215 protein-coding genes and 5 tRNA genes (1 of these 220 running past the window's edge) are annotated in these 226,363 nt (G+C 65.1%); 126 read left to right on the forward strand and 94 right to left on the reverse strand.

Annotated features, from left to right (window positions below; translation table 11 throughout):
* Positions 1-234: 234 nt before the first annotated feature.
* The 4 genes from ACUYV6_RS07125 (at position 235) to ACUYV6_RS07140 (ending at position 4,896) form a co-directional block, all read left to right on the forward strand.
* A complete protein-coding gene (locus ACUYV6_RS07125) occupies positions 235-1,572 on the forward strand; it encodes a GntP family permease (protein WP_449277970.1) in 1,338 nt (445 codons plus the stop codon).
* Positions 1,573-1,614: 42 nt separating this feature from the next.
* Positions 1,615-2,949, forward strand: a complete 1,335-nt coding sequence (locus ACUYV6_RS07130) for a four-carbon acid sugar kinase family protein (RefSeq protein WP_449277971.1) — start codon at positions 1,615-1,617, stop codon at positions 2,947-2,949.
* A gap of 1 nt (position 2,950) precedes the next feature.
* A complete protein-coding gene (pdxA, locus tag ACUYV6_RS07135; protein ID WP_449277972.1) occupies positions 2,951-3,976 on the forward strand; it encodes a 4-hydroxythreonine-4-phosphate dehydrogenase PdxA in 1,026 nt (341 codons plus the stop codon).
* Between the two features lie 128 nt (positions 3,977-4,104).
* Positions 4,105-4,896 carry a DeoR/GlpR family DNA-binding transcription regulator gene (locus tag ACUYV6_RS07140; protein ID WP_449277973.1) on the forward strand — a complete coding sequence of 264 codons (792 nt, stop codon included), beginning with the start codon at positions 4,105-4,107 and terminating at the stop codon, positions 4,894-4,896.
* Between the two features lie 119 nt (positions 4,897-5,015).
* Here the strand turns inward: ACUYV6_RS07140 and ACUYV6_RS07145 are convergent, their stop codons facing one another.
* Together ACUYV6_RS07145 and ACUYV6_RS07150 are read right to left on the reverse strand one after the other, a co-directional pair.
* A complete protein-coding gene (locus tag ACUYV6_RS07145; protein ID WP_449277974.1) occupies positions 5,016-6,017 on the reverse strand; it encodes a metallophosphoesterase in 1,002 nt (333 codons plus the stop codon).
* Complete coding sequence (locus ACUYV6_RS07150; protein ID WP_449277975.1) at positions 6,017-8,605, reverse strand: transglycosylase domain-containing protein; 2,589 nt, start codon at positions 8,603-8,605, stop codon at positions 6,017-6,019. The genes ACUYV6_RS07145 and ACUYV6_RS07150 overlap by 1 nt, the downstream gene beginning before the upstream one ends.
* Positions 8,606-8,700: 95 nt before the next feature.
* On the opposite strand from ACUYV6_RS07150, the gene ACUYV6_RS07155 reads away from it, so the two are divergent.
* On the forward strand, positions 8,701-8,880 hold the full coding sequence (locus ACUYV6_RS07155; protein WP_449277976.1) for a DUF4177 domain-containing protein: 180 nt from the start codon (positions 8,701-8,703) through the stop codon (positions 8,878-8,880).
* 5 nt (positions 8,881-8,885) lie between these two features.
* Positions 8,886-9,359 carry a RidA family protein gene (locus ACUYV6_RS07160; protein WP_449277977.1) on the forward strand — a complete coding sequence of 158 codons (474 nt, stop codon included), beginning with the start codon at positions 8,886-8,888 and terminating at the stop codon, positions 9,357-9,359.
* A gap of 107 nt (positions 9,360-9,466) precedes the next feature.
* On the opposite strand, the gene acs is transcribed toward ACUYV6_RS07160, so the two are convergent.
* Positions 9,467-11,428 carry an acetate--CoA ligase gene (gene acs / locus ACUYV6_RS07165; RefSeq protein ID WP_449277978.1) on the reverse strand — a complete coding sequence of 654 codons (1,962 nt, stop codon included), beginning with the start codon at positions 11,426-11,428 and terminating at the stop codon, positions 9,467-9,469.
* A gap of 597 nt (positions 11,429-12,025) precedes the next feature.
* Here acs and ACUYV6_RS07170 point away from each other — a divergent pair.
* The 5 genes from ACUYV6_RS07170 (at position 12,026) to ACUYV6_RS07190 (ending at position 15,374) form a co-directional block, all read left to right on the forward strand.
* Complete coding sequence (locus ACUYV6_RS07170; protein ID WP_449277979.1) at positions 12,026-12,889, forward strand: CpaF family protein; 864 nt, start codon at positions 12,026-12,028, stop codon at positions 12,887-12,889.
* Positions 12,890-12,906: 17 nt separating this feature from the next.
* Positions 12,907-13,830: a type II secretion system F family protein gene (locus tag ACUYV6_RS07175; protein WP_449278232.1), complete on the forward strand. Its 924-nt coding sequence runs from the start codon at positions 12,907-12,909 to the stop codon at positions 13,828-13,830.
* A gap of 247 nt (positions 13,831-14,077) precedes the next feature.
* The gene (locus ACUYV6_RS07180; protein WP_449277980.1) at positions 14,078-14,392 is read left to right on the forward strand and encodes a hypothetical protein; all 315 of its coding nucleotides are present in this window, start codon (positions 14,078-14,080) and stop codon (positions 14,390-14,392) included.
* A gap of 464 nt (positions 14,393-14,856) precedes the next feature.
* A complete protein-coding gene (locus ACUYV6_RS07185) occupies positions 14,857-15,018 on the forward strand; it encodes a hypothetical protein (RefSeq protein WP_449277981.1) in 162 nt (53 codons plus the stop codon).
* Positions 15,018-15,374, forward strand: coding sequence for a hypothetical protein (locus ACUYV6_RS07190; protein ID WP_449277982.1), 357 nt, complete (start codon positions 15,018-15,020; stop codon positions 15,372-15,374). Before ACUYV6_RS07185 ends, ACUYV6_RS07190 begins: the two co-directional genes overlap by 1 nt.
* Here ACUYV6_RS07190 and ACUYV6_RS07195 read toward each other — a convergent pair whose 3' ends face one another.
* From ACUYV6_RS07195 to ACUYV6_RS07240, 10 genes are all read right to left on the reverse strand, one after another.
* Positions 15,375-16,067, reverse strand: coding sequence for an SOS response-associated peptidase (locus ACUYV6_RS07195; protein ID WP_449277983.1), 693 nt, complete (start codon positions 16,065-16,067; stop codon positions 15,375-15,377).
* Between the two features lie 625 nt (positions 16,068-16,692).
* Complete coding sequence (locus tag ACUYV6_RS07200) at positions 16,693-17,022, reverse strand: DUF7882 family protein (protein WP_449277984.1); 330 nt, start codon at positions 17,020-17,022, stop codon at positions 16,693-16,695.
* Positions 17,023-17,269: 247 nt separating this feature from the next.
* Positions 17,270-17,590: a hypothetical protein gene (locus tag ACUYV6_RS07205; protein ID WP_449277985.1), complete on the reverse strand. Its 321-nt coding sequence runs from the start codon at positions 17,588-17,590 to the stop codon at positions 17,270-17,272.
* A gap of 9 nt (positions 17,591-17,599) precedes the next feature.
* Positions 17,600-17,926 carry a hypothetical protein gene (locus ACUYV6_RS07210; RefSeq protein ID WP_449277986.1) on the reverse strand — a complete coding sequence of 109 codons (327 nt, stop codon included), beginning with the start codon at positions 17,924-17,926 and terminating at the stop codon, positions 17,600-17,602.
* A gap of 93 nt (positions 17,927-18,019) precedes the next feature.
* Positions 18,020-18,730: a hypothetical protein gene (locus ACUYV6_RS07215; RefSeq protein ID WP_449277987.1), complete on the reverse strand. Its 711-nt coding sequence runs from the start codon at positions 18,728-18,730 to the stop codon at positions 18,020-18,022.
* A 502-nt stretch (positions 18,731-19,232) separates the two neighbouring features.
* Positions 19,233-21,545 carry a hypothetical protein gene (locus ACUYV6_RS07220; protein ID WP_449277988.1) on the reverse strand — a complete coding sequence of 771 codons (2,313 nt, stop codon included), beginning with the start codon at positions 21,543-21,545 and terminating at the stop codon, positions 19,233-19,235.
* Entirely contained in the window at positions 21,538-23,100 is a 1,563-nt protein-coding gene (locus ACUYV6_RS07225) for a hypothetical protein (protein WP_449277989.1), read from the reverse strand. The genes ACUYV6_RS07220 and ACUYV6_RS07225 overlap by 8 nt, the downstream gene beginning before the upstream one ends.
* 12 nt (positions 23,101-23,112) lie before the next feature.
* Entirely contained in the window at positions 23,113-24,255 is a 1,143-nt protein-coding gene (locus tag ACUYV6_RS07230; protein ID WP_449277990.1) for a hypothetical protein, read from the reverse strand.
* On the reverse strand, positions 24,228-25,130 hold the full coding sequence (locus tag ACUYV6_RS07235) for a hypothetical protein (protein ID WP_449277991.1): 903 nt from the start codon (positions 25,128-25,130) through the stop codon (positions 24,228-24,230). Before ACUYV6_RS07235 ends, ACUYV6_RS07230 begins: the two co-directional genes overlap by 28 nt.
* Before the next feature lie 2 nt (positions 25,131-25,132).
* A complete protein-coding gene (locus ACUYV6_RS07240) occupies positions 25,133-28,648 on the reverse strand; it encodes a tape measure protein (RefSeq protein WP_449277992.1) in 3,516 nt (1,171 codons plus the stop codon).
* Positions 28,649-28,662: 14 nt separating this feature from the next.
* Here ACUYV6_RS07240 and ACUYV6_RS07245 point away from each other — a divergent pair, with 14 nt between their 5' ends.
* Entirely contained in the window at positions 28,663-28,902 is a 240-nt protein-coding gene (locus ACUYV6_RS07245) for a hypothetical protein (RefSeq protein WP_449277993.1), read from the forward strand.
* Here the strand turns inward: ACUYV6_RS07245 and ACUYV6_RS07250 are convergent.
* From ACUYV6_RS07250 to ACUYV6_RS07310, 13 genes are all read right to left on the reverse strand, one after another.
* Positions 28,899-29,444, reverse strand: a complete 546-nt coding sequence (locus ACUYV6_RS07250; RefSeq protein ID WP_449277994.1) for a hypothetical protein — start codon at positions 29,442-29,444, stop codon at positions 28,899-28,901. The two genes, ACUYV6_RS07245 and ACUYV6_RS07250, sit on opposite strands and share 4 nt — an antisense overlap.
* Positions 29,445-29,535: 91 nt before the next feature.
* The gene (locus ACUYV6_RS07255) at positions 29,536-30,063 is read right to left on the reverse strand and encodes a hypothetical protein (RefSeq protein WP_449277995.1); all 528 of its coding nucleotides are present in this window, start codon (positions 30,061-30,063) and stop codon (positions 29,536-29,538) included.
* Positions 30,064-30,134: 71 nt separating this feature from the next.
* Positions 30,135-30,611, reverse strand: a complete 477-nt coding sequence (locus ACUYV6_RS07260) for a hypothetical protein (protein ID WP_449277996.1) — start codon at positions 30,609-30,611, stop codon at positions 30,135-30,137.
* The gene (locus ACUYV6_RS07265) at positions 30,608-30,949 is read right to left on the reverse strand and encodes a hypothetical protein (RefSeq protein WP_449277997.1); all 342 of its coding nucleotides are present in this window, start codon (positions 30,947-30,949) and stop codon (positions 30,608-30,610) included. The genes ACUYV6_RS07260 and ACUYV6_RS07265 overlap by 4 nt, the downstream gene beginning before the upstream one ends.
* Positions 30,946-31,317 carry a hypothetical protein gene (locus ACUYV6_RS07270; RefSeq protein ID WP_449277998.1) on the reverse strand — a complete coding sequence of 124 codons (372 nt, stop codon included), beginning with the start codon at positions 31,315-31,317 and terminating at the stop codon, positions 30,946-30,948. The genes ACUYV6_RS07265 and ACUYV6_RS07270 overlap by 4 nt, the downstream gene beginning before the upstream one ends.
* Positions 31,310-31,708, reverse strand: a complete 399-nt coding sequence (locus ACUYV6_RS07275; protein ID WP_449277999.1) for a hypothetical protein — start codon at positions 31,706-31,708, stop codon at positions 31,310-31,312. The genes ACUYV6_RS07270 and ACUYV6_RS07275 overlap by 8 nt, the downstream gene beginning before the upstream one ends.
* A gap of 4 nt (positions 31,709-31,712) precedes the next feature.
* A complete protein-coding gene (locus ACUYV6_RS07280; protein WP_449278000.1) occupies positions 31,713-31,994 on the reverse strand; it encodes an SAP domain-containing protein in 282 nt (93 codons plus the stop codon).
* The gene (locus ACUYV6_RS07285; RefSeq protein WP_449278001.1) at positions 31,994-32,224 is read right to left on the reverse strand and encodes a hypothetical protein; all 231 of its coding nucleotides are present in this window, start codon (positions 32,222-32,224) and stop codon (positions 31,994-31,996) included. Before ACUYV6_RS07285 ends, ACUYV6_RS07280 begins: the two co-directional genes overlap by 1 nt.
* Before the next feature lie 80 nt (positions 32,225-32,304).
* Positions 32,305-33,321 carry a major capsid protein gene (locus ACUYV6_RS07290; RefSeq protein WP_449278002.1) on the reverse strand — a complete coding sequence of 339 codons (1,017 nt, stop codon included), beginning with the start codon at positions 33,319-33,321 and terminating at the stop codon, positions 32,305-32,307.
* 18 nt (positions 33,322-33,339) lie between these two features.
* Positions 33,340-34,014, reverse strand: coding sequence for a hypothetical protein (locus tag ACUYV6_RS07295; protein ID WP_449278003.1), 675 nt, complete (start codon positions 34,012-34,014; stop codon positions 33,340-33,342).
* 137 nt (positions 34,015-34,151) lie between these two features.
* Positions 34,152-35,747, reverse strand: a complete 1,596-nt coding sequence (locus ACUYV6_RS07300; protein ID WP_449278004.1) for a phage minor capsid protein — start codon at positions 35,745-35,747, stop codon at positions 34,152-34,154.
* Positions 35,748-35,762: 15 nt separating this feature from the next.
* Positions 35,763-36,083, reverse strand: coding sequence for a hypothetical protein (locus ACUYV6_RS07305; RefSeq protein ID WP_449278005.1), 321 nt, complete (start codon positions 36,081-36,083; stop codon positions 35,763-35,765).
* A 3-nt stretch (positions 36,084-36,086) separates the two neighbouring features.
* Complete coding sequence (locus ACUYV6_RS07310; protein ID WP_449278006.1) at positions 36,087-37,655, reverse strand: hypothetical protein; 1,569 nt, start codon at positions 37,653-37,655, stop codon at positions 36,087-36,089.
* Between the two features lie 29 nt (positions 37,656-37,684).
* Between ACUYV6_RS07310 and ACUYV6_RS07315 the strand changes: the two genes are divergently transcribed.
* Positions 37,685-38,119, forward strand: a complete 435-nt coding sequence (locus ACUYV6_RS07315; RefSeq protein WP_449278007.1) for a hypothetical protein — start codon at positions 37,685-37,687, stop codon at positions 38,117-38,119.
* Here the strand turns inward: ACUYV6_RS07315 and ACUYV6_RS07320 are convergent.
* Genes ACUYV6_RS07320 through ACUYV6_RS07330 form a run of 3 tightly spaced genes read right to left on the reverse strand, consistent with a single transcriptional unit; the run spans position 38,116 to position 40,327 of the window.
* Positions 38,116-39,402 (reverse strand): PBSX family phage terminase large subunit, encoded by a 1,287-nt coding sequence (locus ACUYV6_RS07320; RefSeq protein WP_449278008.1) that lies wholly within the window; start codon positions 39,400-39,402, stop codon positions 38,116-38,118. The genes ACUYV6_RS07315 and ACUYV6_RS07320 overlap by 4 nt on opposite strands.
* A gap of 20 nt (positions 39,403-39,422) precedes the next feature.
* Positions 39,423-39,803, reverse strand: coding sequence for a hypothetical protein (locus ACUYV6_RS07325; RefSeq protein WP_449278009.1), 381 nt, complete (start codon positions 39,801-39,803; stop codon positions 39,423-39,425).
* Entirely contained in the window at positions 39,800-40,327 is a 528-nt protein-coding gene (locus tag ACUYV6_RS07330; RefSeq protein ID WP_449278010.1) for a helix-turn-helix domain-containing protein, read from the reverse strand. Before ACUYV6_RS07330 ends, ACUYV6_RS07325 begins: the two co-directional genes overlap by 4 nt.
* A gap of 26 nt (positions 40,328-40,353) precedes the next feature.
* Between ACUYV6_RS07330 and ACUYV6_RS07335 the strand changes: the two genes are divergently transcribed.
* Complete coding sequence (locus tag ACUYV6_RS07335) at positions 40,354-40,854, forward strand: hypothetical protein (RefSeq protein WP_449278011.1); 501 nt, start codon at positions 40,354-40,356, stop codon at positions 40,852-40,854.
* Between the two features lie 122 nt (positions 40,855-40,976).
* Here ACUYV6_RS07335 and ACUYV6_RS07340 read toward each other — a convergent pair whose 3' ends face one another.
* Positions 40,977-41,114 (reverse strand): hypothetical protein, encoded by a 138-nt coding sequence (locus ACUYV6_RS07340; protein ID WP_449278012.1) that lies wholly within the window; start codon positions 41,112-41,114, stop codon positions 40,977-40,979.
* Positions 41,111-41,821: a hypothetical protein gene (locus tag ACUYV6_RS07345; RefSeq protein WP_449278013.1), complete on the reverse strand. Its 711-nt coding sequence runs from the start codon at positions 41,819-41,821 to the stop codon at positions 41,111-41,113. The genes ACUYV6_RS07340 and ACUYV6_RS07345 overlap by 4 nt, the downstream gene beginning before the upstream one ends.
* A gap of 31 nt (positions 41,822-41,852) precedes the next feature.
* Here ACUYV6_RS07345 and ACUYV6_RS07350 point away from each other — a divergent pair, with 31 nt between their 5' ends.
* Positions 41,853-42,365 (forward strand): hypothetical protein, encoded by a 513-nt coding sequence (locus ACUYV6_RS07350; protein ID WP_449278014.1) that lies wholly within the window; start codon positions 41,853-41,855, stop codon positions 42,363-42,365.
* Here the strand turns inward: ACUYV6_RS07350 and ACUYV6_RS07355 are convergent.
* Entirely contained in the window at positions 42,362-42,955 is a 594-nt protein-coding gene (locus tag ACUYV6_RS07355; RefSeq protein WP_449278015.1) for a hypothetical protein, read from the reverse strand. The two genes, ACUYV6_RS07350 and ACUYV6_RS07355, sit on opposite strands and share 4 nt — an antisense overlap.
* Positions 42,952-43,773, reverse strand: a complete 822-nt coding sequence (locus ACUYV6_RS07360) for a DNA-methyltransferase (RefSeq protein WP_449278016.1) — start codon at positions 43,771-43,773, stop codon at positions 42,952-42,954. Before ACUYV6_RS07360 ends, ACUYV6_RS07355 begins: the two co-directional genes overlap by 4 nt.
* Before the next feature lie 63 nt (positions 43,774-43,836).
* Here ACUYV6_RS07360 and ACUYV6_RS07365 point away from each other — a divergent pair, with 63 nt between their 5' ends.
* Positions 43,837-44,427: a hypothetical protein gene (locus tag ACUYV6_RS07365; RefSeq protein WP_449278017.1), complete on the forward strand. Its 591-nt coding sequence runs from the start codon at positions 43,837-43,839 to the stop codon at positions 44,425-44,427.
* A gap of 1 nt (position 44,428) precedes the next feature.
* Here ACUYV6_RS07365 and ACUYV6_RS07370 read toward each other — a convergent pair whose 3' ends face one another.
* The 17 genes from ACUYV6_RS07370 to ACUYV6_RS07450 form a co-directional block, all read right to left on the reverse strand.
* Positions 44,429-44,893: a hypothetical protein gene (locus ACUYV6_RS07370; protein ID WP_449278018.1), complete on the reverse strand. Its 465-nt coding sequence runs from the start codon at positions 44,891-44,893 to the stop codon at positions 44,429-44,431.
* Positions 44,890-45,135 (reverse strand): hypothetical protein, encoded by a 246-nt coding sequence (locus ACUYV6_RS07375; RefSeq protein WP_449278019.1) that lies wholly within the window; start codon positions 45,133-45,135, stop codon positions 44,890-44,892. Before ACUYV6_RS07375 ends, ACUYV6_RS07370 begins: the two co-directional genes overlap by 4 nt.
* A gap of 12 nt (positions 45,136-45,147) precedes the next feature.
* Complete coding sequence (ssb, locus tag ACUYV6_RS07380) at positions 45,148-45,684, reverse strand: single-stranded DNA-binding protein (RefSeq protein ID WP_449278020.1); 537 nt, start codon at positions 45,682-45,684, stop codon at positions 45,148-45,150.
* Positions 45,685-45,687: 3 nt separating this feature from the next.
* The gene (locus tag ACUYV6_RS07385) at positions 45,688-47,007 is read right to left on the reverse strand and encodes a replicative DNA helicase (RefSeq protein ID WP_449278021.1); all 1,320 of its coding nucleotides are present in this window, start codon (positions 47,005-47,007) and stop codon (positions 45,688-45,690) included.
* The gene (locus ACUYV6_RS07390) at positions 47,004-47,348 is read right to left on the reverse strand and encodes a hypothetical protein (protein ID WP_449278022.1); all 345 of its coding nucleotides are present in this window, start codon (positions 47,346-47,348) and stop codon (positions 47,004-47,006) included. The genes ACUYV6_RS07385 and ACUYV6_RS07390 overlap by 4 nt, the downstream gene beginning before the upstream one ends.
* Positions 47,332-48,063, reverse strand: a complete 732-nt coding sequence (locus ACUYV6_RS07395) for a helix-turn-helix domain-containing protein (RefSeq protein ID WP_449278023.1) — start codon at positions 48,061-48,063, stop codon at positions 47,332-47,334. Before ACUYV6_RS07395 ends, ACUYV6_RS07390 begins: the two co-directional genes overlap by 17 nt.
* On the reverse strand, positions 48,056-48,508 hold the full coding sequence (locus tag ACUYV6_RS07400; RefSeq protein ID WP_449278024.1) for a hypothetical protein: 453 nt from the start codon (positions 48,506-48,508) through the stop codon (positions 48,056-48,058). The genes ACUYV6_RS07395 and ACUYV6_RS07400 overlap by 8 nt, the downstream gene beginning before the upstream one ends.
* Positions 48,508-48,687, reverse strand: coding sequence for a hypothetical protein (locus ACUYV6_RS07405; protein ID WP_449278025.1), 180 nt, complete (start codon positions 48,685-48,687; stop codon positions 48,508-48,510). Before ACUYV6_RS07405 ends, ACUYV6_RS07400 begins: the two co-directional genes overlap by 1 nt.
* Positions 48,687-49,127 (reverse strand): hypothetical protein, encoded by a 441-nt coding sequence (locus ACUYV6_RS07410; protein ID WP_449278026.1) that lies wholly within the window; start codon positions 49,125-49,127, stop codon positions 48,687-48,689. Before ACUYV6_RS07410 ends, ACUYV6_RS07405 begins: the two co-directional genes overlap by 1 nt.
* The gene (locus ACUYV6_RS07415; protein ID WP_449278027.1) at positions 49,124-50,029 is read right to left on the reverse strand and encodes a RecT family recombinase; all 906 of its coding nucleotides are present in this window, start codon (positions 50,027-50,029) and stop codon (positions 49,124-49,126) included. Before ACUYV6_RS07415 ends, ACUYV6_RS07410 begins: the two co-directional genes overlap by 4 nt.
* Positions 50,026-51,042, reverse strand: a complete 1,017-nt coding sequence (locus tag ACUYV6_RS07420; protein WP_449278028.1) for a YqaJ viral recombinase family protein — start codon at positions 51,040-51,042, stop codon at positions 50,026-50,028. The genes ACUYV6_RS07415 and ACUYV6_RS07420 overlap by 4 nt, the downstream gene beginning before the upstream one ends.
* Positions 51,039-51,371: a hypothetical protein gene (locus ACUYV6_RS07425; RefSeq protein ID WP_449278029.1), complete on the reverse strand. Its 333-nt coding sequence runs from the start codon at positions 51,369-51,371 to the stop codon at positions 51,039-51,041. The genes ACUYV6_RS07420 and ACUYV6_RS07425 overlap by 4 nt, the downstream gene beginning before the upstream one ends.
* Complete coding sequence (locus ACUYV6_RS07430; protein WP_449278030.1) at positions 51,371-51,952, reverse strand: hypothetical protein; 582 nt, start codon at positions 51,950-51,952, stop codon at positions 51,371-51,373. Before ACUYV6_RS07430 ends, ACUYV6_RS07425 begins: the two co-directional genes overlap by 1 nt.
* A gap of 4 nt (positions 51,953-51,956) precedes the next feature.
* Entirely contained in the window at positions 51,957-52,139 is a 183-nt protein-coding gene (locus ACUYV6_RS07435; RefSeq protein ID WP_449278031.1) for a hypothetical protein, read from the reverse strand.
* A gap of 6 nt (positions 52,140-52,145) precedes the next feature.
* The gene (locus ACUYV6_RS07440) at positions 52,146-52,469 is read right to left on the reverse strand and encodes a hypothetical protein (protein WP_449278032.1); all 324 of its coding nucleotides are present in this window, start codon (positions 52,467-52,469) and stop codon (positions 52,146-52,148) included.
* Positions 52,470-52,544: 75 nt separating this feature from the next.
* Entirely contained in the window at positions 52,545-52,757 is a 213-nt protein-coding gene (locus tag ACUYV6_RS07445; RefSeq protein ID WP_449278033.1) for a hypothetical protein, read from the reverse strand.
* Positions 52,754-53,020 carry a hypothetical protein gene (locus ACUYV6_RS07450; protein ID WP_449278034.1) on the reverse strand — a complete coding sequence of 89 codons (267 nt, stop codon included), beginning with the start codon at positions 53,018-53,020 and terminating at the stop codon, positions 52,754-52,756. The genes ACUYV6_RS07445 and ACUYV6_RS07450 overlap by 4 nt, the downstream gene beginning before the upstream one ends.
* Positions 53,021-53,107: 87 nt before the next feature.
* On the opposite strand from ACUYV6_RS07450, the gene ACUYV6_RS07455 reads away from it, so the two are divergent.
* The 11 genes from ACUYV6_RS07455 (at position 53,108) to ACUYV6_RS07505 (ending at position 63,832) form a co-directional block, all read left to right on the forward strand.
* A complete protein-coding gene (locus ACUYV6_RS07455) occupies positions 53,108-53,578 on the forward strand; it encodes a hypothetical protein (protein WP_449278035.1) in 471 nt (156 codons plus the stop codon).
* 8 nt (positions 53,579-53,586) lie between these two features.
* Positions 53,587-53,964 carry an ImmA/IrrE family metallo-endopeptidase gene (locus tag ACUYV6_RS07460; RefSeq protein ID WP_449278036.1) on the forward strand — a complete coding sequence of 126 codons (378 nt, stop codon included), beginning with the start codon at positions 53,587-53,589 and terminating at the stop codon, positions 53,962-53,964.
* A 35-nt stretch (positions 53,965-53,999) separates the two neighbouring features.
* The gene (locus ACUYV6_RS07465; RefSeq protein ID WP_449278037.1) at positions 54,000-54,656 is read left to right on the forward strand and encodes a hypothetical protein; all 657 of its coding nucleotides are present in this window, start codon (positions 54,000-54,002) and stop codon (positions 54,654-54,656) included.
* Between the two features lie 135 nt (positions 54,657-54,791).
* A complete protein-coding gene (locus tag ACUYV6_RS07470) occupies positions 54,792-56,219 on the forward strand; it encodes a recombinase family protein (RefSeq protein WP_449278038.1) in 1,428 nt (475 codons plus the stop codon).
* Positions 56,219-56,335, forward strand: coding sequence for a DUF4244 domain-containing protein (locus tag ACUYV6_RS07475; protein WP_449278039.1), 117 nt, complete (start codon positions 56,219-56,221; stop codon positions 56,333-56,335). The genes ACUYV6_RS07470 and ACUYV6_RS07475 overlap by 1 nt, the downstream gene beginning before the upstream one ends.
* A gap of 17 nt (positions 56,336-56,352) precedes the next feature.
* Positions 56,353-56,796 carry a TadE/TadG family type IV pilus assembly protein gene (locus tag ACUYV6_RS07480; RefSeq protein WP_449278040.1) on the forward strand — a complete coding sequence of 148 codons (444 nt, stop codon included), beginning with the start codon at positions 56,353-56,355 and terminating at the stop codon, positions 56,794-56,796.
* Complete coding sequence (locus ACUYV6_RS07485; RefSeq protein WP_449278041.1) at positions 56,793-57,581, forward strand: Rv3654c family TadE-like protein; 789 nt, start codon at positions 56,793-56,795, stop codon at positions 57,579-57,581. Before ACUYV6_RS07480 ends, ACUYV6_RS07485 begins: the two co-directional genes overlap by 4 nt.
* 168 nt (positions 57,582-57,749) lie before the next feature.
* A complete protein-coding gene (topA, locus tag ACUYV6_RS07490) occupies positions 57,750-60,566 on the forward strand; it encodes a type I DNA topoisomerase (RefSeq protein ID WP_449278042.1) in 2,817 nt (938 codons plus the stop codon).
* The gene (gene tmk, locus ACUYV6_RS07495) at positions 60,566-61,213 is read left to right on the forward strand and encodes a dTMP kinase (protein WP_449278043.1); all 648 of its coding nucleotides are present in this window, start codon (positions 60,566-60,568) and stop codon (positions 61,211-61,213) included. Before topA ends, tmk begins: the two co-directional genes overlap by 1 nt.
* Positions 61,214-61,423: 210 nt before the next feature.
* Positions 61,424-62,590: a hypothetical protein gene (locus ACUYV6_RS07500; protein ID WP_449278044.1), complete on the forward strand. Its 1,167-nt coding sequence runs from the start codon at positions 61,424-61,426 to the stop codon at positions 62,588-62,590.
* Positions 62,591-62,629: 39 nt separating this feature from the next.
* A complete protein-coding gene (locus ACUYV6_RS07505; RefSeq protein WP_449278045.1) occupies positions 62,630-63,832 on the forward strand; it encodes a fumarylacetoacetate hydrolase family protein in 1,203 nt (400 codons plus the stop codon).
* 37 nt (positions 63,833-63,869) lie between these two features.
* Here the strand turns inward: ACUYV6_RS07505 and ACUYV6_RS07510 are convergent, their stop codons facing one another.
* A complete protein-coding gene (locus ACUYV6_RS07510; protein ID WP_449278046.1) occupies positions 63,870-64,925 on the reverse strand; it encodes a LacI family DNA-binding transcriptional regulator in 1,056 nt (351 codons plus the stop codon).
* Positions 64,926-65,063: 138 nt separating this feature from the next.
* On the opposite strand from ACUYV6_RS07510, the gene ACUYV6_RS07515 reads away from it, so the two are divergent.
* The 3 genes from ACUYV6_RS07515 to ACUYV6_RS07525 all read left to right on the forward strand — a co-directional run bounded on the left by ACUYV6_RS07515 (position 65,064) and on the right by ACUYV6_RS07525 (position 68,209).
* On the forward strand, positions 65,064-66,278 hold the full coding sequence (locus ACUYV6_RS07515) for a CaiB/BaiF CoA transferase family protein (RefSeq protein WP_449278047.1): 1,215 nt from the start codon (positions 65,064-65,066) through the stop codon (positions 66,276-66,278).
* Positions 66,279-66,380: 102 nt separating this feature from the next.
* Positions 66,381-67,751, forward strand: coding sequence for an MFS transporter (locus ACUYV6_RS07520; protein ID WP_449278048.1), 1,371 nt, complete (start codon positions 66,381-66,383; stop codon positions 67,749-67,751).
* Positions 67,748-68,209: a MaoC family dehydratase gene (locus ACUYV6_RS07525; RefSeq protein ID WP_449278049.1), complete on the forward strand. Its 462-nt coding sequence runs from the start codon at positions 67,748-67,750 to the stop codon at positions 68,207-68,209. Before ACUYV6_RS07520 ends, ACUYV6_RS07525 begins: the two co-directional genes overlap by 4 nt.
* 234 nt (positions 68,210-68,443) lie before the next feature.
* On the opposite strand, the gene purL is transcribed toward ACUYV6_RS07525, so the two are convergent.
* Complete coding sequence (purL, locus tag ACUYV6_RS07530) at positions 68,444-70,813, reverse strand: phosphoribosylformylglycinamidine synthase subunit PurL (protein ID WP_449278050.1); 2,370 nt, start codon at positions 70,811-70,813, stop codon at positions 68,444-68,446.
* A 237-nt stretch (positions 70,814-71,050) separates the two neighbouring features.
* Here purL and ACUYV6_RS07535 point away from each other — a divergent pair, with 237 nt between their 5' ends.
* Positions 71,051-72,193 carry a hypothetical protein gene (locus ACUYV6_RS07535; RefSeq protein WP_449278051.1) on the forward strand — a complete coding sequence of 381 codons (1,143 nt, stop codon included), beginning with the start codon at positions 71,051-71,053 and terminating at the stop codon, positions 72,191-72,193.
* 74 nt (positions 72,194-72,267) lie between these two features.
* Here the strand turns inward: ACUYV6_RS07535 and ACUYV6_RS07540 are convergent, their stop codons facing one another.
* The 3 genes from ACUYV6_RS07540 to ACUYV6_RS07550 form a co-directional block, all read right to left on the reverse strand.
* Positions 72,268-73,011, reverse strand: a complete 744-nt coding sequence (locus tag ACUYV6_RS07540; RefSeq protein ID WP_449278052.1) for a metal-dependent transcriptional regulator — start codon at positions 73,009-73,011, stop codon at positions 72,268-72,270.
* Positions 73,012-73,122: 111 nt separating this feature from the next.
* Positions 73,123-73,830 carry a sortase domain-containing protein gene (locus ACUYV6_RS07545; RefSeq protein WP_441897363.1) on the reverse strand — a complete coding sequence of 236 codons (708 nt, stop codon included), beginning with the start codon at positions 73,828-73,830 and terminating at the stop codon, positions 73,123-73,125.
* Entirely contained in the window at positions 73,827-77,510 is a 3,684-nt protein-coding gene (locus ACUYV6_RS07550) for a S8 family serine peptidase (RefSeq protein WP_449278053.1), read from the reverse strand. The genes ACUYV6_RS07545 and ACUYV6_RS07550 overlap by 4 nt, the downstream gene beginning before the upstream one ends.
* A gap of 159 nt (positions 77,511-77,669) precedes the next feature.
* Here ACUYV6_RS07550 and ACUYV6_RS07555 point away from each other — a divergent pair, with 159 nt between their 5' ends.
* The 15 genes from ACUYV6_RS07555 to ACUYV6_RS07625 all read left to right on the forward strand — a co-directional run bounded on the left by ACUYV6_RS07555 (position 77,670) and on the right by ACUYV6_RS07625 (position 96,843).
* A complete protein-coding gene (locus tag ACUYV6_RS07555; RefSeq protein ID WP_441897365.1) occupies positions 77,670-78,827 on the forward strand; it encodes an ABC transporter substrate-binding protein in 1,158 nt (385 codons plus the stop codon).
* Positions 78,824-80,005 (forward strand): iron chelate uptake ABC transporter family permease subunit, encoded by a 1,182-nt coding sequence (locus tag ACUYV6_RS07560; RefSeq protein ID WP_441897366.1) that lies wholly within the window; start codon positions 78,824-78,826, stop codon positions 80,003-80,005. The genes ACUYV6_RS07555 and ACUYV6_RS07560 overlap by 4 nt, the downstream gene beginning before the upstream one ends.
* Positions 80,002-80,904, forward strand: coding sequence for a heme ABC transporter ATP-binding protein (locus ACUYV6_RS07565; RefSeq protein ID WP_441897367.1), 903 nt, complete (start codon positions 80,002-80,004; stop codon positions 80,902-80,904). Before ACUYV6_RS07560 ends, ACUYV6_RS07565 begins: the two co-directional genes overlap by 4 nt.
* On the forward strand, positions 80,901-81,896 hold the full coding sequence (locus ACUYV6_RS07570) for a hypothetical protein (RefSeq protein WP_449278054.1): 996 nt from the start codon (positions 80,901-80,903) through the stop codon (positions 81,894-81,896). Before ACUYV6_RS07565 ends, ACUYV6_RS07570 begins: the two co-directional genes overlap by 4 nt.
* A gap of 23 nt (positions 81,897-81,919) precedes the next feature.
* Entirely contained in the window at positions 81,920-83,569 is a 1,650-nt protein-coding gene (locus ACUYV6_RS07575; protein WP_441897369.1) for an HtaA domain-containing protein, read from the forward strand.
* On the forward strand, positions 83,566-85,167 hold the full coding sequence (locus tag ACUYV6_RS07580) for a hypothetical protein (RefSeq protein WP_449278055.1): 1,602 nt from the start codon (positions 83,566-83,568) through the stop codon (positions 85,165-85,167). Before ACUYV6_RS07575 ends, ACUYV6_RS07580 begins: the two co-directional genes overlap by 4 nt.
* Positions 85,168-85,205: 38 nt before the next feature.
* A complete protein-coding gene (locus ACUYV6_RS07585; RefSeq protein ID WP_449278056.1) occupies positions 85,206-88,814 on the forward strand; it encodes an immunoglobulin domain-containing protein in 3,609 nt (1,202 codons plus the stop codon).
* Between the two features lie 107 nt (positions 88,815-88,921).
* Positions 88,922-89,662 carry a biliverdin-producing heme oxygenase gene (locus ACUYV6_RS07590; protein ID WP_449278057.1) on the forward strand — a complete coding sequence of 247 codons (741 nt, stop codon included), beginning with the start codon at positions 88,922-88,924 and terminating at the stop codon, positions 89,660-89,662.
* The gene (locus ACUYV6_RS07595; protein WP_441897373.1) at positions 89,659-90,057 is read left to right on the forward strand and encodes a hypothetical protein; all 399 of its coding nucleotides are present in this window, start codon (positions 89,659-89,661) and stop codon (positions 90,055-90,057) included. The genes ACUYV6_RS07590 and ACUYV6_RS07595 overlap by 4 nt, the downstream gene beginning before the upstream one ends.
* Entirely contained in the window at positions 90,054-91,793 is a 1,740-nt protein-coding gene (locus ACUYV6_RS07600) for an LPXTG cell wall anchor domain-containing protein (RefSeq protein WP_441897374.1), read from the forward strand. The genes ACUYV6_RS07595 and ACUYV6_RS07600 overlap by 4 nt, the downstream gene beginning before the upstream one ends.
* Positions 91,771-92,808, forward strand: a complete 1,038-nt coding sequence (locus tag ACUYV6_RS07605) for a murein transglycosylase (RefSeq protein ID WP_441897375.1) — start codon at positions 91,771-91,773, stop codon at positions 92,806-92,808. Before ACUYV6_RS07600 ends, ACUYV6_RS07605 begins: the two co-directional genes overlap by 23 nt.
* Before the next feature lie 225 nt (positions 92,809-93,033).
* Complete coding sequence (locus tag ACUYV6_RS07610) at positions 93,034-94,026, forward strand: siderophore ABC transporter substrate-binding protein (RefSeq protein WP_449278058.1); 993 nt, start codon at positions 93,034-93,036, stop codon at positions 94,024-94,026.
* Positions 94,023-95,003 carry an ABC transporter permease gene (locus ACUYV6_RS07615; protein ID WP_449278059.1) on the forward strand — a complete coding sequence of 327 codons (981 nt, stop codon included), beginning with the start codon at positions 94,023-94,025 and terminating at the stop codon, positions 95,001-95,003. The genes ACUYV6_RS07610 and ACUYV6_RS07615 overlap by 4 nt, the downstream gene beginning before the upstream one ends.
* Positions 95,000-96,028 carry an iron chelate uptake ABC transporter family permease subunit gene (locus tag ACUYV6_RS07620; protein WP_449278060.1) on the forward strand — a complete coding sequence of 343 codons (1,029 nt, stop codon included), beginning with the start codon at positions 95,000-95,002 and terminating at the stop codon, positions 96,026-96,028. Before ACUYV6_RS07615 ends, ACUYV6_RS07620 begins: the two co-directional genes overlap by 4 nt.
* On the forward strand, positions 96,025-96,843 hold the full coding sequence (locus tag ACUYV6_RS07625) for an iron ABC transporter ATP-binding protein (protein WP_449278061.1): 819 nt from the start codon (positions 96,025-96,027) through the stop codon (positions 96,841-96,843). The genes ACUYV6_RS07620 and ACUYV6_RS07625 overlap by 4 nt, the downstream gene beginning before the upstream one ends.
* On the opposite strand, the gene ACUYV6_RS07630 is transcribed toward ACUYV6_RS07625, so the two are convergent.
* Entirely contained in the window at positions 96,831-98,129 is a 1,299-nt protein-coding gene (locus tag ACUYV6_RS07630; RefSeq protein WP_449278062.1) for a glutamyl-tRNA reductase, read from the reverse strand. The genes ACUYV6_RS07625 and ACUYV6_RS07630 overlap by 13 nt on opposite strands.
* A 126-nt stretch (positions 98,130-98,255) precedes the next feature.
* On the opposite strand from ACUYV6_RS07630, the gene hemE reads away from it, so the two are divergent.
* Genes hemE through hemL form a run of 6 tightly spaced genes read left to right on the forward strand, consistent with a single transcriptional unit; the run spans position 98,256 to position 105,216 of the window.
* Positions 98,256-99,419: a uroporphyrinogen decarboxylase gene (hemE, locus tag ACUYV6_RS07635; RefSeq protein ID WP_449278063.1), complete on the forward strand. Its 1,164-nt coding sequence runs from the start codon at positions 98,256-98,258 to the stop codon at positions 99,417-99,419.
* Entirely contained in the window at positions 99,409-100,983 is a 1,575-nt protein-coding gene (hemG, locus tag ACUYV6_RS07640; protein WP_449278064.1) for a protoporphyrinogen oxidase, read from the forward strand. Before hemE ends, hemG begins: the two co-directional genes overlap by 11 nt.
* The gene (hemC, locus tag ACUYV6_RS07645; RefSeq protein WP_449278065.1) at positions 100,980-102,014 is read left to right on the forward strand and encodes a hydroxymethylbilane synthase; all 1,035 of its coding nucleotides are present in this window, start codon (positions 100,980-100,982) and stop codon (positions 102,012-102,014) included. Before hemG ends, hemC begins: the two co-directional genes overlap by 4 nt.
* A gap of 3 nt (positions 102,015-102,017) precedes the next feature.
* Entirely contained in the window at positions 102,018-102,914 is an 897-nt protein-coding gene (locus tag ACUYV6_RS07650; protein ID WP_449278066.1) for a uroporphyrinogen-III synthase, read from the forward strand.
* A complete protein-coding gene (hemB, locus tag ACUYV6_RS07655; protein ID WP_449278067.1) occupies positions 102,911-103,903 on the forward strand; it encodes a porphobilinogen synthase in 993 nt (330 codons plus the stop codon). Before ACUYV6_RS07650 ends, hemB begins: the two co-directional genes overlap by 4 nt.
* Positions 103,900-105,216: a glutamate-1-semialdehyde 2,1-aminomutase gene (hemL, locus tag ACUYV6_RS07660; RefSeq protein WP_449278068.1), complete on the forward strand. Its 1,317-nt coding sequence runs from the start codon at positions 103,900-103,902 to the stop codon at positions 105,214-105,216. The genes hemB and hemL overlap by 4 nt, the downstream gene beginning before the upstream one ends.
* Positions 105,217-105,358: 142 nt before the next feature.
* Here the strand turns inward: hemL and purQ are convergent, their stop codons facing one another.
* From purQ to ACUYV6_RS07675, 3 genes are all read right to left on the reverse strand, one after another.
* The gene (purQ, locus tag ACUYV6_RS07665) at positions 105,359-106,060 is read right to left on the reverse strand and encodes a phosphoribosylformylglycinamidine synthase subunit PurQ (RefSeq protein WP_449278069.1); all 702 of its coding nucleotides are present in this window, start codon (positions 106,058-106,060) and stop codon (positions 105,359-105,361) included.
* Positions 106,060-106,359 carry a phosphoribosylformylglycinamidine synthase subunit PurS gene (gene purS, locus ACUYV6_RS07670; protein ID WP_449278070.1) on the reverse strand — a complete coding sequence of 100 codons (300 nt, stop codon included), beginning with the start codon at positions 106,357-106,359 and terminating at the stop codon, positions 106,060-106,062. Before purS ends, purQ begins: the two co-directional genes overlap by 1 nt.
* 83 nt (positions 106,360-106,442) lie before the next feature.
* The gene (locus tag ACUYV6_RS07675) at positions 106,443-107,345 is read right to left on the reverse strand and encodes a phosphoribosylaminoimidazolesuccinocarboxamide synthase (protein WP_449278071.1); all 903 of its coding nucleotides are present in this window, start codon (positions 107,343-107,345) and stop codon (positions 106,443-106,445) included.
* A gap of 78 nt (positions 107,346-107,423) precedes the next feature.
* On the opposite strand from ACUYV6_RS07675, the gene ACUYV6_RS07680 reads away from it, so the two are divergent.
* Positions 107,424-109,088, forward strand: a complete 1,665-nt coding sequence (locus ACUYV6_RS07680; protein WP_449278072.1) for an SRPBCC domain-containing protein — start codon at positions 107,424-107,426, stop codon at positions 109,086-109,088.
* 174 nt (positions 109,089-109,262) lie between these two features.
* Here ACUYV6_RS07680 and purD read toward each other — a convergent pair whose 3' ends face one another.
* On the reverse strand, positions 109,263-110,528 hold the full coding sequence (gene purD / locus ACUYV6_RS07685) for a phosphoribosylamine--glycine ligase (protein WP_449278073.1): 1,266 nt from the start codon (positions 110,526-110,528) through the stop codon (positions 109,263-109,265).
* Positions 110,529-110,677: 149 nt separating this feature from the next.
* Here purD and ACUYV6_RS07690 point away from each other — a divergent pair, with 149 nt between their 5' ends.
* The 3 genes from ACUYV6_RS07690 (at position 110,678) to tatA (ending at position 111,954) form a co-directional block, all read left to right on the forward strand.
* Entirely contained in the window at positions 110,678-111,040 is a 363-nt protein-coding gene (locus ACUYV6_RS07690; protein ID WP_449278074.1) for a sterol carrier family protein, read from the forward strand.
* Positions 111,041-111,108: 68 nt separating this feature from the next.
* A complete protein-coding gene (locus ACUYV6_RS07695; protein ID WP_449278075.1) occupies positions 111,109-111,531 on the forward strand; it encodes a hypothetical protein in 423 nt (140 codons plus the stop codon).
* A 33-nt stretch (positions 111,532-111,564) separates the two neighbouring features.
* Positions 111,565-111,954: a twin-arginine translocase TatA/TatE family subunit gene (gene tatA, locus ACUYV6_RS07700; protein ID WP_449278076.1), complete on the forward strand. Its 390-nt coding sequence runs from the start codon at positions 111,565-111,567 to the stop codon at positions 111,952-111,954.
* A 144-nt stretch (positions 111,955-112,098) separates the two neighbouring features.
* Here tatA and purF read toward each other — a convergent pair whose 3' ends face one another.
* Positions 112,099-113,559, reverse strand: coding sequence for an amidophosphoribosyltransferase (gene purF, locus ACUYV6_RS07705; protein ID WP_449278077.1), 1,461 nt, complete (start codon positions 113,557-113,559; stop codon positions 112,099-112,101).
* 132 nt (positions 113,560-113,691) lie between these two features.
* On the opposite strand from purF, the gene purM reads away from it, so the two are divergent.
* Entirely contained in the window at positions 113,692-114,801 is a 1,110-nt protein-coding gene (gene purM, locus ACUYV6_RS07710) for a phosphoribosylformylglycinamidine cyclo-ligase (protein WP_449278078.1), read from the forward strand.
* Positions 114,802-114,885: 84 nt separating this feature from the next.
* On the opposite strand, the gene ACUYV6_RS07715 is transcribed toward purM, so the two are convergent.
* Positions 114,886-115,077, reverse strand: a complete 192-nt coding sequence (locus tag ACUYV6_RS07715; RefSeq protein ID WP_449278079.1) for a DUF3073 domain-containing protein — start codon at positions 115,075-115,077, stop codon at positions 114,886-114,888.
* Between the two features lie 127 nt (positions 115,078-115,204).
* Here ACUYV6_RS07715 and ACUYV6_RS07720 point away from each other — a divergent pair, with 127 nt between their 5' ends.
* Positions 115,205-115,840, forward strand: coding sequence for a hypothetical protein (locus ACUYV6_RS07720; protein ID WP_449278080.1), 636 nt, complete (start codon positions 115,205-115,207; stop codon positions 115,838-115,840).
* Positions 115,841-115,890: 50 nt separating this feature from the next.
* Here the strand turns inward: ACUYV6_RS07720 and ACUYV6_RS07725 are convergent, their stop codons facing one another.
* Complete coding sequence (locus ACUYV6_RS07725; RefSeq protein ID WP_449278081.1) at positions 115,891-117,237, reverse strand: DUF445 domain-containing protein; 1,347 nt, start codon at positions 117,235-117,237, stop codon at positions 115,891-115,893.
* A gap of 82 nt (positions 117,238-117,319) precedes the next feature.
* Here ACUYV6_RS07725 and ACUYV6_RS07730 point away from each other — a divergent pair, with 82 nt between their 5' ends.
* The 6 genes from ACUYV6_RS07730 (at position 117,320) to ypfJ (ending at position 128,125) form a co-directional block, all read left to right on the forward strand.
* The gene (locus ACUYV6_RS07730) at positions 117,320-121,603 is read left to right on the forward strand and encodes an efflux RND transporter permease subunit (RefSeq protein ID WP_449278082.1); all 4,284 of its coding nucleotides are present in this window, start codon (positions 117,320-117,322) and stop codon (positions 121,601-121,603) included.
* A gap of 4 nt (positions 121,604-121,607) precedes the next feature.
* Positions 121,608-123,116 (forward strand): DEAD/DEAH box helicase, encoded by a 1,509-nt coding sequence (locus tag ACUYV6_RS07735; RefSeq protein WP_449278083.1) that lies wholly within the window; start codon positions 121,608-121,610, stop codon positions 123,114-123,116.
* Between the two features lie 22 nt (positions 123,117-123,138).
* Positions 123,139-123,801, forward strand: coding sequence for a hypothetical protein (locus ACUYV6_RS07740; protein WP_449278084.1), 663 nt, complete (start codon positions 123,139-123,141; stop codon positions 123,799-123,801).
* A gap of 227 nt (positions 123,802-124,028) precedes the next feature.
* Positions 124,029-126,083 (forward strand): acyl-CoA dehydrogenase family protein, encoded by a 2,055-nt coding sequence (locus ACUYV6_RS07745; RefSeq protein ID WP_449278085.1) that lies wholly within the window; start codon positions 124,029-124,031, stop codon positions 126,081-126,083.
* 93 nt (positions 126,084-126,176) lie between these two features.
* Positions 126,177-127,160 (forward strand): prolyl aminopeptidase, encoded by a 984-nt coding sequence (gene pip / locus ACUYV6_RS07750; protein ID WP_449278086.1) that lies wholly within the window; start codon positions 126,177-126,179, stop codon positions 127,158-127,160.
* Positions 127,161-127,237: 77 nt separating this feature from the next.
* Positions 127,238-128,125, forward strand: coding sequence for a KPN_02809 family neutral zinc metallopeptidase (gene ypfJ / locus ACUYV6_RS07755; RefSeq protein WP_449278087.1), 888 nt, complete (start codon positions 127,238-127,240; stop codon positions 128,123-128,125).
* 27 nt (positions 128,126-128,152) lie between these two features.
* On the opposite strand, the gene ACUYV6_RS07760 is transcribed toward ypfJ, so the two are convergent.
* From ACUYV6_RS07760 to ACUYV6_RS07775, 4 genes are all read right to left on the reverse strand, one after another.
* Entirely contained in the window at positions 128,153-129,031 is an 879-nt protein-coding gene (locus tag ACUYV6_RS07760; RefSeq protein ID WP_449278088.1) for a LysR substrate-binding domain-containing protein, read from the reverse strand.
* On the reverse strand, positions 129,028-129,465 hold the full coding sequence (locus ACUYV6_RS07765; protein ID WP_449278089.1) for an MGMT family protein: 438 nt from the start codon (positions 129,463-129,465) through the stop codon (positions 129,028-129,030). The genes ACUYV6_RS07760 and ACUYV6_RS07765 overlap by 4 nt, the downstream gene beginning before the upstream one ends.
* A 31-nt stretch (positions 129,466-129,496) precedes the next feature.
* On the reverse strand, positions 129,497-130,255 hold the full coding sequence (locus ACUYV6_RS07770) for a VIT1/CCC1 transporter family protein (protein ID WP_449278090.1): 759 nt from the start codon (positions 130,253-130,255) through the stop codon (positions 129,497-129,499).
* Positions 130,256-130,331: 76 nt separating this feature from the next.
* Positions 130,332-132,218 carry an ABC-F family ATP-binding cassette domain-containing protein gene (locus tag ACUYV6_RS07775; RefSeq protein WP_449278091.1) on the reverse strand — a complete coding sequence of 629 codons (1,887 nt, stop codon included), beginning with the start codon at positions 132,216-132,218 and terminating at the stop codon, positions 130,332-130,334.
* 473 nt (positions 132,219-132,691) lie between these two features.
* Here ACUYV6_RS07775 and ACUYV6_RS07780 point away from each other — a divergent pair, with 473 nt between their 5' ends.
* The 4 genes from ACUYV6_RS07780 (at position 132,692) to arr (ending at position 135,942) form a co-directional block, all read left to right on the forward strand.
* Positions 132,692-133,198 carry an SRPBCC domain-containing protein gene (locus tag ACUYV6_RS07780; protein ID WP_449278092.1) on the forward strand — a complete coding sequence of 169 codons (507 nt, stop codon included), beginning with the start codon at positions 132,692-132,694 and terminating at the stop codon, positions 133,196-133,198.
* Positions 133,199-133,249: 51 nt separating this feature from the next.
* Positions 133,250-133,816, forward strand: coding sequence for a GNAT family N-acetyltransferase (locus ACUYV6_RS07785; protein WP_449278093.1), 567 nt, complete (start codon positions 133,250-133,252; stop codon positions 133,814-133,816).
* 62 nt (positions 133,817-133,878) lie between these two features.
* Positions 133,879-135,384 (forward strand): protein adenylyltransferase SelO, encoded by a 1,506-nt coding sequence (locus ACUYV6_RS07790; RefSeq protein WP_449278094.1) that lies wholly within the window; start codon positions 133,879-133,881, stop codon positions 135,382-135,384.
* 132 nt (positions 135,385-135,516) lie between these two features.
* Positions 135,517-135,942, forward strand: a complete 426-nt coding sequence (arr, locus tag ACUYV6_RS07795; protein ID WP_449278095.1) for an NAD(+)--rifampin ADP-ribosyltransferase — start codon at positions 135,517-135,519, stop codon at positions 135,940-135,942.
* A gap of 57 nt (positions 135,943-135,999) precedes the next feature.
* On the opposite strand, the gene ACUYV6_RS07800 is transcribed toward arr, so the two are convergent.
* A complete protein-coding gene (locus ACUYV6_RS07800; RefSeq protein WP_449278096.1) occupies positions 136,000-137,049 on the reverse strand; it encodes an LLM class flavin-dependent oxidoreductase in 1,050 nt (349 codons plus the stop codon).
* Between the two features lie 110 nt (positions 137,050-137,159).
* Here ACUYV6_RS07800 and ACUYV6_RS07805 point away from each other — a divergent pair, with 110 nt between their 5' ends.
* From ACUYV6_RS07805 to ACUYV6_RS07825, 5 genes are all read left to right on the forward strand, one after another.
* A complete protein-coding gene (locus ACUYV6_RS07805) occupies positions 137,160-138,752 on the forward strand; it encodes a leucyl aminopeptidase family protein (protein ID WP_449278097.1) in 1,593 nt (530 codons plus the stop codon).
* Positions 138,749-140,200, forward strand: coding sequence for a M18 family aminopeptidase (locus ACUYV6_RS07810; RefSeq protein WP_449278098.1), 1,452 nt, complete (start codon positions 138,749-138,751; stop codon positions 140,198-140,200). Before ACUYV6_RS07805 ends, ACUYV6_RS07810 begins: the two co-directional genes overlap by 4 nt.
* 491 nt (positions 140,201-140,691) lie before the next feature.
* The gene (locus ACUYV6_RS07815) at positions 140,692-142,038 is read left to right on the forward strand and encodes a uracil-xanthine permease family protein (protein ID WP_449278099.1); all 1,347 of its coding nucleotides are present in this window, start codon (positions 140,692-140,694) and stop codon (positions 142,036-142,038) included.
* Between the two features lie 170 nt (positions 142,039-142,208).
* Positions 142,209-146,201 carry a DUF4011 domain-containing protein gene (locus tag ACUYV6_RS07820; RefSeq protein WP_449278100.1) on the forward strand — a complete coding sequence of 1,331 codons (3,993 nt, stop codon included), beginning with the start codon at positions 142,209-142,211 and terminating at the stop codon, positions 146,199-146,201.
* Positions 146,198-146,410: a hypothetical protein gene (locus ACUYV6_RS07825; protein WP_449278101.1), complete on the forward strand. Its 213-nt coding sequence runs from the start codon at positions 146,198-146,200 to the stop codon at positions 146,408-146,410. The genes ACUYV6_RS07820 and ACUYV6_RS07825 overlap by 4 nt, the downstream gene beginning before the upstream one ends.
* Before the next feature lie 49 nt (positions 146,411-146,459).
* Here the strand turns inward: ACUYV6_RS07825 and mscL are convergent, their stop codons facing one another.
* On the reverse strand, positions 146,460-146,942 hold the full coding sequence (gene mscL, locus ACUYV6_RS07830; protein ID WP_449278102.1) for a large conductance mechanosensitive channel protein MscL: 483 nt from the start codon (positions 146,940-146,942) through the stop codon (positions 146,460-146,462).
* Between the two features lie 11 nt (positions 146,943-146,953).
* A complete protein-coding gene (locus tag ACUYV6_RS07835; RefSeq protein ID WP_449278103.1) occupies positions 146,954-147,694 on the reverse strand; it encodes a 5-formyltetrahydrofolate cyclo-ligase in 741 nt (246 codons plus the stop codon).
* 86 nt (positions 147,695-147,780) lie between these two features.
* On the opposite strand from ACUYV6_RS07835, the gene ACUYV6_RS07840 reads away from it, so the two are divergent.
* The 5 genes from ACUYV6_RS07840 (at position 147,781) to ACUYV6_RS07860 (ending at position 151,674) form a co-directional block, all read left to right on the forward strand.
* Complete coding sequence (locus ACUYV6_RS07840) at positions 147,781-148,728, forward strand: UTP--glucose-1-phosphate uridylyltransferase (protein WP_449278104.1); 948 nt, start codon at positions 147,781-147,783, stop codon at positions 148,726-148,728.
* 37 nt (positions 148,729-148,765) lie between these two features.
* Positions 148,766-149,380, forward strand: a complete 615-nt coding sequence (locus ACUYV6_RS07845; RefSeq protein ID WP_449278105.1) for a GNAT family N-acetyltransferase — start codon at positions 148,766-148,768, stop codon at positions 149,378-149,380.
* A gap of 62 nt (positions 149,381-149,442) precedes the next feature.
* Positions 149,443-150,558: a hypothetical protein gene (locus tag ACUYV6_RS07850; protein ID WP_449278106.1), complete on the forward strand. Its 1,116-nt coding sequence runs from the start codon at positions 149,443-149,445 to the stop codon at positions 150,556-150,558.
* 50 nt (positions 150,559-150,608) lie between these two features.
* Positions 150,609-150,684, forward strand: a tRNA-Ala gene (locus ACUYV6_RS07855).
* A 207-nt stretch (positions 150,685-150,891) separates the two neighbouring features.
* Positions 150,892-151,674, forward strand: a complete 783-nt coding sequence (locus ACUYV6_RS07860) for a hypothetical protein (RefSeq protein ID WP_449278107.1) — start codon at positions 150,892-150,894, stop codon at positions 151,672-151,674.
* On the opposite strand, the gene ACUYV6_RS07865 is transcribed toward ACUYV6_RS07860, so the two are convergent.
* The 4 genes from ACUYV6_RS07865 to ACUYV6_RS07880 all read right to left on the reverse strand — a co-directional run bounded on the left by ACUYV6_RS07865 (position 151,671) and on the right by ACUYV6_RS07880 (position 156,231).
* Complete coding sequence (locus ACUYV6_RS07865) at positions 151,671-152,789, reverse strand: acyl-CoA dehydrogenase family protein (protein WP_449278108.1); 1,119 nt, start codon at positions 152,787-152,789, stop codon at positions 151,671-151,673. The genes ACUYV6_RS07860 and ACUYV6_RS07865 overlap by 4 nt on opposite strands.
* Positions 152,786-153,601: an ABC transporter permease gene (locus ACUYV6_RS07870; protein WP_449278109.1), complete on the reverse strand. Its 816-nt coding sequence runs from the start codon at positions 153,599-153,601 to the stop codon at positions 152,786-152,788. The genes ACUYV6_RS07865 and ACUYV6_RS07870 overlap by 4 nt, the downstream gene beginning before the upstream one ends.
* Positions 153,598-155,565, reverse strand: a complete 1,968-nt coding sequence (locus ACUYV6_RS07875) for an ABC transporter substrate-binding protein (protein WP_449278110.1) — start codon at positions 155,563-155,565, stop codon at positions 153,598-153,600. The genes ACUYV6_RS07870 and ACUYV6_RS07875 overlap by 4 nt, the downstream gene beginning before the upstream one ends.
* Before the next feature lie 105 nt (positions 155,566-155,670).
* Positions 155,671-156,231, reverse strand: a complete 561-nt coding sequence (locus tag ACUYV6_RS07880) for a TetR/AcrR family transcriptional regulator (protein WP_449278111.1) — start codon at positions 156,229-156,231, stop codon at positions 155,671-155,673.
* A gap of 125 nt (positions 156,232-156,356) precedes the next feature.
* On the opposite strand from ACUYV6_RS07880, the gene ACUYV6_RS07885 reads away from it, so the two are divergent.
* A complete protein-coding gene (locus tag ACUYV6_RS07885; protein ID WP_449278112.1) occupies positions 156,357-156,899 on the forward strand; it encodes a DUF4242 domain-containing protein in 543 nt (180 codons plus the stop codon).
* Here the strand turns inward: ACUYV6_RS07885 and erm are convergent.
* Together erm and ACUYV6_RS07895 are read right to left on the reverse strand one after the other, a co-directional pair.
* Positions 156,896-157,684 carry a 23S ribosomal RNA methyltransferase Erm gene (erm, locus tag ACUYV6_RS07890; RefSeq protein ID WP_449278113.1) on the reverse strand — a complete coding sequence of 263 codons (789 nt, stop codon included), beginning with the start codon at positions 157,682-157,684 and terminating at the stop codon, positions 156,896-156,898. The two genes, ACUYV6_RS07885 and erm, sit on opposite strands and share 4 nt — an antisense overlap.
* Before the next feature lie 226 nt (positions 157,685-157,910).
* Entirely contained in the window at positions 157,911-158,510 is a 600-nt protein-coding gene (locus tag ACUYV6_RS07895) for a hypothetical protein (protein WP_449278233.1), read from the reverse strand.
* A 54-nt stretch (positions 158,511-158,564) separates the two neighbouring features.
* On the opposite strand from ACUYV6_RS07895, the gene ACUYV6_RS07900 reads away from it, so the two are divergent.
* The 7 genes from ACUYV6_RS07900 (at position 158,565) to ACUYV6_RS07930 (ending at position 161,366) form a co-directional block, all read left to right on the forward strand.
* Positions 158,565-159,494, forward strand: a complete 930-nt coding sequence (locus ACUYV6_RS07900; RefSeq protein ID WP_449278234.1) for an EamA family transporter — start codon at positions 158,565-158,567, stop codon at positions 159,492-159,494.
* Positions 159,495-159,503: 9 nt separating this feature from the next.
* Entirely contained in the window at positions 159,504-160,355 is an 852-nt protein-coding gene (locus tag ACUYV6_RS07905; protein WP_449278114.1) for a CYTH domain-containing protein, read from the forward strand.
* Complete coding sequence (locus ACUYV6_RS07910; RefSeq protein ID WP_449278115.1) at positions 160,352-160,543, forward strand: HPP family protein; 192 nt, start codon at positions 160,352-160,354, stop codon at positions 160,541-160,543. The genes ACUYV6_RS07905 and ACUYV6_RS07910 overlap by 4 nt, the downstream gene beginning before the upstream one ends.
* Before the next feature lie 55 nt (positions 160,544-160,598).
* Positions 160,599-160,883 carry a hypothetical protein gene (locus ACUYV6_RS07915; protein ID WP_449278116.1) on the forward strand — a complete coding sequence of 95 codons (285 nt, stop codon included), beginning with the start codon at positions 160,599-160,601 and terminating at the stop codon, positions 160,881-160,883.
* A gap of 170 nt (positions 160,884-161,053) precedes the next feature.
* Positions 161,054-161,126 (forward strand) — tRNA-Glu (locus ACUYV6_RS07920).
* A gap of 28 nt (positions 161,127-161,154) precedes the next feature.
* Positions 161,155-161,231, forward strand: a tRNA-Asp gene (locus ACUYV6_RS07925).
* Between the two features lie 62 nt (positions 161,232-161,293).
* A tRNA-Phe gene (locus ACUYV6_RS07930) sits at positions 161,294-161,366 on the forward strand.
* A 905-nt stretch (positions 161,367-162,271) separates the two neighbouring features.
* Here ACUYV6_RS07930 and ACUYV6_RS07935 read toward each other — a convergent pair.
* From ACUYV6_RS07935 to ACUYV6_RS07945, 3 genes are read right to left on the reverse strand one after another with little or no spacing between them, the layout of a single operon-like run.
* Positions 162,272-162,943: a DUF6320 domain-containing protein gene (locus ACUYV6_RS07935; protein WP_449278117.1), complete on the reverse strand. Its 672-nt coding sequence runs from the start codon at positions 162,941-162,943 to the stop codon at positions 162,272-162,274.
* The gene (locus tag ACUYV6_RS07940; RefSeq protein ID WP_449278118.1) at positions 162,943-164,385 is read right to left on the reverse strand and encodes an alcohol acetyltransferase; all 1,443 of its coding nucleotides are present in this window, start codon (positions 164,383-164,385) and stop codon (positions 162,943-162,945) included. The genes ACUYV6_RS07935 and ACUYV6_RS07940 overlap by 1 nt, the downstream gene beginning before the upstream one ends.
* On the reverse strand, positions 164,382-165,425 hold the full coding sequence (locus ACUYV6_RS07945; protein WP_449278119.1) for an alpha/beta hydrolase: 1,044 nt from the start codon (positions 165,423-165,425) through the stop codon (positions 164,382-164,384). Before ACUYV6_RS07945 ends, ACUYV6_RS07940 begins: the two co-directional genes overlap by 4 nt.
* A gap of 79 nt (positions 165,426-165,504) precedes the next feature.
* On the opposite strand from ACUYV6_RS07945, the gene ACUYV6_RS07950 reads away from it, so the two are divergent.
* Positions 165,505-166,359, forward strand: coding sequence for a pyrroline-5-carboxylate reductase family protein (locus ACUYV6_RS07950; protein ID WP_449278120.1), 855 nt, complete (start codon positions 165,505-165,507; stop codon positions 166,357-166,359).
* Positions 166,360-166,585: 226 nt separating this feature from the next.
* Positions 166,586-167,350 carry an MBL fold metallo-hydrolase gene (locus ACUYV6_RS07955; RefSeq protein ID WP_449278121.1) on the forward strand — a complete coding sequence of 255 codons (765 nt, stop codon included), beginning with the start codon at positions 166,586-166,588 and terminating at the stop codon, positions 167,348-167,350.
* Between the two features lie 112 nt (positions 167,351-167,462).
* Here ACUYV6_RS07955 and ACUYV6_RS07960 read toward each other — a convergent pair whose 3' ends face one another.
* Entirely contained in the window at positions 167,463-167,786 is a 324-nt protein-coding gene (locus ACUYV6_RS07960) for a putative quinol monooxygenase (protein WP_449278122.1), read from the reverse strand.
* Positions 167,787-168,031: 245 nt separating this feature from the next.
* Between ACUYV6_RS07960 and ACUYV6_RS07965 the strand changes: the two genes are divergently transcribed.
* The 5 genes from ACUYV6_RS07965 to ACUYV6_RS07985 all read left to right on the forward strand — a co-directional run bounded on the left by ACUYV6_RS07965 (position 168,032) and on the right by ACUYV6_RS07985 (position 172,378).
* Positions 168,032-168,886: an ABC transporter permease subunit gene (locus ACUYV6_RS07965; RefSeq protein WP_449278123.1), complete on the forward strand. Its 855-nt coding sequence runs from the start codon at positions 168,032-168,034 to the stop codon at positions 168,884-168,886.
* 42 nt (positions 168,887-168,928) lie between these two features.
* Positions 168,929-169,648 (forward strand): ABC transporter ATP-binding protein, encoded by a 720-nt coding sequence (locus ACUYV6_RS07970; protein WP_449278124.1) that lies wholly within the window; start codon positions 168,929-168,931, stop codon positions 169,646-169,648.
* On the forward strand, positions 169,648-170,646 hold the full coding sequence (locus tag ACUYV6_RS07975; RefSeq protein WP_449278125.1) for an aliphatic sulfonate ABC transporter substrate-binding protein: 999 nt from the start codon (positions 169,648-169,650) through the stop codon (positions 170,644-170,646). Before ACUYV6_RS07970 ends, ACUYV6_RS07975 begins: the two co-directional genes overlap by 1 nt.
* 35 nt (positions 170,647-170,681) lie before the next feature.
* On the forward strand, positions 170,682-171,257 hold the full coding sequence (locus tag ACUYV6_RS07980) for a carboxymuconolactone decarboxylase family protein (RefSeq protein WP_449278126.1): 576 nt from the start codon (positions 170,682-170,684) through the stop codon (positions 171,255-171,257).
* Positions 171,258-171,427: 170 nt separating this feature from the next.
* The gene (locus tag ACUYV6_RS07985; RefSeq protein ID WP_449278127.1) at positions 171,428-172,378 is read left to right on the forward strand and encodes a DUF808 domain-containing protein; all 951 of its coding nucleotides are present in this window, start codon (positions 171,428-171,430) and stop codon (positions 172,376-172,378) included.
* Positions 172,379-172,473: 95 nt separating this feature from the next.
* On the opposite strand, the gene ACUYV6_RS07990 is transcribed toward ACUYV6_RS07985, so the two are convergent.
* Positions 172,474-173,517: an aldo/keto reductase gene (locus ACUYV6_RS07990; protein WP_449278128.1), complete on the reverse strand. Its 1,044-nt coding sequence runs from the start codon at positions 173,515-173,517 to the stop codon at positions 172,474-172,476.
* 149 nt (positions 173,518-173,666) lie between these two features.
* Between ACUYV6_RS07990 and fdh the strand changes: the two genes are divergently transcribed.
* Genes fdh through nrfD form a run of 3 tightly spaced genes read left to right on the forward strand, consistent with a single transcriptional unit; the run spans position 173,667 to position 179,156 of the window.
* Positions 173,667-177,029 (forward strand): formate dehydrogenase, encoded by a 3,363-nt coding sequence (gene fdh / locus ACUYV6_RS07995; protein WP_449278129.1) that lies wholly within the window; start codon positions 173,667-173,669, stop codon positions 177,027-177,029.
* On the forward strand, positions 177,026-178,027 hold the full coding sequence (locus tag ACUYV6_RS08000) for a 4Fe-4S dicluster domain-containing protein (protein WP_449278130.1): 1,002 nt from the start codon (positions 177,026-177,028) through the stop codon (positions 178,025-178,027). Before fdh ends, ACUYV6_RS08000 begins: the two co-directional genes overlap by 4 nt.
* Positions 178,028-178,064: 37 nt before the next feature.
* On the forward strand, positions 178,065-179,156 hold the full coding sequence (gene nrfD / locus ACUYV6_RS08005; protein WP_449278131.1) for an NrfD/PsrC family molybdoenzyme membrane anchor subunit: 1,092 nt from the start codon (positions 178,065-178,067) through the stop codon (positions 179,154-179,156).
* Positions 179,157-179,181: 25 nt separating this feature from the next.
* Here nrfD and selD read toward each other — a convergent pair whose 3' ends face one another.
* Positions 179,182-180,174 (reverse strand): selenide, water dikinase SelD, encoded by a 993-nt coding sequence (gene selD / locus ACUYV6_RS08010; protein WP_449278132.1) that lies wholly within the window; start codon positions 180,172-180,174, stop codon positions 179,182-179,184.
* Positions 180,175-180,261: 87 nt separating this feature from the next.
* Between selD and ACUYV6_RS08015 the strand changes: the two genes are divergently transcribed.
* The 3 genes from ACUYV6_RS08015 to selB all read left to right on the forward strand — a co-directional run bounded on the left by ACUYV6_RS08015 (position 180,262) and on the right by selB (position 183,679).
* Positions 180,262-180,357: transfer RNA gene (locus ACUYV6_RS08015), tRNA-Sec, on the forward strand.
* A 96-nt stretch (positions 180,358-180,453) separates the two neighbouring features.
* Complete coding sequence (gene selA / locus ACUYV6_RS08020; protein WP_449278133.1) at positions 180,454-181,836, forward strand: L-seryl-tRNA(Sec) selenium transferase; 1,383 nt, start codon at positions 180,454-180,456, stop codon at positions 181,834-181,836.
* A gap of 1 nt (position 181,837) precedes the next feature.
* Positions 181,838-183,679, forward strand: coding sequence for a selenocysteine-specific translation elongation factor (selB, locus tag ACUYV6_RS08025; RefSeq protein ID WP_449278235.1), 1,842 nt, complete (start codon positions 181,838-181,840; stop codon positions 183,677-183,679).
* A 124-nt stretch (positions 183,680-183,803) separates the two neighbouring features.
* Here the strand turns inward: selB and ACUYV6_RS08030 are convergent, their stop codons facing one another.
* Complete coding sequence (locus ACUYV6_RS08030; protein WP_449278134.1) at positions 183,804-184,037, reverse strand: hypothetical protein; 234 nt, start codon at positions 184,035-184,037, stop codon at positions 183,804-183,806.
* Positions 184,038-184,149: 112 nt separating this feature from the next.
* Positions 184,150-184,641: an inorganic diphosphatase gene (gene ppa, locus ACUYV6_RS08035; RefSeq protein ID WP_449278135.1), complete on the reverse strand. Its 492-nt coding sequence runs from the start codon at positions 184,639-184,641 to the stop codon at positions 184,150-184,152.
* 138 nt (positions 184,642-184,779) lie between these two features.
* Between ppa and tilS the strand changes: the two genes are divergently transcribed.
* From tilS to cls, 13 genes are all read left to right on the forward strand, one after another.
* Positions 184,780-185,817: a tRNA lysidine(34) synthetase TilS gene (tilS, locus tag ACUYV6_RS08040; protein WP_449278236.1), complete on the forward strand. Its 1,038-nt coding sequence runs from the start codon at positions 184,780-184,782 to the stop codon at positions 185,815-185,817.
* A gap of 4 nt (positions 185,818-185,821) precedes the next feature.
* Positions 185,822-186,415: a hypoxanthine phosphoribosyltransferase gene (gene hpt / locus ACUYV6_RS08045; protein ID WP_449278136.1), complete on the forward strand. Its 594-nt coding sequence runs from the start codon at positions 185,822-185,824 to the stop codon at positions 186,413-186,415.
* A gap of 219 nt (positions 186,416-186,634) precedes the next feature.
* Complete coding sequence (gene ftsH / locus ACUYV6_RS08050; protein ID WP_449278137.1) at positions 186,635-188,707, forward strand: ATP-dependent zinc metalloprotease FtsH; 2,073 nt, start codon at positions 186,635-186,637, stop codon at positions 188,705-188,707.
* A complete protein-coding gene (gene folE, locus ACUYV6_RS08055; RefSeq protein ID WP_449278138.1) occupies positions 188,704-189,279 on the forward strand; it encodes a GTP cyclohydrolase I FolE in 576 nt (191 codons plus the stop codon). The genes ftsH and folE overlap by 4 nt, the downstream gene beginning before the upstream one ends.
* Positions 189,280-189,287: 8 nt before the next feature.
* Positions 189,288-190,574, forward strand: a complete 1,287-nt coding sequence (gene folP / locus ACUYV6_RS08060) for a dihydropteroate synthase (protein WP_449278139.1) — start codon at positions 189,288-189,290, stop codon at positions 190,572-190,574.
* Positions 190,571-191,113 carry a 2-amino-4-hydroxy-6-hydroxymethyldihydropteridine diphosphokinase gene (gene folK / locus ACUYV6_RS08065; RefSeq protein ID WP_449278140.1) on the forward strand — a complete coding sequence of 181 codons (543 nt, stop codon included), beginning with the start codon at positions 190,571-190,573 and terminating at the stop codon, positions 191,111-191,113. The genes folP and folK overlap by 4 nt, the downstream gene beginning before the upstream one ends.
* Positions 191,079-191,618 carry a DUF3180 domain-containing protein gene (locus ACUYV6_RS08070; protein ID WP_449278141.1) on the forward strand — a complete coding sequence of 180 codons (540 nt, stop codon included), beginning with the start codon at positions 191,079-191,081 and terminating at the stop codon, positions 191,616-191,618. Before folK ends, ACUYV6_RS08070 begins: the two co-directional genes overlap by 35 nt.
* A 29-nt stretch (positions 191,619-191,647) precedes the next feature.
* The gene (locus ACUYV6_RS08075; protein WP_449278142.1) at positions 191,648-192,220 is read left to right on the forward strand and encodes a PH domain-containing protein; all 573 of its coding nucleotides are present in this window, start codon (positions 191,648-191,650) and stop codon (positions 192,218-192,220) included.
* The gene (locus tag ACUYV6_RS08080; RefSeq protein WP_449278143.1) at positions 192,217-194,022 is read left to right on the forward strand and encodes a PH domain-containing protein; all 1,806 of its coding nucleotides are present in this window, start codon (positions 192,217-192,219) and stop codon (positions 194,020-194,022) included. Before ACUYV6_RS08075 ends, ACUYV6_RS08080 begins: the two co-directional genes overlap by 4 nt.
* Positions 194,019-194,747: a DUF2520 domain-containing protein gene (locus ACUYV6_RS08085; protein WP_449278144.1), complete on the forward strand. Its 729-nt coding sequence runs from the start codon at positions 194,019-194,021 to the stop codon at positions 194,745-194,747. Before ACUYV6_RS08080 ends, ACUYV6_RS08085 begins: the two co-directional genes overlap by 4 nt.
* Before the next feature lie 72 nt (positions 194,748-194,819).
* The gene (gene lysS / locus ACUYV6_RS08090; RefSeq protein ID WP_449278145.1) at positions 194,820-196,367 is read left to right on the forward strand and encodes a lysine--tRNA ligase; all 1,548 of its coding nucleotides are present in this window, start codon (positions 194,820-194,822) and stop codon (positions 196,365-196,367) included.
* A 112-nt stretch (positions 196,368-196,479) separates the two neighbouring features.
* Positions 196,480-196,659: a hypothetical protein gene (locus ACUYV6_RS08095; RefSeq protein ID WP_449278146.1), complete on the forward strand. Its 180-nt coding sequence runs from the start codon at positions 196,480-196,482 to the stop codon at positions 196,657-196,659.
* Positions 196,660-196,773: 114 nt separating this feature from the next.
* Positions 196,774-198,258, forward strand: a complete 1,485-nt coding sequence (cls, locus tag ACUYV6_RS08100) for a cardiolipin synthase (protein WP_449278147.1) — start codon at positions 196,774-196,776, stop codon at positions 198,256-198,258.
* On the opposite strand, the gene ACUYV6_RS08105 is transcribed toward cls, so the two are convergent.
* On the reverse strand, positions 198,239-198,859 hold the full coding sequence (locus ACUYV6_RS08105; protein WP_449278148.1) for a hypothetical protein: 621 nt from the start codon (positions 198,857-198,859) through the stop codon (positions 198,239-198,241). The genes cls and ACUYV6_RS08105 overlap by 20 nt on opposite strands.
* A gap of 7 nt (positions 198,860-198,866) precedes the next feature.
* Here ACUYV6_RS08105 and ACUYV6_RS08110 point away from each other — a divergent pair, with 7 nt between their 5' ends.
* The 3 genes from ACUYV6_RS08110 to ACUYV6_RS08120 all read left to right on the forward strand — a co-directional run bounded on the left by ACUYV6_RS08110 (position 198,867) and on the right by ACUYV6_RS08120 (position 202,313).
* Positions 198,867-200,294, forward strand: a complete 1,428-nt coding sequence (locus ACUYV6_RS08110; RefSeq protein WP_449278149.1) for a biotin carboxylase — start codon at positions 198,867-198,869, stop codon at positions 200,292-200,294.
* A 24-nt stretch (positions 200,295-200,318) separates the two neighbouring features.
* Positions 200,319-201,737: a serine hydrolase domain-containing protein gene (locus ACUYV6_RS08115; RefSeq protein ID WP_449278150.1), complete on the forward strand. Its 1,419-nt coding sequence runs from the start codon at positions 200,319-200,321 to the stop codon at positions 201,735-201,737.
* A gap of 201 nt (positions 201,738-201,938) precedes the next feature.
* Positions 201,939-202,313, forward strand: coding sequence for a YbjQ family protein (locus ACUYV6_RS08120; RefSeq protein WP_449278151.1), 375 nt, complete (start codon positions 201,939-201,941; stop codon positions 202,311-202,313).
* A gap of 76 nt (positions 202,314-202,389) precedes the next feature.
* On the opposite strand, the gene ACUYV6_RS08125 is transcribed toward ACUYV6_RS08120, so the two are convergent.
* The 4 genes from ACUYV6_RS08125 to ACUYV6_RS08140 form a co-directional block, all read right to left on the reverse strand.
* Positions 202,390-202,614 (reverse strand): helix-turn-helix domain-containing protein, encoded by a 225-nt coding sequence (locus ACUYV6_RS08125; protein ID WP_449278152.1) that lies wholly within the window; start codon positions 202,612-202,614, stop codon positions 202,390-202,392.
* Positions 202,614-203,282, reverse strand: coding sequence for a hypothetical protein (locus ACUYV6_RS08130; protein WP_449278153.1), 669 nt, complete (start codon positions 203,280-203,282; stop codon positions 202,614-202,616). The genes ACUYV6_RS08125 and ACUYV6_RS08130 overlap by 1 nt, the downstream gene beginning before the upstream one ends.
* An 83-nt stretch (positions 203,283-203,365) precedes the next feature.
* On the reverse strand, positions 203,366-204,031 hold the full coding sequence (locus ACUYV6_RS08135; protein WP_449278154.1) for a hypothetical protein: 666 nt from the start codon (positions 204,029-204,031) through the stop codon (positions 203,366-203,368).
* 165 nt (positions 204,032-204,196) lie between these two features.
* Entirely contained in the window at positions 204,197-205,162 is a 966-nt protein-coding gene (locus ACUYV6_RS08140; protein WP_449278155.1) for a DUF559 domain-containing protein, read from the reverse strand.
* Between the two features lie 145 nt (positions 205,163-205,307).
* On the opposite strand from ACUYV6_RS08140, the gene ACUYV6_RS08145 reads away from it, so the two are divergent.
* The 8 genes from ACUYV6_RS08145 (at position 205,308) to ACUYV6_RS08180 (ending at position 213,305) form a co-directional block, all read left to right on the forward strand.
* Positions 205,308-205,520 (forward strand): hypothetical protein, encoded by a 213-nt coding sequence (locus ACUYV6_RS08145; RefSeq protein WP_449278156.1) that lies wholly within the window; start codon positions 205,308-205,310, stop codon positions 205,518-205,520.
* A gap of 104 nt (positions 205,521-205,624) precedes the next feature.
* Positions 205,625-208,153, forward strand: coding sequence for an ATP-dependent Clp protease ATP-binding subunit (locus ACUYV6_RS08150; RefSeq protein WP_449278157.1), 2,529 nt, complete (start codon positions 205,625-205,627; stop codon positions 208,151-208,153).
* 149 nt (positions 208,154-208,302) lie between these two features.
* Entirely contained in the window at positions 208,303-208,485 is a 183-nt protein-coding gene (locus ACUYV6_RS08155) for a hypothetical protein (protein WP_449278158.1), read from the forward strand.
* 77 nt (positions 208,486-208,562) lie between these two features.
* Positions 208,563-209,099: an amino-acid N-acetyltransferase gene (locus ACUYV6_RS08160; protein ID WP_449278159.1), complete on the forward strand. Its 537-nt coding sequence runs from the start codon at positions 208,563-208,565 to the stop codon at positions 209,097-209,099.
* A 127-nt stretch (positions 209,100-209,226) separates the two neighbouring features.
* Positions 209,227-209,850 carry a hypothetical protein gene (locus ACUYV6_RS08165; RefSeq protein ID WP_449278160.1) on the forward strand — a complete coding sequence of 208 codons (624 nt, stop codon included), beginning with the start codon at positions 209,227-209,229 and terminating at the stop codon, positions 209,848-209,850.
* Between the two features lie 42 nt (positions 209,851-209,892).
* Positions 209,893-210,789, forward strand: a complete 897-nt coding sequence (locus ACUYV6_RS08170; protein ID WP_449278161.1) for a LysR substrate-binding domain-containing protein — start codon at positions 209,893-209,895, stop codon at positions 210,787-210,789.
* A gap of 139 nt (positions 210,790-210,928) precedes the next feature.
* Positions 210,929-212,131 carry an acyl-CoA dehydrogenase family protein gene (locus ACUYV6_RS08175; RefSeq protein ID WP_449278162.1) on the forward strand — a complete coding sequence of 401 codons (1,203 nt, stop codon included), beginning with the start codon at positions 210,929-210,931 and terminating at the stop codon, positions 212,129-212,131.
* Position 212,132: 1 nt separating this feature from the next.
* Complete coding sequence (locus ACUYV6_RS08180; protein WP_449278163.1) at positions 212,133-213,305, forward strand: CaiB/BaiF CoA transferase family protein; 1,173 nt, start codon at positions 212,133-212,135, stop codon at positions 213,303-213,305.
* A gap of 11 nt (positions 213,306-213,316) precedes the next feature.
* On the opposite strand, the gene ACUYV6_RS08185 is transcribed toward ACUYV6_RS08180, so the two are convergent.
* The 4 genes from ACUYV6_RS08185 to ACUYV6_RS08200 all read right to left on the reverse strand — a co-directional run bounded on the left by ACUYV6_RS08185 (position 213,317) and on the right by ACUYV6_RS08200 (position 216,237).
* Positions 213,317-213,898, reverse strand: coding sequence for a TetR/AcrR family transcriptional regulator (locus ACUYV6_RS08185; protein WP_449278164.1), 582 nt, complete (start codon positions 213,896-213,898; stop codon positions 213,317-213,319).
* An 80-nt stretch (positions 213,899-213,978) separates the two neighbouring features.
* Complete coding sequence (locus ACUYV6_RS08190; RefSeq protein WP_449278165.1) at positions 213,979-214,557, reverse strand: TetR/AcrR family transcriptional regulator; 579 nt, start codon at positions 214,555-214,557, stop codon at positions 213,979-213,981.
* A 175-nt stretch (positions 214,558-214,732) separates the two neighbouring features.
* Positions 214,733-215,836, reverse strand: a complete 1,104-nt coding sequence (locus ACUYV6_RS08195; RefSeq protein WP_449278166.1) for a low temperature requirement protein A — start codon at positions 215,834-215,836, stop codon at positions 214,733-214,735.
* Between the two features lie 68 nt (positions 215,837-215,904).
* Positions 215,905-216,237, reverse strand: a complete 333-nt coding sequence (locus ACUYV6_RS08200) for a nuclear transport factor 2 family protein (protein WP_449278167.1) — start codon at positions 216,235-216,237, stop codon at positions 215,905-215,907.
* 236 nt (positions 216,238-216,473) lie between these two features.
* On the opposite strand from ACUYV6_RS08200, the gene ACUYV6_RS08205 reads away from it, so the two are divergent.
* Entirely contained in the window at positions 216,474-217,715 is a 1,242-nt protein-coding gene (locus ACUYV6_RS08205) for an acyl-CoA dehydrogenase family protein (protein WP_449278168.1), read from the forward strand.
* Positions 217,716-217,944: 229 nt separating this feature from the next.
* Here ACUYV6_RS08205 and ACUYV6_RS08210 read toward each other — a convergent pair whose 3' ends face one another.
* Positions 217,945-219,885 (reverse strand): RNA polymerase sigma factor, encoded by a 1,941-nt coding sequence (locus ACUYV6_RS08210; protein ID WP_449278169.1) that lies wholly within the window; start codon positions 219,883-219,885, stop codon positions 217,945-217,947.
* A gap of 393 nt (positions 219,886-220,278) precedes the next feature.
* Between ACUYV6_RS08210 and ACUYV6_RS08215 the strand changes: the two genes are divergently transcribed.
* Positions 220,279-224,895 carry a DUF7927 domain-containing protein gene (locus tag ACUYV6_RS08215; RefSeq protein WP_449278170.1) on the forward strand — a complete coding sequence of 1,539 codons (4,617 nt, stop codon included), beginning with the start codon at positions 220,279-220,281 and terminating at the stop codon, positions 224,893-224,895.
* 251 nt (positions 224,896-225,146) lie between these two features.
* A protein-coding gene (locus ACUYV6_RS08220) for a VaFE repeat-containing surface-anchored protein (protein WP_449278171.1) crosses the window boundary here: on the forward strand, positions 225,147-226,363 show its 5' portion. Its footprint extends 595 nt past the window's final position; only the first 1,217 of its 1,812 coding nucleotides appear in the window; the start codon lies at positions 225,147-225,149; its stop codon lies beyond the right edge, outside the window.

Raw genomic sequence — 226,363 nt, forward strand, 5'->3', positions numbered from 1 at the left:
TGGATAACGAGGCCGGATCTGCGCTGTATCTGGAAACGCATCTGAGTTAGATGTGCAACCGGGAGCCTGGCGTGTGCGACTCCATTCACGCGAACTTGATCAGAGTGCGCAGTTAGGTTCGTAATCTGATCGAAACGCGCAGTTGACACGCGCGTAACCGGTGTTTAAAGTGATTCCAGCGCGCAGTTCATGCCCGAATTTCTGCGTGATTCAGTGGATTTCAAGGAGGTCGGTGTGGACCTGCAATTGTTGGCGGCTCTGCTCGTCGGTGTAGCAGCGGTCATCTTCATTATTCTGCGAACGCGTCTCGACGCATTCCCGGCGTTGCTCGTCGGTGCGATCGTCACCGGTCTCGTCGCCGGCGTCGCCCCTCTCGAACTCGTCGAGATGATGACGACGGGCTTCGGAAACACACTCGCGAGCATCGGTATCGTGATCGGGCTCGGCGTCGCGCTCGGCAAGCTCATGGAGGTGACCGGAGCAGCAGACGCGCTCGCAATGGCCTTCATCCGCCTGTTCGGTAAGGGGCGCGAAGCGATTGCCATGAGCGCGACCGGCGCTGTCGTTTCGATTCCGGTCTTCTGCGACAGCGGCTACGTGATGCTACACCCTCTGGCCCGCTCGTTGGCGCGCAAGGCCAAGCAGTCGGTCGTCGTGCTCTCGCTCGCACTCGCCGGCGGTCTCGTGCTCAGCCACACTCTCGTGCCGCCGACTCCGGGCCCGCTCGCCGTCGCCGGCCTGCTCGGCGTCGACCTCGGCGTGATGTTCCTCGTCGGGCTTCCGTTCGTGATCGTGCTCATTCCGGTCGTGCTCACCTACGCGAAGGTCATGGGCAAGCGCCTCGAACCCTTCCGCGATCACACGATGTTCGCTACGGAGGAGGCCGAGGCCGACAGTCGCCCGGTCATCAGTGTCGGGCGCGCCGCGATCCCGATCATCGTGCCGATCCTGCTCATCGTCGGAAACACCCTCACCACCGCGCTCTGGCCCGAAACCACCGCGCAGACCGTCGCGGGCTTCATCGGTGCACCGGCAATCGCGCTCCTCATCGGTCTCGTGATCGGCGCGTACACGCTGCCGCAGCGCGGCACCGACCGCAAGACCATTGCGAGCTGGCTCACCGAGGCCGCGTCGGCCGGTGGTCTCATCATCTTCATCACCGGTGCGGGCGGCGCATTCGCGAGCGTGCTGACGCAGTCGGGTGTCGGCAAGAACCTCGCAGATGGCGTCGGCATGCTGCCGCTGCCGCTGTTCCTGATCCCCTTCCTCATCGCGAGCGTGCTTCGCGTCGCCCAGGGATCCGGCACCGTTGCGATGATCACCGCCGCTACCCTCGCCGTGCCGCTCGTGCAGGAAGCCGGACTCGACCCGGTACTGGCCGCCATGGCCTCCGCCTGCGGTGCGTTCCTCTTCTCGCACTTCAACGACTCGTTCTTCTGGGTGGTGACGAAGTTCGCGGGGCTCTCGGGAACCAACGCCATGAAGGCCTGGAGCGGCATGACCACCACGATCTGGGTCGCGAGCATCCCGCTGCTGTTCATCCTCTGGGGCCTGACGGAACTGCTCGGCTGAGAGTAGTTTCGAAGCATCGTAGAGCACAAGCCGAGGATCACCATGACGAAGTCGAATCCCATCCTGGTCATCGCTGATGACCTCACCGGGGCCAACGCATCCGGCGCTCGCTTCGCGCGCGCCGGCCTGCGCTCAGCGACCGTCACCTGGAAGTCAGTGGACGGACCGATTCCGGGCTTCGACGCTCTGATCGTCACGACCGACAGCCGGCACCTCGACCCCGCCCTCGCAGCGGAGCGGGTGCGCGCCGTTATCGAGCAGATGCCCGAGGCGGAACTCGTGGTCAAGCGCGTGGACACGACCCTGCGCGGGAACATCGGCGCCGAAGCTGCTGCGGCCATCGACGCTGTGCGTGCGGCCCACCCTGGGGAGACCGTGCGGGGACTCGTGGTGCCCGCATACCCGACCTCGGGGCGAATCACGGTCGACGGAGTGCAGCTGCTGGGAGGGAAGCCCCTCGAGCAGACCGAGCTGCGCTACGACGTGCACAACCCCATGACGACCTCCGTCGTGTCGGAGATCGTCGACGCGCAGCAGAGCCGGCTCAGTCACCGGCATATCTCGCTGCGGCACGTGCTGGGTGATCGGCTTGCCGAGATCCTCACCGAAGGTGACGAAGATCTGCTGATCCTCGATGCGCTCGAAGACGACCACATCCAGGCGATCGCGGCCGCCGCAGCGCAGGTCTCGCGTGCGACCGGCATGCGGTGGGTGACGATCGATCCAGGCCCCGCCGGAGCTTTCCTCGCACGGGCGCTCGACCTCGGCGTCAAGACCAGCGATGCGCCGCCACTGCTCGCCGTCGTGGGCAGCGTCACCGACCTTTCCATCGCCCAGGCCGACTACCTGGCACGCAGTGAACTCGTGCACGAGCTCGAGATCGATGCACGCCGGCTCGCCGGAGAACTGGATCACGAGGCGAAGCATGTTTCCGGTGAAGCGGCTGGCGACCCGGTGGCCGAACTCGCTGATGCGCTCGTCGCGAAACTCGAGCAGGCCGTCTTCCCGCAGCAGGTGCTGCTGCGGGTAACCCCTCCGGCGCAAAGCGGTCGACTCTCGGAGGAGGGCCGCGAACGCCTGCCTGATCTGCTCGCCGAAACCCTGCTGCGCGCACTCGATCGAGTGCGCATCTCAGGCCTCTACAGCAGCGGCGGCGACATCACCGCGGCGATCCTCGAGGTGGCGCGCATCCGCGCCTTCGAGGTCGTCGGCGAGGTGATTCCCCTCGCGGTGTACGGGCGGGCGATCGGCGGCGCGCTCGACGGCGTTCCCGTCGTCACCAAGGGCGGACTGATCGGCACCGAGATCACTGCAGAGGCCTGCATGAACCAGCTGCGCACCCTTGCCGAAGGGCGCTTCGATTCGAATGGAGAATGAATTGACCCGACACACCCTCGCACTGACACTCGGAGATCCGGCCGGCATCGGCCCGGAGATCACGGTGCAGACCGTGCTGCAGGCCGCGGGACCCGACGGCCCCGCCCGTGCCGTCGTCGTGGGGGATCCGGTCTCGGTGCGCGCCGCGCTCGACGTGCTGGGGCTCGAAGCAACGGTGCGCGTCGTCGAATCGTGGAACGACCTGCCCGAAGAGCAGGCCGGCGTGATCGATGTCTTCGACACCGGAGTGCTCGGCGATGAGCCGGTCGAATGGGGGGTCGTCTCGGAACGTGCCGGGGCCGCCGCCGTCCGTTCGATCGAGGTCGCGACTGCGGCAGCCCTCGCGGGCGATGTCGCGGGCATCGTCACCGCTCCCATCAACAAGGAGGCGATCTGGGCTGCCGGCAGCACCCACCTCGGCCACACCGAAATGCTTGCCGAGCTCACCGGATCCGCCCGATCGAACACGATGTTCGTCGCACGCGGCAAGAAGATCTTCTTTGCCACCCGCCACATCTCGCTCAGAGGCGCACTCGACAAGATCAACACCGCGATGCAGGTCGGCGCCATCCATGAGGCGCTGCGTGCCCTCCGGGTCTACGGCACCGATGAACCGCGTCTCGCGGTCGCGGCAATCAATCCGCACGGCGGCGAGAACGGCAAGTTCGGTACCGAAGAGATCGACTTCATTCGCCCCGCAGTCGAAGCGGTGCAGGCCGAAGGACACGATGTAGTGGGCCCGATTCCCGCAGACTCGATCTTCCACCAACTCTTCACCGGGCGCTACGACGCGGTGCTCTCGCAGTACCACGATCAGGGACACATTCCGGCGAAAACGGTCGACTTCAATGGCACGATCTCGGTGACCGTCGGCCTGCCGATCCTGCGCACCTCAGTCGACCACGGCACCGCCTTCGACATTGCCGGACGGGCGATCGCCGACCCCGGTACGATGCTCTCGGCCTACTCCGCCGGAGCCGAGTTCGCGCCCTTCGCCGGACGGATTCGCGACGACTTCGAGGCTTGAACCGCAGATTCGGGTGAGTATCGGGCCCGGCGCACGGCCCTGGCGCAGCCGACTTCCGTCGAGCGCGATGGGCCCAGCGTAGATCGGCTACGCTGGGCCCTCGAGACACCCCGATGAAGGAGGCGTATTTGGACGACGAACCCGTGCGTCGCGGCGAGTATCAGCACACGCGACTACGCCGTGAGCGCCTCGTCGAGATGCTCGACGAGCATCAGGGCTCCGGCAACGTGCAGCAGCTCGCAACCGAGCTCGGAGTGTCAGTGTCGACGGTGCGACGCGACCTGGCGCAGCTCGAGACCGAGCATCGAATCGCCCGGACCTACGGCGGCGCGATCGATCCTGCCCGACTCGACCGCTCCTGGCGGGTGAAGTCGACCGAGCGGCTCGCGCAGAAGCGCGCTCTTGCCCGATGGGCCGCCTCCCGCGTGCAGTCAGGGAGCACCGTGCTGCTCGATTCGGGCACCACGGTTGCCGAGGTGGCAGCGCTGCTGGGAGAGCGCGATGACATCACGCTCGCCACGAACGGTCTGAGCTCGCTGCTCGCGCTCGCCGATACCCGGGCGGAAGTACTCGTGCTCGGAGGTCGTCTGCGCCGTCCGAGCGAGTCGATCGTGGGAACCGCGACGCTGCAGGCGCTGCAGCGCCTCACCGCCGATACCGCCTTGCTCGGTGCGGAGGCGCTCGATGCGGCCCGAGGAGTCAACTGCCCCGAGGGCGATCAGGCCGCGGTCAAGGAGCTTATGGCGTCGGGCGCGCGCGAGGTCTGGGTACTTGCCGACTCGAGCAAACTCGAGCGCCAGCCAGGGTTCTCGTACTGGGCGCCCATGCCCGATGGGTGCGGGATCGTCACCGACTCAGCCGTTGAGGAGCACCAGCTGGCACCGTTTCGCGAAGCCGGGTGGTGCGTCGAGGTGATCTAAGCGGCGGGTCCTGCCGTTCGCCTGCTTGCGCTCTCGTTCCCGCAGGACGCCGACTCCTCGCCCGAGACGAGACTTATCTCACGGCAGTGGCGCCCGGTGTGTGCGGGAGAGCAGCGCACTCAGGCGGCTTCGAGCGTGATGAGTGAAGCCTCAGGGCGGCAGCACAGCCGCATCGGCGTGTAAATGGAGCCGCCGATGCCCGCGCTGACATTGAGATAGCAGGCGCGATGCGCGTCGTACCAGACGCTGAGACCGCGGGCCTGTGCAGTCGGCAGATCGCAGTTCGCGGTGAGCGCCCCGATGCCGGGAAGCCGTACCTGGCCGCCGTGGGTGTGCCCTGCGAGGATGAGATCGGCGCCCGCGTCGAGAAGCGTTCCGAGAGCGGATTGATAGGGAGCGTGGACGACCCCGAGGCGCACCGGGCCGGGCACGGCAGGATTCACTGTCGGCGACGCGGAAGGTTCGCTAGAGGACGGCTCGGACGACCACGAGGACCCGGCGGCCGAGGATCCCTGCCGCACGGTCGCGAGCGCTGCACGCATGGCGTCGTCGTCATCGCGGCTGATGTGCGGATCGTTCAGGCCGAAGAGCTCGAATTCTGTGTCGCGCACGCGCAGTGACGTTGCCGAGTTATTGAGGTCGACGAATCCGAGACCCTCGGTGAATGATCGGGTGAGCGCCTCGTTGTCGATGTTCGGCGCCTTGGTGCCGAGCCTGCTCGGCGAGCGGAGGTACTTCAGCGGGTTCTTGAGTTTGGGGCCGTAGTAGTCATTGGATCCGTGCACGAAAACGACTGGGCAGCCGACCTCGGAGAACGGTATGAGCGCGGTCACGAGCGCAGCTCGAGCCTCGGTGTGACCCATGAGGTCGCCAGTGAGCACGACGAGGTCGGGCTTGAGAGCTGCGAGGGATCGGACCCAGTCGATCTTGCCGCGTTGCCAGGGTGCGAGGTGGGTGTCCGAGATCTGCAGTACCCGGACCGGGCTTGCACCCGCGGGGAGTACGGGGATCGTCGCCCGCCGCACGGTGAACAGGCGCGGCTCGACGAAGGTCGAGTACACCGCGACGCCGGTGGCGGCTGCTCCGAGAACAGCCGCCGCCCGGCGGGAGCGGGTGGGCACTAGTCGCACTTCGCCAGCAGGGTGACCTGGCTGCCCCGTTTGGCCGAGCTGCCGGGATCGGGTGTCATCGACACGATCTCGTGGCGTCTGGGGTTGTTCCCATCTGCCTCGCATCTGAGCACCGTTTCGAATCCGGCGCCGCGTATAGCGCGTTCGGCTTCCCGGCCGTCCTGTCCGACCACATCGGGTACCTCGTCGAGGTTGCCCTTGCTGCGGTAGATGGTGACCGCAGACCCGCGTGCCACAGAGGATCCGGCCGAGGGGTCTGTGGATTCGACCCTGCCCTCGGGCTGCGAACCGTCGACCTCTCCGCCATCGTTGACGGTGAACCCGACGCCAGTCAGCAGCTCTTCGGCTTCATCGTAGGTTCTGCCGCTCGTGTCAGGTACTTCGACCATGGTCTGGCGTGTCGCCGACTCAGCCGGGTCGGGGAACGCTTCGCCTCCGTACTTCTGGTCGGCGACGTTCATCACGGCTGGCCAGACGCTTTGCGCGGCATTCTCGATGCCGAAGTTCGTCAGCGGGACCTGGCCGCTGACGTTGCCGATCCAGAACGCGGTGGTCACGCGCGAGCTGCCGCCCACGGTCCACTGATCCTTGTAGTCGTCAGTCGTACCGGTCTTCGCGAAGTGCGGAACACCGTATGCGGATTGTGCGTGTGTACCCGTACCGTTCGCGACTACGCCCTGGAGCGCATACAGCACTCCGGCGGCGACTTCGGGTGAGACCGCCTCCGAGCATTTGCTCTTGGTGAAGGTGACGTCATTGCCCTCGGCGTCGGTGATCGAGTCGATCGGCACGGGGGTGCACGTCTCACCCTTGTTGGGGAAGGCTGCGAACGCCGTGGACATCGTCATCGGGGCGATCTCATCGGTTCCCGCGAACACGTTCGTGGGGTTTCGGGTGAGGTTCGTCGTTCCCGTGTTCGGGAAGTTCGGAATCGTCTGCGGTGAGGCGCGGTGCACACCGAGCTTCTCGGCGAGGTCCATGATCTCGCAGAGGTCGAGCTGCTGAGCCATCGACACGTACGCGCCGTTGACCGAGTTGGCCGTTCCCTTCATGACGGATAGATTGCCCCACTGGTTCATGCCGTGGTTTCGGAACTGCCAACTGTCGTACCCGTAGACACCGCCGGGAAGACAGTTCGCTCGGAACGATGAGCTCTGCACCGTGCGGCCGTTGCCGTTGACGACTTCATTCAGCGAGTGGCCCTGACGGAGCCATTCCGACAGCGTCCAGATCTTGGACGTCGATCCGACCTGGAATCCACTCGAACCGCCGTAGTCGTAGTCGGTGTTGTAGTTGACGCTCGTGTAGTTGCCGTCCTTCTTCAGCACGTCGGGATTGTCGCTGAACTTTCGGTTCTGCGCCATCGCGAGAACGCGACCCGTACCGACCTCATTGCTTACGACGGTAGAGCCGAGGTCGATGCCGCCCATGGTCGGCGGAGTGTTGGCCTTGATCGCGTCGTTGGCAGCCTTCTGCATGTCGAGGTCGATCGTGGTCACGATGTCGTATCCGCCGCGCATGAAGTTGAAGTTGCGCTCTTCCGGCGTATTACCGAAGCTCGGGTCGTTCTTGATGTAGAGCTGCACGTAGTTGCAGAAGTGGCCGAGACCGTTCTTCTCGGCCGCAGCGCAACCCGCCACGCGCGGCGTAATATCCGGCTCGACCGGCGTATCGACCGCCTCGTCATACTGGGCTTGAGTAATCTTCCCGTGGCTCAGCATCGAGTTCAGGATCTTATTGCGGCGCTCGATGTTCGCCGGAATGTTGTCCTCAATATCGATCTGCAGTTTGCCGGGGTTGTTGACGATCGCGACGAGGCTCGCAGCCTCTGCAAGCGTGACGTCTTTCGCGCTCTTGTTGTAGTAGTAGTGCGCGGCCGACTCGATGCCGTAGATCTGGCGGCCGAAGAGGGCGATGTTGAGGTAGCCGAGCAGGATGTCATGCTTCGGATACTGCTTCTCGATCGAGACTGCGTACCGCATCTCCTTGAGCTTGCGGTCGATGTCTTGACGCATCGCGTCTTCGTAGGCCTTTTCGCGCTCCGATTCATCGGGAATCGACATCGCCTCTTGCACGAGTACGTTACGCACGTACTGCATCGTGATCGTCGACGCTCCCGAGAAGCCCCTGCCCGCGAGGTTCTGCAGGGCAGCACGTGAAGTTGCGAGCACATCGACACCGCCGTGCGAGTAGAAGCGGGGGTCCTCCTCGGCGACCGCAGCGTCTTTGACGTACTGAGAGATGTCATCCCAGGCAACGGTCTCGCGATCCTGATCGTAGAAAGTCGCGATCTTGCTCGTCTTGCCGTCGGCAGTCTTGGCGTAGAGATTGGAGGGCTCTGCGAGCTGACCCGGATCGAGGTGGTTCGGCAGGTTCTCGAACACGCTGATCGCTGAGGTGGCGGCCGCGCCGCTGACTGCGACGAGGGGCGTGATCGCGGCGGTGATGAGCACGCCGGCCACGGCGCTCATGGCGATCGCTCCGAACACGGCACTGAGAGCTCCGCCTGCCGAACGGGGCTTCACCGTGCGGATCGTGCTCTTGCCTGCGCGCGCAGACTTCGATGACAGTGGGGACATAGACTCTAGAGTAAGCGACAGAACTGAAAATCTGCTCGCCGACCGATCGACCCGCACGCCGCGGGTGTTTGACCATGAAGAGGGAGCCCAACGACGTGAGCGAGAGCACCGAGACCGGCGCGGAGAACCCGCGCTGGGAGTACTTCGTCACCCCCCTGATCCTGCACAGCGAGGCCCAGATCCTGAACAATTGGGGATCGCAAGGCTGGGAGCTTGTCCAGATTATCGAGGGCCCCGCCGGGGGCAACGTCGCATACCTGAAGAGGAAGGCCTGAACCGTATGTCAGTCATTGAAGATCGCCTGCGCGAACTCGGCTATGAAGTACCGGAGGTCGCCGCTCCGGTGGCCGCTTACGTTCCGGCGCTGCGCCGTGGAAACCTCGTCTACACGAGCGGCCAGCTGCCCTTCGTAGGCGGCGAACTGCCCGCGACCGGCAAGGTCGGTGACGGTGAAGGCCTTGTGGCTGCCGAGCAAGCCGAAGAGCTGGCTCGCCTGTGCGCGCTGAACGCTCTGGCCGCGGTTCGCGGAGTGGTGGGTTCGCTCGACAAGATCAGCCAGGTGACCAAGGTGACCGCCTTCGTCGCGTCCGACCCTTCGTTCACCGCTCAGCCGCAGGTCGCGAACGGCGCCTCAGTATTCCTCGGCAAGGTCTTCGGCGACACGGGCATTCACGTGCGCTCCGCCGTGGGTGTCGCGGTGCTGCCGCTGGACGCACCGGTCGAGATCGAGTTCGTCTTCGAGGTTGCAGACTAAGACGGACGCAGGATCAGCCCTCACGGGTGAGAACGCGAGTCGGGGCGGGAATCGAGAGCTGAATAGCTCTCCGATTCCCGCCCCGACTGCTGCGTACGGGCGAAGTTTCAGCGCATGCGGTTCGCGATCGACTGCATCACTGCTGTGTCTGCGAGGGTGGTCGTGTCGCCGATCTCGCGCCCCTCGGCCGCGTCTTTGAGCAGTCGCCGCATGATCTTGCCCGAGCGGGTCTTCGGCAACTCGTTCACGACGAAGATCTCACGCGGCCGCGCGATCGCTCCGATCTGGCCGGCCACATGCTTCTTCAGCTCTGGTTCCGCGGTATCCGCGGTCAGAGCCTGCTGCTGAGACTTCAGGATCACGAACGCGACGACCGCCTGACCCGTGGTCTCATCGTCCGCGCCGACCACCGCGGCCTCGGCGACCGCGTGATGCGCTACCAGCGAGCTCTCGATCTCCGCGGTCGACAGGCGGTGACCCGACACGTTCATGACGTCGTCGACGCGACCGAGCAACCAGATATCACCGTCGTCATCCACACGCGCCCCGTCACCCGCGAAGTACTGGTCACCGAACTTGGCCCAGTAGGTGTCGATGAAGCGTTGATCGTCACGCCAGATCGTGCGGACCATTGACGGCCACGGGCGCCGAATCGTGAGCAGACCACCATGACCGCGATCCACCCGGTTGCCGTCATCATCAACCACATTGACATCGATACCGGGCTGCGGCACCTGCGCACTGCCGGGCTTCAGCGCGGTCAGACCCGGCAGAGGGGAGATCATGATCGCACCGGTCTCGGTCTGCCACCAGGTATCGACAATCGGGGCCGTACCGCCGCCGATCACGTCACGGTACCAACGCCATGCCTCAGGGTTGATCGGCTCACCCACGCTGCCGAGCAGACGAATCGAGGACAGGTCGTACTGTCCCGGCACCTGACGACCGACCTTCATGCAGGCGCGGATCGCGGTGGGTGCCGTGTACAGGATCGAGACCTGGTACTTCTCAACGATCTGCCACCAGCGACCCCAATCCGGAGTATCAGGGGTGCCCTCGTAGATGACCTGCGTCGCCGCGTTCGCGAGCGGACCGTAGACGACGTAGCTGTGCCCCGTGATCCACCCGATATCGGCCGTGCACCAGTACACGTCACTGGCCGCTTTGAGATCGAAGATGTCGCGATGCGTGGCCGCCACCTGGGTGAGATACCCACCAGCGGTGTGCAGAATACCCTTCGGCTTCCCGGTCGTGCCCGAGGTGTACAGGATGAACAGTGGACTCTCAGCGGGAAATCCCTTCGGAGTGTGCTCAGCATCGAACGAGACGATCTCTTCGTGCCACCACAGGTCGCGACCCTCGACCATCTCGATATCGTTTCCGGTGCGCTGCACGACCAGCACCCGCTTGACGCTATTCGTGCCCGTCTCGAGGGCGAGCGCATCATCGACAGCCGGTTTGAGGGCGGAGGCGCGTCCCTTGCGGTATCCGCCGTCTGCGGTGATGACGAGCTCGGCTTCGGCGTCGTCGATTCGGGCGCGCAGGCTTTCGGCACTGAACCCGCCGAACACGACCGAGTGGGCAGCGCCGAGGCGTGCGACGGCGAGCATCGCGATGATCGTCTCGGGGATCATCGGCATGTAAATTGCGACGCGGTCGCCCTGCCCCACACCGAGCGCGGTGAGCATGTTCGCTGCCCGCTTCACCTCGGCGGTGAGCTCCGCGTACGTGATCGTGCGGGTATCACCGGGCTCGCCCTCGAAGTGCAGCGCGACGCGGTCGCCGAGGCCCGCGGCGACGTGCCGGTCGAGGCAGTTCGCCGTGACGTTGAGCTCGCCATCGGCGAACCACTTCGCGAACGGCGGGTTCGACCAGTCGAGAATCTCGGTGAACGGTTTCGTCCAGTTCAGCGTGCGCGCTTGATCGGCCCAGTACGCTTCGGGATCTTCCGCCGCCTGCCAATAGATCGCCCGGTCATGACGGTTCGCCTGCGCCGCGAATTCCGGTGTCGGAGGGTACGTCTCCGACTCGAGCGGATGACTTTCGATCGTGCCCTGCTGATCACTCATGGACGTCGTTATCCTTAACAGTTTCGCGGTGCGAGCTCCGTCGCCTGGATGAAAGTCAGCGTAGAAGATTGGACGGGCGCAGGCAAACGGGACACGGGAGTGCACGAGCGTCACGGCAGGTTCCACGGTGCGGGCGTCGGGGCGAATGTGCGTGAGGGCCGGGCGCCAGGTCGTCGGTCGGGTCGACGGTGTGATTCAGGGACTGGGGCGTCGGCGTAATCAGGGGCCGGCTCGGGCGCATTGGGTCGCGCCTCACAGCAGGCATTCACAGCCGAAACAGGATCGATGCCGCCTCAGTACTGTGCAGAGCACCCATACGCCGGGCGGAAATGCTTCGCTGAGAACATGTCCCTGCTCCAACCAATACGGACAGTGCTGCACAGCGGGCCAGCGTCGTCGCGGTCCGCTGCGCCATCTTGGCCCGTTGCGCTGCCGCGGGCTGCGGGGCCGCGCCCTACTGTGCCGTCACGGTCCGTTGCGCCGTTGCGCGCCGCTGGGTCGTTGCGCTCAGCTGTGCTGCCGATTGAGGCTCGACGGGCGCTCGGCGGGTTGCTACCCCTGCTGGACCTTCCGAACCTCCGGGACATCCTGCTGCAGGTGGAGGATGGAGTCGCGAGGCTCTGGATTGACCGGAGCGGGGCTCTCGAACTCATCGAAGGTTGGCAGGCCTCTCCTGCAGCACTGCGTCGACTCGCAGTCGCGTTGGTCTCGGCCGGTGGCCGGCACATCGATGAACTGCACCCCTGCGCCGATGTACGGCTCGGAGATGGGATCCGCGTGCACGCAGTGCTGCCGCCGCTGTCGGTGTCGGGCACTGCGGTGTCGATTCGGGTGCCGGGGCTCCAGCGTCCCGCGTTCAGCGATCTCGTCGCCGCAGGACTCTGCGATGATGAGCGTGCCGACTGGCTGTGTACTGCAATGGCAGAGCGGCGCAACCTGTTGCTGAGCGGAGGTACAGGAACCGGGAAGACGACGGTGCTCGCCGCCCTGCTTGACCTGGCACCTGACACCGAGCGGATCCTCACCATTGAAGATGTCGCAGAGCTCCGCCTGAGGCACCGCCACACCGTGTCGCTCGAGGCCCGCCAGGCGAATACGGAAGGGGCGGGCGAGATCACCCTCGACCGCCTGTTGCGAGAGTCGCTGCGAATGCGCCCTGACCGGATCGTGCTGGGGGAGTGCCGTGGCCCCGAAGTGGTTACGCTGCTCGCCGCGCTCAACACAGGGCATGACGGCGGAGCCGGAACGCTGCACGCGAGCCGAATCGTAGACGTGCCGACGCGGCTGGAGGCGCTCGGCATGCTCGCAGGACTGGCCCCCGACGCGCTTGCTCGGCAGGCGGTTTCCGGTCTGCATGCCGTGGTGCATCTCGAGCGACGCCGCGGGAAGCATCGGATCGCCGACATCGCGGGTTTCGTGCTGCGCTCGGATGGAGGTCTCGGTTTGGAACCGATGAGGTGAGCAGCGCGAACGCAGGTATGCTCCGCCGGCGGACTTCTGCTCGTCGCGACCCGGACGGCGCATCAGCAGAGTCTGCGGTCTCGAGTATCGCCGTGATGCTCAGGGCTGGAGTGTCGCGAGCCAGGGTGTTCGCACAGCTCTCCGCTGAGCATCCGGAGCACAAGGACCTTTCGGTGATGGCCGGTGCCACGACTCGTGGCGACCCGCTCGCCGAGGTGCTGCGTTCGCTCGCGGCGCCCGAATGGCGAGCGTTCGGAGCAATCTGGTTGCTCGCCGAGCAGAGCGGCGGGCCGCTTGCGGATGCGCTCGAGCGATATGCCAGGTGTCTGCGTTCCCTGACGGAGCTGCGCGAGCGGCGAGGAGTCTTGCTCGCGGGCCCTCGAGCAACTGTAAAACTGGTCGCCGCGCTCCCGATACTCGCGGTTGGGTTCGGGTGGTTGGTCGGCTTTGATCCACTGGGGATGCTGTTCACACCGCTCGGACTCGTGCTGGTCGCCGTCGGCATCCTGCTGCTGGTGCTGGGCATCTGGTGGGCCTCGAAGCTCACGGGAGCGGTGCAGCGGGAAGACCGTGTGGCCGGGCTCGAGTTCATCCTGCTCTGGGTGAGTCTCGGCGGTGGGGCCTCGACGCAGTCGGCCCTGCGTCGCATCGCCGACTGCGTCGACCTGGTCGGTGCGGAGTGGGTCGACTTCGAGGTGCTGCGACGAGGCGGGGCTTTGGAGCGCGCGGTATCGACCGCGTTGGCTCACGGGGTGCCACTCGGCGCTTTGCTGCTCGAAGAGGCGGAGGCTGCGCACATGCGGGCCCGGTCCGAACTCGAGAGCGGAGCCGAGCGATTGGGAGTGCGGGTGCTCATTCCGCTCGGCGTCTGCGCGCTCCCGTCGTTCATCGTGCTCGGCGTGCTGCCAGTGCTGCTGTCGATGCTGCAGCCGATCATGTGAGTTCTTCGGTGTTGTTGTGGTTCTGCTGAGGCGCTGTGCCGCGCTCATGATGCCGCTGCATCTTTACCAGTGTCAATGTCCTCACCATCCTCACCGTCCGGTTCGTGCAGGCGCTCATGGCCATATTGCATGGCGCCTCACAAGGGGATCCTGCGCCCGAATCTCTCCCGGAGGCGCCGAAGCGCCACATAAGGCAGCCGCTGCGACTCAAGATGGACGACACCGGTGCTCGCCGGAGCCGTGCCAGATGAAAGGAACGAATATGGTCGCCCAGGTCACCCCGCTCACTTCCGATGCGTCCCGTCTCGCCGACGCATCTCCAGACGGTGAGGTCAACTGTTCCGAGGCCTCGGGGTACGAGACAGTTCCGGTTATGGGAGGTCGGACGGCGGACGAGCCAGCAGACGCGAAGATGTGGGTGCACGCCTCTTGGCGTCCGCGGCGCCCGCTGAAGCGCGTGCGGACACGCTGGGCAAGAACCGAGCGAGCGCTCGAGCATCTGCGCGAGGAGGAACGCGGGGCCGTGACCGCGGAGTACGCGATTGTGATGACTTCGCCATAACCGCATGTGTGAGTGTTGACCTCAAGCGATGCCGCATTACATTTGCGACGGGGACTGCGACCCCGACCTGCCGTCATGCCCAGCCTGTCACCTGCACCCTATGGCGCCAGTAGAGCGGTGGTGGGTCTGCGAATGCGGGGTCACGCTCGTGCCGCGTGTGCGTGACCCGCTCAAGCCCTGGGAATGCGGGTAGCTCGAACTGCTCTACGCACTGACCAAGATGTGGCGACACGCCTTGCCGAGTGGTGAATGTCAGCTCTGCGGCGTACCCTTCATCGAACATACGTTCGAATGGAGGATGCCGTGCGGATACGCGAACAGTCGTCGATCGTGCCAACCTCACCCAACTACTTCCGGGACATGGTGATCGAGGCAATCCGAGACCTTGAAGCCGAACTCCAGGCCGGTGAAATAGACCACGCCACCTACTACTTTCGGATGCACTCACTCAGGAGGATGCTCCGGTGAGAATCAGAGAGTCAAACGCCATCGTCCATGCGACATCGGTCGAGCGTCAAAAGCAGATCCTGGAATCGATCACCGAACTTGAGCAACAGTACGAGGACGGAGAGATCGAAACGCCGGCGTACTGGATCAAGAAACGCGCGCTCGTGAGGATGCTCTAATGCGCCGTGGGGAACGCGAAGCAGCGCAAGCTCGGGATCGGATGCCCTACATCATGATCGAACAAGACCTTTGGGCTGTGCTGCGCTACCGGCGTGATCAGCCCGCAGCGATGATCCGTCGTATCACCGACCGCAACGAGATCGCGAAGTACCTCGTACTGACGTGGCATCCTGATCCTCATAGGTGGCGTCTCATCGCAATGTACGACTCCATTGAGGAAGCGAACGGTTCTGTCCTGTGGGAGTCCTCGGGCATCAGAACCGGGCGGGAGAGCCACCGGCCACCCACGAAGCAGGGGTACATTCCGCAGGAGACGATAGACGGTGCACCGCACGTCCCACTCGACACAGAGTAGCTACGCGGGGTCGAGAAGCTCGGGCCCGTCACCCCGCAAAGGGTTCACCGCCCACTCCCTAATCTGTTCACTCACCGAGATAGATGCTTCGGATACGGCGTCGACAAGTAGCTGGTCGCCTTCGGTTTCGGGGTCGAGCCAGTCATGCAGCAGCTCATCGGTCATGAACACCGGCATGCGGTCGTGCAGCGGCTCCATGACACCGGCTGATGCTCGGGTGAGAATCGTCGCAGTGAGATGCCAACCCTCATCGTCACCAGCGCCGGGTTCGTGCCACCACGAGTACAGACCCGCCATGGGGAGGATCGGTGCAGGCCCGAAGATCGCGTGCGGTGTGCGCTTCCCCTTCGGTCCCGTCCACTCATAGAACCCGGACACGGGAACGATGCAGCGGCGGCTCTTCACCTGATTCTTAAATGACGCTTTCTCCGTAACCGTCTCGGAGCGCGCGTTGAACGTCGGAAACTTCGTCTTGAGTTCCTTCGACCAGATCGGCACCAGCGACCAATACGCCGTCTCGAACCGGTGCTCACCGCTCTTATGGTCCGTGAACACAGTCGGCAGCTGCTGCGTCGGCTTCAGATTCCATGACGACTCCGCACCCTTCGGTCGCTCACGCATCCACGACGCCAACTCCGTGTCCGCAGCGACCGGCATCATCTCGTCATAGTCCACAACGACTCTTCCGCACATGCCCACAGGGTACGCCCGCTCAGGTGCGGTGGGTACCCACAGCTGCGTAGTGTGACCCCATGAACGACCAGGCACCCCAGTACATCTGCGACGCCATGCTGGAGGACTGCGACCCTCAGATCCCGTCATGCCCCGCGTGTGATCTTCACCAAATGCAGCCCGCACCCCGCTGGTGGGGATGCGAATGCGGGGTGAGGCTCCTCCCGAGCAGGCGGGACCCAGTGCAGCCGTGCGAGGCGCTCACCGGCGGGTGACCTGGACCGCGTCGCGCGAGACATGAGTGCGTCCCAACCGACCCTGTGCGCCTCACATCTGTGCGGGATACGGTGCAGATATGACGAAAGCATCTGAGAAACGCGCCGCAGCGGCCCGAAAAGCTAGGTGGGATAAGGAAGTAGCAGGCACGGGCCACTCCTACCAGCCGACTGAAGCAACCCAGCTCCGACGAGATATAGAGATCAAGCGAGATCTCGATGAGCAAGAGAAAGAACGCGAAGCGTAGCACCTCGGCCACTGTCTGCACCCCGGAAATGACGAGAACGCCCCGCGCACCTCAGTCTCACGGCTCTAGTGCGCGGTGAGTGGTGCGTTGAAAAGAAGCAGTTACTTTCGTTTCCCTACTTTTCTATCGCTTGTAATCAGGGTGCGCTTTCGCTTCCTTCTCACTCAGCACGGTCAATCCGTGAGGAGTTTGAGAGAGCCGCTCAAGCAAATGCACCCAGGCCGGATCCAAACGTGGCGGACGCCCACCTGAGAAGCTGAACGTGACCGGGAGCCCTGGATGCATCCACAGCGAAACCCTCCCTGAACCCTGAGTGGCCGGGATGCCCCAGGACAACAGGAACGATTCATGCTTACGTAGCTTCCGGACCATCGCAGCTTTGATGTGCGCAAGCTCTCTATCATCGAATTCATAAGCATCGTTGCCGTAGACCAGATAGCCCATATTTTCCATGATCCCACAATCCGCTATGGCCAGCACGGGGATCTACTTGCTCTCTTTATAAGACCGCAGACGACTCGGAAATCTCGTGAGAGCAATGCGCCGATAGGCCGACAACTCTAACGGGGAATTGGAAAGGCAAAGGCGCCGGCCTATCGGTAAATAGATGATTGCATAAGCCACGAGGCAAGACAACGCCCCGCAAACACAGAAAGCGCCCCCTCCTGGCCGAAGCCAGGAGGGGGCGTACTAGTTTTGCCTATTCAGCGGCGTAGCGCGGCACGTAGTGTGGTCGGGCGTCCGACCCGAGCATGAGCCGCTCGACGGAGGGCCAGCGATCGCCGAGCCACTGCGCGACCCGCTGGTAGAGCAGGATCACAAGGGCGATCACGAGCGCCTGCAGGATCGCGAGCGCCGGTACCGACACGACGCCGGCCTCCGCGACGAGCTCGTCGACCCAAGTGAGGGCGACGGCAAGGATCGGGATCTGCGCGACGAGGCGCGCAACGAGCACCGCGACGAGCGCAGCGATCACCGTGCGCCGGTCCTGGGTCTTCCGGTCAGTCTTGGTCTGTGGCATGAAACACTCCTACTCGATGTAGCCCGCCGGCGGACCCGGCGGGGGCGGGCCAAGGCCCTGGTTGATGTGCGACCGGAGATCCGCGACATGCTGGCGGGAGGCGGCCTTGTCGACCCACATGCGATCCAGGCGGGTATCTCCGGCGGCGCGCTCCTCGCGCAACTGCTCCACATACGCGGAGCGTTCCTCTTGGAGCTGGTCGATCAGGGTTTGCGTGTCCTCGCGGCGCTTCCCTCGCGCAGTGAGCGCACCGACCGTGAGGCCAACCACACCAGTGATGAGCGCCTGGATCGTGGCACCCCAATCGACCTGTGCGAGCGGAGAAGGATCACTCATCGTCCCTCCGTCTCGTGAGCAGGTGCACGGCGGTGATCACCCCGACCATTGCCAGTGCCACGCCAGCGGCAACTGGCGCCGCGGCGATCGGGCTCATCGCATGCCTGCCTGAGCGGCTGCGCGATAGTCGCGGTAGGTCGGCCCGTCGACCTTCACGGACGGGCCACCGCCGAGCTGGCCCTTGATGTCGTTCGCTTCCTTCTGGTCGTAAATCTCCTTAAAGAGACCCGGCCCGAAGATCGCCCAGCGGCGACCGGGGCGCCTCGCGTCCTTCACGTATGCGTCGGTGTAGATCATGATCATGGTGCGAACTCCTCGCTTCGAAACGGACTTCTTGGTGGTGCGGCTGACAGTGCCGCCGAAGCGGATGCCAGCCTTGGGGCGCAGGTAGCCGATGACGCCGCGGGTCACAAAGTCACTGATTTGGACTGCGCCGGGGTTCTGGGTGAGGCACCGCAGCATCCCCGCACGCGGCACGCTCAGCACGGTCGCGACATGGGAGAGCGGGAACCACACGGAGCCGAGCTCCCAGAACGCGACATCACCAGCCCTGGGGGTGGCAGTGGCGGGCAGGATCTCGAACCACTCCGTCAAACCGGAGCTGCGAGCGTTGTGGTAGACGTTGCACGCCCAGCCACCATGCGGTGATGTTCCGCCAGCGTTCGTGTAGGTCGGCCACGCCGGAACACCGAGCGCCTGCGCGTAGTGGCTCCACTGGTCCCAGCATTGGGCGCCGAAAACACCATCAACATCGATGTAGCGCGCTTTCACCTGTGCGATGTAGCGCGTGAGGTCAAAAGCCATAGGTGCCTCCCTCTAGAAATGGGTGAGCCCCCACCGAAGTAGGGGCTCACGAATATGGCTGAAACGAGTAGCGTCGCGCGGCCTGTCCTCGAACAGTGAGATCCGTCTGCAGGGGTCGCGGGTCTATCTCGATTCGCCAGTGACCTTCGCCGGAGACACAGACGGGTGGGTAGACCTGCCGTATAACTCGGGGTTCCATGCGGGGACAGCGCAGCAAGCTCAGTACCGCATCAAGGGCGGCATTGTGTACTACCGCGGCGGAGCGCAAGTGAACTCAGGGTCTTTCCCAATGGCGGAGTCGATCATCGTCCCCGCTGGTGGGCTGCCAGAGATCGCAAGGCCAACTCAGCACACGCGCTTCGTTGGGCAGGCGACGGCGGGACGTGTGGCAACGATGTTCATTCACACCAACGGTGCGGTGTATGTCCGACCCAACTATGACGGAACGGCCCCGTCATGGATCTCCGGTGTTGTCTCGTACCCCGTGTAGTAGCGCGATTGCTCACTCCGTCCTGAGTGGGTAGGTGAGTGTGAACCTGCACCGGGTGCGGTTCGCGTTGGAGGAGTTCGCGAAACCTATCGTCCCGTTCGGGCGAATGAACGCAACATCGGCAGCGCTCCCCAAATAGGACGCCGCGAAGATCAGGGACGGCTCTGCGGGCGACAACCACGCTGGCACTCCGTTCCAGTAGGTCGACGTTCCCGGAGTGAAGGTTCCCGTCAGATCGCACTTGATGATCACCCATCCGGATCTGATCTCGTATGAGACCCCCTCGGTACCAATGGAGGCGCCCGACGGGGTTCCGGGCAGGGGCGTCGGACCGTCTGTGTCTCCGGCGAAGGTCACTGGCGAATCGAGATAGACCCGCGACCCCTGCAGACGGATCTCACTGTTCGAGGACAGGCCGCGCGAAGTGATCTTGAGGTGGCGGGCCTCGGCCATGATCCCAAGCGTTGCGACAGCCCCGAACCACGGATCTGTCGTGTGATCCGTGTAGATCTTCGTGGCCCCTTGACTTATGTCAAGCTCTCCCTGCACGAACCGGGCTACACGCTGCGAGCCCTGATCGGCTGAGTAGATGACCGCACGCAAGTTTTGATCACGGGTGATGCCTGCGATCCCGGCGAAGGTGTCGTACTTCACCACGCGTACATCGTCGAGATACACAGATCCTGACGTTTGAGGCCCCTCTAGCTTGATCCGGGACGCGCCCAACCGTGGCGATGCGTTCAGGGTGATCGCAGTCCACACCCCGGCAGGGATATCAGCGACCGCGAGTGCGGGGGAGTAGTTCGCCTCGTCTGAGAACAGATACAGGGTGAGCCGTTGCGCCACCGTCGCGTACACCCACGCTTCAACATATCCACCGCTCGGAAGATCCACGGGCGTGATGGTCCGTTCAGCGAACCGCCACGAAGGACTGCCGGTGTTGGACACGAGGATGGACCGTGTTCCTTCATGCGCCTGAGCCGTCGATACCGACAGCGGTGCCCCGGTAGCACCCTTCCAGTCGCCAGACGTTTCACACGGATCATGCAACAGCTCGGTCACGGACGAGACCGAATCGAGCCGGAACTCACCGCCCTCGAAGAGGCCACCGTAGAACTCACGCCCGTAGTAGAAAGTCGCCGCGATCTTCTCGGCACTGATCCCACCGTCCTCAATCAGGATGTTCCCGACACTGCCCGGCACGAGTACGGAGTCAGCGATCAGCCGGTAGTCCTTCCACTCCGCACCGTCCCACATGGAAACACCAGCGAAGACCTCCTGCCCCTCCCTGATCTCGGAGCGGTACCAAAGGTCACCGCCCACGAACGGAGCATCCGGGTCTTCCACCGGCTCTGTTGCGCCCGCAAAGATGCGGTTACGCCCATCAGCCGTGGACTGTGCACGCTGCGCCGCTTCGAGCGCCTGACCTGCGGACTCCCACTCCTGCACGATCGTGATGTTCATCCAAGAGAAAGACTCGTCCGAGTACACCGCCAGATCTGCCGCGTACAGGCGACGCCCCGTCTGGTACGGAGTCTTGAGCGGATACCAAGGATCCCCCGGAGGGTTCTCCGTCGGGATGGGAGGCTGATTAGGGATCACCATGTTCGCGTAGTAGGTCACGACCCCTAGCAGCGTGACTACTTCGCCGGAGCCGCCACCCGACATCAGCACCGGATCCGACACCGCCGAGGTTTCGTCCGCATAGGTGACGACCGTGCGCATCCACACGTACTCGCCCTCAGCCGGGGCAGGCGCATCAGTCGACCAACCTGTAGTCGGCGCAGTCTCCTTCGAATCACTGACCGCATATTCGATGACCGAGGCTGTTACCGAGCGGCCTGCCGCATCGAGAGCCTCCTGTGCCTTGGTCGCAGCATTCTGCGCTGTAGTCACGGCTCCCAGAGCAGCCTGAGCTGCCTGATCAGCCTTCGCCTGAGCCTCATCCACCGCATCAGAAGCCAGCGAAGCCACTACATCAACGTCCTCGATGTACTCCCGCTGAGTGAGGAGCTCGTCCTCTTGCTCGGCAAGCCACGTACCGTGCTCGGCAACGTCATCGGAGATGCCTTCGCTCTGTTCCCTGAGGCGATCCAGATCCTCAGCATCCAGGCCGACCCGTTCGTCGAGCGCAGCGTCCCGCAGATCACCCACCGTCTCGGTGGTTTCCGACAGCTCGCCGACAACGTCGCCGAGTTCGCGATCACCGTCATCAGAAGAGATGACCGTGCGCTCCACCTGCCGAACCCGCATCAGCCCTTGCAGGGTGCGTTCCGTGCGTGCCAGACGTGCGGCGAGAGCCTCAATAGCTTGCTGGTCAGACATGCGGCTCCAATCTCAATCTTGCTTTGCCTGTCCCGACTCGCTGCCAGGACACAATGCGGTGCTTCACCGTCACCGACCCGAAGTGCGGGACCTGACGGAGACGTATCGTGATCGTGTCCCCAGCAGCCCACGCCCCAATCGCCGCGTTCGGGTGCTCCCGCACCACCAGCTCCGGCACCAGCAAGGCGCGGCGAAGCCTCTTGAGCTCTGCACGAGTCGCCGCCTGCAGCACCGACTTACTCGTGATCGACGGATCAGAGAACAGGGTGTTGCGGTACATGCGGGGGTCATCCACGACCGCGTTCGCGGTCAAAGACTTCTCACCCTCACCCGCACCAGATCCGAGCACCTCTGACGCGTACTCCTCCGGGATCGTCACCCGCGGCCTGCCGACGATGTTTCGACCGGACTCAAAGATCAGATCGTCCCGGCCACGCCCCACCCGCGGATACTGGATCTCCAGAGTGAGCTTCGGTGCACCATGGGTGCGTTCAGTTCGGGTGGTGAACTCAAACGGCGTCGACTGTGCGAGATCCATGAGTGCACGCCACGAATCCGGATAGTCGGCGGCGAGCACCTTGTATGCGCCACCGTCTTCCCGAACCTTTTCCTGCGCCGTCCGATACCGTTCCTCGGCCGCATCGAATGCCGCCCTCACTGGTTCTTCGGCTTCCTTCAGCACGGCGAGGTCATCCTTGTACGGCAGCAGCATGTCGTCGCGAGTTTCACGCCGGGTCCGGATCGCAACATCGTGCGGTTCCAGTTGGGCTTTCACCGGGTCGATTCGGTTCGCCCAGTAGGTGCGGCGGTTGTCGTAGGCGGTCTTCGCGTTCGCAATCGCCGTCGAGGAAGCCTTGTTCTTCCGCAGGTTGTCGTACGTCGCCTTCAGCGACTTCAAAGTGGGGTCGTCGCGGCGCTGACGGATGAGGAGAGCGTGCTGTCGTTGGATTGGCTGGCGGGCCTTTTCCATCGCCTTGATCGCCTTGTCGTGCGGCGCTGAGAGGCGCTTGATCTGGGCTTCGAGTGCCTTGCGAGGCTTCGCCGCCCCGTCATACGTCTTCTTAGCGCTATCCCGTGACGCTTTCGCGGTGAGCATCGCCGTCTCGGACTTCGACCCCACCCGCACCGGGGTTGACCCGGTCACTGTGACACCGAGAGCACCACGCTTATGCGACTGGACATGCCCCCACAGGGAGCGGGCGAGAGCGGCAGGGTCAGCGACCTCACCCCACAGGTTTCCCGTGAAGATCAGATCGTGCAGATACCCCTGCCACTCCCTCGCAGAGACGGTTAACTCGGCACCCTCCCCGTGCACGCCGTCGACGATGCCCGTCCAGACTCGCTCGGATTCGGTTTCGACATGGATCCACGTCCCCCACGACTCAAGCAGCCGGCGGCCATCATCCGCGATAGACCGGGCAATGCCATTTGCGAGTGTGCCGGTGAGCTGCTCGTACGTGGTGTGCACAAAGTCCGGGCCGTCACTCTTTAAGGGGAGGTTGAGGTGCAGCCACTCGTTCGACCCGAACCGCTGCACCAGATACCGGTACGTCACGTCGACCTCCTTCTAGAGCAAATCAGAGCCGATCGCCCGCTCCGCGAAGGTCAAGCGACAGCTCAGACCTCCCAATGCGTTCATATACACAGCGGTGTCACTGCCAGAGTCCTGTCGCCCTGCTTTGAAAACGAAGGTGATGGTCTTCCCGCGGAACTTCGCCGGAATTGGGACTTCGTCTCGGACAAGCCAGCTGGCAGTTCGCTCATCTGGAGTTGCTGGCGCATTGAATGAGAACTGCTGTGTCGCGTACTCGTACTGCTGCTTATTTGGCCAGGTGTGAGGGCGAGACTCGTCCCCGTACTCGATCCAGAACCGCCCGTAAGGGTTCTGCCCGCCGGCGTAGAAAATTGACGACCAGTCCGCTTCCACAACCATTCGCGTCGCATAATCCGGGATCTCTATTTCAAATTGGTTGGCTGCACCACCACCGCCAGGGAAATACTCGCCGCCGTCCTCGAGCTTCCCTCGGAGATACATCTGCATACCGATGTTGTCTCCAGCGACTCGAGGACGCGCGAACACAGCAGTATCACGACGAGGCGTATGCACCTTACGCAGATCGGTGATCATGCCGTTCTCGTTAGTGATCGTCCCCGTCATCGCAGGAAGCCGCAGCCGCGCGAGCACGTAGGCGGTCTCGCTCTCATATCCCGGGACGTCGGTCAGCTTCGTTGTACCCGCGGGGACACCCGAGATGACTTCCACGTCGATGTACTGTGCGTTCGCGCGTGCGTCCGCTTCCTCTTCAGGGGTGGGGAGGGACGCGCCGGGATCCGGCCACGGGGACCCTTGCCAGTACGGGTCTTTCACTCGCATTACGACTAGGTCGTAACGAACCTCAGAGGTGTTGTTCGGGGGGACGGTGATTTCCTGCTGGCGGGTCACCGATCCGAAATACATCTCTCGGACCGCGCCGGCAGCGTTGGAGCGGATGAACGCGGACCCGATGGTGACGCGCACGCCCCCGCCCGGGGTCGCGTACGGCAGCACGCGGAGATCGCCGATCTCACAGACGCCTTCCGCGCCCTGTTGCACGCCATACACGAAACGCCTGACTTGCTCGGCCGAGTGCCATGCGCCGCCGCCGATGAAGAAGTGCTGGACTTCGAGATCTTCCAGAGCCATTAGATAGCCCCCTTCCGGTTGCGCCACCGCACATCCACCTGGGCGGTGCCCTCGATAGATGCGCCACGAAGCGCGACCACGTTGTCACCCGGCAGCAGCGTGCACTCCTCCATGAGAGAAGAACGCGGGTCCAGAAGCTGCGCCGGACGGTCATTCAAGTAAGTGGCCATGCGGCCAGGACGGGTATCGACCGTCGCCCGGTCATACGGGCCGAACGCCCGGTTCATATAGAGCCGCCACCGGCGGGGCACTTCGATGATCGCGCCGGACTGGATCGGCCCCTGAAGCTCGTACACCGCATTCACTGGGGCGTCCCCGTCCACCAAGATGGGGGAGGCGCGAGAGGACTCCACCGCAGTGCGTAGAGGCTCCATGAGCGGTGCCATGAGTCCACCCGACTGGGCAGGCACAAGCCGGAGAGTCGCGGAGTGCCAGCCGTCACCGTTCCCGGCACGGTAGGCGCCCGTGTGCGCGGGCTTGAACGGCAGATCGACATAGAGCAAGGCACTGCTCTGCAGGTCGTCGTCCGGGGCAGCACGGCGCGGCCTACCCTCGATGACGTACTCGCCACCGATCGTGAGATCAGCGAGCGCACCAGCCTCGGCACGGACCCGGTCGGCGCGCCACACACGCAGCAGCTCCGACCTGGCCTCCATCGCTAACCTGACGCACTCGTCATGCGGGTACGGGGCATCAGTGAAGTCGATCTTCACCTGGATGGTGATCTCACCTGGCTCGACAGTGTCCTGACCGAACCAGACGAGGTCACCCCCGGGAACAAGGTCGTCGTCAGCTTCATAGCTGTCCGGCGCTTGCTCCCAGGAGATGACCTGCACCGCGTGTTCGAGGGTGCCGAACTCGTAGTTCACTCCCTCGTAGGAGAGCCGCCAGGGTGCGAACATCGTTATCCTTCCCGCTCGCGACGCTTGATAGCGACCTCGAGCTTCTTCAGGTCTTCCGACTTCGCATCCACACCGACGTAGAGGTTCTCCGCCAGCGGGGCAGAGGACCGACGTCGACGACGCACCTGCACCGACTGAGCCGGAGCGGGTGCCGTGGCAACACTGGTGCGGTTCGCCAGCAGGTCACCCCGAGCGAATGCCCGGGTGCCGTACACCTGGTTCGCGGGGATGCTGCGGAACGCGAGCGCCTGCAACCGGTCGATCGCACCGAGCTTGTGCGCAGCCTCAAACAGGAGGCCGATGTTCCGTTCCCGGAACTCCGGCTTCCCGCTGATGTACGCCTCCCACGGAACCCCCAGATGGAGCTCCGCGAAGTTGTGCAATGTGCCGTCAGCACCTGGCTTCCAGATGCCACCGTTCACGCCCTGGTACATGCCTGATGGCATGCCTCCGGCTGCGAACTGCTTCACTCCGCCCGAGTAGAGGCCGCCGGCCTGCTCGTTGCGAGAGCGGACGGCACCAGCGATTCCTTGCGCGCCGGAGCCGGTCACCTTGACGTTGATGAGTGCCTCGCGAGTCCGCGCCAGGTTGTTCAGCACGTTCTCGACTTCGGAGGCGCCCGTCTGGGTGACCTTGATGTCCTTCGAGCCCGGGATCCTCTCGACCGCGTAGCCGGCGTCCCGGAGTCGTTGGATGACCTCAGGATTGCCGGGATCCTGCACCCTGATCGACTTCCCCGGAGGGATGCCGTCAAGCTGCAGGGCGAGCGCGAGAGCACGCTGGTCGACCTCATCGATCGTCCCGTTGTCAGTGAGCAGAGTCGCGACAACGTCGGGCACGTCGAGGTAGGAGCCGATGAGTCCATCGATCTGGCCCTTGGTGAGGCCAGCCTCCTCCATCGTTGTCCGAAGCGTGCTGATGTAGCCTTCGCCAGCTTCAGCAGCTGCAGCCATCGCACCCTCGACGTCACCGTCCGCAAGCGCCTTATCCGATGCGGCACGAGCAGCGTCGAGCATGGCGTCTCGGGAACCTTGCATGGTCTGCATGAATGACAGGCCCGCACGCGAGCTCTCATCGATCGCTCCGGCACCGTCGAGCGTGGACTGCCAGAGCTTCTTCCCGGACTCATCGGTTTGGGCGAGACCCTCGGCGAGGTTCAGGTTCGTCTCGGAGAGCTTCATCTGAGCCTCTTCGGCGGAGATCGCCCCACCCTTGAGCTCGTCGAGCGCCTGCTTCAGAGCACGCACGCGTGATTCAGCGTCGGCCGTGGTGTCGCGGGCAACCGACAGTGCGTCGTTGAAGCGCGCGTTGCTGCGAGCCGCATCCGACATAGCTGCGGCTTCCTGCCGCATCGCGTCACGATGCCGCTCCGCCTCCGCCTGCGCTTCCTTAATCGCAGCACGCTGCTCCCGGTAGGCTGCGACGAGGTCCATGTGCGGGCCAATCGACAGCTTGAGAGTGTCAGTCGCACCAGTGACTCGCATGTTCATGCTCGCCCAGTTGCCGCCGGTCTCGTCGAGAGCAGCATTTACCTCAGCGGTGGCTGACTTGTACCCGAGCGAGTGGGCAACCAGCGTCTCGTAGGAGACGCCGAGCATTTCGGCGGCTTCCTTCGCCTTGCCGGCGTTGCCCTCCTGCTCAGCGGTCGCTGCCGCCGAGGCGACGAGGTCGTTGCGGAAGACCTTGGCCGCGTTGGATCCGTCCATGAGTCCAGAGACGAAGGACTGCTGGGAGACCCCCGCGGACTTGAACGTCGCAGCGATCTCCTCGCTGGATGCGGACTGGGCCACCATTTCGCGAGACGCCTCAGTCAGGGATCCTGTCGTCTGGTCGAGGGTGCCCTTGAGGTCGGCGACGCGGTTCTTGTGTTCCTCAACCTTCTGCTGTGCCGCGGCGTTGGCGTTCGCCCAGACGGCCACAGCAGAGGCGACGACGGTGAGGGCTATACCAATCGGGTTTGAGAGGAATGCTGCCTTGAGCGCATCGCCGAGTCGCAGCACGCTGCCCCGAGTCACGCCAGCCGCATACCCGAGCGCACCGACACCGTCGGCTGCTGCTGAGATGGCGGTCACTCCACCTCGGGCCGCGAGGTTCTGAATTCCGGTAGCAACTGCCCGAATCGAACCTTCCAGGGGGCCAGCGGCGCGGTGCATCGCAAGGAACGCAGCGACCCCGATCAGCACCGGAGCCGGGATATCAGCGAAGGCCTTTACCAGGGGGGTGAGGACCGCGACTAGCAGGTCGATGCCACCGGCGACGAGAGGCAAAGCTGAGTTCAGAGAACCTGAGAGCAGGGTAGCGATTTCGCCTAGGACAGGCAGCAGAGGCTTACCTGCCGAGAGAAGCTCACCCAACGCCGACCGCACCTCCGGAGAGGCAGCAGCGAGACCGACAAACGCGGCCAGGACAGGGTTCGCGGACAAGCCGAGCACCTTGAACACCTGTGCGAGCGGCCCCACCTGGGTGCCGACAGCCAGCACTGCGCCAGCCACCGCGGCGATGCCGGGGGCGTGGTTGGCGAGCTTGTCGAGCGACACCTCCAGAGAGGACGCGTCCCAGCGTTGGATCGACTGCTGAGCCGAATCGAGTCCCTGAGTTAGATTCGCGAAGAACGGCATCGACCGGTCCGTCAGGATCCCCATGACGGGGACGGCCTGCTTCTCGATCGCGCGCAGCACGTTCGCGACCTGGTTCGCCCAGTCCACGGCCATGCCGCCACCCTCGGCGGACACGAACGGCTCCGCGATGTGGGAGCCAAGGTCACGCGAGGCGGCCTTGATGCGGTCGACCGCGCCGTCCCAGTTCTCCTTCACACCGTCAGCAGCGCCCCCGAAGCGGTTCTGCATGGCGTCGACCAGAATGTCGATCGCCTCGGCTCCGCCGATTGCGCCGTCGGAGATGTCCTCTCGCATCTGGGCGGCGGTCTTGCCCATGGCGTCACCCATGAGGGTGGCCGCGTCGATACCGCGGTAGCCGAGCTGGTTGAGGGTCTCGGCGGTGATCTTGCCGGTCGATTGGACGTTGGCGAGGATGTTGACGACTTCGGAGATCTGCTCGTTGCTGCCGCCCATTGCTGCGACGGCTTGCTGCACTGAGTCGAGGGTCGGGATGACCCGCTTGGCTTCCATGCCGAAGCCGAGGAGCTGCTGCTGCGCCTGGATGAAGACGGCCTTCGAGAACGGACTGTTCCTCGCGAAGTCGTCGAGCTTGCCCATCTGCTCGTTCGCAGCCTCAGCACCACCCAGCAGCACGCGGAGGGCTGCACGGGAGTTCTGCTGCATCGAGTTGTAGGCGACGCCGGTCTTCGTGAGGATCGCCAGGTACGCGCCCGCCGCGGTGACGAGACCGGTGGTGGCGCCGGCGGCGGTTCGGAACGCTGCCGCACCCGCCTGGCCGAAAGCGGAGCCCTTCTGCCCGGCCTCCTGGAAACGGCGGCCGACGCCGTCGAGTTGGGAGTGGAACTCGCTGACGCCCTCGAGCGTCAGGGCAGCGGAGAGGCGGCCAACTTCGAAACTCACTGGTCCTCCTTCTGGTGGAGGCGCGCGAACGTCGCGCCGGTCAAGCTCTCGCGGATGCCGAAGAGGCTGAGGATCACCTCCCGCAGCGATCGCCACGGCAGCTCCATCAACGCCTCAGAGTCATCGGCTGGGAGCCGGGGATAGAAACGGAGCAAGTCAGGGAGGACGTAGTCACGCCAGTGCTCGACGACGTGCCCCCATACGAGGCGCGGATTGACGCTGTCGCCGTCGTTGTCGGATTCCTCGACCTCTAGGCGGAGGTAGTCGGGCCACCAGTGGGGCTCTTCGTAGAATCCTCCGCCGAGGTGCCGGCCGCCGAATCGAGCCATGTCCTCAGCAGTTCGAACTGATCGCCCAGCCCGGAGGAGGCCATCACGCGTCCGAGGGCTTTTGGGTAACCACCCGCCTCATCGAGGAGGTCAAGCACGGCTTCGATCCCGCCACCGCCGGTGTTCCACAGGGTGGCCACCTGGGCGACGATCTGCTGTCGGGCCTGGCGCAGGTTCTCGAAGTCGGTGAAACGCTGCAGGGCGGCTTGCTGGGCCTTGTTCGGGGCCTTCCTCCGCTTACCCGCAGGGGCATCGGGGACACCGAGGGCAAGCTTCGTGAGACGTTCAGTATCTTCGTACGCCTTCTCTGGGCCTTCTCCGTGGAGGGTGGTGCCCATGGCGATGCCGACGAGGAGGGTCTGGATCTCCAAGCCGACTTTGCCGGGTACGGGGTAGATCGTGAACTCTGTACCGTCACCGAAGTCGATGATGAGGTTGCCGAGGTGTTCGCGTGCAGTGGTGGGCATGGTCGTGCTCCTTGAAAGTCAGTAGGTCGTGCAGAGGAGGGGGTGCCTCGGGGCGCGGCACGACCATGCGCGCCCCGAGGGGTCAGAGCGGTTAGCCCTCGCCGGGCTCTGCGAGCGCCGGGTTCGGGACAACCGCACGGTCGCCCTTCGAGGTGAGCGTGAACGTGAAGAACTCGATATCGGCGTTGCCGGTGTTCTTGCGGGTGAAGGACACCTCAGCGGTGAACTCCCACGAGAGCTCTTCGATCCACTCGTGGTAGACGCGAACCTTGATGACCTTCTTCGTCGGATCACCACCGGTGATGTGCGACTGAGCGGCAGCGAGGAGCAGCGAGATGAACGGCTGGACCTTGCCCTCGCTGTTCTTCACCGCCTTCGCGTCGAACACAGTGGTGAACGTCTCACCAACGGTCGAGACGTCGTCCTGACCACGGTTCGCGTAGGTCGTACCGTCTGCGGTCTTCGGTGCGCCGGTCGGGTTCAGGCCGGTCACGTCGGGAGCGCGGAGCCAGGTCGGGTCCGTCTCGGGTGCCGCGGGGAGTGCGGCGACGTCGCAGTGGTACTCGTAGGACTGGCCGTTGAGACCCTGAGTGGGCGGAGCGGGGGTGAAATTAGCCATGATGATGGTTTCCTTTCTGGAAAGCGAGAAGCCCCCAGCGGGCGCCAGGGGCTCAGGTCTTGGAACAGGGGTTAGTCGTAGCGGTTGCCGCGGAAAGCGAGGTTCTGCGTCGTCTCGATCGCTTCCGTTGCGGATGGTTCGCCCCACGACGTCGACCCCGTGATGCGGACTCGATCGAACTGGAGGCCACCGACTACGAGCGGCGTCTTATCGGGGAAGAGCGCGCGAATGTCGTCGAGCCAGTCGCGGACCTGCAGCGCACCCCATCCGGGATGCCGCGCGCGCAACTGCACGCGGGTGTACTCGATCTGCAGGTCTCCGGACTGGGGCAGGTACGGGGTGATGACGCAGGTGAGCTGCGTCTCGGCGCCTGCACCGGTCGGGGAGTGATCGAAATAGACGCCGCGCACGCCCTTCGGGTACGGCCTCATCTCCGGATCGAAGACCGCGAGCGGCGCGGGGAGCTCGAGGATCGTGTGAGCTGCTGCGAGACGCTCGGCGACGCCCAACATGAGCTTTGTCGTGTAGTGGCGAGGTTCGTAGCTCATGAGCCGATCCCCTGACCGAGACGGTTCGCGATCGCCTGCTGATACTTTGCCTCGTTCTGCACGAGGGGTTCCTCGAGGTACTTCGCCTGGCCCTCGTCATGGCGCCAACCGATCTCCTCGTGCTGCCGTGCCGCGTACGGGGTGTCATAGGACACGTAGGCAGTGTGGTTGCCAGCAGTCGCAGGGGTGACCTGCGCTGACCCGCGGAGCGGTCCACGGTCGATTGGTGCGAGTGGGACGGAGTCGCCGCGCAGCAGCTCGGCGCCGTGGTTCAGAGCTTCGGGCGCGTTGGCGTCGATCATCGCTGAGACGATGTCGCCGTGCCATTCAACACTCATCGCAGCCTCACCTCCACCAAGTCAGTAATGTCCGGGTGCTCGTGCCTTACACAGCTATCGACGTGTGCCTCGCGAGCGTCTGGGGTGCCGGCCCAGATCGTGACCCGTGTCTCCGGGGTCGGGATCTCTGCCAGGTTCTTTCGCTCGAAGTAGACGAGCGCGGTGATTGCGGTCTCGGCGTCGTACTGGTCGCGGATGAGCTTGATGTCCTCGACGATCTGCGCGCGCGGAAGAGTCACCGCGGGACCGTAGGAGCGACCGTTCGCGCCACCGCCGAGATAGGGCTCGACGGTCACGAGCTCGCGATGCGGGAGCAGCACCTTCAGTGCCCGCTCGAGGCGTTGCGGGGAGAGTCTGCGCCTACCCATCGGTAATCCCTCCCGGGACGAGACCAGCGAGCCGCAAGTAGCGGACAGCCTTCGGCGCGTAGCGGGGGAGAGCTTGCGGGTTCGGGCCTGAGGAGAACGCGCCACCGAAGCTGACCGGGCCAAGACGGATCGACTCGCCATCGTTGAGTACTTCGAGTTCGTCACCGTAGTCGGCCCGGAACTCTGCCTGCGCGCACGCCGCATCGCGCAGCGTTTCGATCACGTGCGGGTCAACGGGGTTGCCGTCGTGGTCGACCCGGTAATGCGCAGTGAGGAGCATCTCGTCAACCTCGAGAGAAGCGTCCCGGAGAAGACGAGCCGCACCCTCAGGTGCTTCCTCCTCGCCGAGCCATGTGGCGTATTCGGCTGCGGTGGCGTAGGTGCGGCTCATCTGTCTACTCCTCGGTGTCGTCGGCTACGGCCGTTCGGTGCTCGGTGATGCGAGCTTGGATCTCGGCCTTTGTTCCTTCGGTGTCGAGTCCGAGCTCGGCCGCTTCGACCTGCAGCGCTTCCTTGGGGGAGAGCTGCGGGCCAGGGATCTCGGTGATGCCTGCGGACGCGAACAGTTCGAGCGTGCTCTCGCCCGAGGTGAAGTCTCCGGTCAGTCCGTCGATGAACTCGACACCGCCGAAGACGACGCGGCCGGGAGTGCCGGCGGGGTCTCGGTAGCGGGGCATCAGCCCTGCTCCTTGCCCTCGCCAGCAGCCTCGGCAGGCTTCGCTGCAGGCTTCTTCGCGGCGGGCTTCTTCGGCGCCTGCTCCTTGCCCTCGCCAGCAGTGATCGAGTAACCCTGACGCTCGAAGTACGCGAGGGCGCGCGGATCGTCAGTCGTGCCAGCTCCGTTCGTGAAGCTCACGCCCGCGACCGTGCCGGTGAAACCCTTCACAGGGGCCTGAATGTGTGCCATGTCGGCATTCCCTTCTCTCGGGGTCGTTGAGGTGCGTGTGGGCCGCACAGGTCTCGCACGGCCCACACGGTGCGGCCTGGTTACTGGACGCGAATGTTGCGGAACACCGCGGCGGCCTTCGTTGCCTTGAGGGCAACACCGACCGGGCCGAGCTCGACCTCGCCACGCTTCACTGCACCCGCCTGGGTGAAGTCCGGCAGCCAGGTCTGCACGATCTGGCCCCCGATGGTGGAGACACCGTGGAAGCCGTCAAGGCCGACGCGGTACGCGTACAGATCGGTCAGGCCCGAGATGTTGTCCGGGTCCTCGGTGGTGCCCATGTTGCGGGTCGAGATCGGAACGATTGCGTCGTTCGAACCGGCCTTTGCGCCGGCGTCACCGAACAGGATGCCGCCGTAGGTTTCGCGCTCGATCGGGCGACCGTTCGCACCGACCAGGCCTTCGACGGGGTCCTTCGTGTACATGCCCGCACGGCGTGCAGCGGCACGTACACGCGAGAGCACCTTCGCGTTGCCCACCAGGATGGTGGGCGTCCCGTCGAGGAGCGAGAGGAACTCGTCCAGGACGTCGAGGAACTTGTGCTCGGCACGGTTGTCGGTGTCGAAGTCGCGCAAGTCGGTGACCTGGTCGGCACGGAACTCGGTGCTGGTGCCGACGAGTGCCTTGTCGAGGCCGTCGAAACCGTTCGCATCGGCGGCGGTGTCGCCGTTGATGACGAGGTCAGCGAACTTCGCGTTCGTCGACTTGATCTTCTGTCGCATGTTCAGTGCGATGTTGCCGGAAGCGGCAGGGCCGAGCTTCGCGGTCACACGATCGACAGAGAACGAGCCACCGAGGACGGCGAGGTCGACCGAGTGGCGGCTGGTCTCGACGTTCTGGTCGGTGTACTCCGTGTTGATCTCACGGGTTGCGGCGGTTGCCTGGGTCTTGAGGCGACGGTACCCGTAGGTGAGGGTGTCGCCGCCGCCGGCGGGGTTGACGACGTCGTCGAAGATCAGCGAGTCCGGGATGACTCCCGTCTTGCGGAACTCGTCGATTGCCTCAACATCGACGTCGTCGGTGGTGTTGTTCTTGGATTCTTCGAGAGAGACAGGCATGCTGTGCTCCTTTCTGGTTTAGCCTCCGAGGCGTGCCGCGATGGCACCCTCGAGGGTCTTGGGCTTGGTGGTCGTGCCCCCGCTGGGGGTGCCCCCGGAAGAGCCGGGAATCTGCGGGGTGGTCTTGTAGGCCGGGTTGTCGGTGGTGAATTTCTCGACAGCGGCCTTGAGCGCGGCAGCATCAGTGAGGTTGATGTCCTTGATCGCGGTCTGGAACTTCGCGGAGTCGAGCAGTAGGTCAGCGTTCGCGTCAGCACCAGCAGCGGTGCGGACGGCGCTCTCGCGCTGGAACTGAGTCACCTGGGCCTGGAACTCGTCGCGCTCCTTCTGCGCCGCGGTGAGGGCGTCCTGTGCGTCCTTCGCGGCGGCCTCGGCGTCGGCCATGGCCTTCTGCATCTGCTCCGGGGTGAAGCCTTGGAGGCGCTGCACGCTCGGTGCTGCCTGCGGTGCCGGTGCCTGCGGCTGTGCAGGAGCCTGACCGCTGTTCTGGCCTGCGTAGAATGCTGCTACCTGTGCTGGGGTTGGTGCGGACGGGTTCTCGCCGTCTGCGGGCTGCTGGCCACCGTCACCACCTGCGGGCGCTGCACCGCCAGGCCCGTCGGCGAAGCGGATGCCGCGGAACGTCGCCAGCGAATCCCGGAAGCCCCCAAACACGGGAGCCGGGTCGCCAGCGAAACGGGAGAGATGAAACATGGTCGTGCCTCCTCAGGCAGTTCGGTGCCCGTGAGCGGGCATGGTGGAACGCCGCGGATCGGCGTACACTGGTGGGCGTAGGGCCTCCCCGTGAAAGCGCCGAAATAATGCGCCGCTAGAACTCGCGGGACAGGGCCCTACTTCTTTGCTTGAAGCGGAATCGGGATGAGTTGCCCGCGCGACCAGACCCAAAGCTCTCGGATCTGGTTCTTGGGGTTGCGGGTGTTGTAGTGGCCGAGCTGATTCCGGACAAGCTCTGACAGTTCCTGGTCGCCGAAGTCGAGCATGAACCGTGCCTTGGTAAATCCGTGGTTCTCCCGTGCTCGGCTTACCGCCCGCTGGATGAGCTTCTTGCTCGACGGGTAGGTCGCCTGTTCAGGGCGCTTCACCTCGATCTCTGCGCCTTCATGTGAGAGCCAGCGGAAGTCGTTCGTCGGCTTTCCGGTGAAGCTCTTACGGATGAGACGTATGTCGTTGCCGGCGTCGGTGAAGCGCTCGTAGAACTGGATCTCGTGCTGCTCGAGCTCCCAACCAGGGCCAGTCTGAAACCCGAGTCGGCGTTGCCGCTGCGCCCACGTCTGCTCCTCGCGCGGAATTAGCGGAGGTGTCGGCACGGTGCGGCCACGCGGGTTCGAGTCGCCACCGTCTGCGAATGGCAGCTGTTCGCGGTACTCGCGGCGGATGATGCCCGTCTCGTCGACGTGTTTCCGGAGTGCGGCCTGTGCTTCGCCGATCTCATCGGGGTCGCCATCGCGCTTCGCCTGGCGGACCTCCCGCTCAAGCGCGCGCAGCTTCTCCCGGTCCTCTTGCTTCTGCGGGTCGTGGGTGGTGAGCTTCGACGTGTCGGTGCCGCCTGGCAGCCCGGGGATGAGCACGCATCGGCAGTTCGGGTGGCCCCAGCCGGAGGCGCGCATCTGGTCGAGGGTCCCGTCGACGTGCAGCACGGTCGGTTCGGCGGTGACTGCGTGGGGGACGGTGATGTTCCCGGTCGGACCGCCGTCGGTGATGATCTTGCCCTGCCATGCGCCGCACTTCGAGCATGCGGAGGATCCGATTACAGGCGTGAACGTCGTGATCCCGGCCGCTTCCATGCTCGCGACGCTCTGGTCGCGCCACGCCCGCGCCGCGGCAGTCCTGGTGGCCATCTCGGAGTAGGCGCCGATCGTCCAGCGCCGGCCGGACTTGTCGATGAAGCCGGTGATGCCCTCGGCGATGTACTCGTCGAGGATTCGGCGGTGGAGCGCCTGGCTGGTGGTCATGCCCGCGAGCAGAGAGCCGACGTGCTGGGAAGTCATCGCCTGGTAGGCGTCGACCGGGGCGCGCAGGATCCTCGCGTTGAGGGCTCGGAGACTGTCACGGAGGTCGAGCTCGACGGCTGCGACAGCGTACGCGCCGCCAGCAGTCAGTGCCGAGACGCTAGACGGAGCATAGGCGGGGAAGTCCAGCAGTTGGCGGGCGATCTCCGCTGACGCCCCAGACGCGGCCTCCTCGGTCGCCCACTTCGCGAGCGAGTCCGGATCAACCTGCTTGACGAGGCGTTTGGCCTGCTCACGGAGATGCTGGATCGCACGGTAGCGGGCGAGCACGTCGTCAGGGGTTGCGAGGTGCTGCTCTGCGAGCCGCTCGAGCGTGTCTCGGAGGGCGTCCTCGATGCGGCGGTAGCGTTCGGCGATCGCGTGGCCGACGTCGTCGATCCATGCGGCGGGGGAGTCGCCGGGCCACTGCTCTGCCATGGCGACCCCCTCGCGCTACTCGGCTTCGATGAAGCGCGTCTCCCGGCTGGTGTAGCTCGTCTCGGCGACCATCGGCACCGCGGTGTCGTAGGTCGCTTCGAAGATGTCGGGCTTGCAGGGGTAGAACTCGCCCTGGACGCCTCGGATCACGTAGTCGCCTGGCTGAGCGGTCATCACGCCCTCGAGTGTCGTGATCTCGACGTGATTCGTGTGGAACGCGATTGCTGCGTCGCCGCCGTTGCGGATGATCCACTCCATGACGTCTACGTGATCGCCCTCGACGAACTGCATGGCCTCGATCTCGACGGGCTTCTTCCGGTATCGCTTCGGCTTCATGGGCTACTCCTCTGGGTCGTCGGGCTCGTCGTCGACGCGGCCCTCATTGAACGGGTCGGGCGGCTGCTGTGCGTCCTTCACCTTCTGGATGCGGGCGACCTCCTCGGCCACCCACACGTCGTCAGCGTCGGGGTTCGCACGGCGCACCGCGGTCTCCGTGCTGATCGCGTCCGCGACCTTCAGGAGGCCGATCGTCTCGGCCTCGACCTTCGGGTCGACGCGGGAGATGTCAGGGAACACGACGTTCAGGTCGTACCGTCCGCCGCCCTTGCCCGGGAACAGGATCCCGTCGAGTTCGAGCGCCACCGATCCCATGCGGGAGAGCACCATGCGGTCGTAGAGATTCTTCTTCGTCCGGGTGGTCTCGGTGCGCTGCTCGCGGTGCTTGATCTCCGTCGCGGTCGCCTGCGAACCGGACGAGTCGCCGAGCCCCCACGCGGACGGGGAGAACCCTGCCTTGTGGAGGATCTGCAGCATGATCTTGTTCATCGTGTCGGAGTGCTCCTGCACCCGGATCTGGAACTGCGACGGGGTGAGGTCGAGGCCGTCGGTGACCTTGCCGGGCACCTGCATGCCGACGAACATCTCCTGGAACAGGTCGAACGACGCGCCGGCGCCGGGACCGTTCGAGCGGAGGTACGCCTCCGGGACGATCAGCTTGCCGGCGCCGAGCTTCAGGTCACGCATCCACGACGACCACGCTTCGTCAGCGTTGTCGAACAGGGGCGGAAGCTGGTTGAAGTCGGAACGGCCCGCGTCCTTCAGGGCGCCCTTCTTGCGCCATGCGAGCGCGGGAGCGTTCGGGAGGTAGCCCGCGGTGAGCCGGTCGATGCCGGTCGCGATACGGGACTCCCCGTCGACGAGTTCGGCGTATGGCTCCGTCTCTGCGCGTTCCTGCAGCGGCATCCGCTGTCCCAGGGAGGACGCGGTGCCACGGAACAATGCGTGCTCGATGTAGCCGCGGGCGTGGTGCTCGAGGTGCCGCCAGTAGACGTGTCCGTCGAGCCACTCCGACCAGAGCGTCACCTCGACAAGGCGACCGTTTCGGAAGACCGGGATCTCCGCGTCCGCGGCGGCGTAATCGAGCCAGACATGATCCTCGAGTTCGACGTCCCAGCGGGGCACGATCACGCTTGCGCCGAGGGCGGACTTGATCTCGCCCATGCTGTTGAGCATGGCGTGGTGGGCGTCACCGTTCAGGATGGTGTCGACGCGCTGCTGAGCGAGCTCGGTGGACTTCTCCGCACCCTCGGCGATCGTCGTCTCAGGCGGGTCGGAGTACTGCAGGTCGGAGGCGAGCGTCGCGAGATCCGCAGGGATCGGCACATGCAGGCGCGTCCTGCCCTCGTTCGCCGGTGCCGGGCGTCCCCACATGAAGCGGGAGAGCCCGCCGACGAGGCCTCCACGGTGCGGGACGCCTGCACGGGTGTGCGTGGCGCCGCCGCTGGCCGAGTAGATCGAGGCGAGCGTCTTGGTGTCGCCGGTGAGCCAGGCGTCGTTCTCCGCGTACTGGGCGTAGGCGTCGGTCCAGGCCTTCGGCGGCCAGGGAGAGTTCGCGGCAGGCATCGGCATAGTGGGTACCTCCCGGTATGGTCATGAGCATGAGCGATCTAGGTGAGGGCACGTTCGCGCTTCTCGGAGTGCTGGTGGGCGCTGCTGGTGCCGTCTTTGGGCCATGGTTAGTGGAACGCAGTAAGAGCAAGCGCGAGCGTGAACAGAAGAAGATAGAGCGAGCTGAACGGGAACGCGATTTGCGGGCCAAGCGACTCGCAGAGTTCTCTGTCGAGGTGCTGGAAGCCATGCGCGCTGGTTATGCGATCAACGGGCCGAACGTTGAACTCGCTCGCGTGCATTTCGTTCAGACGTTGAAAGTCGGTGAAGCCGAGGTCGGCCACCTACTGCGTGAACTAGTCAAGAAGCTAGACAACGAATCCGATCCAACAAAGCGTCTGGACCTCCACTCGAATGCCATGGACTGGATTCTTTCCTGGCTGCGGGGCGAAGCAATGCTTGGCGAACTCAAGTTCAACATCTAGGCTGCGAGACCGTAGACCTCGTGCTGCCAGGCCCCGATAGTGGACTGCACGGCGTAGCGGGCCCCGTCCATCGCGTGGTCGTCTCGCTTCACAACGGCGTCTTCGCCTTCCTCGGCGGCCTTCGCATCCCATTCGTACTCGGTGACCTCGGCGAGGAACGTCTCGCACCGGTCGGTGACGAGGAGCTTGCCCTGTGCGAGGAGTGAGCCGAGGGTCTGGATGCCGTCGAGGACGGCGTTGTCGGCTGCCCATGAGGTGACGTTGTCGGAGTGGAGTTGTGACCGCATGGATGCGGCTGAGGGGTCGAGGAACACGAACTCCGGGGCGGGCACGTACACCTGGTCGGTGCCGTGGTCCTTGTGCAGCCATTCGCGGAAGCGCCTGCTGAGTTCTATGTCGGGGATGGTCTCGCCGTGGTGCTCGGCGGAGGAGTAGTGCCACTCGTCGATGAAGACGAGGCGCGGCTTCTCCTCCTTCGTGATGCCAAGCAGGAGTGCCACCGTCGGGTTCGTCGTGCCGTAGTCGATGCCGACCGCGAGAGTGCGCGCGATCGGTGGGAGATCCTTGTGCTTGATGAGGTGCTTCGTCTCGTCCCACATGGGGTAGACGGCGCCCTCGGCGTTGGTCCAGAGGCCTTGGATGAAGCGTTGGTAGAAGACGCCGGCGTAGGAGGCCTTCATCTCCGTCTTGAACTGCTCCGACAAGCTCGGGTTGTCGTCCATCGTGAAGGCGAAGTGGACGAGGTTCTTCTCGCGGGCCTTGAGGATCCAGTTCTTGCGCAGCCAGTGCGACTTCGAACCCGGGTTCGTGGTGGCGAGGAGCCGGGCCCCGTCAACGGAGAGGCGGGTGATGAGCATGTCCCAGAACGCTTCCGGGATGATCGTTGCTTCGTCGACGTACGCGAGGGAGACGGTGAGGCCGCGGATCTTCGTCTCTGAGGAGGCGTCGTTGGCGCCGTAGAGGTGGACGGTGCGGCCGAGGATGGTCGCGGTCTTCGCGCCGGGCGTGTACCGAATGTACTTGGTGAGTGCGCCGAAGATCTCCGGGTTCGTGAGCAGGGAGAAGATGTTGCCGTTGATCGTGTCGAGCGTTCGGCCGACGATGATGATGTTGCCGGTGCGGGGTGCTCGGAGGATCGCGAAGATGAACGCGAACAGGCTGATGAACGTCTTCCCGGAACGCACCGCGCCGGACCAGAGTGCGATCTTCGCCTTCGTGCAGTCGGCGACGGAGAGGAGCTGCGCGCGGGACATGATCGAGGTGAGGCCTGTCAGAGCGTCCAACGCGGCCTCCCTCGATCAGGTCAGTAGGTCTGGCCTCGCTCGTCGATGCGCTGAATCTTCACACCGTGAATCTCGACGGTGCCGCCGGTCTCCTTGATGGTGTCGATGAGGTCCAGGAGCTGCTCTCCGCGAAGGTTCCGCGGGTTGCGTTCAAAGCTGGGGGCCACGTCTGGCCGCATTGCCGCATTGCGGGCTTCGTCGCGCCACCAGTCGCGCTCGCTGCGGGCTTCGTTCAGATCGCCACGGAGCTTCTTGTTCTCGTCGATGAGATCAACCTCTTGAGGAGATGGGCCGTAGCCCAGGATGACGCGTATATGAGTCGCACCAGGTGAGATCATGAACACATGCTCGCGTGGACCAAACGGGGACACATAGACGGGGAACAACTTGAAATCGGTCATGCTTGCTTGTCTCCTTGCGTAGGGGTCTCTGGTGCGCGCAGCACCTCCGCGGCCGCGAGGATGCCTGCCTCGAGTGACTGCACCACCGACTGAGCACCGCTGACGTCGGGATCTTTCTCCACGATCCGGGTGAGCTTGTCGAACGTGATACCGGCCGTCGTGACGGCGTTGCGGATCACCTCGACGGGCGGCTTGTCGAGCGTGTGCTCGTTGTATGTGTTGTCCTTGCCGCCGAAGTTGTAGACGGTGTACTTGCCGTCGAGACTGTCGAGCAGCTGCTCGGCACGATGCGCCATCTTCTCCGCTAACCTGGTGCGCGCCGCCGCGAGGTCGATGCTCTTCGCGGCCGTCGCCTCGGCCGTCTTGCTGCGGTCGAAGCCAACACCTTCTGCCTTTGCCCACCGCGAGATCGTCGACTTCGCGACACCGAGCTCGCGGGCAATCGCAGAGGCCGAGACGCCGTCAGCATGGAGCTTGCGGAACTGTGCGCGTTTCGGATGGGAACGTTCCGCGCTCTGTGCCAAGGCGTTCCTCCTCGGATAATGGGTGGATGGAGTTGTCGGAGTTGAAGAGCACTGCGCCTATTGGTGAGCGTCTGTCCTATGTGGATTCGCTGCTTGAGTTGATGAGCGGGCAGGATGACCGTGTGGTCCGTGCGTTGACTGGCGGTCTCGCGATGTGGATCGGTGCTGTTGATGAGACTCTCGAGGCAGCTAATCCGTTGTTGGGTGCTGCTCGGTATAGGACGCGTCGGGCTCAGGAGAGTGGTGGGCAGACGATTATTGGGCTGCGTCTTGCGCGTAATGAGATTGCGCATGGGACTGCCCTTGTGACTGCCTCAGGGGCGCGTTTCCCGCTTCGTTTTCCGGTGAACTTCGGTCTCAGCTTCATTGCAGCGGATGAACTCGCGGATCATTACCGTGCGCGGCGTGAGAAGGAGCTCCGGGAGCATGATTTGAGGCTCTACCGGGAGCATGTTGCGCAGCGAGGGCCAGGCTCTGTGATGCGTGCGGCGCGAGATTGGTTGCGCTCGGTGACTTCGGGGGAGTAGCCGCGACGCCCACGCTGGGTAAGCGTCGCGGCTTGGAAGGAATGAGTAAGGGCCAGGTGCAACGAGTGGTTCGTTGTCCTGGCCCAGTAACTCAACCATCACATTAGGGGGGTTAACCTTTGTTACAGGAAATCCTCTGCGTAGATCGGCGTGTCGGGCATCATTCCGCGGTTTCTGAGGTCGCGTTCGAGGGTGCCTCGCCAGTAGCTGAGCAGGTGATCGTGGGTGACGATTCGTCGGCCTTGGTTGTCCCATGTCATGCGGAGTCCGCGGCGTCGCCAGTGCTTGATGGTGAATGGTGCTCGTCCGACTCGGGCGGCGGCTTCTCGGTAGGTGTAGGCGTCGCGGTCGTGGAGTATCGGCTTGACGGGAACACCTTCTTGCAGGTGTCGCACTGCATCGCTTCGAGGCCTTCCGTTCCCCATACAGGGAGGATAGTCGGCTGCTGGCAGATCGGGCAGGAGCGGGGCCGGTAGGCCTTGAACTGGGGTTCCGAGCGCGGGTAGCGGGCTCTCATCTTGCGGATGGTTTGCACGAGGTGGGTGGGAGCGTCGCCGAGTGCGCCGTCGGCGGCCATGAGCTCGAGGTCGTGGATGAGGTTGGTGAGCCAGTTCCGGATCTCGGTACTCCACCCGAACGCCTCGTCAGGGCGACAGGATGGGAGGCCCTGGGGTTCGTGTCGTCCTTGCCAGTGTCCGGCGCGCACGGGGCGGGGAGAGGGATATCCGGTGTGCTCTGCGACTTCGCGTGCGAAGAGGACGAGTTCGGCGTAGAGGGCGTCGGCGTCGTCGGCGGCTTGGGTGTTATAGGGGAGGCGGTCCTGCTCGCTTGAACCGGTGACGACGTCGCGGGTGGTGTCCTGTGCGCGGAGGGTGTGCTCGGCGAGCTCGCGCATGTGCAGGAGTTGGAAGGGAGCTTGGTCGAGGTGCCAGCGGAACCACTCGGGCCAGGTGCGATTAATTTCCACAGGTGTATTCCTTTGTCGGTAGAGTCCCGGTATGAGAACTCCTGCTCTTGTGATTCCGGCTGTGCTTGCACTTGCATATGCGCTCACGTCTTGCGCCTCGCAGGCTCAACCTCTGAACCAGGGTCCGGCGACGGATGCTCCTGGGGCTAAAGTCGAGGTCTCCGCGGCATGCAATGAGGCGTTCGACGAGGCGAGCGAGGCGATCAATCACCTCTACGCGAATCACCCGTTCTACGGGCCCGAATATGACGCGCTGTACGCCGATGGCGAGATCACGGAGGAAGAACAGGCCACCCTCGACGCGATGCAGGCTGACGAGAACGCGCAGTTCGAAGCTGCAATTGCTCCCACCTACGAAGCGTGCAATGGCATCGAGGAGTTCTACACCGCTGCTTACGAGCGCCGCGACGACTCCGACTGGTCGCTGAAAGACTCCGAACACATCACGACCGAGGAGAACAAAGCGTACTTCCTCTCCTCGTATTGCCACGGGCGCGAAGCGAAACCGGCTTGCGCCGATTTCGTGGCCGAAGAGTGGAACTAGGCCGTAGCCCATTTGCCCTCACCTCCTACCGGCAGCGGCCCGGGAGTAAAGAGCAGCCGCACCCGCCGGTTCTGCGCGAACACCGGAGGCCAGTCCCGATCTGCCACGCGCTGGAATCCGCCGTCAGTCGACTGCCAATCGTGGCGGGGGCTCTTGAACTGCCAGTCGGGCTCGCCGCCGAACCGCTGCCACACGCGCTGCTCGTAGAACCCGAACACCTCGGGGTCGGTCTCCGTCATGACGACGCTCCCGACCGGCAGATCCTTCACCTCGTCGGGGGTGAGGTACGGGTCGAACGGCTCCCGCGCGGCGGTAGTAACACCTTCGGACGGAACCGTTACTGTCGCTTCGAGCTGGTCGCAGATCAGGCCGAGCATGATCTGCACCGCCTCACCATCCGAGCTGTCCTCGATCTTCCGGGCCGCGAGGGTGCGCGCCTCCGAGATCAGGCCCGGGTTCCCCGTCTTGCTGAGCACGGTCAATGCGGCGTCCGCGAGGGCTTCCTCGAGTAGGCGGCCGCCGAGTGCTCCGTGGTCGTGCTCGTCGATCACCTGGCGGAGCGCGGCGGTCAGGTCAGTCTTCGTCGTCATGAGCTCGTCCTTTCGTGTGCGGCCAGAGCCGCGAAATCGAATGCCTCCGTCGCCGATACCGGCACAAGCTCGGGGATCACCGTCTCTGCGAGACGCCTTGCCGCCGCCTCGCAATGCTTCTCGTCGCGCTCCACCAGCACCGCGCGACGGCCGAGCAACTTCGCAGCCACCCCGGTCGTCGCCCCCCCTGCTGTCGGGTCGAGGATGAGATCGCCCGGGTCGGTGAACTGGGTCACGAGCTGCTGCATGAGACGCAGCGGCTTCTGCGTCGGATGGATGCGCTCCGACTTCGACGCCCGTGCCCGGTTCAGCACGATCGGCACATCCCAGATCGCATGCTGGCCGCCACCGTTCCAGCGCTTCCGGCCCTTCGGATGACAGATCGTGATCGCCTCATGTCCGGTCGCCGGCCGGTCGCCCGAGAACTGTGGGGTAGCACCTCGCTTGATCCATGCCCCGGTGCGCACGTAGTCGAGGTCGGCGTCCTGCAGTTCCTCGGCCCAGAGGTGAGCGCCCTCCGTATCGGAGAACACCAGCACCCAACGCTCCGTCAGCCGCGCAGCCTCCCCGGCGAGGAAGGTGCGGAGCTCGTTGCTCAGGTGTGCGAAGCCGAGGTCGACATTCCTGCGCAGGTCGGCACCGTACCTTCCGCCGCGGGCGTTCGCGGACTGCATGCGCCTCGAGCGGGCGGAGGAGTGCACGTGCTCGGAGTAGGGCGGGTCCGCGATGAAGTGGTCCACCGCCTCCAGCGTCGGCAACACGTCCTCGGCCTCTCCGTGGTAGAGCGTGACCTGATCGTCTTCGTAGTACGGCTCCATCAGAGCACCACCATCACTTGCTCGCCCGGCAAACGCGTCGGGTGTTGAGTAGGCTTCTGACCCATGACCTGCCCAACGAACTCGATAAGCTGCCGTCTGGATGAGATCATCGAGATCATGGGATCGGGCGCCAGCGCGCTCGACATATGGACATTTGTGATTGCAGCGATTGGCACGGCTGCAAGCACAGCCATCGCTCTCGTGGCCACCGTCCTAACCTTTCGCGCATCGAAAGAGTCACGCAGACAAGAGAAATTGATACGCACCGCCGAGGAGCGTCGTCGGAGAGCAGACATCGCACATGACATGGCCATGTGGTTCGCCGATGGGAAAGTGTTTATGATTGCTGACCTCCCGCCGACCGAAGAATTCGCGACATGGGCAGATCGAGGGGATTCACTGCTTTTCCGCGCAAGGTCATTTGAAGAGCCGGGAGCCGCTGCACTAATGCTCGCGGCGAAGGAAGTCCGCGCTCTCGTGTTGAAGAAGGAATCGTTCGACCGACGTCTGGAGGCTGCAATCCATGCAGCAGGGATCTTCAAGCTCTGCGCGGAGCGGTGGGTCGAAGATCCTTCTGCGCTGGGTGAACTCCGGCCAGAAGCATGGGTCCATGACTCCTGGTTCGAAGAAGACGGAAGCGGAGAGGAACAGTAGTTCACGGCGCACTGCCTTCGATCATCAGTCGACCCGGCATCCCGGACTCGATCATCTCCGCCACCTGCCCAGCCGTCTCTTCGTAGACGGTTCGACCAGACGGCAGCACGGTGTGGGCGTAGAACTCTTGATCGAACTCGCTGATGCCCGCCTCGACGGCCTCGAGCTTCGCCTTCACCACGAGCGCGAGCGCGCGCCACCGCTGCCGACACGCCTGCTCGTACATCTGCTCGCGCGCCGAAGCGGTGCGGGCACCGCGCGAGTGGTGCGTGAACTCGCGCTGGTTCGGGTCCGGGAGCGGGATCGTGAAGCGCACCTGCCGGCCTGCCTTCCGGAACGCGACCCGGGCGGCGCCGGGCTCGCTCATGTACGCGAAGTGCGTCGCCCCGTACCGGCCGAGAGTCTTCTCGATTTCGGCGCGCGAGCGGTCGCTCGTCACGTCGGTCTTTGCCGCGTAGGTGCTCACAGCACGACCTCCCCGTCATCGGTGCGGATCACGCCCGCTGTGAGACGCTCCCCGAGGTCGGCCATGTCCTGCCCGTACGCGAGATCGACTCTCTCTGCCGCCTCGATCAGCTCGAGTGCGAGATCGCGCGCCTGCGACGTCGTGTAGGTGGTGCGCTTCCTCTCCTGGCGGAGTTCCACGCGGTAGTCGTCGGTCGCCTGCACCTCGGCGATATCGACGACGATGCTCTCTCTGATAGCCATGATTCGTGTCTCCTAGAAGGGCTGTTCGTCGTCGAAGCTGCCGAAGGACTGCTGCCCCTCGTCCTGCTGGGCCGCGGGAGAACCCCACGCGGGCTGACCCTGCCCGTATCCGCCGCCCTGCGTGTTCCCGTAAGCCGGCTGCTGCCCGTTCCCGGTCTTCGCGTATCCACCGCCAGCGGGGCCGTTGCCGCCTCGTGTGACGGATGCGGTCGCCCACCGCAAGGCGGGGCCGATCTCGTCGACTTCGAGGTCCAGTGAGGTGCGCGGGTTGCCCTGCTTGTCCGTGTAGGCGCGCTGCGACAAGCGACCTTGCACGATGACGCGGGTTCCCTTGGTGAGGGATGCGGCGATGTTGTCGGCGTACTCGCCGTAGGCGCGGCAGTTGAACCAGATGGTCTCCCCGTCTTCCCACTGGTCCGTTTCGCGATTCTTCACGCGCGGTGCGGACGCGACGTTGAACGTCACCCACGACCTACCCGCCTGCGACACTCGCGGTTCGGGATCCGCGCCGAGCGATCCGATGATGGTGATTTGCGGCTCTCCGGCCATGATCTATACCTCTCCCGACTCAATGAGAGCCGTGGTTTCTTGTTCCTTCTGGACGATGCGGGCGAACTGCCCCTCGAAGCGGAGCGTCCGTGAGTCCGCCTCGCCCTGCCGGTTCTTCGCCGTGATGAACTCGACATCGGAGGTCTTGACGACCTTTCCGCTGATCTTTTTCTCGCCGCGGTGCATGAGCACGACGGCATCGGACGCGTTCTCCAACCCCTGCGAACCACGCAGATCCGAGATGATCGGGCGCGGGCTGGGACGGTTCGTGAACGCGCGGTTGAGCTGCTCGAGGATGAGGACGGAGCAGCCGAGCTGCTTCGCGAGCTGCTTGCCCGCGTTCGCCCAATCCTCAAGATCCTGCTGCCGCGATCGTGATGATGCTGGGGAGCGCACCAGCCCCAGGTAGTCGATGACGATCAACCCCAGGTCGCCTTTGCGGTGGAGGGCCTGAGCGAAGCCGGTGATGTCTTCCCACCGGGCCCCTGGTCGGTCGTACACCTCGAGCGGGAGACGATCGACCGCGGCCTCTGCCGCCCGGACGGCATCCCACCCGCTATCAGTGAGTTGATGGTTCTGCAGCGCGGACTGGTGGATGCCCTGCATCATCGACAACAACCGCTTCAGGAGATCCTTCTCGGTCATCTCGAGAGACACGTACCCGACGCGCTTCCCAAGCTCAGCAATATGCAGGGCGAGCTGCAGGCCAAAGATGCTCTTACCCCCACCAGACCGAGCAGCCACCGTGTACAGAGCGCCCGGTCGCACGCCGCCGATCATTGCGTTCAGTGACGGCCACGGGGTCGGCACGAACGGGGCCTGCGAACTCATCTCATCGACGAGCTCACCGAACACCGAACCGATCGGCCGCGACTGCCGGAGTGTCCCGTCCCGCAGCTCTGACAGGATCCCCGCCGCCTGCTCAACAATGTCCCCGGACCCGTCGTCGCCTGCTGCGGCGAGCGCCCGGATCGATTCGGCAGCTTCGGCGAGTTTGCGGCGTTCCCCGAAGCGGCGCACGATCTCCGCGTACTCCATGGCCTGGTAGCCATAGGCGCCGACACCGTACAGTTCGTGCGGATAAGTGGGGTCGAACTCATGCCCTCTCCCTGAGGCGACGAGACGGTCGTTCACAGACACGGGGGAGACGGTGCCTCCCTGGTCAGCGACGAGGCACATCATCGAGAACACAGACACGTTGCGTGGAACGGAGAAGTCCGTCTCTCGGACGATCTGCCGTACCTCCCAGATGCGGGCAGGGTCATCGAAGATCGCACCGAGCAAGAACGACTCGGTTCGCGGATCGTACTGGATCTCGATCACGATGCTCCTTCCTCGAGGATCTGGATGATGTTCGCCGGCATCACCGGGTAGGTGGACGTGCGGTAGTGGTGGGTGATGGCCTGCTCGACGTCGTCAATCGGGAGCCCGTGCAGGGCTTTGAGCCAGGCCTTCGCCTCGTACTCGCCGCGTTGCCGTCCGTCGAGTGCTGCGGCGTGCATGAGCACGGCGTACATCTGCTGCCACGCCTCAAGCACGGGACGCCGATCTGACGGGCTTTCCTCAGGGAGAGTGAGGGGTTGGTCGGCGCGCTCCTGATCGCCAGCTGTTGCCCCCATGGCGGCGCGCTGGGCGCTCGTGAGGTGGTCACTGCTCGATCGCATGAGCCTCACCGCCCTGCAGGTGATTGCGCATGCCGTGCAGCATCCGCTCCACCGCAGTCGCACCCTGTTGGAAGGTCGAGCGCTGGGTGAGTGGACCGTTCTCCCACGCCTCAGCGTTCAGCCATGACGCGGGGTACTTCGTGAACCCTGGATCCCGGTTCGGATCATCTCTGTAAGCCGAAGCAGCATCAACGAGCACCTGATGGGTCGTCTTCTTGAGAGCAGACTTGTAAGCGGTGCGAGCTCGGCCTTTGTCCTTCTTGAGCGGGTAGACCTGCCACCACTCATCGAAGGAATGCGCATTATGCGCATGCGCAGATGCGCAGTTATCTACCTCATCTCTATCTACCTCTATAAGAGGTATGGACTGCTGGTCATTTCCGGTAGATCGGCTCTCGGTTGCCGGTAGATCCGAACTACCGGCAGAATTTGCCGGTAGGCCTGTGGGGTGCAGACGGTACCCATCAGTGGCCCGTCGCGATCCTCCGCTCGTGCGCCTCTCTCTAGAGACCACCCCTAGTGCTTCGAGTTCCTTCAGCATCGTGCGCACGGTTCGCTCACTCAGGCCCGCTTCCTCCGCGATGGTCGCCTGCGAAGGGTAGATCTCTCTCAGGCCGGCCCTCGACGAGAGTGACGCGTAGACCAAGATCGCATTGCGTGGCACGCGCTTCTCGCGGATCATCCATGTCGGCACCGCGGCGAATCCTTCAGCCATTGCTCCCACTCCTTCCTTCAACTGCGAGCCCGTTCGGTGTCTCGCAGTCGATCTCGTTCATCCACTCGTCCCACTGGTCGCCGTAGACGTCGCGCATCATCCGCGCCGCATCCAACGGCGTGATCGGGATAGCCTCCCCACCCGGGGTGAGACGCGCCCACCCGAACCGAGTCGGATAGAACACCGGCACCGCGCCGGGATCCTTCACCCACCGGCGGACCTTCCACCCATACGCGAGAGCCATGATCTGCAGGTCGCGCTCACACCGGTCATTAATCTCCGCAGACAAGGTGAGTGAGTCCTCGAACGTCGGCCGGGTCTTGCTCCCACCCATGCCGACAGATCGGCGGTGCTGGTGGGTGAGCATCACCCGCGCCCCGGTCGCCGCGCACTGGTCGCCGTCGCGCTCCTTGATGTCGGCCCACATCGTCGCTGTAGGTCGCATCAGAATCGCCCCGACTTCCGCACCCGGAACTCATGCACACCCGAGAACACGACCCTCGGGTAAGCGTGCAGCGACTCAAGCACCAACATGCCCGTCTTCTTGTCACGCTCATCTACCCGATAGGGCTTCGTTTCGTCGTCGACTCGGACAATGTCACCGACATGGACCTCCTCCGACATCAGGCCCTCCTCGGATCTGTCGCGAGCTGCATTGACGCGAGCACCAACTTCGACTGCGTCTGCAGACTCGACTTCCTCGCGTCGACGAGATCCGCCATGCCCTTCGCGTACCGGTAGGCGATCTGCGCAGCTTCCGCCTCCGCACGCTCCTGCTCAGTAGCGATGTCGATCGCGGCCTCACGGTCTGCGGCAGTCTTCCCCTCCGCAGCGCCGCGAGCCTTCGCACGAGCACGCAGCAGCAGTTCTGCTGTGTCGGCGCGGAGCTTGTCAGCCTCTTTCACGATCCAGAGCGTCTTCCCCGCCTTGTCGTCCAGGACGCGCAGCTCAAAAGTGATCTGGTCCGGGGTGACGATGGTGCCCGGGGCGGGCGGCTCGAACGCGATCTCTTTCCGCATCTTTGCCACCCACCCCTCGACCTCCGCCGCGGTGTGCCCGTTCACTGGCCAGCCTCCAGCTCGGCCTTCGCCTGACGGAGCACCTGATCGAGCGTCATGTCCTCCGTAGCGGACGCCTGCAGTAGTCCCGCAGCCTTCGCTTCCCCATGCAGAGTGCGAAGCATGTCCACGCCCTGCTCAGGTGACTCGGCGGAGATACACTGACGGATCCGGGCAGCCCACTCAGCAGCATCGAACGCAGGAGCGGTGGGCTCCTCGACTACTTCTGCATCGACGGGCTCCTCCGGCTGTGACGGCCGCGGGGCAGGCGTCGGCTCGGCTGCAGGCGGCAGTGGCTGGCGTGGAGTATTATCTGCTTGCGCCATCTCATCCGACGTGTACAGGCCCGAGTAATCCTGCGGATACGCCTTCCTCAGAGCGAGCGCCTCCGCGACCTTCGACGTCATCAGGGCAGGCATCTTGCCCCACTGACCAGTCGGCCGGTTGTCCTTGAGCGGCACGTACTCGTCGTAACGTGCGACCGCCGTCACCGGAGCTACGAACCCGTCGATGTGCAGAGTGATGCGTGCGGCAGCCGGCGGCTCCTTCTCCAACCACACGTCGCGCCAAACCCCATCGGACCCGCACCAGTGCTCCTCCATACCGCGGAAGGTGCCCTTGCGATCCCGGATCACCCGGAACCCATCGATCGAGGTCTGGATCGTGTACCTCGTAACCCACTGGTTTCCCTGCTTCGAGCGGCGCCCGATCATGTAGATCTGCCGCGCGAACGGATCCAGCCCCGAGCGCTTCGCCTGATGGAAGAACGTCTCGATGTCGCCACGGGGCGCATCGCCGAGGCCCATCTGCATGAGCGCTGCCTGCTGCGCCTCGTTGAAGAACGTCTGTTCTGCGGCCAGGACGAGGTTGGTCCCCGCCGATTCGCGCTCTGCTACTGCCGTGCTCACTGCTTCGTTCCTTTCCCGGCGGTGATCGTTGCCCGCGCCGCCTTACCCTTCTTCACGGTTTGCACCGTCTTCGTGTGTTGATTGGCGAGCTCGTCGAACTCAGCCTGCAGCTTCGCCGCACGCTTGATCGCCCGCTGCAGTGACGCCCACTCCTTCGGATGCGCAGCCTCAGCGGCCTCGAGGTCGACTACTTCCTCTTCGATCTCCTCGTCCGGGGTGCCCGGGCTGATGGTGACCCTTGCGAGCAAGGACTCCTGTGAGATCCCCCGCGCGATCGCCGCCCGATACGAGGCCTCCTTGAGCGCCTTGCCCTCCTTCTCCGCAGCCAGTCCACGGAGGTAGTTCACGGCGTTCGCGTCCTGCTCCTCGTCGATGACGGGAGCCTCGTCGTAGTCCATCGCGGCGAGCACGGCGTCGGCGGCCTCGATGAGCTGCGCAATCATCTCCTCGTCACGGGGGAACCACTCACGGGTGCGCTTGCCAGGCCGGAAGTCGCCGGGCTGGCCGAGACGAACCTCACCGTTCAGCCAGCACCCGATCGCACCCGTGACGTAGCAGAGCCACATCATCTGCCACTCGTACCCCGACGCGGCGAGCGCCGCCGACCCCTTCGGCTTCGGCGACCCCCAAGTCTTGATCTCGTCGAGCACGAGATTCCCGTCGAAGTCGACCGAGAGGCCATCGGGTGAGGCAAGATACCGACTGTTGCTCGCAGCGTGGAATACTCGCGACTCCGGCACGACACCGAACCCGGCGAGATCCGCCACGATGACAGGCTCGCGCTCCTTGCCCCACTCCGTGTAGACATTGCCCTGGAACGGATCGCCCTCGCGCTTCATGCGGGCGAGATCCTGCACCGCGACATCACGGTTGCTCGCGGTCATGATCTTCGCGAGCTCGGTTGCAGTGACACCCTGACGGCGCTCGGCAAGCCAGGTCTCGCGATCCTGATCCGATGCGCCAGCGCGAGCATAAAGGTCGGAGAGTGCGGGCTCGATGAAAGTGGTGCTCACTCCGAATCACCGGCCTCGACCGCTGTGAGCGTGGGCTGCTCGGGAGGGAACTCGTCGAACTCGAGTGCCTGGTTGCCCGTCCGCTTCACGTAGGCGTCGGAGAGGAGCCTCCGCGCCGACTGTGCAGCGTCACCCGAGAGCGGCTCGACCTGCTTCATGCGCACGGTTGCGGTTCGCATGCCGTCGTTCAGATCCTCGACGAGAGTGTGGCCGCTGATCACGACCACAGCGAGCACGTCGTCGTGCTGCGCGCTCTTGAAGTGCTCCTCGTAAGCCTGCAGGCCGTCGAGTTCTTCGTCGGGGCGCTTGCTCGTGTACTTGAGTACCATCAGTTCATTCCTTCGGTCGTACTGTCGGGCCACCGGACGGCGGCCACGGATTCCACCCGCTGGCGCGTGGTGGGGTCGATGGGGGAGCCAAGATGTCGGGCTCCCATGCGGGCGAGCGCGAACGCGTCCGCGATGTTGTCGTTGTTGAGTCCGAGGTGGGGAAATTCGGCTTTGGATGCGGCGACGATCTCTCGCTTACTTGGACCCTTGCGCGGGTCTTTCACGGGACGGTGGCCGGCGGCGTACTTGGCGCGAGTACGCGGGTAGGCCTGCGCGATCACGTGCCCGCGGGAGTGGAGGTAAGCAACGGCGCGCCACCACAGCCCCGCCCGCTCATGCGCCTTACCGTGCTTGGACCCGTGTGACGGTGCCTCGACGACGACGAGGGCTCGATCGGCAGGTACTCGAGACGCGATGCCTTGAAGTGCGGTACCCAGTCGGTCGAGCACCGCTGCTAGGTCGTCGCCGGCGGGAGCGGTTTCGACGAGTCCGAGGGCGACGTGACCGTTATCGAGACTGATCGTCGCGACTCCGGTGCAGGTGAGGCTGAGGTCGAGACCTACTGCGTAGAGAGGTTTCATGACGTCACGGCCTTCCAGAGCGCTCGGAGTCGTGCAACCCACCCACCACGACCACCAGAGCGACGCCCATGACGACCGCCGCCACCACCGGCAACCAGCTCTCTGGCACCAGCCCGCCCATCACCGCGATAAGCAACATGCCGGTGAGCAGGCACAGGCCCCGCCACACGATCCCTGTCCAATCCATGACGGCTCACCGCTCGTCCCGCTTCTGCTCGACGTGCTGAATACGCCGCTCTTCCCCACAGTTCGGGCAACCACAAGGCCCATCGAGGCCCAGCGTCCGAATGATCGCCTGCCCGAGCTCCGATTCCGGATCGACTTCCTGCATTTCGACACGGGGTCGCATGCGGTTGATGCGTGAGATCTCGTTCGTGATCGCGTCGTTCGCGAGCTCCACCATCTCGGTGAGCTTCCGGTCATGGTGGCGGCGACGAACCTCGCCTCGAATCGTGAGGCCGACACTGACGGATGCGCCGGCTAGCAGCGCCCACGCGGCGATAGTGATGGGGTCCATGATGTGATTCCTTCCGGGAATTGGGTATGCAGTAGCCAGCCCTCAACAGGGGAGGCAAAGAAATGGGACTTCGAGTTAGGCGCTGCGCTTCATGCGCGCTGCCGCTTCTGCGTGCTTCGCCCGGATGCGGGCCTCGAGTTCTTCCACTGGGGGTGTAACGCGGGGAATGTAGGCGCCAAGGGCGGCCTCGTGAGGGTCCATGGACATGGTTCGCATGATGCCTACCGCCAGCACACGGCCTGCGGCTTGTAATGCTTCAGTCTCGGTGGGGCGACGACCGACACTCATGACGCCGCCGCCTTGCGCTGCTCGGCCGACTTGGGAATCAGATCGGGGACTGAGAGGAAGCTCTCGACACCGAGCCCGAACACCTCAGCGATCTGGACAACCTCACCGAACTTGAACAGGATCCGATTGTTCATGCGGTGTCCAATCCAGAACTGGTCCTTGCCGAGCTGCTCCGCAAGCCACTTGCGGGTCTTGTTGCGGGCGGCGAGGAGGATGTCGATCGCCTGCACTACGCCGTCCTGGCTACTGTCATTGTTTGGCATAAATGAAGCTTGGCATAGGTGAAACTCATCCCGCAAGCGGATTTTCACACTTGACATGCAAGATGCGCATATGCCAAGCTTTCGCCCATGAGCAAATACCCCGAGTTGAGTGATTTCTCGCTCGCCTTCGCAGATGCCTACCGCGGGTTCATGAAGGAGTACCGGATTACAGGCCAGGCTCTAACTGCGAAGCTCGGGCGCGCACTTGGATATGTGTCAGAGCGGATCAACGGCAAACGTGCACTTGATACTGAGGATGTTGATGCTCTCGCCCTTCTTGCAGGGGATGGGTGGACTGGGCGCAAGCTGATGATTGAACTTGCACGCCGCGCCAAGAAGTCGATAGATGAGAACGAGCTTCTTGAGGACTCAGATGTCGGGGGTCAGGGTAAGGATGCTGCCGTGACGCAGCTCGACGGTTACCGCGAGAACCGCGGCCTGACCATCGAGTACGACCCAGCCAACGAGGATCTCGTTAGAGAGTCCCTCGCCGATCGCCACGCTGCTCTGCGTGGTGAAGACCCTCAGCCCGAACAGGAAGCCCCCGACACCCCATAGGAGAACCGATGCGCCAGAAGCTGCTCAATGAAGCGCGGCGGCGAGGCGTAGCCGTGATCTACGGCACGCTCCCAGCCCCCTACCGATCTCTCTATAGGTCGGCCAAGAACCTGATCATTATCGGAAGAGGGCTCACTGAGGCGCAGGAGGTCGAAGCTCTCGCACACGAGCTTGGACATGCTCACTATGGACACGACTGCACTACCGACCGTTCTGAAGCGCAGGCCTGGCGATGGGCAGCGCGCTTCGTGATCAACCACGCGGCCTACGCGCGGGCCGAATACCTGCACCACCACCCAGCAGCGATAGCGCACGCTCTCGGCATCACCCCCAAACTCGTGCTCGCATGGCAGCAGCACTACGGACGCTTCCCCGCAGCAGCATGAACAGGACAGATCCCACAACCGAACAGGATGACAACATGAACCACAGCGATGTAACCGAGGCAGTCCCCGACGATCCAGTTACTCAAGTAAGTCAAGAATCACGGTCAGGCGATGAGAGCGGAATGAAGGAAGCCTGGGCAAAAGCGATGGCGTCGTTGCCGTTGAAGAGCAAACTCTTCCTTGGTGGTGCAGCATTGGTTCTTCTCGGAATTGGCTTCGGAGCAGGATTCGCTGCGAGCATCCCCGGTTCTACAGCGATGGAGAAGGAGCTTCGTTCGCAGTGGGGAACCACGTTTGAAGAGCGCAATGAGTGGCGCGCTGAAGCGCTCGCGCTCCGAAAGGACGCGGGAGCAGCCGAGGCACAGCAGGCCGAGTTCGACGAGCGTGCCGAAGAACTCGATGAGCTAGAGAAGAGTCTCGAAGACCGGGAGAAGGAGGTCGATTCTGCCGAAAAGAAGAAGGCTTCGAATGAGATGACGTCTGGTTTCCATACGGTCGGTAAGACAGTCCAACCTGGCGTCTACGACACCACCGTCAGCTCAGGCATGTGCTATTACGCCTGGAAGGAAGGCACCGGTGCGGCCGCGGGAATCATCGACAACAACATCGTCGAGTCAGGGCCGGCGACAGTCACACTCGTAGAGGGGCAGTTCTTCGAGAATGAGGGCTGTGGTACCTGGACCAAGCAATAGGTGCACTAAACAAAAGAAGCCCCCGCAGCGCGTTCCGCCGGCAAGCAAGAACCGCGCCACGAGGGCTCAAATACCGGACCACCAGAAAGGTGAACCGATGGACAATAATGTAGCTCAGACCGCAAGCACAGCCAGATGAACACACACCTCAGAGCTGTACCCGCAGTCGCACCACGCGCGGTTCTCTATCTGCGACAGTCGGTCGCGCGTGATGACTCGATCAGCATCGAACTCCAGGAGATTGCCGGACGCGACTACTGTGCCGCCCACGGATACGAAGTCGTTGCTATCGAGGTCGATGAAGGGATCTCGGGTCGCACGTGGGTGAAGCGCCCCGCAGTGCAGCGCGTCATGGAAATGATCGAACAACGTGCCGCAGACGTGATCGTGCTGTGGAAGTGGTCGCGTCTCTCCCGAAACCGACGAGACTGGGCTGTCGCTGCAGACCGGGTGGATGTCGCTGGTGGCCGCATCGAATCAGCTACGGAACCGATCGACACCGGCACCGCTTCTGGCAGATTCGCTCGAGGAGTGATGACCGAATACGCAGCGTTCCAGTCGGAACAGATCGGAGAGCAGTGGGCGGAGGTTCGAGCAAGACGGTTCTCCCTCGGACTACCCCCAACAGGCTCCGTCCCCTGGGGATGGGTGAGTAAGAAAACCCACATTGAACCCCACCCCGACCGGGCACCGCACGTGGTCCAGATGTACCGAATGTACCTCGACGAGGGACGCGGCTTCACCTACATTTCTGCGCACCTGAACCGCGTCGGAGCCAACACAATCAACGGACGCGACTGGATCCCAGCGACCGTCAGAAAGCTCCTCGATTCACCAATCCATGCCGGCTACGTGGAGTACCACGGAGAGGTGAAGTCAGGAGCTCACGATGGAATCATCTCGGAAGGGGACTGGGCCCGCTACCAGCGCATGCGCCGGGACCGGCACGTGCCCATGAAGCCCCGCGTCTCGAAGCATCTCCTGTCATCGATGGTGGTGTGCCATTGCGGCCGGAAGCGGTACGGCAACACTGCCGTATCCCGGCATGATCCGGAGACGTTCTACAGCTCGTACGTGTGCCCTTCCACGGTCCCGCACCCGCCTCAAGCGAAGACGATCGCGACATGGCGGGTCGATGACGCTGTGGTGCGAGCAGCGAAAAGCAAGAACGTGCGAGCGGACCTCACAGCGTCCGAAACCCCTCGTACTGACCTGGAGGCTATAGCCAGGGAGATTGTCGCCGCAGAGCGCCGCCTCGTGACGCTCACAGGGCACCTCGTGTCCGGCCTCGTCCCAGAAGCCGCGTACAGGGCCACCCGAGACAAACTCGAGGCAGAGCTCACGCGCCTACAAGCGGACCTGGGCCTCGCTGAACGTGACCACGCGATCGACCCTTCCCACTATTTGACCGGGCTGGAGAGAATCGCTGAAGAATGGGACACGCTCCAAGTTGAAGAGAAGCAGGCGCTACTCCGGACAGTGATTGATTCCGTCACGATCTATCCCGAGCGTCGCGGAGTCATTCAATGGGCTTGGGGAAGGCGTGTAGATATAGACCTGTGATGGTGATCATGGCGGCGGTCGCCTTCGCCGGGCTGCTCGTTGCCATCATGCGCTCAAGCGAGATTCGTGCAATGCTCGTCGATCTCGTCGAGAACGCTCTCGGTGCTGCCGGTTAGGGCAATGGGTTCGGACGATGGGATCGGCTGAGAGGGGTTCCGCCGGGAATGAGGGCCAGGAAGCGGCCTCCGAGGACAAGGACCTCAGAGTCCGGCAGGCTTGCGTCGCGGCGCTGAAACGCGAGGAGCGTGGAACGGTCACCGCGGAGTTCGCCATTGCTTTGCCGGCCGTGCTGGTGGTGCTCGGACTCGTGCTGGGCGGCATCATGATCTCCGCTCAGCGCGTGACCCTGGCTTCGGCCGCCGCTGACGTCGCGAGGCTCGAGGCACGGGACGATCAGGCAGCTGCTGAAGCGCGTCGCGCTCAGCTGCCGCGTGGGACTGAGGAGCGAACCTGGCTTCGTGGCCCCCTACTGTGTGTCGAACTCACCGCCAGCCCCGTTCGCGGCCTCCTGTCGAGCATCGCGTCGTCGGCTACGGCATGTGCGGCGCATAGTGGCGTCGATAGGGCTGGACAATGAGTGTTCCCGTCACAGTCGGCTGCATTGCCTGCGTGCTCGTCATCGGTGTCCCGGTACTGGCCGGCGCGGGCCAGCTCGAGGCCCGCCACCGTGCCGCAGGCGCTGCCGACGCCGCAGCGCTCGCCGCGGCGGATGCTGTCGCCGGCTGGATCAACGCCGAACCCTGCGCCATTGCCGGCGAGGTCGCTGCCTCGATGGACGTCGAAGTGGTCTCTTGCGAGCCGGAGAACGGCAAGCGGGCCCGTGTGGTCGTGCGGGTTGATTCCGCATTCGGCAGCGTCGAGGCTCGGGCGCACGCCGGAGTCGCAGATGTCTCCGATGGTCAAGTGGCGGCCGTCGCTGCGAACGGCTGGGCCTGGCCATCGGGCGTGCGAGGCGTCACGCAGGGGCACCACGACGGACAGTCGATCGACCTTGCCGTCTCGGCGGACGGCGCGCTCTATGCGCCGTACGATGGTGTGGTCGTGGCAGCGGGTCCCCTCGGCGGAGGGATGCCGCCAGCATGTCTCGTGAATCCGACCTGGTGGCGTGGTGTGAACCATGGGGTGGTGATCCGACACGAATACCGAGGTCTCACCCTGTACAGCTCGCATAACCACATCGCTCCCGGGTCTCCGGAGCAGCAGGGCATCGCCGTCGGCGCTCGAGTTCGCGCAGGAGAACGCGTGGCGACTGCGGGCATGAGCGGATGCACCTCGGGGCTGCACACCCACTTCACGCTGTCAACCGCACGAACGAACGCGTTCTCGAACGTCGATCCATACCTATACATCGGGCGGCCATGAGCAGATGCGTACGCGCCGACCCGCTTCCGGAACGTGAGCTCGGCACCCCTCCAGCACTGCGCAGGGGCGCGGGCGGCCGCGGCAAGATGCAGATTCTCATGCCACACTGTGTATCGTGACGTTGCGGAAATGCGCCGCAGCACGTTTTGGAGAATCAGAAGGAGCCCTGTGGAGGGTACGAAGAAGCTCGTGATCGTCGAGTCGCCGACTAAGGCGCGGACGATCGGTTCCTACCTCGGAGACGACTACGAGGTGATCGCGTCAGTCGGACACATCCGAGACCTTGCCGAGCCCTCCGAACTACCCGCCGAACTCAAGAAGGGGCCGTTCGGCAAGTTCGCCGTCGATGTCGAGAACGGGTTCTCTCCGTACTATGTCGTCGCCGACAACAAGAAGAAGACGGTCTCCGAGCTGAAACGTGCCATGAAAGGCGCCGACGAAGTCTGGCTTGCAACTGATGAGGACCGCGAAGGCGAAGCCATCGCGTGGCACCTCCTCGAAGTACTGAAGCCGAAAGTGCCGGTGCGGCGCATGGTGTTTCACGAGATCACCCGCGAGGCGATCGAGCAGGCCAAGCAGAACACCCGCGACATCGACGTCGCGCTCGTTGATGCGCAGGAGACCCGTCGTATCCTCGACAGGCTCTATGGCTACGACATTTCGCCGGTGCTGTGGCGCAAAGTCGCCCCGAAGCTCTCGGCAGGCCGTGTGCAGTCTGCTGCCACTCGACTGGTCGTCGACCGGGAACGCGAGCGCCTGGCCTTTACCCCGGCCGAATACTGGGACCTGACGGCATCGTTCCGCCCTGCCGCGGAGGCGAGCGATACTACGCCGTTCCAGGCCCGCCTGGCGCGTATCGACGGGCAGAGAATCGCCTCCGGTGGAGACTTCGGCGATGACGGCCTGCTCACCGCAAAGGCGCAGAGCGCAGGCGTGCTGCCGCTCGCTGCTCAGCGCGCGCAAGCACTCGCCGAGCTGCTTGCCGACTCGGCAGAAGCCACCGTGCGCTCGGTCGAGACGAAACCGCACACCCGCCGCCCCGCGGCTCCGTTCACGACCTCCACGCTGCAGCAGGAGGCGTCGCGCAAGCTGCGATACAGCTCGCGGCAGACGATGTCGTTCGCCCAGTCGCTCTACGAGAACGGCTACATCACCTATATGCGAACAGACTCCCCGACGCTGTCGCAGCAGGCGATTCAGGCTGCGCGATCGCAGGCGGCCGAGCTCTACGGCGCTCATACGCTGCCCGACTCGCCGCGCGTCTACAAGGGCAAGGCCAAGGGTGCACAGGAAGCGCACGAGGCGATCCGCCCCGCCGGAGACCAGTTCCAACGCCCGACCGCGCTCAAGGGCAAGCTGAACCAGGGTGAGTACGCGCTCTACGAGTTGATCTGGAAGCGCACGGTCGCCAGCCAGATGGCCGATGCCAAGGGATCGACCGATACCGTGACGCTCGGAGCAAAGGTGCAGGAGTCGGGTGCTGCCGCGGCCACCGCCATCGAGTTCACCGCGAGCGGTACCGTCATCACGTTCCCTGGATTTCTGCTCGCCTACGAAGAGGGGCGAGATGAGAAGCGCGGCGAGTCCGAGCAGAACGTCTCGCTGCCACAGCTGACACGCGATCAGCCACTCGGAGTCGCTGATCCGGAAGCGAAGCCCCACGAGACCAGCCCGCCCCCGCGATACACCGAGGCCAGCCTCACCAAACGACTCGAAGATCTCGGCGTCGGGCGTCCGTCGACCTATGCTGCGATCATCAGCACGATCATGGACCGTGGGTACGTGACGAAGAAGGGCCAGGCGCTCGTTCCGAGTTGGATCGCCTTCTCCGTCGTCCGCCTGCTCGAAGAGCATTTCTCCGAGCTGGTCGATTACGACTTCACTGCCGAGATGGAGAGCGATCTCGACCGCATTGCCGCCGGTGAGGCCGAGCGGGGCACTTGGCTCGCCGAGTTCTACTTCGGTTCCGATACGCATCCAGGCCTCCGAGGAGTCGTCGACAATCTCGGAGAGATCGATGCACGGGCGATCAATACGATCAAGATCGACGACGAGATCTCGCTGCGCAACGGCAAGTACGGCCCCTATCTCGAGGTGTACGACGAAAAGTGCGAGGTCGGTGACGATGGTGCGCTGAAGCCTCGCAGCGTCAACATTCCCGACGGGATGGCTCCGGACGAACTCACCCCGAGCAAGGCTCACGAACTCGCAGATGCCGAGCCCGCTGAGGACCGTGTGGTCGGCCTGCACCCCGAGACCGGACGCCGTATCGTGGCGAAGAACGGCCGCTTCGGCCCTTACGTGACCGAGTTGCCGAACGATGACGAGGAGTTGCCGAAGGGCAGCAAGCCGCGCACCGCGTCCCTATTCAAGACTATGGATCCGGCGACAGTGGATCTCGACAGCGCGGTCGCACTCATCGATCTGCCGCGTGTGGTCGGCGTCGACGATGAATCCGGTGCTGAGATCACGGCCCAGAACGGCCGCTACGGCCCCTACCTCAAGAAGGGGACGGACACCCGGACGCTTCCGAGCGAAGATGCCATCTTCACCGTCGATCTCGCCGGCGCGAAGGAGCTCTTCGCACAGCCGAAGTACGGCGCACGGCGAGCGACGAGCGCCCTCAAAGAGTTCGACGCCGACCCCGTGAGCGGCAAGCCCGTGCGGGTGCGCGATGGCCGTTTCGGCCCATACGTGACCGACGGCGAGACGAATGCGACGATCCCTCGCGGCGAGAGCGTTGATGAGATCACCTTCGAACGCGCGATCGACCTGCTGGCGATTAAACGCGCGAAGGGCCCGGCCAAGAAGCGTGCAACCAAGAAGGCTCCGGCGAAGAAACCCGCTGCGAAGAAGCCGGCCGGAAAGAAGACCTCGGCCAAGAAGGCAGTGGATCCGGCGCGATCAGCGGCTGCGAAGAAGGCCGCGGAAACGCGCAAGGCCAACGCCGCGAAGAAAGCAGCAGAAGCTCAGAGGACGGACTGATGCCCGGCATCTTCATCACGCTCGAGGGCGGTGATGGTGCCGGGAAGACCACGCAGGCCGAACTGCTTGAAGCCTGGCTGGTGGAACGCGGGTACGAGGTCGTGCGCACACGCGAACCCGGCGGAACCCGCCTCGGTGTGGAACTGCGCAGATTGCTGCTGCACGGAACCGCAGACGGCGAGGGCGGTGACATCGGGGAAGTTGATGCGAGAGCTGAAGCGCTCCTCTACGCGGCAGACCGCGCCCAGCACGTTGCGAAGATCGTGCGCCCGGCTCTCGATCGTGGTGCAGTGGTCGTGCAGGATCGCTACATCGATTCGTCGCTCGCCTATCAGGGGGCCGGACGCGTACTCGATATCGACGAGGTGCGACGCATCAGTGAATGGGCCGTCGACGGGCTGGCGCCCGACCTGACCGTGCTCCTCGACGTGAGTCCCGAGTTGTCGGCCGAGCGGCGGGCCTCCCGCGGAGGGAAACAAGACAGGTTGGAATCCGAGACGATCGAGTTCCACCGTGCGGTACAAGAAGGCTTCCTGCGCCTGGCGCAAGCTGAACCCGATCGCTTCCTCGTGCTCGACGCCGCGGAACTCGCCGAAACAGTGCACGCCGACATTCTCGGACGAGTGACGCCGCTGCTCCAACGGTAAGCACGACGACTTCACGAGTTCGCTTCTCTCTGTGACTGCTTTTCGGCAGCACTGTGGCGCGATGAGTCTCTCATCTCTGCGTGCAAGGAGTGGATGTTGATCCCCTCGCCAGAAAGTTGCTAGGCGCCATTTCTGATAGCGTTAATGTGAGCGCTAACATATTCTGGTTTCAGAGTGCGATGCTGGACCAAGCACTCGAGGAGGAGAGGTATGCACTACCGAGGACTGACATGGGACCATCCCCGCGGCTTTCAGGCTCTGCGGGTTCTTGCGGAGCGGTTCAGCGCCGACGGGCGGCACGACGATACGCTCAGCTGGGATGTGCACACTCTTGAAGGGTTTGAATCGGCATCGATCGAAGAACTCGCTGACAGGTACGATCTCATCGTGCTCGATCACCCTCATATCGGGGATGCATTGGCCTCTGACTCTCTGCAACCTGTCTCGGGTTCCGGCCGAGATGGTTTCGCATCGCTAGAAAGCGGCGAGTTCGTTGGCCCATCGGTGCAGTCATATGCGCTCGCCGATAGCGTCTGGGCACTGCCCCTCGACGCGGCGGCGCAGGTGGCGGCCTACGATCCCTCCCGGCTATGCAGTGTCCCCAGTACGTGGGACGACGTAGTCGCGCTCTCTGAGCAGGAACCGGTGGCACTATCGCTTGCGGGCCCGCATGCGCTTCTGACCCTGTACTCGTTCTGTGTCGCTCTCGGTGAGGCGCCGGGAGGGCTCGGACAGCTTTCCCGAGACGCGGCCGAACACGCTCTCGCACGCATGGCTGGCATTGCCGGGCGTATGGACCCGGATTGGATCGGGTTGAACCCGATTGGTCTACTCGAACGCATATCCTCTCGTAGTGATATTGCATACTGCCCGTTGGTGTTCGGGTACGTGAACTACGCGGTCCGTCCGATGTCGGGAGGGGGTGGATCGTGGCGAGTCGCTTTTGCAGATGCGCCCCGTGTGGGGGGAAGAGCACCCGGTTCCGTGATCGGGGGCACCGGGCTGGCTGTATCGAGCCGTGCCGAGGTGAGCGACGCGCTCGCCGCCCATCTCGCCATGCTCATCGATGATGAGACGCAGTCCGGGATCATCGTGCGGGAGGCAGGACAGCCGAGCCGTACCGCGGCATGGGCCGCGGACGTCGTGGATCGTGCCTCCGGTGGTTTCTACTCGGCGACAAGGGAGACTCTTGAGGCCTCGTGGGTTCGTCCGCGATTCGCCGGGTATACGGCATTCCAGGGATCAGGGTCGGCCATCGTCCGGGACATCGTGCTGGGTCGGATCTCTCCCGGACGTGGGCTCGAGGACTACGAGGCGCTGCGGCGCAGAGCGATCTCCGGGATGAAACACGACGGCAATGGTCGCCCACTCACGTAGCGTGCGACCCGAGACAGAATTGGAAAGGAACGATCAACCATGACCGCGCGCAAGACGAACAACACGATCGAGTGGCCGCCCTCAGCTACCGCCACGCTCCCCGACGATGCGAGCGATGCTTTACTCGTCGGAAGGATCTGGAGCCCGACCTATGAATCGCCCTCGGTCGTTATGGTGCGCGACGGTGAGCTCTTCGATATCACTGACCACTTTCCCACGATGACCCATCTCACCGAGGAGCCCGATCCCGCGCGAGCCGTGCGGGGACTCGAGGGGGTACGTGCGGGGGTGCTGGAGGATGTACTGCGAAACACCGCGCAGCAGAATCCCGACCCCGAGATCCCGGTTCTGCTTTCGCCGATCGACTTGCACGCAGTGAAGGCAGCCGGGGTTACCTTCGCGGTGTCTATGATCGAGCGATTCATCGAGGAGCGCGCAAGCGGAGACCCGAGTCTCGCAGCGGAGGTGAGGGAGGAGATTGGAAGCATCCTCGGAGGATCCCTTGCCGATCTTGTACCCGGCTCCGAGGCTGCATCCCGCCTTGCTGAGGCGCTGAAGGAGCGTGGCCTCTGGAGTCAGTATCTCGAGGTCGGGATCGGACCTGATGCCGAGATCTTCACCAAGGCTCAGCCGCTCTCGAGTATCGGTACTGCAGGGAGTCTTGGGGTGCTCTCGAAGTCGTCGTGGAACAATCCCGAGCCCGAGATCGGTCTGATCGTCGCCTCGTCTGGAGCCGTCGTTGGTGCGACGCTCTCCAATGACGTCAACCTGCGTGACTTTGAAGGGCGGTCGGCGCTGCTCCTCTCGAAGGCGAAGGATAACAACGCGTCGGCCGGAGTCGGGCCGTTCATTAGGTTCTTTGACGAGAACTTCAGTCTCGACGACGTGCGTTCGGCGACAGTCTCTCTCGAGGTCGAGGGAGAGGACGGGTTCCGCCTCGATGAGACCTCTTCGCTCGCTGAGATCAGCAGGGACCCTGCGGATCTCGTGGCTCAGCTTCTCGGGCCGCACCATCAGTATCCCGACGGTGCGATTCTGATGTTGGGGACATTGTTTGCCCCGACAGCCGACAGGTCAGCGCCCGGGGAGGGCTTCACGCACAACCGCGGAGACCTGGTTCGTATCTGCAGTCCGAGGCTTGGCTCACTTGTGAACACCGTCGAGGAGAGCGAACGTTGCGCGCCGTGGACGGTCGGATTCAGAGAGCTCATGTCGCGGCTCGCTCGACGGGGTGTCTTGTAATGGGCGCGCTCTGTGGGTCGCCGTTGCCTGCGTTGGGTCAGGTTGTCTCGCGCAACGTGATGCGATAGTCCACACGAGTCGACGTCGATCCGGTTTCGCGGCCTTCCATTTTCGCGAGCAGTCGCTCGGCGGCGATGCGACCGATCTCTGTGTTGGGGATCGAGACGGTGCTGAGGGCCGGCGTGAGCGCCGATGAGAGCTCGAAGTCTCCGAACCCTGTGATGCCGAGACGATCGGGAATTCTTAGCCCCTTGCGCATGCTTGCCAGGACTGCACCGTTGGCGAGGATGTCGGTACCGAACATGGCGATGTCCATTTCGGGATAGCGCTCGAGCATGCGATCGAGAAGCTTCTCGCCCGAGGCGAGTGTGAGTGGCATGTCGGACGAGTCGACGAATCGTTCTTCGGAGCCCGGGTACAGGCGCTGGAATGCTTCTCGGAATCCAGAGAGTCGTTCTAGCGAGCGATGGTCTCCCGGCCGCAGGGAACCTGTGAACACCGGCGCCTGATACCCGGCATCGTGAACCGCAGTGAGGAGGTCTCCCATCGCGCTCTGGTTCGAGAATCCGACCAGGTCATCGAGCGGGTGCTCGGTCCACCCCCAGGTTTCGACGATGGGGATGCGCGATGCTCGCAGCATCTCTGCTGCGACCTGCGTGTGCGTGTTGCCGACGAGGAAGACGCCGTCGGGCCGCCGGCCAAGTAGCTGCCTGACGAGGGCCTCCTCGCGCAGATCCTCATAGTCGGTGAAACCCAGGACGAGTTGGTAGCCAGCAGCGCCGAGAACTGCCTGCGCGGCGGAGAGGGTCTCGGAAAACACCGAGGTGGAGATCGATGGAATGAGTGTCGCGACCAGCCGACTGCGATTCGACGCGAGGTTGCTTGCGGTGAGGTTCGGCACGTAACCGATTCGGCGGACGGCTTCCTCCACCCGCTCGAGGGTATCGGGAGCGACCTCATCCGGGCGCCTCAGTGCGCGGGACACCGTCTGCGCCGACACCTGGGCGAGCTTGGCTACATCCGCGAGCGTCGCGGCGCGAGTAGAGCGCCTACCGCCTCGTCTTCCAGGCTGCCGGGGGGTACCAGGTGACAAGTCCGCCTCGCTCCATACTCTGAGAAATGACCGAAAGTCTACCAGTCAAAGTGAGGCGCTTGTGTTAGCGATAGCGATAGCGCTAACATCAATTTCGGGAACGTGCCCGTTGAACAGTTTGCTCAAAGGAAGTGCAGGATGAAGGTCCTCGAAGGAATCCGCGTCATCGATGTGTCGCTCGCAATGTCAGGTCCGTTCGCGACGCAGAAGCTCGCCGACCTGGGGGCCGACGTGATCAAGGTCGAGCCACTCACGGGGGAGTGGCAGCGGCACGTCTCCGCTGGAGGCGCCGCGGGTACCGAGGTCAACGCCTCGTTCCTATCCCTGAACAGGAACAAACGCTCGATCTCTCTCGACCTGAAGTCCGAGTCGGGGCGTGCCGTGCTCCACGAACTCGTAGAGACGGCAGACGTCTTGCTCCAGAACTACCGGCCCGGCGTAGCCTCTCGACTGGGGGTCGACTACGAGACACTGCGCTCCATCAAGCCCGATCTCGTGTACGTCTCGATCTCCGGGTACGGAGAGGACGGCCCGTACGCCATGCGTCCCGGTCAGGATGTCATCCTGCAGGCCATGAGCGGTGCACTCTACAGCGCGCTTCGCGAGGGCGAGGCTCCGCGTCCGGCGCCCTACTTCTTGGTCGACGCTTTCGCGGCGTACTCAGCGTGCGAGGGCGCGCTCGCCGCGCTGTTCCATCGTCTCCGCACTGGTGAAGGCCAGCTCGTTGAGGTCAACATGCTGGACGCCATCATCGCTGCGCAGATGCAGGAGATCAGCGTCCGTACCGTGGGAGGAGTTCCGCAGACTCCGAGCACCGAGATCCACGCGCACAGCTACATCCGGGCTCCCTACGGGGTATTCCCGACGAGCGACGGCTTCATCGCGCTCTCCTTCGCGGAGTGTGACGTCCTTTCCCGAGTGTTCGGCGACTCTCGTTTCGACGCCTACGACTCGGAGCGCGACGGCTTCACCCACCGCGATGAGATCTCGCGTCTTGTGACCGAGAACCTTGCAGAACGCGACACTCGGTACTGGATGGAGGTGCTCAGCGACGCCGGCGTCTGGGTCGGGCCAGTCTACGACTACGAGGACCTACTCACCGATCCGCAGGTCGAGCACAACGGTTCCTTCGTCGAGTACGAGCACCCGACCGAGGGTCGCGTCAAGACCCCCGGGTTCCCGTTCTCGTTGAAGGGGACACCGCAGCAGGTTGATCGGCCCGCCCCGCTCAACGGCCAGCACAGTCGCGAGATTCTTGCGGAGCTCGGCTACGACCGATCCCGCATCGAAGAGCTCGAGACGCGCCGGGCTATCTATCAACATCCGCTCGACGGCGAACGGCGTTCCGCCTGAGACGTTCAGAGGCCCATCGTGCTGACTCGGACCCGTCCGGAGTCTCGCCATCGCCGGTCTACATCCGGTCGTCATCCCTAATATCAACTGCAAAGGAGCATCATGGATGAGCAAGTAATCGAACTGGAAGCCAAGAGGAGGTCGCGGCGCGCAGCCGCGGCATCCGCCGTCGGTAGCCTCGTGGAGTGGTACGACTTCGCGCTATACGGTGCAGCTGCGGCGCTGGTCTTCAACACCTACTTCTTCGTAGGGGAGGATCCGGTCACCGGACTACTCCTCTCGTTCGCGACCTTCGCGGTCGGCTACTTCGCCCGTCCCTTCGGGGGTATCCTGTTCGGGCATCTTGGCGACAAGATCGGCCGGAAACCTGTCATGATCGCCTGCCTCGTGCTCATGGGGCTCTCCACGGCCGTAATCGGTGTGCTGCCGAGTTACGAGTCGGTGGGCCTTCTTGCGCCGATCCTCCTGGTACTGCTGCGCATCTTGCAGGGACTTGGCGCGGGCGCCGAGTACGCGGGGGCCGTCGTGCTCTCGTCGGAGTCGTCGATCCCTTCGCATCGCGGGTTCTACGCGTCGTGGTCCGGGGCAGGCGTCTGGATCGGCTCGGCCCTCGGGCTGCTCACCATGCAGCTCATGGTGTTCGTCACTGGCGACAACTTCACGACCTGGGGGTGGCGGATCCCCTTCCTGCTCAGCCTGGTCATGCTGGCAATCAGCATGTACATTCGTCGACGCGTGAGTGAGACCGAGCAGTTCAAGCATGCTGAGGAGACGAATCAGATCGTCCGAGTGCCGTTCTTCACATTGCTGAAGAGCGAGAAGCGCCGCCTGCTGGTCGCGCTGGGGTCGAACTTCATGCTCTCCGGATTCTCGTACATTCCCCAGGTCTGGGCGTTGAGCTACCTGACAAACGACCTCGGCGTCGCAGCTGCGCTCGCGCTCGGGATCAATGCGATCATCCTGCTCGCAGGTGCCGCTTTCATGCCGTTCTTCGGACGGCTCGGCGACAGGCTCGGACGGAGGCGCCTCTACATGTTCGGTGCGGCGTTCGGTGCGGTCTGGGCGGCACCGATGTTCATGCTCATCGACACGCGGAACCCGGTGCTCATGACGGTTGCCCTCGTGGTTTGCTTCGTCGGAGCCGTAGCGACCTGTTATGCGTCTCAGGCGGCGTTCCTCGCCGAGCTCTTCCCACCGGCACTGCGGTACTCGGGAGTGGCCTTCGCGCGCGAGTTGTCCGGTGCAGTGCTCGGAGGAACGGCTCCGCTGATCGCGACTGCGCTGATTGCCTCAACGGGGCACTGGTACGCCATCGCGGGATTCATGATTGTCAACGCTGTAGTCGGGTTCATCGCCGTCTACTTCTCGAAGTACTTCCGCTCAGACGATGACCAGGGCAACGATGAACGGTTCAATGAAGACACGACCGGGACGATCCGACTGGTTGAGTCGGCGAGGCGGGTGAGGGCATGACACCCGGAGTCGAGACGTTCGAGCGGGTGTTCGGCGATTACCGCCTCGGCGAGACCACCACGACCGGGCCTCGGATCATTTCCGACGACGACATTGTCGACTTCGCCCGGCTGACTGGTGATGAGCACCCCGCGCATACTGACGCGGAGTTTTCGACTGCTCGATTCGGTGGCCGACTCTCACACGGGGTGCTGACATTCGGCGTCGTGGTCGGTCTAACGGTCGAGTACAACCGTCTCGCGGTCGCGTACGGGTATGACCGCATACGCTTCCCGGGGCCGGTGCTTGCGGGTGACGTTATCACGGCGACATCGGAGGTGATCGAGCTCAAGGAGCACCGTAATCCCGACATCGGTTTGGTTGTCAAACAGTACACGGGGGTGAATCAGCGGGGCGAAGTGGTCGTAGTCGCACAACATACGCTCGCTGTGCAGCGAGCCTCTCCGGCTGATCTGTAGGCGGACGCCACCGACTCCGAGCTGCGCCTGCTCGCTTCCCGGAGTGAGCAATGCGGCGCAATATGCTCCTCGCATACGCGAATGAGAGCATATTGCGCCGCATTGCTTTGTGGGCTGCCGCCGTGTGCGGCACCGCGACTGCCGGCGAAACGCTTCGCGTTTAGCCGATAGTCGCCACCCCTCGCTTCGCTCCGTGGGCCGCGGCTGTGGCCGCGTCGCGGTGATGCGAGAAGGCTACGCCTCCTCGCCGATCACCGCGCCAAAGCGAGCGGGAAGCGTCGCCTGTGACGCCGCACCGAGCTCCGACAACGGCAGTGAGAACTGATCCTGCACCTCGATCGCAGCCGCATCGCCCGCACCATCGGTGACGCCGATACGCAGCACCGGGAAGCCGCGGCCCTCGCAGAGACCACGGAACTTCACCTCTTCCTCGTGCGGCACCGCAACCAGCACGCGCGCCTGCGACTCCGAGAAGAGGGCCGCGGTCGCGTCGACGCCGTCGCGCGAGACGATCTCATCGATCCACACCCGTGCACCGACGCCGAAGCGCAGCGCGCCATCGGTGAGCGCCTGGGCGAGGCCGCCCTCCGACAGATCGACCGCACCCGACAGCAGGCCGCGCTGCGAGGCGGCGTGCAGCAGCTCCGCGAGATCGCGCTCGGCCGAGAGATCGGCTACGGGCGGCTTCCCTCCGAGATGCGTGTGCACGGCTTCGGCCCAGGCGGAGCCGTCGAGCTCGTCGCGAGTCGTGCCGAGCAGGTAGAGGTGCTCGCCCTGATCCTGCCAACCGCTCGGCACGCGCCGAGCCACGTCGTCGATGATGCCGAGCACACCCACCACTGGGGTGGGGTGGATCGGGGTGTCACCGGTCTGGTTGTACAGCGACACGTTGCCGCCCGTCACGGGCACCTCGAGCGACAGGCAGGCGTCGGAGAGACCTTCGACGGCGCGCGAGAACTGCCACATCACCTCGGGGTTCTCCGGGCTGCCGAAGTTCAGGCAGTCGGTGACCGCGGTCGGCACGGCACCCGAGGTCGCGACGTTGCGGTACGCCTCGGCGAGTGCGAGCTGCGAGCCGACGTAGGGGTCGAGCTGGCAGTAGCGGCCGTTCGCGTCGGTCGCGATGGCGACGCCGAGTCCGCTGCTCTCATCGACGCGGATCATGCCGGCCCCATCGGGGAACGAGAGCGCAGTATTGCCGAGCACGTACTTGTCGTACTGGTTCGTGATCCAGTCGACGGAGGCCTGGTTGGGCGAGGATGCCACCGCAAGCAGCTGTGCGCGCAGCTCATCGCCGGACGCGGCACGGGCGAGGCCCGACTCTCGCACGCCAGAAGCTTGCAGCTCATCGATCCAGGAAGGGTACGCAACCGGTCGGTCGTAGACCGGTCCGTCGACTGCAACGGTGGAGGGATCGACGTTCACGATCTCCTCGCCGCGCCAGTTGATGACGAGGCGTCCGGTGTCGGTCACCTCGCCGAGCACGCTGGTCTCGACGTCCCACTTCTCGGTGACGGCGAGGAACGCATCGAGCTTGGCAGGATCGACGACAGCCATCATGCGCTCCTGGCTCTCCGACATGAGGATCTCCTCCGCGGTGAGCGACGGGTCGCGCAGCAGTACGCTGTCGAGCTCGATGAACATGCCGCCGTCGCCGTTCGCCGCGAGCTCTGATGTGGCGCACGAGATGCCCGCTGCACCGAGATCCTGGATGCCTTCCACGAGCTCATCGCGGAACAGCTCGAGGCAGCACTCGATGAGCACCTTCTCGGCGAAGGGATCGCCGACCTGCACTGCTGGCCGCTTGGTCGGGCCGCCCTCGCTGAAGCTGTCGGAGGCGAGGATCGAAGCGCCGCCGATACCGTCGCCACCGGTGCGGGCCCCGAAGAGCACGACCTTGTTGCCGGTTCCCGACGCGTTGGCGAGGTGGAGGTCTTCGTGGCGCAGCACGCCGACGCCGAGCGCGTTCACGAGCGGGTTGGCCTGGTAGACGCCGTCGAACACGGTCTCGCCGCCGAGGTTCGGCAGGCCGAGGCAGTTCGCGTACGAGGAGATGCCCGACACCACGCCGTGCACGACCCGAGCGGTGTCGGGGGCGTCGATGTCGCCGAAACGCAGCTGATCCATGACTGCCACGGGGCGCGCGCCCATCGAGATGATGTCGCGGATGATGCCCCCGACGCCGGTCGCAGCGCCCTGGAACGGTTCGATGTACGACGGATGGTTGTGGCTCTCCACCTTGAAGGTGACTGCCCATCCCTCGCCGATGTCGATGACGCCCGCGTTCTCACCCATGCCGACAAGCAGACGCTCCCGCATCTTGTCGTTGACCTTCTTGCCGAACTGGCGCAGGTAGATCTTCGATGACTTGTAGGAGCAGTGCTCGGACCACATCACGGAATACATGGCGAGCTCACCCGAGGTCGGGCGGCGGCCGAGGATCTCGCGAATCTTGTCGTACTCGTCGGGCTTCAGGCCCAGAGCGCCGTACGGCTGTTCCTTCTCGGGAGTCGCGATCGCGTCGGCGACGGTGTCGGGGCGAGCCGAATCGGGACGCGGTTCAAGGCCGTGGGTAGCGGCGGTGGTGGCATCGGTGTCAGTCACGCTCGATGTGCTCCGTTGAGTTCAGAATCGGGAAGAGGATCGGCGGCTGCGCGCGCCAGGCGTACGGGGTCCAGTTTACGCTGTTGCGCCGCTTCTCGGGTCGCGCGGCACCTGAGGCGGATATTCCGGCGACGGCCACTGTGCGGCGGGTCAGAGAACGGCCGAGGAGGGAGCCGGACAAGAATGTTCGGTGAAAGTGGTGTTCATTCTCAGGGGAACTAGAGGAGACTGGTGCACATGAGTACCTCAGAGCAGTCGAATACCGAACACCCGAATTCGCCGGTACCCGCCCATGACTCCGACGGTGGGGTTCGGCCCGCGGCGCAGCAGAGCTCGCGTCAGCAGGGATCATCTGCGCAGAGCCATGATTCCGCACAGGGCCATGAACCTGCACCGAGCCATGATTCTGCGCAGGCCGCGCACGCGCCGTATCCGCAGAACACTGCCGTGGTACCCGGCCCCCAGGTGCCGCTTGCTCCGCCGGCAGCGACGGCAACGCCGGCCGGGCCCGCCCCGGTGGGTGGCGATAAGAAGAAGCTCTCGACCTTCCTCAAGGTGAGCATCATTCTGCTGAGTGCGCTGACGGTGGCGTCGATCGCGCTCGTGTTCATCGGCGACTTCGATGGCAAGTTCGAGCGGGTCTTCTCCACGTTCCTGCTCTTCGCACTGTTCGTCGTGCTCACGGCGCTCGACACGAGCCGTCAGCAACGATCCGAGTGGTACTCGCCGGTCGCGTTGATCGCAAACGCCTACATTCTGGGCCTGCTGCTGATCGTGATCTGGATGTCGGAGTACGATCCGTTCTGGCTCGGCTGGGAGATCTTCTGGAAGTCACTGCTCGTGGTCGCCGTCGTCCGCGTTGTGATTCTCGGGGCGCAACTGCTGCTCATGCTCGGCCATCGCCTCCCCGAGATGGTCACGCGCTTCGCGTTCGTCACGAGTGTGCTCGGGGTGCTCAGCGGGATCCTCTTCACCGCGCCTGTCGGCATCTCCGCGTTCGACATCACGATTCCTGAGTTGTACTGGAAGATCTCGACCGCGACTCTGATCCTCACGGCACTCGGCCTGGCGATCACGATGCTGCTGCGTTGGGCCTTCCGCAGTGAGATTCGTGACCAGAAGCGTGCGCTGCGAGACGAACAGCGTGCTGCGCTCTTCGGCGCACAGGTGAGCGGCGCACAGGTGAGCGGTGCACAGGCGCCCTCCGCGCATGTCTCCCAGCAGCCGGCAGCCACGCAATCCGTGTTGCCGCAGGCCGCGCAGGCTCAGCAGCCCTCGCAGCAGCCGGAGTTGTTGCCTTGGCCGACCTTCGCCGACGGCACCCCGTTGCCTTCGGGCCCAGACGGTCAGCCAGATTTCTCGGTGTTGAACCAGCGCTGAGTTCGTAGCCGCCGCACACCGGAAGCGGGAAGAGTTCTGCGCTGAGCAGGTTGCCGAGACCGCTCCCTGATCGCTCAGGGAGCGGTCTTTTCAGGCGTCCAGCTCGACCCGCTCTGGGCGGGGGAGACGAAGACCTGGGAAGCGTCGATGTGGTCGAGTTCTAAGGAACGCTCCGGCGGATGAGCGAGTCGTAGGATCACCCCGAGGGGGCTTCGTTCAATCAGTACTTCGGCGCCAGGAACTACGCCAGTCTCTGACATGCGCTTGAGGAGATCGGGGTTGCTCTGCGCGGACTCCCCGATGCACTGGACGACTGTCACGTCGTCGGGCTCTGCGTCGAAGGTGTAGCGCATCGTATTGACGATCTCCGACGATGCGAGACTCTGAGTGAAGCCTCGTTCAACCTCTCGCAGGGTGGGTATCCGATTTCCGTACGGGGAATGCGTGGGGTGATCGAGTAGACGAGCGATGAGCTCCGTTGCCTTGTCGCTCATGACATGTTCCCAACGGCAGGCCTCCTCGTGGATGAGGTTCCACTCAAGACCGATGATGTCTGCGAGGAGCCGTTCGGCGAGCCGGTGCTTGCGCATGATGCTCAGGGCGAGGTGTCTGCCCCGCGGGCTGAGATAGATCTGACGGTCTCCCGGCACGGAGAAGAAGAGGTCTTCCCTCACCATCCGGCCGACCGTCTGCGTGACCGTCGACGGCGCCTGGCCCAGCCGCTCGGAGAGGCGCGCACGTACGGGCACGATGCCTGCCTCCTCGTATTCGAGCACGACCTTAAGATACATCTCGGTGGGGTCAATGAGCTCGTCCACGTCTGCACCTCTCCGGCTGGTCTCGCCCAGGGGCGGGCGAGGCTCGATTGTACCCGCGACGGGCCAGACGCGCGGTCTTGAACGCTGTACGCAGATCCTGCACGCGGCGGTTCAACCGTCCCCTGCGTCGGCCTCGTTGCCGGACACGGCGTCCGCCTGTCGTGCGAAGAGCACCATATTATCCGACGCGATGTCGCTCTCCGCTGCGAAGAAGCAGGTGATGAGCACGAGCCTGCCCGGCTCATTCGTCCAGACATCCTCGAGATCACTGAGTGCCGTCTGATCGTGACGCTCGGTTGCGATGACCTCGTACGGCACGGATCCCTGCTCGGTCGCGACGATGATCTCGTCACCGGGGAGCACGGTGGTCTTCTGCTCGGCGCGGTTGACCAGCGGGTCGAAGACCGCGAAGCCGCTGGTCGAGGTGTGGCCGATGAGGTAGACCGTGTTCTCCGATCCCGTGCCAGGCAGACCGAAATCCTCGAGCCAGAAGATCTCGTCGGCGGTAGGAGGATCGAGTACGGTCTCCTCACCCACCTCCATGGGTGCGACCGGAGCGACATAGTCGATCGCCGGAATCGTGACGCTCGTCGGGCGAGATGCCGGCGCCGCGTCGATCTCGTGGGCGATGTGTTCGGCGCTGCGACGTTCCGCGCCGGTGTACTCCTCGCCGGTTCCGGTGAAGAACAGTTGCCAGACCCCCACGCCGAGGAGTGTCAGGCCTGCTCCGATCGCCAGGGCGGTGGCGACGATCGCCAGTCGTCTGAGGCCGGTGGCTTTACGTATCCTGCGACTCGGGTGATCGTGAGAAGGGGTCACGCGGCCGCCCCGCCCGGCACGCCGCCTACGCCGGCCTGAGCCCCCGACTGGGCTGGGTTTCTGAGACCGAGCAGCACCACACCGGCCGCCGTGAGCAGCAGCAGCGCGGCTCCGAGCAACATGAGCAGCTCGGCAGTGGTGAGTTCGAATCCGCCCTGCCCGACTGTCGGTAGCTGGGTTGCGGGGTCCGTGATCGACACGGTTTCGGCGCTGTTTCCGCCGCCCGAACCGATCTCGACCTCGACCCACCCGACGAACTTCTCGTCAGGGTCGGTGAACGCGAATCGGAAGGTGCCGTCGTCAAGAGTTGAGACGTCGATGCGCAACTCTCCGTCGTCGTTGACCCGGATCCAATCGACTGGAGTCTTGCTGGGGTAGACGTGCAGGAAGAACCAGTCGCCGGGCTCGGAGTCCGGGATCTTGACATAGGCGATGCCGTTGCGCACGCGGATGGTGATTCCACCGGCGTTCGCAGCTGTGAGTTGGTTCTCACCCGCAACCGGCGGGTCCGGCTTGAACTTGGGTTTGGGGGTCGCCTGGGAGGCCGGGGCGCGGGACGAAGCACCGTCGCCCGAACTGCCGGAACCGCCCGAACCGCTTTGCTGTGCAGCGGGTGCAGGGGTGACGCCTGCTTGTGGCGCTGTGTCCGGGGCAGGAGCGTTGCTGCCGCCGCTCTGCTGACCACGGTCCCCGCCGTCCCCCGGAGGCTCAATGGGGGGCTGAGGGATCTCGGGCGGCGGCTGCTTCGGAGGCGTGTTCTTGCTCGACTCGGCGACCCATTGCACCGCGTTCACGAAGATCTGTCGCCCCGCGGCCGACCAGTTGCGTGCGTCGGAAGCGGCGTGGGTGCCGTGCAGGGCCAGGTATGCGTGGCGGTTGCCGTCGCGCTCATCGACCGCGATGCCGGCACCCCGTTCAGTGATGCTCTGACCGCCCTTCCCATCAGGAGTCTTCGTGATCGAAGTGGCGAGGACCTGTGCACCCTCGCCGAGCATTTGCTGATCGAAGGCTGCCCAGAACTTGTCGAGACCGTCTCGAGCATCCTGAACAATCATGCTGCCCGTGCTGAGCCCCCCGGTGAAGATGTCGCCCGATTCGAAGAGCGGGTGCTTGCCGTCACCCCAGATGCGGTAGCCGGTTTCAGAGAGATCAGCGCCCGAACCGATAGTGCGGCTCTCGGGATCGCCCGCCCGGGTTGCCAGTGACGCGATGCCGCTGGTGCTGCTGGAACCGAGGTCGAGCCAGACGATGCCGGTGCCCGCAGCATCGGTCGCATCGATCACATGCTGCAGGCCGTCGGCGGAGATTTCTCCGGGGTCGTCCCAGACGACTGCGTTGTAGGCGGTGAGGCGGCTTGGATCCGACGGGGGTGTCGCCTGCCGCTCGACGACCAGCTCCTGCGTTGCGAGCAGCTCGGTCGATCGGCCGGTCGCCTCTCCCAGCACGAGAACGCGAGGCAGGTCGGACAGGGTGAAGTCGACGATGGTCGGCGCATCCTCCGCGGCGAGCACGTCCGCCGTGTCTGAGGTAGCGGTGTACATGTCGTCGCGCGCGGCCCTGAACCGGTGTTCCCCCTCCGGCACGTCATCGAGTTGGTAGGTGCCGTCGTCGGCGGTGATTGTCGCGAGGTCCTGTCCGACGAGTGACACCGTGACGCCGGGCAGAGGATCCCCGGTCGTCGCGTCGGTCGCAGTGCCCCGCACGCTTCCCGTCTCGAGCGGGGTGAGCTCGACCGTCAACGACTCGAAGCCGGTCTCGGGAACGACGAGCTCGTGCGACGCGGTGGCGTAGCCGAAACGCTCGAACGTCAGTGTGTATGTTCCCGGAGTGAGGTGGGAGGAGACCCTGCCGTCCTCGTCAGAGACCCAGGTCTCGCTCCTGCTGCCGACACCGCCTCCTTCGCTGGTCTGGGCCCAGCTGACGGTGACTCCGGGTAGGGGATCGCTGCTCCCAGCGACGGTGATCGTCGCATCGAATCCCGACTCGCCTCGCGCGGCGGCGATCGCGGCCTGCAGGTCGACGATGCCGTGACCGTACCTGGTGTCGGGGGTGAAGCCGCCGTCGCCCGATGCCTCCGGGTCCGGGTGCCAGGCGGTCTGCTCCAGGGCCTCCTCGACCTGGTCGACGGTCAGCCCGGCCTGTGCCGAGCGCAGCGCAGCGACCGCACCCGCCACGTGCGGGGTAGCCATTGAGGTGCCGCTCGAGCGCCCCCAGCCACCGCCCGGAACGGCCGAGACGATGTCGACTCCGGGCGCCGAGGCGTCCGGTTTCGTGAACTGGCCGCTCGGCCAGCCGAACCTCTGGGCGACGGCGTCGGGCCAGTCGGTCGTACCCCCGCACGAGCGTGCGTTGACTTGGCGCTGCTCATCGGTCATACCGACGGCGAACGCGTCGTAGGAGGAGCTCGGGTTCGAAATGCATCCGGGCTTCCGGTCGCCGTCATTGCCGACAGCGACTGCCGGGAAGACTCCGGCTTCGCGAACGCGGTTGAGTATTTCGAGCAGAAACTCATCGTGCCCATCACTGGTGCCGAGCGACATGTTGACCACGTCTGCCGGTCGGCCTGCCGGCTCGCCCTGGGCGTCGTACGGTGCGAGCGTCCATTCGAGAGCCTTGATGATCTTGGCGCTGCTGCTGCCGTCGCTGATGGCGTTGACGGCCATCAACTCGGCCTCGGGTGCGACGCCGATGTGCGTGCCGGAAGATGAACCGCCGAGCACCGTTCCGGCGACATGCGTGCCGTGCGTCGCCGGGTCTGCCGGACGCTTGGCCTGCACCTTGCCCGTGTGGTCAAGGTGAATCCATCCGCCGGGGAACAGCGGGTCATGGGGGTCCTCGGTGACGAGGCGATCCGCGAGGTCGGGGTGAGTGGGGTCGATGCCGGTGTCGAGTACGGCGACGCGTACGCCTTGGCCGTATGCGTCGTATGTCTCCCAGGCCTCGGGGGCGCCGAGTTGTTCGAGGCCGTAGGTGACGGGCGTGCCGTCTGCAGCGAGTCCTTCGGCCCAATCGGACGGATCGTCGACCTCGATCGGGGCTTCTTCTTCGAGGGGCACGGCTTCGTAATTCGGGGTGATGCTTCTGGCGCCGGGCAGTGCGGCAAGCTCCGCGAGCATGTCTTCCGTCGGTTCGGCCTCGACGAGCACGCCTGCCGTCAGCCAGAAGGTGTTCAGCACGCGCAGCTTCTTCGAGCGCTCGAGTGCCTCCAGCTGGGGCTCGGCGCGTTGCAGCACGGCCTCGGCTCCCTGCTGCAGCGAGGCGGAGGCGAGCTCGGGCTCGCCTCGGGCTTCGGCGGCGATGCCGGTGTCGTCGAACAGCACCAGGATCTCAGCCGTGCCGGTGCTCGCGTCGAACCACGAGGCGCCCGGTGCCTCGTCGATGAGTTCGTTGCGCGTCGTGTCGTCGGAATCGCGACCGCCAGAGCTCTCTTCCTTGCCCGCGTCTTCTGCCCCTTCGGCTCGCAAGCCTTCGTCTGCGATCGCAGTGCGCAGGTCGGACGAGATCTCGGCCGGCCCTTCTGACCGTCCGGCCGCCGCCCCGGCCTCACCGGGCGATGACGCGGGCGACTGCGCGAGGAGCACTGTGCCGCTCAGGAATACGGCCAGCGCGATCGCAGCGCTGGCCGCTGCGGCACAGGTGCGCCGATGACGGCGAATGCGGAAGCGGGGTGTGTGGGTCAAACTCTCACTCGTGCTTCTCGGTCCGGTATCGCCTCGGGAGGTGACATCGGAGCGTGTTGGGTGACTACTATGAGGACTGTCGATGGCTACTTCGTTAGACCTTACTTAGGTAATACGAATATTTGAACATCAGACCTAAGTAATGTTAGCCTCACTCTCGTGCTTCACGTCAATAGTCCGCGTCGGCTTCGGGCGCGGCGATTCGGTACTGCCCTCCTCGCATCCGTTCTCGTATGCGCGCTCGCAGGGTGCGCGCTCGTCTTCGGCGATGGCCCCGATATCGCAGATGCGTCGCAGGCGGATGAGGGCAGCCCGCGATTCTTCGAGGGGCCCGAGACGGCGCTGCTGCAGAACTCTGACATCGAGCCCGTGACGGATGACCCGCAGCCCGATCTTCCAGTCAGCTTCACGGGGCTCGACGACGTCGACGTCGAGGTCACTGACACGAGCCGCATCCTGGCTCTCGACGGCACGGGCAGTCTCGCGTCCGTCGTCTGGGCGCTCGGCTTCGGGCCGAACGTCGTCGGACGCGACCTCACCACCGGGTGGGATTCGGCGAAAGATCTGCCGCTCGTGATGGACAATCACACGCTCAACGCGGAGTCGATCCTCGAGCTCGATCCGACCCTGATCCTCACCGACTACAGCGTCGGACCGTACGATGTGCAGCTGCAGATGCGCAACGCCGGAATACCGGTGATCTTCTTCGAAGGCGCTGAAGACATCGACGATATCCCGCGTCTTATCGGCGACGTGGCCACCGCGCTCGGGGTGCCCGAGGTCGGTGAGGACTACGTCGCGAACTTCGAGCAGCGACTCGACGAGACGATCGCGAAGATTCAGACTGTCGCCCCCGAGAAGGAAGCCGACAAGGTGCGCATGGTCTTCCTGTACATGCGTGGTCGTGCGGGGGTCTACTACATGTACGGCAACGACCCCGACGGCAGCACGGGTATCGCCGGCGTACTCATCGAACAGCTCGGAGGAATCGACGTCGCCGGTGAGGAGGACTGGGAGAGCGGCAACCTCACGGCTGAGGGCCTCATGAACCTCGAACCGGACCTCATTCTCATGCTCACCCTGGGGCTCGAATCGGTGGGCGGCGTCGACGGACTGCTCGAGGTGCCCGGCGTCGCGCAGACTCCGGCGGGGGATCGCCGCCGCGTCGTCGACATGAGCGACTACGAGATGTTCACGTGGGGGCCGCGCACCCCCGACGTTCTCACGGCGTTGGCCGAGTCGATCTATCACGTCGACCTCGACGAGATCGAGTTGCCGGACGAGAGCGCCACGGCACCCGAGGAGGACGCATCGTGACGTCGATATCTGAGCACAGCACCTCACCAGTCGACGCCGGTCAGGTTCGTCGCCTCGAGACACCCGGATCGGCGCAGGCACCCGAGACCGGCTTGCCGAGGATCCTGGACTACGACGATGCTTCGGTGCAGCTGCCCAAGCCCAGAAAGGGTCGCGTCACACTGCTCTTCATGGTGCTCGGGGTCGGGCTCGTGGTCGCGACCCTGCTGTCAGCCGCCCTGGGACAGATGCAGATCCCGATCGTGGAGGTCATCGGATCTCTCTGCCGCAAGGCCGGCTTCACCTGCGGTGTCGAGGCGACTCACCCCAACGCCGACGCGGCGCTGTGGGAGGTGCGGTTCCCGCGGGTGGTACTCGCAGTACTCGTGGGAGCGGCGCTCGCTTCATCCGGCGCGATCATGCAGGGTGTGTTCGGCAACCCGCTCGCAGACCCCGGCATCATCGGTGTCTCATCAGGTGCCGCCGTCGGCGCGAGCCTCATGATCATCACGGGGCTTGCAGCCGGGAGTACTTTCGCGATCCCGGCCGGGGCGTTCGTCACGGGCGTGCTCACTTCGATGCTCATCTATTCCATATCGAGGTCGGGGGGCAGAACACGCGTCGTCACGCTGATACTCGTCGGCGTCGCAGTGAATGCGTTCGGTGGCGCCGCCCTCGCGCTCATGACCTTCGCCGCAGACATGAACCAGCGCGAGCAGATCGTGTTCTGGCAGATGGGCAGTCTCGCGGGCTCCCTGTGGTCATCGGTCGGCACGGTGCTGCCGCTCGTCATCGTGGGCCTCGTGCTCGCGTTCACCGTTTCGGGCAAGCTCGACCTTCTGAGCCTCGGCGACGACGCCGCTCGTCACCTCGGACTGAACATCGAGCGGCTCCGCATCAGCTCGATCATGATCGTGGCCGTGCTGACTGCGGCGGCAGTGGCCTTCGCCGGCATCGTCGGCTTCGTCGGACTCGTCGTGCCGCACGTGATCCGCATGATCATCGGCCCGGGTCACCGTGTGCTCGTTCCCGCGAGCGCGCTCGGAGGCGCGCTGCTGCTCGTCGCGGCCGACACGTTCGCGCGCACGGCGGTGGAATACGCAGAGCTGCCATTGGGCATGCTCACTGCGCTCATCGGCGGCCCGTTCTTCTTCTTCCTCATCCGGGCGACCGGCAAGCGGAACGGAGGATGGCTGTGACTCCCCTCCCGCGCTTCAATGCGCCTACTGCGCCGCAGCCGGCCGTGCCGGGAGAGCGTGTGCTCATCGCGGAAGACGTCTCAGTGCGCCTCGGCGGCACGGCCATCATCTCGGGAGTGAGCTTCGAAGTGCGCTGCGGCGAAGTGCTCGCGATCATCGGGCCCAACGGTGCGGGTAAGTCGACGCTCCTGGGTGCGCTCGCCGGCGATACCGCGTACTCCGGATCCATCCTCATCGATGGCCGAGAGGTGCAGGCCTGGCCCAATCGGGATCTCGCGTTGCGACGGGCGGTGCTGCGGCAGAGCAACTCGATCAGCTTCCCGTTCAACGTCGTCGACGTCGTGAAGATGGGCCGCGCACCCTGGAGATCGATCACGTCCGTCGAGGAGGACGACCGCATCATCGCGCAGGAGATGCTGCGCAGCGACACGTTCCAGTTCGCCGAACGGACCTTCACCTCGCTCTCCGGCGGTGAGCGAGCTCGGGTCGCGCTCGCCCGCGCTATGGCGCAACGTACGCGCGTACTGCTCCTCGATGAGCCGACGGCCGCACTCGACATCAATTACCAGGAGCAAGTGCTCGCCGTGGCGCGCAGGTACGCGAGACAGGGCAATGCGGTCGTCGTCGTGCTGCACGACCTCGCCGCCGCCGCTGCTTATAGCGACCGCGTACTCATGATCTCCGAGGGCAGCATGCGGGTCTGCGGCACACCTGATGAGGTGCTCGATCCACGACTGCTCAGTGAGGTCTACCGGCACCCGGTGCTGGTCGGCCGAGATGCCGACGAGGCCATCACCATCACCCCCGTTCGCTTCCCCGACGATCGGCCACCTGGCGAGAGCAGCGCATCCGCTCCAGGAGACCGTGCGACTACCCCGACCGAGAAGGAGAGACCATGAACGCGCAGAGAGTTCCGCTCGCTGAATCGACGCGGGTGAACGCGGCAGCGTTCGGTGTTCGCGCCGCGGTCATCACCGCCGTGGCGGTGCTCCTGGCATCGATCTCGATGCTGGTGGGAGCGGCGAGCCCCGCGCACGCGGCGTCGCGCGTCGACGTGTCACCGGTGCCGAGCGCCGACGGGGCGACGACCGTGAGCCTGTCGGGGAGCGGCTTCCAGTATCAGCCGAATGCGCCGGGAGGCGTGTATGTGTTCTTCGGCACCGTGAGCGATCCTTCGACGAATGCCTGGGCCCCCAGCCAAGGCGGACGCTCAGGACAAACCTTCGGGTACGCCGCCACGAACGGGACGCGCCTATTGGTCGCATTCGATGGCGGGTCGTCGGCCTCCGCCGCGAACGGTGTCATCGACGCCAACGGCAACTGGTCGGCGCAGATGACGATCCCCGGATCGAAGTTCACGGCAACCTTCGGCGACCCGCACAGCGGCAACGACCAGTCCGGCCAAGAGATCGACTGCCTGCAGGTGCAGTGCGGCATCATCACCATCGGCGCTCACGGCAGCATCAACGCGAACAACGAGTCCTTCACGCCGGTGAGCTTCGCGACGTCGGGCGGTGAGGTGCTGTCGGGCGAAGCAGCACCTCAGGACTTCGGCGGTTCGGGTGAGCAAAGCAACAACGACGAGGCCACGGAGCTCGACGTGCCCGGGAGCGAAGCCGACGAAGCGGAGCAGACCGAGCAACAGGAGCAGCAAGCGGCCACCTCCCAGACGGCAGCGCCGACGGAGAAGCTCTCAGGGCTGTCGACCCCGACTTTGGTCGTGTTCGGCGTGCTCGCGTTCGCGCTGCTGGCGCTGCTCGTCGCGATCGTCCTCGTGCTCGTCAAGCGGTCACGGGCGAAACGTGCTGCGGCTGCAACGGCGGCAGACGCTTCGACTACCGGCGAGGAAGTATCTGAAGAATTGCCCGTTCCCGAGGAGGCAGGCAGATGAAGGTGAGCAGAGCCAGGATGAGGATGCGCAGCGATCAGCCGCAACACGCGGGTGAAGCAACGCGCACGCGCACGCGAGCGGGGCTGACCGCAGGCGGGCGACGCCGCGGCGGAATGGCCGGCCTGACGGCGGTCGCGCTTGCCGCTCCACTCGCGATGATCGCGGCGGCGGCTCCGGCGGTCGCTGACGAGTCGACGCCTCGCACTGAACCCGTCGTGGGAACCGCGCTGGCGTCTGACACGCGCGTCGATGTGACCTCCGGGCACCTCGATTGGGGAGTGCGCACGTCGATCCGCAACTATCTCGAGAACTTCGGCCACACCGAGGGGCACGTTGCGGCTTACGACGGGGCCACCTATCAGCGGGGTGACACCGCCGCTCGATTCCCCGATGCGAGCGGTTGGGTCGATGTCGAGAACGACGAGGCGGAGTTGAGCTTCGACGGTCGCTTCGAAATGTACGGCTTCGGAGCATGGTGGCTGCACTTCGAGAACGTGCGCGTCGGAATCGCGGAGGGTGAAGCGACGATCACCGTCGATATGCGCGAGAGCTTTGGGACGCGTGAACCCGTTGCAAACCTGACGCTCGCCACGTTCGAACTCGATGGCGACGATGTCATCCAGGAGCGCGACGGTGTGATCACGATCGAAAGCGACGAGGGTGTCTTCCCCGAACATATCGGTGCAGAACACCTGCCCCGCATGGACGGAGAAGCGACCTACGGCGGTGACAACGGCTACACCGATCCATTCGCCATCGTGCTGAACACTGATACGAGCGACGACGAACCGGTACAGGACCCGGACGAGGAAGAGCCGCAGCCCGGCCCGAACCCGGACGATGAGCAGCCCGTCACCGTTCCTCGGAGTGGAGCCTACGGCGAGAGCTCCGCGAAGAACCGCTACGGGGCTGAGCTCACAGTGAGTCCCGCCTATTCCCTCGCGGACGAGGGTCAGACGGTGCATCTCACGGGCAAGAACTTCCCGACGGTCGGCCCGGGCAACACCAAATGGAAGGGCGGCCTCTACGTGCTCTTCGGCTGGGTCGACCCTGCCGCGGGCGAAGACTGGGGGCCGGGTCACGGCGGAGCCTCAGGACACACCTTCACTTACACCAAGGACATCGAGCCGCAGGGCACCTACCAGAGCATGGTCAACTACCCGGGCAATACGACCGCCCCGGGGTTCCCCGAGATGGATGCAAACGGCAACTTCGAGATGGACCTCCCGCTCCTTGCCTCTCGCTTCGAAAGCGCGCAGGGCATGGACGTCGACTGCTACAAGATGCAGTGCGGGGTGCTCCTCATCGGTGCGCACGGACAGATCAACGCGCAAGGTGAAATCTTCGTCCCGGTCTACTTCACAGAGACTGCGGACGGCACCGGCAACGAGACTCCAGCCGGACCAGGCGACGGAGGCCCGACCGCTAACCCGAACATGACGCCAGCGGCAGGTGGGCCGGCAGCGCAGAACGGCGGACTGAGCGTCAATGGCGGTCTCGCGATGACCGGTGTGCAGGAGTCTGGGCGTGCGGCGCTCTTCGGCGGCGCACTTCTCATGAGCGCCGGACTGCTCGGCGCTGCGCTCCTCTTCCACAGACGCAGAAAGATGGCGGCGCCGCCAGATGGCATCGCGACAGAGCTCGACAGCATGCACCTCAGGGGGAACGTATGATCACGACGGCACACAGAAGAACTGCACCGGCCCTGCGCCGTGCTCGTCGCACGGCTGCGCGAGGTCTCGCGCTCGGTGCTATGGCGGCGCTGCTGCTCGGTTCGGCGTGGACTGCCACCGCGGAGCCGGCGTTCGCGGCGCCGTCGGGCGAGTCGACCGGGCTCGGCTACAACTACGACACGACCAAGCAGGAGCAGCCCCGTCTGACGGTGAGCCCGGCCGAGGGACTCGTGCCCGACGAGCCAAGCACCGTCACCTTGCGCGGTGAGCAGTACGCGACGTCGACCGATCAGGGAACCACCTTCGGTGGTGCCTACACGCTATTCGGGGCGATCCAACTGAAGGACGCGGATGATCCCGGCAGCTGGGCGCCGACCAAGCGCGGCGTTGCCGGCACCAACTACGACTACGCGCCGGAGGCCGGCTTCTATCAGCTGATGGTGAACTATCCGGGCAACAGCACCGAGCCGGGCATGCCGTACATGGACCAGAACGGTGATTGGACTCTTGAGGAGCATCCGATTCCCGGCGCACAGTTCACTTCGCAGACGAACAAGGAGATCGATTGCCTCGCCGAGGGTACGCAGTGCGGCTTCATGACGATCGGTGCGCACGGACAGCGCAGCGCCGGAGTCGAAGTATTCACGCCCGTGTACTTCGAGGGACAGGATCCGGAGGACTCCGGTGAGAACCCCGACGAGTCGGGTGAAGACCCCGACGATTCGGGCGAGAACCCGGACGACTCGGGTGAGGATTCCGATGACTCGGGACAGGGATCGACCGACCCCTGCGAGGCGGAGACTCCTGAGGATCTGCTGACCAACGAGGAGTACGTCGTCGCAGGGTCGGCGCTCGCCGACACCGATGCCGTGATGACGGTGAAGCCCGGGCGCTACCTCCCCTGCGATGACGCGACCGAGATCGTCGTCGAGGGGCAGGCTTACGACTCGACGAAGCCCATCTACGTAGGGCTCGGCGCCCCGAAGAACCACGACGATCTCGAACAGTGGCGCCGCAGCAACGGCGGGTTCAGCGGCCCCGACGGCGACTACGACTACGGCGTACCCAGGCTCGTCGTCGCGAACGGGTCGAGCGACGGCGACGTCGCCGATGCCGAGATGGATGCCGAGGGCAACTGGAGTCTGACGGTCGAGGTGCCGGGTAAAGATATCGAGAGCTTCTTCGGCGGCACGATCGACTGCGCTGTCGCCTACTGCGGCTTCTTCTCGTTCGGGGCGCACGGCAATGTCGTCGCTCAGAACGAAGCCTTCACCCCGGTCTTCTTCGGTGGTCAGGATCCCGACGACGCTCCGCCTGCAGGTGGCGGTGACGACGATGACCCGACCGACCTGCCTGCCGGCACGAACGGCGGCGGTAACGGCACTGGTACGGGCGGATCAACCCAGCCTGCCGGCTTCGCCTCGACACCCACCGGAGGAGCGAACAGCGGAGTGGGCGTGAACGGCGGCCTCGCCACGACGGGCGCGGGCGACGGCGCTCGCACCACCGTGATCGGAGGAGTGCTGCTGCTGAGCGCGGGGCTGCTCGGTGCGGCCCTGCTGCGCAACCGGCGGCTGACCACTTCTGGTGCCCAGTAGTCCCTAGTAGACCAACTCAAAGAATAGGAAACGAGAACATGAGAGATACGAAGATGAGGGGGAGCCGATCTCGGCGCTCCCTGTTCTCCGGATCAGCAGCCGGCGCGGCCGCAGCGCTGGTGCTGTCGGGGGTGATCATCACTCCCGCACACGCGGCCGAGGGCGAGACAGTCACCGGCACGTCTTACTCCAACGCGACCGGGTACATGTCGGTCACACCGGGTACCGAGCTCAACCCGGACGGTACGACCACCGTCACGGTTGAGGGCTTCGAGTACGACGAAACCAAGCCGGTATACGTCGGACTCGGCAAGAACTTGGTGCCCGAAACCCCTGAGCAGTGGCGCCGAAGCGAAGGCGGCTTCAGCGGCCCGACTGGCGACTACGACTACGGTGTGCCGAGACTCGTGGTGGCGCATGGATCGAGTGACGGAGACGTGGCCGATGCCGAGATGGACGCCGACGGCCACTGGTCGATGAGCGTCAACGTACCGGGCTCGACGGTCACGAGCTTCTTCGGCGGCGAGATCGACTGCCTGACCGGTGGCGGCTGCGGGTTCTTCTCCTTCGGCGCGCACGGTCAGATCGCGGCGGTCAACGAGGCCTACGTCGGCATCGAGTTCGCCGAGCCGTCACAGGCGGTCGCCCCCGAGATCACGGGGCAGCCGCAGGACGCGATAATCGAGGAGGGCGCAGACGCGACGTTCTCGGTGACTGCGAGCGGTGATCCGGCACTGAACTACCAGTGGCAACGCGCAGCAGCAAGCTCCGATGAGTTCGCCGATATCGACGGTGCCACCGATGCGAGCTACACGCTGACGGGAGCGCAGGCGGCTGATGACGGGGCCAAGTTCCGTGCAGTCGTCTCGAATGAGGCGGGCGAGGCAACGTCGAACGCCGCGAGTCTCACCGTGACCGAGGGTGAGGATCCCGAGCCCGGGAGCAACTCGGCCACCGGTCTCGGCTACAACTACGACCCCGAGAAGCAGGAGCAGCCGAGCTTGACGGTGACCTGGCCGGAAGGCGGGCTACCGGCAGACGAGCCGAGCACTGCAACTCTTTCGGGCAAGAACTACGCGATCTCTTCCGACTTCGGTACGAACTTCGGAGGGGCGTACACCCTCTTCGGCGCAGTCGTTCTGAAGGACGACAGTGATCCCGGCAGCTGGGCGCCGACGAAGCGCGGTGTCGCCGGCGTCAACTACGACTATGCCGGCGAGGCTGGCGTCTACCAGCAGATGGTGAACTACCCGGGCAACGACACCGAGCCGGGTCTGCCCTACATGGATGCGAACGGCGACTGGGTGTTCGAGGATCACCCCGTTCCTGGCGCGACGTTCACTTCGCAGGCGAACAAGGAGATCAACTGCCTCGCGGAAGACACGCAGTGCGGGTTCATCACGATCGGCGCGCACGGTCAGCGCAGTGCCGGTGTCGAGGTCTTCACCCCGGTAGAGTTCGCGGGCGAGGAGCCCCCGGCCGGTGAGGCACCCGAGATCACCGCCCAGCCGCAAAGCGTGAACGTCGACGAGGGCGACGACGCGGAGTTCTCGGTCACTGCGACTGGCGACCCCGCGCCGAGCTATCAGTGGCAGGTCGCCGAGGCGGGTTCGGACGAGTGGAACGATATCGAAGACGCCACCGCCGCGAGCTACACGGTAACGGGTGCTCTGGCTGCTGACAGCGGCAAGCGCTTCCGCGTCATCGTGACGAACGCCGAGGGTGAGGCGACGTCTGCCGAGGCGACACTCACCGTCGAGGTGACCGCTGCGACCGAGACGACCACTGCGGTCGCGCAGCAGGCGATCGGATCGTACCCGACCGACTTTGCGGGCCAGGCAGTCGAGCTCTCGGCGAGCGTCAGCCCCGAGAACGCGGCTGGTTCGGTCGAGTTCTTCTCCGACGGACAGCGTCTGGGCTCCGCGCCGGCTGAGGGCGGAGCGGCGCAGCTGACGGCGAGCGACCTGACGGGCGGCTCGCACAAGATCACGGCGAAGTTCACTCCGTCGGACGCAGGAGACTTCGCTCCTTCCGAGTCGGCTGCGGTGACCTACCGCGTCGTCGACCTCGAGCCGGCGGTCGGCACTATCGACGTGGGCGATGCCGCGAAGCAGATCTCGGGCGCTGAACTGCGTTGGGGTGTCGCGAACTTCGTGAGCTTCGGATCGGGGCCGGGCAAGGAGGTGCTCGACGGCAATGTCGAGCTGTCCGAGCTGCCCGAGAATCCGACCGCAAACGACCACGCGAACCGCGAGTTCGTGTTCTCGAACGGCACGGGCACCGAGGACGCCGCAGGCAACCGCGTGATCAGTTTCGACGGCGAGGTGCGCCTCATCTCGGGCTCGATGCCGGAGTGGAACTTCCGGCAGCCCGAGGTCTTCGTGAATGCCGCGGGCGACGGCTACATCACCGCCATCGTCGACGGGGCGTTCAAGGGAAGCCTGCTGGGCGGCGAAGACGAGACCTACGGTCCCGAGCGCGTCGTCGTGCAGACCTTCACGGGTGCTGACCCTGAAGCCACCGACGACGGAACCGCGTTCACCGTGACTCCGCTGTTCGAGGGTCAGGTCGCGGCAGGCACCTGGTCAGGTGACTTCACCGGCGCGACGCTCACGAACCAGTTCCTGCAGCACGTCAACGCCGGCGTCCGTTCCTTCTTCCTGCAATCGGGGTCGAGCTCTGACAGCACGAAGGCCGCCCGCCCGCTGACGGTGAGCTACACCGCGGGCACGCTGCCCCAGGTCAGCGTTTCCGATGACCTGACGGTGATCGAGGGTGACGAGGCGGTCTTCACTGCGACGGCTTCGGGTGACCCCGAGCCGACGCTGCAGTGGCAGAAGCTGGTCGGCGACGACTGGCAGGACATCGAGGGGCAGACGGGTGCCGAGCTCGCGCTGACCGAGGTAACTGCTGACGATGCGGGCCAGTACCGCGTCGTGGCCGAGAACTCGTTCGGAACCGTGGAATCCGACAAGGTGACCCTTGCGGTCACCGCTCTCGAGGCAGCTGCCATCGTGAACGGGCCGAAGGACCAGTCCGTGACCGAGGGTGACGATGCCACGTTCGAGGTCGAGGCCGTCGGCGTGCCCGAGCCCACCTATCAGTGGCAGCAGCTCGCGGCACCGGCAGACGAGGCGCCGGCAGACGATGCAGCGGCAGCACAGGCATTCGGAGAAGCGGGAACCACGCAGGATGACGACGCGTGGACGGATATCGAGGATGCGACCTCCGCTTCCTTCACCGTGGCCGCCGTGCAGCTGGATCAGGATGGCGACCAGTTCCGTGTCGTCGTCTCGAACGGCGTCGGCGATCCGGCCATGTCCGATGCGGTTTCGCTGCAGGTAAGTGAGCGCACCGATTCGGGTGGCGACTCTGACGGTGATTCCGACGGTAACGCTGACGATGATGATCGCTCCGACGGAGACGGTGGCTCAGACCGTGGCGATGCCGTAAACGGTGAGTCGGACGGTGGAAGCAACGGCTCGGGGAACTCGGGTACCAACGTTGCGGGCGAAACCAGCGCGAAGAGCGGGCTCGCCTCAACCGGTTCGATGTTGCCGCTGGCGGCAACCGGAGCGGGCGCACTGCTTCTGCTGGCCGGCACCGTACTGGTGCTGCGCCGTCGCAGCGGCATCTCGGCCGACTAACCGGATGCGGGGCGTCCGAAAGGGCGCCCCGTACCACCCCGGTGGCCCGGGCGCACCCGCCCGGGCCGCTTTCCCGCTCAGAGCAACGTGAAGGAGTCGATCGCACCATGGGTGAGACCGCGTTCAGCCAACCCGCAGCCGCCGCCGAGGCGGCAGCTGTTGTCACCATCGAACAAACCGTGGGCCGGCCGCTGTCCGAGCGTCTGCGCAAGGTTTCGCACCTCGGACACCGGGAATCCGGGGAAGAGCCGAAGTTCGCAGTCGCCTATCTGCGCGGCGGCCTCAATCGCGAGGGCATTGCGGCGCAGGCTGCGCAGCACTACCTCATGTATGAGGCGCTCGAGTCGGCCACCCTGGCGCACCGTGAGCGCCTCGGCAAAGACTTCCCGTTCTGGTTGCCCGAGTTGCAGCGCTTGCCCTCGCTCGCGGCCGACCTCGAGCACTGGCTCGGGGCGAACTGGAGGCGGCAAGTGGATGACCGCTTCGCCACCACGGGCATCATGACTTACGTAGCACGCATCAGCGAGGTGGCCCCGACCTCACTGCCGCACTTTGTCGCGCACCACTACACGCGCTATCTGGCCGATCTGTCAGGCGGGCAGATGATCGCGAAGATGTTCCGCGAGAGCTACGACACCGAAGGAGATCTCGGGTCGAAGTTCTATACCTTCGCCGAGATCGACGATCTGAAGCACTATAAGGAGACCTATCGGGAGCTCGTCGACGCACAAGGCTTCAGCGAGGAGGAGCAAGTCGTGATCTTGAAAGAGGTAGCGGTCGCGTACTGGTTGAACGGTGTTGCCGGTCAGGATCTCGAGGACCGCTTCGAGGAGTACCGGGCGTCATGACCGAAAGCCGAAATCGAACCCTGCGCAGCCTCTGGGGATCCCTGGCTCTGGTGGCGCTGCTCGCTGCTACGGGGTGCTCAGGAGGCGCTGAATCCGCCCCTGCTTCAGGTGAGGACGTTGTGGTCGCGACGGTGCCCGTGGGTGAACTCGCCGGCGTCGATGGGAATCTCCATGTCGGTGATGAGATCCGGGTGATGATCGACACTCCGGGCATCGAATGGACGGCGGTGAGCGATGCTCCAGAGGTTGCCGAAGTCGTCGACGAGGATCCTGAAGCCGCTCCGCGCATGGTGCGGATCGTGGCTACCGGCGAAGGCGAGACGGCCGTTGAGTTCACCGGGGACGGCGATGATACGCAGGACTCGATCGCAATCGTCGTGGGAGAAGAGCAGTGACCGGGGACGGCTCGCGGCAGTTGCTTGCCCGGGCTGTGATCGGAATGGTGCTGGTGGGCGCGCTCGGCGTCGCCCCGATAGCGGCGACGCCGCAGGCCGCGCTGGCGGTCGCGGACGATCAGGGCGTAGTTCGCGCCGGGACTCCATTCGCGGAAGATGACGCAGCGGAGACCGGTGTTGCGACGAGTGTGCAGGTCTCGGTGCCCGTCGCGGCCGACCGTACGATCTACCTCCTGGGCGCCTCCGCCCCGGTCGCGGCAAGCGTTCGCGCTGTGCCTGCCGAGGGCGAATCAGCGAGAGCGCTCAGCGGCCTCGTGGAATTCTTCGACGGTGAGGTCTCGTTGGGCGAGACCGAGCTGGTCGCCGAGGGAGACCGGGGCATCGCAGAGCTCGAGACCGACCTCTGGCCGGCGGCAGGTGCTCGCGAAGTCACCGCCGTGTTCACTCCGGAGGCCGACTCGGGCTACGCAGCCTCGACGAGTGCTCCGCGCACCTACCGCGTCGTCGACACCACGCGCATGGTGCCCGATGTGGAGTTGCAGGGCGGTGCCGAAGCCGAAGCAGATCATGCTTCGCTGCAGTGGACCATCGGCAACATCTGGTTCAACAACTTCAAGGTGGGGTTCGAGCGTCAGGCGATCGAGGGAGACGTCACGCTTCCCGAGATGCCGGCGCCCGGACCCGGGGCCTCGGATGAGGAACTCAAGGAGTACTACTTCAGGCCGTTCACCTTCTCGCATGGGAGCGGTGCTCGTGATGCCGAAGGCAATCGTGTCATCTCCTTCGACGGGACGGCCAGGCTCACCTCCGGCAGTGCGAACCAGTGGAACTTCGCCGACCCAGAGGTGCGCATCGGAGCGAATGGTGATGGCTACATCACGGCCGAGTTCAGCGGCTTCTACGCGGTGGGAAATGCGCGCCAAGACTACGGGCCGGTGCGCGTCACGATCGCGACGTTCTCGGGCGCCGAGCTTGAAGCCGACGACTCGGGGCGGGTGGATGCATCGATTCCGTTGAATTGGACCGGGCAGGCCCGGAACGCCGGAACGTGGTTCTACGACTACGAGGACTCCTTCCCGAACGAGTTCGTCGCGCTGCTCAATCCGCTGGTTGCACCGTTCTTCGCACGTAGCGCGGTAGCGACCGACGCATCCAAGGCGCCGCATCCCGTCGTGCTGAGTTTCGATGAGAAGCTTGTCGAACAGCCGGAGGAGCCCGCGGTGGCACTGGAGATCGTACGTGGCCCCGAATCGCTCTCGGTCGTGGAGGGCGACGATGCTCGTTTCTCTGTCGAGGCGGAGGGTGAAGCGCTCGAGTACCGCTGGCAGCGGGCCGCGCCCACGCGCGATGCGGCCGCAGATTTCGTAGACATCTCCGACGCTGGCGACGAGAGCTCCCTCGAGGTTGCTGCGACGCTCGACGACGACGGTGCCCAGTACCGGGTGATCGTCTCGAACGCTGCGGGTGAGATCACCACGGAACCCGCGACGCTGACCGTTGAGCCTGCGACGGGCGGCCGGGGCGATGGTCCAGAGGCCGGAGGACGGGACGGCGTGGACCACGTCGACGGTGTGGACGACCGTGGCGGCTCGTCGACGGTCTCGGATGAGTCGGCGACGCAGGAACTCGCGAACACCGGGTGGGAGGGATCCTGGTTGCTGGGCGCGATTGCAGGCATCGCCGCAGCCTCCGTGTTGGCGGGAGGGACGCTGCTTGCGCGTAGACGACGGCACTGAAGACATCGCTGAGGACTCCTTCGCCCAGCTGCTGAAGGACGCGATGGAGGTCGAGAGCCTGCTCCCGGACGAGCGGCCTGTCGGCGTCTTCGCGATGGCCAGGGAGTCGGTCGCGGAGGCACTCCAAGAGGCGCGAACCTCCGCGGCGCGTGCTGAGCGCCGGAGTCTGATGCGGGAGCGTGCCGAAGCCCGTCGCGCGCATCAGATCGAAACCAGGAACCGGAGAAGGGGGAGTCTCGTAGCCGGCCTCGTGATCGGTGCGGTCGGCACCATCGGCCTGGGCGTGGTCATCACGGGCGTGCTCCTGCTCGGGACGGACCGGGGTGCTGGGCAGGGTCTGGCGGCCGTCGCAGGCGGAACCGCACCACGACTCGAGGGGGTAGCCGGAGCGGCGGCCTCCGAGTCGACCCACGGTGACAGTGCTGAACCAGACGACGCTGCTCGGGAGGCCCCGATGCACGCGGTCGACCCCGTCTGGGCGGCTGAAGTGTCTCGGGCGTCGGGGATTCCCGAGCGGGCTCTGCGAGCCTACGCCGGGGCGGCGCTCACCCTCGCCGAGGAGCAGCCGAGCTGCGGGCTCGGATGGAATACGCTCGCGGCGATCGGCTTCGTCGAGACTGCGCACGGCACCATCAACGGGGCGCGTATCGATGACGGTGGCAGGGCGCTTCCGAGAATTCGTGGCGTGCCTCTCGACGGTGTCGAGTTCGAGGCGATCCCCGACACCGACGGTGGGCGCATCGACGGTGATATGGATTGGGACCGTGCCGTGGGGCCGATGCAGTTCATTCCGCAGACCTGGCAGGAGTACGGTCGCAGCGCTGATGGCACGGGCCTGCCCGATGTCGACCAGATCGATGACGCCGCACTCTCAGCCGCGACGTTGCTCTGCGCATCCGGAGGGGATCTGCGGGTGCCCGAGAACTGGATCAATGCTGTTGACGCATATAACCCGAGCGTGGCATACAACAACGATGTCGTGGAAGCCGCCGACCACTATGCAGGGTTCGGGTGACCCTGCCCTGCTCGTCGGAACCAGGTTCGCCAAGACCGTGCAACACGCGCGAACGGTAGACGAGTGTCGAACTTCGTCTCAAGAATTGAACATCAGATGAACCTATAGTTAGGCTTGCCTCAACTCGCTCGGCGCCACAGTCGGCATCGACGGGGAGCATGCGCCGGTGCCCAGTGAGCATCGGCGTTTCTGCTGTCACTTGACGGACGAGAGATGAGGACACCTGTGACCCGACGAACCATCCGCCGATTCGCTATTCGCGCCGCGCTGCTCGGCACCGCGCTCGCGCTGAGCGGTTGCGCATCGAACACGAACGCTGCGCAGGAAAGCGACGCCGAGACCGTCACGATCACCGATAACCACGGCGAGATCGAGGTTCCGGTCAACCCCGACACCGTCGTCGCGCTCGATAACACGAGCTTCGACACGCTCACGGAGTGGGACGTCGAGCTGGCGGCAGTGCCGAAGGAAGTGATGGGATCGGTCTGGCCGGGCTACACCGACGATGACGAGGTCGGCAATGTCGGCAACCACCGGGAACCCGACCTCGAGGCGATTGTGGCGGAGCAGCCCGACCTCATCATCGCCGGGTACCGCTTCGCCGACTACTACGATCAGATCAAGGAGCAGAACCCGCAGGCCGCGGTGATCGAGATCGCTCCGCGCGAGGGCGAAGACGAGTCCTCCGAGCTCAAGCGCCAGACCGAGATACTCGGCCAGATCTTCGATCATGAGGACGAGGCTGCCGAGCTGAACGACGGTCTCGATTCCGCGATTGCAGACGCGAAGGAGGCGTACAACGGCTCGGACACCGTGATGGCGGTCAACACCTCGGCAGGTCAGATCGGCTATCTCGCACCTGAGGTCGGTCGCAGCCTCGGCCCCGTCTTCCCCGCGCTCGGCTGGGAGCCGAGCCTCGTCGTCGAAGGGGCGACCGACGATCATCAGGGCGATGACATCAACGTCGAGGCGATCGCCGATTCGAATCCCGACTGGATCGTGGCGCTCGATCGTGACGCCGCCTTTGCGCCGGAGGAGCGCGAAGAAGGCTCGGTTCCCGCGGATGAACTCATTCGCGACTCGGAGGCACTGCAGAACGTCCCCGCGGTCGAGAAGAATCAGATCGTCGTGCTGGATCCGAACTTCTACCTGACCGAGGGCATTCAGGCGTACACCGCGCTGTTCGACCAGCTCGAGGAGGCGTTCTCCGCAGCATGAGCCGCGAAACGCTCGCGCTCGCGCCGAGGAGGAGCCGGTACTGGCCGCTCCTCGGCGCGACGCTTGTCGTGCTCGCCCTGCTCGCGGGGTCGCTCGCGGTGGGCGTGTACGACATCGTCGGCGACGACTTCGGTTCCGAGATGTTCTGGATCACGAGGGTCCCGCGCACGATCGCTCTCGTGCTGGCCGGCGCTGCGCTCGCGACGAGCGGGCTCGTCATGCAAATGCTGACGCAGAACCGCTTCGTCGATGCGACCACCTCGGGAACCACCGAGTGGGCCGCTCTCGGACTCTTGCTCAGCGTGCTGCTGATGCCGGGTCTCGGGCTCATCGGGCGCATGGTGATCGCGAGCTGCTTCGCATTCGTCGGTGCGATGCTGTTCATGCTGATTCTGCGACGTATCGTGATCCGCACCACCCTTGTCGTGCCGCTCATCGGCATCATGCTCGGCGCGATCGTGAGCTCGTTGACCACCTTCCTCGCTGCCCAGTTCAACCTGTTGCAGATGCTCGGCACCTGGTTCATGGGAAGCTTCACCTCGGTCGTGCGGGGTCGGTACGAAGTACTCTGGATCGTCGCCGTCGTCACGCTTCTCGTCTTTCTGATGGCGGATCGCATCACGGTGGCCGGCCTCGGCAAAGATGTGGCCACGAGTGTCGGCATGCGCTACGAGGCGATCCTCATCGGGGGTACCGCGCTCGTGGCGATCGCCGCTGGAGTCACGACCGTTGTCGTCGGGTTTCTGCCGCTTCTCGGATTGGTGGTGCCGAACATCGTCTCGATGATCAGAGGCGATGATGTGCGCAGCAATCTTCCCTGGGTCTGTCTCGGAGGCATCGCGCTCGTTGCGGCGTGCGATCTCGTGGGGCGCACGATCATCATGCCGTTCGAGATCCCGGTCTCCATGGTGCTCGGGCTCGTCGGCGCAGTGATCTTCATCATGCTCCTGCTGCGGCAGAGGAGGACTCTCGGATGAGCGGAATTGCCGTACTGCCCGGCACTGGAACCCCGCCTGAACGTGCTCCTCAGCAGAGAATCTCCCGGAACAGCGCGCTGCCGATCATCCTGGTCCTCGCGGTCGCAGCCGCTCTGGCCGTTGCCATCCTCGTGTACGAGAACCCCGCCCCGTTCGGCAGCGCCGGATTCTGGATCATCGCGCAGACGAGACTCGCCTCCCTCGGCACAATCGCATTCGTCGCAGTGAGTCAGGCGCTCGCGACCGTGCTGTTCCACACCGCGACTTCGAACCGGATCCTCACGCCCTCGATCCTCGGATTCGACGCACTCTATGTGCTCATCCAGACCTCACTCGTGTTCGTCTTCGGCACAGCCGCCGCGAGTATGGAGGGCATCCCGAAGATCATCGCCCAGAGCACGATCATGATCGTGTTCGCAAGCCTGCTCTACGGGTGGCTGTTCTCGGGAAAGCGTGCGAACCTGCACTTGCTGCTGCTCGTGGGGGTCGTGCTCGGTATCGGTTTCGGTTCGGTCTCCACCTTCATGCAGCGCATGCTCACCCCCAGCGAGTTCGACGTGCTCAGTGCACGCCTGTTCGGGAGCATAGGCAAGGGCAACCCCGACTACCTGCCGATCGCGGCAGCGATCGTACTGGCGATTCTCGTGTTCGTCTGGCGCCGCCGGCGCACCTATGACGTGCTTGCGCTCGGCCGCGACGTCGCAGTGAGCTTGGGGGTTCACTACCGGCGCGAAGTCGTCATCGTGCTCGTGCTGGTTTCGGTGCTCGTCTCGGTGTCGGCGACGATGGTGGGGCCCATGACGTTCTACGGATTTCTCGTCGCGACGCTCGCCTACCAGTTCTCCCGTCGAGAGACCCACGCTGAGATCGTGCCGCTCGCGATCGGCATCGGCCTCGTCACGCTGTTGGGTGCGACCTTCGTGCTCCGGCATCTGTTCGCGGCGGCCGGTCTGGTGACGGTGATCATCGAGTTCGCCGGAGGCCTCCTCTTCCTGATCGTCCTGTTGAGAAAGGGGATGCGTTGACCCACGAGCCCACCATCGAACTCGCTCCAGACAGTGTCCCTGCTCCTCAAGGGGGCATCGACGTCAGCGGAGTCGAGAAATCGTACGCCGGGCACCGAGTGCTCGGGCCGGTTGATCTCACGCTCGAGCGCGGCGGTGTCACGGCGCTGATCGGCCCGAACGGAGCGGGCAAGTCGACCCTGCTCACGATCATCGGGCGGCTGCTCGACCCCGATAGCGGTCGAGTCACGGTTGGCGGGCTCGACGTGCGCTCAGCACGGTCGAAAGAGCTCGCACGGGTCGTGTCGATCCTGAAACAGGAGAATCATGTCATGGCGCGAGTGACCGTGCGCCAACTGGTCTCGTTCGGGCGCTTTCCGCACTCCGCCGGACGACTGACGGAGACGGACGAGCACGCGATTCGCGCTGCGATCGCGTTCCTGGATCTTGCGGGGTTCGAGGATCGCTTCATCGATGAACTGTCGGGCGGTCAGCGGCAGCGGGCGTTCGTCGCGATGGTGCTCGCGCAAGACACGGATTTTGTGCTGCTCGACGAGCCCCTCACCGGGCTCGATATGCGCCATGCCGTCGGCATGATGCGGCAGGTGCGCGCTGCTGCCGACGCGCTGGGCAAGACGGTCGTCCTGGTGATCCACGACATGAACTTCGCCGCTGCATACGCCGACCGGATCGTTGCGCTCGCGGACGGAGAGATCGTCGCCTCCGGCACTCCCGATGAGATCATCACGCCAGCGGTGCTCGAGCGCGTCTTCGAAACCCCGGTGCAGGTGGTTCAGCACGAGGGACGCCGCGTCGCGATCTACTATCGACCCTGAGCCTCTTCTTTGGCGTCGCCGAAGAGCGCAGACACCGCCGCGATCCCGTCGTCCGCGCGACCTGCGCGGCCGAGCTCGCGCAGTCGCATGGTGGGGCGGTGCAGCAGCCGCCCGGTGAGGTGACGCAGTGCCGCTTCGACTTCCGCGGCAGACTCCTCGGAGGTCGCTCGACTGCGCAGTCGCGCGATTTCGTCGTCGAGCACACCGTTCACGAATGAGCGCAGCCCCCGCAGCGCGGGAATCGCCTCGCGTTCGGCTCGTTCGGCGGCGAAATCAGATGCGGCCTTGCGCACGATGTCGCGGGCCTCGAGTTCGGCCCCGAGCTCGGGAATCGGCGCGTGCAGGGCGATGGTCTCGAGATCCAGAAGCTCGACGCCGGCCACGCTCGATACCTCGGGGGAGATGTTGCGCGGCAGCCCCATATCGATGAGTAGTCGCGACCTGAACGCCGGCCGCGGGGGCCGCTCCAGTTCTCCGAAGCGCGCGCAGAATGGGGGATTCGCCTCGGTCACGGTCTCGTCGAAGCGGTCTCGCGTCAAGAGGGGCTCGTTCATGCCGCTGCAGGCGACGACGAGGTCGCTGGTGCTCAGCTCGGCGTCGAGCGCATCGGACTTGACGGGGCGCAGATCATGGGAGGCGGCGAAGGTCTTCGCCCGTCCGCTCGGGGAGTAGACGCTGATGTGCTGCGCCCCCCGGGAACGGAGGGCCGCGAGACTGGCGCCGGCGTAGGCGCCGGTACCGATGAGCAGGATCCGAGCCGCAGCCCAGTCACCGACCCGGCTGTCGACCATGGCGAGTGCGAGCTGGACGAGCGACCGACCCTTGGTCTGGAGCCCGGTGCGATGCTTCACCTGCTTCGAGACGACGGAGGCCTGTTGGAATAGCCGTTCGAGCTCAGTGCTCGCGCGGCCGGAGGCACGAGCCGAGTCGATGGCGCGGCGCACCTGGCCGGCAATCTCCCCCTCGCCGATCGCTGCCGACTCGAGGCCGCTCGACACCGAGAAGAGGTGCTCGACGACGGCGTCTCCGCGGCGCATGGAGCACGCCTTCAGCAACTCGGCGAAGGGGAGTCCGGTGGCCTTGGCGACCCGGTGCAGCGCCTGCTCAGGGGCGAGGTCCGGTGCGTCGAGATACGCCTCGAATCGATTGCATGTCGCGAGTACTACGGCGCCGCGCGCGTAGTCGGCGTGCCCAAGGGTGTCAGTCACGGCGTCGGTACGTCGCTCGATTCGCTCGAGTAGATCGAGGTCGGCGGTCCGATGATCGACGGAGAGGCAGAGCAGCATGAGTTCTCGGTAGGGTTTCGGGTGAAGGATCAGGCGCCTCGCAGGGCCGTCGTGCGGATGCGGCCCGAGTCCGAAGCTGAATAGATCAGATTTATTACATCAGATCTATAAGCTAGCATCTCGAGGGTGATCAACCTCCCAGATTCGCACCCGCTCTCCTCCGGGAGAACCAGCCGTTCCCCGCTCGTGCGCTCGCTGCAGGGAGAGCGCACTGACACCGTGCCCGTGTGGTTCATGCGTCAGGCCGGGCGCTCGCTGCCGGAGTACCGTGAGCTGCGCGCCGGCACCGCCATGCTCGATGCCTGCCTTGACCCGAGCATGGCGAGCGAGATCACGCTGCAGCCGGTGCGTCGGCACGGCGTCGATGCCGCCGTGTTCTTCAGCGACATCGTCGTGCCGATGCTGCTCGCAGGCGTCGAGGTCGACATCGTGGCCGGGCGCGGCCCGGTCTTCGCGCAGCCCGTTCGCACGGCCGATGACGTCGCCCGATGCCGAGAGATGTACACGGTCGAGCGACTGCTCGAGAACATCGCGCCCGTGCAGGAGGCCGTGCGGCTCTCCGCGCACGCACCCGGTACCGAGGGCTCGGACTCCGGGGAGCCCACGAGCACGCCGGTGATCGGATTCGCAGGAGCCCCGTTCACGCTGGCCGCGTATCTGGTCGAAGGGGGACCTTCACGGGATCACTTGCGTGCGCGATCCCTCATGCACTCCGACCCTGACACCTGGAGGTCGCTGCTGGAGTGGGCCGCCGATCTCAGCGGTGCGTTCCTCGCCGCGCAGGTCGAGGCCGGGGCAAGCGCGGTGCAGCTCTTCGACTCCTGGGCAGGGTCGCTCAGCGCCGTGGACTACCGTGCGCATGTTGCTCCGGCTTCTCGCCGAGCGCTCTCGGCTATCGAAACGTTCCGTTATGCGGAGGAGACTGCCGAGGGCGACACGGTGTCTCGCTCGGTGCCGATCGTGCACTTCGCGGTCGGCTCCGGGCACCTGCTCGAGGAGCTCGCCGAGGTCGTTGCCGGGCTCGGCGGCGGCAGGGGGGCGATCGGCGTCGACTGGCGCACCCCGCTCGATGAGGCGAGCCGGAGGCTGCGCGATGCGGTGCCGCTGCAGGGCAATCTGGATCCGGCCTACCTCGGTGCTCCCGAGCATGTGCTCGAAGCTCATCTCGACGATGTGCTCGAACGCGGCCGTCGCGCACCCGGGCACGTACTCAACCTCGGCCACGGTGTACCCCCTGAGACCGACCCGACGGTGCTGACACGCATCGTGGAATTGGCGCATGCCCGCTGATCGTTCTCGTGCCTCGGCGCCCCGATCCGGAACTGGCCGCGTCGTGGTCGTCGGAGGGGGCATCTCAGGTCTGGCCGCCGCTCGTGAACTCGTCGGTGCGGGGGCCGATGTGGTCGTGCTCGAAGCCGAGACCGAGCTCGGCGGGCGCATCCGCGGCGACCGCGTCGGCGGGCTCGCATTCGACATGGGAGCGGAGGCCTTCGCGACGCGCGGCGGAGTGGTGGCCGACTACGCGGCAGGGCTCGGGCTCACCGCAGACATCGTGGAGCCGCGCCCGCTCGGATCGTGGGTGATCACGGATGGGCGCGCGCTTCCGCTGCCGAAGTCGGGCACGATCGGCATCCCTGCTCGCCCGCTCTCGAGGGAGTCTGCTCGGATGCTCGGAGTCACCGGCGCCCTGCGTGCTGCGATTGAGCCGCTGCTGCCGCGTCGTGTCGGTCGCGATGCCTCCAGCATTGCGGAGCTCGTGCGCGCCAGGCTCGGCCGGCGAGTGCTCGATCGCGCGGTTCGGCCCGTGGTACTCGGCGTTTATTCGACCGAGCCGGCATCGATGCCGCTCTCGGCGATGCCCCAGTTGCGAGACGCCTGGGCCAGGCATCGGTCGCTCATCGCGGCGGCCCGTACCCTGCGCAGGAACGACGCCTCGGCGGGCAGCGCGGTCGCCGGCTTGCGCAGCGGCATGAGCCGACTGGTCGAGGCACTGACCGACGAGCTGCGGCATTCCGGCGCCGAGATACGCGCCGGTGTTCGGGTCGATGGGTTGGAGCGAGTCGATGCGTTGAGTCAGGGCGATGCGTTGAGGGGAGGCGCTGGGGCGTGGCGGATCAGCTGCGCCTCTTCGGGACAGACGTCCGAAGCGGGTGCCGGAGCGCTGTTCGAAGCCGACGCCGTGATCTTGGCGGTCGACGAGACGACTGCATTGCGCCTCATCTCGCGCTCGCGCGGTGCGTCGGGCGAGACCGCTGCAGCGACACTGGTCGACGCCGCGTCGCAAGCCGGCGCGGAGGTCGAGGTGGTGGCGCTCGTCATCGATGATGCGCGCCTGGATGCAGCGCCCCGTGCCACCGGCGCGCTCGTGGCCCCGCCGACGAAACACGAGGGCCGTGCGTCTGCGCCCCGCATCGCGGCCAAAGCTCTGACCCACGTCACGGCGAAGTGGCCCGAACGAGGGCGGCAAGCCGGCCCGGGCAGGCACCTCCTGCGCCTCTCTTACGGGCGGGCGGGGGAGGCCCCGGCCACGACTCATCTCGACGACGACGCGGTGCAGGCTCTCGCACTGCGTGATGCTTCGGCGATCCTCGATATCGAGCTACGACCGGAGCACCTCGTCGCAGTGCGCCGCCGGCGCTGGCGAATGGGGGCGCCACCCAGCGCCGCTTCTGCGCGGCCTCGCACCGAATCGATGGGCGACGAACGGCTCGTGTGCGCGGGAGACTGGATCTCGGGCACGGGGCTCGCCTCCGTCATCCCGGGCGCCGTTGCCGCCGCACGTCAGGTGCTCTCCGCGATGGATGCCGCCGCCCCCGGAACACCAACGATCAGAACGGACACGGTCAGCACATGAATGCATCAGCCTCAGCTCCCCACGATTCCGGACGGGTCTTCCGGTCCGACTCCGCGCTCGCGGCCGCACCCGGCCTCATCAGGGTCGGCACTCGGGGCAGCGCGCTCGCCGTCGCGCAGACGACCGTGGTCGCTGAGCGCATCGCCGCCGCGACAGGCTGCGACGTCGGCCTCGTGATCATCAAAACCGAGGGCGACGTGTCTCGCGCGCCACTCGCGCAGCTCGGCGGTACCGGAGTCTTCGTCAGCGCATTGCGTGATGCACTGCTAAACGGCCGCTGCGACGTCGCCGTCCACTCCTTGAAGGATCTCCCCACTGGAGCTTGCCCGGGAATCGTCATCGGCGCAGTCCCCGAGCGGGCCGACGCGCGTGATGTGCTCTGCGCCCGTGATGGACTCACTCTCGCTGAGCTGCCGGAGGGCGCCAAGGTGGGAACGGGATCACCGCGCCGTGCTGCTCAGCTGCTCTCGCGGCGTCCCGACCTCGATGTGCAGGGCCTGCGCGGCAATGTCGATACGCGCCTCGGCCGGGTCGGGGCTGACCTCGATGCCGTGGTCCTTGCAGCCGCGGGGCTCGATCGCCTCGGTCGTGACAGTGTCATCACCGAGCGTTTCTCGCTCGATGAGGTGCCGACCGCGCCGGGGCAGGGTGCTCTCGCCATCGAGGTGCGAACGGATGACGCGTCGACATCACCGATACGGGAAGCCCTGGTGGCAGTCGAGGATGCCGAATCTCGCGCCTGCGCTGTCGCGGAACGCGCCGTGCTTGCCGCGCTTGAAGCCGGCTGTGCGGCTCCCGTCGGCGCGCGTGCGCGGGTGGTTTCCGACACTGCAGGGGGTGAGGCGTCGCATCGTCTCGTTCTCACCGCTGCCGTCTACTCGCTCGATGGAACTGATCAGCTCGTGCTCTCGGATGAGGCGTCGTGGGGCGGGGCCGAAGCCGAAGCTCCTGCGGCGCTGGGGGAGCGGCTGGCACGAGAGCTCCTCGCCCAGGGCGCGGCGGCGCTCGCCCCGCTCGGGAACGCCAGGTGAGCGATGCCGGATAGTGACCTGACTGAGGGCCGCGGTCCGCTTGCCGGTCGCACGCTCGCAGTGGTCCGGGGCGGAGCCTGGGGTGCGCGTGTGGCCGAGCAGATTCGAGAGCGCGGCGGCGAGCCGGTGATCATTGAATTGCTGAGGATCGCCCCACCCCGCGATTCCCGGCCATTGGAAGATGCTGTCGCACACTGGAACGGCGGGCATTTCGATTGGCTCGTGATCACCAGCGCGAATGGTGCCGACGCCTTTGCCGATGCCGGTGGACGACACCGTGACGGATCACGCATTGCCGCGGTAGGCCCCGCTACTGCTGCAGCGCTTGAGCGGCGAGGACTGCAGCCCGACCTGGTGCCCGACACCCGCTATTCGGGCAGCGGCATCGTCGCGGCGATCCTCGACGCCGTTCCCAGAGCCGCATCATTCTTGCTGCCGGTCTCAGAGATAGCCTCCGAGACGGTGGAGCGTGAACTGCGAGAGTCGGGGCATCGCGTGCAGCGCGTCGACGCCTACCGCACCATCGACGTCGCACCCGACGCGGCGACGATGCGGCGAGTCACGACGATGCAGCGCGCAACGAGTGGCGGCATCGACGCGATCCTCGTCACCAGCGGTTCTGCGGCTCGAGCGATCACTCGGCATCTCACGAGCTTGCTCCCGGATCCGACAGCGTCGTCTGCGCCGATGCTCGCTGCGATCGGCGAGCCCACGGCATCTGCCCTGCAGGCGGCCGGATGGCAGGCCGACGTGATCGCAGAAACGCACACGATATCGGGCCTGCTCGACGCGGTCGCCGATGCAAGCACCGCAGAACGCGTGGATTCCGAACCGTCCTGGCCACCCACCGAACCGCCCCAGACCGATTCCCTCGACTGCGCAGAAGGAGCACCCTCATGACTCGCCAAATACCGGCACGCCAGATACCGGCACGCCCACGCAGGCTGCGGGCCACTCCCGCGATGCGGCGGCTCGTCGCCGAGACGCGCCTCGATCCCGCGCAGCTGATCCTGCCCGTCTTCGTGCGCGAAGGCATCGATGCACCGCGCCCGATCTCGTCCATGCCGGGTGTGCAGCAGCACACGCTCGACTCGGTACGCCGAGCCGCGGTCGAGGCCGCCGAGACCGGTGTGGGCGGGCTCATGCTCTTCGGCGTCCCGGCCAAACGCGACGCGCGAGGAAGCGGAGCCGATGACCCCGAGGGCATCCTCAACGTCGCCACTCGCGCCGTCGCTGCGGAGGTGGGCGACGCACTCGTCGTACAGACCGACCTCTGCCTCGATGAGTTCACCGACCACGGCCACTGCGGTGTGCTCGATGACGCGGGAGCGGTCGACAACGATGCGACCCTTGAGCGGTACAACTCGATGGCGATCGCGCAGGCCGAGGCGGGTTCCGCGCTGCTCGGGCTGTCCGGAATGATGGACGGTCAGGTCGCCTCGGTGCGCGCCGCGCTCGACGAGGCCGGGTACCAAGACACCGCGATCCTCGCGTATGCGGCGAAGTACGCTTCAGCGTTCTACGGACCCTTCCGTGAGGCCGTCGATTCGCAACTGTCCGGTGATCGTCGCAGCTACCAGCAGGATCCCGCGAACCGGCGTGAGGGGCTGCGTGAAGCCCGCCTCGATATCGAGGAAGGAGCCGACGTCGTCATGGTGAAGCCTGCGATGTCGTACCTGGATGTGCTCTCAGACGTCGCAGCCGAAAGCCCGGTGCCGGTCTGGGCGTACCAGGTGTCGGGTGAGGCGGCCATGATCGAGGCGGCCGCGGCCAACGGGTGGATCGACCGGCGTCGCGTCATCGAAGAAACCATCATCGGCATGCGCAGGGCGGGTGCCGACGCTGTACTGACCTACTACGCAACCGAGATTTCGAGGTGGATCCGATGAACATCACTCGCAGTGCAGAACTCGCCGAACGCGCATCGCAGGTCATTCCCGGTGGCGTGAACTCGCCGGTGCGCGGCTACGGCTCAGTCGGGGGCACTCCGCGGTTCCTCGTCTCCGGGCGCGGCCCGATCGTCACTGACGTCGACGGCAACGACTATGTCGACCTCGTGGCTTCGTGGGGGCCGGCGCTCCTCGGACACAGCCACCCCGCGGTGATCGAGGCTGTGCAGCAGGCGGTCTCGTGTGGACTCGGGTTCGGCACCTCAGCACCCCAAGAGGCTGAACTCGCAGAAGAGATCATCGCCCGTGTACCTGAGGTCGAACGGCTCCGACTCGTCTCCACGGGAACCGAGGCGACCATGACGGCGATTCGGCTCGCGCGCGGCGCGACCGGGCGCCCGCTGCTCATCAAATTCGCGGGTCACTATCACGGCCATTCCGACGGGTTGCTCGCCGAAGCCGGCTCGGGGCTCGCCACCCTCGCGATGCCTGGCTCAGCCGGCGTCACGGCTGAGACCGCGGGCCAGACTCTCGTGCTGCCCTACAACGACCTTCCCGCGCTCGAAGCCGCCTTCGCCGAGCACGGCGAGCGCATCGCCGGAGTCATCGCCGAGGCCGCCGCCTGCAACATGGGTGTGCTGCCTCCCGCGCCGGGCTTCACTCAGGCGATGATCGAGCTCGCGCATCGTCATGGTGCCCTCGTGATCCTCGACGAAGTGCTCACCGGGTTCCGGGCCGGGCCGTCTGGGTACTGGGGGGTCGAGCGGGACTCCGCGCCCGCAGAGCAGACGCCCGACCTCTTCACCTTCGGCAAGGTGGTCGGCGGTGGGCTCCCGCTCGCCGCACTCGGTGGTCGTCGCGAGATCATGGAACTGCTCGCACCGCTCGGCCCGGTCTACCAGGCCGGTACGTTGTCTGGGAACCCGGTCGCCGTCGCAGCCGGTCTGACCACCCTGCAGCACGCTGATGATGCAGCCTATGCCCGCCTAGCGACGGCCTCCGAGACGCTGTCCGCCACGGTCTCGTCGGCGCTCTCGGCGGCCGGGGTACCGCATCGAGTGCAGCGTGCGGGAACGCTCTTCAGCGTGCTCTTCGGCGACTTCCCCGTCGCTCCCACCGGCTACGCCGAGGTGCAGACCCAGCAGACCGATCGCTACCGCGCCTTCTTCCACGCCATGCTCGACGGTGGTGTCAACCTCCCCCCGAGCGCGTTCGAAGCGTGGTTCGTGACTGCAGCTCACGATGACGCGGCGCTCGAGCGCATTGCGACTGCGCTGCCCAAGGCTGCTCGAGCCGCAGCCGCCGCCGGATAGCCCAGGCCGCGGCGGCGTAACGGCGTAACGGAGTAACACAGGCCTGCGGCGGAGAGCACATCCTGCGGCGGGGCCGCGTAGAAAGCACGTGGGGGAGGATCGGCCGAGACCGATCCTCCCCCACGTGCTCAGCCGCCCGCGGCTATACGGCGGCGAGTGAGCGGATGGCGCTCGTGAAGAACTTCAGGCCGTCGACGCCGGAACGCATGGCCGCGGAGGTGTCGGGCCCGAATCCCGGCTCGACCGCGTGCTCGGGGTGCGGCATGAGGCCCACAACGTTGCCACGCTCGTTGCTGAGGCCGGCGATGTCGTTCAGTGATCCGTTCGGGTTCACGCCCGCGTACCGGAAGGCGATCAGGCCCTCGCCTTCGAGGCGCTGCAGCGTCTCGTCGTTCGCAATGTAGCCGCCGTCGCCGTTCTTGAGCGGGATGATGATCTGCTCGCCACGCTCGTACTCATTGGTCCAAGCGGTGTCGGCATTCTCGACGATCAGGCGCTGATCGCGGCGGATGAACTGCTGGTGCGCATTGCGGATCAGGCCGCCGGGCAGTAGGTGAGCCTCGACGAGCACCTGGAAGCCGTTGCAGATGCCGAGCACGGGCATGCCCTTGTTCGCAGCATCGACGACCTCGTTCATGATCGGTGAGATCGCCGCGATGGCACCCGGGCGCAGATAGTCGCCGTAGCTGAATCCGCCGGGAAGCACGATCGCGTCGACGCCCTGCAGATCATGGTCGGCGTGCCACAGCGCAACCGGCTCAGCACCCGCGAGTCGAATCGCGCGTTGCGCGTCGCGGTCATCGAGCGAACCGGGAAAAGTAATGACTCCGATGCGGAAGGCCATCAGCGGGCCCCACCGTCGCACTCGCAGGCACCGCCGCAGCATCCGTCGCTGTCGCCGTACACCGTGATGCCGACGACATCTTCGATCACCGAGTTCGAGAGCACATCGTCTGCGACCTGACGCGCCTCAGCGATCAGTTCTTCGGTGACCTCGCCGTCGAAATGCAGCTCGAAGCGCTTGCCGATGCGCACGTTCTCGAACTTGCCGTGGCCGAGACGGGCCAGCGCCCCCGTGGTCGCCTTGCCCTGCGGATCGAGCAGCTCGGCCTTGGGCATGACATCAACAACAATCGTGGGCACCCGGGGTCTCCTGTTCCTCAGTATGAAACTCCATCAATTCTCGCACACGGCGAGGGTCGATTGGGTCCCGGAGTACTGCGGCCCTACGCGCCGGTGAGGCGGGAGAGCAGCTCCTCGTAGCGGGCCCGCGTGCGGTCGACGATCTCCGCGGGCAGAACCGGTGGTTCGCCCTGCTGATCCCAGTTCGCGGAGAGCCAGTTGCGGACGATCTGCTTGTCGAACGATGCCACGCGATCCTTGCGTGCGAGCGTCTCGTCGGAATACACCGCAGCATCCCAGTAGCGGCTCGAATCGCTCGTGAGCACCTCATCGGCGAGTACGAGCTCACCGGTCAGGGGATCCTGCCCGAATTCGAACTTGGTATCGGCGAGGATCACCCCGCGCTCGGCGGCCAGAGCCCGGGCGGTGGTGAAGATCCGCAGAGAGGCGTCGCGCAAAGCGGCTGCCGTCTCTTCGCCGACGAGCTCGGCGCTGCGCTCGTAGCTGATGTTCTCATCGTGCTCGCCGAGCGGAGCCTTATACGCGGGCGTATAGATGGGCGTCTCGAGCAGATCCCCATCCTCGATGCCGGGCGGCAGCTCGATACCGCAGACTGCGCCGGTGCGCTGGTACTCGGCGAACCCAGAGCCGGTCAGTGCGCCGCGCACGACGCACTCCACGGGATGCATCTCGAGCCGGCGGGTCAGCATCGCCCGATCCGCGACCTCAGCAGGGACGCTCGGGGCATCAGCGTCGTCCACAAGATGGTTCGGCAAGTCGATCCGTTCGAACCACCAGTTCGACAGCCGGGTCAGCAGCGCACCCTTCCCGGGAATCGGAGGTTCGAGCACGTGATCGAAAGCGCTGACACGGTTGCTCGCGACCACCAGCAGGAAGCGGTCAGAGTCGCCCTCCGGGACGTAGAGGTCGCGCACCTTCCCCGAGTAGATGTGCTTCCAACCATCGAGTCGCAGAGGGGCCGCGGGGGGCGTCGCAGAGTTCGTCACCCCGTCATTCTCTCACTCCACGACCGAGCCCCGGTACCGGCTGGCGCGCTACACTGAGGCTCACGTCAGAGGAGAGTCATGACCCCACTCGGTCCCGTTGTGGCAAAAGTCACCGTTCCTGTGGCGAGGAGCTCGGCTTGGGCCCTCCTCGCCAGGCAGAGTCTGCGCGCAGACTGGTGGCCCGATCTTGAACTCGACGCCAGGGCCGGCGGTCTCGTGCGCGAGCACTGGGAAGACGGAGAAGGCGACGAGCGAGTCGTTCGCGATGCCAATGGCACCGTCGACATCGTGGTGCCGGAGCACGCCCTCGGATTCCGGTGGCAGGACTCTGATGAGTCTCGGCGCACGGCAGTACTCATCACGCTCGCCTCGCATGGTGGAAGCACCACGCTGACGGTGACTGAGACCGGATTCGACAGCCTGAACGATGCGGCTGCACGCGCGGCCGCGTCGCATGAAGGGTGGAGCGTGTTGTTCCGCGACCTCGCCGACACCGCCGAAGCGACGAGCGATGAGGAGATCGCTGCTCGTATTGCGGAGGAGGACGCGGAGTACGGCGCGGACGTGAACGCTGCTGAGGGTACTGCTGAGGCTGAGCTGGTGACTGAGGAAGCTGCTGAGCCTGAGGTGGTTACCGAGGAAGCTGCTGAGGCTGAGGTGTCAGTTGAGACTGCCGTTGTGACTGAGGGCGATGTTGCTGAGGGCGATGTTGCTGAGGCTGAGCCTGAGGGTTCTGTTGAAGCTGAGGAAGCTTCTGCGGTTGCCGATGTATCCGACGATGCGGATGCTGGGGCCGACGGCGCTGAGCTCAACGATGCGAATTCCGAGGCCACCGACGACGAAGACACTGAGAGAGAAGCGGCCGAGGATGCGGTGGTGCAAGACGTCGGCGTCGAATCCGGTGAGAGTGACGACGAGGAAGAGGCAGTCGACGGCCTGGACGATCTGGCGGAGGAAGCCGACGCTTCCGACCGTGAAGCTGACGACGCTCAAACTGACGGCACTGAGACTGATGGTGTCGAGGCTGACGATGCTGAACATGATCGCGCTGAACTCGACGGCGCTGCACTTGACGATGCTGATGCCGCCGAAGAGTCTGAAGACGCGGACCTCGCAGATGATTCTTCCGACCTCGCCACACGTCCGATGGGGGTCGTAGACCGAGAGCCGGATTCTGCGGTTGAGTCGGATGCAGCGCTTGAAGCAGACTCGGGTCTGGACTCCGACGCGGATTCTCGTGCGAGCGATGCGGAAGCCACCGGTGAGGCAAGCACTGGTGAGGCACGCACTGGTGAGGCACGCACTGGCGAGGTAGGCACTGGTGCGGCAGGTGCCCAAGAGGCCCTCGATATCTCCGAGTTCCTTGACCTTGAGGCTCAGTATCATCGGGGTGCCACATCTGCAGACGTGGATGTTGAGGCCGACGCCCAGCAAGACGCGGATGCAGATCACGACGCGGACGCTGATTCAGGCAGTTCCGATGACGCAGATGTCGTTGAAAACGCCGGTATAAGCGACATCTTTGACAGCGGAAGCGGGGACTCCGCGGATAGTGCGGAAGACGAGGCTCACACCGGTGGGCTGTCTGCGCTCGATACGGCACCGATCGGACTGAGCGAGCCCGAGGACGAGAGCGAAGCATCTCTCGACGGCGCCGACGAGGTGCCTTCTGACTCCGACCAGCGTGAGCGTGGAGTATCGACGGGGGATCCCGACTTCGACGACCTGCTCCGCGGCCTATAGCTGAGGCCACCACCCGGAACGTCGCTGCGCTCCGTTCCGCTTGGGCTGCCGTCGTGTACGGCAGCGTGGCCGAACTCAGACGCTTCGCGTCTTCGCTAGGCCACCGCCCCGCGCGTCGCTCCGTGGGCAGCCACTGTAGTGGCTGCGTGGCTGAGTGAAAACGCTAGCGCGTTCTCACTCAGCCACGCGAGCCGCAATATCGGAGCGGCGCTGCGCACCTTCGAGGCTAATCTTGTCGGCAGCCTCATACGCGCGGGTGCGGGCCTCCGCGAAGTCGGTGCCCCTCGCTACAACGCCGAGCACGCGACCACCGGTCGCGATCCATCCACCCGCATCATCGCGTCGGGTCGCCGCGTGCACCACGTGCACCCCGGGAACCGCCGAGGCTTCGTCGAGGCCGGTGATCTCGCGACCGGTTACGACGGTCCCGGGATACCCCTCGCTCGCAATCACGACGATCACGGCGACGTCATCCGAGAACTCCGGAGCCGGTTGCGCCTGCAGCGTGCCCGACGCCGCTGCGAAAAGGTAACGGCTCAGAGGCGAGACCATTCGCGGCAGTACGACCTGTGTCTCGGGGTCACCGAAGCGGGCGTTGAACTCGATCACGCGCACCCCCTTCGGGGTGACGATGAGCCCGCAGTAGAGCAGCCCGATGAACGGTGTGCCCTCGCGCTCCAGCTGTCGCACCGTCGGCAGGGCGACGGTGCGGGTGATCTCTTCGACGAATCCCTCGACACCGCCCGGCAGCCACGGCAGCGGCGAGTACGCGCCCATGCCGCCGGTGTTCGAGCCCTCGTCGCCGTCGAAGATGCGCTTGTAATCCTGCGCGGGGCTCAGCGCGACCACGTCGTGACCGTCGGCGAAGAAGAACAGCGAGACTTCCTGGCCCTCCAAGAACTCCTCGATGAGTACATCGCCGTGCGGGGCCCAGGTGGCGACGTGTTCGAGTGCGGCCGCGCGATCCTCCGTGACAAGCACGCCCTTGCCCGCAGCAAGTCCGTCGGCCTTCACGACATAGGGAGCGCCGAACTCGTCGAGCACCGGGCCGGCTTCTTCGACTGTGCCGACGCGGCTGGCACGACCCGTAGGCACCTCGGCCTCTGCCATGATCCGTTTCGCGAAGGCCTTCGATCCCTCGAGCTGGGCTGCGGCGCGGCTCGGGCCGAACACCGGGATGCCGCGCTCGCGCAGCGGATCGGCGACGCCTGCAACGAGCGGGGCCTCCGGCCCGATCACCACGAGATCGAAGCCGCGATCCTGCACAAAATTCGCTACCGTCGTCGGATCGGTGAACGCGAGATAGAGCGTCTCGACGCCATCGGCAGCGACACCGGCGTTGCCCGGGGCGCAGACGATCTGATGGTCGGCCTCTTCAGCGAGCAGAGCGCGGACGATGGCGTGTTCACGGGCACCGGGGCCAAGTACGAGGATCTTCACAGCCCCAGACTATCTGCTGACGTTCGCGAAGAGGGGCCTATCTGGCTCTCCCGCGACCTTTCCGAGAGAGCCCGGCGCGCGTCACCTCCGGGGACGGCAGATGGGCTCAGCAAGCGAGGTCAGCAGGCGGGTCTCAGTAGGCTGGGACCATGGCGAAACGCAGGATCACCGAAGACGCCGGCACCGCTGCGCTCTCGGCGGTGCACGGCGGGAGCGCGGCTCGCACTGATGTTGCGACGGCGGTGCGATTCCTGCTCGAAGAGTTGGCGGAGCTGGCTCCCGGGAACTCCGTAGAAGTGCGTGTGCCTCCATTCGGCGCGACGCAGTGCGTGTCGGGTCCGCGGCATACACGCGGCACACCTCCGAACGTCATCGAGATGGATCCGCAGACGTGGATCGCCCTCGCTACGGGGCAGCTCGACTGGTCGACCGCGCGAGCGGAAGCGAAAGTCATCGCATCGGGTGCACGCGCAGACCTCGACGGGTTGCTTCCGGTACGACGCATCCGCTGACGGGCGCTGCGCCTGACCGGGCTCCGTGCGCGACGAGTGCTCAGCACAGACCTGAGAGAATGGACCACATGAGCACGCCCGAGTCCGTCGCACCCGAGCCCGTCCCCGCGGAGGGAACTCCCCAGCCCGAGTTCGCCCCGGGAGCGACTCCTGCGACCTCCGAGTCCGAGCGTGCGTCATCAGCACAGCCTGACGACGCACAGCCTGAGGTCGTGCGAACAGAGGTGCAGGTCGAGTTGCGGCGAACGGTGCGCTGGGGGCGCCTGCTCGCCGTCGGTGCGATCATCGGCGTTGTCGTCGCAGCGCTGCTGAGCCTCTCCTTCCCGGTGATGGAAGATGCCGACTACACCCTTGCGCAGGTCACGGGCTTCATGGCGATCATCGGCGGTGCTCTGGGGCTCGCAGTAGGCGGCCTCCTCGCGATCGTGCTGAACCAAGTCGCGAAGCGTCGTCACGGTCGCGGGGTCGCGATTCAGACTGACGTGCGATAATTACCCCGACTTCAACGATCGGAGCGATTCTCCATGCTCGGAAATGCCTTTAGCGGATGGCACCTCATTGTCATCCTCTTCATCATCCTGCTGCTTTTCGGTGCGCCGAAGCTTCCCGGCCTCGCGAAGAGCCTGGGTCAGTCTGCGCGCATCCTGAAGAAGGAGGTGCGCAATGACAACGAGCAGGGCGCTGAGACGGATGAGGAGGCGCCGACCGCGGGCCCGAGTGGTGCCGCTGGTCCAGTGGTGCCGCCGACTTCGAGCGCCGCGACCACGAGCGCTGCGAGCCCGAGTGCCGAGACCGACCACGCCGCCGAGGCAGCGCGTGCTCGAGCAGAGGCCGAAGCAGCGAAGCGCGAACTCGAAGAGCTGAAGGCCCAGACCGAGCTGCGAGCGAAGCAGCAGGGCGACAGAAGCGAGTAACGCAGGCGAGTAGCTCATGCGGGTCGTTCGGTCGAGCTGCGACGCGGACCAGCTGAAGCATTGAGGGCCGCTTCCCGAGTGGGAAGCGGCCCTCAATCGTTTGCGGGGATCGTTCGCGCAGGCCTTGCGGTGGCTCGCTGAGATTCAGCTCTCCTGCGTCGACTCCACCCAGGCGAGGTAGTCCTCGTCGATGCTTCCGGCGATGTACTCTCCGGTGAAGCAGCTCTGCTCGAGTTCGGTGATCCGATCCTGACCGTCGAGAATGGCCCGGTTCATTCCTTCCACACTCAGGTAGATGAGATGATCCGCTTCGAGCGATTCCGCGATCTCGGCCGGGGTGCGGTCGTGAGCGATGAGCTCTGCGCGCGTCGGCATGTTGATGCCGTAGACGTGCGGGAAGACGACCGGCGGGGCGGCTGACGCGAAGATGACAGATTTTGCGCCTGCCGTACGCGCCATCTCGACGATCTCTTTCGACGTGGTACCGCGCACGATGGAGTCGTCGACGATGAGGATGTTCTTGTCCTTGAACTCGACGCTCATGGCATTGAGCTTCTGACGCACGCTCTTCTTGCGCACCGCCTGACCGGGCATGATGAACGTACGGCCGACGTAGCGGTTCTTGAAGAAGCCCTCGCGATACTCGATACCGAGCTTCTGCGCGACCTGCATGGCACTCGGGCGCGCGGAGTCGGGAATCGGCATGACGACGTCGATGTCGACACCCTGCAGCTGCTCGGCGATCTCCTCGGCCAGCACATCGCCGAGGCGAAGGCGCGCGTCGTACACCGAGATGCCGTCGAGCACGGAGTCGGGTCGAGCGAGGTAAATGTACTCGAATGCGCAGGGGGCGAGGCGCGGTTGCTGGGCGCACTGCCGGGACTCCATCGTGCCGTCGGGGGAGATGAGGATCGCCTCGCCCGGCTCGACATCTCGAACGATCTCGTATCCGCCCGATTCGAGAACGAGCGACTCGGACGCGACGACCCACTCGTCTTGCCCGTTCGCGCCATCGCGGCGACCGAGCACCAGCGGGCGAATGCCGAAGGGATCACGGAAGGCCAGAAGGCCGTAGCCGGCGATGAGGGCGATCGTTGCGTAGGATCCCTCGACCCGTTCATGTACGCGGCTGACTGCGCGGAAGACCTGATCCGCATCGAGTGAGAGCCCTGCAATGCCGGCCTGCAACTCGTTCGCGAGCACATTGAGCAGCAGTTCGGTATCGGAATGCGTATTCAGGTGACGGCGATCAACGTTGTAGAGGTCGGCCGTGAGCTCGCGCGTGTTCGTCAGATTGCCGTTATGCACGAGAATGATGCCGTACGGTGCGCCGACGTAGAAAGGCTGCGCCTCTTCTTCGCGAGCGGCGTCGCCCTTCGTGGCGTAGCGCACGTGGCCGAGGCCGACATTGCCCATGAGCTGGCGCATGTCGCGCGTGCGATAGGCCTCGCGCACCTGGCCCTTCTGCTTGACCATGTGGAAGAAGTCGCCCTCGAGCGTCGCGATGCCGGTCGAGTCTTGGCCACGGTGCTGCAGCAGGAGCAGACTGTCGTAGATCTGTTGGTTGACGGGTTCAGATGAGACGATGCCGACGATGCCGCACATGTTGCGTGTTCGCTCCCGAGAGGGTGTGGGGGTGCGCCAATCGACGCGTCCTCTAGTTTCCCACACCAGACGGTGCGATTGCTCACTGCCGGAACCGCTTCGGCCAGCCGTTCGGCAGGGTACGCTGGAGCAGTGAGCGAAAACTCCTCGATCTATGCCCAGTCCGGTGTCGATACCGCCGCCGGTGACCTCGCCGTCGAACTCATGAAGTCGGCCGTCTCGCGTACGCACGGACCGGAGGTGCTCGGCGGAGTCGGCGGCTTCGCCGGAATGTTCGATGCCTCCGCACTGACGAAGTACAAGCGGCCTCTACTGGCTTCGTCGACCGACGGCGTCGGGACCAAGGTCGCAATTGCGCAGGCGATCGACAAGCACGACACGATCGGTCAAGATCTCGTGGCAATGGTCGTCGACGACATCGTCGTAGTCGGCGCCGAACCGCTCTTCATGACCGATTACATCGCTTGCGGCAAGGTCGTGCCGCAGCGCATCGCCGATATCGTGCGTGGTATCGCCGAGGCCTGCGAAGCGACGGGCACCGCGCTCGTCGGCGGTGAAACTGCGGAGCACCCTGGCCTGCTCGGTCCCGATGACTACGATGTCGCGGGAGCCGCGACCGGCGTCGTCGAAGCCGACCGGATGCTGCAGCCCGCTCTCGTGCAAGACGGCGACGTCGTCATCGCAATGGCGGCTTCAGGCTTGCATTCCAACGGGTTCTCGCTCGTGCGGCACATCTTGTCAGAGCGCGGTATCGGCTATGAGCAGCATGCTGACGACCTCGGCGCGAGCTACGGTGAGGCCTTGCTCACACCGACGGCGCTCTACACGGGCCCGCTGCTGCGCGTACTCGGCACCCCCGCACTCGACGGGGCCATTCATTCGCTGAGTCATGTCACCGGCGGAGGTATCGCCGCGAACCTGGCTCGGGTGCTGCCGCAGGGCGCGTGGGTCGAAGTGGATCGGGCGTCGTGGTCACCTCTTCCCGTCTTCCACCATCTTGCCGCGTTGGGTGGGCATACGCTCGAGTCGCTCGAGGGTGCCTGGAACCTCGGCATCGGCATGTTCGCCGTGGTCGAGGAAGCGCGGGCGACGGAGGTCGCCGCCGCACTCACGGCCGAGGGTCTCGACGCGTGGGTCGCGGGTACCGTGTCGACGCAGTCGCGTGACTTCACCGGCTTCGAACAGGGCGCTAAGGGCGTCGACGGTGGAGCCGTGCGCCTCGTCGGCGAGTTCCGAAACTAGTCGCGCTCCCGCCACCGGGGGGCAACGTTGAGAGGGCGCCCTTCCTCGTCGGAAGTGGCGCCCTCTCAACTGGACTTTCGGAGATCAGGCCGACGCGTCGTCCTCATCCTCGTCGTCCTCGACGTTGTATTTGTCCGCATACTCTGCCCACGGATCCTCTGCGGCACGTTGTGCCGCGAGCTCGCGTTCGAGTTGGGATAGGTCGGTATTGGGGCTGTAGTACTTCAGCTCCCGAGCGACCTTGGTGTGCTTTGCTTTTTGACGGCCGCGCCCCATGCGTGACCCCCTTACACATTCGGGCCTCGCAGGAAATGGCCCGCGAGGCAAGACTTATTCAAGTAGACGTATAGGCCTTACCTTACCACGGTCAACTTGTGGATCAGGCGCTCGATACGATTGACGTGTGACCCGTTTCCGCTCCTCTCGTGTGCTGCTCTTCGTGCTGCTCGGAATCGCGGTGCTGGTGCTCGCATTGGCCGTGGTCGTGCTGCTGCCGATTCTCACGCACCAGAGCGCGGGTGACTCCGGGCAGGAACTGCCTGAGGGCTATGTGTCGGAGACATCGGCGAAGGGCGCGGATGGACGTGTTCGCTCGCTCGAGGTCATCCGAGCAGACGGAAGCGGCGACGACCTCTCCGATCTGCAAGCCGGCGAACGCATCGTCGTCCGAGGCGAAGGCTTTGATGCCGGCATCGGCATATACGTGGGTTTCTGCGCGATTCCTGCGGAACCGGGAGAGAAGCCGAGCCCCTGCCTGGGTGGGATTCCGGATCAGGACGGCGAAGCATCGGCGGAAGACGAAGAGCCGGGTGCGAGTGCCTGGGTGACGGATGACTGGGCATGGCGTGCCTTCGCGACCCAGCGCTACGACGATGCGGAGCGTGGTGCCTTCGAGGTGGTGCTCACCGTGCCCGAAGCATCCGAAGAAGGCATCGACTGCACCGAGCAACGGTGCGCAATCGCGACTCGCGCCGACCATACGGCCGGCTCAGACCGGGTGCAAGACCTGCTGCTGCCGCTGGCCTACGCGCGCGACTAGTCGGCAGAGGGTTCCGCGCAGTGCCCAGGGCACTGTCATGGGCGCGAGGTCTAAGAGACGAGCGGGGTGATGACGAGGGTCGCGATCGTGTAGATCGCGAGACCTGCGAGCGACCCGACGACGGTGCCGTTGATGCGGATGAACTGCAGGTCCTTGCCGACCTGCAACTCGATCTTCTCGGCTGCTTCCTGCGCATCCCACCGCTGAACGGTATCGGTGACGACCCCCGCGAGGTCGTGCCGGTAGGTCTGCACCAGATGTTCGACGACGGCCATCACCCAGACGTCGATCTTGTATTGCAGGGTCGAGTCGATGAGCAGGCGCGACCCGAAATCTTGTAGAGCCGAGACGATGCGGCAGCGCAGGTCGCTCGTCGGGTCCTCGAGCATCTCGACGAGCGCTGCCCGGGCTCGGGTCCAGATGCCGTCGGCGAGTTCACGGATCCTCGGACTATCGAATACGCCGAGTTTGAACGCCTCGAGTTGTTGCTGCAGCGCCTCCTGCTGCTGCAAGTCGCGCGCCAGATCAGCGAGGAAGCGCCCGAGTGCGAGACGTGCGGGATGCTCCCGGTCGATCGCGACGTTCTGGGCGAAACGGACCGCTTCGGCATGCAATCGGTCGTCAACGTAGCGGTCGACGATCGACGGCACCCACGACGGGAGCCGCGATGAGGCCACCGCATCGAACGCCTTCGGATGCTCGATGAGCCAACGCTCGAGCCGCTCCGCCGCAATGTCGACGAGAGGCTCTTGATGGCCCTCCGACACGAAGGACTCGACCGCACGTCCGAGTAATGGACCCCATTCCGGCTCGACGACATTACGACGCACCAGGCCCTCGACGAGTTCTTGCACGTCGCGGTCGTCCAGAACCGTGAGTATGCCCAGGGCGGCGCTCGAGATCAGTTCACCGGCGCGCCCCGCATGCTTTCGATCCGACAACCATTCGCCCGCCATGCGGGCGCCGCTGATCTCCGAGAGCTTGTCGTGCACGACGTCGTCGGCGAGGAAGTTCTCTTCGATGAAGCCACCGAGCCCCTCACCGATCTCGTCCTTCTTATTCGAGATGAGGTTGGTATGGGGGATGCGCAGGCCCAGCGGGTGACGGAAGAGGGCGGTCACGGCGAACCAGTCAGCGAGACCTCCCACCATTCCGCCCTCGCTCGCGGCTCGCACATAGCCCAGCCAGGGGAAGCGCTCCTGCAGTGCAAAAGAGACGATGAAGACGATCGCCATGACGACGAGGATCGCGAGGGCGATTGCCTGCATCCGACGCAACTGGGCGAGCCGCTCGAAATCAGCGGGCGTCGAGGCACCGAGAGCACGGTCTCGTCCGGTTCGCGGGCGGGACCGCGGGGAGGAAGACGGACGAGGCGACGGGGTCATCCCAAGTGGCATCTCACCATTATCGCGCGCACGGGACCACGCGCGTAACCGCACCGTACTTGGGAGGTGTGCGAGGCGTGGGATAATCGCGATCATGCATCTTCTCACCGAGGCGAGCCTGAAGAATCGTGCTCTGATCGCCCTCGTCACGATCGTCGCGGCACTCTTCGGAGTCATCAGCGTCGGCGCGCTCAAGCAAGAACTCATGCCCTCCGTGCAGTTCCCGGCTATCGCGGTCGTCACGAACTATCCTGGAGCCTCGCCAGAGGTCGTCAACAACGACGTTTCCGAGCCCATCGAAACGGCGCTTCGCGGGGTGCCCGACCTTGAGACGACGACGGCCACGTCGAGCACGGGCCTGTCGATGGTGGTCGCCGAGTTCACCTACGGTGTCGACATCACTGCGACGGAGCAGAAGGTGGACCGTGCCGTCACGAGGCTCGCGGACGCTCTGCCGGAGACCGCCGACAGCTCGGTCATGTCTGGCAGCCTCGATGACTTCCCGGTCATTCAGATCGCCGTGACACCTCCTGATGACACCGATCCTGAAGAGACCGCGAAGCTGGTTGAACGCGTTGCGTTGCCCGACATCTCCGACCTCGACGGAGTGCGGGAAGCAACGCTGTCCGGCGCCCGAGGCGATCGCATCACGATCACGCCCGACACGGCGCTGCTCGAGCAGAACGGACTCAGCTCTCAGACCGTGATCGACACGCTGCAGCAGAGCGGCGTGCTGGTCGCTGCTGGCACGGTTGAAGATGACGATCGCACGCTCGCCGTGCAGGCGGGCACCTCGCTCGAGTCGGTCGAAGACATCGAATCTCTGCCGATCGCCCGCAGCGCTGCCGATATCTCCGCCTGGCAAGCCCAGCAGCAGGCCGAAGCCGAGCAGCAGGCCGAGCAAGCCGCGCAGTCGCCCGGCGGCATGTTCCCCGCTGAGCAGGATCAGGCACCGCCAGCGGCGCAGCCCCCCGTGACGACGGTCGGCGAGATCGCCGAGGTGACCATCGAGTCAAACCCGGAGCAGAGCATCGCCCGAGTGAATGGGGCGCCCGCTCTCACCATCGGTGTCACCAAGATGTCCGCGGCCAACACGGTCGACGTATCCCATGCAGTCCTCGAACTTCTGCCCGAGCTTGAAGACTCGCTCGACGGCGCGACACTCGAAGTGGTCTTCGACCAGGCTCCCTATGTCGAGCAGTCGATCGAGACGCTGAGCACCGAGGGGCTCCTCGGCCTGCTCTTCGCGGTGCTCGTGATCCTCGTCTTCCTGATGTCGATGCGAGCGACCTTGGTCACCGCCATCTCGATTCCCACCTCGGTGCTCTTCACGATCATCGGTCTGAACTTCGCCGATTACTCGCTCAACATGCTCACGCTCGGCGCGCTGACGATCTCCATCGGCCGCGTGGTCGACGACTCGATCGTGGTCATCGAGAACATTAAGCGTCACCTCGTCGAAGGTGCGGAGCGCGGGGCGACAATCGTGCGGGCCGTGCGCGAAGTCGCCGGCGCCATCACCGCATCCACCGTGGCCACCATGGCAGTATTCCTGCCGGTCGCGTTCGTCGACGGTATGGTCGGAGAGCTCTTCAGGCCGTTCTCGTTCACGGCCTCGCTCGCGCTCGCCGCATCGTTGTTGGTCTCGCTGACGATCGTGCCAGTGCTGGCCTACTGGTTCCTGAAACCCGACAGCTACTCGCGTCGCCCGGCCTTCCTCAAGCGCAAGGGTGTCGAGCACATCGATGAGCACGATCCGGAACGGGTCACCGCACTGCAGCGCGGCTATCGACCGATCATCGAGTGGACTCTGCGAAAGCCCGTCACCACGTTGCTCGCGACCCTTGTGGTCTTCGGTGCGACCGTCGGTCTCGGGTTCACGCCGCTGCTGAAGACCAACTTCATGGGCGACGACGAGCAGAACTCGGTAGGGCTCACGCAGACGCTCGAACCGGGCACGAGTCTCGACGAGCAGCTCGCGCAGGCTGAGCGCGTTGAAGAAGCGCTCGACGGCCTGTCGGACATCGAGACCGTGCAGGTCACGATCGGAGGTGACCCGAGCGGTATGGGTGCGCTGCTGGGTTCGAGCGGCGATGGCACCGTCAGCTACTCCATCACGACCGACCCCGATGCGACGCAGAGCGAGGTGCAGGATCGCATCCGTGAGGCCGTCGACGGGCTGGACGAAGCCGGCGACTTCTCGCTCGGCGCCTCCGATGGCGGGGTGACCATGTCGAGCGCGATCAACGTGAATGTATCCGCCCCCGATCAGGAGACGCTCGAGACCGCTGCGCAGGCAGTCACCGACGCGTTGCGAGAGCAGGACGGGCTCGTGCAGGTGGAGAACGACCTCGCCGCATCTCGCCCGTACCTGAGCATCAAGATCGACCGCACCAAGGCGGCAGACGCCGGCCTGAGCGAGGCGGCGGTCGCCTCACTGGTCTCGCAGCGGATGCAGCCCACTCAGGTGGGTCAGATCACCATGGGTGCGGACAGCGTCGACATCTATCTCGCTGAGGGCGTCGCGCCCGATGACCGGGACGGTGTCGCTGCGCTCTCCATTCCGACAGCCACCGGCTCCCAGCGGCTCGACTCGATGGCGACGATCGACGTCGCCGACGGACCCGTCAATATCCGCACCGAGGATGCGGTGCGGATGGTCACCGTCTCCGCCCTGCCCGAGGGCGACGACCTCGGAACGGCGGGCAACGCGGTGAATCTGGCCCTCGATGCCGTCGACTTGCCTGCGGGCGCAACGGCCAGCATCGGCGGCGTCATGTCGCAGCAGGCGGAAGCCTTCGAGCAGCTCGCGATCGCACTGCTGGCGGCGATTCTCATCGTCTACGTCGTCATGGTCGCGACCTTCAGGAGCCTGCTGCAGCCGCTGCTGCTGCTCGTCTCGGTGCCCTTGGCGGCCACCGGTGCGATCCTCTTGCTCGTCGCAACCGGCATTCCGCTCGGCGTGGCCTCGCTGATCGGCGTACTCATGCTCATCGGTATCGTCGTGACGAACGCGATCGTGCTCATCGACCTCGTGAACCAACTGAGAGATCGCGGCGTCGCGCTGAAGGAAGCCGTCGAGCGCGGATCCCTGCTCCGTCTGCGTCCGATCATCATGACGGCGCTCGCGACGATCTTGGCACTGACCCCCATGGGGCTGGGGATCACAGGCAAGGGCGGGTTCATTTCGCAACCGCTCGCAGTGGTGGTCATCGGTGGTCTGCTGTCGTCGACAGTGCTCACCCTGGTCGTGCTGCCGACGTTCTACTACGCAGTCGAACGGCGTCGTGAGCGGCGTCGTGAGTCCCGAGCTTCTCGGCCGCGCCGTGGAGGCCCGAAGCGCGGATCGGGGGCGACGGGAGCGGTCGCGGTGGCTGGAGCCGCAGGTGCTGTTGGTGCTGTTGGTGCCGCAGGTGCTGCTGGAGCAGTAGGTACTGCAGAAGGCGCGGCCCACGCCGAGGCCGAGACCGAGACTGCAACACCAACGTCAATATCAACGCCAATGCCGGCCTCGACATCAACACCGGGGCCGCGGCGTGGATTGCGAGAAAGCGATTCGGCGGGAGTTCATGCGGCACCAGACGCAGAGCCCGCAGAAGACGATCGGGCCGAGGCTGAGGATCGCGAACCGGAGATTTCCGAGGCGCAAGCACGGACTGACGACGTTGAACCGGTCGAGGGTGCCGAGCCGGCCGAGGACGTTGAGTCTGTCGACAGCACTGAGCCGGTCGACGTCGAGGAGCCGGTCGAGCACGTCGAGCCGGTGACGGGTGAGCTCGGCGTCGTGCTCGGGGAACTCGGCATCGAGGCCTTCCAGCCGGCGAAGAACGCCCCTGACTCAGAAGAAGCCGATGAAGCCGGCACTGTCGTCAGGGTCGACGCCGCTGCTGAACTCGACGACAAGGTTGAGACCGATACTGGCAAGGCAGATGCGGATGAGGCAGTTACTGACGAGGCCGATGCCGATGAGGCCGATAGCGCTGACGAGGCTCGTGGCGCTGACGAGGTTCATGGTGCTGACGAAGTTCATGGTGCTGACGAAGCGCACAGTACTGCCGAGGAAGGCGCCGTAACGGCCGGCGACGACAGCGACACCGTGCGCATGCCCACGATCCCCGCGTTCACTCGTGCAGAGCCCGAGGACGACAAGGCGGATCGGGCACCTGAGGCGATCACAGGTGAGCTCGCCTGGGACCAGTTGATCGGGCAGGCGTTGGCTGATCCTGATGGAACTGACGAAGAGGAAGCAACGCCTATGCCGAGTGCCGCGAAGGAAGCCAGAGACGACCGCCTCTGGCAGGCATTGAACGAAGATTCGGCTGACGAGGATTCGAGCGGCGGAAGCTCTGCCGACGAAGAACCGGAAGGCGAGAAGTAGGCCGATGGCGAAGCGCTCGCGACGCGGATATCGGGCTCCCGCGAACTACGAACCGAATCGCAAACGCGGCGCGGAGTACAAGCGGCGGTTCCACGGCGAGCCTCGCGAAGGTCGCCAGGAGAAACCCAGCGGTGACCAGCCGCCCCCGAACCAGGAGCGCATCGACCGCGGGGCTCGCGAGCGGCAGCAATCCCCGGATCCTCGCCCAGCGCGGGCTCCGGAGATTGCGCCCGAACGACTCGAGGCGAAGCGGACCACGGCGGCAGACGTTGCGGGGATGAGCTTCGCCGACCTCGGGCTCGGCGGGAACATCATCCGTACGCTCGGCGAGCTCGGCGCGGAAGCACCGTTTCCGGTGCAGGCCGCGACGATCCCCGATGCCCTTGAGGGGCGTGATGTGCTCGGTCGTGCTCGCACCGGCAGCGGCAAGACGATCGCGTTCGGCGCGGCGCTCGTTGAGCGCCTGCTGCAGCTCAAGGCACAGGGGGCATTCGCCAGCGATCCTGCTCGAGAGAAGCGACCGCGGCGTGGAGAGCGCGGGGCTCGTGTGCCCCGGAAGGTGCGCAATCCCAAAGCACTGATTCTCGCACCGACCCGCGAACTCGCCCTGCAGATCGATGCGACCGTCCAGCCGATCGCCAGATCAGTAGGTCTCTACACGGCGCAACTCGTCGGTGGGGTGCCGATTGATCCGCAGCTGCATGCGCTCGAGCGCGGCATCGACATCGTGATCGGCACGCCGGGGCGGATGCAGGATCTCGTGAACCGACGCAAGCTCGACCTCCGTGAAGTGGTCGTCTCCGTGGTCGACGAGGCCGATCACATGTGCGATCTCGGCTTTCTCGAGCCGGTGCAGCGCCTGCTGCGGCAGACCGTGCGCGGCGGGCAACGACTCCTGTTCTCGGCGACCCTCGACCAGGCAGTTTCGGAGCTCGTCGGAGAGTTTCTGCGCAATCCGGCGGTGCACGAGATCGCGGAAGACACGTCATCTTCCGCCACCACCGAGCACCGTGTGTACATCGTGCTGCGCGAGCATAAGCTGCAGGTTCTTGAGGAACTGGTGCGCAGCGCCGGCCGTGCTCCGTCGCAAGGTCGGAAATCGAGCCTGGCCCGGACCATGGTGTTCTGCCGTACTCGCGCGTACGCGACGAGCCTTGCTGAGGCGCTCGTGGATGCGGGGATCGCGGCGGTGCCGCTGCACGGTGACCTCAGTCAATCGAAGCGAGAGCGCAACCTCGCACGGTTCGCCTCGGGCAAGGCCGGCGTGCTCGTCGCGACTGACGTGGCGGCGCGTGGAATCCACGTCGACGACGTCGACCTGGTGCTCCAAGCGGATCCGCCGGACGATCACAAGACCTACCTGCACCGCGCAGGGCGCACGGGTCGTGCGGGCAAGGCCGGTCTCGTCATCACCGTCATTCCGCGCACCCGTCAGAAGCGCACACGCGAGCTGTTCGAACTCGCGCAGATCGAACCGAGCTGCTTCGAGGATTATCTGCCGCAGGTAAACTGACCGCACCACAAGAGGAGGCGATGTGCCGGAACAGCCGGAGCCCACCGTGAACGACCAGGCGCACCCCTCGGGTTCGCCCGCTGAGGGGCTGACTGCCCCTGGCCCCCGCTATGCGCCTCCACCCGGCGGGTATCCGCCGCCGCAGTACTCGCCGCATCCTTCTTACGCGCAGTACCCGCCGCAGACGCCGCCAGGGTATCCGCCGCACCCACATACGGTTTCGGCCCAGCCTCTCCCGCCGGGGTACCCGCCCTACGGCGTCCCGTACGGCTATGCCTTCCCGAGTGGGCGCAGGTTCTGGGCGATGGGGTTCCTCTCGTACATCCCCTATGTCGGGATGTTCGTGGCGCTGATTGTGATCCTCGTCATGCGTTCCGGGGCGAAAGGGGCTCCGCATCCGGTGATCCGTGAGAATGCTCGCTGGGCCGCGAACTGGATCCTCACCGCATTCGCGGGCCTGACGCTCGGCTTCGCGCTGATGATCGGATCGGCGATCGCGGGCGCCGTGACCGAAGACATGGGCGGCGACGGGGATGTCTGGTTGCCGAGCGCCATGGTCGGGATCCTGATCTTCTGCGCCGTTGCCATCGCTCATCTCATCGTCATCATCATGGGTACCGTCGTTGCTGATCGCAGGGTGTTCCATCCCGGCATCGCGATTCCCTTCTTCCGGGCGCCGCGCTAAGTTCGGTCTCCCGCTGACCGGCTCGCAGCAAAGAGAGGTGCCTGCGTGTATATACAGCACATGAGCCCCATCATTGGAGAGGATGCACAATCGCTCCCGGGGGTGCAGCGGAGCCTTGCTGTGGGAGTCGTCGATCTGCTGGCGACCATTCCTGACCGCTCGTAACCTGGCACCATCGCAGGGGCTGGGCGAACGGTCCCTGTCAGGCCTTCGTCAAAGGAGCACCGGTGGTAGATCAGGCGTTGACCCCAGAAACCCGCATCGACGGCATCGACACTGCCGCTGTCGGCGATGCACTGCTCGGTCGCTGGAAGGCAGAGCGACTCGAATCACGCCGCCTCTGCCGCGATCCGCGATTGCACACCATTCCGGGCCTGCCGCTCGACGAGAATCGTGCCCGCACACTCGAACAGCTCGGCATTCTCGTCGAGGAAGGCGCGATTCAGCGCGCGTTCCCCTCAGATCTGGGAGGCGGCGACAACCACGGGGGCAATATCGCCGCGTTCCAGGAACTCGTGCTCGCCGACCCTTCGATGCAGATCAAGAGCGGCGTGCAGTGGGGCCTGTTCGGCGCTGCGATCCTGCACCTCGGAACGCGCCGACACCATGAGCAGTGGCTGCCCGATGTCATCTCGCTCAAGCTTCCCGGAGCGTTCGCGATGACTGAGATCGGGCACGGATCCGACGTCGCCTCGGTCGGTACTACCGCGACCTACGATGCGGACGCCGAGGAGTTCGTGATCCACACCCCCTTCCGTGGAGCATGGAAGGAGTTCCTCGGCAATGCGGCCCTGCACGGCCAGGCCGCGGTCGTGTTCGCCCAGCTCATCACACGGGGTGTGAACCACGGCGTGCACGCCTTCTTCGTACCGATTCGCACGCGTGACGGTGAGCTGCTGCCCGGTGTGGGCGCCGAAGACGACGGAGTGAAGGGCGGCCTCAACGGCATCGACAACGGCCGTTTGCACTTCGATCACGTCAGAATTCCGCGAGAGAACCTCCTGAACCGCTACGGTGACGTCGCCGTCGACGGCGAGTACTCGTCATCCATCGAGAGCCCGGGGCGTCGCTTCTTCACGATGATCGGCACGCTCGTACAGGGGCGCGTCTCGCTCGACGGGGCGTCGGTGCGAGCCATGCAGGCGGCTCTCGCGGTCGCCGTGCGCTACGGTAACGAGCGGCGGCAGTTCCCCGGTGCCGATGGGCGGGAGACCGTGCTGCTCGACTACGGGCGCCATCAGCGCAGACTGATTCCTCGGATCGCTCAGACGTATGCCATGGCGTTTGCCGGGGAGCAGCTGCTCACCACGTTCGACGAGGTGTTCTCGGGCGAACGTGACACTGATGAGAACCGCCAAGACCTCGAGACGCTCGCCGCGGCGCTCAAGCCGCTCTCGACGTGGGCCGCTCTCGACACCCTGCAAGAGGCGCGCGAAGCCTGTGGAGGTGCGGGGTTCATGTCGAAGAATCGTCTCACGGGCCTGCGCGCCGACCTCGATATCTACGTGACGTTCGAGGGCGACAACAACGTGCTGTTGCAGCTCGTCGGCAAGCGTTTGTTGACCGACTACTCTGATCGGTTCAAGAACGCCGACGCGGCGACGCTCGCGAAGGCCGCTGCGGGCCAGTTCGGAGAACGGGTGACACGGTTCGGGCTGCGGCAGATCGGGCAAGGGATCGCTGACCTCGGCCAGGTCTCCCGGTCGATCGAGAGCGTTCGCGCTCCCGAGGCGCAGCGTCAGCTGTTGGCCGACCGCGTCGAGACGATGGTCTCCGAGATCGCGCTCGCGTTGCGCGACGCGACCAAGAACGTCTCGCGAGAGGATCGGGCTGCCGCAGCCGAGCGAGCCTTCAACGCCCACCAGAACACACTCATCGAGGCCGCCCGTGCTCACGGGGAGCTGCTGCAGTGGGAGGCCTTCACCGCGGCGCTCGAGCGTTTCGAAGGGGACACGCTCACCGTGATGACCTGGCTGCGTGATCTCTTCGGTCTCGGCCTGATCGAGCGGGGAGCGGCTTGGTACCTGATCCACGGTCGACTCTCGGGCCAGCGCGTCGAAGCGATTACCGCGTACAACGACCGGCTCATCGGCCGGTTGCGGGCCCACGCCGTCGACCTGGTCGACGCGTTCGGGCTGGATGACGACCTGCTGCGAGCAGAGATCGCCACGGGCATCGAAGCCGAGCGGCAAGCCGAAGCGCAGGAATACGTGGAGGCGCAGCAGCGCGCCGGCACATGGCCCGTGCACGAGAAGGAGTTGCGGGCCCGCGCAAAGGAGTGAGCAGACCGGAGCAGGATCGCGCTGTGCGTGCGGTCAACACGCTCCTGAAGCATTGAGCAGCGCGCTGCTCACTCGGCGTCCTACGATTGAGGCATGACCGAGTTGCGCACCCTGTACCCAGAGAACGCCCCCTACGAGACCGGGCTGTTGCCAGTCGGCGACGGGCACGAGGTCTACTGGGAGACCTGCGGCAACCCGAACGGCAAGCCCGTCGTGTTCCTGCACGGAGGGCCGGGAGGCGGCTGCTCGACCGATCACCGCCGATTCTTCGACCCCGAGAAGTACCGCATCGTGCTGTTCGACCAGCGGGGCTGCGGGCGCTCGATCCCGCATGCGAGCGATCCGGATGCTGATCTGTCGACGAACACGACCTGGCACCTCGTCGCCGATATCGAGGTGTTGCGAGAGCATCTCGGTATCGAGCAGTGGCAGGTATTCGGAGGGTCTTGGGGTTCCACCCTCGCGCTCGCGTACGCCCAGACCCATCCCGAGCGTGTGACGGAGCTCGTGCTGCGCGGCATCTTCACCCTGCGCCGAAGCGAGGTCGAGGCGTTCTACCAGGCGGGGCCCGCACAGCAGCTCTTCCCCGACTTCTGGGAGCAGTACCTGTCGGTCATCCCCGAAGACGAGCGTGATGACCTGGTCGGGGCCTATCACCGGCGCCTCTTCGATGCGGATCCGACGGTCCATGTGCCCGCGGGAGTCGCTTGGACGGTGTGGGAGAACTCGACGATTCGTCTGGTCCCAGACGAGGCGGCAATCGCGCAGGCACGCGCCGACGAGAAGTCGGCCGTTGCTTTTGCTCGCATCGAGAATCACTACTTCTCTAACGGCGGCTGGATGGAAGACGGTCAGCTGATTCGAGATGCGGCCGAAAAGCTTGCCGGGATCCCTGGGGTGATCGTGCAAGGTCGGTACGACGTGTGCACTCCGCCGCGCACCGCATGGGATCTGCATCTGGCCTGGCCGGAAGCCGACTTCGAGATGATCGCCGATGCGGGGCACGCAGCGAATGAGCCCGGTATCGTCGACGCCCTGGTGCGCGCCACTGACCGCTTCGCAGGTACGGCCGGCTGATTCAGGCGGGGAGGTGCCCTCTACACTGGGATCGATCGCCATCGATCGCCATCGAGCGCTGACCGGAGGAGTCGGGCATGACCTTCAACGACAACGTCCGCGTAGACACCAGCAAGGTGCAGCGGCGCACTGGGGGACGTGGGCGCGGTGGCCTGATCGCGGGCGGTGGCAGCATCGGCGTGATCGTCGTGCTGTTCTTCGCGTCGCAACTGCTCGGTGTCGATCTCACCCCGCTCGCGGGTTCGCTCTCCGGTGGCGCGGGAGGATCGCAGGAACAGGTTGCGTCGCTCGACGAATGCCAGACCGGAGCCGACGCGAATGACGACGCGGTGTGTCGTATGGCGGCCGCCAGCGACTCGCTCGACCGCTACTGGGAAGGGCAGCTCGACGGCTATCGGGCACCGGCGCCGGTCGTGCTCTTCGACGACTCGACCCAGTCGCAGTGCGGGACGGCCTCGGCGGCGACGGGACCCTTCTACTGCCCGCCTGAGGAGCGCATCTACGTCGACGTCGCCTTCTTCGACACGCTGCGCAGCGACTACGGCGCCTCGGACGGCGCTCTCGCCGAGATGTACGTGCTCGCGCACGAGTGGGGCCACCACATCTCGAACCTCATCGGCACGCTGCAGAATACCGGCCGGGAATCAGGCGCATCGTCCGGCTCGGTGCGTCTCGAGTTGCAGGCCGACTGCTTCGCCGGGGCCTGGGTGCAGAACGCGTCGACGGTGACGGACGATCAGGGCGTGTCGTTCCTGAAGCCGGTGACGCAAGCGCAGATCGACGATGCGTTGAGTGCTGCCGCGGCGGTGGGCGACGACCACATCATGGAGTCTGCGGGTGTCGAAGTGAACCCCGAACGCTTCACTCACGGTACGTCCGAGCAGCGGCAGCGCTGGTTCATGAGCGGCTACAAGAGCGGCCCGTCGGCCTGCGGTACCTTCGACGTCCCGGCGTCCGAGCTGTAAAGCGGGGGGCTGGGCGTCGCCCTGAAGTTACCGTCGCTTGCGACGTTTCTCCTGCCGCTTCTCGGTTTTCTTCCGCTCCGCCTTCTCGCGGGCGGCCTGAAGTTGGGCGCCGCGCGAGTTCGGCTTGAGCTTGGGTTTCGCCGCTTGTTTCGGGCGGTGCTTGGCAGCGGCCGATTCGCTGCGAGGCGACTTCGATGCGGATCGCTCGTCGGTGTCTCCACCGCCGTTCGTTCGCGAGCTGCGGGCAGTCCGCCCCCGCAGCACCCCCGCGAGCTGCTGCACGTCGGCGGCGTCGCGTTCGGTGGCCCACGTGGCCCACACGGTGCTGCCAGGCAGCTGATCACCCATCAGCGTCACGATCGCGTGCTCGCGCTTCGAGATGAGGTGACGGGCGAGGGGAAGTGGCATGAGAATCGTTCCGAGCCCCGCAGCGACCAGCTGGAGCGCGGCCGCGAGGTTCTTGGGCCGGTAGGAGGGATCGCTCCACGGGACTGCCGCCGGCCACGCGGATGCGTGATCCGGGTGCTCCAAGATCGTCACGAGATCAAGATCCGCGCGATCGAGTGCGGGGTCGTTGCGTCCCGAGGTCTCGACGAGCTCGTGATCTTTGGGAACCACCAACGCGATCGCTTCCGTGTAGAGGCGCAGCGCTCGACGCGTCGGTGACCCGGATGCCGTGAGCGTTGTCGCTTCGCCAGCACCCTCGGGTACCTGGCCGGGGGCGCATCGCTCGAGCATCATGTCGATCGGCGTCTCGAGACTCTCGTCTCGCCGACCGAATGCCGTATCGACGGGCACCAGTTCGAGAGGACGCTCGGGAACGGCGGCACGCCAGCGCCGCTGCCACTTGCTCGGAGCGATGCCGCGGGCGAAACCGAGACGCAGCGGGTCGGGAGCGGTGCTCATGGAGTCGCCTTCTGATAGATCTCGTGGTCGTAGGGCAGCCGTGCCTTCGAGAGGGCGAGGCGGTAGTCGTCGGGGTCGAGAGCGGTGTCGTCATGCGAAGCAGCACTGGTGCGACCAGCGCCGAGGGGTCCGGGATCCGCCCGCCCGCTCCGTATGCGCCCGGGCTGCTCTCGCGCACCGGCCGGTCGCAGCGGCGTCGCCTCCGCAAGATAGTGCGGCAGCGCGAGTCTCGAGTGCCCCTGCGGGGGCTTTCCGCTTGCGGGCACGACTCGCCACCAGGAGACGGCATGCCCGAAGAGCGCCATCACCCGCCCCACACCTCGCGGCGAGTTCGAGCCGACCGCGAACGCCACGTCGCCGTAAGTCATCACGCGCCCCGGAGGAATGCGCTCGACCGTGGCGAGCACGGCTTCCACGAATTCGGGGCTGGGCATGCGTCCAGCGTATACGGGTGGGGCGTCGCGATCAGCCGAGCTCGGAGACGTTGAAGAGCATTCCGATGCCGTAGGTGACGGCGACGGCGATGCCGCCGAAGAGCAACTGACGCAGACTGCCCACGATCCAGTTCCGTTTGGTGAAGCGCGCGGCGAGGCCACCGGCGAGGGCCAGACCGGCTCCGCCGAAGGCGAGGGCCAGCGGCAGAGTGCCGATGCCAAAGAGGTACGGCAACACCGGAATCACTGCGCCGACGCTGAACGAGAGCATCGACGAGATCGCGGCGACCCAGGGGGAGGGCCGATCCTCCGGGCTCAAATTGAGCTCATGCGCGAGGTGCACGCGCAGGGCGCGGTCGTCATCTGCGTGGATCTGGCCTGCGGCACGCTGTGCGGTCTCAGGATCCATGCCGAGGCCTTCGAAGAGCACGCCGAGCTCCGCTTGTTCCCCACGAGGGTTGCGCCGGTGCGCGGACCGTTCCGTGCGCACCTCGGCATCGAGCTGCTCGTTCTGAGTGCGCACCGACGTGTACTCGCCGAGGGCCATCGAGATGCCGCCCGCAAGTAGACCTGAAATGCCGGTCACGATGACAATGCCCGCTGGGGCGCCCGCTGCTGCGATACCCGCGATCAAGCCGATGTTCGAGACGAGTCCATCCATTGCGCCGAACACGGATGCGCGCAGCCAGCCCGACGACACATTCGCGTGACGATGGTCGTACGAGTGCGGATTGGAGATGTCGCGGGGCTGGTCGCTGCCGCCCCGATCCGGGTTCTCGATTTCGCTCACCGGCTCACGGTAGCAAGGTTCGCGAGAGAGGGAGAACACCGTTCTCGAGGTCGAGTGAGCGGGTTCGAAAGTTCGCCTAGTCGAACTCCTGGAAGGGTTCGAGGTGCAACGTGCGTCCCTCCCACCGAGACCGCAGCCAGCGATCGTGCGTCGCGATGATCAGCGCACCGGCGTAGTGCCGAAGTGCCTCCTCTAACTCTTCGACGAGGGTGAGCGAGAGGTGGTTGGTGGGTTCGTCGAGCAGCAAGATCGGTGGCGGATCAGCGAGCAGTGCTGCAAGAGCAACCCTGCGGCGCTGCCCCACACTGAGTGAGCCGACCGGCCTGCTGAGATCGCGGTGAGCGATGAGACCGAGCGACGCCAGTGGGAGCTGCTCGGCCGTGTCGCTTCCGACCGCTGCCAGGTAGGTCGCCTCGGTACTTCGCTCAGGGTGCGAGAAGGTGACCTCCTGCGGGAGCAGGGCAACCGGGCGGGCTCGATCCACCATCCCAGCGTCGGGCGCGAGCCGCCCGGCCAGCACCGCGAGCAGTGTGGACTTTCCTGCCCCGTTCGGCCCGGCGAGCAGCAGCCGGTCGGCTGGCGCGACCTCAAGGGAGGTCTCCGCCAGGCGACCCCCTACGCGCACTGCGCGGGCGGTGAGCACAGCTTCGTCGCTCGTGCGATTCGTACCGGGTGCGGGCTCCATACCGCCATGAATCCCCGCGAAACGCAACGGCTCAGGAGGCCTGCGCACCCGCTCGCGCTCCAGCTGTTCGAGACGCACCCGAGCATTGCGTGCACGCCGGGCGGTGACCCGGGCATCTTTATCGGCGTAGAACTTCCGAGTGATCTTCGCCTCCGATTTCGATTCGTGCTTCTTGTTCACCTCACGGGATCCGATGTCGATCTCGTGTATCAGCGCGGACCGTTCCTCGGTTTCAGCTTCGTAGCGCTTGCGCCAGCGTTCGAGCTCATCACGGCGCGCGGCTCGAGCGGCCGAGTACCCGACACCCCAGACGCGCACACCGAGACCGGATCCAGTGTCGTCGGTCGATTGCGGTGCGCCGCGAGAGCCGCTCGTGCCGGCAGCCGGTTCGGAGGCAGCTGGTTCAGTAGCGGCCGGTACGGCATCGGCGAGCTCGGTGCCGGCTGATGCGGCGTCGGCGAGTTCAGCGGCCGCGACCGGCAGCGGGTCGAGATCGAGTATGCGCGTGGTGATCGCGTCGAGGAGTGTGCGATCGTGGCTCGCGACGATCACGATGCCGGGCCACTCTCGGAGCACCTGTTCGAGATACGCCGCCGCGGCGTCGTCGAGGTGGTTCGATGGCTCGTCAAGCAGCAGCACCCGCGGGGCCTCCAGCAGCACGGATGCGAGGGCGAGACGGAGCCGCTGCCCACCGGAAAGCTCCCCGATTGGTCGCGTCTCGGCGACGCCTCCGAGACCGAGGCCCGAGACGATATCGCCACGACGAGATTCCGCCGACCACGCACCGCTGCGTTCGGCGACCTCAAGTGCTGTTTCGTAGTCCCGCAATGCGCCAGGAGCTTCGGGGCGGTCGGCGAGTGCATTCGCCGCGAGTTCGATGTCTGCGAGCGCCGAGAGCGCACCCCGCTGGGCGTCATCGAGTACTCGGCCGAGCAGTGTTCCGTCGGCATAGGGGAGTTCTTGGGCGAGCAAGCCGACTGTGCCGGTGACGTGAATCTCACCCGCGTCGGGTGAGATTCTCCCGGACAGGATGCTCAAGAGCGTCGACTTGCCCGTGCCGTTCTCGCCGATGAGACCGATGCGATCCCCATCGCGCGCAGTGAACGAGATGTCGCTCAGCACTCGTCGGTCGCCGAAGCTCGCCGAGATGCCGGTGACGGTGAGATGGTCGCCACTCGTGGAAGCGCTCGGGCCGTCGACAGTGCTGTGTGCGGCGGCGCGACTGGCCGCGCGGAGCGAGGGGGAGGGAGAAAGCTGGGTTGAGTGATGTGCGCGCATGGTGCACCGGGACCTTTCGGAACGGAGGGGGTCGTTCCGCCGGGCACCCGTTGATCGTCCGCAAGGCCTGAGTGGACTTCCAAGGTGCCGAGATCTCGCACGAAGCAGATCTTGCGCGAAGCAGATCCTGATCCGATGCAGATCCTCAGTTGAAGCACCGAAGCGTTCGACCGCGCCGCATGCTCGAGAGCTGTTGGAAGTAGGCAACACGACGTTCAACGCCTCGAAGGCGGAACCTGGTCGCGTTACTTCTTCACGCGACCGAGTGTAGGTCATGGTTGGCTCGCCCGTCCAGACCCACGGCTCTAGTTGTGTGCGTGTCGGGTCGTGCAGGAGGATAAGCTCCGTGCAAGCGGAGGCGTCGCGCTTCGCTAGTGGAGGCGCGGTAGCTCGCCCTCTGGCCGCGGTTGCTCGATGACCGTGCACCGGCAGGCGACCTCCCGCAGGGTCGATAACGAGAAGAAGAGGGCAGCATGACGTCTGAGGCAACCGGCAGGCTCGAGAAGACAGCGCTCGGGGCGGATCTCACGCTGGTCCGATCCCTCGCCCTGCCCGTGGATGAGACCTGGGCGTATCTCACCGACCCGGACCTGACTGAGCAGTGGTTCGGACCGTGGGAGGGTGACGGACGCGCCGGCGGTGCTGTGCGCGTACGCATGAGGTTCGAGGATCACGAGCCGGCGATTCGACTCCGCATCGTCGACTGCGAGGCGCTCGAACGTCTCGTGATCGAAGCCGAAGAGGAGGTCGGCGGGTGGAAGCTGGAGCTGCGTGTCGAAGGTGACGGTGACGACTCGCTCCTGTACTTCATCCATCATCTCGAGGGCGGCAGTGTCGCAGAGGTCGGCGAGATCGGCCCTGGGTGGGAGTACTACCTTGATCTGCTCGTGGCCGCGACCGAGGGAACCGAACGCCCGGGATTCGACAGCTACTACCCGGCGATGCGGGATGCCTACCTTGCGCTTCTTTCCGGGGCGTGATGCTCAGCGAAGTGTGGACTTCGTGGAGCACGCCACCGGTACGCTGAGCTGGTGAGCGACACGAGTCTGCCCCTCCGTACTGACCGCCTGACACTACGTCTTCTCCGCGAGCCTGATGCGGAATGGATGCACCGCATCTACTCGAGATCCGACGTGACCGAATACATGGAGTACGAGCCGTGGAGCGAGCACTTCACTCGCGAGAAGCTCGAAGAGTGGCGCTCCCTGGACTCGCTCTCTGCCGAAGTCGGAGGCGTCTGCCTCGCAATCGAGAGCGACGGAACTGCGATCGGTACCGTACTGCTCCGGATCACCGACGCCGATCTCGGGATCGCTGAGATCGGGTGGGCTCTGGACCCGGAACACAGCGGGGCGGGGTTCGCTCAGGAAGCGGTCAACGCGGTTCTCGATTACGGCTTCGACTGCGGGCTGCACCGGATCGTGGCTCGGCTCGAGCCCCAGAACAGGGCTTCGGCCAGCCTCGCCGAGCGAGTCGGTATGACTCGCGAGGGACGCCTCCGCGCGACTTGGCGCAATCAGGAGCAGTGGGCGGACACTGTCGTCTATGCAATGCTCGCCCGTGATCGAGCGGGTGAGGGGCCCGTCAGCCGGCGATGAACCGAGATCTCGCAGATCGCAAGGGGGTCGAAGCCGTGCAGCTGTGAGCGTATCTTCGAAACATGTCAGTATTGCTTCCTGAGCGGCGATTGCACAGCATCTTCGCTCGGACGTTCCCGGAGCTCTCAGTGCCTTGGGAGGCGATCCGTCCCGAGTCTCCCGAGATCCTCGCCCTCAATGAGTCGTTGGCCCGTGAGCTCGGGCTGAACCCCGAGCTGCTTCGCACCGAACCGGGGATCCGGTTGCTGCTCGGCAATGAGATTCCCGAGGCGAGCCGACCGGTCGCTCAGGTGTATGCCGGGCACCAGTTCGGTTCGTACGTGCCGCGGCTCGGCGATGGTCGAGCCTTGCTGCTCGGGGAGCTCGAGGACTCCCATGGGCGGCTGCGCGACCTCCACCTGAAAGGGTCGGGACGCACGCCGTTCGCACGCGCGGATGGGTTCGCCGCAGTCGGACCGATGCTGCGCGAGCACCTCATGGGCGAGGCGATGCACGCGCTCGGGATTCCGACGACGCGTTCGTTAGCTGTCGTGGCGACCGGCAGACGCGTGATGCGTCCGGCGGAACACGAGGTGCTTCCCGGTGCGGTGCTCGCCCGGGTTGCGAGCAGTCATCTGCGAGTCGGAACCTTCCAATACGCGCGATCGACGGGTGATATCGCCCTGCTCAGGCGTTTGGCCGACCACGCCATCGAGCGCCATTACCCGTCGCTCGCCGAGAGCGAGCAGCCGTACCTCGGTCTGCTCGGCGAGGTGATCGAACGACAGGCCGAGCTTGTAGCCAGATGGATGCTCGTCGGCTTCGTGCACGGCGTCATGAACACCGACAATACGACGATCTCGGGCGAAACCATCGACTACGGTCCGTGCGCATTCCTGGACGCCTACGATCCGACGACTGTGTTCAGCTCGATCGACCATCGCGGACGCTACGCGTACGGCAACCAGCCGGCGATCGCGCAGTGGAACCTCACGCGTTTTGCGGAGGCACTCCTGCCGCTGCTCGGTCCCGGAACGGACGCCGAAGTCGAAGAGGTCGCCCTGGGCGCGCTCGCCCATTTCGGCGACATCTATAACGACGCCTGGCGCACAGGAATGCGGAAGAAACTCGGACTCGGAGCGGTGCCCGCCGAACGCTGCGACGACGCGAGGTTCTCGGAGCTCGTCGCCGAGGTGCTGGGCGACCTGCAGGCGAGCCGCGGCGACTACACCCGGTTCTTCCGAGCGCTTGCCGAGGCAGCACGCGGACGCCGGGAACCGCTGCGAGAAGTGCTGGCGGGTTCTCGCAACGCGTCAGACGCGGATGCCTCGCAGTTGGGCGGCTGGGTAGATGAGTGGATCGGGCTGAACCCGGACGCCGATGCGATGGACCGGGTGAACCCGATCTACATTCCCCGGAACCACCTGGTCGACGAAGCACTCGAAGCCGCGACCGGGGGAGACCTGGAACCCTTCGAGCAGATCCTCGAAGTCGCGACCCGCCCGTACGAGGAGCGCCCGGATCTCGAGCGCTTCGCGTGGCCCGCACCGCCCGGGTCGGCGGCGCACATCACCTACTGCGGGACATGAGCATGGTTGCGCGAGTCTTCGCCCGTCTCGGGTTGCGGCGCTGATGCTCTTCCCCGGCGGTGCAGGGGCTCAATGGGGGCAAGGGCCTCGGCGCGCAGAGGTACAGTGGCACGGATCAGCAGGGGGCAGAGAATGACGAATGAGGTACTGGACGCCGGGCCGTTCTTCCACGGCACGATCGCCGAGCTGCGCGCCGGCGATCTCCTCACTGCGGGGCACCGTTCGAACTACCGCCCCGAGGTCGTGATGAACCACATCTACTTCACGGCTCTGCCCGACGGTGCGGGTCTCGCCGCGGAGGTCGCGGCGGAACTCGCGAGTGAGGACGCCGTGCCGCACGTCTACGTCGTCGAGCCGACCGGCGTCTTCGAGAATGACCCGAACGTGACCGACAAGAAGTTCCCCGGAAACCCCACGCGTTCCTACCGCAGTGCGGCCCCGCTCCGGGTTGTCCGCGAGATCGACGATTGGCGTCGGCTGACGCCCGAAGCACTCCAGATGTGGCGAGAGCGCCTGGCGGCGCTGCGTGCAGACCCCCGGGCCGAGATCATCAACTGACCGGGGATCTGTGCGAGCGGCCTTCGCCCGAACTCGGAGCTCCGAGGCTCGGAGTGCTCAGACCGCGTCGCCCTGCACGGGCCCTTCGGTGTTCGGCTTCCACCCCAGCTCCGGCGCGACGTGCTTCGCGAATGCTTCGAGCACGTGCAGGTTGTACTCGACGCCCAGCATGTTCGGGATGGTCAGCATCAGTGTGTCCGCCGCCATCACGGCTTCGTCGGCACGCAGCCGCTCGATCAGGCGATCGGGGGTATCTGCATACGTCTTGCCGAACGTCGACCGGAACCCGTCGATCACCCCCACCTGGTCCTGGCCTTCGCGACCGCGCAACCCGAAGTAGGCCTCGTCTTCGGCGCTGACAATCGGGAAGACACTGCGACTGACTGAGACGCGGGGCGACCCTGTATGCCCCGCCTCTCGGTAGGCGTCGCGGAATCCTTCGATCTGCTGCCGCTGCAGCACGTCGAACGGCTCGCCTGTGGCTTCCGTGAGCAGCGTCGAGCTCATCAGGTTGAGCCCCATTCGGCCGACATCCTCAGCAGAGGACCGCGATCCTGCACCCCACCAGATGCGGTCGCGCAGGCCGGGGGAGTGCGGCTCCACCGAGAGGCGCCCTGGGGGTGTCGTCTGGGGATCGCTGTCGACCACCGTCTCGCCGGCGGCGGCTCGCAGAAAGAGATCGAACTTCTCGCGGGCGAGATCGGCGCCCCGGGGGTCCTGCGATCCGGTGTAGCCGAAGACTTCATACCCGCGAAGCGCCGTCTCGGGTGACCCACGGCTGATGCCGAGCGCGATTCGCCCGTCGGCGATCCAGTCGAGCGCAGCAGCCTCTTCCGCAAGATACAGCGGGTTCTCGTAGCGCATATCGATGACGCCCGTGCCGACCTCGATGCGCTTCGTGCGGGCCGCCATCGCGCTCAGCAGCGGGAACGGCGATGCCGCCTGGCGGGCGAAGTGGTGCACACGAACGTAGGCGCCGTTCACCCCGATCTCGTCGGCTCCCTCTGCGATTTCAATGGTCTGCTTCAGCATGTCGCCCGCGGTACGCACCTGAGACCCGGGGGCCGCGGCGTAGTGACCGAAGGATAGGAATCCGAATGCTCTCATGCCCGAGTGCAACCGGGAATCGGGCGTCAGTATTCCCGTCGGCGCGCGGGAGTGATCCCGCTTGCATCGCGGACACGGAAGGAACCCGAGGCGCGGGGTAGTGTTGAGCCATGAGCGTTGTGATTGATCCCGCATTCGATCCTGTCCCCTCCCTCTCCCGCACGACGCAGGTCAGCGTTTCCGCGGAACTCCCGGCCGATGCCGGTGCAGTCGCGGTCTTCGTGCGATCGGACTCGGAAGCCGAACTGCCCGAGGCACTTGCGGGTATCGACCGCGACGCGCTCGCCGCGGCCGGCTTCACCGGCGCCTCCAACCAGACGCTCGTGCTGCCCGGAACGCCCCTGCGCGTGCTCGTCGGCACCGGCTCGAGCGGCATCGAGACCGATGCTCAGCTGCGTGACGCGGTCGCCGCGTGCACTCGCGCCGCGAAAGAATCTGGCAGGATCGCCGTCGATCTGACCGGGCTGCTCGCTGGTTCGCCCGATGCCGACACCGGAGCCGGCACGAGTGCCGACAGTGCTGCCGAGGCGGCCGACTGGGATCCGGAGGTCGCCGTGCAGGCAGCGATCGAGGGCGCGCTTCTCGCTCGGTACCGCTACGACGCGCTCAAGAGCGACCCCAAGACGGTGGTACTCGAAGAACTCATGTTGCGGCTCGACGAGGAGCACCTCGAAGCAGCGGAGGCCGGAATCGAACGAGGGCTGATCCTCGCCCGAACCACGGCGATCTCACGCGATCTCGCAAACACGCCGCCCCGCCACCTCAGCGCAGTGAAGTTCGCCGAAGTCATCGAGCGTTACGCCCCCGAGTTCGGCCTCGAGGCCGAGATCTTCGACCGGCAGCAGCTCATGGAGCTCGGCACCGGTGGCCTGCTCGGTGTCAACGCCGGCAGCACCGAAGAACCGCGCATGATCAAGCTCTCGTACCGCCCCGAGGGTAGCGCGGTCGAAGATGCCGAGGGGCACCTCGCGCTCATCGGCAAGGGCATCATGTACGACTCCGGCGGGATCAGCCTGAAGCCGTCGAACGCCATGCATGCGGCGATGAAGTTCGACATGATGGGGGCCGCCGCGGTCTTCGCTTCGATGACCGCGCTGCGTGATCTCGGCGTCACCACCGCGGTGACCGGTTGGCTCATGTGCACCGACAACATGCCCTCGGGCAGTGCGACGAAGCTGGGCGATGTGCTCACGATCCGCGGCGGCAAGACCGTCGAAGTCAAGAACACCGACGCCGAAGGTCGCCTCGTCATGGCCGACGGCCTTGTACTCGCGACAGAGGAAGAGCGCCGTCCCGACGCCATCATCGACATCGCCACGCTCACCGGTGCCGCAATGGCGGCGCTCGGCACGCGCACGGCCGCGATGCTCGCGAACGACGACGCGATCGCCGAGCAGCTCCAGGCCGCCGCCGACGCGACCGACGAGAACATCTGGCGATTCCCCCTCGATCATCGCTATCGCGAACAGCTCAAGTCGAACGTGGCGGACCTGTCGAACATCGGAGGGCAGTACGCGGGCGTGATCCTCGCCGGCCTCTTCTTGAACGAGTTCGTCGACGGTCTGCCCTGGGGACACCTCGACATCGCCGGCACGATGCAGTCGGAGAGCGACGACCTGTGGCGCTCGACCGGCTCGACCGGATTCGGTGCGCGTCTGCTCGCCGAGTTCGCCGCGTCCTTCGAGGCTCCCGCGAGCGAGTGAGCGACCCGGTGTCTGCTCTGCTGCCCGATCGTGACGGCTACATCTCGGCGTTTGCCGAGTACGTGTCGGCGTCGCCGTCGTCGTACCATGCGGCTCGCGCGGCCGCTCGGCTGCTCTCGGAGGCCGGCTTCACCGAGTACGCCGAAGCCGACGGGTGGGAGCCGCTCGCCTCGGGCGGTCGGGGATTCGTCGTGCGCGACGGCGCGATCATCGCCTGGCGCGCGGGCGATGAGGTCTCACCCGTGAGCCCGGTGCGAGTGCTCGGTGCTCACACCGACTCTCCGGGCTTCGTGCTCAAGCCGCAGCCCGACTTCACCGCCGACGGATGGGCACAGGCCGGTGTCGAGGTGTACGGCGGGCCGCTCATCAACTCGTGGCTCGACCGCGATCTCGGCCTCGCCGGGCGTATCGTCACACGGGCAGGAGACGAGCATCTGGTGTGCACCGATGCGGTCGCGCGGATTCCGCAGCTCGCGATCCACTTGGATCGCGAAGCCAACTCGGGGCTCACGCTTGACCGGCAGCGGCACGTGCAGCCGATCCTGGGTCTGAACGCGAGCGGCATCCTGGGTGAAGGTCGAAGAATTCATGCAAGATCCGTCGGTTCCGTGAGGGATTCGACCCTCGACGGTGGTGTCGGGGCGGGGGCCGACGGAGGCGTCCAGACGGCGGACGCGAGGGGTGGCGCTATTTCGGTGCTCCGGTTGCTCGCGACGGCGATTGAGGGTGCGGCCGGTAGGGAAGTGCAGGACGCCGGCGTCGCTGACATCGCCGGCGTCGATGTGCGCCTGTACGACACGCAGCCACCGGCCCGCATCGGCGCCCTCGGAGACCTCTTCGCCTCCCCGCGTCTCGACAACCTGAGCTCGACATTCGCCGGAATTGTAGCGCTCATCGAGACCGAACCGGCTGCCGGAACCATCGCAGTGCTCGCGGCCTTCGACCACGAGGAGCTCGGTTCGGAGTCCCGTTCCGGCGCCTGCGGACCGTTCCTCGCCGACGTGATCAGTCGCTTGCAGGCGGGGCTCGGGGCGACAGCTGAGGACGCCGCCCGGGGGCTCGCGCGATCCTGGTGCCTCTCTGCCGATGCCGGGCACTCGGTGCACCCGAACTACCCGGAGAAGCACGACCCCAGGGTGCGGCCACTCGCCGGATCCGGCCCTATGCTCAAGGTCAATGGCAATCAGCGCTACGCGAGCGATGCGCACGGCGCGGCGCTGTGGCAGCGGGCGTGCGATGCGGCCGGGGTACCGACGCAGCAGTTCGTCTCGAACAACACGGTGCCCTGCGGCTCGACGATCGGGCCGCTCACCGCGACCAGGATCGGCATTCGCACGGTCGACGTCGGCGTGCCGCTGCTGTCGATGCACTCTGCCCGCGAGCTCGCCCACGTCGATGACCTGCATGGTCTTGCCCGCGCGACCGGGGCGTTCTTCGGCGGGGCGTAGGGTCTTCACCCGCAGGTCCTGAGGGTGCTCCACCTCCAGGTTTTGCGCGTGCTCCACCTCCAGGTTTTGCGCGTGCTCCACCTCCAGGTTTTGCGCGTGCTCCACCTCCAGGTTGTGAGGGGGCTCCACACGCAGGTCTCGCTGGGGGCCTCACGCTTTGGGGTACTTCGGATTCCCCTCCTCTCGCCTCAGCGCTTCAATATGGGATCAGCGTGTAGATATGCCAGATTCACTGATTTCGGCATATCTACGTGCTGATTGCATAGCTAGGTGCTGATCCGGAATCTGATGATGCAGTTGCACCCGCGACTGCATCTGCCCCGCGACTGCATCTGCGCCCAGGCCACCTGTGCCCACGCCACCCGCGCCCGTAGCAGCACGCGCCCGCGGGATGCAGTAGGTTTATGCCTCGGTATATGAATGCTCGGGATCGCGCAGACGGGTCCGCTCGGACTCGCGCGACGGCCTGACCACCGACACGAGGAGATCCGATGGCTCTGCCCTGGAAGTTGCACGGAGACGGCCGACGCGTCTCCTCTGACGCGATCGTGCTGCCCGAGGAGCGCATGACTTGGCCGCGCACTATCGGCTTCGGCGCACAGCACGTCGTCGCCATGTTCGGCGCGACATTCCTGGTGCCCCTGATCACGGGGTTCAGCCCGACCGCGACGCTCTTCTTCTCCGGCCTGGGTACGCTGCTCTTCCTCCTGATCACCGGCAACCGGCTTCCGAGTTACCTGGGATCCTCGTTCGCGTTCATCGCTCCGATCATGGCGGCGATGGCGGGTGGCGACCCGGCGAACCCTGATCTGGGGCGTGCATCGTTCGGGATCCTGGCGATCGGTGTGCTGATGGCGCTCGTCGGTATCATCGTGCATCGTTTCGGCACCGGGTGGATCAACGCACTCATGCCGCCGGTTGCGATGGGCGCTATCGTGGCGCTGATCGGCTTCAACCTGGCCCCGGCGGTACGCAACAACTGGACCGGTGATCCGGCAAACAACCCTGACGTCGACCAGGCCCTGTCTTCGACGATCGCGTTCGTGACGATCGTGGCGATTCTGCTCATCACGGTGGTGTTCCGCGGGCTGATCGGACGTCTGTCGATCGTGCTCGGTATGGGCGTCGGCTACATCGCAGCGGTGCTGGTCGGGCTTGTCGATTTCACTGCGGTGCGCGATGCGAGCTGGGTGGGTCTGCCGAGCTTCCATGCAGTCGGCAATCCGTTCGCCGACCCGACGCTGTGGGGTCTGTTGCCGGCGTTCCTGCCGGTGGTGCTCGTGCTCATCGCCGAGAACGTAGGACACGTGAAGAGCGTCGGCCTGATGATCGAGCGCGATCTCGATCCGGTGACCGGTCGCGCCCTCCTCGCGGATGGCATCTCGACGGTGCTCGCAGGGTTCGGCGGCGGTTCGGGTACGACCACCTACGGCGAGAACATCGGCGTGATGGCTGCTACCCGCGTGTACTCGACGGCTGCTTACTGGGTCGCAGGGGTCATTGCGATCGGGCTGAGCTTCTCGCCGAAGGTCGGCGCGATCATCTTCTCGGTACCACCTGCCGTGCTGGGTGGCGTGACGGTCGCGCTGTACGGTCTCATCGGCCTCATCGGTGTGAAGATCTGGATCGACAATCGTGTCGACTTCTCGAAGCCGATCAACCAGTTCTCGGCGGCGATCCCCCTGATCGTCGGCATTGCGGACTTTACGATCGAGTTCGGATCCGTGGTGTTCAACGGCATCGCGCTGGGCACGCTCTCAGCGATCGGGGTGTACCACCTGATGAGTGTGCTGGCGAAGGTGCGGGGTACCGGGTCCGAGGCGGCTCTGCCCCGCTGACGAGTGCGGGGCGCGCTCCCGGGGACTCGGCGCGGAATACGGGACGACCCAGCACGGGATGGGGGGCTCAGCGCGGAATGCGGGGGAGCGCGCGGGGCACTCCGTGCACGCACCTGAGAAACACCGCGCGGATTCCCCGGATTCTCGGGTGAACGACATACCCTGGCCCTGTGTGGAGTGTGGATCGACGCCGTAAATCCGGTGGTAAGGCGAACAGCTCGGCTCGGGCCGTAGCGAAATCCACCGTGCCCGTTTCGGGGGAGGGCGGTGCGGACGCGCGCGCCAGCGATACCGCATCGTTCCGTGAGACTGAACCTGTGTCGGATGGGGCGCTCGCCGCGAAGCCGGCTCCGGCGACTGACCGTGCCGACAGCACCGAGACCGAGGCATACGAGAGCCGCCCCGTTGCTCGGGTCGAGTCGTTTGCCGAAGAGCACCGGGCGTGGCGCGAAGAACTCTCCACGATCGGCGGCCGCAATAGCCTGCTGCATTTTGAGGATCGGCCTGCGAACCGCATCGAACTCTCGACGACCCACCCGGGTGGCCTTCCGCAGTTCATCACCGGGCAGAAGATTCTGCTTTCGGCCCTGATTCGCGATGACCTCGCCCTGCGGCACGCTCGCGTCGCCGCCGGACGCGTAACCGACAAGGCCATCGAGATGCGCACTGTGCGTGGCCTCGAGACGGTGTATCTCGCGGTCGGTATCGCCAAGTGGGCCTTCGAGGGCGAAGAGTTCTGCGCGCCTGTGCTGCTGCGCCCGCTCGCAATCCGACGCTACGGGCGCGACTTCGAGCTCAAACTGAAGCAGAATCCGGTGGTGAACCCGGAGCTCACGCGAGCACTGCGCGACCATTTCGGCATCGTGCTCGACTCCCGTACGCTGCTCGAGCTCTCCCAGTCGGAGGGCGTCTTCAAGCCGCAGCCCGTCATCGACCGCCTGCGGCAGATGGTCGCCGGCGTGCCCGACTTCGTGGTGCAGCCGCGCCTGCTCGTATCGTCGTTCCTCGACATCGCCCAGCGCATGGTGGCCGATGCCAAGAACCTCGACACCCCGATCCTGAACGCCGTCTGCGGCAGTGAGCCCGCGCAGAAGCAGCTGCGCGATTCTTACCGCCCGGTCAACCCGCCGTCGACGAATGAGCGCTCGCCCGAGACCGACCGGCACCTCTACGATGCCGATGCCGAGCAGGAAGACGTGCTCGCCCAGATCGAGGCGGGGCATTCGCTCGTCGTGCGCACGCTGCCGGGCACCGGCGGCACTCAGACGGTGGTCAACGCAATCGGCTCGCTCGTACGTGCGGGAAAGCGCGTGCTCGTCGTGTCGCCGCGACGGGCCACGATCGACGGCATCAACCATCGCCTGACGCGCGCGTCGCTGAGCGGTCTCGCGGCGACGCCGCGCTTGCTGCGCCGCAATCTCGTCGAGAGCATCAGCCGGAATGAGTCGGCTCGTGCCGAGCAGCTGCGCGACGTCGACGATGCACTGGTGCGTCTGCGCGGGGTACTGCTCGACTATCAGACCGCACTCTCGAAGCCCGACCGTCAGTACGGCATCTCGCCGCTCGACGCGCTGCGCGAGTTGACGCGGCTGTCGTCGACCGAGAACCCGCCGACGACCACCGTGCGGTTGCCCGAGCAAGCGCTCGCGCAATTGACGCTCGATCGAACTTCCATCGCCGAGGCGCTCACCGAGGTCGCTCGGCTTGGTCAGTTCCAGTACGGGCCCGAGGACTCGCCCTGGTACGGCGTCGACTTCAGCACCACGGAAGAGGCCAAGCGGGCGTATTCGGTGGCCGTGAAGCTGTCTGAATCGCAGCTTCCGCGTCTCATCTCGCTGGCGAACGAGGTCATCGAGCAGACTTCCATGCGATCTTTCGAGACGATTGCCGAGCTTGGAGTGTATCTGCGGCTGCTCATGGGCATTCGAGAGACCCTCGATCGTTTCAAGCCCGAGGTGTACGACCGTCAGCTCACCGAAGTCATCGCAGCGCACGCCCCGCGCGGCGGTGAGGACATGTCGAACGCGAACCGGCGACGGCTGCGCAAACTCGCACGCGAGTACGTGCGCCCGGGCGTTCATGTCGGTGACATGTATTCGCGGCTCGTGCAGATTCAGCAGCAGCGCGTGCTTTGGCACCGCTACACGACGGTCGCGGGTGCGCGCCCGGAGGTGCCGGCCGGCATCGCCGACGTGGCCTCGGCTTTCCAAGCGAGCTATCAGGACCTCGACGAACTCGATCGCGTGCTCGGCGTCACCGCCGAGTCGGAGCGCCTGAAGAACCTGAGCCTTGCGGCCTTGGCGCGGCGCACGACCGAGCTGGCACGCGAGTCCGAGGTGCTGCAGAACATTCAGGAGCGGACTGCGATCGTCGAGCGCTTGCGCAAGGCTGCGATCGAGCCGCTGCTCGACGACCTCTCAGCACGGCATGTGCCCGCAGACCAGGTCTCGGCCGAACTCGAGCTGGCCTGGTGGCAGTCGGTGCTTGAGCGTATTCTGCAGACCAACCAGGCATTGCTGAGCGCCAACACCAGTGTGCTGGAGCGACTCGAGGCCGACTTCCGTCTCGTCGACGACGCCCATGCCGGCGCGAATGGCACCTTGCTCGCCGCCCAGCTCGCAGACGCATGGCGGGTGGCCGTGCTCGACGATACGCAGGAGGCGCGCGCCCTGCGTGACGCGCTGCGGGCCGGGCAGCCGTCGCTGGCATGGCTCGCTCAGCACGCACCGAAGTTGATGCGGGCTCTGGCCCCGGTGTGGGTGATGTCGCCCTACGAGGTCGCGCAGCTGCCAGACAGCATGACGTTCGACACCGCGCTGCTCATCGACGCGGGCGCGACGACGCTCGTGGAGAACGTCGGGGCGATTCGACGGGCCCGACAGGTCGTCGCGTTCGGCGATACGGTGACCCAGTCGCCGTCGCCTTTCGAGATCGCGGTGCGCGTTCCTGACGAACAGGAGTACGACCCCGAGGCGCTGCATCGCCGGTCGGCGTTCGCAATGCTCTCAGGGGTGCTGCCGAAGCTTTCGCTGACTCGCAGCTATCGCGCGGGCGGGCAGGATCTCACCGACCTGGTGAACAGCCGCTTCTACGACGGGGAGATCAACTCGTTGCCCTGGGCGGGTACGTTCCTGGGCCATTCGAGCATCGCGCACGAGTACGTGCGCGGTGGCCAAGGGCTTCCCGATCAGACTACGGGTGCGGTCGAGAGCACGGACGCTGAGGTCGATCGGGTGGTACAGCTCGTGCTGCAGCATGCGAGCGAGCGCCCGGGCGAGTCGCTCATGGTGATCACCGCGAGTGCGCGGCACGCGGTACGCGTGTACCAGGCGGTGCTCCACGCATTCGCGAAGCTTCCGGAGTACCGGGACTTCCTTCTCGGTGAGCGTGCCGAGCCGTTCGCCGTCATGACGATTGAACAGGCGACCGCGCAAAGCCGCGATCGTGTGATCTTCTCCGTCGGCTACGGTCGCACTCCGCACGGACGAGTACTCTCGAACTTCGGCGCGCTCGGGCGCCCCGGGGGCGAGCGGCTCATCGCCGTGGCGATGACGCGCGCACGCCGGGCAATGACGATCGTCAGCTGCTTCCGCCCCTCCGATCTCGATTCCGCCCGCATCAAGCACGGGGTCGTCGAACTGGCCGAACTGCTCGCGCTTGAAGACCCGGAGCCGGAGCAGATCTCGTTGCCGGCCGAGCGTGACCCGATGCTGGGTGAGCTTGCCGACCGCCTCGAGTCGTTCGGTCTGCGGGTAGCACTGGACTACCGTGGCTTGATTCCGCTCGCTGCCTCGCTGGGGGATCGCGCGGTCGCCGTCGACCTCGACTTCGCCGGCGGTGAGGAAGGTCTGCGCGAGGCGCTGCGCCTGCGGCCCTCCGTGCTGCGCAGGCTCGGATGGCACTACCACCGTGTGCACAGCTTCGATCTGTTCGCTGATCCCGACGAGACGGCCCTGCGCATTGCTCGCACCGTCGGCTACGATCCCGAAGCGGCGAAGCCGGTGCGCGCGGTCGAAGACCTCGAGCCGGCGACGAACGCCGATGCTGAAACCGGTGTGGTCGAATCGCGGACTACTGAAGTCAAGCCAGGCACTGCTGTGGTGAAAGCCGACACCGGCGCAGCTGAGTCAGTGGGCGGCGGCAAGGAGAGCCGCGAGCGGTGACCCGAGAACCCTCCGGGTCAGACGAGCGACGTCGCCCTCGTCGAGCGCAGCGGCCGGCTGTACCCGGGAGCGACGAGCGCCCGTCGGCGACCGGCCTTAACGGAACTGCTTCGGAGGATCGCCCCGAGTCCTGGGGCGATCGGACGAGCGATGCCTCCGCCACTGAGAACGAGGCACGCTTGAAACGCGAGAAGCCGCCGCACTGGTAATCGTGCGACGGCTTCACGTGGATTCGTCCCGGCGTGGGACTGAAACTGATTACTGCCCGTGGGCGCCGTGACGAGCGGAGTCATTGTCGGCGGCATCAGCGGCCTGAGCAGCATGTTCCTCGGCGTCGGACGCACCGATGCCTGAAGCGTTCTGTGCACGCAGCAGATCGCGGATCTCGACGAGCAGTTCCTGCTCCGAAGGGGTGGTCTCCTCGGTGTAGCCATCGTCGGCACCGCGCTCGCGGAGCTTGTTCATCGGCAGCACGAAGACGAAGTACACGACTGCGGCGACGATGACGAAGTTGATGAGGGCACCGATGACGGCACCGATGGCGAGCTTGCCGCCACCCGGCAGGTCGAACATCAGGGCGGTGTCGAGCGAATCCGCTTGGAACACCATGCCGATGATCGGATTGAACAGCGACGCCACCACACGCTCGACGACGGCGTTGAAGGCGGCTCCGATGACGACAGCGACCGCGAGGTCGATGACGTTGCCGCGCATCAGAAACTCTTTGAATCCCTTGAGCATTGGGTCTCCTTCTATTGCTCACTGGCCCCAGCGCCCGGGGCGGGCACTGGTTCTTCTTCGAATCGGAAAGGGGCAGTCTGGGTGCGGGCGACGACGTCAGAAGCGTCGTTGACACCGTACTGGTCGACACCGTACTCATTGGCGCTGCTGTCGATGGTCCCGTTGCCGTCGGCACTGAAGTGGACCACTCCGGACGGGGTCACAGCGCCGTCAACGGGCACGTCGTGCGGCTCTGCGGGCAGCGATGGCAGCAGTTCGTCATCGTAGACGACGGCATACACTGCGGGGCGGCCGGATGCGGGCAGCGCCGACAGGATGCGGTCGAAGTAGCCTCGACCCCACCCGAGGCGGGTGCCGGAGGTGTCGACTGCGCAGGCCGGGATCAGCATGAGATCGACTGCAGAAATCGCCGAAGGGGGTTCGGGATCGCCGACAGGCTCGGGGATCCCGAACAAACCGGGCACGGTCTCGCCGCGCGAGCGCCGCCACTCGAGCCGACCGTCGTCGAGCGACGAGGGGAGCAGCACGTTGAGGCCCTGATCCTGCGCCCAATCGAGGAAGGGTCGAGTATCGGGCTCTCCGCGCACGGGGAGATAGCAGGTCACAGATCGGGATCCGGTCTCACTCATGAGTCTGCTCAGGTGACGAGCCAGGTCTGTGCCGGCCTCGGACTGCTGGAGGACGGACCGAGCCGAGCGGCGCGTGCGCACAGCAGTGCGCACGCGCCGCTTCTCGTAGGCCCCCTCATCCATAACCAGAAGTGTACGCGGTGACGGCGCCGGGGCACGGGAGCAACGGCCGTATGACGCCGAGACGGTCTGCGCACTAGGCTGTCCGCATGACGGATCACAGTTCGAGCCGCGCGTCCGGAGTCACGAAGGCGGTTATTCCCGCAGCCGGGCTCGGGACGCGCTTCTTGCCCGCTACGAAGGCCATGCCGAAGGAGATGCTGCCGATCGTCGATAAGCCCGCGATCCAGTACGTCGTGGAAGAGGCCGCCGCCGCAGGCCTCGACGACGTGCTCATCATCACCGGGCGCAACAAAGGCAATCTCACCAACCACTTCGACGGCGTGCCCGAGCTCGAGTACACGCTGCAGCGCAAGGGCGACCAAGATCGGCTGCGCAAAGTGCACGAGTCCAGCGAACTCGCCGAGGTCCACTTCCTCCGGCAGGGGCAGCCGCTGGGTCTCGGACACGCGGTCGGCTGTGCACGCAGCCACGTGGGGAGAGAATCGTTTGCGGTGCTGCTCGGCGATGACCTCATCGACGCCCGCGATCCGCTGCTCGATCGCATGGTTGAGGTGCACGACGCGCAGGAGGCCACCGTTGTGGCGCTCATGGAGGTGCCGGAGGAGTCGATCCATCTCTACGGCTGCGCGGCCGTTGAAGCTACTGACCAAGACGACGTCGTCCGCATCACCGCGCTCGTCGAGAAGCCGTCGCGCGAAGAAGCACCTTCGAACCTTGCCGTGATCGGACGCTACGTGCTGCGCCCCGAGATCTTCGATCTCGTCGATGCGCTCGAGCCCGGCCGCGGTGGGGAGTATCAGCTGACCGATGCGCTCAACGAGCTCGCAGCCGGTCGCGGCGAACGTCCGGTCTTCGGCGTGATCTTCCGCGGTCGCCGGTACGACACCGGCGATCGCGCCGACTGGATCAAGGCGAACGTGCTGCTCGGCGTCGACCATCCCGAGCTCGGCAATGAGATCTCGGACTGGGTCATCGGTTTTGCCGAGCGGTTGCGTCAGCGTCGCGGTGAGGTCGAGGGATCGGCAGCCGACTAGTCGTCTCGTTTCGTAACACGCTTCAGGAGTCGATGCCGTGGCGCCGCTCAGCACACCCATCGAGGTACCGTCGTCACTCGTCGCCGGTGATCTCGAACTGCGGGTTATTCGCGCCCGAGACTCTCGCACGCTCGAGAGTCTGCTGACGCGCAACCGCGACTGGTTGGAGCAGTGGGAGGCGACGCACCCCGCTGGGCGCGGACCCGCGCCGGGTTCGGTGTCGATGCGGCCGATGATCCGCTCGATGCGCGCGCAGATGACGAGTGGAAGCGGTGTGCCATTCGTCATCGTGTACCACGGTCAATTGGTCGGCCAGCTCAGTGTTTCTGAGGTGAGTGGGGGAGCGCTTCGTTCTTGTCAGATCGGTTACTGGGTGTCGAGGCACGTCGCAGGTCGTGGGATCGCCCCGCTGAGTGTCGCTCTCGCAATCGATTGCGTGTTCACGCACGTCGGCCTGCACCGCGTGGAGATCTGCATCCGTCCCGAGAATGTTGCATCGCTGCGCGTCGTCGAGAAACTCGGGATGCGCTACGAAGGGCTGCGGAGGGCGTACATTCACATCAATGGTGCGTGGTGCGACCATGACAGCTTCGCGGTGACGCGCGAGGAAGTTCCCGATGGAATGGTGCAGCGGTTGCTTGCTGCGCGGTGAGGGTGGCAAGATGCGGCGCGCCGCACGACACGCAACCAGCATTTCCTCGTACAGTGATTCCCATGAGTGGCAGCGCGTTCGGTGGAGGCATCATCTTCGTCGTCGCCGCGCTGCTCTGGGCCGTGGTGCTCGTCCCGATCTGGGTGCGACGACGCGAATTCCGAACCGCCGAGCGCAATGCTCTGCGTCTGCAGCGCACTATGCGACTGCTCGCAGAAACCTCGGAGGTACCCCGCGAGGTACGGGCCGAGGCGAACGCACGGCAAGCGCTCGCCCACGAAAAGCTCGCGCGCACCGCGCAGAAGCGCCAGGAAGCGGAGCGCGAAGCCGAACTGGCCGCCGCGCGTGCCGAACAGAAACGTGCCGAAATCGCTGCGAGGGGTATGCAACGTACTGAAGCTTTGGTGAGTCGGGCTGAGCGGATGCGCCGCCCTGGCGTGCGCAAGGTGCGCGCCTCGGCTGCGGTGGTCTCCCTGATCGGGATCGTCGGCGTGCTCGTCGGCTTCGGTGTGCTGCTCTCGGGGGCAGGAGGTGCGATCCTCATCGCTTCGGCGCTTGCTGCCTTGTCGGGTGTCACCCTGCTCCTGATGCTCGCACCCGGAGCGACTGCTCCGTCTGTGGTTCCGCAGCAACGCGAGGTTCCAGTGCCTGCGATGGATTCCGTTGCGGAGACGCTCGACGACTCCGGCGATGCTCAGGCGGAGGCCGAAGCTGCTGCCGCCCACGCGGCCGCACAGCAGGCTGCCGCTGCTCGCATCGCGCGGGCCCGCGCGCTCGCCCGTGCTCGATCGCAGCAGCCCGCCCCTCGAGCTAACCAGCCCGATTCGATGCTGCTCTCGGCAGAAGGCCGAAATGGTCGAGCAGGGATCGCCGCGACGACATCTCGGGGTGTCGCAAAATCGGCGCAATCCGCACCGGGTACCAGCACCACTCCTGCTGCACCCACTGCCGCACCGGCGCCCGCTGCGCCGGTCGCACCTGTAGCGTCGGACGCGCCTGTCTTCCCCGAGCAGCGCGTCGCACGGGTACCCGCTCCGCTCACTCCGGCCGAGACCGCTGAGCGCGCGAGGCGCCTCAGCGCGGCGGCCCGGCTGCGCAAGATGGGCGTTGTCGAGAACCCCGCGGAGGGGGCTCCCGACCTCGAGGCGGCGCTGCGACGCCGTCGCAATGTCGGCTGAATCTGATTTCACGGCGACCCTTATCGGCTGCTAGACTCCTTCTTCGGTAAGGGTCTGTGGCGCAGTTGGTAGCGCGTCTCGTTCGCAATGAGAAGGTCAGGGGTTCGATTCCCCTCAGATCCACCAATGTGATGAGTCGGGACATATGTCTCAGATGAGTCGCGACGTGCGACACAGTTAGCGGGAGTTCGGCCAGCGGCCGGGCTCCCGCTGCTGGTTTACTCGGTCTGCGTCGATCGCGATCCTGCCGACGTCGTATCCGGGCCGGGTGGCGGCTGCGGTGACGGTCCGACCAAGCTTAGCGCGGGCAGCGCTGGTATTGTCCGGAGAATCATGTTCAGGCGCTGGAGAAGAAATAGACAACTCGGCAAGGTCAAGGCCGGCAACGGCAGTGCGCTGCAGCCTTATCGTTGGTGGCAGTTGTTCGGCCGGTCGATCTTCTTTATCGAACTCCAGGAGGCGCAGGGTAAGCACGTCTACGCTGTAGACGCTCGGTACTTTGAAGATGATCTCAGCGGCCAAGAGGGTGATTCATCGGAAACCGGTGAAGATATCTTCGCGGTGGAAAGCGAACGTGGTCAGAGTTCGGGTCGCGCAGCCGAGACTCTCAGCAACACGAGAATGCCGAAACCGGGGAAGGCTCCGGCGGCTCTGTACCGTGACGGGGTGCAGCTTTACCGATCGAAGTTGCCCGCCACATTTGAAGTACCGGGTGGCGTGATCGAAGTCGCGGCCAGTGGTTACGGTGCAAAGCGGATGCACTTCATTGACGGTCACGGTAATGAAGAGGTGCTGGTGCCGCACCGCAGTTCTGCGGAGGGACTGCGTGCCCGGTTCGATGGCCGATTTCCGCTACTGAGCAAATCGATCGGCGTGCTCGCCATTGTGGTGCTCCTGGTTGGGTTGGCCGTTGGCATCCCGCAGGGCGTCGAAATGATCACCAGTATTGACTCGATTGCCCAGCGATTTGGAACATTCACGTCGCCGATCCAGCTGCCGACCTGGTTGAACACCACAACCCTGGTCGCTGGACTGCTCGCGGGGACCGAGCGCGCGCTGACGCTGCGCAATCACTGGCTCATTGATGTGGACACGACCTGGACAGCATTCGGCTAAGCCACCGTGAGGAGTGTGCCTTTCGGCTGGTCGGGATCGATCCCGAACCCTTCGAGCTCTTGCAGCAGTTGCACCTCGCTGGGTGATTGCACCGGTAGGAAGGTGGCCTCGCGCAGGCGACGGTTCGTGGCATGCGTGGTGACGTACCCGCGGCCGCCAATGAGCGCCGACTCGTGGCGGGCAGCCGCGTAGGCGAGGCGCCCGGCTTCGTAGCGGATGCGAGTGACCTCCGCGGGCGTGGTCGTCTCGAGCGATCCCAGTGCGTTCGTGAGAGCCGAGGCGAGCGCGTTGCTCTCTTCCTCGAGCTGCGAGTGACGGGACGTCATCGCACTGCCGGATCCCTCCAAGCGATCAGAGACCTCGGAGATGCAGCGTTCAGCGAGCCCCGTGCAGAAAGCGGTCTGCAGCAGTAGATGCGTGCTTCGGTTCGCACGGCATGCCTCGAGAGAGGTCGCGATGACGCGCTCGGAAGGCACGTGCAGGCCAGTGAAGCGCAGCATGGCCGAACGAGTGGCTCCGAGCGCCAGCAGATCCTCCACCTCCCGAGTCTCGAGCCCGGCTTCACCGACGACCGCGGCGACGATGATCCGTTCACCGCTATCGTGCGGCGCATCGAGCGACTCGACGACATGCGCCGGCAGTACCACCACTGTCCCCTCGACGATGTTCGAGGCCCAGGCGATCACGCCGTGCACGTGGTAGCCGCCGGCGCCGTCAGGCACCGCACGGGTGGGAATCTCGCCGATCCCTGCGAGCTCTTGCATGGCCGTCGCCATCGCGATCGAACCGGCGCGGCGACCTGCGACGAGGTCGTCGAGCAACGGGGCGAGGTCGTCCCCTGCACCGTTCAAGTAGGTGATCACCATGCGATGCGCCCAGAGCGAGAACGCCGTGCTCATGCATTCCGAGGCCACAGCGCCGATTAGGCGCGCGTACGCGCCAATGTCTTCGGTGCCGCCGGGCTGCGTCCCGGCGCCCAGTCCGAGGGCGCCGAGCTCCCCGAGCTGTGCGAACGTCTGCTCGAGAGAGCGGTCCTCCCGATCCGCCTGCGCAGCTCCCTCGCGAGCGAGGGTTGCGGCGTCATGGATAAGGGCGATTTCACCGGTTGCGGTCATGATGTCCTTTCGCCTCGTGAGCGTGCAATGCGGTGCAGACCTCGGAAGATGCGGTCGAGTAGGAACCCGAGGAGCCCGATCGCGAGCATGGTTGCGGCGAGGCCGGTGTAGTCGACGTTGTCGCGCGCGTTGAGCACGGCGTAGCCGAGGCCATTCGTGACCCCGAGCATCTCGGCAGGAACGAGCACCACCCAGGCGATGCCGAGAGCCACGCGCACGGCTCCGGTGGTCGGCGCGACGAGCGCGGGGGCGGCGGTCGTGCGGAACACCTCCCAGCGCGTGGCGCCCAGGGAACGGGCAACGGCGTGCAGCCCCGGATCGAGGGCGCGCACGCCTGCCGCCACGCCGAGCACGACCGGCCAGACTGCGGCGACTGCGACGAGTGCGATGACCGCCGCTGATCCGGTGCCGAGCAGCACGAGCGCGAGCGGAGCCCAGGCGAGCGGCGAAGTCATGCGCAACAACTGCACGATCGGATCGGTCGCCTCTTCGACGAGTGCGCGCGCCCCGAAGAGCACCCCGAGCGGGATGCCGATGACGGTTGCGAGGCCGAGCCCGGCGAGGAGGCGCCCGAGCGACACCGTCACCGCGTTGAGGAAGGCCGGTTCACCGAGCAGACGGAAGAGTCCGGCGATCGTGCTGCCCGGACCCATCTTCGATACGACGGGGTTCGCGGAGAAGAAGACATCGGCGAGCAACCACCAGAGCGCGACGGCCACCGCGAGCACGAGAACGCGAATCCCGAAGCGGGTGAGTGCGGTGGGGGCAGTGTTTCGGCGCGTATGTGTCTCCAGCGCTTCTGTCGTGCTCACGGCTCGATCACCTCCGTGCGCGTCGGGGTCGCCCCGAAGACCGCGAGACCGCCCGCAGACTCGACGGCGCGCAGGTTGATATCCGTGCTCACGAGGTCGGCGTGCACGGCCGCGGGATCGAGCTTGTCGAGCCACGCCGTGGTGGCGTCGACGGTGGTGAGACGCAGCTCCTCAACGAGCCGCTCGGTGTAGCCCGGGTAGGCGTAGGGCTGGAAGCCGATGCGTGATTCCTCCCACTCGGGGTGGTGAATGGCTCCGTCATCGACGTACTCCGCGTGCTGGCTCTCGTGCTCGTCGAGCACAGCTGCGATGCTCTCGGGCGGCTGCGGCAGATATCCTCCGACACTGAGACGCTCCGCTGCCGCTGCGCGGTCGGCGAGGATCGCCAACTGTCCGGCGACCACGGCGTCGGCGACGCGCTGCGCGAGTTCGGGGTTATCGGTCACGAGATCCTCACGTACCACGGTGACGCAGCAGGCGTGTTCGCGCCATACGTCTCCGGTGAAGCGCAGAATTCGACCGACCCCCTGCTTCTCGGCGACCGCGCAGAAGGGTTCGGCGACGATGTAGCCGGATACGGTCCCGTTGCCGAGGGCGACTGGCATATCTGCGGGTGCGAGCACGACGAGCTGCACTGTGTCTGGCCCCGGATCGGTGTCGATCACGGCAGTCAGGCCGGCCTCGCGCAGCAACTGCTGCAGGACGACGTTGTGGATGGAGAACCAGCCGGGGATCGCGACGGTTGTGCCCGCCAGACCCTCGATGCTGTCGATCTCCGGCAGCACGGCGAGCGCGGATCCACCCACGTGGTTCCAGGCGAGCACCTTGATCGGCATCTCTGCCTCGTAGCGCAGTTGCATGGCGAGCGGCATGAGGAGGTGAGCGACATCAATGCTGCCGCCCTGGAGCGCTTCGACGAGCGAAGCCCAACTGCGGAACAGAGTGGGCTCCGGGGTGTCGATTCCCCGGTCGGCGAAGGCTCCGGAGTCGTGTGCGATCAACAGAGGTGCGGCATCGGTGATCGGTAGATAGCCGAGGCGGAGTACGTCATGATCGTCGCTCCCACCCGCGCTGCGACTCGATGCAGCGCTCGATGCGCCCGTGAGAAATGATCCGATCGCCGGTAACGCGATGAGTGCACCGGCCGCTGCGACGGTCAGCACTTCGCGACGGCTGGGGCGCCGTGACGGCCGCGCCGTGGCGGTGGGCGGCTCGACGACCCCGGGGAACGCGCGCAGCAGCCCGGATTCCAATCGGGCATGGTCGCCGTCCGGCGACTCGAAGACCTCGAGCGAAGCTCCACCCGGGCGCAGTACCGCCACGCGATCCCCGAGACGGGCAGCTTCGGAAAGGTCGTGGGTGACCAGAACAGTGCTGAGCCCGAGTCTCCGGTGTACGCGACGCAGCCACTCTTGGGCCTCGGTTCTCGATACAGGGTCGAGGCCGGAGAAGGGTTCGTCGAGCAGCAGCAGAGTCGGATCGGCGGCCACGGCTCGTGCGACGGCGACCCGTTGCGCTTGTCCGCCGGAAAGTTCTTCCGGTAGGCGATCCGCCAGGTCCCCGATGCCGAGCTCTCCGAGCAGGGCCGCGACGCGGGCATCGGCATCATGCGCGTGACCCAGCCCTCGGCCACCGTTCGCGCGGTACTCAAGGCCGAGCCGTACGTTCTCAGCCGCGGTGCGCCAGGGCAGGAGCCTGGGCTCCTGGAACACGAGACGCGTCGACCCGCCCGCATCCTCGGGTCTGCGCACTTCGCCCGCGCTGGCGGGCCAGAGGCCCGCCAGTAGGCCCAACAGAGTCGATTTGCCGGCACCCGACGGGCCGACCACCGTGAGAAGATCGCCTTCGAAGAGCTCGAGGCTGAGGTCGGAAACGATCAGCGTCCCTCCGCGCGTCACACTCGCGCCATGTAAGGCGGCGACGGTGCGTACCGGGTCGGGGTCGCTCGCGAGGGGATCCTGCAAGGTGCCTCCTTGGGGCGCGGGTGCTGGCGCGGGGGTGAACTCGACCGAGTCTAGGTTCAGACAGACCTGTACATAAGGTCTGGTGAAACAATCGGTCACACAGGCTTATTGATCGTGCCGGATCCGAGCATACGCCAATTGGCGGCCGAGCAGAATCGGCTCGCTGGACCGTGCAACCCGCGACCCGAGCAGCGCCCCGTCGTAGATGATCGTCGCCTCTGCAGCCAGGAGTGCGGCATCGTCGTGCTCCTCGAGCGCCGCTTCCCACTCACCGCGCAACCAGTCACGGTGCTGATGCACGGCGCGGGCGATGGGCTGCTCGGGGTCTGAGAACTCGTTCAGTGCGTTGGCGTAGACGCAGCCGGGGTAGTCCGCCGCCTCCGCCGATCGCGCCGCGAGTTCGAATGAGGCGAGTACGCGCTCGTGGCCGCGCAGGGGAAGGCCTGCGACCTCTGCCCGATACGCCCGACGGTCGAGCATGTCTCGGCGTTCGATGTGGGCGACGACGAGCGCCTCCTTTGACCCGAAGCCCTGGTAGAGGGTCGCCTTCGCCACGTTGGCCTCTGCGAGGATGCGGTCGATGCCGACGCTGCGGATGCCCTCACGCGCGAAAAGATGGCTCGCCGTCGTGAGGAGACGTTCGGAAGCGGAGAGGCGTTCGGGCATCCTCCAATATTACGGTCTGCTACATCGACCGCCGATTGAGGGTTCACGGACCCCGCAACCTCGGCTAGGCTCGACAAAACAGACAGACCTGTCTGTAGTTTCCGCAGGCCGAAAGGATCGTCATCATGGCACTGTTTCTCGTCGAGGCTGAGATCGCTGAACCGGGTCGCGAAGCCGCGGCCGCGGCCATCGAGGCGATCTCTTCCGCGTATGCGTCCTCCGGTGGCTCGCTTGTCGAAGCCCAGGTGCCCGCCTCCCACTCCCGCGTCTATCTGATCCTCGATGGTGACGAGTGCGCGGGCGTCGCGCTCGACGCCGCCGAAGTTCCGGGGGTCTCGACGCTCAGTGACGCGGTGCCGGTGCGCATCGTCGGGGCGACCGTCGACGAGGTGCGAGCACGGGGAGCCGCTGCCGGCTACCTCGTTGAGTGGGATATTCCCGAGGAAATCACCATGGAGCAGTACCTCGAGGCGAAGAAGCGGAAGTCGCCGTTGTATGACACGGTCGACGACGTCGACTTCTTGCGCACCTACGTACGCGAGGACACCCAGAAGTGCCTCTGCTTCTACGACGCCGAGACGGAGCAGGCGGTACGTCATGCGCGCGAGGTCGTCTCCACTCCCGTCAGCCGACTGCATCAGCTGGACGGCACGGCCGCCATCTCCTAGCGGACCGAACCGCGAAGGCCCTGCCATAATCCGGCCCACTGTTCGGGACGCAGGTCCCGAGGTAGGGCGTGCGGTGCGACGCCCGTTTGGCGCATCGTCGACATCACGACCCCGCGCTCGACCCGACTCGCCTGTTGGAGGACGCGTGCGATCCTTCCGCCTTTGCCGGTGAAGACCGCTCGCACGAAGCGCTCGTAGCCTTCGCGCTGGTCGAGGGGGAGCAACGGACGCTCTCGCCGAGCGATCCGGAGGATTCCGCCGTCGACGCTCGGGCGAGGGGTGAAGCCCCAGGCGGGCACTCTGCCGTGCAGACTGAATGCGAACCACGGCGAGGTCTGCGCGGTCATCATCGTGGCGCCGCCGACGCCCGAGCGTTTTCGGGCGACCTCCCACTGGGTGAGCAGAACGGCATGGGTCCAGGATCCGCGGGCCAGCATGCGGCGCAGGATCGGCGTCGTGAGATGGAACGGCACGTTGCCGACCACCACCGGCTGGAGCAGCGGGTAGCGCATTGCATCGGCGTGCTCGATCGAGGCGCCGGGCAGCACCCGCGCCAACCGTTCGACGCAGTGCTCGTCGATGTCGATCGCCGTGAGCGGTCGCTCGAGCGAGACGAGGCGCCGGGTGAGGGCACCGTCGCCCGCTCCGATTTCGAGGATCGCACCGTCGGTGCGCGCTACGAGTTCGACGATGCGGGAGACGGTGGGTGCGTGGGTGAGGAAGTTCTGGCCGAGTTCGTGTCGGCCGCCGTGGGATGAACGTGATGAATGCGATGAACGTGACATGGGCGCGCTCCAGGAATGCGAGGAAGTGGAGCGCCTCGAGGGCGGGTACCGCAGTGCAGATGGGTGCGCAGAATCACCGCTCCGAGACGCGAATGGTTCTCGGACGGACGACGCGCTGAGCGTGAGTGCGAACGCGCCGTCAGGCGCGGCGGTCGCGTACGGCGAGCGAGTGCGTCGTCGTACGCACGCTGATCAAGGTACCCATGCGGAGGATTCTAACAGGGGCTTACGCCTCGGCCCGGTTCACGATGAGGTCCATCCGCTCGTCGAGGTACTGCGCGAGGGGCGCAGCGCCCTCGAGCGGCGCACCGGGCCGCCAGCGGACCCGCAGCTCGCCGTCTGCGATCCCTATGGGTGCGTCGTCGGGAAGCCTGCGCAGCACCTCGGCCTCGTCCGAGGGTGAGGATCCCTCCAGCCCGGCCGCTGCGAGAGCAGCAGAACCGAGCAGCGGGCGCGCGTCGAAATTCACGGGCTCGCCCGCGTCGTATCCGCCGCGCAGGGCGGCGGCCGCGATCTCACGGCGCTCCTCCCGCGACTGAGACTGGTAGCCGGGGCGCCCCCGTTCGGCGGCGCGGGTCGCGCGGCCCGCGGCATGGAGAGATCCGTCTTCATCGAGCAGCAGCGTTCCGAGACGCCAGACGCGCCCCGAGGGGCGCAATCTGGCAGGACGTGTGCGTAAGAAGCGCCGTCGCGGCTCCTCAAAGATTGCGAGCCCTTCGCTGGGAACACCATGCTCGCGCAGTCGTGCCGCGGCGCTCGCACACATGTCGGTGGCAGCGCGTGCGATCGCGATCAGCAGATCGGTCGGCTGCTCGGCTGCGGACATCTCGGGCACACCGGTCAGTGTAGCCAGGGAAACCACTAGGCTGAGCCGGTGAGCATGACGCGGCAGGTGACCCGGAGTGCCGCGATGCGTGCCGTGATCCTCGTCTTCATCGGATCGACGGGTGTGCAGCTTTCGGCAGCAATCGCGTTCGGCATGTTCGATTCGCTCGGTGCGCTCGCAACGAGCTCGCTGCGCCTACTCATCGCCGCTGCTGTGCTGCTCCTGATCTTCCGCCCACGGTTGCGCGGTCGCAGCGCTCGTGACTGGGCCGCGATCGCGCTGTACGGCTTCGCCATGGCCTCGATGAACATCTTCCTGTATCTCGCTATCGACCGGATTCCGCTCGGGATCGCGACCACCATCGACTTCCTCGGCCCCTGCCTCGTGGCGCTGCTCGCCTCACGTCGCCTGGGCGAGGTGATGCTCGCGCTGGTGGCCTTCGGGGGAGTGGCCCTGATCGCGGGCCTCGGCGGACCGATCGATGCGCTGGGTCTCGTGTTCGCGGGGTGCGCCGCAGTGTGCATGGGGCTGTACACGCTGCTTGCTGCGCGAGTCGGGCAGTCGGCCGGTGGCCTGCCGAGCGTGGCACTCTCGGTCGCTTTCGCAGCGATCATCACGCTGCCGTTGTCGGCGCCGACCATTCCGCAGGTGACTGGATCGCAGTGGGGGATGCTGCTGCTGTCGGCCCTGCTCGGCACTGCACTCGCCTTCACCGTTGACACGATGGCGGGGCGCTGGACGTCGGCTCGAGTGATCGGTGTGCTGTTCGCATTCGACCCGCTTGTCGGCACGCTCGTCGGTGCGCTGCTGCTCGGCCAGGTGCTTGAGATGCCTGCCTTGCTCGGGATCGGCCTCGTCGTCGCCGCAGGGGCGGGCATCGTGTGGATGGCCGGTCGAGACGGGCCGGGAGGCAGTCCGGGCGAAGCGACGGTGATTCCTGACGATCCCGCCGGCAGGATCGGCGGGCCGGTGTCCACGCCGTAAGCTGTTCCCGTGTCTGAGTATGATCCCGGAGCTGCAACATCAGAGGCCGCGACGCCGGAAGCCGCAATGCCGGAAGCCGCGACCGAGTCCGTGGAGATCGAGCGCAAGTACGAGGTCTCTGTCGGGGCTGAGCTGCCGTCCTCCGCGGAGTTCGCTGCGGCAGGGTTCACCGCCTCGGACCCACGAGTGCAGCCACTCATCGCGGTCTACTTCGATACTCCGGATCGGGCGCTCGCCGCGATCGACGTTGCGGTGCGACGGCGTACCGGCGGGAAGGACGCCGGCTGGCATCTGAAGGAGCGCCGCCCCGACGGGGCGAAGGAGCTGCTCTGGGGCGAGTCGGATGAGATGCCGATGGCGTTGCGGGCGGATATTGAGGGCAGGATCGGTACGTCTGAGCTGGTTCCGCTCGCCACGCTCGAGACCAGCCGAACTATCGTCGTGCTGCGCGACAAATCCGGGAGCGAGGTCGTCGAGCTCGCCGATGACGCGGTGCACGCGGTCGATCACGCCCGTGGGATCCGCCGCGCCTGGCGGGAGTGGGAAGCGGAGGTGCTGCCCAACGGGGATCGCTCCCTGCTCGACTCCGTAGAAACCGTACTGATCGCTGCGGGGGGAACGCCATCGCCGAGCATCGCGAAGGTTGCTCGAGCCTCCGGAGCGCTGATTGACCTGGCGATCGCCCGTGGCGCCGACCCTCGAGAGCTCGCGGTGCTCGGGGTACTCGATGTCGCCGACCGGCTCGGCGCGACCGTCGCCGGCGCGGCCCCGGAGGAAGGCGCTCCGGATCCTCACCCCGAACCCCGCATCGCCCAGCTGCACAGCATCATTCGCGACCTCGGCCTAGGCTGGTCAGCATGAGCGGTGAGCAGAAGAAGGGCGAGCCGAGCCCGGCCGCGAGACGCAAACAGATGATCGTCGCGGTCAGCATCGGAACCGTGATGGGCATCGTGCTCGCGGTGCTCGGGCAATTCTGGATGTGGATTCCCGCCGGTATCGCCATGGGGCTCGCGACCGGTGCAATCATGAAGCCGCCAGCCGACCAATAGGGCATTTCGGCGGCAAACGGATGATGCAACGCGGAAGGTTGGCTAAGATCAACGTATGAACGAGATGCAGCAGACGGACAGCGGCGGCGTGGTGCTCTCGACCCAGCGCATGGTTCCGACCGTGCAACGCTTCGGGGGACGCAGTATCGAGATCACCTTTCTCGGGAACAACACGCACGGACAGCCCACCTGGATTCTCTGGAACCCCGACGAGCCCTACCTCATCGGTGTGCTGAACCAGGGGAAGATCGGGTTCACCTTCGAGCAGAGCACGTCGCAGGGCGTGATGCTGCACGAAGACATTTCGTTGCGCCGCTTGCAGCACGCGCTCTCCGGCTAGACACGTCGCAGTTCGCTGACGTTTCGGGTGACAGGCGCACGCTGTGGCGCACGTTTTCCGGGAGAGTTCGCGGCGACACGCCAGAGATGCATGAATAGTGGTTCGATTTGCGCGAGAGTCGCAGTTCATCGTAGAGTTATCTCTCGGTAAGCAAAGCAAGAAATTGCTTCGGCCCCATCGTTTAGCGGCCTAGGACACCGCCCTTTCACGGCGGCAGCACGGGTTCGAATCCCGTTGGGGTCACTGAATACCATACAACTGAATACACCATGGCCCTGTGGCGCAGTTGGTTAGCGCGCCGCCCTGTCACGGCGGAGGTCGCGGGTTCAAGTCCCGTCAGGGTCGCCAGATGAGGAACCCTTCTACGGAAGGGTTTCTTCGTCTCTGGCGGTCGCCACTGGTGAGTGCCTGGCTCTGTAGCTCAGTTGGTAGAGCGCACGACTGAAAATCGTGAGGTCACGGGATCGACGCCCGTCGGAGCCACTGCGGGAGTATTACGCCCGCTCCGAACCCCCTCGTAGCTTCTACATCGAGGGGGTTCTTTTGTATTCCGGTGTATATCGGCTTCGGATGAACCGGCTTCCCCGGCCCACCGCTGTGAGCATGGTCGGAAATGGGTCGAGGGTCGAGAAACTCGCGATAGAACCGAATCTCGCCTGAGATTTTCTACCCTCGCCGAGGTCGACCTGGTGCGCTCGAAGTTGCTCCACCTGTCGCGTTCCTCACCTCATCTCACCGTTCTCAATTCACCGCGCGCGAAGCTCGCGCTTTGCCTCTCCATACGACCGCAGCTATTCCGGCTGCTAGTAGGAGCACGATCAGGGTGGCCGTACTGCTGCCGCCCCGTTCGATCCACCCCTGCCACCAAGGCGAGATTCCCTGTTCCGGATCTCACCCCGGGGGGGGGGGAAAACCTGACTCACCTCCCGGCTAGAGACGGCAAAGATGATCTGGCCCAGGGGCACCGCGAGGAAGGTCAGCACGAACGCCAGGACCGACGCGCGCGCCGTTCTCTTCAGCACCGCCCAGATACCCCACAGGACAAGGGCGCTGACCATTGCAGGGGCGATATGCAACCACAAGGGCAGCGCGGGTGGCTGTACTTCCCGGATCTGGTTGTCGAGCCCGACGACTGTCCCCAGGGGTCGACTGCTGAGCTGGATCTCCAGTATCCCCAAAGCTGCCACGGAGACGAGTCTGAGGAGCTCCCCCAGCACGGTCCCAGACCAATACCCTCATTACTCTCGCCCCTTCCGACTTGCGGTGCGTGTCTTCGGGTGCGTGTTCATTCCAACCTCTCACGTCAGGACTCGGGAATGAACCGCGTGCAGCAGAACAGGGCACCGAATCGGTCGTTCGACTCTCGAGGCTCCGAGAAGGCCGTTCACTCAGAGGTTCAGACGCTTCGCGAGTTCATGCCGAACCTCGGCGCCGCGGGTGACCTGCAGCAGCACGAGGGCAACCAGGCTGAGCACGCCGCAGATCGCCGAGGGGAGACGCTGATCCGCCCACCCGAACACGAGGAAGACGATCGGCACCAGACCCAGCAGCACCGCGAGGCCCGTATAGACGATGTGCTCGCCGACCTCGATGCGCATGAGCCGCACAGTGATGAGTAGGGCGATGATCGCGGAGCCGCACACGATCGGAATCGCGTAGCTCAGGGACCAACCGTGCCAACCGGTGAGGTAATCCCAATACGCGCACACAAGCCCCGCCAGTACGACGATGTACACGGTGCCCTTCGCGACATTACGGCGCTTCCGCACCGCCATGAGCACTACCAACCACATGGATGCGATCCCGAGCCATACCGCTCGCAGCGCACCGATGGGAAGGTCGGGGTTGAAGAACAGCTGCGTGGCGAACGACAGCAGAATCATGGCGATCGATACGGCGAACAGCGTGCGCAGCACGGTGCGACGTGAGTAGTCGAGAGGGATCGCGGGAAGCGGGTTCGGCACCGTGTCTCGGGGCTCGCCGGCGACGGTCGAAGCGCAGAGGGGGCACTGCCCCCAGCCACCCTCGATGGCGACGTCGCAGTCGGTGCAGCGCCTCATCACTCCGCCTCCACGAGTCGAGCCTCGGCGAGTTCCGCCTCAGTCGCCCGAGCCGCAGCAACCGAGATGTCGATGCCACGCTCCGTGAGATGGCGTGCGAACTCGCGAACATGCGCGGTCTCGACGAACGGAGAAGTAAAGCTGATGGTCAGCTGGCCTGCGTGCGACATCGCGCAGAACTGGGGCCTCACCGCTGAGACATGAAAGAGCATCCGGCCCACTCGCTGCTCGGCCGGCTCGGGAAGCGTCACTCGGCCGAGGTTCGAGACCGCAACGGTGAGGCCGCGATTATTCCCATGATTGATGAGTCCGAGCAACACATCCTTGAGCCCGCGCGGTACGACTCTGAGCACCGCCATCCGCTCGAACCTGATCAGTTTCCGCAGTTTCCGCTCCAGAGCCGTAGGGCTCGCCATCGGACGGAACTGCGCCTCGAGCCTGCGCGCGACCGCGCCGACCGAGTCGTCGCCTTCGCCATACCGGTGCTGGATGCGTACCGTGGCGAAGAAGTTTCTCGCCGAATCCGACGGGAAGAACTGTCTGAGGTTGACGGGCACCGAGGCCGCGATCGTGCGCCTTTGCCCGAGGCCGCCGGTTGATGCTCGAATCGACTCGAAGAAGAGCGCCGTGAGGTACATCGTGAGCGATACGCCTTCGGCTCGCGCCAGACCGAGCACCGCGGAGGCCGGCATCGTGAGCTCGACGAGGCGCGTGCGGTTGTCGGGAGTGCGCGTGCCACGAACGCGATGCACTCGACCGGTGGTCGCGTGGAGTATGCGCGTGAACGTGTCGCGAAGTCGCCGTCGGTGCTGCTGGTGAACCGCCGGGGCAGCCGGCGAGGCGTCTGTGCCACCGCCCGAGCCGGCTGACGTTGCGGCCTCAGGCTCGACCCGCACCCATCGGTGACGGAAGTGATGCCGGAAACCGTCGACACTGAGCTCATGGATCATCTCGGCAGGGTCCCCGTGGTTCGCCGGGAACTTGAGAACCGGTCCGCGAGTTGAGTGATCCGGTGCAGATGATCCCGAGCGTCGTCGCGCATAGGCTGCCGCAAGGTCGGAGATGAACCACAGCGCTCCGGTGCCGTCCGAGAGCGCGTGGAAGATCTCGAGGATCACGCGTCGTCGATGATGCAGTACGCGAAACAGCAGCGTGCGGCGGTCGTGCTGGTAGATCGGTGCGCATGTATGCTGCTGCTCGGTACTGACGCGGGGCCGTAGAGAACTCTCCTGCAGGTAGTACCAGAAGACGCCGCTCCGCAGAACGGAGTGGTAGAGCGGGTAACGGTCGTATGTTTCGTCGAGTGCGTCTTGCAGCAGGATCGGGTCGACCTCGTGGTCGAACTCGGCGCTGATGCGAAACACCTTCGTGTCGACCTCGCTGCGCGCCGCGAGGAAGATGTTCGACGCGTTGTCGAGTCGGGCCCACGGCCTCCGAGTCATTGCGTGTCCTGTGCGTCAGATGCTCGATCTGGAGCCGCGGCGCCAGAACCGTCGGCAGCGCCTCCGACGGCGCCACCGACACCGCCCGCAAGGAATGCGTTGATCACCTCGTACGCCTCGCGCAGTGAGCGTGAGAAGCGGGGGAGTGCGATGAAACCGTGCAGTGCCCCGTCGACACGGTGAATATGCGCTTCGTTGCCTGCTGCGGCGAGCGCGCGACCGTAGGCTTCGCCCTCGTCACGGAGGAGATCGAGTTCGGCCGTGATGAGGAGCGTTTCGGGCTGATCGGAGAGATCCTCAGCCAGCAGGGGAGCGACACGGGGGTCCCTGCGGGCATCGGGGTCGGGCACGTAGAGGTCGAAGTAGTCCTGCACTTCGGTGTTCGTGAGTCGATAGTCGTCGCCGTGATTGCGTACCGAGGCGAACGGAGAGGTCGAGGGGTCGTGGTCCCAATGCGTCACGGGGTAGAGGAGGATCTGCCGACGCACCCCTGGCACATCGTCGTCATGCAGCATCTGCGAGACCACCGCCGCGAGGTTTCCTCCGGCGGAGTCGCCGACGAGCACGATCTCGTCGGCGCTCTCGAGCCCGATCCGCTGCGGTTCGGTGAGCAGCAGCCTGGTCGCCCGGTAGCAATCCTGAAGCCCGGCGGGGAAGGGGTGTTCCGGGGCAAGTCGGTAGTCGACCGACGCGACCGCGCACCCGGTCAGGTCGGCCATGGTCGCGCAGGCCGGGCTGTAGCTCTCGATGTCGCCCGTCACCCAGCCGCCGCCGTGGAAGAACAGCAGTACCTCGTTCCTGCGGCGCTCTTTCGGCTGAAAGATGCGGACAGGGATGGCGTGATCTCCGTCGGCGGAGACGAGCTCGCGATCGAGCGCGTGGTAGCGCGGTGCCGGGAGCGCGGCGAGGCGTCGTTGGAACCGGCGCACTTTCTCGTAGTCGTCACGCATGCTCACTCGCGGTGCTGCGAAGAGTCGCAGCAGGGCTCGGAGCGGACGGCTGAGAGGAGATCGCCTCCGGTCGGGTCCGTCCTCGCGCATGGTCCCAGCATATGGGTGCTTGATGCGGGCGGGCTAAGCTCGCAGCACCACCGTACGCACACTGTTGTGAGGAGCTCGTATGACCGAATCTGCTCGAACCCCGCTCATTGCCGTGATCGGAGGTGGTGCGATGGGAAGCGCTGTCGCGAAGGCGGTGCTGCGCAGTGAGCCGTTACAGGGTGCCGCGGGCACGGTGATGAGGATCACTACCCGAACATCGACTCCGGACTGGGCTGTGGGGCGACCTGGCATCGAGGTGCTGCGGTCTGCCGATCGTCCCGACGCGAATCGGGCCGCTGTGTCGGGAGCCGATGTGGTGTTGCTCGGAGTGGGCCCCGAGGATGTCGCCGATGCCATCTCCGACATTGCCCCGGCAATGTCTCCGGGTGCGGTGCTGGTGAGCCTGGCCACGACCCCGGCCGTCGAGACACTGGAGTCGATGCTGCCCGACGGCGTGGCGGCGGTGCGGGCGATGTCGAACCTGCCGACGGACATCGGTGAGGGAGTGATCGGGACGGTGGCGGGCCCGGGCGCCGACCGCGAGCAGGAGGAACTCGTGGCTTCGTTGCTCGCTCCGGCAGGGCTCGTGGTTCCTCTCGACGAGGATCGCTTCGACGTCATTTCCGCCGTCCCGGGAGCGGGACCCGCTTACGTTTCCTACTTCATCGAGGTGCTGACGCGCGCCGTTGTGGCGCAGGGCTTTGAGAAGGAACTCGCCGAGCGGATCGTGGTCTCGACCGTACGCGGCGCGATCGCCCGACTGGACGCTACGGGGGAGGGCGTCGAAGAGGTGCGCCGCACCATGATGCGCCCCGGCAACATCACGGATACCTCAATGCGGAAGCTTGACGAGCTGGGCGTGCCGGAGGCATTCCAGACCGCAGTGGAGGTGGGCGTCGATCGCGCTCGCAGGTTCAACGCCGGCGAGGTCTGAGCCGCCGTCGTGCCCGGGCACTGCGGAACTTCCGAGAAGCCGATTCCGAGACAGGCCTCCCGAGATGAGCCGTGTGCTCCCCTTCGCAGCCCGTGAAGCAACAACAAGGCGTATCTCGGGTAGGTTCGCGCGACGAAATAGTGCAGGGTAGAAGGAGAACTTGCGCAGATGCAGGTTGTGACCCAGACGAGAAGTGGAAAGTCTCGCTCGAGATGGGAGTATGCAGATGTCATCTGAATTGATCCAGGATCGTGCGGGGTACACCGTGCGTCGGACGTTCGTCTCCGAGATGAACAACGCCGTATATGTGCTGACGGCGAAGGGGAGCGGCGACCAGATCCTCATCGATGCCGCGGACGACATCGCAGCGCTGCGAGCGCTCCTCGCCGATGGTGCTGCGGATGCCGAGCGAGAAGCTTCCGGTGGCGCCACGGAACCCGAACAGCCGGGATCGGGAGCGGGAGCGGGATCGTCGGCACCGACACCGGAATCAGCGCCGCCACCGGCGGAGGCCGGATCCCGGCTGGCCTGGATCCTCATCACCCATGCGCACTGGGACCACACCCGTGCAGTTGCTGCGCTCGCCGCAGAGACCGGCGCACGCATCGTGATCGGGCACGATGACAATGCGCAGCTCGAGCAGGAGCGCGGAGTCGGCGGCGACCTCCTGCTCTCGGGAGGTGAGCGGATCTCAATCGACGACATCTCGCTCGAGGCGATCCACCTGCGTGGACACACCCCCGGCTCGATGGCGTTCGCGTCGACTGATGAAGAGCCCGCCTTGCTCTTCACCGGCGACAGCCTGTTCCCTGGTGGTGTGGGGAATACCGGTGACGAACCCGCCCGTTTCGAGCAGCTCTTCTCCGACGTCTCAGAGCGACTCTTCGACCGCTTCGGCGACGACGCCGTGGTGTATCCGGGTCACGGGGCCGAGACCACTCTGGGTGCGGAGCGTCCTTCGCTGTCGGACTGGAAAGCCCGCGGCTGGTAACGGTGAGGCCGGCCCGGTGGCGAGGTCGGCCCAATGCTAGGCCGGCACGCTGCCGCGAGCACGGCTAGGCCAACGCACTCGCGCGAGCAGCAGACGCAGGGGTGAAACTCGATCAGTCGATGACGAGTTCCCCCATCTCGTCCCAGCCGTCGCCCTCGACCTTGCGCGAGATGATCCGTGGGGTTTCTGCGAGCAGAGGGCGCATCGACTCCAGCCCCTGCGAGAAGTGGTCGGAATTCACGTGCGCGCTCGCTGCATCGTCATCGCGGAACGCCTCGACGAGTACGAACTCGTTCGGGTCGTCGACGCTGCGAGACCAGTCGAACCACATGTTTCCGGGCTCCGCCCGTGTCGCTGCGGTGAACTCAGCGGTGGCATCGAGAAACGACTCGGCGTGATCGGGCTTGACCTGATACTTGACGACGATGAAGTACATGACATCAGTCTACGGGAACGTTGCGTCGCCGTCTGAGGGCACAGTAGATGACGATGTCGACATGCGTCGACAGATGATAGGTCCTATTGTTTCGCAATATGACATGGTCATTTGTGTCGCGCGTCACCTCTTGGGAGAGTGGGCCGCGGAGCGCTCCGAGCTCGGCTCCGCTGATTGTGGTGCCCGGGACGCGGCGAAACCTACGGAGCCGAATCCAAGAACCGACACATTGAGGAGCCCGTGCAGTGGCGACCGCGAACATCCCGGATGCCGGGGAGATCGAAGGGGCGGATCCGTCTCGCCCCGCTGAGCGAACCGCAGGACGGAAACGATCGGCGGGGCGCAGCTGGGTCTCTCGAGCGGTGCCTTGGCTGATCCCGGTTCTCGCCCTGGTGATCTGGCAGCTTTCGCCCGGCGACTTCCTCCCTGGACCGATCGAGGTCGTGGAGACCGCTGTCAAGATGACTGTCGACGGCGAGCTTCTCGAGCACATCTGGATCAGCACGAGACGCGCCCTGATCGGTTTCGCTATCGGTGGCGTCATCGGATTCGCCTTCGGCCTGGCGAACGGCTTCTCCAAGGTCGCGGCGTCGATGTTCGATACCTCGATCCAGATGATCCGTACGGTTCCGCACCTCGCACTGATTCCTCTGGTCATCGTATGGTTCGGCCTGGGCGAGGAAGGGAAGATCTTCCTGGTCGCCCTCGGCGTTGCGTTCCCGATCTACCTCAACACCTACAACGGCATCAAGAACATTGATCCGCGCCTCATCGAGATGGCCCGCGTCTACCGCCTGAGCAAGACGGAACTCTTCCGGGAAGTCATCATTCCGGGCGCGATGCCCAGCATCCTCGTGGGCGTGCGGTACTCGCTCGGCATCATGTGGATGTCGCTCATCGTCGCCGAGACCATCGGTTCGAAGGGCGGCGTCGGCTACTTGGCCACGCAGGCACGGCAGTTCGTGCAGATGGATGTCGTGGTGCTCACGATCGTCATCTACGCGCTGCTCGGCAAGATCTCGGATGTGATCGCGGTGATGCTCGAACGTCGACTGCTGCGATGGAACCCCGCCTTCAATCCGAAGTTCAACGCCTCCTGATCGCGACGGCGAGCAGCGAGTCACCAGCAGAGCGAAGAAACCATGAGCATTCAGATCACGATCGAGAACTACACGAAGAGCTTCGGCAGTCACACCGTGTTGCACGACGTCGACTTAACGATCCCCGCAGGGCAGTTCGTCGCGCTGGTCGGCAAAAGCGGGTGCGGCAAGAGCACGCTTCTGCGCTCCGTCGCAGGTCTTGAGGCACCCACGACAGGGCAGATCCTGCTCGACGGCGACCGCGTCGAGCGCCCGCACGATCAGTTGCGGATGATGTTCCAGGACGATCGCCTCCTCGCCTGGCGCACCGTACTGCGCAATGTCGAGATCGCCGCCGCAGCCAAATCGGGTGCCGAGGAGAACCTTGCAGCAGTCGGTCTCGCAGACAAGCTCGAGCAGTGGCCCGCCAACCTATCCGGTGGTCAGCGTCAGCGCGTCGCGCTCGCTCGGGCACTCTCGAGTTCTCCTGAAGTGATTCTGTTCGACGAGCCTCTGGGTGCGCTCGACGCGCTGACTCGGCTCGAGATGCAGAACTTGATCGAGACGCTCTGGCAGCAGCGGGGCTTCACTTCGATGCTCGTGACTCACGACGTCGCCGAAGCGGTCGCGCTCGCAGACCGCGTCATCGTTCTGGCAGACGGCGGTGTCGGACTCGACCTCGAGATCGACCTGCCCCGGCCCCGCACCCGCAACGCAGATTTCTTGGAGTACGAGAACGCGCTCCTGGATTCCATCCTGAACGGACCCGAAAGGAACCACTAATGAAACGCTTCACCAGATCATTCGCAGTCGTTGCCGCGGCCGCGGCCGGCCTGCTCGCGTTGTCGGCCTGCAGCGGAGGCAGCGATGACGCATCCGGCGACGCGGCGGGTGGCGAAGTCGTCATCGGCTACCAGCCGGGGAACACCGTCAACCTGCTCAAGGAGCGGGGCAACCTCGACGAGCATCTCGAGGCAGAGGGATACGAGGTCGTCTGGGAAGAGCTGCCGATCGGCACGGCGGTACTCGAGGCGCTCAACACGGGCAACATCGACTTCGGTCATGCCTCGGATGCGAACGCGGTGTTCTCGGCGGCGAACGGCAAGCCGGTCCAGTACGTGGCCTCGGAGAATCCCTACCCCCACGGCGTCGCCCTAGTCTCCAAGGCGGACTCCGGCATCGAGAGCGTCGAAGACCTCAAGGGCACGCGCGTCGGCGTGACCGAGGGGGGCAACATGCACTACCTCCTGCTGCGTGCTCTCGAAGAGGCCGGCATGAGCATCGACGACGTCGAGGTCGTGTACTACCCGAGCGCCGCTGACGGCATGGCCGCCTTCCAGCAGGGCGACTTCGATGTCTTCGGCACGTGGGACCCGTTCCTCGCCATCATCGAGGAGCAGATCGAGACCACGACGGTGCTCGACGCCGAAGGCCTGGCCGACAACCGCACCTTCTACTTCGCCTCGGAGCAGTTGCTCGAGACGGACACCGATGTGCTGTCGATCATCCTCGAGGAGCTCCAGAACTCGAACGAGTGGGCCAACGAGCACCCCGACGAGGCCGCTGAGATCCTTGCAGAGGCGATCGGTGTCGACGCGGCTCCGTTCGAGGCTGCGAACGCCCGCCGTGAGTTCGGCGTGCTCGCCATGGACGATGCCGCGATCGAGGCGCAGCAGCTGCTCGCCGACACCTTCCTCGAGGCGGGGCTGCTCGACGACTCGATCGATGTGTCCGAGTACGTGACGCTTGATCCGGCCTGGATCCCGAGCAACGTGAACTGATCGCGAACGCAACAACATCGAGAAAGGGGTACGCGTTGGCCCGCCTGCCGTACATCGAATATGACGAAGCCTCGGATGAGGTCCGCGGCATCTACGACGAGTTCAAGGCCGCAGGCTTTGACAAGTTCATGCATCAGGCGGAGTCGCTCGCGCACCACCCTCCGTTGCTGCGGGCGGTGGCCGACCTGCTGCTCGCCTATTACCGCCACAGCACCGTGCCGAAACGGTACCTCGAGTTGGCCGTACTCGCGGTCAGCGCGCGGAATGCCTGCGAGTACTGCGTGATCCACCACATGCCTCAGGCGGTCGATACGGGTCTCACACTCGAGCATGCGAATGCTGTGATCGAGGGAACCTGGCGCGAGGTCGAGGCCTTTAACGAGGTGGATCGTGACGTCATTGCCTACGCGGAGCAGGCGACGCTTGATGCGAACCGGGTCGACGACGAGCATTTCGAGCGCCTGCGCGGGCACTTCAACGATGCGCAGGTGCTCGAACTCACGATGAGGATCACCACCTGCACCTTCTTCAACAAGTTCAACGACGTGCTGCAGCTCGATGTCGAACCGGTCGCCGCGAACCTGTACGAGACTGCGGTCGGCCAGGAGTAGCCCAGCGCCCAGCGCAAGATACGGGCGTCGGAGAGTGTCTCCGGCGCCCGTTCGCGTTTCTCTTCGTCGATCACGCCCGCTGCGAAGCTCGGCGCACTATTCTTGAGCCGGCGCATGTGGTCGCGGCTGCGACCGGATGGAGCGTCTCGCACCAGATACAGGAGTCACTCATGAGCGGCAGCTTCTTCGCACTGCTCGACGACATCGCCGTGCTCGCGCGAGCCGCAGCCGCGTCGGTCGACGATGTCGTACTCGGTGCTGCAAAGGCATCTGCGAAGTCGGCGGGGGTAGTCATCGACGATGCGGCGGTCTCGCCGCAGTACGTACAGGGCATCAGTCCGAAGCGCGAGCTTCCCGTCGTGTGGAAGATCACTCGCGGCTCGTTGAGGAACAAGGCGATCATCATCGTCGCGATCATGCTGCTCAGCATCTGGGCCCCCTGGGTGTTCTCGTGGCTGTTGCTCGTCGGGGGCACGTATCTCGCCTACGAGGGCGCTGAAAAGGTGTGGCACTGGATCGGTAAGCTGCGTGGGCACAGCGACGAGCACACGGTCGAGCAGATCGTGGAGCGCACGGTGACCGATGAGAAGCGCATAGTCGCGAGCGCTGTGCGTACAGACCTCGTGCTGTCGGTGGAGATCATGCTGATCTCGCTCGCGAACATCGACGCCGAATCGTGGATGATGGGTCTCGCGATCCTCATCGTTGTCGCCGTGCTCATGACCGCTGCGGTGTATGGAACGGTCGCCGTGCTCGTGAAGATGGACGACGTGGGGTTCTGGATGCGTCGTCGGCGCATTCGGGGCGTGCAGGTGCTCGGTACCTGGCTGGTGCGGGCGATGCCCGCGGTGTTCCGGGTACTCACCGTCGTGGGTACGCTCGCAATGCTCTGGGTCGGCGGGCACATCTTGCTGGTGAACCTGGCCGAGGTCGGGGTGCCCTGGCCGTACGGGCTCGCCCACGACATCACTCACGCGGCCCACGCGCCCGCCGTGATCGCCTGGTTCATCGACAGCGGATTGTCGGCGATCTTCGGGTTGCTCTGGGGAGCCGTAGTGGCGGTCGTGCTCGCGTTGGTCGCGCGGCTACGGTTCCGTCGCCCCACGTCGCACGACGAGTGAGGTCAGCCGGAGTCTGGCTGTCTCTCGGCTGGCGCAGAAGTTGATGAAGGATGTCGGTTCAACGTCATTCGTGACAGCTGAGAGTCGGGACGGTGCTATTCGCGCCCTTCGCTCGTCCAATCGGGGTTGTCGGCGTACAGGCTCCGCCCACCCGACACGAGCGCCGCGACACTGTTGAGACGCGTCATCTGCTCATCGCTGAGCGACAGGTCGGCGGCCCCGAGGTTCTCGATCATGCGCGACGCGCGTCGCGATCCTGGAATGGGCACCGTCGGCACCCCGTATCGGGCGCCCTGCGCGAACAACCACGCAAGCGCGACCTGCGAGTTGGCAGCGCCGAGCTCCTCGGCGACGGCCGCCACCACCGCGAGCGCCCGCTGGTTCGCATCCCACCCCGCCCCCATACGCTCGGACGCACCACGGAAGTCGGCTGCAATCGTCTCCTTCGTGAGCGTACCGGTGAGGAATCCACGACCGAGCGGGCTGTACGGCACGAACCCGACACCGAGCTCGGCGCAGCCGGGAACGATGCGCGCCTCGACATCGCGGGACCACAGGCTCCATTCCGATTGCAGCGCGGAGATCGAATGGACGGCGTTCGCGCGGCGCAACTCATCGACGGTGACCTCCGAGAGCCCGAGGTGACGTACCTTGCCCTGTTGCACCAGCTCGGCCATCGCACCGACGGTCTCCTCGATCGGTACGGTGAGGTCAGGGCGGTGCAGGTAGTACAGGTCGATCGTGTCGATGCCGAGACGGCGCAGCGATGCTTCGCAGGCGGAACGCACATACTCGGGGCGGCCGTCGATGCGCCCGGCCGAGATCTCGCCGGTATCCGGATCGACGCTTTCGCCCGTGATGCCGAACTTCGTCGCGATCTGCACGTCATTTCGGCGTCTCGCGAGGAGCGGCGCGAGCATCTCCTCATTCGTGCCAGCGGGGCCGTCGGTGTGGCCAGGTTTCGGGTCACCGTAGACGTCGGAGGTGTCGAGGAGAGTGACTCCGGCGTCGATCGCGAGGTCGAGCTGGGCGCGGGCGTCGTCATCGGAGAGCCCACCTCCGTAGACGCTGCTGAGCGCCATGCACCCGTACCCGATGGGGGAGACGGCGAGTCCGCCAAGATTCGTGGGTGTGCGCAACTGCGGGCTCCTCTCCGGCGCGTCGAACCGCCCCGTTCTTCCGAGATGTTCACTTCGCGCACGGTCACGTGCAGACCCTCGGGTCCTCCTGTCATTCTGGCCGACTCCTCCTGTTCGAGCAACGGGTACGATCCGCTACTATGAGCTGCATGGCGCGGTTCAGCCCCCTCGAGTGGCCGGTGGTCCGGCAGTTGCGCTCGTCTGACAAGCTCGGACGAGGAGAGGCGGTCATGTCGAGTAAGACGCGTGAGATCGCGCCGCGCACCACGACTGCCGACCGCGTCGTCCAGAGCGTCTGCCCGTTCTGCGCCGTCGGTTGCGGGCAGAAGGTGTTCGTCAAAGACGAGAAGGTCGTGCAGATCGAGGGCGATCCCGATTCACCGATCTCGCGCGGCCGTCTTTGCCCGAAGGGGTCGGCGAGTGAGCAGCTCGTCAACGCCGCCGGTCGCCAAACCGAGATCCTCTATCGTGCGCCCTATGCGACTGACTGGGAGAAGCTTTCGCTTGACGACGCGATCGAGATGATCGCCGATCGGTTCATCGAATCGCGGCGACGCTGGTGGGAAGACCATGATGAGCATGGTCGGCCGGTGCGTCGCACCATGGGCATCGCCGCGCTGGGCGGAGCAACCCTCGATAATGAGGAGAACTACCTCATCAAGAAGCTGTTCACAGCGGCCGGCGCGATTCAGATCGAGAACCAGGCCCGCATCTGACACTCCGCCACGGTTCCCAGTTTGGGAGCCTCGTTCGGCCGGGGTGGTGCCACGCAGACCCTCCAAGACATGGCCAATGCGGATTGCATCGTGATCCAGGGATCCAACATGGCCGAGTGCCATCCGGTGGGGTACCAGTGGGTCACGGAGGCGAAGGCGCGCGGAGCGAAGATCATCCACGTCGACCCTCGGTTCACGCGCACCTCCGCAGTGGCAGACAAGCATGTGCCGATCCGCGCCGGCTCAGACATCGTGCTGCTCGGTGCGCTCATCAACTACGTCCTCGATAACGAGCTGTGGTTCAAGGAGTACGTCCTCGCCTACACGAACGCGGCGACGATCGTGAGCGAGGAGTTCCGCGACACGGAAGACCTGGAGGGGCTGTTCTCGGGCTATGACCCGCAGACCGGCACCTACGACTCGTCGAGCTGGGCGTACCGGCGTACGGGCAAGTCGTCCGCTTCGGGTACCGACAGAGCAGGGGGCGCCGAGACGTCGCAGCAGGGCCCCGGCATGGGCGATCAGTACGGCGATGGCGGCCCCCCGGTGGGCGATCGTTACCTCACCGACGAGACGCTGCAGAATCCTTACACGGTGTTCCAGATCCTCAAGCGGCACTTCTCCCGCTACACACCGAAGATGGTGACCGAGCTCTGCGGCATCTCGACCGACGATTTCGCCTACCTCGCGCGCACGATCACTGAGAACTCCGGCCGCGAGCGCACGACGTGCTTCGCGTACGCCGTGGGGTGGACGCAGCACACCATGGGCGCGCAGTTCATCCGCACCTCGGCGATCCTGCAGCTGCTGCTCGGCAATATGGGGCGCCCCGGCGGCGGCATCATGGCGCTGCGCGGACATGCGAGCATCCAGGGCTCCACCGACATCCCGACGCTGTTCAACCTACTCCCGGGCTACCTGCCGATGCCGACGTCGTCAGCGACGACGTTCGAGAAGTACCTCGCAGGTATCGCTTCGCCCGAGCAGAAGGGGTACTGGGCAAATGCGGACGCGTATACGGTCAGCCTGCTCAAGGCGTGGTGGGGCGATGCTGCGACGGCCGAGAATGACTGGGCCTACGATTACCTTCCGCGCCTCACCGGGCCGCACGGAACGTACCAGACCGTCGAGCGCATGATGGCCGACGAGGTCGACGGCTATTTCATCTTCGGCCAGAACCCTGCGGTCGGTTCCGCTCACGGACGTATGCAGCGGCTCGGCATGTCGCACCTGAAGTGGCTGGTCGTGCGCGACTTCAGCCTCATCGAGTCGGCGACCTGGTGGAAGGACGGGCCCGAGATCGAGACGGGCGAGCTGCGCACCGAAGATATCGGCACCGAGGTGTTCTTCATGCCGGCGGCGAACCACGTCGAGAAATCCGGTACGTTCACGCAGACTCAGCGCATGGTGCAGTGGCGCCACCAGGCGGTGCAACCGCCCGGGCAGGCGCAGAGCGAGCTCGACTTCTTCTACGAATTGGGTATCCGGATCCGCGAGAAGCTCGCCGACTCCACCGATGCCCGCGACCGGCCGCTGCTCGACCTCACCTGGGAGTACCCGCTCGACGAGCACGGCAATCCAGACCCGGAAGCGGTGCTTGCCGAGATCAACGGGCGGCACCTGACCGGCGAGCGCGCGGAGGAACCGCTGTCGTCGTACACCGAGATGCGAGCCGATGGTTCGACCGATGGCGGGTGCTGGATCTACTCCGGCGTCTACGCCGATGGGGTGAACCGTGCTGCGTTGCGCCCTGCGAAGGATGAGCAGGATCCGGTGAACCCCGACTGGGCCTGGGTCTGGCCAGCGAACCGTCGCATGCTCTACAACCGGGCTTCAGCGGACCCTGAGGGGCGACCGTGGAGTGAACGCAAGAAGTATGTCTGGTGGGACGAGGAATCTCAGAGCTGGACGGGACTCGACGTGCCCGATTTCCCGGCCGGGCTTGCCCCGGATGCGCGGCCCGGCCCCGACGCGACGGGCCCGGAGGCGCTCTCGGGTATTGATCCCTTCATCATGCAGGCTGACGGCAAGGGCTGGCTCTACGCCCCCAAGGGACTCGTCGACGGACCTTTGCCGACCCACTACGAGCCGCAGGAGTCGCCGGTCGGCAACCCGCTCTACTTGCAGCAGCGTTCGCCGACCCGCGTGACGATGTCGAGGCAAGACAATATGAGCGCGCCGAGCAACGGTCAGCGCGGTGCCGAGGTGTACCCGTACACCTTCACGACCTATCGGCTCACTGAGCATCACACCGCCGGTGGTATGAGTCGGTGGCTGCCGTACCTCTCCGAGCTGCAGCCGGAGATGTTCTGCGAGATCTCGCCGGAACTCGCCGAGGAGGTCGGCATCGAGCCGTACGGCTGGGCGACGCTCATTTCGCCGCGTGCTGCCATCGAAGCGAAGGTGCTCGTCACCGATCGCGTGAAGGCGCTCCGCATCGGTGGCAAGACTGTGCACCAGATCGGTCTGCCCTATCACTGGGGCGTCGGCGGCGACGGGGCGGTCGTCACAGGTGATGCGGCAAACGATCTGCTCGGCATCGTGATGGACCCGAACACGCTGATTCAGGAATCGAAGGTCGGCTCGTGCGCGATCGTGCCCGGGCGTCGCCCGCGGGGCGCCGCCTTGCTCGACCTGGTGGCGGAGTATCAGAAGCGCGCCGGAATCACCCCCGAAACGGGAACGCGCGAGGACGATGGGGGACAGCCCGACTTCACGCCCGATCCTGAGCCACTCGGAGAACGTGGTGTACTGGTGTCGGAGGAAGAGGCCGGCGAAGGAGGGGAGAAACGATGAGTCTCACCGAGTCGCACGAGCACCTGGTGCGTCACGATCACGAGCGCAAGGGGTTCTTCACCGATACGTCGATCTGCATCGGGTGCAAGGCTTGCGAGGTCGCCTGTAAGGAGTGGAACCGTAATCCTCATGACTCCGACTGGCAGCTCTCGGAGTCCTCGTACGACAACACCGGTGGTCTCGGTGCCGATACCTGGCGGCACGTGGCCTTCGTCGAGCAGGGAAAAGAGCGCATCGAGGAGGCTCGCGAGAGCGGTCGCCGACTCGTCGGTCTCGGAATGCCCACGATCGGCCCGCCGAAGCCGCGCGGCTCGACTGACGGTGAAGACCTCTCCGGAGCCGACACGACGCCGCCCGATACCCCTGATTTCCGATGGCTCATGTCGTCGGACGTGTGCAAGCACTGCACGAACGCCGGTTGCCTCGATGTCTGCCCGACGGGCGCCCTGTTCCGCACCGAGTTCGGCACCGTCGTGGTGCAGGAAGATGTCTGCAATGGTTGCGGCACCTGCGTCGCGGGCTGCCCGTTCGGCGTCATCGAGCGCCGCAAGGACGGCATTGCCGCTCCCAAGACCAACCGGGACTTCACCGCGGGCGAGCAGGCCCCGACTCCGAATGTCGGTGTCGCCCAGAAGTGCACGCTCTGCTACGACCGGCTCACCGAAGGGCAGACGCCCGCCTGCGCGCAGACCTGCCCGACGACGTCGATCAAGTTCGGGAGCACCGAGGAGCTCGCGAAGATCGCGCGCGCCCGAGTGCGCGAGTTGCGCAAGCAGGGGCTCACCGAGGCGCGTCTCTACGGCGCAAACCCGAATGATGGTGTCGGCGGAACGGGTTCGATCTTCCTGCTGCTGGATGAGCCGGAGGTGTACGGGTTGCCGCCGGATCCGCGGGTGGGCACGAAGGATCTCCCGCGCATGTACAAGCGCGCCGGGCTTGCCGCACTCGGAATGATCGCCGCGGTGGCCGCCGCGTTCCTGACGGGGGGGCGCAAGTGATGCGGGCCGAATCGATCACGAAGATGGGTGCGCACAAGTGACACTCTCCGACTTCGACAGCTACCGCCCACCGGAGCCTCCGCGAAAGCCTGGCGGCAAGCGTCGCCGCCGGCGTTCGGGCGGCGGCGGACGCAGCGACGGTTCACGCGAGATGGCGATGGTGCCGGACGCCGACTTCACCTCGTACTACGACCGTCCGATCGTCAAGGCTCCGCCGTGGGAGGAGCCGATCGGCATTTACCTGTTCCTCGGTGGTCTTGCCGGTGGATCCTCGTTGCTCGCCGCCGGCGCGCAGTTCACGAAGAATGTGAAGCTGCGTCGCAACAGCCGCATCGCTGCGATCGCTGCAGCAGGAGCGGGCGCTATGGCCCTCATCGTCGACCTGGGTCGTCCGGAGCGCTTTCTCAACATGTTCCGCACCTTCAAGCTGTCATCGCCGATGAGCGTCGGGTCATGGATTCTCGGGGCCTTCAGCGCCGGCGCGGGAGTCGCCGCGGTCGCGGAGGTGGACCGCATGACGAAGGAGCGCTTGCCGCTGGGGCCGCTGCGCAAGTTGCTGCGCATCGCGGAGCCGCCCGCGGGCGTGGTCTCTGCGGTGTTCGCGGCTCCGCTCGCTGCATACACCGGAGTGCTGCTCGCAGACACGGCGAATCCGACGTGGAACGAGGCGAAGGAGGATCTCTCCTTCGTGTTCGTGAGTTCGGCGAGCCTCGCTGCTGGCGGACTCGGCATGATCACGACCCCGGTCGCAGACGCGCGGCCGGCTCGGGTGCTGGCGGTCGTGGGCTCAGCGGCGGAGCTGCTCGCCGACGAGGTGATGGAGCGGCGCATGGATCCGGTCGCAGCCGAGCCGCTGCACCATGGCACGCCGGGGAAGATGATGAAGTGGAGTAAGCGCCTCGCCGCTATCGGCGGTCTGGGAGCGCTGCTCGGTGGACGCTACCGACCGGTCGCGATCGCCTCCGGTGCCGCGCTGCTCGCGGCGTCGGCGCTGACCCGTTTTGGCGTGCTGCACGCGGGAATCCACTCGACCGAAGATCCGCGCTACACGATCGTTCCGCAGAAGAGACGCCTGGAGGCGCGGCGCCGAGCCGGCATCGTCGACGACTCGATCACGACCGCGGAGTAGCACACGGCCGCTGCGCAGCCATGCGTCAGCGGATCGTGATCCCGCTCCCCGCGACGGTCTCGCCAATGACCGGATGGCCGGGGATCTCTCCCACGATGAGCAGACCACCGGACGTCTGCGCATCGGCCAGCAGTACCAGTTCTTCTTCACTGAGATCGGCCTCGACCTCGAGGTGCGGCCGCACCCAATCGAGATTGCGGCGCGATCCGCCGGGAATGAAGCCCTCGTCGAGTGATCGTCTCGCGTCGTCGATGATCGGGACCGCGCGCGAATCGAGTACCGCGCCGACGCCTGAGGCGCGAGTCATCTTGAAGAGGTGGCCGAGCAGACCAAATCCGGTCACATCGGTAGCGGCCTTGACGCCGGCGGCGACCGCCGCTTGGGCGGCTTCGCGGTTGAGCTGCACCATCTGCGCAATTGCGTGGTCGAAGACCTCACCGGTCTGCTTGTGTCGGTTGTTCAGCACGCCCACACCGATCGGTTTGGTGAGAGTGAGGGGAAGGCCGGCCTCGGCTGCGTCGTTTCGCATGAGGTGCTCGGGATCGACGATGCCGGTCACGGCCATGCCGTACTTCGGTTCAGGGTCGTCGATCGAGTGCCCGCCCGTGACCGGACACTTGGCCTCGGCGGCAATGTCGAGGCCGCCGCGCAGCACCTCGGTGAGGAGTTCCATCGGCAGAACCTCCCGGGGCCAGCCGACGAGATTGAGTGCGGAGATCGGGGTGCCGCCCATGGCGTAGATGTCGGAGAGCGCGTTCGCGGCGGCGATGCGCCCCCAGTCGTATGCGTCATCGACGACGGGGGTGAAGAAGTCGGTGGTGGAGAGGATCGCGAGATCGTCGCGCACGAGCACGGCTGAGGCGTCGTCGCCGTCGTCGAGTCCGACGAGCACATCCTGCGAGGTCTGGCCGACGAGCCCACGAACGGCATCTTCGAGTTCGCCCGGAGGGATCTTGCAGGCGCAGCCGCCTCCGTGAGCGTAACCGGTCAACCGAGTGGGGTGCTGCGCCGAGGTCATGCCCTGATCGTAACCCTTTCGCAGTGCACTGACGAGGCACCTGCACTGAACACTGACGAGCCACCTGTGACGTGTAGGATCCTGAGCGGAGGCGTCAGGGTTCCTGGTGGGCCCCCCGGTCTTCAAAACCGGTGAGGCCGAGTACCTCGGTCTGGCGGGTTCGATTCCCGTCCGCCTCCGCCAACTTCACAGGCTCATTCGGCGCCAGATCAGCGGGAGAGCCCGGAATTGCAGCTGTATTCCCGGATTGGAATATTGTAAAGGCTCGAGGAGGTGCCTATGGGAGGGACATCGGTGAGCGGCTCTGGGCCCGGATCCGGCGATCCCCGTCGGCGCATTCCCCGCACCGATCACCTGCTCGCCCTGTCTGCGGTCGTTGACGCGCGAAAGCGCCTCAGCGAGGAGGCACTCCGTGGTCTCATCTCGCGAGCGCAGGACGCTGCGCGGGCCGGGGAGATTCAGCCCGAGGACGTCGAGCGAGTCATCGAACTCGAGGTTGCGCAGAGCTCCGCGCTGTCACTGCGCGGCGTGATCAACGCCACCGGCATTGTCGTGCACACGAACCTGGGGCGGGCCCCGCTCTCTGACAGCGCGGTTCGAGCGCTCGCGTCCGCCGCCGGCTATGTCGATGTCGAAATGGACCTTGCGACGGGGAAGCGCAGCAGCCGTGGTGCCGGCGCTCGGGCCGCGTTGCTCGAGGCGTGCCCGGCAGCCGAGGATGCGTTGATTGTCAATAACGGTGCCGCGGCATTGCTGCTCGCAGTCACGGCCTTCGCGGGCGTCGGCTCCGGAAACGGCGCGGGCATCGGCAGCCGTGCCCGCGAAGTCATCGTGAGCCGCGGCGAACTCGTCGAGATCGGTGCCGGTTTCCGTCTGCCAGATCTTATGGAGACGACCGGCGCAAGGCTGCGGGAGGTCGGCACGACCAATCGGACGCACCTCGACGACTACGCTCGCGTAATCGGGCCCGAAAGCGGTTGCCTGCTCAAGGTGCATCCGAGCAACTTCCGCGTGCACGGCTTCACTGCGGAGGCAGAACTCCCGGTACTTCGACGCCTCGCCGATGCGCACGACCTACCGCTCGTGGTCGACCTCGGCAGCGGCTTGCTGCACCGGGACGACGTGCTTCCTGATGAGCCTGATGCGAGTAGCGCGCTCGCGGCGGGAGCCCACCTCGTCATCGCAAGCGGTGACAAGCTCTTCGGGGGCCCCCAGGCCGGGCTGATCCTCGGCAGTCGCGACATGATTCAGCACTTGGCGAAGCACCCGCTCGCCCGAGCCGTGCGCAGTGACAAGCTGACCCTCGCGGCGATCGAGGCGACCTTGCGAGGCGGAGCCACGCCGGTGCACGAGGCGCTGCACGCCGACCGTGACCGACTGCGCGCCCGAGCCGAGGCGCTGGCCACCGCGGTCGGTGGCCGCGTCGTCGCCCATGACGGCCGGGTCGGCGGAGGGGGAGCGCCCGGCCAGCCCTTGCCGGGCTGGGCGGTTGAACTGCCGGAGGCGCTCGCCGAGCCGCTCCGCCTTGGGGATCCGGCGGTACTCGCCCGCGTGCACCGGGGCGCGTGCCTACTCGACCCGAGATGTGTGCCAGAACGCGACGATGCACGACTGGTCGCTGTCGTTCAGGCAGCGCTGGGAGCGCGTGAGCCACGTGCCTGAGATGCACGTCATCGCGACCGCCGGGCATGTCGATCACGGGAAGTCGACGCTTGTTCGTGCCCTCACCGGCATGGAGCCCGATCGCTGGGCTGAAGAGCGTCGCCGCGGGCTCACGATTGACCTCGGGTTCGCCTGGACTGCGCTGCCCTCGGGAAGCGAGGTCGCGTTCGTCGATGTGCCGGGGCACGAACGCTTCCTGTCGAACATGCTCGCCGGGGTCGGTCCGGCGCCCGTGGTGTGCTTCGTCGTCGCAGCAGACCAGGGGTGGCAGGCGCAATCGAGCGACCATCGCGACGCGGTGACCGCACTCGGCATCGAGCGAGGTCTGGTCGTCGTCACCCGGGCCGATCGTGCGGATGCGGTCAGACTGGAGCAGACGCTGGATGAAGTCCGGGCGCAGTTGCGGGGCACTCCGCTTGCAGATGCACCCGTGGTGATCGTGTCCGTTCGCGAGGATTCCGAATCCGGAATCGTATCGAGCGGACTCGACGACCTCCGCCTGGCACTTGACGAGGTACTCGGATCCGCCCCGGCTCCTGATTCCGAGGCGCGGGTCAGGCTCTGGATCGATCGCTCGTTCACGATTCGTGGTGCCGGAACGGTCGTCACCGGCACGCTGACGGCGGGATCGCTGGAAGTGGGCGACCGACTCGATCTTGTGGGTACCTCGAATGTGAGAGAGACGAGTGCACGGGGCCTCCACAGCCGAAATACTGCCGCAGTTCGCGTCAGCCCACAGACTCGAGTGGCGGTGAACCTGCGCGACATTGCTGCGACGGAAGCGCATCGAGGCGATGCGCTAGTGACGCCGGACGCCTGGACGATCGTCGATGCCGTAGACGTGAGACGGACCATGGGGCAACCTCTCGATGAGGCGCCTCGGCAGCTGATCGCGCACATCGGCACCGCCGAGGCGCAGGTCAGGTTGCGGCCCTTTGACGGCGATTACGCCCGATTGCACCTGGATCGTGCGTTGCCGTTGCAGATCGGCGACCGGCTCGTGCTCCGTGCGCCGGGCGGGCGCTCGGTGTTCTCCGGTGCGCTCGTGCTCGATGTGGATCCGCCGGAGCTGGCACGCCGCGGTGATGGTGCTCGGCGGGCCCTCGTGCTGGCCGAGCGGCCTGAGGCCGGCGATCCCGCGGCAGAAGTCGCGCGACGCGGAGCGGTGCGCGTGGATGAACTCCGACGTTTCGGCATTCGCATCGCCGACGCCGCGGCACCGCCCGAGACCGCGCGAGCGGTACGGGTGCAGGGCGCGGACTGGTGGGTGCATACGGAGACGCTGCGCGGATGGGCCCACACTCTCAACGACGCGGTCGCGCACCGACTGCGAGAGGATCCGCTCGCACCAGGCCTCACCCAGGGCGCTGCGTCGGACCTCCTGCTGCGCAGGGAGCCTCCGCTCCCCGCGACACTGCTGCCCGTGGTGGTGCACGCCGCCGAGCTCGAGTCTGCCGGGGGAGCGCTCCGCCCGAAGGGGCATCGACTCGATCTCGGTGACGCAGAAGCCGCGGTATCGACGTTGGAAGAGCGGCTGCGTGAGCATCCGTTCGCCGCCCCCGAGGCCGATGACCTGGCCGCGCTGCACCTCGGTGCGCGACAACTCGCGGCAGCTGAGCGAGCGGGACGATTGCTGCGTTTGACGGGCGGCGTCGTACTCTCACCGCAGGCCCCCGCTCTCGCCATGCGGAGACTCGCCGCGCTGGGCCAACCGTTCACAACGAGCGAGGCCAGACAGGTGCTCGGAACGACGCGGAGAGTCGCGATCCCGCTGCTCGAGCACCTTGATGCTCGTGGGTGGACGCATCGCATCGATGAGACTCACCGCTCAGTTGCCCGCTGAGGTTGAAGCTCTACTGTGCCGTCACCCGAGTGTGCCGTCACCCGAGGCCGGTCACGCGAAAGCGCCCTCGCCCGAGGGCGAGAGCGCTTCGGCGAGCGGTCTCGAGACCGAGTGCTCGCAGGCCTTAGTGCTTCTTGACGGTTGCGCTCGGGATCAACCCGAACGCCAGCCAGAAGCCGACGACGTCCATGAGCAGGCCGCCCATGAACAGCTCCACCTCGAGCCCCGGTGTACTGAATGCGATCGACATCACCCAGAAACCGCCGAAGACCAGCAGGAGCGAGATCACGAAACCGGCGATTGCTCCTGCGCCAGACGACTTCTGTTCAGCGGGAACGAACAGGTTGTTCTCGGACATGCTGCTCCTTGCATCATCGAATCGCCCGAACCGATCGGGCATCTTTGTCCAGTGTAGTTGTTCTCACGACGCGCCGGAAACTGCGCCGGAGCCAGCGCCGTGAGCGGTGTCGTCAGTGCTGCTCGGCGAGGCGCTGCTGCGCTTCGATGATCAGCTGCTCGGCATCGGCTGCCGAGCCCCACGCGTCGACCTTGACCCACTTGCCGGGCTCGAGATCCTTGTAGTGCTCGAAGAAGTGCTCGATCTCCTTGCGGGTGTACTCCGGGATGTCGGCGACGTCCTGGATGTGCGCCCAGCGAGGATCCTTGTGCTGTACCGCGATGACCTTGTCATCGCCGCCGGCCTCGTCACTCATCTTGAGCACGCCGACGGGGCGCACCTTCACTCCGACTCCGGGGAACACCGGGTAGTCGAGCAGCACGAGCACGTCGAGCGGATCACCGTCTTCGCCGAGGGTCTCTTCGAAGAATCCGTAGTCGGTGGGGTACACGAACCCGGTGTAGAGCACGCGGTCGAGATATACGCGACCAGTCTCGTGGTCGACCTCGTACTTGTTACGGCTCCCCCTAGGGATCTCGATGACGGCGTCGAATGCTGCGGTCATTCACGGCTCCTTGTGTTCGTGCTGCTGATCTTGCGGTGATTCGGAAGATCTTGCGCTCATGCGGTCGATTCGGAGCCAAGCGTACCGGAGGATCGGACGGTTCTGGCGGCGACGGGTAGCGTATGATGCATGACGCGCATGCCGAGACTCGATGCGGCCGTCGCCGATGCTCGGACCGCGGTGCGACGCACGCTTGCCGAGTGGAGCGCGGAACGGACGAATCCGGGGGAACGACCGGCACCACTAGTGCTGGTCGCGCTCTCGGGAGGATCAGACTCTCTTGCACTCGCCGCCGCGCTCGCATTCGAGGCTGAGCGGGCAGGGTGCAGGGCCGGCGCCGCGATCATCGATCATGGCTTGCAGTCGGGCTCGGAGCAGATTGCTGCTCGCGCTGCTGCCGTGGCCGGGCAGCTCGGTCTCGCTCCCGTGGTGGTGCGCAGGATCGCGGTCCCCGGGGGATCCGTCGGCCCTGAGGCCGCGGCGCGAATGGCGCGCTACGCTGCGCTCGAGACGATCCGCGCAGATATCGGTGCGGAGTTGCTCCTCACTGCGCACACGCGGGATGACCAGGCGGAACAAGTACTGCTCGCCCTCGCTCGAGGATCTGGAACGCGCAGCATCTCGGGGATCCCCGTCGAGCGAGGCGCGATCCGGCGCCCCTTCTTGCGCGCCACCCCAGAAATCGACCGTGCGACAACCGAACGCGCCTGCTCGGCTCAGGGGCTTGAGCCCTGGCACGACCCGCAGAACCTCGACCCGGCCTTCACCCGCGTGCGGGTGCGCCACCGCATCTTGCCGATGCTCGAAGCAGAACTCGGGCCGGGTGTCGCCCGGGCACTCGCCCGCACGGCCGACCTCACGCGCGAAGACGCTGAAGCCCTCGACGAGATGGTCGACGAAATGATCGAAGAACTCGTCGAACCTGCTGAGGCTGGAATCGCGGCGTCGGTCGGTGCGCTCGCAGCCAATCCCGCGGCCCTGAGGAATCGCATCATCAGGAGGATCGCCGCAGATGAATTCGGAGAGACTCTGAGTCGGGAGCACACGCTTGCGATCGCCGAGCTGGTCACCGCCTGGAGGGGCCAGGGCCCCATCAATGTGCCGGGGATCTCGGTTTCTCGTAGGGGCGGACTCCTCGTGTTCTCACGTCAGCGGGGCTCTCCCCGCGTACAGTAGTCGCATGGATTCGAAGCATCTGGGAGACAGGCTCACTGTCGTACTGCACACCGAAGAGGAGCTGCGCTCGAGACTGGCGGAGCTCGCCCGTGAGATCGAGACCGACTACGGGTTCGGTGCTCCCGATGAACCGGCGGCGACAGACGCTCAGCCGCCCTTGCTCGTCGGCGTGCTCAAGGGTGCCGTCATGGTGATGGCGGACCTGGCGCGGGAGCTGCGCTTCCATGCGCAAATGGATTGGATGGCCGTTTCGTCGTATGGAGCCAGCACGAAGTCGAGCGGTGTCGTGCGAATCTTGAAGGATCTCGACACTGATATCACCGGGCGCGATGTGCTGATCGTCGAAGACATCATCGACTCCGGTCTCACGCTTTCCTGGCTGAAGGAGAACCTTGAGTCGCGCGGGGCGAAGTCGGTGCGCATCTGCACCATGCTGCGCAAGCCCGAAGCGCTGAAGGTCGACGTCGATGTCGCGTACGTCGGCTACGACATTCCGGTGGAGTTCGTCGTGGGCTACGGCCTTGACTACGCGGAGGATTATCGGAACCTGCGCGACGTCGCCATCCTCGCGCCCCATGTGTATGGCGGCGACGCATAGACGGACGCGAAGCGTTCGTCGCGTCGCCGGTGCCGCCCACGGCGGCAGCCTACGGAGCGTAGCGCGGGGCGGGCGACGCATAGACGGACGCCTTCTCTGTCAGCTCTGAGCGGAACCGGGCGCTCCCAAAGGGGGAATCCCAGAGCGATGTCCGTGCCCTCGACTACGCTGATGGGCGTCCGTACCCTTTTCGGTACGCCCAGGTAGAAAGGCCCCGACTTGGCACCTAAGTCTGAGAAGTCAGAGCAGAGCGAGAAGACATCGCCTCTGAAGAGGCTGTGGCGTGGCCCGCTGCTGTACCTCATCCTCGCCCCGCTGATCGTGCTGATCGGGTGGTCGCTGCTCTCGGGCAGTGGCGTCCGTGAGGTCTCCACGCAGGATGGGCTGGAGATGCTCGCCGATGGCAAGGCGGTCAAAGCCGAGCTCATCGACGGCGACCAGCGAGTCAACCTCGAGCTCGCGAAGGTCGATAAGGAGGCGGGGTCGAAGGACGTCTTCTTCTTCTACGTGACGCAGCGCGGAGAGGATGTCGTTCAGGCGGTCGACGACGCGAAGCTGAAGGACGGCTTCACCGACCAGGTGCCGCAGCCGAACCCGCTGTGGTCGCTCCTCGGCTTCATGCTTCCGCTACTGATCATTGGCCTACTGATCTGGTGGATGTTCTCGTCGATGGCCGGCGGCGGCGGTCGCGGTGTCATGCAGTTCGGCAAGAACAAAGCGAAGCTCGTCTCCAAGGAGATGTCGCAGGTCACATTCGCGGACGTTGCCGGAGCTGACGAGGCGGTCGAGGAGCTGCACGAGATCAAGGACTTCTTGCAAGATGCCTCGCGTTTCCAAGCGGTTGGTGCGCGCATCCCGAAGGGCGTGCTGCTGTACGGTCCGCCCGGTACGGGGAAGACGCTGCTCGCGCGCGCGGTCGCGGGAGAGGCGGGGGTCCCGTTCTACTCGATCTCCGGTTCCGACTTCGTCGAGATGTTCGTCGGTGTGGGTGCGAGCCGAGTGCGCGACCTGTTCAAGGAGGCCAAGACGAACGCGCCGGCGATCATCTTCGTCGATGAGATCGACGCGGTCGGCCAGCGACGCGGTCAGGGCATGGGCGGCGGTCACGACGAGCGTGAACAGACGCTGAACCAGCTGCTGGTCGAGATGGACGGCTTCGATCCGAAGACGAACGTGATTCTGATTGCGGCGACGAACCGCCCGGATATGCTCGACCCCGCGCTACTGCGTCCGGGCCGCTTCGACCGGCAGATCGGTGTCGACAACCCGGACATGCCGGGGCGCCGCAAGATCCTCGAGGTGCATTCGAAGGGCAAGCCGCTTTCGAAGAACGTCGATCTTGACACGGTCGCTCGCAAGACCCCCGGTTTTTCTGGTGCGGATCTCGCGAACGTGCTCAACGAGGCGGCACTGCTGACTGCGCGTTCGAACGCGCAGCTCATCGATAACCGGGCCCTCGACGAGGCAATCGACCGCGTCATCGCCGGCCCCCAGAGGCGTACCCGAGTGATGAAGGATCGTGAGAAGCTCATCACGGCCTACCACGAGGGCGGTCACGCACTGGTCGCCGCTGGTCTGAACCATACGGATCCGGTGACGAAGATCACGATCTTGCCTCGCGGACGTGCGCTCGGCTACACGATGGTGATTCCGCTCGAAGACAAGTACTCGGTGACGCGCAACGAGCTGCAGGATCAGATCGCCTATGCACTGGGCGGACGAGTCGCAGAGGAACTCGTCTTCCACGATCCGACGACTGGGGCGGGGAACGATATCGAGAAGGCGACCAGCACGGCCCGCAAGATGGTGACTGATTACGGCATGTCGGCGACGGTTGGTCCGGTGAAGCTCGGACAGGCGCAGCCGGGCGCATTCCTCGGTGAGTTCGGTCAGAGCCGTGACTACTCCGAGGGTATCGCCGCGACGGTGGATCAGGAGGTGCGTGCGCTTCTTGAGCAGGCGCACGATGAGGCCTATCAGGTGCTCGTCGAGAACCGCGACGTCCTCGACCGACTGGCACGTGAACTGCTTGAGAAGGAGACCCTCGACCACCACCAGATCGCCGCAGTCTTCCATGATGTGAAGAAGCTGCCAGAGCGATCAACCTGGCTCTCGAGCGGCGACCGACCGGTATCAGACCGGCCGCCGATCGAGGTGCCCCCGATCGCGCAGACCGACGATGCGACGCCCGGTGATCCGGTGCCCGGTGATTCGGCGCCCGGTGATTCGGCGCCCGACGAGAGCGCGTCGCGCCCTCCTTCATCACAGCCCGGGGAGCAGCCGGAGCGATGAGCGGCAGCGTCGACCGTGCGCGCGTCGCATCCGCGGTGCGCGAGCTGCTGCTCGCGATCGGCGCCGATCCCGACGAAGCAGAGCTTGCGGCGACGCCCGCCCGCGTCGCCGATGCCTACGCGGAGTTCTTCTCGGGTATGGGCGTCGATCCGGTGCAGCACCTTGCAGATGCGCTGCCCGTCGGTGACGAGACCGGCGAGCTCGTATTGCTGCGCGACATCGATCTCCGATCGGTGTGCGAGCATCACCTGCTGCCGTTCCGCGGTCGGGCTCACATCGCGTACCGGCCCGCCGAACGAGTGGTGGGTCTCAGCGCGCTGCCTCGCGTCGTCGATACGCTCGCCTCACGCCCGCAGGTGCAGGAGCGACTCGGGGAGCAGATCGCCGATGCGCTGGAGGAAGGGTTGCGGCCGGCCGGCGTGCTCGTCGTGCTCGAAGCAAGCCACGGCTGTGTGAGCTATCGCGGCATCAGGCAAGCCGATGCCACCACGGTGACGGTCGCATCTCGTGGGGAGCTGGGAGAGGCTGCGTCCCGTGCCGAGATCATGACGCTCATTGGAGGCCCCCGTTGACTCTCGTGATGGGGGTGCTGAATGTCACCCCTGATTCGTTCAGTGACGGCGGGAGTTTTGACACCGTCGAGCGGGCGATCGAGCGAGGCATCGAGCTTGCTGCTCAGGGCGCTCACATCATCGATGTAGGTGGGGAGTCCACGCGGCCGGGCGCCAAGCCCGTGGCGCGCGAAGAGGAGCTTCGCCGGGTTCTACCGGTTGTGCGTGGGCTGGCTGACCGTGGGCTTATCGTCTCCATCGACACTCTGCACGCCGAGACCGCGCAAGCCTGTGTGGCTGCGGGCGCGCGCTACATCAACGACGTGTCGGGAGGCACGCACGATCCGGCTATGCTCGCCGCTGCCGCGTGGGCCTCAGCCGAGCACGGTGCCAGCTTCATCATCAGCCATTGGCGCGGGATCCCCGATCCGGAGTATCAGCGTTCCGACTACGCGGACCTGATCGCGGAGGTATGCGGTGCACTGCATCGACAGGCCGAGGCCGCACTGGGGGCCGGGGTCGATCCCACGCACATCATGATCGACCCGGGACTGGGGTTCGACAAGACCGGCGCGCAGTGCTGGCAGCTCCTCGCGGCCATGCCCGAGCTTCGTTCTCTCGGGTACCCGGTACTCATCGGGGCTTCACGGAAGCGGATGCTCGCCGAAGTCCTGGCCGAGCTGCCGGGCGATGCACGGCATCGCGGCCCAGAAGCGAGGGATCTTGCGACGTCAGTCGTGAGCGCGCTTTCGGCCGAAGCGGGAGCCTGGGGTGTTCGCGTGCACGACGTGCCGGGCACGGTGCAGGCGCTTGCCGTCCAAGACGCGTGGCGAAACGGCGACACGGATTGGAACGCGCGGCGCGGTTCGGTCGTGAACGGTGCCGCAGTGAGCGACACGGCCGTGAACAGTGCGGTGGCAAGCGGTGCGGTGGCGAACGGCTCGGGTGACCGCATCTCGCTCACCGGGCTCGAGGTATTCGCCCATCACGGTGTGTTCGACTTCGAACGGGAGCAGGGTCAGCGCTTCCTCATCGACGCCGAAGTCTCGGTTGACCTGGCGGCGGCGGCCCGTGGCGACGAGCTTGCTCGCACCGTGCACTACGGGGAACTGGCAACGGCGATCGGTGAAGCAGTGGAGCGCGATCCCGTCGACCTCATTGAGACCGTCGCCGAGCGCGTTGCACAGGTCGTGCTCGCATTCGATGGTGTCTCGTCGGTGACGATCACAGTGCATAAACCGGACGCGCCGATCCCCGTGACGTTCGGGGACGTGTCGGTGACGATCGTACGACGACGGGCGGGTGATCGCGTGTGATCGCGCAGATAGTACCGGTGCTCTTCGCATTCGGCGCCAACCTCGGAGACCGAGGGGAGACGATCCGCGCGGCCCAGCGCGAACTCGCCGCTGCCGACGGAGTACGCGGATTCCGCGCCTCGCCCTTGCGCGAGACCATCGCGCTCACGACTGACGGCCCGGATCCGGATGCCCCTCGGTACCTGAACGGTGTCGCGACGGCCGAGAGCTCATTATCTCCGCACGATCTGCTTGATCTCATGCAAGATATCGAGAATCGACACGGTCGCATCCGCGACGCGCGCTGGGGGGATCGCACCCTCGACATTGACTTGATCCTCTACGGCGGACGAGTCATCAACGATGAGCGACTGCGTGTTCCCCATCCCCACGCCCACGAGCGCGACTTCGTGCTCGCACCGTGGCTCGACTTGGAACCCTCCGCCGTGCTGATGGGGCACGGACGCGTGGCCGAGCTACTGGAACGCCTGGGCGACACCACGCGCCCGTTCGCGGAGCCATCACATGAACCGGACCGATCTGGCGAGCACCGTGTCTAGCCCGAGCCATGTCTCACCACTGGTTCTGGCGGCCGCTACGGCGCTCGCCGCAGCGGCCGGTGTACTGCTGCAGGTCGCACGGTCATCCCGGGGATACGCGCCGCTGATTCCGCCGCTCACGCTGCCGGCGACGCTTGTGCTCTTCGCGCTCGCGGTACTCGTGCTCGGTCTGATGCTGCGCCGAGCGGTGCGACGAGAGACCGGCGGGAACGTCAATCCGTCGACCGCCGTGCTGATCCTCGCAGCCGCACGCGCGAGCCTGTTCGTGGGAGTAGTCTTCGGCGGATTCGGCGCGGGACTCGCGCTTTCGCTGCTCGGACGCAGCGTGCCTGCCGCTGTCGGAACCTGGCTGCCGATGGTCCTGGTGCTCGGTGCCGGGTTGGTGTTGGCAGTGTGCGGAGTGATCGCTGAGCGCTGCTGTCGCATCCCGCCTCCTGAAGACGGGGAAGGTGAGGCCGAGGAAGGGCCTGAAGCAGATCCGGATACCGGGATCGCCACCGCCTAAGCGCCGAACCCCCTCGCTAGAGTGGGAACGTGACTATCGAAGGCAGCGCTGACAGCGCAGACGAGGTTTCGACTCAGACGGTCGGACGTTCGGCAGATGCGACGTCAGGAGGAGCGCCTGGTTCTTGGCATGATCCGGGGTGGCACCGTGTCTCACCGAAATACGCCTGGGCCGACCTCACGCTCAACCTGCTCTTCGTGCTGATCGTCGGCATCGCATTTGCGATCGTCGCGCTCGTCAGTTCGGATAGTGCGCCGCTCGGTGTGCTCATCGGGTTGCCCACGGCTGCGCTCCTGCTGCTCGTCAACGCCCTCCTCGCCTTCCGACGTGTTCGCGCCATTGGCTATGTGCTGAGAGAAGACGACTTGCTGTTCAGGCGCGGCATTTTGTTCGAACGCATCATCGCGGTGCCGTACGGGCGACTGCAGCTCGTCGATGTCACGCGGGGCCCACTGCTGCGTGCGCTCGGCCTCTCGACATTGAAGTTCGTGACGGCTTCTGCTGCGACCGGGGTCAATCTGCCGGGTCTGCCGGAACATGAGGCCGAGCAACTGCGCGACAAGCTCGTGGCACTCGCTGAAACGAGACGGTCGGGACTGTGACTGAACCAAGAGAAGAGCCCAGAGAAGAGCCCGGAGAAGCGACGAAGGAGATTTCGAGCGACTCAATCAGCTCTGTCGACTCGGCGGGTTCCGAAGCTCCCATGGATGGGCTGCCCGGAGCGCAGGCGGGCGACGGGTGGCGGCGCATGCATCCGTTCACGCCACTTCTGCAGGGCGGCCTCGCACTCATCGTCATCGCGGGCATCCTGGTCGCAAACTTCCGCGACCGGCTCATCGAACTGTTCGTGGATGCGCGCTTCGACGGGAGTCCCGACGCGTCATCCGAACGGGACCTCCTCGACCTCTTCAATTATCTTGCGGAAGAGGGGCTGCTGCTCGTCGTTATCGGCGGCCTGCTTGCAGTGGTCCTGCTGATCCTGCTCTTCTCGTGGTTGAGCTGGCGCATGCACAGCTACCGCATCTCTAACGATGAGGTCGAAGCTCGGCAGGGCATCGTCTTCAAACGGCACCGCCGGGCCCCGTTGCAGCGCATCCAGAGTGTCAACCTGCAGCGTCCCCTCCTGGCTCGCATGCTTGGGCTCACCAAGATCGACGTGCAGACGGCCGGACAAGGCGGCAAAGTCGAACTCGCGTATCTCGCGCACCGGGATGCGAAGACCGTGCGCGAGCAGATCATCCGCAGTGCTGCCCGTTCTCGAGGTGCGATCGAAGGTCCCGAGGATGCTCCGCAGCATTCCGACCAGGCTGCTCTGAGCGCGGCCCCTGCGTTGCCTACTGAGGTTCCTGTGTCGCCGACCGCGGCACTGGACCGCCGAGTACTCGACTTCGCTGATGCCGACATCGATCACGCTGCCGAGCGAGAGGGTGTACTGGTGCGCGTGCCCGTCGGGCGTCTCGTACTCGGCATCTTGCTGGGCTGGGAGATGATCGCGCTGCTCGTCGTGGTGGCGGCCATGATTGTCGGCAGCTTCTGGAACCTCGGTGTGCTCGCCGGTTTCGTACCTGCCGGCATCGTCTTCGCGGGCCTCCTCTTCTCCCAATTCAACAAGGGCTTCAATTTCACCCTGACCCGCTCGCGGGACGGTGTACGTGTCGGGTCGGGGCTCACTGCGACGAACACCGAATCCATCCCGTTCGGGAGGATTCATGCGGTCGAAGCGCGGCAGCCGCTCGGGTGGCGACCGTTCGGCTGGTGGCGGGTGCGCATCACGACGGCCGGTTACTCGGCCGCTCAGGCCGGGCAGAATCCGATCCAGAACGTCGTATTGCCGGTCGGCCCTGAGCGGGACGTGCTTCGTGTGCTCGAGGCGCTGCTGCCTGCGACCGGAGCCGAAGAGCGTGACATCGAGTCGTTGAGGAACGGGCTTTCGGGCCCAGGAAGTGGATACACGGGTGGAGGATCGCGATCCGGGATCGTTCTCTGGTGGGGACGCCGTCGAGCGGGCATCCTCTTGGAGGGCGCGGACCGGGCAGGCGAAGAGATCCAGAACCCGGAGCGTGCGACTCTGCGGGTGCGGAAAGGGGCGCTGACCCGTGGGTTCGTCGTCATGCCGGTGCTGCGGGCCCAGTCTGTGCAGCTGCGCCGCCCGGCAGTCCACCGTCTGCTCGGACTCGCTTCGCTTCAAGCGCACACTGTGCTCGGGCCCGTTACCGTGCAGATGCGCGGGCTCGACCTGACAGTTGCACGGTGCCTGTTCGATCGGTTGGCGGAAACCGTCGTTCGCGTGCAGAACGCAGAGCGGCATGATGCGGTGCAGAGTGACGTGCACAGCGTCGCGCAGGATGCCGATCTGCAGGTCGACCCGTGGGGCGAACAGCGGATCGACGGAGGCCAGGCATGAGCGGAACAGCAGCATCACGGCTGGGTATCGGCATCGTCGGTGCCGGACGAGTGGGCCCCGTGCTCGGACGCGCGTTGGCAGGCGCCGGGCATGCGATCACCGGAATCTCCGCAGTGAGTGCGGAAAGCAGAGAACGCGCGGAGAGCATGCTGCCGGGCACACCGGTACTCGAAGTGCAGGAGGTGGTGCGCAGGTCCGAGCTCGTGCTGTTCGCCGTGCCCGGCGATGAACTGCCGTCACTGGTGCTCGGTCTCACCGAGATCGGCGCGTGGCAGCCCGGCCAGATCGCCGTGCACACCGCTGCCGAGCACGGACACAGCGTGTTTGCTCCGGCGCTTGCGAGTGGTGTGATCCCGCTCGCGCTCCATCCCGCGCTCGTCTTCACGGGTACGAGCCTCGACCTGACCCGCCTCGCCGGTGCGACAGTCGCAGTGACTGCCCCTGCGCCGGTGCTGCCGATCGGCCAGGCACTCACAGTTGAGATGGGTGCCGAACCGGTCGTTGTCGCCGAGCAGGATCGCCCGGCCTACGCGGAAGCGATCACCGCAGCGGCCGACTTCTCGCGTGCGGTCGTGCGTAACTCCACAACATCGCTGCGAGACCTCGGAATCGAGCGCTCCGATGCGCTGGTCGCCGGTGTGGTGCGGGCGGCGATCGAGGAGGAGTTGCGTGCAGCGTCTGCTGCTGAGCCCGACGCCGAGCACAACCCGGGCGGGAACGTCTAGGATTGGGGCGGCGCTTCGTGAACGATCGGTTCCGTCGCGCTTGGAATCGGATCTACGGAGGACCCCGCCCCAATGAGCGAACAGACCGCGCCTGACGCAGCTGAGGAGACCGTCGCCTTCGAACAGGAGGTCTTCGAACAGAAGCAGGTGCGCCTGGATAAGCGCGCGAAGCTCGACGCTTCGGGAGACCTCGCCGGAGGGGCATACCCCGTGACGGTTCCGGTCACGACGACGATTCCTGCCGTGCGTGAGCAGTGGGGCCACCTCGAGCAGGAGCCCGACACGGTCTCCGGTGAGACGGTCGGCGTTGCCGGGCGCGTCGTGTTCCAGCGCAACACCGGCAAGCTGTGCTTCGCGAGTCTGCAGGCAGGTGATGGAACGCGCATCCAGGCGATGGTGAGTCTCGCGAGCGTGGGTGAGGATCAGCTCGCCCGATACAAAGAGCTCGTCGACCTGGGCGACCACCTCTTCGTGCACGGCGAAGTCATCTCGAGCCGCCGCGGTGAGCTCTCGATCATGGTCGACGAATGGCAGATCGCTGCCAAGGCTATTGCTCCGCTGCCGAACATGTATGCGGAGTTGAATGAGGAGACGCGGGTGCGCCAGCGCTACCTCGACCTCATTCAGCGCGAGCAGGCACGCACCAACGTCGTGACGCGCGCGAAGACGATGGCGAGCTTGCGTCGTACCTTTGCAGATCTCGGTTTCATCGAGGTCGAGACTCCGATGCTGCAGACAATGCACGGCGGAGCCGCAGCTCGGCCGTTCGTCACGCACTCCAACGCGTTCGAGACCGAGCTCTATCTGCGCATCGCCCCAGAACTGTTCCTGAAGCGTGCGGCAGTCGGCGGGCTCGAGCGGGTCTTCGAGATCAACCGCAACTTCCGCAACGAAGGTGCTGACTCGACGCACAGCCCCGAGTTCGCGATGCTCGAGTCGTACCAGGCGTACACCGACTATCGCGGCATCGCCGACCTGACCCAGGCGTTGATCCAGAATGCCGCGATCGATGTGAACGCGGGAACAGACCGTGCGGGCACGCACGTCGTGCGGTGGGCCGATGGCACTCTCTTCGACCTGGGGGGCGATTGGGATCGCATCTCGATGTACGGCACGCTCTCGGAGGCGGTCGGTCGTGAGATCACCCCTGAAACGCCTGTCGATGAGCTGCAGTCAATCGCAGATGCCGAGGGCGTCGAAGTCAAGCTGCCGAACCATGGCAAGCTCGTCGAGGAGCTGTGGGAGCACTTCGTGAAGGACGGGCTCACCCGTCCGACGTTCGTAATGGACTTCCCGGTCGAGACGAGCCCGCTCACACGGCATCACCGCAGCATTCCTGGCGTCGTGGAGAAGTGGGACCTGTACATTCGCGGCTTCGAGTTGGCCACCGGCTACTCCGAGCTCGTCGATCCGGTCGTGCAGCGCGAGCGATTCGTCGAGCAGGCCGCCCAGGCGGCACAGGGTGACGATGAGGCGATGCGGGTGGATGAAGACTTCCTGCGCGCACTCGAGCACGGCATGCCTCCCTCGGGCGGTATGGGCATGGGCATGGATCGGCTGCTGATGGCGCTGACCGGTTTGGGGATCCGCGAGACGATCCTCTTCCCGCTCGTGAAGTGATGTGCTGAGCGTCGCTGAGCCGTATCGCTTCACGACTCCGGCTTTCTTCAGCGGGCCGAGTGCCATACCGCTATCCCAGGGACCCTGCGGAGAGGATCGGTAGAATCTGATCATGGACAACTGGTGGGCCAACGCGCTCTGGTCGATCACCCCGACCGTGCTGATCGGCATCTTCTTCTTCTCGGTGCTCAGACTGCTGCTGCGAGCGGATCGTACTGAGCGTCGTGTGTACCGCGAAATGGAAGCGGAAGAGCGGGCGAAAGCAGGGCTGCCGCCGAAGCAGAGCGCCTGACACAGTGGTCGGCTGATCCCCCTCTGCAGCCGCGTGAGCGTGGCGCAGCGCCACGACCCCGTAGGCTGGTGATCAGATCCATGTCGAGCGGCGGCGCGTGAGGGGAGGGCAAACATGGATGCTTTTCTCCTCTGGCTCTCCGGATGGCTGACGAGCTGGGCGCTCGTTCCAGTGCTGATCGACAACACCATCCGCATCGTCGCACTGTTCGTGGTTCCTCGGAATCGTCGTCCGACCTCTGGAGTGGCCTGGCTTCTCGCGATCCTCTTCCTCCCGGTTCCCGGCCTGATCCTCTTCCTCATTATCGGCAGCAAGCGCCTTCCCCGTTCCCGTGAACGGAAGCAGGCAGCGGTCAATGAGTTCGTGGCCGAGATCGCGGAGCGCGAAGAGCAGGAGCTCGTCACTCCGATGGAACAGATTCCAGACGGGATTCGGAACGCGGTGACGCTCGGGCGCTCTCTCGGTGCGCAACCGATGCTTCGCGGTAACACCGCTTCGATCTGCATCGACTACGAGGCATCCCTCGCGGATATGGCTGCTGCGATTCGTGAGGCGCGCGAGTACGTGCACGTGCAGTTCTACATTCTGGTGCTCGACAGCACCACGGCAGATGTTTTTGCGGCGATGGCGGAAGCCGCGGCGCGCGGTGTGAAGGTGCGTGTGCTGCTCGACCACATTTCGTCGGTGCGCAACCCGGGCATGCGTCGTACGGCGCGCAGGCTCACCGAGATCGGAGCGGACTGGGCCTACATGCTGCCAGTGCGCCCCTGGCGCCTGGAGTACCAGCGCCCGGATCTGCGCAACCATCGCAAGATCGTCGTAGTCGACGGCAGGGTCGGCTTCACCGGTTCGCAGAACCTGGTTGATTCGAGCTATAACAAGCGATCCAATCGGCGGCGTGGTCTGCATTGGAAAGACCTCATGGTGCGGGTCGAGGGGCCGATCGTGCTCGGGCTCGAGGCGGTATTCCAGAGCGACTGGTTCATCGAGACCGACGAGGTGCTCGGGCACCTGATCGACGACGGGGTGCCGACGCGACAGCCGGGCAAGCTCGACTGCCAGGTGGTGCCGAGTGGGCCGGGGTACGCCTCCGAAAACAACCTGCAGGTGTTCGTTTCGCTGCTCTACACCGCGGAAGAGCGCATCAGTATTACGAGCCCGTACTTCGTGCCCGACGGATCCATCATGAACGCGCTTCGCGCGGCAACCGCGCGCGGCGTCGATGTCGAACTCTTCGTCTCGGAGATCGGAGACCAGCCGATGGTCTATCACGCGCAACGCTCCTACTACGAGGAACTGCTGCGTGCGGGGGTGCGGATCATGATGTTCCGGCCGCCATACATCTTGCATTCGAAGCACTTCACGATTGATGGTCGCGTCGCGGTCTTCGGTTCCTCGAACATGGACCAGCGATCCTTCGGTCTCAACATGGAGGTCTCGATGGTCGTCCATGGGGCGAGCTTCGTACGCGACCTCGACGATGTGAACGACTACTACCGGAAGAATTCGCGAGAGCTCACTCTCGAAGAATGGGAGCGGCAGCCGCTGCCGGCCAAGCTGCTCGACGGGCTCGCCAGGCTCACCTCCGCGCTGCAATAGCTCGCACGAGGTGAATATCCTTCACCGTAGCCGAAGCTTCGACCGTGTCGTTTGGGTCTCGTTTTGGCCACATGACGATTCCCGTGTAAGGATGCATGCACCCGTCTTCGATGGAAGGAAACGCAATGGCGCGTGAAGTATCTCCACAGACCCCTGAAACCTCGGCTGCCGAGGCTACGAACGCGGCTGAGGCCCCCCGGACGAAGAAGTCCGCGGCCAAGAAGCCTGCGGCGAAAAAGCCCGCGGCCAAGAAACCTGCAGCGACGAGAGTCTCGGCGACGAAGGCTCCGGCAGCGAAGGCTCCGGCAGCGAAGAAGCCCATCGCGACGAAGAAGTCGACAAGAGGAGAATCCGCGCCAGCGCCGGCCGCCTCGAAGAGCCAGTCAACGGCAAAGGGCGGTGCGACGAAGCCGCCGAGCACGCCGGCTGCTGCGAAGGGCGGCGCCATCACCGGCAGCGCGCTCAAGGGGTCGATCGAAGGATCCGGAACCCCCGCAGAGCAAGCGACCATGCAGCGCACGCCACGCCGGCGCTCCCGACGGACGCCACGGTCGGGACCCGTCACCATCGGGCGCAGCAACTGGACAAAGATCAAGAACATCTCGGAGATGCGGCACTATTTCCGTACCGATGAGACCCCGGTCTTCTTCGTCGGAGCGACCGCCTTCAACCTCCTCGGTCTCGATCGCTGGGTGCGCGGTTTCTCGTACATCAGCTACTACGACAGCTGGGACGGTGGGCACCCGCGGGTCTTTACTCCGGTGCACAAGCCGTACGTCGAGTTCGAGAGCGGCGAAGACATCAACAATTGGTTGCTCCGGAACCACGAGGTGCGCGCCCACATCGAAGCAAAGACCCCTGCCGGCACGCGTCCGCGCATCGTCGCGGTGTTCTTCGACGAGGAGACCGAGCGGATCTGCGAGGAGCTCGACTACGAGCTGATCCTGCCCAGCCATGCACTGCGCGAGCGGCTCGATTCCAAGATCGTGACCACTCAGATCGCGGACTCCGTGGGGGTACCCAGCGTGCCGAACGTGCTCACCACGGTGCAGGACTGGGACGCACTCGTGAAGGTCACCGATGAGGCGGGCCTCGGGCAGGATCTGGTGATTCAGACCGCCTACGGTGATTCGGGCAAGACCACATACTTCGTCACCAGCGAGGCCGAGTTCGCCGAGATCGCCGATGAGGTCGCAGACGTCGAGATCAAGGTGATGAAGCGGATCAACCACCGTCCGGTAGCAATCGAAGCCGTGCTGACGCGACGGGGCACCATCGTCGGTCCGTGCATGACCGAGATCACCGGTCATGCCGAGCTGACCCCGTATCGCGGTGGATGGGCCGGCAATGAGATGTTTCCGACCGTGCTCGACGACGCGAGCCGGAGCGCCGCCATCTCACTCGTGCGCAAGCTGGGTGACCGCCTGAGCAAAGAGGGCTATCGCGGCTTCTTCGAGGTCGATGTGCTGCTCGACACCGATACCGGCGACGTGTATCTCGGGGAGCTCAACCCGCGAATCTCGGGGGCTTCGGCGATCACGAATGTGACGGCCGGCGCCTATGCCGATATGCCGCTCTTCGCCTTCCACCTGCTCGAGTACTCGGGCATCGATTTCGAGATCGACGTTGATGAGATCAATGCGCGCTGGGAGGAGCTCGCCTCGGAGGACGAGTGGAGTCACATGGTGATCAAACACACCTCCGACACGATCGAGCGCATCGATGCAGCGCCCCGCACCGGCCGGTACGTCATCGATCACCTGGGACACCTCGTCTACAGCACAGCGGGTCTCGACTGGCACTCCTTACGAGGCGAGGCAGAGGCGTATTACCTGCGCATCTACAACGCGGGCGATTACCGGTGGAAGGGTTCGGATCTCGGCATCCTGGTGACGAAGGGGCACCTCGAAGCGGAACATGGCGGGCTCACACTGCACGCGAAGTACTTGATCGATGCCATCCGAGGCATGTACCTCACCACTGTGATCGACAACGACGAGGAGTCATCGAAACCGCAGAACAACGCGAAGGGCTGACGGTCAGCGTGGGATACTGTCACGATGAGCACTGAGTACGATCCGCTTCGCGCTGGAACCGTGCCGATCATCCCCGATCACGAGTTCCCGCCCGTGACGGGCGCGATTCCGGTTCTTCCTGCGGCGTTAGCGGAAGTACCGTACCAGGTGCCCGTTTCGGAGGGCGAGGGGGCGTTCGCGCAGCCCCACGAGGTGCCGCTGTCTCCCGAGGTCGGGCCGCCGACGGGCGCGATCCCCGCAGTCAGCGCATCCCTGCCCGACGAGCATCGCGCCGCGTACCCTCCGCCGCTCGATCAGTGGCAGTTCGCGCCCTACCTCCGCTGGTCGATGCAGAACATGGAGACCTTCCTACCGGTGCACAAGATCGCGAGAGGCGGTCGCACGACTGAGTTCGGGTACCGGCCGGTCGAGCTGCGCAGTCTCATGGTTGCGCACCCCTGGGAAGACCGTGCGCTGCCCTTTGCCGACGTGATGTCATTCACGGAGGGCGATGGATGGATGGTGCTCCATCGCGGCGACATGGTCGGCGAGCAGTATCTCGGGGACTATCGACGGGGCGGTATGCATCTGCTCATGTCGGTGTCGAAGTCGCTCACCGCGACGATCGCCGGTGTGCTCTCGGTCGAGGGAGAACTCGATCTCGAGGGGCTGGTCACGCAGTATGTTCCGGATCTCGCAGGCTCGGGCTACGAGGGCGCTCTGGTGAGGCAACTCGTCGATATGCGCACCGGGGTTCGCTTCTCCGAGGAGTACCTCAATGACAATGCTGAGGTGCGGTTGTTGGAGGAGGCCATCGGATGGGCTCCGAAGCGGCATCCGGAGGTGCCCGACAGCCTGCTGGGATTCTTGGCGACGCTCGGGCAGAAGGGCCCGCACGGAGGAGCGTTCGATTACAAGTCCTGCGAAACTGATGCGCTCGGTTTCGTGATCGAGGGCGCCGTCGGTGTGCACGCCGCCGAGGTCATGTCGGAGAAGCTGTGGCAGCCGATGGGGGCCGAATATGATGCCCACGTCGGCATCGACAGCGTCGGTGGGGGCATGTTCGACGGGGGAGTGTCAGCGGCGATGCGCGACCTCGCTCGGTTCGGGCATCTCTTCGTCAACCAGGGGCGTGCGCTGGACGGTGCTCAAGTGCTGCCGGAGGAGTGGGTCGAAGATACGTTTGCGGGAGGCCCTGACTCACGTGAGGCTTTCGCGATGGCGCCCGATCAGACGTACATGCCCGGCGGAATGTACCGAAACGGTTTCTGGTTCCCGGGGCCGAGCGGCGATGTGATGCTGGCGCTCGGCATCCATGGGCAGATGATCTACATGAACCGGGTGACGGGGGTTGTCGGGGTGAAGGTGTCGAGTTGGGCGACGCCTCAGGACGCTGAGAAGTTGTTCTGGACGCTGCGCGCGTTTGATGCTGCGTCCTGGGCCCTGTCGACTGGCGCCGCCTAGCGAAAACGCGCAGCGTTTTCGGTCGGCGGCGCTGGCGCTACAGCGCCAGGCCCACGGAGCGGAGCGCGGGGTGGCCGCCTAGCGAAAACGCGCAGCGTTTTCGGTCGGCGGCGCTGGCGCTGCAGCGCGGTAGTTGGGACAGTACGCGATAGTGTCGTCGGTGGGTTGCTCCACCGTTCTCGGTGTGAGGATTGGCCCCCAGTGTCGCCGGAGAGAAGTGAGGTCGCCGTGTTCGTAGTCACCACCAATGAAGTTCCGGGGTATCGGATCACGCAGGTGTTCGGGGAGGTCATGGGTCTGACCGTTCGTTCCGCGAACTTCGGGCAGAACTTCACGGCTGGCTTCCGTTCGCTTGGCGGTGGCGAGATGACCGAGTACACGCAGGTGATCTACGAGTCCCGCTGGCAGGTGATGCAGCGCATGTGGGCTGAGGCGCAGCAGCGGGGAGCGAACGCGGTCGTGGGCATGCGTTTTGACTCTGGAGCGATCGGCAACTTCACCGAGTTCTGTGCGTACGGCACCGCGGTTGTGGTGGAGCCGATCGGCGGCGCGGCTCCGGCCGCCCCCGCCGTGTAGCGGCTCCGGAACGTTCCGCAGGGCGGGGGATAGCGCAGAAAGGCGGGGCCGGCCGCCAAGCCGTCTCAGCCCGGCCTCACCCGCGATCCACCGTGAGCAGTTCGCCCACCTCGCACTCCAGCGCCCTGCAGATCGCGGTCAGTGTCGAGAAGCGGATCGCCTTCGCGCGATTGTTCTTCAGGATGGAGAGGTTCACGACGCTCACACCGACCCGTTCGCTCAGCTCGGTGAGGGTCATTCCGCGCGCGAGGAGCAGTTCGTCGAGCCGGCAGCGTATCGCGTGAGTCTCCTCGGGAGGCATCAGACCAGCCCCTCGGTGTCCCGCTGCAGGCGGACCGCGTGGCGCCAGAGTGCGGCCACCAGCAGCAGCGCGACGCCGAGAGTGAATAGCGGCCACAGCATGTCCTGCAGGGGGTCGAAGCCCGTCGGCACGACCCAGGCATCTGCTTCCGGATCCGCGACCATACCGCCATCGGTGGGGAGGTGCAGCTCTCGGGCCGCGAGCACGCCCACGCGCGATTCCAGCCAGGGCACCGCGATCGCGGTCGCCGCCGAGGCGAGGCCGAGCAGTGCCAGCATCACCAGGGCGGCGCGGCCGAAGGGCCTGGCGCTGAGCAGTCGCGATGCCAGGACGATTGTGCTGATGCACCCCAGCAGCACGATGACGAAGGGGATGGCCGTCGCGATGCTCGCGAGCGTGCGGGGGAGCACTAGCGGCTCGTGCGATGCGACGATGATGTCGTCGTAGAACTGCGTCGTCTCGATCTCGGGGTCGAGCGGGCCGACACCCGGCTCGGCGTCGAGGGGCGCGGCATAGGCGACGGAGAAGTTGAAGGCGCCGTTCTTGTCCTCGCCCGCACTGAGCGATAACCAGGTTCCGAAGAATATGGAGCCGAGGGCGACCAGGGCGGCCGCGGCGATCAGTGCTCGAAGCAGTGCGCGACCTGTGGGTGCGGATTCGGGGGACATGGGATCTCCTGAGGTGGAGTGGACGGAAGGCCGTGCAGCGGATCCGGGTGCAGACGCGATTCGGGGTGCGGTCGTCCGGCGAGTCATACCAGTCCCTCGGTGTCCTGCTGCAGGCGGATCGCGCGGCGCAGTGCGACGTCGACCAGCCCGAGGGAGACGATGGCGAAGAGCACGATCCAGTACCAGCCCCACCACTCGAAGCCGTCGATGCTCTGCGCGCGGACGTTCAGCGCGGCCTCGACTCCGTTGCGGCCCATGGTCCAGAGCAGGTGGAAGAAGAGGACGCCGGCTGCCAGCGACCAGTTCAGCGTGCGGAGGGCGGCGCTGGCCGAGCGGGTGAAGAAGCGCCCGCGCAGGAACAGCCATGCGATGCGAGCGGTGCAGGCGATCGCGATGAGTGCCGCGATCGCGATGATCACGATCGACGCCGCCAGACAGACCGTCGACACCGTGTTCAGGTCGTTCACGATCACCTCGAGTGCCGTTGCGGTGCCGGTGATGGGCTCCGATTCCGCGGGCCCGCTCGAGCTGTACAGCGTGAGACCGTCGGCGGTCAGAGTCTGGGGCTCGACGGGGAGCGTCCAGGCGACGCCGTCGGGGGTGAAGAGTCGGAGGGACCGGAATGCCGCGAGCGTGATCACGGCCCCGGCGGCCAGGACGCTCATGATGATGACGGTGATCGCATCGGTGCGAACGCTGTGCGCCGTCGGCTTCGCCTCCGCGGGCTGGATCGGCTGTTCGGCGGTCATGAGATCCTCCGTTCCCCTACATATCGAATATCGATATTATCGTTATTCGATTACTTCCGAGGGTGGGCGGCGTCTGTCAGGGGGGCGAGCGTCGATCTCGCCGCCGAACTTGCGCACTTTGTCGCTTCGGCGTTTTCGAAGCAACAGAGTGCGCAACTTCGCGGGTCAAGTAGCAGGGAGGGCGAGGAGCTCCCTGAGCAGCGGATGCTCCGAGATTGACATCCCGAGCTCGCGGGCGACGTTCTCGGCCGTGGCTCGTGGGGTGCTGATGATGTCGTCGTCGAGCAGCTGGAGCACTTCGAACCCCGCCTTCCGGGCTCTTGCGAGACGTCTCAGGTCCCTGCGGTGCTGCGCCTTGTCGGTTCTGTGGTGATCCCCGTCGTATTCGACGATGAGCCTGAGATCGCGGGCCACGAGGTCGAATCGCCCGATCCACCCTCCGCGATCCGACAGATTCACCTGCAGTTCGAAGTTATGGTCGAGCCCGAAGGCGACGAGTACGAGACGGGTGAGCGTCTCCATGCGGGACTCGGCCCCGACACGGGACAGCCTCGCCGCCTGTCTCAGCTTTCGGGATCCGCGCCCCCGGAAGCGCTCGGCGAGTTCGAGCACCTCCTCGCGGGCGAGCAGCGAGCGACGCTTCGGGCCGCGCGGGAGCACGAAATGGTCGATCGCGACGACGAGCTCCCTGAGCGGGAGCAGGTCGGCGCTCTGCAGCAGGGCGACTGCCGGGGACACCACCGAGACGCCCTCGATGATCCGGAGCTCGTTCACGACGGAGGATCCATGACCGATGACACCGGCTGTGCGATTGGGGGCGAAGCCGGGTGCTGCCGTGACGTGCAGTCGTCGATTCCAACGAATGGGGCAGCGGTAGATGACGAGCGCCGAGGTGTGGCTCACGGCTTCTCCGGTGCGCATGCGCGGAGTGAACATGCGGGCCTGCCCGATCATCTCGTCGTGAAGGGTGGTGGTGCTTGCGGGGACCCGATCGGGCCGCACACGAACCCCGAAGAAGGGGGATTCCAGGGAGGGGTGGCGCAGGGCCTCGGCGCTCATCCCCTTCTCCAGAGCCTCGCCGACGCCGAAGGCCGGAGGCAGGTCGGGGATCGGGCTTCGCGGGCGGGGCATGCTGCGATCCTGGTGCGCTGCGAGCCGCCGTAGTGCCTGAGTGACGACGTTGTGGATGGAATTCGTGGGAATCGTCGCCTGTGGAGCGTGAATGGCGGCTGCGAACTTGCGCACTTTGTTGCTTCGGAAGCGCCGAAGCAACAAAGTGCGCAAGTTCGCAGGAGAGGGGGGCGAGAGAAGAGGAGGAGAGAGGCGAGAGGGACGAGGGGGAGAGGAAGAGGAGAGAGACGAGAGGGACGAGGAGGAGAGGAGGAGAGGAGGAGAGGGACGAGGAGGAGAGGAGGAGAGAAGGAGAGGGACGAGAAGGAGGGGGAGAAGGAAGGAGGGGGAGAAGGAAGGGGAGGATCGGCGCCCGTAACGCCTGCGGCGAACACGCCACCGCGATCCTGCGCCACCGCGTAGCCTGGTCTCATCGGCCGGAGCCGCACCGACGACGCGACCCCCGGCTACAGGAGGAGTGAAATGTTCGAGAGATTCACGGACCGCGCCCGGCGTGTGGTGGTGCTCGCCCAAGAAGAGGCGAAGATGCTCAACCACAACTACATCGGTACTGAGCACATCCTGCTCGGGCTGATCCACGAGGGCGAGGGTGTCGCGGCTAAGGCGCTCGAGCAGCTCGAGATCTCGCTCGACGCCGTGCGCGAGCAGGTGACCGACATCATCGGCACCGGTCAGCAGCCTCCCGCGGGTCACATCCCGTTCACGCCGCGCGCGAAGAAGGTGCTGGAGCTCTCGCTCCGCGAAGCGCTTCAGCTCGGCCACAACTACATCGGTACTGAGCACATCCTGCTCGGGCTGATCCGCGAAGGCGAAGGCGTTGCCGCGCAGGTGCTCGTGAAGCTCGGCGCCGATCTCAACCGTGTGCGCCAGACGGTGATTCAGCTGCTGAGCGGCTATCAGGCTGGCAAGGAGCAGGTCGCGGTCGGAGCCCCGGAGACCACCGGCGAAGCCAAGGGTTCGCAGGTGCTCGATAACTTCGGTCGCAACCTTACCCAGGCTGCCCGAGAGGGCAAGCTGGACCCGGTGATCGGTCGCGAGAAGGAAGTCGAGCGGGTCATGCAGATCCTCTCGCGTCGCTCGAAGAACAACCCGGTGCTGATCGGTGAGCCCGGCGTCGGCAAGACTGCGGTCGTCGAAGGCTTGGCGCAGGCGATCGTCAAGGGTGAAGTGCCAGAGACGCTCAAAGACAAGCAGGTCTACGTGCTTGATCTGAGTTCGATGATCGCCGGCAGTCGGTACCGAGGCGACTTCGAGGAGCGACTGAAGAAGGTCACCAAGGAGATTCGCAACCGAGGCGACATCATCATCTTCATCGACGAGATCCACACGCTCGTCGGTGCGGGCGCTGCCGAGGGAGCTATTGACGCCGCCAACATTCTGAAGCCGATGCTTGCTCGCGGCGAGCTGCAGACGATCGGTGCGACGACGCTCGATGAGTTCCGGAAGCACTTCGAGAAGGATGCTGCCCTCGAGCGCCGCTTCCAGTCGATCATAGTGAACGAGCCGTCGATCCCGCATTCGATCAACATTCTGAAGGGTCTCCGCGACCGTTACGAAGCGCACCACAAGGTTTCGATCACCGATGGCGCCATCGTGGCCGCAGTGAACCTTGCGGATCGTTACGTGCAGGACCGCTACTTGCCGGACAAGGCCATCGACCTGATCGATGAGGCCGGCGCGCGTCTGCGTCTGTCGATCCTCTCGAGCCCCCCCGAGCTGCGCGAGTTCGATGAGAAGATCGCGGTCGTCCGCGCCGACAAGGAGCAGGCGATCGAAGATCAAGACTTCGAGAAGGCCGCCAGCAAGCGCGATGAGGAGAAGAAGCTCATCGCCGAGCGCCTGCAGCTCGAGAAGCAGTGGCGCAAGGGCGATGTCACGACGAACGCCGAGGTCGACGAAGGGCTGATCGCCGAGGTGCTCGCTCAGGCCACGGGTATCCCCGTGTTCAAGCTCACCGAAGAGGAGACCTCCCGTCTTCGCTTCATGGAAGAGGCCTTGCATCAGCGCGTTATCGGCCAGGACGAGGCGATCTCGGCTCTCGCGAAGACGATCCGCCGCCAGCGGGCCGGTCTGAAGGACCCGAAGCGTCCGTCGGGCTCGTTCATCTTCGCCGGCCCCACCGGTGTCGGCAAGACGGAACTCGCCAAGGCGCTTGCCGAGTTCCTCTTCGACGACGAGGACGCCCTGATCTCGCTCGATATGTCGGAGTACGGCGAGAAGCACACGGTATCGCGACTCTTCGGAGCCCCTCCCGGATTCGTCGGTTTCGAAGAGGGCGGCCAGCTCACCGAGAAGGTGCGCCGTAAGCCGTTCTCGGTCGTGCTCTTCGATGAGATCGAAAAGGCTCACCCCGATATCTTCAACTCGCTGCTGCAGATTCTCGAGGAAGGCCGCCTCACGGACGGCCAGGGTCGAGTCATCGACTTCAAAAACACCGTCATTATCATGACGACCAACCTCGGCTCCTCGGCGATTGCCGGAGGCCCGGTCGGGTTCCAGATCGAGGGCGACGCCCGCATCGGTTACGACGCGATGAAGGGCAAGGTCAACGACGAGCTGAAGAAGCACTTCAAGCCGGAGTTCTTGAACCGCGTGGACGACACGATCGTCTTCCCGCAGCTCTCCAAGGAAGAGCTGCTGCAGATCGTCGACCTGTTCATCAAGAACCTGCGTGATCGCCTCTACGATCGCGACATGCGTATCGAGATCTCGCAGTCGGCGAAGGAACGGCTCATCGAGGTCGGCTACGATCCGACGCTCGGTGCACGGCCGCTGCGCCGTGCCATGCAGCGCGAGATCGAGGATCCTCTCTCCGAGAAGATCCTGGGATCGGAGCTGGTGGCCGGCGACCTGGTCAAGGTCGGCTTCGTGGACGGCGCGTTCACCTTCGAAACAGCTGACCGTGACAATGCCGGCGATGGTGCGTCGACGGCTTCGGCCGCAGCGGCAGTGGCCTCGACCGCTTCGACGACGGAGAATGGGGCGGCATAACGCCGACACTTTCTGAAGCATGGGCCCGGGTCTCGACCCGGGCCCATTTCTGTGTTCTGTGAGACCCAATGCTGCACGCGTGCCTGCAGTTGACCGACCCCGCCTCTCGTGGTCTACCGGCATGCGTTGCCGGAGCGGTAGCATGAGGTATGGATAAGAAAGAGCACAGCACGGGGATTCGGGTCGAGTTGGTGCCGGGCACTGACGAGGCAGTCGCGGTCGACGAGCTCGTCGACGACTTCCTCCATGGTGATGTGAAGGGTGCGCTGCACGTTCTGCACGAGCCGCACGGCGACGATCACCCGGGACACGACCCGAACGCGAAGCACTGAGAGCTTGAGCGTCGGCGCTCCGGCCCAGGGCATGGGAGGTGACGAACTGCGCTCATTTCGATCGATAGGCTGAATGCATGACGTCGGCTTCCGAGATCAGCATCCGCCCCGCACGCACGCGAGACGTGCCGCGCATGGTCGAACTCATGGAGCCACTGGTCGAGCGACGTATTCTCCTCGGCAAAGACCTCGTCGTGCTCTATGAGGCGATCCAAGAATTTCTCGTCGCAGTTGATGCTGACGATGAAGTGGTCGGATACGGTGCTGTCCACGTGCTGTGGGAACATCTCGGCGAGGTCCGCACTCTCGGAGTGGCCGAGGAATGGCTGGGGCGGGGCGTGGGACATCGGCTCCTCACCGCGCTCGAGCAGCGCGCTGCGGGCTTCGGACTGACCCAACTGTTCTGCCTGACCTTCGAGGTGGAGTTCTTTGCGAGGCATGGCTTTGAGCCGGTCGGTGAAGACACCGAACTCGTTGCGAGCGAGGTCTACGCGGAACTGCTGCGTTCACCCGACGAGGGTGTCGCAGAGTTTCTCGATCTCGCCCGGGTCAAGCCGAACACGCTCGGGAACACCCGGATGGTGAAGACCCTCGAACTCCAAGCAACCAGCTGATCGTCACGGGTTCTCCTCCGAGTGAGTGAGTGATCACTGAGGGCGGGTCACCGAGGCGAAGCTGCGAGGTTCACGAACCTGCGCGCGTCTCCGCTGTCGCACATCGGCTCCCGGTTACCCTGAGGCCATGTCGTCGCTGCGAGACCCTGTGGGACCGAAGGACCGGAAGGTCTATATCCGGCGCAGAATCATTGTGCTCGCCGCGCTGCTCGGAGTTATCGCCGCCGTTGTGTTGATCATTGTGAAGCCCGGCTCCCAATCCCGCGTCGAGTCGGCTTCGCAAGTGTCGATGCCGAGCGATCTCGACGCCGAGGAGCGAGCGGCCGTCGAGCAGCAAGAGGGCGAGATTCCGGCTTGCAAGGGTGGGAATCTCGAGGTCATTCCGGTCACGAACGAGTCGAGTTACGCGGAAGGCGAGTTTCCGAAGCTGTCAATGACGATCGAGAACACCGGTGATGATGAATGCTCAGCCGACCTCGGTACCGCCGGTATGCAGTTCGAGGTGACGAGTGGGTCTGATCAGGTGTGGAACTCGGTCGATTGTCAGGAGAACCCGGAGAATCTCGCGGTGGCGCTGAAGCCCGGGCAGGTGCTCGAGACCGAGGAGATTGCTTGGGATCGCACGAGGTCGAGTGCGCAAACCTGCGATATCACTCGTGATCCGGTGGCGGCCGACGGTGCCTCCTATCATCTGCACGTCACGGCGGCTGGTGTGAAGGGCACGGGCAGCGCGCAATTCCAGTTGTACTGATAGTCGGATCTCCGGGGCGTGAAACAGGAAGTGGACTGAGGCATGGAGGTTCACAAGGCGCGAGCATTTCTGGCCGTCGCTGATGAGCTGCACTTCGGGCGGGCCGCGGAGCGCCTCCACATGGCGCAGCCTCCGCTCAGCCGTCTGATCCGCTCTATCGAGCGGGAGCTCGGTGCTGATCTTTTTGTGCGAAGCCCGCGCCGGGTTGATCTGACACCGGTCGGGCGTGCGCTCATCGAACCGGCTCGGGAACTGGTGATGCAGTCGGAGCGCATCAGCGACCTTGCGCGGCTCGTGCAGAACGGCGAGGCAGGACGAGTGAGTCTCGGTTTCTCGGGAGCCTCGGTGAACAGCGTTGTGAGTGCGCTGGTCCGTCGTCTTCGCTCGGAACGGCCCTCGCTGACGCTTGAGCTGCACGGCTTGCAGTTGTCGCATCGCGGATTGGCGCGAGTTCGCGAGGGGGCAATCGATGCGATTCTGGGGCGATGGGACTACTTACCGGATGATGTGTCGTCTGTGGTCGTGGCAGAAGAAGAACTGCTGGTTGCTCTGCCCGACCATCATCCGTTGGCGGCTGCCGAGTCGGTCACTGCAGAGGATGTTGCGGCAGAGCCGTGGGTCGTGCTGCCCGGGGGACGCGGAGCGACGCTCGCGAACCGTTTGCAGATGCTTGGCGCGCATGGCCGCTTTGTACCGCGGATCGTCGAGACCGTGGAGGACTCGGCGACGCAGCTGCTGCTCGTGGACGCTGGTGTCGGGTTGGCGCTGACCTTTTCGGGTGTGCGGGCGAGCATTCCTGCGCATGCGGTCGTCTTCCGGCCGCTGCAGCCGAGCCTGGGGACCGTGCAGACACGGTTCGCCTGGCGCAGCGACGACGAGAATCCTGCGCTTGCTGCAGTAGCGGAGGTCGCTGCAGCGCTGTATTCGACGCCGACCTGAGCTCTGAGAAGTCTGCGATACCTCTGAGGTATTGCAGGGCACCGATCTCGATACTTCACATCATGGCCGATCCACGCCAAACTGGAGGGAGATATGCGCGTCACTTCGCGCACCGACCCCACAACCGGAGAAATCACCCATGAGTGCTACTGCCGAACTTCCCGCATTCGATCCGCTCGATCCCGCCTCGCTCGACACTTTGCTGAGCGATGACGAGAAGGAGATCCGGACCGCAGTGCGTCAGCTGTGCGCCGATCGAATCGATCCGGAGATCGGAAAGTGGTTCGAAGCCGGTGAGATTCCCGATATTCGAGGACTCGCACAAGAGCTCGGATCGTTCGGGCTGCTCGGTATGCACCTCGAAGGTTACGGCTGCGCGGGGATGTCGGCTACCGAGTATGGACTCGCTTGCCTCGAGCTCGAGGCAAGCGACTCGGGTCTGCGATCGCTGGTGTCGGTGCAGGGATCGCTCGCGATGTACGCCATCTGGCAGTGGGGCAGCGAGGATCAGAAGAACGAGTGGCTTCCGCGTATGGCCACCGGTGAGGCTATCGGCTGCTTCGGTCTCACCGAACCTGATCATGGCTCCGACCCCGGCTCGATGAAGACGAAGGCGCGCCGAGATGGTGATGGGGAGCAGGCTGATTGGATCCTCAACGGCAGCAAGATGTGGATCACCAATTCGCCGGTGTCCGATGTCGCGGTGGTATGGGCGCAGACCGAGGACGGCGTTCGCGGATTCGTCGTGCCGGCCTCGACACCGGGGTTCTCGGCACCCGAGATCAAGCACAAGATGTCGCTCCGCGCTTCGGTGACCGGAGAGATCGTGCTCGATGAGGTGCGGTTGCCCGCCTCGGCCATGCTACCGAAGGCCCGGGGGCTGCGGGGACCACTGGCCTGCCTCAACGAGGCCCGCTACGGCATCACCTGGGGTGCGATGGGCGCAGCCCGCTCCTCGCTCTACGCTGCTCTCGACTACGCCAAGGGGCGCGAGCAGTTCGGCAAGCCCATCGCCGGCTTCCAGCTCACCCAGCAGAAGCTCGCCGACATGGCGCTTGAATACACCAAGGGCGTCATGCTCGCGATGCACCTCGGTCGTCTGAAGGACGCGGGCCGACTGCGCCCCGAACAGGTCAGCCTGGGCAAACTCAACAATGTGCGCGAGGCGCTTGAGATTTGCCGCACGTCGCGCACGATCCTCGGCGCCAACGGCATCTCGCTCGAGTATCCCGTCATTCGGCACGCCAACAACCTCGAATCAGTGCTGACCTACGAGGGCACCGTCGAGATGCACACGCTCGTCATCGGGCAGGCGCTCACCGGCATTCCCGCCTTCCGCTGAGATGGGAGGCAACGGCCCGCTGTCGGGCATCCGGGTGGCCGACTTCTCGCGCGTACTCGCCGGCCCGCACGCGACCATGATGCTCGCCGACCTCGGTGCCGACGTGATCAAGATCGAGAGCCCAGAGGGTGACGGGACGCGCCAGTGGAGGCCGCCCGTGAATGCCTTGGGTCAGAGCACCTACTTCGCGGGGGTCAACCGCGGGAAGCGATCTGTCGTCTGCGACCTGCGCAGTGACGAGGGACTCGCCCGCGCACGCGGGTTGGCGGAGACCGCCGATGTCGTCATTGAAAACTTCAAACCCGGGAGCATGGAACGCTTCGGGCTCGGATACGAGCGAATCTCGCACGTGAACCCCAAGGTGATCTATTGTTCGATCTCGGGCTTCGGGGACGAGGCAGGAGCAGATCTCCCCGGTTACGACCTGCTCGTTCAGGCGGTCGGCGGACTCATGAGTATCACCGGTCAGAGCGACGACGACGGTGGGGAACCCACGAAGGTCGGCGTCGCGTTGGTCGACATCATCACGGGGCTGAACGCGGTGATCGGCATCCAGGCCGCCCTGCGTGCGCGCGACGGACAGGACTCTCCGACCATCGGACAGGGGCAACACGTCAAGGTCACTCTGCTCGGATCGTTGCTCTCGGCGCTCGCGAACCAGGCATCATCGACCCTGGAGACGGGCGCCTCACCGGGTCGGCTCGGCAATGCGCACCCATCGATCGCGCCCTATGAAACATTCCACACTGCTGATCAGCAGATCGCGCTCGCAGTCGGCACCGATGGGCAGTTCGTCAGGCTGTGCGAGACCATAGGTGCGCCTGACCTCGCGGTCGACCCTCGATTCATCGACAACCCCTCACGGGTGGCGCATCGTTCAGAGCTGCGCGAGCTACTCGAGCAGCATCTGGCGAGGCGGACAGCGTCAGATTGGATCACCGCGCTCACTGCAGCGAACGTGCCGGCAGGGCGCGTGAACACGATCTCTCAGGCAATCGAACTCGCTGAGAGCCTCGGGTTGGGTGCAGTCGCGGAGACGTCGGCTGCCGACTCAGACGGCTCTGAGCATACGCTCCGGTCGATTGCCACACCCATACACTTCTCCAAGACTCCGGCCCAATACGGGCCGCCGCCTCCTGCTCTCGGTGCGCATGATGAGGCTCACTGGCGCTAGCTCAATCAAGATTATGCGCGGGGAGGGAACCATCCCGAAGGCAGAATCTCGAGCACGGTGTGGCGCATAGCCTCGCGACTTACACTCTCCTCGCGCAGCCAAGCCTGGATCGCACCGACGAATCCGTGGGCGTAGAAGCTCGCCAGAACCTCGTCGTCGAGCTCGCGATACTCGATGGTGTGGGGCACATAGCTCGCGAGGAATCCGCGGAAGGAGTCCGTGAGGTGGTCGGCGAGCACGTGCTGAGCGGTATTCTCAGCGGGTGCGTTGAATGAGGTGTCGTAGATCGCGCGATGCGACTCGACGTGCGCAAGGATCTGCTCGAGCACGTTCTGGAAGATGATGCGAGGGTCCTCTTGCTCGGCGTCGATCGCAGAGTACAGCTCATCGCGGATCGGATCGAGCTCTGATGCCAGCAGTGAGGCGAGTACGTCTGCGGGAGCGTCGAAGTGATTGTAGAAGGTGGCCCGGTTGATACCGGCAGTCTCGGCGAGCTGAGAGACGGTGACTTCTGCAACAGAGGTGTCGGTCGCCAGGTCGGCAACGGCCTCGTGCAGGGCTGAACGGGTGCGGATCACACGTGCGTCGGTCATGATGCGGCCTTTCTGGTCTCAGCGGAAGAGACTGTTGCATTCAGAGGATACTGAAGAACCTGATGGTTCGGTTGAGAATCTCAGCCTGAGGGGACGAGCCAGGGAGGAGCGCTTGACAACGCCGCGGTGGTGAATCGGGCGCGATCCGAGGTTCCGGAGAGGATCCACGCCTTGATTCCGCCGGTGAGGCCGTGCGCGAGGAGTCGTGCGACGATATCGAGGTCGATCTCGGGCAGGGGCGGTTCGGCTTTCGAGCGTTCTGCGAGATACATGCGGATCAACTCGGTAAGGCTGTCTGCGAGGAGGTTCTGAACCACCCCGTCGTGCGGGGCGGAGATCGTGGTCTCATAGACCGGACGAAAGCGGTCGACATGATCGAGGATGCTGAGCAGAGCCTGCTCGAGGTGCGTGAGGGTCTGCTCGCCGTTGCTCTCGTAAGTGCGTGCCCAAGCCTTGCGCACGGGCGCCAGATCGCGGTCGAGCGCGGCCGAGAGCGCCTCGTTGGGCGAGTTGAAATGCTTGTAGAAGGTCACTCGGTTGATCCCAGCTGTTGCTGCGAGCTCGGAGACCGTGATGTCGGACATCGGGGCTCGCGCCGCGAGCTCGATAATCGCGTTATCGAGCGCAGCTCGGGTCCGAATCACTCTTGCATCAGTCACACATCCACTGTATCCAGCGGCTGGTGGATATTTGCGGTGAGAGTAAAGATTTCATAAATTTCTACACTCGTAGCTTGACGGACCTTTCGGCAGCGTGTAGTCGAGCTACAGGTGCGTGGTATTGGTGGGGAATCGACCCCGGTCTCAGCCTTGCTCCCGAAGCTGTGCTCTGGGCTCAGGAGGGAGTCGTGCGTCGTGCACGGTGCACCTCGATCGCAGTGACTGCAGCGACCACGCTGGCCGCGGAGCCGATGACGGTGACCACTGGTAGCAGCGCCGATGCGAGGGTTCCTGCCGCAGCTGTGAGGAACACTGCAGCAGCTATTGCCGAGAGCCTGGGGCGCAGGAGAGTACTCCAGACCACCACCATGAATATCGCGACGGGCACCGCAAGTACGAGCGATGCTGTTCCCGGGGAAAGGTACTCAGAGTGGCCGGTGAGCAGGTCCAGTTCAACCTCAATGCCTGCTGAGATTGCTCCGACGGCAGCGAACAGAAAATAGTGCGCGTATCCGAACGCGAACCCGGTGCGGGGCGAGTCTAGGAGGTCTCCGTGCTCGTGAGAAAAATACATCCACCAGACCCCAGCTGCCAGTACGAGACCCGCAGCGGCAAGGCCCACAATGCCTTCGATGTGATCACCCTCTTGTAATGCGTCGATCACTGCGTTCGCCGAGGCAAGCAGGCTCTCGCCTAGGAGAATCAGTACGAACAGGCTGTATCTTTCGGCGATGTGGTGCGGGTGCCATGGCGTTGCTCGAGCACGCTCTGCCCAAACTGGGACGAGCAGTTCAAGGATCATCGCAGGCCAGAATGTCCAGAACTGCACTTCTGGGGGAAACACGATGCGAAGCACCCATAAACACTGCACAACGATGATGCCGGCTGCGTAGCGGAGAGCGACTCTGCGCAGCGAAGGGTCCGATATCGCGAGCCGCACCCATTGGGTGACCATCGCGAGCCGCATGATCACGTACCCGAAGGTCACGGTGCCCCAGTTGCCCGCGGCCATAGCGTCGTGCACTCCTGCGGCGAGGACCAAGACGCCACCCATTTGCACGATGGTGGTGAGACGGTAGAGCCAGTCATCGGTGTCGAATGCTGATGCGAACCAGGTAAAGTTCATCCACGCCCACCAGACTGCAAAAAATATCATCGAGTAGGCGAGCGTGGTCGAGGCTGCGTGACCCTCCGATATACCGTGGTGGAGGTTCTGCGAGGCCTGAGAAACAGCTATCACGAATACGAGATCGAAGAAGAGCTCGAGAGGGCTCGCCACGCGATACGACTCGTGTGGGTCACGACCCGACATGCGTATGAGGCCGAAACGGCCGAGTAGGGCGGAGCTCACGCGTGTGGAGGGATGCGGAACGATGCGATCCGGTCGCCCGCGATAGTCACGAATGCGGTGGATTCGCCAGTGAAGACGCGACTTACCCACCTGAACCTGACCTCCGTGACATCATCTGAGGTGCTTGCCTCGAGAATGGTCATCTGCGCCCCAGCTCCGATGGCGTCACTCATGGCCCACGAGCGCACGCCCTCTGGTCCGCTCAGTACGCGACCCCAGTCATCAACGAAACCCTCGGCTGTGAAGGCCGCAACGAAAGCGTCTGTATCGGCCTCGTTGATCGAGTCGACGAAACGCTGCAATGCAGCAGGAATACGAATGTCGGCCATGAAGTAAATACCTTTCGAGTCCTGTTGCCTCGACAGTGAGCACATGCCAGGGTGAGGCGAAGTGTAGCACTGAGCCTGCGCACCCCCGTAGGGCCCAGAAGCCGGTGCGGAGGTGAGCGTAGGATCTCTCCGCTCAACTTCTGCCTCCCTTCAAGACCACGTAGCGAGACTCCGGAGGGGAAACAGGGCTAGGTGCACTTCTGTACTCTTCGGGAAGCGTCGATAGGGTGAATTGCATGAGCGCACGCACGATCGAAGACCTGCTGCCCGACTCGTTGCTCGAAGACCTGCGTAGCCGCGCCGGCGATTACGACGCTCGGAACGCCTTCTTCGCGGAAGACTTCGCCGACTTGCGCGAGACAGGGTATCTGAGCGCACCCGTGCCAGAGGAGCTCGGGGGAGCGGGGCTCCGGCTCGAGCAGCTGGTCACCGCGCAACGCCGCCTCGCGACAGCAGCTCCGGCCACCGCCCTCGGGATCAATATGCATCTGGTGTGGGTGCAGGTCGCCCGATTCCTGTCAGACCGTGACATCGACACGCTCGACTGGGTGTTGGATGATGCGGTCGCGGGGGAAGTCTTCGCGTTCGGTATCTCTGAGGCAGGGAACGATGCCGTGCTCATGGATGCTGTCTCGACTGCCGTGCGTGAGGAGTACGGGTACGAGATCAGTGGGACGAAGATCTTCACCACTCTGTCGCCGGTGTGGACTCGACTCGGCGTGCACGCGAAGCATCAACAGCCCGCGACCGACGTACGGGAGGAGGGAACGGAGGAGCTCGTCTTCGGTTTCGTGCGCCGAGATCGAACGGCGCTCGCCGCAGCGAACGGGATCGGCGATACGACAGAGGGCTCTTCGGGCCTCGTACACGGCAGTATCACTCATCCGGGGGAATGGAACCCGCTGGGCATGCGTGCGACTCAGAGCTGGACGACCGTGCTCGACCGAGTTCGCATGGCCGACTCGGACGTAGCAGCGGTGATGCCGCCCTTCGAGGGGACGCACCCGCTGGTGCTCGGCATCTTCTCCTCGTTCTCCCTATTGACAGCCGCAGTCTACGCGGGGATCGCAGACCGTGCGCTGGAGATCGCGAGTGAAGCCGCGCGTACGCCGACGGGAGCGCAGCGAGATGATGCGGACGAGGTCCGTCTCGATGACCCCGACACCGCTTCGCGGCTCACGGCTGCCCTGCTCGATCATCGATCCTCACTCGAGGCTCTCGAACTGCTGGCGCGAGACATTGACGAGCAGCGCCCACGAACTGATTGGCCCCTGGCGCTCGCGGCATGCCGCAATCGAGTTACCGATGAAGCGCGTCGAGCTATTGATGTCGCGATGCGACTCGTTGGGGCACGCGGGTTTCAGGCTGACAGCGAACTCGCGCGGCTGTACCGCGACGTCCTCGCAGGACTATTTCATCCGTCGAGTTCGCGGGCGCTCGCCGCGAGTATGCGGGCCGCAGTTTCCGGTCGTGGATGACCCACCGGGCAGGTCGAAGTCTCCGCAGGAATTTTCTCGTCTAACGTCGTCATCACTTGAGTCGTTCAGACTCTCATAGGGTGGACGGCAGTTCTCCACGCAGTCCCCCGATTGTGCTGCCGTACCACTGTGGTCGGGACCTTGCGCACCCCCTGGCGTCGGGTCCCGACCGCATTCTCGACCGCGGATGATGCGCTGCAAGCGGTCCGGCCGATCCTCCCGCGCCGTCTCAGAGGTCGGCGAGCACCTCGATCTCGATCGCATCCAACGTCGGGTCGGGGGCCCACGGCTCCCACAGCACATCCGGATCCTCCACCGCAACGAAGCGCTCGGTGGACACCGTGAAGTACTCGTCGGAGCAGACCCGGAAGTTGAGCGCGTAGAACCCGTTCTCGAAGAACCTGAGGCGGATCCGCGTGGTACCGCTCTCTCCCAGGTCGATGACGGCGTACTCATCGGAGAAGGGCAGCGCCAGGCACACCGCGCCCGCTGCCGGTCCGGTCACCTCGATCACGACTCCCGTGGACCGGGCCTCGTCGATGAGCATCTGCTCGCCGATTTCCGGGAGCAGCCCGCGAACATCGACCGGGAGCAGCGTGAACGATCCCGTCTCGGCGAGGGAACTGTCGGTTTCGGTGAAGGCCCAGACAGTGTACTCGTAGGTTCCGGCACGCGAGGAGAGCAGCCGCAGGTCGAAGGACCACGAGCCGTTCTCCGCGACGGTCGGCGCGTACCGCGCGTTTTCGAACTCCACGATCACCGAGGCGCCGGAGGAGGTGTGTCCCGCGAGAACGGGAGCATGGTAGTCCTCCACGGTCCTCGGCGTGGACAGGCCGGGGGTCAGCTCGGTGGATGAGTCGTCGCCGGAGCCCCGCGGGCCGGGCGAGTCGTCGTCAGGTCCTAGGGGCTGAGGGCGGGTCAGCGTCTCCATTTGCTCTGGGATCCGGGTGAAAATCGGCTCGGGGATGTCGGGGTTCGTGTTGCCCCGCCCCAGGCGGTCTTCGGTTCCGGCTTCGGGGGCGGGGAGGCCGCCGTCCTCGGGGGCGATCGTGGTCGCGACCCCCTTCCAGGGTTCATGCGTCCGCGAGGTGTTCTCGGCATCGTCGGCTCGGTCGCCGCTCCGCTTCCCAGCGTCGTCTCCCGGATCCGCCGTGGAAGTGGAAGACGTGCTTCTGTCGTCGGACGAGGTCCATGCGACGCTGGGGAACAGGTTCCCGAGCGTGAGGCCTGCGACGAGCACGCCTCCGATGAGGAGGCCGGCGCCGGTCATGCCGCCGACCAGCAGTGCGCCTCCGCCTCCGAGCGTCGTGACGCCGGCCGCGGTTCCACCGTCGACGAGGGGACCGGCCTTGCTTGCGGGGATCGCCCCCGCAAGGGCTGCAAAACCATAGGCTTTAAGGCTCTTCGAACGAGTCGACTGGTATGTGGCCCGCAAACTCTCGAACAGTATGTGACACTCATCGCAGTCAGGCAGATGCGACTCGATCCTCCGCCGTTTCGCAGCGCTGAGTGGCCGTTCACTGGTGATCATCTCGGGTAGCAGCGCAGCGGTGTGGGAGTCGTCGGTTCGGAGGTGGGGCGGGATCTGGGCGGTAAGCCACTCCCGCTTCAGTCCTTTCCTGGCCCGGACCAGTAATGCTGCGACGGCGTTGGGCTTGATCTCCAGTTCAGCGGCGACATGCTTGTGTGACGCGTCCTCTATCTCGACCAGCCAGAGCACTCGCTGCCATCTCTCAGGGAGGGCGCGAAAAGCCTCGAGCACTTCGTCGGCCTCGGCTTGGCCATTCAGAGCAGCGAGTCCGTCCTGTGCATCTACGAGTTCCGGAAGATTCAGAACCTCGACGTCGAGCCCCGTGATTGTTCGGTTTCGTGCCCCTTCCCATTTCGCAGCGAGGTTGCGGATCACCGTGAAAAGGTAGGCTCGAAACGATTGCTGAGGGCCGTTGCCCGAGACTGTCACCTGGTGGTACACCCTGAGGAACGCTTCGGAGGCGAGATCCTCGGCATCCTGCGAGACGCAATTGCGCGCAAGCGTCAGCGCCGCATCGATGTGCCTTGTCCACAGTGCGGTGTATGCGCTGTCATCGCCGTTGCGCAGCCGCGTGAGTAGCGCCGCATCGATCTCTGAAGATGTGGACGCAGCATCGTGCGTACTTCGATCGTCCTCCATCGTGATCCTCTCCCCGGGAATCATCCTGACCGATTGCGAAGGAATGCACCAGACCTAGTGGACAGAGTCCTCCCCTTAGTCGAAGAGAGTCGGACATCTTGAAACAGTGACGCAGACCTCCAAGATCTATCGCCCGAGGTGGCCTTCTGAGATCAAGGCGTTGTCACCCAAGGCTTCGGAGAATTAAAAATTCAACACCTGCGTCACATGTTGACGTATGGTGACTCTCAACCTGTATGCGGCTTATTCAGCCGCGGATAGCAGCTGAAGCGTTCAGGGCTTCGGGCGAGATGGAAGGGGAACGTTGTGACGACACTCATGGAGAGAGGCCGTCGACGAAGGTTCTTAGCAGGTCGACAGCCCGCACGGAGGGGCCGGACGATCCTGGCGCTCATGGCGGCTCTCACGCTTGTCGGGATGCTCCTCCCGGCGAATGCCCAACCGGCTCAAGCGGCAGGGGGCACGCTGAACCTATCTGTGCAGGCAGTCAACCCGACGGTGAAGTCGGGCGAGGGTGCCAGCTTCCGAGTCCAGTGGAACTGCTCCGGTTCCGGCACGTGCGACAACGGACGCATCGAGGTTCCGGTACCCGCGGGCATGCCCGGCTCGGACGCGTTCCCCGACGGGGTTCCTCTCTCGATCACGAGCCAGAGCGGAATCACCGGCGGCACGTCGGCGATCGAGGGCGAGGCTCCGAACCGAGTGCTGGTGTGGAACCTACCGTCCGTCGTCAACACCGGCGCCTCCGGCACCGTCACCTTCACGCTGACCCCGCCGAATTCCGTGACTCCGAATGGCGCGACCATCACCCCGGTCGCGACGTTCACTGCGGATGGAGCGACCACTGTCACCGCGAACGCGGACGGTGTCGAGCGGACCGTCGTGGAGTCCGTGGTCTCGCTGAGGACGTCGAAGCGAAAGAGCTCGCCGACCGATGTGCCCTACGTGGAGCAGCAGGTGACCTACCGGATCATGGTCGGCTACGAGACGCAGTTCCCCTCGGGCGGCGATCCGACGCAGTACAGCCAGCGGATGACCGACGTCTGCTCGACACTCGGGGTGCAGGCGCTCGAGAATCTGACGCTCGTCGACACGCTGGAGCCCGGCGCCGAGTTCGTTTCGGCGACCATGGGCGGCGCATACGATCCCGCGACGAACACCGTAACCTGGAACTTCGGCTCCTCGATCAGCGACACCGCGCCTTACGCGTGCAACACGGGCTCCGGAGTGTTCGGCTGGAGTCCGCCGCAGGTCACGGTCAAATACCCCTCGCCCGAGTTCGCCGCCGACCCCAGCCCGACGGCCGTCACGAATTCCGTGGTCGCCACCGCGAACGCGTGGGGGCAGCCCGACGTCGAGCTGAGCTCCGACCACTCCACCTCGCACGGCCTTCGTGAGGGAAGCGCGGGCGCGACGGTCGCCAAGGGGCCCGGATACGATTGGGCCGTAGGCAACCCGCTCTATCGAGGCATCAGCCCGGGCAACCAGAACATGATCTACGAGCTGGTCGGCACGTCGTTGGACTCCCAGCCCGCACGCTGGCAGTTCGTCGACATGATGCCCTGCGAACTCGTGTCTCCCATGGATCCCGACGATACCGACTGCGCGACCCCTGGGTTCATAGATCTGAATTTCTCTGCGAACCGGGCGCTGCCCGAGCTCGACATCGCCTGGACGACGAATGCCGGAACCACCGGGGTGTGCACCATCCCCGCCGGGTCCGACGCGAGTGATGAGACGAAACGCTTCTGCGTGGGCACGACGGGCGGAGCGACTCCGGCCCCGGGCGTTCCGTCCGGCGAATGGATCACCAAGATCGAGGTCGACACCGAGATCCCGGCGTTCGGGGGAGGCCGGATCTTCATCCACGGCACCCCCAATCCGGATCTGACAACCGACAACGTCGACACCGAGTACCATAATCCCGATCTCGACGTCGACCGATCTGATGTGCACCCCTGGTTCGTCACAGTCGAGAACTGCCCGATCAGCAACACCATCACCTTCCAGGATGGGCGCGTCTGGGACCAGGAGGCGCACATGCCACAGGTCGCTGGAGACAACGGCGGAATCTGCGGCTATCGCCAGGTGATGACCGAGCCTGTCAATCTGCGTCCAGTGAAGTCGATCTACGATCCGACGCTTCCGGGGACTCCGCCGGCCGTACCGGCAGTGCAGACCGGCAACTCCCTGACGGTTGACCTTCGGATTCAGCGCTCGAATCAGGGACCGAACAGCGTTGTCTCGCCGTCGACGTTCACCCCGACCATTACTGAGTTCCTGCCGGCGAACCTCGTGTTCGACGCGGAGTCACTCGAGATCGTCCCAGCGGATGCCGGCGGCTCTAGCGCAAACTTCGTCACGGATCTGGGGGAACCTGCCGTCGACGTCGAAACGGTCGATTTCGACGGCGAGGATCGTCAGAGGATCACGATCACCTTCCCAGACGCCGATATTGCGCCTGGCATGCAGGTAGGCAATCCGAGTGCATTCGCGCGTTTTGCAGTGACGGTGCAGGACGGCACTTCAGCCGGCACCTACACGAATCACTATCTCGTCACCAGTGATGAAGCTGGCCCGGGTATTGGTGAGACCTACTTGAACTGCTCGACAGGTACCATGGTTGATGTCGATATGAATCCGACTTCCGATCGCAACCTTGCGATCGGATGTCTTGCGCAAGCGAACTACACGGTGCTCCCCGTTCCCGGTGCGAAGGTAACGAAGACGGTGCAGGGCGCCTACGACGAGCAGCCGATCGAGGCACCGGGTATCGGAGCGACGAGCATCGGCGCTGGGGGCGACTACGTCATCAACATCGCGAACTCCGGTTCCGTCAATATCACGGATGTTGTCGCGTACGACATTCTGCCGCACGTAGGTGACACTCTGATTCTCCCGGGGAGTTCTGAACCGAGGAATTCGGAGTTCCCGGTCCGACTCACCGGTGCGGTAGATGCACCGACGGGCGCGTCGGTGCAGTACTCGGTGAGCGACAATCCGTGCCGTGGCGACCTTGCCGGCACCGGTGGCGGTGCGGTGGCGAGTGCACCGGCCGACTGCGACAATGATTGGGCTGCATCGCCTCCCGGCGGTGACTTCTCCGCGGTGACTGCGATCCGAATCGACTTCGGCGATCGCGTGTTCGAAGCCGGCGAAGCCGAGCAAGTACAGCTCGACGTGCACACCGCAGTTACAGAAGGCGACGCACTCGACGGAGTCGCGTGGAACAACGCGGCAATCGTGGCTAAGGAGGCCTCCTCTGGGCGGTCGACGCTGCCGATTGAGCAGACGCCGGTCGGCATTCAGGTGATCCCTGATCTGACCTGGAACAAGGTTGACGAGACCACTGGAGATCTGTTGTCAGGGTCCGTGTGGCAGCTCGCTGCTGCTGACGGAGATGACCGTGATGGATTCCCGATGGCGATCACCGACTGCACCGGCCTCCCGTGTATCGGCGCGGATGAGAATCCTGCAGCTGGACAGTTCACTCTGACCGGCATCCCGTGGGGTGAGTACACGCTCACCGAAGTGGTCGCGCCTGAGGACTACGCTCTTCTCGAAGAGCCGATCGATGTGAACATGAGCCCGGCGAATGTTGATGCGGGTACTTTCACCTACGCTCTCGGTGATATTGAGAACACGTTGCAGCAGGGCGAGTGGACCATGGAGAAGACCTCCGATCCGGCTTCGGGATCCGAGGTTGCCCCGGGAGACACGGTGGCCTACACATTGACCGCGACGAATGATTCGGAATATCAGGTGACGAATGTCGTCATTTCCGATGATCTGAGCGAGGTGCTGAACCACGCGGAGTTCGGCACGTTCGTTGAGGACGATGACGGCAAGGCGACACGTAGCGGCAACGACATCACTTGGGATGTCGGCACGCTCGCAGCGGGAGAAACCCGCACCGTGACGTATACGGTGACCGTGAACGAGGATGCGCTCGGCGTTACGATTCGAAACTCGGTAACCGGCGACGCCGACGTGCCGCCAGAGGACTGTGCGCCGGATGACCCGTGCGAGACGACGCACGAGACCCCTGCTGAGTGGTCGCTGTCGAAGACCTCTGACCCGGCCTCCGGGACTGTGGTCAATGTCGGTGACACGGTGACGTACACGCTGACAGCGGTGAACGACTCGCAGAAGTCTGTTGACGATGTCGTGGTGACCGATGATCTCAGCGATGTGCTGAATAACGCCGAGTTCGGATCGTTTATCGAAGACGACGGTGGTAAGGCAGTCAGGTCCGGGAACACGATCACGTGGGATGTCGGGGAGCTTGCTGCAGGCGAGACCCGGACGGTCAGTTACTCGGTCGTCATCAATGACGACGCGAAGGGAGTGACGATCCGTAACGTGGTGACCGGAGAGGGCGAGGTTCCGCCGACCGATTGCACGCCGGATGATCCGTGTGAGACTTCGCATGGCACTCCAGGCGAGTGGTCGCTGTCGAAGACGTCGGACCCGGCTTCGGGAAGTCAGGTGAAGACAGGTGACACCGTGAACTACACGTTGACAGCGGTGAATGCCTCGCAGAAGTCTGTTGACGATGTCGTGGTCACCGATGATCTCAGCGATGTGCTGAATAACGCCGAGTTCGGATCGTTCATCGAAGACGACGGAGGCACTGCCGCACGTTCAGGAAATACCATCACCTGGAACATCGGGGAACTCGCGGCCGGCGAGACTCGTACGATCACCTACTCAGTGGTGATCAACGAGGATGCGTTCGGTGCGACGATCCGCAACGTGGTCGTGGGCGAGGGATCGATACCCCCTGAGGATTGCACGCCGGATGATCCGTGCGAGACGACTCACGAGACCCCCGAGGCGCCGGTGGCTCCCACCACGCCTGGGACCAATCCGCTGCTCGCCTCGACAGGTGGTCCCAGCATGCTGCTCGTCGGTGGCATCGCGCTACTCCTGGTGGTCGCGGGTGCCGTGGTCATCGCGGCGAGGGCTCGTCGCTCGGACAGCAGTCGCATCCCTGACAGCACTGAGTAGTCGATTCCGGTGACAGTGGCCCGAAGCGTCCCGACTGCATGTCAGGATGCTTCGGGCCACTGACCCTCACATCACCAGATGTACACAAGTACCCAGGTCATTTCACGGCGACTTCTAGGATCAAATGATTCAGATAACGAATGAGAGATTGAAACCGTATGAGTAAGGACATCAATTCGGTAGGAGTTCGGTCTCCGCGCCGAGGAATACTGAAACGGGCCTTGGCGGGCCTCGCAGCAGTTGTGATGATGATGGGTGCTCTGGTCCTGTCGACTTCCGCTGCTCAAGCCGAACCTGAGGCGGGTGGCACTGCTTGGATCGGGGCCAAGGAAGGCTATGGAGGCACCGGGCTCTGGCCGGTCTGGGCAGAGACACCGGCTGACCCGGCGAACCCCGGAGAACCGGATTTCTGGACTTACTGCCTCGAGCATGACGTCTCCGCTCGGACTGGACTCGAGGGCTCGGTCGGAGATCTGGGAGACTACCTGGGCTCGAACTACTTTGCCGACCCTGCGATCCAGGGCAAGGTGCTGTGGGTGTTGAAGCACTCCTATCCGGCGATGAGTCTCGAGGCCTTCGGCGAGGCATCCGGGGTGCCGGGGATTTCTCGCAATGATGCGATCGAGGCGACGCAGTACGCGATCTGGCGTTACACCGACTTGACCTGGGATGCCTCCTGGTCGTTCGAGACCCCCGACTCGCAGACGGCGTATTGGTACCTCGTGAACGGTGCGAATGCCAGTGGCGGGCTGACTCCGGCGGATTTCGAGACCACAGTGTCGGTCACCGGGCCCGCAACCGCGCAGACCGCCGATTCGTTGGTCGGTCCATTCACCGTTGCGACGAACCAAGCGACCGTCCGGGTCGTGGCGGACCCCGCGCACACGATCGTCGACGCGGCTGGTGCTCCGATCGACACGAACGCGGTCGTCGACGGCCAGCAGTTGTATCTCGACCTGCGTGGAGACACCGCTGCAGGTTCGGCAACGGTCTCCGCGTTCGCGCAGGGGTCTTCGGCCTCGGGTCTCGTGCTCTCTGCCCCTGCCACGGGGGGCGGTGCTCCGACCACTGATAACCATTCGCAGACTCGGATCATCGTCGCGAATCACTCCACGGAGACCTCGGCGGCTGCGGCAGTTGAGTGGACCGCCGAAGAAGAGTCCTTCCCGGTGATTGGTACGTCGCTTGTGGATACTGCTGATGGTGATCGGGTGTTGGCCTGGAATGGTGGTGTCGTGCGTGACACGGTCGCCTACCAGAATCTGGTGCCGGGTACTGAGTACACCGTTTCGGGTGAGTTGATGGACAAGGCCGATGGTGCGGGTACCGGGATCACTGCGGAGCGGACGTTCACTCCGACTGAGGCGAACGGTGAGATCGATCTCGAGTTCACGGTTCCTGAGGGGTATTCCGGGTCTGATCTGGTGGCGTTCGAGTGGTTGTTCGAGGGCGACGTTGCGGGTGACCG

Source organism: Leucobacter sp. GX24907, assembly GCF_053567335.1.

Excerpts from the sequence above, each read along its gene's own strand:
- ACUYV6_RS07130 (WP_449277971.1), top strand. The coding sequence starts at position 1,615 with ATGACGAAGTCGAATCCCATCCTGGTCATCGCTGATGACCTCACCGGG.
- ACUYV6_RS07150 (WP_449277975.1), bottom strand. The coding sequence starts at position 8,605 with ATGTCCCCACTGTCATCGAAGTCTGCGCGCGCAGGCAAGAGCACGATC.
- ACUYV6_RS07160 (WP_449277977.1), top strand. The coding sequence starts at position 8,886 with ATGTCAGTCATTGAAGATCGCCTGCGCGAACTCGGCTATGAAGTACCG.
- acs (WP_449277978.1), bottom strand. The coding sequence starts at position 11,428 with ATGAGTGATCAGCAGGGCACGATCGAAAGTCATCCGCTCGAGTCGGAG.
- ACUYV6_RS07175 (WP_449278232.1), top strand. The coding sequence starts at position 12,907 with ATGCTCCGCCGGCGGACTTCTGCTCGTCGCGACCCGGACGGCGCATCA.
- ACUYV6_RS07180 (WP_449277980.1), top strand. The coding sequence starts at position 14,078 with ATGAAAGGAACGAATATGGTCGCCCAGGTCACCCCGCTCACTTCCGAT.
- ACUYV6_RS07190 (WP_449277982.1), top strand. The coding sequence starts at position 15,018 with ATGCGCCGTGGGGAACGCGAAGCAGCGCAAGCTCGGGATCGGATGCCC.
- ACUYV6_RS07195 (WP_449277983.1), bottom strand. The coding sequence starts at position 16,067 with ATGTGCGGAAGAGTCGTTGTGGACTATGACGAGATGATGCCGGTCGCT.
- ACUYV6_RS07200 (WP_449277984.1), bottom strand. The coding sequence starts at position 17,022 with ATGGAAAATATGGGCTATCTGGTCTACGGCAACGATGCTTATGAATTC.
- ACUYV6_RS07205 (WP_449277985.1), bottom strand. The coding sequence starts at position 17,590 with ATGCCACAGACCAAGACTGACCGGAAGACCCAGGACCGGCGCACGGTG.
- ACUYV6_RS07210 (WP_449277986.1), bottom strand. The coding sequence starts at position 17,926 with ATGAGTGATCCTTCTCCGCTCGCACAGGTCGATTGGGGTGCCACGATC.
- ACUYV6_RS07215 (WP_449277987.1), bottom strand. The coding sequence starts at position 18,730 with ATGGCTTTTGACCTCACGCGCTACATCGCACAGGTGAAAGCGCGCTAC.
- ACUYV6_RS07220 (WP_449277988.1), bottom strand. The coding sequence starts at position 21,545 with ATGTCTGACCAGCAAGCTATTGAGGCTCTCGCCGCACGTCTGGCACGC.
- ACUYV6_RS07235 (WP_449277991.1), bottom strand. The coding sequence starts at position 25,130 with ATGTTCGCACCCTGGCGGCTCTCCTACGAGGGAGTGAACTACGAGTTC.
- ACUYV6_RS07250 (WP_449277994.1), bottom strand. The coding sequence starts at position 29,444 with ATGCCCACCACTGCACGCGAACACCTCGGCAACCTCATCATCGACTTC.
- ACUYV6_RS07255 (WP_449277995.1), bottom strand. The coding sequence starts at position 30,063 with ATGGCTAATTTCACCCCCGCTCCGCCCACTCAGGGTCTCAACGGCCAG.
- ACUYV6_RS07260 (WP_449277996.1), bottom strand. The coding sequence starts at position 30,611 with ATGAGCTACGAACCTCGCCACTACACGACAAAGCTCATGTTGGGCGTC.
- ACUYV6_RS07265 (WP_449277997.1), bottom strand. The coding sequence starts at position 30,949 with ATGAGTGTTGAATGGCACGGCGACATCGTCTCAGCGATGATCGACGCC.
- ACUYV6_RS07270 (WP_449277998.1), bottom strand. The coding sequence starts at position 31,317 with ATGGGTAGGCGCAGACTCTCCCCGCAACGCCTCGAGCGGGCACTGAAG.
- ACUYV6_RS07275 (WP_449277999.1), bottom strand. The coding sequence starts at position 31,708 with ATGAGCCGCACCTACGCCACCGCAGCCGAATACGCCACATGGCTCGGC.
- ACUYV6_RS07280 (WP_449278000.1), bottom strand. The coding sequence starts at position 31,994 with ATGCCCCGCTACCGAGACCCCGCCGGCACTCCCGGCCGCGTCGTCTTC.
- ACUYV6_RS07285 (WP_449278001.1), bottom strand. The coding sequence starts at position 32,224 with ATGGCACACATTCAGGCCCCTGTGAAGGGTTTCACCGGCACGGTCGCG.
- ACUYV6_RS07290 (WP_449278002.1), bottom strand. The coding sequence starts at position 33,321 with ATGCCTGTCTCTCTCGAAGAATCCAAGAACAACACCACCGACGACGTC.
- ACUYV6_RS07295 (WP_449278003.1), bottom strand. The coding sequence starts at position 34,014 with ATGTTTCATCTCTCCCGTTTCGCTGGCGACCCGGCTCCCGTGTTTGGG.
- ACUYV6_RS07300 (WP_449278004.1), bottom strand. The coding sequence starts at position 35,747 with ATGGCAGAGCAGTGGCCCGGCGACTCCCCCGCCGCATGGATCGACGAC.
- ACUYV6_RS07305 (WP_449278005.1), bottom strand. The coding sequence starts at position 36,083 with ATGAAGCCGAAGCGATACCGGAAGAAGCCCGTCGAGATCGAGGCCATG.
- ACUYV6_RS07310 (WP_449278006.1), bottom strand. The coding sequence starts at position 37,655 with ATGCCGATGCCTGCCGCGAACTCTCCCTGGCCGCCGAAGGCCTGGACC.
- ACUYV6_RS07315 (WP_449278007.1), top strand. The coding sequence starts at position 37,685 with ATGAGCGATCTAGGTGAGGGCACGTTCGCGCTTCTCGGAGTGCTGGTG.
- ACUYV6_RS07325 (WP_449278009.1), bottom strand. The coding sequence starts at position 39,803 with ATGACCGATTTCAAGTTGTTCCCCGTCTATGTGTCCCCGTTTGGTCCA.
- ACUYV6_RS07335 (WP_449278011.1), top strand. The coding sequence starts at position 40,354 with ATGGAGTTGTCGGAGTTGAAGAGCACTGCGCCTATTGGTGAGCGTCTG.
- ACUYV6_RS07340 (WP_449278012.1), bottom strand. The coding sequence starts at position 41,114 with ATGACATGGGACAACCAAGGCCGACGAATCGTCACCCACGATCACCTG.
- ACUYV6_RS07350 (WP_449278014.1), top strand. The coding sequence starts at position 41,853 with ATGAGAACTCCTGCTCTTGTGATTCCGGCTGTGCTTGCACTTGCATAT.
- ACUYV6_RS07355 (WP_449278015.1), bottom strand. The coding sequence starts at position 42,955 with ATGACGACGAAGACTGACCTGACCGCCGCGCTCCGCCAGGTGATCGAC.
- ACUYV6_RS07360 (WP_449278016.1), bottom strand. The coding sequence starts at position 43,773 with ATGGAGCCGTACTACGAAGACGATCAGGTCACGCTCTACCACGGAGAG.
- ACUYV6_RS07365 (WP_449278017.1), top strand. The coding sequence starts at position 43,837 with ATGACCTGCCCAACGAACTCGATAAGCTGCCGTCTGGATGAGATCATC.
- ACUYV6_RS07375 (WP_449278019.1), bottom strand. The coding sequence starts at position 45,135 with ATGGCTATCAGAGAGAGCATCGTCGTCGATATCGCCGAGGTGCAGGCG.
- ssb (WP_449278020.1), bottom strand. The coding sequence starts at position 45,684 with ATGGCCGGAGAGCCGCAAATCACCATCATCGGATCGCTCGGCGCGGAT.
- ACUYV6_RS07390 (WP_449278022.1), bottom strand. The coding sequence starts at position 47,348 with ATGCGATCGAGCAGTGACCACCTCACGAGCGCCCAGCGCGCCGCCATG.
- ACUYV6_RS07395 (WP_449278023.1), bottom strand. The coding sequence starts at position 48,063 with ATGGCTGAAGGATTCGCCGCGGTGCCGACATGGATGATCCGCGAGAAG.
- ACUYV6_RS07400 (WP_449278024.1), bottom strand. The coding sequence starts at position 48,508 with ATGCGACCTACAGCGACGATGTGGGCCGACATCAAGGAGCGCGACGGC.
- ACUYV6_RS07405 (WP_449278025.1), bottom strand. The coding sequence starts at position 48,687 with ATGTCGGAGGAGGTCCATGTCGGTGACATTGTCCGAGTCGACGACGAA.
- ACUYV6_RS07425 (WP_449278029.1), bottom strand. The coding sequence starts at position 51,371 with ATGGTACTCAAGTACACGAGCAAGCGCCCCGACGAAGAACTCGACGGC.
- ACUYV6_RS07430 (WP_449278030.1), bottom strand. The coding sequence starts at position 51,952 with ATGAAACCTCTCTACGCAGTAGGTCTCGACCTCAGCCTCACCTGCACC.
- ACUYV6_RS07435 (WP_449278031.1), bottom strand. The coding sequence starts at position 52,139 with ATGGATTGGACAGGGATCGTGTGGCGGGGCCTGTGCCTGCTCACCGGC.
- ACUYV6_RS07440 (WP_449278032.1), bottom strand. The coding sequence starts at position 52,469 with ATGGACCCCATCACTATCGCCGCGTGGGCGCTGCTAGCCGGCGCATCC.
- ACUYV6_RS07445 (WP_449278033.1), bottom strand. The coding sequence starts at position 52,757 with ATGAGTGTCGGTCGTCGCCCCACCGAGACTGAAGCATTACAAGCCGCA.
- ACUYV6_RS07450 (WP_449278034.1), bottom strand. The coding sequence starts at position 53,020 with ATGCCAAACAATGACAGTAGCCAGGACGGCGTAGTGCAGGCGATCGAC.
- ACUYV6_RS07455 (WP_449278035.1), top strand. The coding sequence starts at position 53,108 with ATGAGCAAATACCCCGAGTTGAGTGATTTCTCGCTCGCCTTCGCAGAT.
- ACUYV6_RS07460 (WP_449278036.1), top strand. The coding sequence starts at position 53,587 with ATGCGCCAGAAGCTGCTCAATGAAGCGCGGCGGCGAGGCGTAGCCGTG.
- ACUYV6_RS07465 (WP_449278037.1), top strand. The coding sequence starts at position 54,000 with ATGAACCACAGCGATGTAACCGAGGCAGTCCCCGACGATCCAGTTACT.
- ACUYV6_RS07470 (WP_449278038.1), top strand. The coding sequence starts at position 54,792 with ATGAACACACACCTCAGAGCTGTACCCGCAGTCGCACCACGCGCGGTT.
- ACUYV6_RS07475 (WP_449278039.1), top strand. The coding sequence starts at position 56,219 with ATGGTGATCATGGCGGCGGTCGCCTTCGCCGGGCTGCTCGTTGCCATC.
- ACUYV6_RS07480 (WP_449278040.1), top strand. The coding sequence starts at position 56,353 with ATGGGATCGGCTGAGAGGGGTTCCGCCGGGAATGAGGGCCAGGAAGCG.
- ACUYV6_RS07485 (WP_449278041.1), top strand. The coding sequence starts at position 56,793 with ATGAGTGTTCCCGTCACAGTCGGCTGCATTGCCTGCGTGCTCGTCATC.
- tmk (WP_449278043.1), top strand. The coding sequence starts at position 60,566 with ATGCCCGGCATCTTCATCACGCTCGAGGGCGGTGATGGTGCCGGGAAG.
- ACUYV6_RS07500 (WP_449278044.1), top strand. The coding sequence starts at position 61,424 with ATGCACTACCGAGGACTGACATGGGACCATCCCCGCGGCTTTCAGGCT.
- ACUYV6_RS07505 (WP_449278045.1), top strand. The coding sequence starts at position 62,630 with ATGACCGCGCGCAAGACGAACAACACGATCGAGTGGCCGCCCTCAGCT.
- ACUYV6_RS07515 (WP_449278047.1), top strand. The coding sequence starts at position 65,064 with ATGAAGGTCCTCGAAGGAATCCGCGTCATCGATGTGTCGCTCGCAATG.
- ACUYV6_RS07520 (WP_449278048.1), top strand. The coding sequence starts at position 66,381 with ATGGATGAGCAAGTAATCGAACTGGAAGCCAAGAGGAGGTCGCGGCGC.
- ACUYV6_RS07525 (WP_449278049.1), top strand. The coding sequence starts at position 67,748 with ATGACACCCGGAGTCGAGACGTTCGAGCGGGTGTTCGGCGATTACCGC.
- ACUYV6_RS07535 (WP_449278051.1), top strand. The coding sequence starts at position 71,051 with ATGAGTACCTCAGAGCAGTCGAATACCGAACACCCGAATTCGCCGGTA.
- ACUYV6_RS07570 (WP_449278054.1), top strand. The coding sequence starts at position 80,901 with ATGAACGCGCAGAGAGTTCCGCTCGCTGAATCGACGCGGGTGAACGCG.
- ACUYV6_RS07575 (WP_441897369.1), top strand. The coding sequence starts at position 81,920 with ATGCGCAGCGATCAGCCGCAACACGCGGGTGAAGCAACGCGCACGCGC.
- ACUYV6_RS07580 (WP_449278055.1), top strand. The coding sequence starts at position 83,566 with ATGATCACGACGGCACACAGAAGAACTGCACCGGCCCTGCGCCGTGCT.
- ACUYV6_RS07585 (WP_449278056.1), top strand. The coding sequence starts at position 85,206 with ATGAGAGATACGAAGATGAGGGGGAGCCGATCTCGGCGCTCCCTGTTC.
- ACUYV6_RS07590 (WP_449278057.1), top strand. The coding sequence starts at position 88,922 with ATGGGTGAGACCGCGTTCAGCCAACCCGCAGCCGCCGCCGAGGCGGCA.
- ACUYV6_RS07595 (WP_441897373.1), top strand. The coding sequence starts at position 89,659 with ATGACCGAAAGCCGAAATCGAACCCTGCGCAGCCTCTGGGGATCCCTG.
- ACUYV6_RS07615 (WP_449278059.1), top strand. The coding sequence starts at position 94,023 with ATGAGCCGCGAAACGCTCGCGCTCGCGCCGAGGAGGAGCCGGTACTGG.
- ACUYV6_RS07620 (WP_449278060.1), top strand. The coding sequence starts at position 95,000 with ATGAGCGGAATTGCCGTACTGCCCGGCACTGGAACCCCGCCTGAACGT.
- ACUYV6_RS07630 (WP_449278062.1), bottom strand. The coding sequence starts at position 98,129 with ATGCTGCTCTGCCTCTCCGTCGATCATCGGACCGCCGACCTCGATCTA.
- hemG (WP_449278064.1), top strand. The coding sequence starts at position 99,409 with ATGCCCGCTGATCGTTCTCGTGCCTCGGCGCCCCGATCCGGAACTGGC.
- hemC (WP_449278065.1), top strand. The coding sequence starts at position 100,980 with ATGAATGCATCAGCCTCAGCTCCCCACGATTCCGGACGGGTCTTCCGG.
- ACUYV6_RS07650 (WP_449278066.1), top strand. The coding sequence starts at position 102,018 with ATGCCGGATAGTGACCTGACTGAGGGCCGCGGTCCGCTTGCCGGTCGC.
- hemB (WP_449278067.1), top strand. The coding sequence starts at position 102,911 with ATGACTCGCCAAATACCGGCACGCCAGATACCGGCACGCCCACGCAGG.
- hemL (WP_449278068.1), top strand. The coding sequence starts at position 103,900 with ATGAACATCACTCGCAGTGCAGAACTCGCCGAACGCGCATCGCAGGTC.
- purQ (WP_449278069.1), bottom strand. The coding sequence starts at position 106,060 with ATGGCCTTCCGCATCGGAGTCATTACTTTTCCCGGTTCGCTCGATGAC.
- ACUYV6_RS07680 (WP_449278072.1), top strand. The coding sequence starts at position 107,424 with ATGACCCCACTCGGTCCCGTTGTGGCAAAAGTCACCGTTCCTGTGGCG.
- ACUYV6_RS07690 (WP_449278074.1), top strand. The coding sequence starts at position 110,678 with ATGGCGAAACGCAGGATCACCGAAGACGCCGGCACCGCTGCGCTCTCG.
- ACUYV6_RS07695 (WP_449278075.1), top strand. The coding sequence starts at position 111,109 with ATGAGCACGCCCGAGTCCGTCGCACCCGAGCCCGTCCCCGCGGAGGGA.
- tatA (WP_449278076.1), top strand. The coding sequence starts at position 111,565 with ATGCTCGGAAATGCCTTTAGCGGATGGCACCTCATTGTCATCCTCTTC.
- purF (WP_449278077.1), bottom strand. The coding sequence starts at position 113,559 with ATGTGCGGCATCGTCGGCATCGTCTCATCTGAACCCGTCAACCAACAG.
- ACUYV6_RS07715 (WP_449278079.1), bottom strand. The coding sequence starts at position 115,077 with ATGGGGCGCGGCCGTCAAAAAGCAAAGCACACCAAGGTCGCTCGGGAG.
- ACUYV6_RS07725 (WP_449278081.1), bottom strand. The coding sequence starts at position 117,237 with ATGCCACTTGGGATGACCCCGTCGCCTCGTCCGTCTTCCTCCCCGCGG.
- ACUYV6_RS07730 (WP_449278082.1), top strand. The coding sequence starts at position 117,320 with ATGCATCTTCTCACCGAGGCGAGCCTGAAGAATCGTGCTCTGATCGCC.
- ACUYV6_RS07735 (WP_449278083.1), top strand. The coding sequence starts at position 121,608 with ATGGCGAAGCGCTCGCGACGCGGATATCGGGCTCCCGCGAACTACGAA.
- pip (WP_449278086.1), top strand. The coding sequence starts at position 126,177 with ATGACCGAGTTGCGCACCCTGTACCCAGAGAACGCCCCCTACGAGACC.
- ypfJ (WP_449278087.1), top strand. The coding sequence starts at position 127,238 with ATGACCTTCAACGACAACGTCCGCGTAGACACCAGCAAGGTGCAGCGG.
- ACUYV6_RS07760 (WP_449278088.1), bottom strand. The coding sequence starts at position 129,031 with ATGAGCACCGCTCCCGACCCGCTGCGTCTCGGTTTCGCCCGCGGCATC.
- ACUYV6_RS07765 (WP_449278089.1), bottom strand. The coding sequence starts at position 129,465 with ATGCCCAGCCCCGAATTCGTGGAAGCCGTGCTCGCCACGGTCGAGCGC.
- ACUYV6_RS07775 (WP_449278091.1), bottom strand. The coding sequence starts at position 132,218 with ATGCGCGCACATCACTCAACCCAGCTTTCTCCCTCCCCCTCGCTCCGC.
- ACUYV6_RS07780 (WP_449278092.1), top strand. The coding sequence starts at position 132,692 with ATGACGTCTGAGGCAACCGGCAGGCTCGAGAAGACAGCGCTCGGGGCG.
- ACUYV6_RS07790 (WP_449278094.1), top strand. The coding sequence starts at position 133,879 with ATGTCAGTATTGCTTCCTGAGCGGCGATTGCACAGCATCTTCGCTCGG.
- arr (WP_449278095.1), top strand. The coding sequence starts at position 135,517 with ATGACGAATGAGGTACTGGACGCCGGGCCGTTCTTCCACGGCACGATC.
- ACUYV6_RS07800 (WP_449278096.1), bottom strand. The coding sequence starts at position 137,049 with ATGAGAGCATTCGGATTCCTATCCTTCGGTCACTACGCCGCGGCCCCC.
- ACUYV6_RS07805 (WP_449278097.1), top strand. The coding sequence starts at position 137,160 with ATGAGCGTTGTGATTGATCCCGCATTCGATCCTGTCCCCTCCCTCTCC.
- ACUYV6_RS07815 (WP_449278099.1), top strand. The coding sequence starts at position 140,692 with ATGGCTCTGCCCTGGAAGTTGCACGGAGACGGCCGACGCGTCTCCTCT.
- mscL (WP_449278102.1), bottom strand. The coding sequence starts at position 146,942 with ATGCTCAAGGGATTCAAAGAGTTTCTGATGCGCGGCAACGTCATCGAC.
- ACUYV6_RS07835 (WP_449278103.1), bottom strand. The coding sequence starts at position 147,694 with ATGGATGAGGGGGCCTACGAGAAGCGGCGCGTGCGCACTGCTGTGCGC.
- ACUYV6_RS07840 (WP_449278104.1), top strand. The coding sequence starts at position 147,781 with ATGACGGATCACAGTTCGAGCCGCGCGTCCGGAGTCACGAAGGCGGTT.
- ACUYV6_RS07850 (WP_449278106.1), top strand. The coding sequence starts at position 149,443 with ATGAGTGGCAGCGCGTTCGGTGGAGGCATCATCTTCGTCGTCGCCGCG.
- ACUYV6_RS07860 (WP_449278107.1), top strand. The coding sequence starts at position 150,892 with ATGTTCAGGCGCTGGAGAAGAAATAGACAACTCGGCAAGGTCAAGGCC.
- ACUYV6_RS07865 (WP_449278108.1), bottom strand. The coding sequence starts at position 152,789 with ATGACCGCAACCGGTGAAATCGCCCTTATCCATGACGCCGCAACCCTC.
- ACUYV6_RS07880 (WP_449278111.1), bottom strand. The coding sequence starts at position 156,231 with ATGCCCGAACGCCTCTCCGCTTCCGAACGTCTCCTCACGACGGCGAGC.
- ACUYV6_RS07885 (WP_449278112.1), top strand. The coding sequence starts at position 156,357 with ATGGCACTGTTTCTCGTCGAGGCTGAGATCGCTGAACCGGGTCGCGAA.
- erm (WP_449278113.1), bottom strand. The coding sequence starts at position 157,684 with ATGTCACGTTCATCGCATTCATCACGTTCATCCCACGGCGGCCGACAC.
- ACUYV6_RS07895 (WP_449278233.1), bottom strand. The coding sequence starts at position 158,510 with ATGTCCGCAGCCGAGCAGCCGACCGATCTGCTGATCGCGATCGCACGC.
- ACUYV6_RS07900 (WP_449278234.1), top strand. The coding sequence starts at position 158,565 with ATGACGCGGCAGGTGACCCGGAGTGCCGCGATGCGTGCCGTGATCCTC.
- ACUYV6_RS07910 (WP_449278115.1), top strand. The coding sequence starts at position 160,352 with ATGAGCGGTGAGCAGAAGAAGGGCGAGCCGAGCCCGGCCGCGAGACGC.
- ACUYV6_RS07915 (WP_449278116.1), top strand. The coding sequence starts at position 160,599 with ATGAACGAGATGCAGCAGACGGACAGCGGCGGCGTGGTGCTCTCGACC.
- ACUYV6_RS07935 (WP_449278117.1), bottom strand. The coding sequence starts at position 162,943 with ATGAGGCGCTGCACCGACTGCGACGTCGCCATCGAGGGTGGCTGGGGG.
- ACUYV6_RS07940 (WP_449278118.1), bottom strand. The coding sequence starts at position 164,385 with ATGACTCGGAGGCCGTGGGCCCGACTCGACAACGCGTCGAACATCTTC.
- ACUYV6_RS07945 (WP_449278119.1), bottom strand. The coding sequence starts at position 165,425 with ATGCGCGAGGACGGACCCGACCGGAGGCGATCTCCTCTCAGCCGTCCG.
- ACUYV6_RS07950 (WP_449278120.1), top strand. The coding sequence starts at position 165,505 with ATGACCGAATCTGCTCGAACCCCGCTCATTGCCGTGATCGGAGGTGGT.
- ACUYV6_RS07955 (WP_449278121.1), top strand. The coding sequence starts at position 166,586 with ATGTCATCTGAATTGATCCAGGATCGTGCGGGGTACACCGTGCGTCGG.
- ACUYV6_RS07960 (WP_449278122.1), bottom strand. The coding sequence starts at position 167,786 with ATGTACTTCATCGTCGTCAAGTATCAGGTCAAGCCCGATCACGCCGAG.
- ACUYV6_RS07970 (WP_449278124.1), top strand. The coding sequence starts at position 168,929 with ATGAGCATTCAGATCACGATCGAGAACTACACGAAGAGCTTCGGCAGT.
- ACUYV6_RS07975 (WP_449278125.1), top strand. The coding sequence starts at position 169,648 with ATGAAACGCTTCACCAGATCATTCGCAGTCGTTGCCGCGGCCGCGGCC.
- ACUYV6_RS07985 (WP_449278127.1), top strand. The coding sequence starts at position 171,428 with ATGAGCGGCAGCTTCTTCGCACTGCTCGACGACATCGCCGTGCTCGCG.
- ACUYV6_RS08000 (WP_449278130.1), top strand. The coding sequence starts at position 177,026 with ATGAGTCTCACCGAGTCGCACGAGCACCTGGTGCGTCACGATCACGAG.
- selD (WP_449278132.1), bottom strand. The coding sequence starts at position 180,174 with ATGACCTCGGCGCAGCACCCCACTCGGTTGACCGGTTACGCTCACGGA.
- selA (WP_449278133.1), top strand. The coding sequence starts at position 180,454 with ATGGGAGGGACATCGGTGAGCGGCTCTGGGCCCGGATCCGGCGATCCC.
- selB (WP_449278235.1), top strand. The coding sequence starts at position 181,838 with ATGCACGTCATCGCGACCGCCGGGCATGTCGATCACGGGAAGTCGACG.
- ACUYV6_RS08030 (WP_449278134.1), bottom strand. The coding sequence starts at position 184,037 with ATGTCCGAGAACAACCTGTTCGTTCCCGCTGAACAGAAGTCGTCTGGC.
- ppa (WP_449278135.1), bottom strand. The coding sequence starts at position 184,641 with ATGACCGCAGCATTCGACGCCGTCATCGAGATCCCTAGGGGGAGCCGT.
- tilS (WP_449278236.1), top strand. The coding sequence starts at position 184,780 with ATGCCGAGACTCGATGCGGCCGTCGCCGATGCTCGGACCGCGGTGCGA.
- hpt (WP_449278136.1), top strand. The coding sequence starts at position 185,822 with ATGGATTCGAAGCATCTGGGAGACAGGCTCACTGTCGTACTGCACACC.
- folE (WP_449278138.1), top strand. The coding sequence starts at position 188,704 with ATGAGCGGCAGCGTCGACCGTGCGCGCGTCGCATCCGCGGTGCGCGAG.
- folP (WP_449278139.1), top strand. The coding sequence starts at position 189,288 with ATGGGGGTGCTGAATGTCACCCCTGATTCGTTCAGTGACGGCGGGAGT.
- ACUYV6_RS08070 (WP_449278141.1), top strand. The coding sequence starts at position 191,079 with ATGAACCGGACCGATCTGGCGAGCACCGTGTCTAGCCCGAGCCATGTC.
- ACUYV6_RS08085 (WP_449278144.1), top strand. The coding sequence starts at position 194,019 with ATGAGCGGAACAGCAGCATCACGGCTGGGTATCGGCATCGTCGGTGCC.
- lysS (WP_449278145.1), top strand. The coding sequence starts at position 194,820 with ATGAGCGAACAGACCGCGCCTGACGCAGCTGAGGAGACCGTCGCCTTC.
- ACUYV6_RS08095 (WP_449278146.1), top strand. The coding sequence starts at position 196,480 with ATGGACAACTGGTGGGCCAACGCGCTCTGGTCGATCACCCCGACCGTG.
- cls (WP_449278147.1), top strand. The coding sequence starts at position 196,774 with ATGGATGCTTTTCTCCTCTGGCTCTCCGGATGGCTGACGAGCTGGGCG.
- ACUYV6_RS08105 (WP_449278148.1), bottom strand. The coding sequence starts at position 198,859 with ATGTTCTTGATCTTTGTCCAGTTGCTGCGCCCGATGGTGACGGGTCCC.
- ACUYV6_RS08110 (WP_449278149.1), top strand. The coding sequence starts at position 198,867 with ATGCGGCACTATTTCCGTACCGATGAGACCCCGGTCTTCTTCGTCGGA.
- ACUYV6_RS08115 (WP_449278150.1), top strand. The coding sequence starts at position 200,319 with ATGAGCACTGAGTACGATCCGCTTCGCGCTGGAACCGTGCCGATCATC.
- ACUYV6_RS08125 (WP_449278152.1), bottom strand. The coding sequence starts at position 202,614 with ATGCCTCCCGAGGAGACTCACGCGATACGCTGCCGGCTCGACGAACTG.
- ACUYV6_RS08130 (WP_449278153.1), bottom strand. The coding sequence starts at position 203,282 with ATGTCCCCCGAATCCGCACCCACAGGTCGCGCACTGCTTCGAGCACTG.
- ACUYV6_RS08135 (WP_449278154.1), bottom strand. The coding sequence starts at position 204,031 with ATGACCGCCGAACAGCCGATCCAGCCCGCGGAGGCGAAGCCGACGGCG.
- ACUYV6_RS08140 (WP_449278155.1), bottom strand. The coding sequence starts at position 205,162 with ATGCCCCGCCCGCGAAGCCCGATCCCCGACCTGCCTCCGGCCTTCGGC.
- ACUYV6_RS08150 (WP_449278157.1), top strand. The coding sequence starts at position 205,625 with ATGTTCGAGAGATTCACGGACCGCGCCCGGCGTGTGGTGGTGCTCGCC.
- ACUYV6_RS08155 (WP_449278158.1), top strand. The coding sequence starts at position 208,303 with ATGGATAAGAAAGAGCACAGCACGGGGATTCGGGTCGAGTTGGTGCCG.
- ACUYV6_RS08160 (WP_449278159.1), top strand. The coding sequence starts at position 208,563 with ATGACGTCGGCTTCCGAGATCAGCATCCGCCCCGCACGCACGCGAGAC.
- ACUYV6_RS08165 (WP_449278160.1), top strand. The coding sequence starts at position 209,227 with ATGTCGTCGCTGCGAGACCCTGTGGGACCGAAGGACCGGAAGGTCTAT.
- ACUYV6_RS08170 (WP_449278161.1), top strand. The coding sequence starts at position 209,893 with ATGGAGGTTCACAAGGCGCGAGCATTTCTGGCCGTCGCTGATGAGCTG.
- ACUYV6_RS08175 (WP_449278162.1), top strand. The coding sequence starts at position 210,929 with ATGAGTGCTACTGCCGAACTTCCCGCATTCGATCCGCTCGATCCCGCC.
- ACUYV6_RS08180 (WP_449278163.1), top strand. The coding sequence starts at position 212,133 with ATGGGAGGCAACGGCCCGCTGTCGGGCATCCGGGTGGCCGACTTCTCG.
- ACUYV6_RS08185 (WP_449278164.1), bottom strand. The coding sequence starts at position 213,898 with ATGACCGACGCACGTGTGATCCGCACCCGTTCAGCCCTGCACGAGGCC.
- ACUYV6_RS08200 (WP_449278167.1), bottom strand. The coding sequence starts at position 216,237 with ATGGCCGACATTCGTATTCCTGCTGCATTGCAGCGTTTCGTCGACTCG.
- ACUYV6_RS08205 (WP_449278168.1), top strand. The coding sequence starts at position 216,474 with ATGAGCGCACGCACGATCGAAGACCTGCTGCCCGACTCGTTGCTCGAA.
- ACUYV6_RS08210 (WP_449278169.1), bottom strand. The coding sequence starts at position 219,885 with ATGGAGGACGATCGAAGTACGCACGATGCTGCGTCCACATCTTCAGAG.
- ACUYV6_RS08215 (WP_449278170.1), top strand. The coding sequence starts at position 220,279 with ATGGCGGCTCTCACGCTTGTCGGGATGCTCCTCCCGGCGAATGCCCAA.